We start from the raw sequence: 212,142 nt of genomic DNA on the forward strand, positions 1-212,142 counted from the left end.
GTTTATCGTCAAAAGCAACATGTGACATTTGTTGCAAGGATTATTCCGGATAACATACCGACCATCCAACAACTGAATATGCCACCTGTTTTAGAACAATTGGCTTTAAAACCACACGGTCTCATCTTAGTAACAGGACCAACCGGCTCAGGGAAATCAACAACTCTAGCGGCGATGATTGACTATATTAATCAACGTGAAGCAAAGCATATCATCACACTTGAAGATCCGATTGAATATGTACACGAGCATGGAAAGTCAATGGTCCATCAGCGAGAGGTCGGTTCTGACACACTGAAATTTGCTAATGGGTTACGAGCGGCATTACGTCAAGATCCCGATATTATTTTAGTCGGTGAAATGCGAGATTTAGAGACGATTTCAACGGCGATTACAGCTGCCGAAACAGGTCACCTAGTATTAGCAACCTTACATACCAATAGTGCTTCACAAACGATTAATCGAATCATTGATGTGTTTCCACCACATCAACAAGCACAAATTCGTATTCAGTTAGCTGATGTGTTAGAAGGAATCGTTTCACAACGCCTCTTCCCACGTGCAATGGGATCTGGTCGAATTGCTGCGACAGAAATCTTATTAAATCACCCATCCATCGCGAATCTCATTCGGAGTGAGAAGGTGAACCAAATAAAGAATGTTATGCAGACGAGTCGTCCTCTTGGTATGCATACACTTGAGATGTCGATTCAAGAATTACTTGCAGCTGGCTTAATTAATGGGGAAACAGCAGCCGTTTATTTAAACAATGTAGGTGATTCTAATGCCCGTCTATAAATATACTGGGCGCACGCGAAAAGGCCATTTAAAACGAGGCACGATTGAAAGTGAATCACGTCGTGAAGCTATTAGTGATTTAAAGAAAAAAGGCATCAGCTTACGAGAAATAAAAGAAACGAAAGCAACCATCTTTAATAAGGAGTTGTCTCTCGGACGAAAATCGGTTAAAAATCGCGACTTCGTTATTTACTGTCGTCAGTTTGCGACACTCATTCGTGCGGGGGTATCCATAGTTGAAGCGACCCATATCTTAACCGCGCAATCGGAAAGCAAAGTATTACAATCTGCTTTAGAAAAGGTAGAGAACGATATTCGTGAAGGACATTCATATTCAGATGCCGCAAAGAAGCATCCAAGCGTATTTCCACCATTGTTTATTAACATGATTCGCGCTGGAGAAATGACCGGTAACTTGGACGAGACATTGGACAGGCTCGCAATGTATTACGAAAAACAATATAAATTAAAGAAAAAAGTCCAGTCAACAATGACTTATCCGATTATTTTACTCGTATTAATTATCGGTGTGGTTATCTTTATGATGTTATCAATCGTCCCGAACTTTGTTAGTATGTTTGAGCAGTTTGAAGGTGACTTACCAGCGATTACGAAGATGGTCGTATCGATGAGTGAACTGATTCAAAGTTCATGGTGGATCTTACTAATAGGGACAATCGTTTTTGCGATTGGGTTTATGTACATGTTTAAAAACAATGATTCATTTCATTATCAAGTGCATTATGGGCTATTAAAAATACCTATTTTCGGTAAAATATTGCAAAAGTCTGCCATCGCCCGGATGACACGGACATTGTCATCACTGTTTTCCAGTTCGGTGCCGATTCTTCAAGCGCTTGGCATTGTCGAGAAAGTCGTTGACAATCCAGTTATCGGAAAAGTTGTCCGCGAGGCAAGAGTAAATCTAGAGCAAGGGAGCCCATTATCAGAACCATTTGAGAAGAGCTGGGTGTTCCCACCGCTTGTGTCACAAATGACAGCGATTGGAGAACAAACGGGTTCACTCGATTATATGCTTGAAAAAATTGCTGATTTCTATGAAGACGATGTCGATCGAACTGTCGATTCCTTACAGTCATTAATTGAACCACTGATGATTGTTATACTAGCGGTTGTCGTTGGATTTATCGTTTTATCCATTATGATTCCGATGTTCACTGTTTTTACAGAAATGCAATAAGATGAAAATTACTTTTTAGGGGGTGATGCCAAACGGAAATCGATGAAATATCAATTGGTATCATACTATTTATTTTACTAAAATGAGGAGGAACAAAGATGTTTAAAAAATGGATGGAGAAATCGAAAAAAGATCAAAGAGGTTTGACTTTAGTCGAATTACTAGCGGTGGTTGTTATTTTAGCGATTGTTGCAGCTATTGCGTTTGTGTTGATTGGGAATGTCATTGAAAATTCAAAGAAAGATGCACATATCGCTAACGCACAGCAGATTATTTCAGCTGTGAAATTGGCAGAATCTAGTGGAGATATAGATTCAACTGCCCTTACCAATGGTGTAGACATTTTAGCAACCGAAACAAAATTAAATACTATAGGCTCTCCAGTTGATCCATGGGATAAAGAGGAGTATGCATCAGCTACAGTTAAAGTAGAAAATGAAGAATATAAAATCACATTGACATTAAAGAATACTGCAAATGATAAATGTAGCATTACAAATACATCAGAAGCAAAGCTACAACAAGGTCGAAAAGCAGTTTGTAAATAATAGATATATGGTTTTATCCCCGGCGTTCCCGCGCCGGGGCCATGATAAAAAGGATGTGAGAAAATGGAATTCCTACTCTATATTTATCTCTTTGTATTCGGTCTCATTCTCGGTTCATTTTACAATGTGGTTGGTATCCGCTTAGCCAATGGTGAATCAATTGTCACACCACGCTCACATTGTCCAAGATGTAATCACCAACTAATGGCCTGGGAGTTAATCCCGGTATTTTCGTATATTTTCCAACGAGGAAAATGTAAAAACTGTGGAACTTCCATTTCCATTAAATATCCTTTATTTGAATGTGCTACGGCTACTCTTTTTACGATTTCACCATTATTGGTGGGATGGTCAAAGGAGTTGCTTATCGCTCTATTGCTCATTTCACTCGTCATCATTATTACAATTTCAGATTTAGAAAAGATGATTATCCCGAATAAGGTGCTGCTTTTCTTTGCAGGCATCATGCTAATCATCCGCATTTTCATCCCTACTGAACCATGGTGGGATGCCTACTTAGCAGCTATTATTGGCTTTTTATTACTTCTGCTGATTGCCATTGTTAGTAAAGGTGGCATGGGTGGTGGTGATGTAAAACTTTTCTTTATCCTTGGCTTGTTTGTCGGGGTAAAAGGAGTCTTTTTTACTTTATTTTTTGCGTCATTATTCGGATTAATTTATGGCCTCATCATGATGGCAAAACAAAAATTACAACGTAAACAACCGATTCCATTCGGTCCATTTATTGGTTTAGCAGCACTAGTCGTCTATTATATGGAAGAAGAATTAAGCGTATTTTTAGATTGGTTATGGAACGTATCGATATAGGAGTTAAAGGCATCATTTAGGAGGAAGGTGACATCAATGTTTTTCTTTTCAAAAAATAAACGTACGGTCAATATTGTCATAGAAGATTATGCTATTCGTATTGCAGAAAATAAAAATGGTGACTTAAAATCTATCAAATTATTAGAGGAACGCCCGATTCCAACCGGGATGATTGAACACGGTAAAATCATTGATGAAATGGCATTTTTTGATTGGATGAAAGAATTAATCCGTGAACTGGGGCTACGTCATCGCCGTGTACGGTTTTATGTTCCGAACTCACTCGTCATAATGCGTCATGTCGAGTTTCCAGCACGGTTAGAAGGTGAGGATTTAAGAGATTATTTTTATGACCAAATCGGAAAGACGATTCACCTTCCATTCCAAGATGCGTTATTTGATGTCTATGTACCAGAACAAATAAAAGCAGCATCGGATACAGAAGCTGAAACAGAACAAAAAAACAAAGGCATCCTATTCGCAGCACCTGAGGAAGAAGTAAATAAGTTTATTAATCTATTTTCTGATGTATCCTTGCAACCTGAGGCGGTTGATATCCAATCATTGGGCGTCTATCGTTACTATTATCATTTACATGAGCGTAAACAAAATGCGGTTTCGCTGTTTTTCGAATTAAATTTAACATCACATCATTTAAGCATTTTTCATAAACATACACCTGAATTTATAAGGCACCAAGAACTTGATATTAATCCAGGGCACTGGAAAGCTGAACAAACAGAAAATGAATCCATTCAATGGACTTTTAAAAAAGATAAGGAAGAGCTCTTGGGAGTCATTGAAGACCAGATTACAGAACTAGATCGTATCATGGATTTCTATCGTTATTCATTATACAAGGGAGAAAAGAATATCGATGAAATTATCGTTTACGGAGATTATCCGCGTATTGAGCAAGTAGCAAACAGAGTAAAGGAACAATATGATATTCCTGTCAAACTATTAACGGGTGATTTATCAGAGCATGATATGGTCGATATTCGTTATATCCCTGTCTTAGGTCTCGCTTTGAAAGGAGGTAGTCATGATGCTACCTGAAGTGAACTTACTTCCTGAAAGAGAACAGCAAAGTAACACGTCTTATCACATATTTTTAATTAGTATCATCGTGTGTGTCTTATTATATAGTTTATTTGCTTATTTCTACTTCACAACGTCATCAGACTTAAAACTAGCGGAACAAAGATTTAATCAGTTAGAAATGGAAAAAACAGCACTAGAAACAAAACAGAGTCAGTCGGTTAATGAAGACATTCATAATGTAGATGATTCAATTCGTTTTGCAGAATACTTTGTGATTCCAACATCGCATTTTATAGATGAATTATTGGACCTATTACCTGAGCATGCTTATTTGACAGAATATGAATATAACTTCCGAACGGTAAAGCTAAAAACACAGTTTGAAACATTAAACGATGCATCAAGCTATACGGATAAATTAGTACAATCAAAATTCATTACTGAAGCGATGGTTGATGAGATTGATACGATTCCTACAGAAGAATTGGAAGATGAAGACTTGTATTCATTTGATACGATTCCAAGATACGATGTTAGTTATTCCCTTGTACTCAATTTAGAACAATTAAAGCAAGGGGGTAGTGAAGATGAATAATTTATTTCATGAAAACAAACGAATACTATGGGTTTTAATGTCATTATTATTAATTCTATTAATCGTTTTATATGTTATTTTTTTTAAGCCAATGCGAGAAGAAGCTGAACATGTTGAAGCATCTTCACAAACGTTAAAATTAGATATCGAACAATTACAAGGGGAACTAGAAACGAAAAAAGACGATGAAGTATTTGTTTATGAGGAACATGAACAAGAAAAGAAACTCCCAAAAACAAAATTATTAGATCAGCTGCTATTAACTTTAGAAGAGATAGAAGCTGTAAGCTCGAGTCAAATTATTAAAGTTGATTTTAGTTATGATGGTGATTTTCCTGAGACAGGTATGGATGAAACAGGAGAAGAATCTGATTCTGCTCATCAAAGCGATGATGCAAATGAGAATGATGAGGAAAATGACGCAGAAGACAAAAAGGTTAAGCCTGCAATCGATATCAGTGATAAACCAGAAGCTTTGCAACCAATCATTTTAGAATTAGAAGTCGCTTCACCGAATTATAAGAGTTTTAAGCAGTTTTTAACAGAAGTGGAAAAGCAAGAACGAATAACTGTCGTCAGTACACTAGAATTCGAAAAACCTGGTGAAGAAGAATTAATTAAAGCAGAAACACCGAGTAAAATCATGACGTTTAAAGTACAGTTAATGACGTTTTATTTGGATCGATAAGCTAAAGGGGATGATCGAGTGTTTAAAGCTGAAATAAGTAAATGTGGTAATAACCAAACAGGTTTTACACTTGTAGAGGTTTTGGCGTCAGTCGTTTTAATCTCGATTGTCCTGATTGGTGTTTTTAATCTTATGATTTTTACAAATAAAACAGCAACATCAAATAACGAACATCTTGTCGCAATTAATTTAGGTAAAGCGACGATTGAACGAATGAAGCTTGATTATGGCTCTTTTATTGAAAAGCCAAGTTCTAAGCCAGATTATGTTTTTGATAGGAATGGAAAGGAAACGTATGATTTACACAAGTGTCAAGCCCTATTTGAAGATAAGCAATGTAAAATGCTATACAAGCCAAAGATAAACAATAAGGACTATAACATTGTCATTGATGTTAGTCAGAATCATGAAGAAAAAAGGCTAAAATTGATTAACGTCGTTGTCACAGTGAAAGATACTGATAACAAAATGAACCATAAAGTGGAAGGTTATGTGAATTATGGCTATGCAAAATGAACGTGGATTAACACTAGTAGAAGTATTGGCTGTATTTGTCATAGGGTCGATTATATCTGTGATTGGCATTCAAATTTTAATGGCGGGTTTTAAATCATATGAACATGTTACCGCTCAAACAGAACTACGCGATGAAGCAGACTATATAATGTCAAAATTAATTAACGAGTTATATACAGTGAAAACGAGTGAGATTAAAAAGAAACACTTAAATAGTTCTGATAATTACGAATATTACTTTGAAATTAATGATAAAATAATCGGTTTTAAAGATGGAAATGTCTTAACTAAAGATGGTAACTTATTACGCTCTAATCACAATATACAAGTTGTTTTTAAACAAACAGAATCTGAAGAAACAAAATCTGACGTAGGAACAATGATTGAAGAGATTAGTGACAATCAATTTAAAATAACACTCGTATTACAGAAAAAAGATACAGACCATCGATTAAAGCTCGTTAGTGAAATCGGAATCATCGATGATTCTAATGGGAGAAAGGGGGAATAATATGCAACAACGAACTAAAAATGACAAAGGATACACATTATTTTTAACGTTGCTTATTACCATTCTCTTTACTGTACTCGCAGTCGTCATGGTTAATTTTACAATGGCATCTATGTCCAAAAACAAAGTACGTGAACAATACGTTCAAGCACAAGAATTATCTGAAAAAGGCTTAGAACATATCGTTAGTGAGATTCAGACACAGTTGCAAGAAAAACTCGGAGAAAGTGGATTAACACGCACTCATTTTGCTGATGAGTTAAGTGCTTTAATAGATAAATATAATTGTGAAAATGGAAATGAAAAAATTATTATTAAGGGGGTTGGTGAAACAGGAGATTATTCAGCGTGTATAAAATCCACACATAAGGATTCCGGAAACGATTTAAGAAGGGAAGTAGTTTTTTTAAGTAAAGGTAAGATTGATGGAAAAGAAAAAGAAATTAAAACGACAATTGAGATTGGTGCTCAAGAAGTACCAGATGCTTTAAAATATGCAATCGGTTCACACAAAACGTGCTCTAATGGTAGGGACTGTATTCCAGGAGAAGGTAATCTCTTTTTACATGGTGGAGTTTCTATCGAAGGTGATTTTAAAGTAGATGGCGATTTAATTACAAGTAATAAAGGGTATGCATATTTAAGGGGAGAACAATGGATTGATTCAAAAAAGCCAACAGCATTAGCTGGTCCGAATGCAAGGACTTCAAAGCTTGTGTTAGGAGGTAAAATTTATACTTTTAATGGTCATCCTAGTGGCGGTTATTCGAATCATGTAGCACGTAAATCATTTTCTTCATATCGAGATTATAAATTAGTTAAACCAGCAGAGGCGTTTGTGAATCCACCACAATTAATTAATCGTGATCCTATTACAAACAGAATAAATATTAATGATCATGCAGTGAATTACAAACTAGATAAAAATAAATCATTTGTTAACAAATTATATGCTAATAATAATAGACAATTTATTAATATTTCGGCACCGAATCACTTCTTGTATTCGTATTATAAATCTATTGAACGAGTAAAGGTATCTCAGAAGGGTTGTGGCTTTTGGAAATTAACACCATGTTATAAAGATGTAGAAGTTGATAAAACGCGTGGCTCATATACAATGTCAGGAAGAAATCAAATTGGACAATTACATATAGATGGAGACTTAACGATTTCATCGGGCACACATATATTTAATAAAGGATTATATGTAGATGGCGATTTGATTATAGGCCATTTGAATAGCAGAACTCCGAATGCTGAATTAAATATTGATGGTCCTATTTATGTGAACGGTAATCTTATAGTAAGAGGTGTTAATGCTAAATTAAATACGTTAATATATGTAAATAAATCGGTAGATATACAATATTCAAGAATAAACGGTCTTAACAAAGGCGACCGAAACGGTTCATTAATTGTATTTGCAAATGACACAATAAAAATTGCTAATAATAGTGTTAATGAGGATACACCGAGTCATATAAGAGGATATTTTTATTCTGAAGATGCATTTGAAATGTTTGGCGTAGGATCAAATATTAGAGTCGAAGGTGGAATATCTGCACGTAGAATAATTTTAAATGCTGTTAGAGGAAGCGCAAGTGAAGATAGATGGGGAAATCATTATTTTGATTCGCCTTCTGTACAAGAAAACAGACCTTCTCGCCTTCAAGTCATCTATAATCCAGAAATTATAAACACTTATTCTGATTTAAAACAGCAAGAACCTGTCATTTATAATGTTGATCCGCCTAAGACAATCGAGCGTCATTAATTTTGAAAGATCATGATATTCATCTCTCACAATAAGTATTAAATATTTTAAAAGGAGAATTGAATGGCATGTTCACTAAACATATTCAACAAGAGAAAGGTTACACATTGTTTTTAACGTTGCTAGTAGCTATACTATTTGGGGTTTTAGCTATAACATCTATTATGTTGACGATGAATGGCGTGATGCGTAATAGAGTAAGAGAGCAAGATGTACAAGCAAGGGAATTAGCTGAGAAGGGATTAGAGCATATAACACAAGAAATTAATACTCAGTTTGAATCAATGGTTAACTCATCTAATGATGGTGTCTCAGTAACTGAATTTAATCATAACGTGAACCAAATTTTGAAAAAGTATGAATGTGAAAACAGTGAATGGCCGACAGTAGTGGGAGAAACAGGTGCGTATCGAACCTGTATTCATGACGAATCTTATAGAATGATAGAAGATACTTATAAAGCAATACCGTTTAAAAGTACAGGAATTGTGGCTGATAAAGAAAAAACTGTTTATGCAATGATTTACCTTGGTGGACGAAGAGGACCTGATTTTATGAAATATGCTGTGAATACTTACAAATCCGAAGAATGCCAGAGAAATCATCTTCACTGTGCAAACGGGGAAGGGAATTTATTTCTTCACGGTGGTGTATCGATTTCAGGTGATATGAATGTCGAAGGGAATTTGATTACAACAAATCGTAGTTATGAAAAGTATTTAGGGAAATATTGGATTCATTCTTATTTCCCTAGTGCTAAACCAGCTCCAGAAGGTAGTCCGTCTAAGTTATCGTTAGGAGGAGACATTTATACATTTGATTTTCCTAATAAAAAATTTAAACAAAAGCATTTTGATTATGATGAACATATTAATCGAAGTGATTTCAAATGCTCACCTTATAAAAAGCGAAATGAGATCGATGATGAAGTTTTCGTAGGTGCACATATAGCAGATTATATTGAACGAGATCCTAAGCGAAAGGAGATTGATATATCTGGTCAAAAGGATAAGTTTATATATAAACATGATGATCCAGGCGTCAGACATGTCAATACATCCGTTTTTAAAACAGATGGGATTTCAGGGGAATTAAAAAACACCTATAACAAGTATGCTAATCATAAAGTGTTTCCACACCTTAATAAGAAATTTGATAGAAAAAGATTTCATTTATTAGGTCATCATACGTTTAGTCAGTTTGCTACGTACAACAATTTGCACATAGGACGAACTCATTTAACAAAGGCTGATGCAACATTTAAAAAAGGACTTTATGTCGGTGGCGACTTAATTATTGAAAATAAAGCAACAGTAAGAGGTCCAATTTTTGTTAATGGGGATTTAATCATTACAGGAGACCATGTTTCTTTTGATTCTCTCATATACGTCAATGGAAATGTAAAAATTAGACATGCAAAAATCAAACCGTTAGAAAAAGAAAATGGCAAAGCAGGCACTCTCATTATTTTTGCAAACAAAAAAATATCTATCGAACGAAATAATCGATTTGTAGATGAACCAGCTCCTATTAATGGTTATTTTTATTCAAAAGAGGATATGGAAATATTCGGAAATGAGATGAACATAAAAATTAAAGGTGGTATTTCAGCTCCAAAAATTGTATTAAACGCCATACGTGGACGGTCAAAGCTTGTTATATTTAAAGATGCACAGTTCATTGAAGGTCGAGGCTATGAAGGGTATAAAGAACAAGCCAAACGTGAATCTCGTTTACAGATTGAATATGATCCGAATATTGTAGAAGCATATAGTGATTTACTACAAGAAGATCGTGTATATGAAATTGAACGACCACTATTAATAAATAGAGAATAGTCCATCGATGATACCTTCTAAAGTTAGATGTAAGATTCTACTTTTAGAAGGTGTTTTATTATAGACTTAACAGAATAGAAGGTTAAAAGGCTTGTAAGAATTGAGTAAACACTGTTTCAACTGTATAATAATAGGTATATTGAACTACATCGAGTTTTTTATGTCATTCGTGCTAACTAAAACTAAATTTTAGGGTGATATGATTGAAGCCCATACTAATCAAACGAAATGAAGAAGGATTAACACTCGTCGAAATTGTTGCCTCTATTGTTCTTTTAATGATACTACTAACAATCTTTATTAATTTCCTTAATCAATCTGCCAAAACCAATAAAGTATCTCAAGGTACTGTTAATGCCACATATATAGCCCAAACAGAAATAGAAAAGCTTTATCAGAAAAGTGAGGACTATTTTTACAGTGAGCGTGCCCCGTTACTAGATTCATATGAACTTATTGGAAATGAGAATGAGTGGGAATTATGGACAAAGTCGGAAGCGGATTTTGAATTCACTTTAAAATTACAACAAACAGATGAATTTGACCATTTAAGTCATGTTGTGTTAGAAGTTAAGCATAAAGACGATAGCAAAGAAAATGCCTTGATGCAACATATTTTTACATGGAAGGAAGAAATCCATGAAGAGCCGTAATTCGAATAAACAATCGGGTATGACACTTGTCGAAGTTCTAGCAACGACCGTTTTAGTTTCAATCGTTCTTATTTTTATTTCTTCGTTATTAATTTTTATTCAGAAGCAATTTTCAACACAAAAGACGGACATAAAACAATTGCATGATGTAACATATGTGAGTCAAGTTGTTTTAAAAGATATTCGGAAATCGGATAAGCGTCCAGTCAAGACAGGGAATCGTGTGGAAATTGGTGAAAACATCTATATCCATGACCGAGAGAATAACACAGTTAGACGAAACAACACAATGATAAGTGATGAAATTGTTACATTTAACATTGAAATGGAGAGGGAAACTAATGCGGTCCATTTATTGCTAATTAGTACGTCTAAGCAAACAGTGGAAACGACGATTATGTTAAGGGGAGATAACGATGATGAAGAGATTGAAACATGAACACGGTTTTGCACTTGTCGGTGTTTTGTTAGTCATCGTTCTAGTTACAACAATCGGATTAGCTTTAATGCCATTAGCTAATAATTCATTGAAATCTTCACAAATGAATGAAGAACATCAATCAGCCTTCTATATTGCTGAAGCCGGTATGAATATGAAAATGGCGGAGATTGAGGAACAAATATATGGGGTCTATGAAGACACTTCAAGTGAATTAGACTTTTATAATAAACTAGCTAGTGAATTAGTAATAACAGATTATAGATATGATGAATTTGAAAAGGTAAAAAACGTTAAACCTTTTGCTCTTATCGATGTAAAAAAAGTAGAAGGTACTAAGAATCAATTTGAAATTATTTCAACAGGTCATTCTAACAAACAATCACGAACTATTTCCTTGTCATTTTCCGCTGACTGGGAGGAGAAATTTAAAAAAATTCCTTATGAATTACCTGATTTAGCAGTATTCGTAAAAAATAATTTGGAATTGGATAATAATGCAACGATAAAAGGAAATGTTGGTACTTTAAAATCAGTAGAACAGAGTATTTACTTGGGAAACAATGCAAAAATAACAGGAAATAAAGTGGAAAAAGAGAAAGAATCATTTCCTGAGCTTCCTGAATTTCCTGTATATCCAGATGATTTTCCTAAAGAACCTAATATTGTTGTTAAAAAAAATAACAAAGAAAAATATGAAATAAATTATTCGCAATTAATAAGTGAAATTCATTTATCTAATAATTCAACTTTAACTTTTGATGTTGGTAAATCGGATAAAGAAATTGTTGTAAATCAACTTCATGTAGGAAACAATGGAAAAATACATGTAAAAGGGAAAGGTAAATTAACAATTTATATTAAAGATGAAATGTCTTTTGATAACAATAGTGCATTAAATGACAATGGGGAACTTAATGATTTGAATGTTTTTTATCAAGGAAATAATAGAGTTGAATTCTCTAACAATGTAATCATAAATGGATCATTATATGCAAAATCTGCTAACATTATCCTAAGCAATAATGGTGGAATATATGGAAATATTTTTACGGGTGGTGCTCATGTAACGTTTGAAAATAATTCACTTAATAATTCGCAGCTCATTTTAGCTCCCAATGCCCAAGTAACTTTATCAAATAATTCAAAAGTTAAGGGGAGAGTTTTCGCCAAAAATACTATATTGGGAAATAACTCTAGCATTATTTTTGATACACCCTTAGTCATTGATGGTCCTATTTCCGCCGAAAACTTAGGTGCTTCAGATCGTGAAGATTCTTTAGTAGAAACAGGCGCTACCCCAACAGTGAAAAAGACACCAGTACGCGAGGTTGAAAAATGAGGTTAATTTAGGTCTCTTTTGTCCTTGAACACATATATTATAATATATTATCCTTTGGACGAGGAGATGGTGACATGCGTCAGTATGCTGTGTTGCGTTTATTATTAGCTTGTTTTTTCCTATATTTCGCTTGGCCTGTTATACCACTAGCTTCGACTGAATTAGAAACATATTTTTGGGGAGCGTGGCTCTTGTTTTTAGTGCTTGTAATTGGCGGGAATTTAGCAACCCTTTTACAATTAACAGACCCACCAATTATGGAACAGGAGCAGTTAAAGGAACGCATGTTATATAGGGATTGAGGTTTTTATACTTCAACTGTATAATAGTAATTAGTAATAAAACTAGTACAGTTGAAAGCTGGTGTGCAAATGACGAAACATGAACAAATTATACAACATATTATTTCTTTACCAGTTGGTGAAAAAATTTCTGTCCGATCGATTGCACGTACAATGGAAGTGAGTGAAGGGACAGCTTATCGTGCGATAAAAGAGGCAGAAAACCAAGGGCTCGTTAGCACGATTGAGCGTGTAGGAACGATTCGAATTGAGAAGAAACGTAAAGAATACTTTGAACAACTGACATTTGCCGAGGTCATTAATATTGTTGATGGACAGGTTCTTGGTGGTCGGGATGGTTTATATAAAAAATTGAATAAATTTGTGATTGGTGCGATGCAACTTGATGCGATGGCTCGCTATACAGAACCAGATTCATTATTAATTGTCGGTAATCGGGCAGATGCACAGGAGTTAGCGTTAAATGACGGGGCTGCCGTTTTAATTACAGGTGGTTTTGATACGACCGATAAAATTAAGAAGTTAGCGGACGATAAGGAACTTCCACTATTGTCGACAAGCTATGATACATTTACAGTAGCATCGATGATCAATCGGGCGATTTACGACCAACTTATTAAAAAAGAAATTGTATTCGTAGGAGATATATTAACGCCATTTGATGACACGCATTCTTTGCATGTCAAGAATCGTGTCAGTGACTGGTACGAATTAAATCGAGAGACGGAACATACCCGTTTTCCAGTCCTTGATACAAATAATCGGGTTGTAGGAATGGTCACATCACGTGATATCATCGGTAATGATGATGAACTTTCACTTGAACGTGTGATGACAAAGAATCCGCTTGTCGTTCAGGAAAAAACATCACTCGCCTATGTTGCTCATATGATGGTGTGGGAAGGGATTCAGCTGGTTCCTGTAGTAGACCAAACAAATAAAATGCTAGGAATTGTGTCACGTCAAGATGTGATCCAAGCTCTCCAACAAATCCAGCGCCAACCACAAATTGGTGAGACGATTGATGATATCATAACAAAGAACATCCAGGTAGGCGATGAGGAATCGACTTTTAAAATAAAAATCCTACCGCAAATGACGAATCAATTAGGAACATTATCAAACGGTGTCTTTACGTCACTTGTAACTGAAGGCGCAAGCCGATTATTACATGATTTACAGAAAGGCGATCTGGTCGTAGAGAATTTATCCGTGTTCTTCTTCAAGCCGGTTCCAATCGATAGTGAAATCATCATCAAACCACGTCTGTTAGATGCTGGAAGAATGTATGCGAAAGTTGATGTTGATGTCTTTTGTGATAAAAAGCTTGTAGGAAAAGCACTCGTCATGGCACAAATTATGGATAAGTGATATTTTTAGAAGGCATTCGCAATGTTTTGCGAATCCTTTTTTATAATCTATTTAGCAACGAGTGAAGATTTCTACTCAATGCAAATTCATGCAAAAAGCTAAATCGGCAACGGGTAAAGTACTCCACTCAACACGCTCTCGCGCAAAAGTGCAAAGTAGTGATGAGTAGAGTGTTCCACCCCACATGCTCTCACACAAAAGTGCAAGGTAGTGATGAGTAGAGCACTCCACCCCACATGAACTGATGCAAAACTCCAAACGATAACGAGTGGCTTCTTCCGATAGCTACAAAATTCAAAAGGTGCATAAAGCATCAAGGATTATCTCTTCACTCCACACTATAAACATAGAATAAATCAATTTATATCTCAGCTCGTTCTACTGACGATTACCTAAAGTTATAACCATAAGAAAAAGCGGGGAAATTCATTCCCTGCTTTTTCACAATTCGCTAATACACTATATTAATTTCTCATCAACCTTCTGGATTTAAGCGACGCCATTCATTTTTATAATGTTTAGCGACTTTAAAGCCATGAATCAATTGTGCGCCACCAATCAAAATAAAGACAATACCGACGATAAGTGATATTTTTGTTTGATAAGATAAGTATTGATTGATACCGAATGTCAGAATAAAAATACCAAGGCAAGAGTGGGCTCTGCCATTAAAATACTTTTGCGTGAGAATATCTTTTGATTTCAGTATAGCTACCTTATAATATATATATAATACAATTGATACGACGATTAGTATTGGAAAAATAACACCCATGTCATCGACTCCTATATTTTAGATTCTATCGTATATTGTATCGTGTTTTTCACTGCTTTTCCAGAAAGATAACAGAGAGGGAGAAAATAAATGCCAAAAACAACAATTGCTGAACTTATTCGTTCATATGAGACGATTATCATACATAGACATGTACGACCAGATCCAGATGCTTTAGGATCTCAAGGTGCTTTGAAACAGATTATTCAACATTCATTTCCAGAAAAGAATGTATATGCCGTTGGTCAAGATGATCCCGCTTACACATTTTTATCGGAAATGGATAAGATAGTAGATGATGCTTTTAAAGGAGCATTGATTATCATATGTGATACGGCTAACACAGGAAGAATCGACGATGAACGCTATAAACTTGGTGAAAAAATCGTTAAAATCGATCACCATCCAGATGTCGATTCATATGGGGATGTTGAGTGGGTTGATACAAATGCGAGTTCAACATCAGAGATGATTTATGAATGGTATGTAGAAGCGAAAGAGCAAGGTTTTCAGATGACAAAAGAAGCAGCACGTCTATTGTATGCTGGCATTGTCGGCGATACTGGAAGATTTCTATTCCCAAGTACGACGGAAAAAACATTTGCATATGTAAGCGAACTCGTCCGCTATAATTTTGATCGAGAGAGTCTATATGAGGAAATGTACCGCGTGAAAGAACATGTTGCTCGATTAAAAGGTCATATTTTACAAAGCTTCAGCTTAACTGATTCTGGTGCTAGTTTTGTGAAATTGACGGCAGCTGATTTGGACAAATTCGGTGTAACAGCCCTAGAGACGGGACAAATCGTTGGTACATTGGGTGAAATTGATGGTATTGTTGCATGGGCGATTTTTGTTGAAGAAGAGGATAATATCCGGGTTCGCCTCCGTTCTAAAGGCCCTGTAATTAACAAAATTGCCGCAAAATATAGTGGCGGTGGACATCCTTTAGCATCAGGGGCTTCCATTAAACATTGGGATGAGGCTGAATCTGTAAAGAAAGATATTGAGGATGCTTGTCGTAATTACTTAAAAAACAAGTGAGATTCGTTCGTCCATAGAATTATAAAAAATAACCAAACGTTCTAATAAACGACCTCTGCAAGAAAGTTTCCTAAAAAATGCAGTCTGTTCCTTTGAAGCAGACTGCACTTTTGCTTTTTTCTTAGAGGTTTACTGTAGGTATATTTCATCTGGAAAGACCTAAGCTTTGAGTATCCCGAGGCTGGAGTGCACTTTTTTATCTCATTTCATACTAAGTAGAGCACTGTACTCGGTACGTTCTCTCGAAATTGCTTCGCATCAAACTGAGTGGAATGGCCTATTTCACCAAAAACGCTTCAACTTCAACTTTAACTTCTTTAGATATAATCAATTTGACGACTTCGAAGCGATATTGTAAATCATTTAGTTTGAAACGCTTATTTTCAATTGTAGCAATTAATAAATCACCACTATCTGATAATTGCTGAATGGGTTTCCCAATTAGTGAATCAAGTTCTTCTTTGATTAAACCGACAAGTTGATGAACGAGGAGGGAATCGAGTTTTAATTCTTTTGGATTTGTAATGTCTATTTTAATCGTTTCGATGATTGCAGGTTTCTCTAAGTCTTCGTTGATTTCTAGTAATGCTTGGTTTTGCTTCTTGACATCTCTAAGTTCTGATTCAAGTGCGATATTTTTCTCTAGTAATTGTTCGTACATCTCGCCATACATATAAATAAAAACAAGATAAGCAATGACACCACCAACTATCATGCCGACAAAAACGTACTGCCATGCTTTCCGTTTAAAATAAGGAGGAATATGCATTAGCCGACATCCTCTTGAATAAACCAACTCATAATTAACATACCTGCCTTAACACCACCCATAGCAGATATAATTAATAGAATCTGTTTAAAAATATCTAATGATGAACCATCGAGCGCTTTTTCAAAATTACTAATCGCATCAAACGTGCCACCAATCGCTGCAACAATTGCCCAAATACGTAGTTTTTTCGCAATATGACTAATGGCATGAAAAGGAGGTTCTCCGGTTGCAAAGGCACCGACACTACCGATGATACTTCCACCAACAATGACCCCGAAAGCAATAAAGAAACATTGAATAAACGACGTAAAAAAACTTTCTTCCACTTGGCACACTCCTTTTCCACATGTCTTTAACATTATATGAGACGCTCGGACAAGTTATGTTTTTTTACTTTCGTGATATTCGCTATAATAGTAATAGAGATTAAAAAGGCGGGATGAATGATGTATACACATCTTCAAATAAGAAGTGGGTATAGTTTAATGAATAGTACGGTGTCCATCGAGGCGCTCGTAAAGCAAGCAAAGGCATTGAATATGCGTGCATTGGTATTAACAGATGAACATGTTTTATATGGGGCTATACCATTTTATAAAGCATGTCAGAATGCAGGTATTAAGCCGATACTCGGCATGATTATACATGTACAAAATAACGAACAAACTGAACCGTGTATTCTCTTAGCCAAAAACAAACACGGTTACAAACAACTTATTCAATTAAGCACTTATATTCAAATACAAGAGAGAAAGACTATTGATAAAGAGATGCTGAAGCAATATACAGCTGATTTAATCGGTATTTTACCAGCTATTCATAGTTCATTAAATGAACAGCTGCGTTTACCGACATGGGAACATGCCGTAGAAACAATTCAATCATGGGAAGTGCTTTTTGCTGATGGTGATTTTTATATTGGTGTACAAGATCATGGGTTACATGAAGAAAAATCATTAAATCTTATCCTAAAGCGTCTACAACAATCATCACACCATCAAATGGTAGCTATTCAAGATGTACGTTATATAAAAGCAGCTGATGCGCTCAGCTACAGTTGCTTTAAAGCGATGAAAAAAGGTGCGAAATGGCAACCGAATGATATGAAAAACGCGGAAAGAAATAAGCATTTACGTTCTGCACTAGAGATGGAGCAATTATTTTCAGATTGGCCACATGTATTAGACCAGACGAATGTAATTCAGGAAAAATGCGATGTTCATCTTGATTTTTCAGACCGGCATTTACCGTCGTATCCATTACCAGAAACAGTTGATGCAAAAACATTCTTGCGTGATTTATGTGAAAAACAATTACCATTAAAATACCGTTCAATCACAAATACAGTTCGTGAACGATTAGAGCGGGAATTATCAGTTATAAATTCAATGGGATTCAATGACTATTTCTTAATTGTTTGGGATTTTATTAAGTACGCAAAGGAAAACGGCATTACAGTAGGTCCAGGTCGTGGTTCTTCTGCTGGCTCACTCGTTGCCTATCTATTAGATATCACAGAAGTAGATCCACTAAAATATGATTTATTGTTCGAACGATTTTTAAATCCTGAGCGTGTTTCTCTACCAGATATTGATGTTGATTTTTCTGATCTTCGACGTGACGAGGTCATTGACTATGTCCGTAATAAGTACGGGGAAAAACATGTTGCACAAATTATTACATTCGGTACATTTGCTCCGCGTTCATTAATAAGGGAATTGGTTAAAACGTTAGGAATCGATCAACAAGATGCACGTTATATCTTACAACATATCACAAGTTCAGGAGGACAAACGATTACTGACATTGTACGACAAAATCGAGATTTAACAGCATATATTAAGCAGTCAGAACCATTAAAAGTCTTATTCAATATTGCAGTCAAATTAGAGGGACTACCTCGTCATATATCGACGCATGCTGCTGGGGTCGTCATTAGTGATGACGCTTTAACAGAACATGTTCCACTTACATTAGGCCCAAGCGCTACGTATTTAACACAATATCCAATGGATGAATTACAAGATATCGGGCTACTGAAGTTTGACTTTTTAGGCCTTCGGAATTTAAGTTTACTAGAACGAATCATAACGTCGATTAAGCAATTAACGAATCGATCAATCTCACTTAATCAGATTCCTTATGATGATGGGAAAACGTTTCAACTTTTACAAAAAGGATTGACGAGTGGCATCTTTCAACTTGAATCCCAAGGAATGAAACGTGTTTTAAGTGAATTAAAGCCAACTACTTTTCACGATATCGTAGCGGTTAATGCGCTATATCGTCCGGGACCGATGGACTTTATACCGACATATATCAAACGAAAGCACGGTCTTGAAAGAACGGCTTATCTTCATGAAGATTTAAAGCCGATCCTAGAGTCGACATATGGGGTATTAATTTATCAGGAGCAAATTATTCAAATAGCTCACAGAATTGCTGGATTCTCTTTAGGTGAAGCAGATTTATTGCGTCGAGCGGTCAGTAAGAAAGATATTACTATTATTGAAACAGAAAAAGCATCGTTTATAAATGGTTGTACGAAACAAGGGTACAGTTTAAAAATGGCTGAGGAATTATTTGCCTGGATTGTAAGATTTTCAAACTACGGCTTTCCGAAAAGTCATGCCGTCGCTTATAGTAAAATTTCCTATCAATTAGCATACTTAAAAGCACATTATTCGTCTGTCTTTTTTGCAGAAGTATTAAGCTCGGTAGGAAATCAGGAGAGTAAAGTTTTATCTTACGTAAAAGAAATGAAGCAATTCAATATCCCGATGTTAGCACCATCAATTAATCGAAGTTTTATAAGTTATACCGTTGAAAACGGGCAAATTCGCATGGGGTTAACCGCGATTAAAGGTGTTGGTGCTCAAACAGTCAAAGAAATAATTGCCGTGCGAAAAGGGAAACCATTTCAAGGATTGTACGATTTTTGTTTACGTATTCCGAATCATCTCTTGAAACGCTCTTTACTGGAAGTGTTAATCATGGCTGGGGCATTTGACGAATTACATGAAAATCGGGCAAGTCTGTTAGCGACACTCGATCAGGCGATGGAACAAGGCGAGCTATTTAAAGAGTTTGTTGATCAGCCGAATCTGTTTCCAGAACAATTAAAAACAGAGGAAAAGTATGTGGAAGTCAATGATTTTAGTCCTTTTAAGAAATTAGCTGATGAAAAGGAATTACTCGGTATATACGTATCTGAACATCCTTTTAAACGCTATCGGCACCAATTTTCCCAAGAAGGCTATATCGTTTTGCAACAGGCTTCTCAATACATGAATCAGCGTCATGTTAAAGGCATTGTTATTATTGAATCGATTAGGAAAATAAGAACGCGACGCGGAGACCCAATGGCTTTTATAACGATTTCCGATGAAACAGACGAAATGGAAGCAGTTGTCTTTCCGAATGTTTATCGCCAAATAAGTCGTTGGTTAAGGGAAGAAATCGTCATAGCCATCACTGGAAAAATTGATATGAGACATAATCAGTACCAATGGATTATTGATTCAGCCCAACCAGTCGATTTAGAAAACATCCGCTCATCGGCACGATTATTTATTAAATGGTCTAAAGGCATCGGAAATGAAGGTGCCCAAATGATTCGTGATATAGCAAAGAAGTACCCAGGTGATACAACAGTCATTATTTTCCATGAAGAAGAGGGAAAAACATATCAATTAAAACATGTCTCCCTCCATCCGACTGAATCATGTGTAAATGAGTTAAAGCTATTTTTTGGGTCTGAAGCAGTTGTTTTAACGTCCTAAGCGTATAAAAAGATGACGATTTGAACAGTATTAATGATTTGTCCGAAACACGGATTATGTTATGATTATCTTTACAGATATACTCCATCTGTTATAATTAGTTCATTAGGTAGGTGGTGGTCAGACCACCTATTTAATGGACACAGTCTCTAGGTTGACGATAAAGGAGCGATTATGAGTTGAGTTTAGAAAATGAAGCTTTACATATGCATAAAGTTCATCAAGGAAAATTGACGATTCAGTCCAAAGTTCCTGTTAGAAATGAAAGAGATTTAAGTTTAGCCTATTCACCAGGTGTCGCAGAACCGTGTAAAGTGATTCATGAGCAAACTGATAAGGTATATGATTATACAATGAAGGGCAATATGGTAGCAGTGGTAAGCGATGGTTCTGCGGTCCTAGGACTAGGTAATATAGGTCCGGAAGCAGCGCTCCCAGTTATGGAAGGGAAAGCCGTTTTATTTAAAAATTTCGCCGGTGTCGATTCCTTTCCGCTTTGTTTAAATACGAATGATGTTGATGAAATTGTTCAAACGGTAAAGCTATTAGAACCAACTTTTGGTGGTGTTAATTTAGAAGATATTGCAGCACCAAATTGTTTTGTTATCGAAGATCGCTTAAAAAAGGAAACGAATATTCCAATTTTCCATGATGATCAACATGGAACAGCGATTGTTACAGTAGCTGGTTTAATCAATGCGTTAAAAATTGTTAATAAATCATTTTCTGATATCAAAGTCGTTGCTAATGGTGCCGGAGCTGCAGGAATCGCAATAATTAAGCTGTTACATAGCTTCGGTGTACGCAATATCATTATGTGTGACTCAAATGGTGCGATTTATAAAGGGCGAAAAAAAGGAATGAATGTGATCAAAGACCGTATCGCCGAAATGACGAACTTAGATAAAAAGCAAGGTTACTTACAAGATGTGATTGTAGATGCCGATGTTTTCATAGGTGTATCTGTAGGTGGTGCCTTAACACCTGACATGATTCAAAGGATGAATCGTGATCCGATTATTTTTGCGATGGCTAATCCTGAACCAGAAATAATGCCAGAAGAAGCAAAAGCAGCAGGTGCAAAAGTCATCGGAACAGGGCGTTCAGATTTTCCGAATCAAGTTAATAATGTTCTCGCTTTTCCGGGTATTTTCCGCGGTGCATTGGATGTTCGTGCAACTCGAATTAATGAGAGAATGAAAGTAGCTGCTGCAGAAGCGATTGCCTCACTTATAACAGATGAAAAATTAAACCCTGATTATGTCATTCCTGGACCATTTGATGCACGCGTTGCTCCAACCGTTGCTTCAAGTGTAGCAAAAGCAGCCATGGAAACAGGTGTTGCTCGGGTGCATGTTGATCCTGAGCAAATAGCAGAAAAAACAAAACGCCTTACGATGCCTTTAAAGAAACAACAAGAAAATCTATCGAAGTAAGGAGAGTGCAAGGTCATTACTGGTCAAAAAGTATATCAAGAAGTACTTGAAGAAATACGTCATTATATTGAAAAACATCAACTGACATCAGGTGATAAACTTCCTTCTGAAAGGGAAATGGCAGAAAAATTGCAAGCCTCGCGCTCATCTGTAAGAGAAGCTTTCCGAGCGATGGAACTCCTCGGATTAATTGAAACAAGACGTGGGGAAGGGACTTTCTTAAGTACATATCGTTCATATCAATCTGTGGAATTATTAGCCTCATTTATTTTACGTGAAAGTGATAAGAAAAATGACTTGCTTTTTACAAAAACGATCTTGGAAAAAGAAATATCCAAACTCGCTTTCCACTTGATTACGAAGGAAGATATCAAGCATTTATCAATACTTGTAAAGACTTCATCTTATAGTAAGGAAGAGCGAGAAAATATATTTTTTCAGACATTATTTGATATCGTAGACAACACGCTCCTTATGAAAATTTGGCGGCTATTACAAGCCTATACTCGAACATTAGAAACCATTTATTATGACGTCACATTTTATGAAAAATTATTACAACTATATCTAAAAAAAGAGTATGAGGCCATTGAAAAAACGTTCGATAAATGGTTAAACTTAACATATAAGAAAGATTCAATCCATATACATGAATCATCTCACGTGATTCATCACCCACAATCGGTTTAGGAAAGAAAAAAAGGGGGAATTACCTTGCTTAAAGACTTTTTTGGCAAGAAAAAAAAGTACGCTACAATCCCTAGTGAACAGGCGAAACAAGATGTTCCAGAAGGGTTAATGAAAAAATGTCAATCCTGTAATAAAATCTATTATAGAAAAGAATTGAATAAGAATCTTGGAGTCTGTCCGAACTGTGATTTTCACCACCAATTAAATGCTTGGGAACGGATAGATAGTCTATTCGATGAAGATTCATTTGTTGAATGGGACAAGAATCTGATGTCAAATAATCCATTAGGTTTTCCAGGTTATGAAGAAAAACTCGAAAAAGACCGTAAAAAAACAGGATTAAACGAAGGGGTTGTAACGGGATCTGGATTAATTGAAGGTGAACGTGTGGCATTTAGTGTGATGGATGCTGGCTTTCGTATGGGAAGCATGGGTTCTGTTGTTGGAGAAAAAATTGCCCGTGCGATTGAAAGAGCGAGAAAGGAATCAATACCATATATAATTTTTACCGCATCAGGAGGGGCACGTATGCAAGAAGGGGTCCTTAGTTTAATGCAAATGTCTAAAACATCGATTGCATTAAAAAGACATTCTGAAGCGGGAAATCTCATTATCTCTGTCATGACCCATCCAACAACAGGTGGTGTAACGGCGAGCTTTGCATCTTTAGGTGATTATAACTTTGCAGAGCCTCGTGCTTTGATCGGCTTTGCTGGACGAAGAATTATTGAACAAACAACACGAGAAAAACTTCCAGATGACTTCCAAACGGCTGAGTTTTTATTGAAACATGGGCAACTTGATCAAGTAATCCATCGTCATGATATGAAGAAGAGACTCGGAACGTTATTGAAACTTCATCGGAAGGAGGCTAAGAAGTCATGAAACATGTCCTAGAATTTGAACGACCAATTGTTCACTTGAAAGATAAAATCGCAGAATTAAAAGAGATCACAAAAGACAGTGAGATTGATCTGCATGATGAAATTAAGACATTAGAGAGAAAACTTGCTAGTTTAGAAGATGACGTTTATGGTAACTTAAAACCGTGGGAACGCGTGCAAATGGCTAGACATCCCGAACGTCCGACGACATTAGATTATATTGATCACTTATTTACCGATTTTATGGAGTTTCATGGAGACCGTCGTTTCGGTGATGACGCAGCCATCGTAGCGGGGATTGCGTTTTATAAAGACGAGCCTGTTACAGTCATCGGTCATCAACGTGGTAAAAACACGAAAGAAAATATTCGTCGTAACTTCGGCATGCCTCATCCGGAAGGTTATCGTAAAGCACTTCGCCATATGAAACAAGCAGAAAAGTTTAACCGTCCAATTATTTGCTTTATTGATACAAAAGGTGCTGATCCAGGTAAAGAATCAGAAGAAAGAGGGCAAAGTGAAGCCATTGCTCGAAATTTAATGGAAATGGGCGGCTTAAAAGTACCGATACTTTGTATTGTGATTGGAGAAGGTGGGAGTGGAGGTGCTCTGGCATTAGGAGTTGGTGATAAGATCCATATGCTTGAGAACTCGACATATTCCGTTATTTCACCAGAAGGGGCTGCTGCATTATTATGGAAAGATGCCGCTTTAGCTCAACGCGCTGCTGAAACGATGAAAATAACGGCCTATGATTTAAAAGAACTACAAGTGATTGATAATATCATTCCCGAGCCTAAAGGTGGCGCACATCGTCATGTGGAAGAACAGGCAAAGGCAATGGATCAAGTCATTGAATCATCCTTAAAGAGCCTAAAACAATTATCTGTTGATGAATTACTAGAAAAACGTTGGGAAAAATATAAATCAATTGGCGATTATAATATAAAGGAAGATTAATGATAAAATGGTTGGCGATATCGCCAACCATTTTATATGTTATGCTAATATATTTTAACCAATTAATATGGCATGCTATTCGACGTGATTATAATAAGTAGTAAAACACATTTCTTCATTCAAACGAACATTCAATAAATTCTTTATGTATTCATTGCTATTTCGTGATTGAGGTATTATCTTTAAATAGGAGACAACTTTATCTAGGTAAATTTTTTTCATTGAGGTGGCAAATATGAAGAAGATAGCAGTGTTAACGAGTGGTGGAGATTCACCAGGTATGAACGCAGCGATTCGTGCTGTTGTAAGAAAATGCATTTATCATAATGTTGATGTTTATGGTGTTATATATGGTTATCAGGGCTTAATTGAAGGTCATATTGAAAAACTAGAAATAGGCTCTGTTGGTGATATTATCCATAGAGGTGGAACGAAATTACATTCAGCACGCTGTGAAGAATTTAAGACAGAAGAGGGCCAACAAAAGGGGATTAACGAGTTAAGGAAGCGTGGGATTGAGGGTTTAATTGTTATCGGTGGTGATGGTAGTTTTCGAGGAGCAGAGAAACTATCGGAAAAAGGCTTTCCATGTATTAGTGTGCCAGCGACAATTGATAATGATATTGCTGGAACAGATTATACGATTGGGTTCGATACGGCACTTAATACAATCATTGACGCGGTGGACAAAATTCGTGATACCGCAACATCCCACGAACGTACATATGTGATTGAAGTAATGGGCAGAGATGCTGGTGACTTAGCTCTATGGGCAGGACTTGCTGCGGGAGCTGAAAGTATTCTCATTCCTGAGAAGAAAGATGATTTTAAAGATGTTATTAGTCGTTTACATCGCGGTCGTGAACGGGGCAAAAAGCATAGTATCATAATACTCGCTGAAGGTGTAGCAAGTGGAATCGAATATGGTAAACGAATTGAAGAAGCAACGAATTTAGAAGTACGTGTTACCGTACTAGGCCATATCCAACGTGGTGGTTCACCGACAGCCTTTGACCGTGTATTAGCGAGTCGTCTAGGAGCAGAAGCGGTCGACTTATTATTAGCTGGAAAAACGGGTAAAATGGTAGGAATGAAAGAAAATCGCATCATCAATGATGATATAGCAAATGTTTTATCAAGAGAACATGATATTGATGAAAAAATGTTCGATTTATCGAAGGAACTTTCCATTTAATTAAAGGGAGAAACAAATATATAACAGGAGGTTCATTATGAGGAAAACAAAAATAGTATGTACGATTGGTCCAGCATCAGAGTCACCAGAAGTTTTAAGGCAGTTAATTGAAGCTGGAATGAATGTCGCTCGGTTGAATTTTTCCCATGGGAATTATGATGAACATACAGAGCGTATTAAAACCATTCGACAAGTAGCGAAAGAAACAGGTAAAACGGTGGCTATTCTTTTAGATACAAAGGGACCAGAGATTCGTACAGGAACGTTTAAAAATGGTCAAGCTCATATCAATCAAAATGATGTCGTCGCCATTACAATGGAAGATGTTGTTGGAACGAATGACCGTTTTTCTGTATCGTATAAAGGGCTAATTAATGATGTGGAAATAGGCGCGAAAATACTACTTGATGATGGCCTAATTGAGTTAGAAGTTATTGACATTGACTATAAGCAGAAAAGCATTCAAACAAAAGCACTTAATTCTGGTATCGTTAAAGACCATAAAGGAGTCAATATACCAAATATATCTGTCAATCTTCCTGGTATTACAGAAAAAGATGCCAATGATATTCGTTTTGGTATTGAACATGATATTGATTTTATAGCGGCATCATTTGTCCGTCGCCCATCAGACATATTAGAGATTCGTGAACTATTAGAGAAACATGATGCCAGCCATATCCAACTCATACCGAAGATCGAAAACCAAGAAGGTGTTGATCGGATTGAGAGTATTTTAGAAATCAGTGATGGTTTAATGGTTGCACGAGGGGATCTTGGTGTAGAAATTCCGGCAGAAGATGTTCCGCTAGTTCAAAAGCAACTTATTCAAAAATGTAATTTAAGTGGAAAACCAGTCATTATTGCGACACAAATGCTTGACTCGATGGAAAGAAACCCACGACCAACCCGTGCGGAAGCGTCTGATGTTGCGAATGCCATTTTTGATGGGACAGATGCGATTATGCTTTCAGGAGAAACAGCGGCAGGGAAATATCCTGTTGAAGCAGTACAAACAATGGCAAATATCGCATTAAAAGCAGAAACTGCTCTTAACTATCAACGTATTTTGAAGTCTCGCTCAGAATCGATTGATATGACCATTACTGAAGCGATAAGCCAGTCTGTTACACATACAGCTATGAATTTAGACGTCGGCGCGATCATCACACCAACAGAGAGTGGTTTTACAGCGCGCACGATTTCGAAATATCGCCCGAAGGCACCGATTATTGCTGTGACACCGTCAGAACGTGTTAACCGCCAATTATCACTTGTGTGGGGTGTCCATTCTATCGTTGGCCCGAATGCTACAACAACAGATGATATGTTAGAATTAGCCGTTGAATCAGCTTTAAGTACAAATTTATGTAAACCAGGTAGTCGTGTCATTATTACAGCTGGTGTTCCTGTAGGAGAAAGCGGTACGACGAATTTATTAAAAGTCCATATTATTGGTGACGTTATTGCAAAAGGTCAAGGGATTGGCAAACATAGTGCCTATGGATCGGCTACTGTTGTAAAAACGGCAGAAGAGGCCATTGAAAAAGTTCAGTCGGGAGATATATTAATCACGTATGGCACTGATAAAGAAATGATGCCAGCTATTCGTAGAGCAGCAGGTATAATAACTGAAACGGGTGGACTAACATCACATGCTGCCATTGTCGGTTTAGAAATGGGTGTTCCTGTCGTTGTCGGTGTTTCCAATGCGTGCCAGTTAATTAAAGATGGACAGGAAATAACGATTGATGGAACGAAAGGCGATATTTATTTAGGTCATGCAAGTGTATTATAAACACTTCAAGAACGAGGTGATAACGGATGCGATTCATTTGGCTTGTGCTTCTCATTATTTCAGCACTTGAGATCGGTATATTTATATGGGTAGGTGGTATGATTGGCCCGTGGTGGGTCGTCCTACTTATTATATTAACTGGGATTCTTGGCATTACAATGGCAAAAAAACAAGGGATTGATACGTTGAGGCGTGCTCAAGCATCAATCCATTACGGTCAAATGCCAAGTGAAGAAATCTTTGATGGTATCTGCATTATTATTGGTGCCGCGTTTCTTGTCACACCTGGTTTTGTTACGGATATTTCCGGATTCATTCTCGTCTTACCAGTGACACGTAATCTGTTTAAAAAACAATTAAAGAAAATTTTAAAGAAAATGATTGACAATAACACCATTTTTTTTCGCCGTTCGTAATTAGGCACCTTTAATAAAGCGCCAAATGATGAGAAATAGCCCACTTTCTTTACAAACGACAAAAATGATGAGAATAAGTGGTGTTAACAGCAAACCGTTCGCCCCCCAAAGCTGAAACATAAAAAACAATAAAAACAATGTAAACAAAGGATGGACACCGATTTTATCAGACATGATTTTAGGCTCTAATAATTGGCGTGATATGACTGTAATGGCGTAGATTATGGCAATCCCAATTGTTAAAGGAAAGTTTCCAATAAAAAACAAATAGAGTATCCACGGAATGAAAATAATCCCAGTTCCAACTAATGGGAGTAAGTCCGTCAAAACAGCCAAAAGTGTGATCGTTAATGCATGGTCTACCTGTAACAATATTAAACCGACTAAAATAATACTTGTAGATATGCTGAGAAGGAGTATTTGCGCTTTCACATATCCTAATAATACATCTTTAAAATGCTTCATAAATAATAAACGGAAATTGTTTAAACGGACTGGTACAAGTCGTGCCAGTCTGGTTTTTAATCGTTCCCAGTCCTTTATCATAAAGAAAGAGGATAATAAAATAAATATAAAAACGATTAATGATGTTGGAAAAAAAACTAATATTCTTGGGACTTTTCTTAAAAAGGCTTGAATAAATGTAGCGCCTGATTCAGCGGTATATTGGGCAATTTGTTGTATCTGTTCTTCTAACACGATCTGTGTCTGAGGTGGCATTGTTTGTAGTAAAAGAAATATTTTATGATAAAAGGGGATAAGATAATCCTGAAATAATTGTTCTGTTGTTAAAATGAATTGTCGAAAATAATGGGGGGCGATGTCGGCTAGGTAAATAAACCCACGCATTAATTCTGATAAAAATAGAAATCCCCCAGCAATAAACACCATGCCACTTGTTAGAAGAAAGATAAGTGTAGCTAATAAGCGCGACATATGCAAACGCCGCTCAAAGAATGTTAAAAAAGGCTGAGCAAAGGCCGAAATTAATAAAGCAATAAGGAATGGATACGTATAATAAAAGATCCATTTAATCATTATAAAACATAAAACAAACAAACTTATTACAATTACCCCGCGAATGAGTTGGAATAATAATTGCCTATTCATTTAATGACCCCATTTATATGGAAGAAGTATTTATTAACAAACTATGAATGTTAGAAATCAATTAGACTAGCTATCCAATTTTTTAGTCATTTCTAAAAAAAGGACATAAAATAAACGCTTTCAATTCACTTTGTCATCAATTTGTCCTATAATGTTAAATGGGGGCGACGATATCATTATATTGTCGAAAAATATACGTGGGTAATCGTAGTTTGTTTTTCAATAATTACGAGTAAACCATAAAAAGGAGAGGGATAGTATTATGACAGCAACAAAAGGTCTAGAAGGGGTTGTAGCAGCCCAGTCATCAATCAGTTCGATTATTGATGATCAACTCACATACGTTGGCTATACCATTGATGATTTGGCCGAAAATGCGAGCTTTGAAGAAGTTATTTATCTTTTATGGAATAAACAACTTCCAACAGAAGCTCAATTAGATGCCTTGAAGAAAGAACTAGATGAAAACATGGTACTTCCAGAGGGTGTTATTGAACACTTACGTTCATATGATCTATCATCTGTTCATCCAATGGCAGCATTAAGAAGTGCTGTATCAGTTCTTGGTCTTTACGATGCAGAAGCAGACGTTATGGATGATGAAGCAAATAAACGTAAAGCAGTACGAATCCAGGCAAGGATTGCTTCTGTAGTTGCAGCATTCGCTCGTATTCGTAAAGGACAAGACCCGGTACAACCGAAAAAAGGTTTAAGCTTTGCGGCAAACTTTTTATACATGTTGAATGGCAAAGACCCGGAACCTATTGAGGAAGAGGCGTTCAACAAAGCACTTGTATTACATGCAGATCATGAATTAAATGCATCCACTTTTACAGCAAGAGTATGTGTAGCAACATTATCTGATATGTACTCTGGCATAACTGCAGCAATCTCTGCGTTAAAAGGCCCACTTCACGGGGGAGCTAACGAACAAGTGATGAAAATGTTAACTGAGATTGGCGAAGAAGAAAACGCTATCCCATACGTGAAGAAAGCGCTTGATAATAAAGAAAAGATTATGGGAATGGGGCATCGTGTTTACAAAACAGGTGACCCACGTGCGAAACATCTCCAAAAAATGTCTAAACAATTAACAGACTTAATTGGTGAACCAAAGTGGTACAATATGTCTGTTAAAATTGAAGAATATATTAAAAAGGAAAAAGGGTTACCTGCAAACGTGGACTTTTATTCAGCGTCTGTCTATCATTCTTTAGGCATCGATCACGACATATTCACACCAATCTTTGCCGTAAGTCGTGTGTCAGGTTGGATTGCCCATATTCTTGAGCAATACGAAAATAACCGACTCATCCGTCCACGTGCGGAATATGTTGGCCCACAAAAACAGACATACGTTCCAATTGAAAAGCGTGGCTAAGTAACTTGAATAGCCGGAAGTTCCGGCTATTCGTTACAGATACACAAAAATCGTTTGCACAAGCATGAAGAATGATAATATGCTAGAATATATATTGGTAAAATATGACTAGGAGGATACATAATGACACAAAAAGGCGAAAAAATTACTGTTCAAAATGGAAAGCTAAACGTGCCAGATCATCCTATTATTCCATTTATCGAAGGAGATGGAACTGGACCCGATATCTGGGCTGCAGCAAGTAAAGTACTAGAAGCTGCTGTAGAAAAAGCATATGATGGCAAAAAAGGCATCGTCTGGAAAGAAGTTTATGCTGGAGAGAAAGCATTTAACAAAACAGGAGAATGGCTTCCAAAAGAAACATTGGAGCAAATTGACGAATACTTAATTGCAATTAAAGGACCTTTAACAACACCAATTGGTGGCGGCTTCCGCTCTTTAAACGTTGCTTTACGCCAAGAACTTGATTTATATAATTGTTTGCGTCCTGTGCGTTATTATGACGGTGTTCCTTCACCAGTTAAGAATCCACAAGACGTAGATATGGTTATCTTCCGTGAAAATACAGAAGATATCTATGCGGGTATCGAGTGGAAAAAAGGAACAGATGACGTTAAAAAAGTGATTGATTTCTTACAAAAAGAAATGGGTGTTACAAATATTCGTTTTCCAGAAACATCTGGAATTGGTATTAAACCTGTTTCTGAAGAGGGAACAAAACGTCTCGTACGTGCTGCGATTCAGTATGCAATTGACGAAGGACGTAAAAACGTTACCCTTGTACACAAAGGTAATATTATGAAATTTACAGAAGGTGCATTCAAAGAGTGGGGCTATGAGGTTGCCGAAGAAGAGTTTGGCGATAAAGTCTTCACTTGGGCCGAGTATGATCGCATTGCTGAAAAAGACGGTAAGGACGCAGCTAATAAAGCACAAGACGAAGCAGAAGCAGCTGGAAAGATTATTGTCAAAGATGCGATTGCTGATATCTTCTTACAACAAATCTTAACTCGTCCGAAAGAATTTGATGTTGTTGCAACAATGAACTTAAACGGAGACTACATTTCCGATGCCCTTGCTGCACAAGTTGGTGGAATCGGGATTGCTCCAGGAGCAAATATCAACTATGATACAGGTCATGCAATTTTTGAAGCGACACACGGAACTGCACCAAAATATGCTGGTCTAGACAAGGTGAATCCATCATCTGTTATCCTTTCAGGTGTATTAATGCTTGAACATCTAGGCTGGAAAGAAGCAGCTGATTTAATTAATAAAGCAATGGATAAAACAATTGCTTCTAAAGTTGTCACATACGACTTCGCTCGCCTAATGGACGGCGCAAAAGAAGTGAAATGCTCTGAGTTTGGTGATGAATTAATTAAGAATATGGACTAATCCAATTATTAGGGGGATCACCGTGAGTATTAAACGTAATAAAGTTTCTGTCATTGGTTCAGGATTTACAGGTGCAACAACTGCACTCATGTTAGCCCAGAAAGAATTAGCAGACATTGTCCTCGTTGATATACCTAACATGGAAAAGCCTACAAAAGGAAAAGCGCTTGATATGTTAGAGGCAAGCCCTGTTCTAGGATTTGATGCAAATATCATCGGGACAGCAAATTACGAAGATACGAAAGACTCTGATTTAGTTATTATCACTGCAGGTATACCACGTAAACCAGGTATGACGCGTGATGATTTAGTGAATACAAATGCTAAAATCCTAAAGTCTGTTACACAGGAAGTTGTGAAATATTCACCAAACTGTTATATCATCGTTCTGACAAATCCAGTTGATGCGATGACATATACAGTATATAAAGAGTCTGGTTTTCCTAAAGAGCGTGTTATGGGGCAATCTGGTGTTCTTGACACGGCACGTTTCCGTACATTCATTGCACAAGAACTTAACCTTTCTGTAAAAGACATTACAGGATTCGTACTCGGTGGCCACGGTGATGACATGGTACCACTCATACGTTATTCTTACGCGGGTGGTATTCCGTTAGAAAAACTTATTTCTCAAGACCGTTTAGATGCTATTGTTGAACGTACACGTAAAGGTGGCGGGGAAATCGTTGAGCTTTTAGGAACTGGCAGTGCTTATTATGCTCCTGCTGCATCATTGGTAGAGATGGCTGAAGCAATTCTTAAAGACCAACGCCGTGTATTACCAGCGATTGCATATCTTGAAGGTGAGTACGGTTATTCCGATCTTTATTTAGGTGTTCCAACTGTACTAGGTGGGAACGGAATTGAAGAAATTATTGAACTTGACTTAACAGATGAGGAAAAAGCAGCACTTGATAAATCAGCCGATTCTGTGAAGAAAGTGATGGATATAATAAAATAAAAAGTTAAAAAAGCTTCTTACTGTCAGTGTGACAGTAAGAAGCTTTATTTTATGTGAAAAGACATGGTAATTGTAAATTAAATGTAAAAATTTATCAACAATTTCACACATCAGTTTATTTTGATAAGAAACATATGTTATATATGTATATGACATGATATGATATATATACTACAAGATATTGGGCATAATGTTCAATGTTAAGGAGCTTGTTAAAGTGGATAAAAAAATACTTATTGTAGATGATGAACAATCAATTGTTACGTTATTAACGTATAATTTAGAAAAGGCTGGTTTTAAAACAGATGCTGCTTTTGATGGCATTGAAGCTGTCCGTATGGTAGAAAATCATCATTATGATTTAATTATCCTTGATTTAATGTTACCGGGTATGGATGGGATGGAAGTATGTAAACATCTCAGACAGCAAAAAATAGAAACACCCATTTTAATGTTAACAGCAAAAGATGATGAAATTGATAAAATATTAGGGCTTGAATTAGGAGCCGATGATTATTTAACGAAACCTTTCAGTCCTAAAGAAGTTGTTGCACGTATCAAAGCCATTTTACGTCGTGCCAATCGTCAAACAAGTTCTGAGACATTTACAACCATTAAAATAGGGGATTTGGTCATTTATCCAGAACGCTATGAAGTTGAAAAGAACAATCATTTAATAAGCTTTACTCGAAAGGAATTTGAGCTATTGCATTATTTAGCAACAAATGTAGAAAAAGTATTATCCCGTGATCAATTATTAAGTGCTGTCTGGAACTATGATTTTGTAGGCGATACCCGAATCGTCGATGTTCATATTAGTCATTTACGAGACAAAATAGAAACTGATACAAAGAGACCCGAATACATTAAAACTGTGCGTGGAATTGGGTACAAGTTGGAGGCACCTTTAAAATGAATGAGTCTTTTTCTAAACTGAAATTTGCATATGCTTTTGCTATCTTGATTATAATGGCGATAGTAGGAGCTGTATTAAGCTTAATTGTCGAAGATTATATTATTCTTATTTCAGTTCTAGGTATATTATATATTTTGTTATTGATCATCTTATTAAACGCGTTTCATAAATATATTAAACCAATTCAAGTCGCCTCTAAGACGATGGGAGAATTATTAAAAGGAAATTATCGAGCACGTGTCCATCATCCGTTCAATGGCAGTATCGGTGACTTAAGTCGGCAAATTAATGAATTGGCTCGTAATTTAAGTGAACTTTCCATTAATGAACAGATGCAAGCAGATCAACTTAAAACAGTCATTGACAATACAGAAAGTGGTCTCGTGTTGCTTGATGAGAAAGGTTATATTCATCTCGTTAACCGTAAATTTTTATCTATGTTTGGTGGTCAACAGCGTGATTATGTCGGCTATCTGTACTATGATGTGATGCGGCAAACAGCGATTCATCGTACCGTCCAAGAAACTTTCCTATACGAAAAGAACGTTAAGAAATCAATCACCCTTGATAAGGATACACGCCATATGTATATTGAAGTAGTAGGTGCTCCAATTTTTACTGAGCGCAAACTTCTTAAGGGAGCTGTATTAGCCTTTTATGATATTACCGATTTTAAAAACGTTGAAGTCATGCGTAAAGATTTTGTCGCTAATGTTTCACATGAATTAAAAACGCCTATTACATCGATCACAGGTTTTGCTGAGACATTGCTTGATGAAGGTTTAAGTAATCCAGAAATTAATCGCCAATTTACAGAGATTATTTATAACGAAAGTAATCGACTTCAAGTTTTAATAAATGATTTGTTAACATTATCTAAATTAGAACAAGAGGGTTTCACCTTATCCTATTCAGATATCCATTTAATAACGATTGTTAATGAAGTCCTGCCTGCGTTTAAACAAAAAATCGCGGAAAAGGATATTTCAGTTGATACGTCTATTTCTGATTCGATTCATTTTATAGCAGATCAAGAAAAGTTAAAACAAATCTTGATAAATTTATTAGCTAATGCGATTAATTACACACCAGAACAAGGAAAAATCAAGATACAAGCAGTCGAAAGCGAAGATGATGTCCATATTATGATTAGTGACACTGGTATAGGCATTCCGCAAGATGTGACCCCGCGGATATTTGAACGTTTCTTCCGGGTAGATAAGGCGAGAAGTCGAGATACAGGAGGAACAGGGCTAGGGCTTGCGATTGTCAAACATATCTCTGAACTTCATGGTGGACATGTGACTGTAGAAAGTGAACTGAATAAAGGATCGACATTTACAGTTGTTTTACCGAAGAACTTAGATAAAGTGAAGTGATCTAGCAGTGTAGATCACTTCACTATTTTTGTATGTGTCATTTTCCCGTTCTCGTAAATCATGATAAACTAGATGAAGAAGTATTAACGAGGAGGAAAACAGATGAAGAATAAACTCGTTTTAGTTGATGGTAATAGCATTATTTATCGTGCGTTCTTTGCTTTACCATTATTGAATAATGATAAAGGTGTTTATACGAACGCGGTCTATGGTTTTACGACAATGTTATTACGTATATTAGAAGAAGAAAAGCCAACACATATGCTCGTTGCATTTGATGCTGGAAAGACAACCTTCCGTCATAAAACATATAAAGACTATAAAGGTGGCCGCCAGAAAACTCCACCCGAGCTTTCTGAGCAATTCCCCCTTGTTAGAGAACTGCTTGACGCCTTTCAAATTAAGCATTACGAACTTGAACAATATGAAGCAGACGATATTATTGGTACATTAGCTAAGAGGGTTGAAGAAAAGGACTGGGAAATTAAGATTTATTCTGGTGATAAAGACCTTCTTCAACTTGTCGATGGACATATAACAATGGCAATGACCCGTAAAGGGATCAGTGAGATTGAAACATTTACACCACAATATTTGAAGGAAAAATTAGAACTGTCACCTGACCAAATCATTGATTTAAAAGCGTTGATGGGGGATAACTCAGATAATATCCCTGGTGTACCAGGTGTTGGAGAAAAAACGGCGACTAAATTACTAAAACAATATGACACATTAGAAAATGTATACGCTCATCTAGATGAACTTCGTGGTAAAAAATTAAAAGAGAATCTCACAAATTATAAAGAAGATGCTTTTATGAGTAAGGAACTCGTTACAATAAATTGCTTGTCACCTGTCGAGGTGTCTACGAAAGACATCACATATTCTGGTCATGATACAACTGAAGTGATACGTATATTTAAAGATTTAGGCTTCCAATCTTTATTAAATCGCATGGATGGAGGCGCTTCTGTAGAAGACGAAACCGAGTTGAAGGATATCACTTTTACGATGTTGGATGAAGTGTCTTCAGATATATTTACTGGAAAAGACGCCCTTTTCCTAGAAATCTTAGAGGATAACTATCATCTAGAACCGATTATTGGGATTGGGATAGCGAATAATAAAGGTGTTTATATCCTATCGATTGAAACAGCCCTTAAATCTTCATTATTTAAAGAATGGATAGAAGATGAAACGAAGGAAAAGATTGTTTTCGACACGAAGAAATCGGTCGTTTTATTCTTACGAGAAGGTCTACAGCTGAGAGGTATTACATTTGATATGTTACTCGCTTCCTACTTACTTAACCCAGCTGAGAGCCATGACACAATCCCAGAAATCGCTCATGATATGAACCTGCGACATGTGAAATATGATACCGAAATATACGGTAAAGGAAAGAGTAAGAAGATACCTAAGACAGATGTACTACAGGATCATATTGCTCGCAAAACTCAGTTATTGTATGAGTTAAAAGATGAAATTGCTAACAAGCTACAGGAGAACGAACAATATCAGCTCTTATTTGATTTAGAGATGCCTCTTGCTCATATTTTAGCCGAAATGGAACATACGGGTGTTAAAGTTGATGTGTCCCGCTTAGAAAAAATGGGAACTGAACTAAAAGAACGATTGGACACGATTGAACGCGAAGTCATTGAGTTAGCAGGTGAATCATTTAATCTTAACTCGCCGAAACAACTCGGTGTCATTTTATTTGAGAAACTAGGTCTACCTGTCATTAAAAAAACGAAAACAGGCTATTCAACCGCAATCGATGTGTTAGAAAAGCTATATGACAAGCATGAGATTATTCCTAAAATTGTACTCTATCGTCAATTAGGCAAACTACAATCGACATATATTGAAGGTTTGTTAAAGGTTGTCCATCCGGATACTGAAAAAATCCATACCCGATTTAATCAAGCCTTAACACAAACAGGACGGTTAAGTTCGATTGATCCAAACTTACAGAACATCCCTATTCGCCTTGAGGAAGGTCGAAAAATTCGTCAAGCCTTCGTCACTTCTGAAGAAGATTGGGTGATTTTCTCTGCTGACTATTCACAAATCGAATTGCGGGTGCTTGCTCATATTGCAAATGACGAGAAGTTAATCGCAGCTTTTAAAGATAATATGGATATTCATACGCAAACAGCGATGGATGTGTTTCATGTAGATAAAGAAAATGTCACACCAGATATGCGTCGTCAAGCTAAAGCTGTCAATTTCGGTATTGTTTACGGGATTAGTGATTATGGCTTATCACAGAATTTAGGGATTACGCGAAAAGAAGCTAAACAATTTATTGATACGTATTTTAAGATTTATCCAGGCGTCAAACAATATATGGATGACATTGTTCAAGAAGCAAAACATAGAGGCTATGTGACGACAATTATGCATAGACGTCGCTATTTACCTGATATTACGAGCCGTAACTTCAATTTAAGAAGTTTTGCCGAACGAACAGCGATGAATACGCCAATCCAAGGAAGTGCGGCAGATATTATTAAAAAAGCGATGATCGACTTAAATGAACAATTAGAGAAAAACAAGATGAAAGCTCGACTTTTATTACAAGTGCATGATGAATTGATTTTAGAAGTACCAGAAGAAGAAATTGATCAGCTCATCGAAATTGTTACATCGTGTATGGAGAACGCTGTATCTCTAAAAGTTCCGTTAAAGGTTGATTATTCATACGGAAAAAGTTGGTTTGATGCTAAGTAAGGGGAATGATTTATGCCGGAATTACCAGAAGTTGAAACGATAAAAAATACACTGAAACGATTTGTTATTAATAAAACGATTGAAAAGGTCTCAGTTTATTGGCCAAACATCATTAAGTTACCAGATGATATCGAGCAATTCAAATTTCTATTACAAAAACAGATGATTAATGATGTTCATCGAAAAGGGAAATTCCTATTGTTTGAATTAGATGACTATATATTAGTTTCTCATTTAAGAATGGAAGGAAAATACCATGTCTTTCAAAAAACTGAACCGATAAAGAAACATACACATGTTGTTTTTTCTTTTACGAATGGACAAGAACTAAGATATAACGATGTACGCAAGTTTGGCACGATGCATTTAATTCCAAAAGGTCAGGAATTCAAGCGAAAGCCACTTAATCAGCTTGGACCAGATCCATTTGATGAGCAGTTTACATTCGCATATTTTTATGAAAAATTACAGAAGACGTCTCGCTTCATTAAAGCAGCTTTACTTGATCAAACAATCGTTGCAGGACTCGGAAACATATATGTAGACGAAACATTGTTTAAAGCACGTGTACATCCTATGAAGCGAGCACATCAGTTAACAGCAGATGAAATAAAACGTATTCAACAAGCTGCAATTGCTGTATTAAAAGAGGCCATTAAATTAGGAGGAACAACAGTCCGTTCCTATGTTAATAGCCAGGGTGATATGGGCATGTTTCAACAACGTTTATTTGTCTATGGTAAAGAAGGTCAGGCATGTCATACGTGTGGAACAGAGATAGAGAAGATGAAAGTAGCAGGTCGAGGCACACATATTTGTCCGATTTGTCAAAAACAAGACTAGAATAAGAAGAGGAAGGATACGATGACTTGTGTAATTGGGTTGACAGGAAGTATTGCCAGTGGAAAAAGCACCGTTTCTTTAATGTTCGATGATTTTAACATTCCTGTTATTGATGCAGATAAATTAGCTCGTGAAGTTGTGCTACCAGGTGAACCCGCTTATAACGAGATTATTGAAACATTCGGGGAAGACATGTTACGTAAAGACCGTTCGATTGATCGAAAGAAGTTAGGTGAAGTGGTTTTTGCCGATAAAGAAAAACTTGAGAAACTCAACAAAATCGTTCACCCAGCGATTCGGCAGCGCATGTTAGAAAAAAGAGATGCCTACATTGAAGCAAAGGAAAAATGTGTTGTACTCGATATACCGTTGTTATTTGAAAATAAGTTACAACATTTAGTCGACCGTACTGTTCTAGTTTATGTTGATGAATCCGTTCAATTAGAACGTTTAATGAAACGTGATAATTTTACAGAAATAGAAGCGAAACAGCGAATCAATTCACAGCTTCCTTTAAAAGAAAAAGCGAGATTAGCGGATGCAATCATTAATAATAACGGTTCAAAGCATGAATCATTTATTCAGCTTGAACAACTTCTAACGGAATGGGAAATTATTTAAATGTGGCTGGGACAAAACCCAGTTAAATAGAAAAGGAGTTCAGTTAATAATAAAACTGGACTCTTAATTTTTATTAAAAGCTCTTTTCTATATTTAGAGTGGTGTTTCCTTTCACCTCAAACAGTTGCTTTCCGCAGGCAGGATTTAAGCTCCTGTAGCTCCTCTGTCGAGTCGCTACAGGAATCTTCGGTCTCGTGCTGTTCCATCGTGGCTCGCAGACTGCCAGCGGAAAGCGGAGTGTAAGTCAATTACGATGGAATACGCTCAGTTTTTTTAACATAAAGGAAGCCTTTACAAAATTATCATATAAACAGTCACATTTTTAAATGTAATATGTTATACTATTAATGGTTTTTAACAAATAAAGTATGACATATACAGGAGGAATATAAATGAAAAAGATCCGTATTGCGATAAATGGCTTCGGTCGCATCGGGCGTATGGTTTTCCGACAAGCAATGAAAGATAATCAACTAGAAGTTGTTGCAGTGAATGCAAGCTATCCAGCAGAAACATTAGCACACTTAGTGAAGTATGATAGTGTCCATGGTGCTTTTGATGGTGATGTAAAAGCTACTGATGATGGTTTAGAAGTAGATGGTCAAGCTATTAAACTCGTTAGCTCTAGAAACCCAGAAGAATTACCATGGGAAGAATTTCAAATAGATGTCGTTGTTGAAGCGACAGGCGCATTTAGAACAAAAGAATCTGCGGGTCTACATTTAAAAGCAGGTGCGAAAAAAGTCGTTATTACAGCACCAGGAAAAGAAGTTGACCGAACAATTGTCATGGGTGTTAACCATGAAACATATGAAGAGACAGATACAGTTATCTCTAATGCATCATGTACAACAAACTGTTTAGCACCAGTTGTAAAAGTACTTGATGACCATTTCAAAATTAAAAATGGACTCATGACAACTGTCCATGCCTTTACAAACGATCAGAAAAATTTAGATAACCCACATAAAGATTTACGCCGTGCAAGAGGTTGTACACAATCAATTATTCCAACGTCAACAGGTGCTGCAAAAGCACTAGGCGAAGTATTACCACACTTAAATGGTAAACTTCATGGAATGGCATTACGTGTTCCAACTCCGAATGTTTCATTAGTTGACTTAGTCGTTGATGTAGAAAGGTCTGTAACGGTCGAAGAGATTAACAATGCCTTTAAACAAGCAGCAAAAGAACAATTAAAAGGTATAATTGAATATACAGAAGAACCACTTGTTTCCATTGACTTCACCACAACTGAATCATCGGCTATTGTTGATGGCCTCTCAACAATGGTGATGGACGAACATAAAGTAAAAGTATTAGCATGGTATGATAATGAGTGGGGCTACTCAAGCCGTGTTGTTGATTTAACAAAATATGTTGGTCAGTCATTAGTGAAATAATATATATAACCTTAAATACAAAAAGAGTTGTTCGATTATTGTCGGACAACTCTTTTTACACTTCATATCAATTATAAAACAAAATAGCTCCGGATTCTTTATTGAAACTGAAAAACATGTTAGAATGGGTAGAGTATCAGTAATTTTTTGATAGAAATTATGGTGAGTTTAAGATGTCTTTAAAAAAAATCTTTTCAAAGCATTCCGAAACACATGATCAACATAAGAATAAAGAACTTAAAACACGATACTATAAAACAACATCAAAAGAGGCTTTAAACATTCTAAAAAATATATGTCAACAAACATTGCAAGCGACCATTCATGCCATTTCAGAAGAACGTGGAGAGTTAAGTATATCCATTATAAACGAAGGAAAGAAGGCATTTGTGGTTGCTTCAGTTGTCATGGTCCAACCTTACCAAACGGCAATTGATTTTACTGTTACAACAGAGACTGCCTTTCCTTTTGACTTTGGATACAGTACAAAGGTAATAAAGTCACTTTATGATGCACTAGATCAAAGACTACCGTTATTAGAAACGAATTAGAACATAACGAAATTTTATGCAATTGGGAGCGAACAAAATGAGATGTCCAACATGCCAAAACAAAAATTCTAAAGTCCTGGATTCACGTCCAATTGAAGATGGACGTTCTATTCGTCGTAGAAGAGAATGCGATTCGTGTGGCTATCGTTTTACAACATTTGAACGAACGGAAAAAGTTCCCCTAATGGTTGTAAAAAAAGATGGCGCACGCCAGGAATTTAGCCGAGAAAAGCTTACCCGTGGAATCATGAAAGCTTGTGAAAAACGCCCAGTATCAGCTGAGACAATCGAGGACATGGTTCATCAAATAGAAAAAGAGCTCCGTAATAAAAATACGGCTGAAGTAGATAGTAAAGAAATTGGTGAAAAAGTGATGGAACAACTTGCGCAAGTCGATGAAGTAGCTTATGTTCGATTTGCGTCCGTTTATCGCCAATTTAAAGATATTACCGTGTTTATGAACGAGTTGAAAGAATTAATTGATGCTGATAAAAAGAAATAAATCAATATATATCATGTACATCAGGAAAGGGTTATGAAAATGAACTTCATTGGGAAGATTTTACCAAACGACGGATATAAGGTTACTGTCAGGGGTCATTTACCTGTGGATTACGCCATTTCATTAACCCATTTATATCAACCATTAATCGGGATTCACGCTGTGATGTTATATCAGACGCTTCTTCATGATGTCTCAATTTTTCCAAAGAAAGAATTTAAAACGCATCATCAGCTCATGAGTTGTATGGGGCTTCCATTAGATGAAATCTATCAAGCACGATTAAAATTAGAAGCAATCGGTTTAATGAACACTTACGAAATAGATGATGAATCATATACAGTTTTAAGCTATGACCTTATTGGACCATTTTCTCCAAAGCAATTTTTCCAAGATGCGATGCTCTCACAGCTCTTATATCATCAAATTGGAAAATATCGTTTTGATCAATTACAGGCACATTTTGTTAAGGAAGAAACAATGCATGGGAAGAAGATAACCGCTTCATTTGAAACCGTGTTTAAAACATTACGTGTCACTAATAGCCCGATTCAGCCCAAACAACCTGTTGCTAAAAAACAGCTCGGCCCAAATGTTCAAGAGATAGACTTTAATTGGCTTGCACATGTTTTGAAGAAACAGATGATACCAGCTGAACGTGTATTAACGAAAACGAATCAACGTATCATCAGCCAAATGAAAATATTGTACGACCTAGCGAATCATGAAATTGAAAAATGTGTTCTATGGGCAATAACGGAGGACCATACATTAAATGTTGAAGAATTTAAACAGGCCTGCCATGATGCATTTACAATGAATAAAAAGCATCAAACGGTTGAACTAGTCGCCCAAGATAAAGGTGGCGTGGACAGTCATCAGAAGCAGTCACAACTAAGGGAACCGAAAACGAAAGAAGAAAAACTCGTCCAAATCTTAGAAACGATTTCTCCACAACAATTATTAGCCGATTTATCTAGTGGCAATCAAGCTTCCGAACAAGATTTGACCTTAGTTCGTGACATTATGTTGTCACAGGGATTACCGTCTCCAGTTATGAACGTATTAATCCATTACGTTTTATTACAATCAGATATGCGACTGTCGAGAAAATATATGGAGACAATTGCTAGTCATTGGTCACGTGCCAATTTAAAAACGGCTAAAGAAGCGATGGCATTCGCTAAAAAACAACAAAACCAATTTGAAAAACGCCGTACGAACCAACCCACTCAATCGTATTATAAACAGCAAAAGTCGGCAGATGTCATACCTGACTGGTTTAAGAAAAGACAAAAAAACCAAGAAACAAAACAGCCGTCGACTGGACCTGTTATCGATGTTCAAAAGGAAAAAGAAAAAATGGCAGCCTTTATTAAACAGCATGCCATGAATCAACATAAATAAAACAAGCAAGGGGGGAGACCATGGAACCTGTCCAAGCAACTTTAAAAAAATGGCTGAAAACGAATAAAAATTTCAAAGAACTTTACTCAAAGCTTAAACAAGACGTGTTAAATGACTCAGACATTGAGGCATTTTTAATCAATCATCCTGAGTTGACATCTAACGATATCGAGAGAAATTTGATGAAATTATATGAATATCGTAGTCAGTCTAAGAACTGTCGAAACTGTCGTTCTCTCAATGGATGTCGTAACATGATACAAGGCTATTCGCCTGTATTAGAAGTAGTAGAACGTGACATTCATCTTTCTTATAAAAAATGTCAGTACCGAATAAATGATGAACGGGATCGCGAGAAGACAGAGCTCATTCAAAGTCTTTATATGCCAAAAGACATATTACAAGCTTCAATTCAAGACATTGACAATGATTCAGAACGTGGACAAGCTGTTTTAGAATTACATCGGTTTATTAGGCAGGTGAAAGATGGTGTTCCTGAGAAAGGAATCTATTTCCATGGACCATTTGGGGTGGGCAAAACGTATTTCCTTGGTGCTTTAGCCAATTCGTTAAAGGATTTTAATATCTCCTCCACGCTTATTTATATGCCAGAACTTGTACGTGAAATGCGTGCATCATTAAAAGATGACTCAGTAAATAAAAAAATAGACATTTTTAAAAAAGCGGATGTTCTTATGCTTGACGACATCGGAGCAGAAATGCAATCAGCCTGGTTTCGTGATGAAATACTCGGTTCAATCTTACAATTTCGCATGATGGAAAAACGACCCGTCTTCTTCACATCAAATTATAGTTTAGACCAATTAGAGAAAATGCTTGCGACAACAAGAAGTGGTGTAGAAACCGTCAAGGCAGGACGAATTATTGAGCGAATTAAACAAGTGAGTCATGAAGTCCCTGTATATGGAAGAAATCGTCGGGAATAGATAGCGTCTGAGAATTTCTCAGGCGTTTTTATTTTTTTAAAAAACATTTCTTTTCAAGAAGAAGTACATTTTTTCCTTTGCTTATCCATATAATGTAACAGTTTGGATAATGGTGAGGGTGATGGGTTTGTTAGAGATTTATTTTAGAACGAATAAAGAAGTAACTTGTTTTTGTGATGTGGTATATCAAATAACGAATGAAATTCATGTGCAATGGGAAACGCATAAAGATTGGGGGAATCGATTATATGTGCGTGTGTTAACAGCTGATATGAAAACGGCTATCGCAAAAGCGCTTGCTGATGTTTTTATGACGTATCATTTAACCGATTTTATTGAAAAAATTTTACGTGACAAGTATTATTACACAAACGGCGAAGAATTAAAACGTATTAGCCATCTTTCAGAGACGATGTTATTAGAAGATCAAATATTATTGAAAGATAAGTGTTTAAACGATTGGTTACAGGCCATTTTTTTTGAGCGGATTCTTGAAGATACAGCCATTCATTTTCAATCCATTATACAATTTCGCTTAACTGATTTAAAAAATGCACTCACACAGATTGTAGGTCTTGCAATAGATGATTATAAACGTGAGGAAGAGCATCAAGCTTTTATACATATGTTACGTGAATATATGAATCGAAAAAAATCAGACCATGATTGTATTCACGTCGTACAGGGGGATAATTTCTCATTTTTTGATCCGGATGGAGAACGTTTAACGTCAAAGAAGTTAATGCAAATTATGAAGCAGGAACCTTTATATATTGTTGGCCTGGACGGAAAAGAAATGAATTTAGCACCTTTGATTGCGATTGCGCCAAATAAAATATACATCTATGGTGAAGACCCCTCTGAACCTAAAACAATGACTGTGATTAATGTGTTTCAAGAAAAGGTGATGTTTTTACCATTATCGGAATTTCCTTTCTCAATATAGTTGCAATTTTAATGATAACCCGCTATAATATTAAATAATTATATTCTATCGGTAAGGATAAGGACATGATTATTTGCTTAATAACAGCTCAGAGATAGAAGTCATCGGCTGAGAACTTCTACTGTTAGGCAATTGATTACCACCTTTGAACCCTGTATATGAAATAACAGTAATATACAGCGCTTGATCCACGTTAAGGAAAATGGAGTCGTTGTGAGCGTCATGTTCATGACGAGAACTAGGGTGGAACCACGATTTGCACACTCGTCCCTTTTATTTAGTAGGGATGGGTGTTTTTTATTTGTTTTTAAATATGAAAAGGAGTGTTTAAAGATGGCAGAAATTGAAATTGTGTTTCCAGATGGAAATAAAAAGGTGTTTCCTAAAGGAACGACAGGTGAAGATATCGCTGGAAGCATTTCACCAGGACTTAAGAAGCAAGCATTAGCTGTTAGAGTTGATGATCAATTGTTCGATTTAAGACGGGAACTTCCGCATGGTGGTCCGATTCAAATCATCACGTATAGAGATCAGGAAGGAATCGAGATTATGCGCCATTCAACAGCGCATTTAATGGCACATGCGATTAAACGACTGTATAAAGATGTCAACTTTGGTGTTGGTCCTGTTATTGAAGAAGGATTCTACTATGATATGGACCTTGATGTGTCGATTACACCAGAAGATTTACCTAAAATAGAAAAAGAAATGCAACGCATAATTGATCAAAATATTGAAATTAAACGGATTGAAGTATCTCGTGAAGAGGCGATTCAAAAGTTTAAAGACTTAAATGATCCACTGAAAGTTGAATTGATTCAAGATATTCCAGAAGGTGAAACGATCACCCTTTATGAACAAGATGATTTTGTTGATTTATGTCGTGGTGTGCATGTCCCGTCAACTGGAAAAATTAAAGTTTTTAAATTATTAACGATTTCTGGTGCGTATTGGCGTGGCGATAGCAACAATAAACAATTACAACGTATCTATGGAACGGCTTTTGAAAAGAAAAGTCAACTAACAGAGCATTTACGTATTTTAGAAGAACGTAAAGAACGTGATCACCGTAAGCTCGGTAAAGAGTTAGGTATCTTTACTGTTTCTCAAAAAGTTGGGCAAGGTTTACCCCTTTGGTTACCGAAAGGCGCAACTGTACGCCGGATTATTGAGCGTTATATTGTTGACTTAGAAGAAAGACTTGGTTATAACCATGTCTATACACCTGTACTTGGTAGTGTGGAGTTGTATAAAACAAGCGGTCATTTAGATCACTACCAGGACGATATGTTCCCATCGATGAAAATGGATAATGAAGAACTAATCTTACGTCCGATGAACTGTCCACATCATATGATGGTTTATAAAAATCAGTTGTATAGTTATCGTAACTTACCAGTTCGTATTGCAGAATTAGGAACGATGCACCGTTATGAAATGTCGGGTGCTTTAGCTGGCTTACAACGTGTTCGCGGAATGACATTAAATGATGCACATATCTTCGCTCGTCCTGATCAAGTGAAAGAAGAATTTAAACGAGTTGTTACACTCATTAAACATGTATATCAAGATTTTGGTATCGATGATTATTATTTCCGACTTTCATATCGTGATCCAGAAGATAAAGAGAAATATATCGATAATGATGAGATGTGGGAATACGCACAAGCAGCCCTTAAAGAAACAATGGAAGAGATGGATCTAGATTATGTAGAAGCTGAAGGAGAAGCGGCTTTCTATGGTCCGAAATTAGACGTACAAGTAAAAACAGCACTCGGTAAGGATGAAACATTGTCTACCGTTCAACTCGATTATCAAGCTGCAGAGAAATTTGATTTAACTTATATCGGAGAAGATGGTAAAGAACATCGTCCAGTTGTCATTCACCGTGGTGTTGTCTCAACGATGGAACGTTTTGTTGCTTTCTTACTTGAAGAATATAAAGGTGCTTTTCCAGTATGGCTTGCACCTGTACAAGTAAAAGTTATTCCAGTTTCTTTATCTGCTCATTTAGATTATGCGAAAGATGTGAGTGAACGTTTACGCTTCCAAGGTATTCGTGTTGAAGTTGATGAACGCGATGAAAAAATTGGCTATAAGATTCGCGAAGCCCAAACAGAGAAAGTTCCATTCGCACTTGTTGTAGGAGATAAAGAGATTGAAGAACAAGCAGTTAACGTTCGCCGTTACGGAGAGAAGAAAACTGAAACGCTCAGTTACGACCAATTTGAACAATTAATTAAAGAAGAAATCGAACAGAAAGTATCACGTCAATAACATAAAAAACAGGTGTCTTAAATTGCGTATTTTAAGGCACCTGTATTTTTTTTGTTATAAAAATCACACTATTTTAAAATAATTGAATACGTTTTCACTCTGTGGTATGCTTATTCCAAATTAAGACGAAATAGGGGATGTTCTATGCGTTTTGCCAAACCTATTCTTATTGTTTTATCGGTCATTGTGATTATTAGTTATATTTTATACGAACTCGACGTCTTTCCTGTGACGAAAGATGATGTTGTTGAAGAGCATCAACAAAAAGTAGAACAAACAAAAGAAGTGATTAAAAAGGACAAGGAAAAACAGAAAACAGGTGAGATGACGAAAGAAAAGCTGATAGAAAAAATGCTCGATTCAACACTTTATTTTGATAATGTACAGGGAAAATATATTTATACCGAATCTGACGGTGCTCGACAGATGCATCAAGAAGTATCCTATGTCCTTGATCGTAAAAATTTAAGAAGTAAACATCATTTTATAATAGATCAAGGTGAATTTGTTCTTTATAGTGATGCGGATAATAAAATATACGTAAATGAGATGGAAAAAGTATATCAATCTTTCAGGCATTCTGAGCATGTAGAAGGTAATCCAAATGATCATACGATCGTTGACCGGATACATATGGGGCTTCATAAAGACCCTGAAGGAATGAATCTGGTGCATAGCAGTGTTGTTGGTTCAGATTTCTTACCAACTTTACAATACTTTTCTGATTGGGAGTTTGACGAGACAATGTTTCTAGGTTTTTCAAGTTATCTTATAGAGGGGGACGAAGGCAATTTTTCAGAAGGAGACACGTTCACGATGATAGTAGAGAAAAATACAGGCATCATTTTGGACTACCGTGTTTATGATAAAAAAGGCGATGAAATCGTTTCACTTATGACAGAAGATATTGTTATCGATACTAAAACAATTGATCCAACAATTTTTGAACCGGATTTAACGGGATACAAGGAAGAAGCTATACCTGATTATGTCCCAGATGAATATATGCCTGAGTATTTAAAGAAAAAAGAAAAGAAGTGATAATAGGAGGGTGTGAAGACGTGGCAGCATTTTTTATGAAGCGTGCTTTATATAATAGAGCTTTTTATTTGATGCTTGTTTTTGGTATCGTGATTGCTTTTTTACATATTTATCAAGATGCTACTTACTTTTTAGATATGGTAGGTGAAGACCGTGTTCTCTTTACACCGTATCAAAGCTGGATTGAGTTTGGTTTAAGCTCGAATTATCGGTATATATTACTTTTATTATTACCGATTATTTCAGCGATTAGCTTTTCAGACACATATGCAAAAGACTTACAGACAGGCTATTTAAAAGCGATTTTATCAAAAGGAAAAATGAAGGCCTATTTTACTGGGCTGTACGTGACAAATTTTATTGTTGCTGGGGTAACGATTGCGATCCCATTATTGATTAATTTGTACTTAGCTTTTATGACGTTACCTAATATTAAACCCGACCCGATACTTGATTACAATCCATTACAATATGAATCAACATTATTTCCTAATCTCTATTATCAGTTTCCTTTACTGCATACACTCTTTTACATTCTATTAGCATTTATATTTGCTGGTATGTATGCGACGATTTGTTTGAGTGTCTCTTTATATGTGAAAAATCGATTTTTCATCGTTGTTGCTGCTTTCATAATCGACATGTTTCTTGCCATCATCCTTAACATGACACAATTATATAGTTGGGTTCCGGCGAGCTTTTTAACACAGCTTGCTGCACAACCGCCTGTTTCCCTTCTTGCTATCGTAACAATTTTTTTACTAGGTTTAGGTGGAAGCACTTATTTCTATATATTAGGGGTGAAGCGACGTGTCATTGTTTAGCATACCAAAAGTCATGCTAAAAGATATGAGGCTATCAATCAAGCAAAATAGTCTTTATATTGCATTATTATTTATTAGTCTTATATATAGTGGAGAACTTATTTCTCATCGTCTCGACTTATCGATACCGGACTTATATAGTGTCATGTTTCAGGGACTCTTATTTATAATAATCGTTATACCAATCTTTCTGTTATTTCTGTCAACGATTCTACCGCCTTCGTTTGATTCGTTACGTGTAACGCGTTATCGGAGCCGTGAAAAGCTTGCGATACGTATGATGATGACTATTTTCCTGGCTGTTTGTATCTATTTATCCATCTATATGTTAGCTGGGGTCTTGTACGGTTACTATATATCAGGTACATTTGAGAACCGTTGGATAACAGAAAGTGGTTTCCCAAACTTATTCTTTGATGGAGAGATTAATTTAGCATTGTTTCAGACCAATCAAATCATATTAAAGTATGTGCTGACAGAGACATTAGCCTTTATGATTATTGGTCTTTTGACAGCTTGTATTTTCATATTAACTGGTCGTTTTATTGTGACTTTTTTTCTTATTGAAGGCTTTCTCCTGTTTGAATACTTTCTTCATAACTTTTTAAATGTATCATTATTTATCGGTCGTGCACAGATTTATTTAGATGCATGGGTCGAGATGTCATTAGGATCAGTTGCGCTGTATTTTATCGGTATCATCATTGTTCTAACAGTTGTTTTATATATCATCATCGATAAGAAAGATTTCATAGAACGGAGTGAAGATCCGCATGGCGTTCATTAAAGAACTCGGATTATTAATTAGGCGTGACCATATTTTAGGTTTCTATTATATTCGGCAACGCATTGGACTGGCTTTCCTATTCATTTTAATGATGCTGATTTTAAGTCTCTATCATTTTAAACAAATCGCACTTGTCTCAGATCTATCATTATCACAATATACGTTGACAGATGTCGTAATTTATTTATTTCGGGGTGTTGATTTTAATGTCATGTATGATTCTGGTGCAAGGTTTCCTATTCATTGGCTGATTCTACTTATGATGTGCCCATTTATAATTGGTGATTTTTCTCGTGAGGATATCCATCAACAATCGTCCATGCTCTTTGTTCGTGTTCGTAGTCGGTTTTCCATCTGGTTAAGTAAATTGGTTTACAGCATCACAACCGTATTAATGTTTTATGCCCTTTATTTAATCATGATTGCGTTTATGACTCTTGTCTTTTTTAGTTTTTCATTGGAATGGGGTGAGTATAGTTTAACTTCTATTAAACCATTAATAGAAGCAGATGTCAGTGCTTTTTCCTTTACTGTTCAGACGATTTGTTTGCCAATTATTACGTCAATCGTTCTAAGTATCGTCCATAACCTTTTGAGTATCTTTATTAAACCTGTTTATATCATGCTTGTTATGTTAGCTATGTTGATTGCCTCTGTTTTTTCAACATCGCTTCTATTACCTGGGAGTTATAGTATGATGGAGCGTTTTTATTTATTAGATTCATTAAATGGTTTTACATGGTTTCAAGTAGCTCTATACGGTTTGTTAAGTGTTAGTTTTGTCATTATTCTCGGTTATGTTTTTTTAAGACGAATGGATATTATTGGATTGAGAGGAGAGTAAATGATGAAAAGTTATATCCATGTCAGTGATGCAACCAAAGTGATTCAAGGCCATACAGTATTAAGTCATATAAACTTAGAATTGAATAAAGGACAAATATACGGATTTCGTGGAAGTAATGGCTCGGGGAAGACGATGCTATTTCGAGCAATTTCCGGCTTAATTAGCTTAACGGAAGGAGAAATAATTGTTAATGATAAACAAATTGGTAAGGATATTTCATTTCCGGAAAATATGGGGCTCCTAATTGAACACCCTGGATTTATTCCGGAGTATACAGGTTTTAAGAACTTAGAACTTCTATCATTGATTCAAGGGAAGATTAGTAAGGAACAAATAAAGGATGCCTTGTCTAAAGTGGGACTCGATCCGAATGATAAACGTAAATATAAAAAATATTCACTTGGAATGAGACAGCGATTAGGTATTGCACAGGCGATTATGGAAGAACCAGAACTCATTATTTTAGATGAACCGACAAACGGATTAGATGAAGACGGTGTCAAACTCATTAATGACCTATTATTGAATTTAAAGGCTAGAGGGAAAACACTTCTCATTGCAAGCCATGATCGTGAATCATTAGACAACATATCAGATGAGATTTATCAAATAGCGAATGGAAAGATTGTTGGGCATGAGGTGATACAAGATGAACTGGTCCAAAAGAGTTAGATGGATCATGTTAACTGTTGTCGTTGTTCTATTTATCGGTTTTTCAATCTATCGCTATCAAGTTGTTAATAAGCCTTACAAAGACTATACGGTTATTGAAAAGACGATAAAACAAGATGAACCGATGGAAATCAACGGTGTTGAAATGACATTTGGGATGCCTCAATTAATCGAATATGATGAACAATATGCATATGAGATTCCACTCACCGTAGTAAATAATCAGTCCGAATTTATTAAGTTAGAGTATGATGACTTTAAAATCATCTTTAATGATTTTTCGTTAAATGGCCTTGCATACGAAGAGATCAATAACCACCCCGAAAATCATAAGGAATATTTCGCATTTAATGGTGTAGCACCTCAAGAAGAAGGTCATTCGCAATTAGTATTTAATTTGATGAAAGACTGGGAGGTCAATGAAAAAACGGATGTCGATTTGTATTATGTAACATTTTCTGATAACATAGTAACGAAATATAAATACCCTTTAAATAAACCTTGATTAAAATTCATTTGACATAAAAGGGATCTTTATGCTATACTTAATGAGTTGAAATAATTAAATATGATCTGAGACAAGTAGAAGCACCCGCTTCTCACCTGTTCAACGCAAGTTGCAGTTGACTGGTTACGCTCATTTATGAATGATAATAATAGGCGAAGTGTGGGTGTTTTGTGCCCACGCTTTTTTGATGTTAGAATAACTAACAATCTAAAATGAAGATCATCTCGGACTTTCACTTGTCGAACAGATCAGCATTTTTTTAAAAAAATATGGAGGTGTCTGGCTATTAGCAAAGAAATGAATGTCAATGAGAAAATTCGGGCCAGGGAGGTTCGGCTCATTGATTCAAATGGTGATCAGCTTGGGGTAAAGTCTCGTAAAGAGGCATTAGATATCGCTAAAACAAGAAATCAAGATTTAGTTTTGGTGGCACCAAATGCTAAGCCCCCTGTTTGTCGCATTATGGACTTCGGTAAATATCGCTATGAGCAACAAAAGAAGGAAAAAGAAGCACGTAAAAAGCAAAGAGTCATTAATGTAAAGGAAGTCCGTTTTACACCAGCAATTGGTGATCATGACTTTAATACCAAACTAAGAAATGCACGTAAATTCCTTGAAAAAGGTGACAAAGTGAAAGCGACCGTTCGTTTTCGTGGACGTGCCATTACCCATAAAGACTTGGGAAGAGAAGTTTTGGAACGCTTAGCGGACGAATTAAAAGAAGTCGCTGTAGTTGAATCCAAAGCTAGAATGGAAGGACGCAATATGTTCATGATGCTTGCGCCTTCTAATGAAAAGTAAACATAACTAGAATGAATACGGCTTTTAAATAAAAGTTGGATTGTACAAGGAGGAAGATGAATGGCTAAGATGAAAACCCATAAAGGTTCTCAAAAACGCTTTAAAAGAACAGGTACAGGGAAGTTAAAACGTTCACACGCTTACACAAGTCACTTATTTGCGAATAAATCTCAAAAGAGAAAACGCAAACTACGTAAAAGTGCACTTGTCTCTTCCGGAGATTTTAAGCGTATCAAAAACATGCTTCCATAATAAAAAAACTATAATTTGAATAGAAAGATTTGTCATAGGAGGGAACAACAATGCCAAGAGTAAAAGGTGGTACAGTGACACGTCAACGTCGTAAACGTGTCCTTAAACTGGCAAAAGGATATTACGGTTCAAAAAGAACTTTATTTAAAACAGCAAAACAACAAGTGATGAAATCAGGTCAATACGCATATCGTGACCGTAAACAGAAAAAACGTGAGTTTCGTAAACTTTGGATCGCTCGTATTAACGCTGCTGCGCGTATGAACGATCTATCATACAATAAATTCATGCACGGTCTAAAATTAGCAGGAATCGAAATTAACCGTAAAATGCTATCAGACCTTGCAGTTAATGATGAACAAGCATTTGCTCAATTAGCTGAACAAGCAAAAGCAGCTTTAAAATAAGAAACAAAGAAACCGGTTGAGAAGAATTCAACCGGTTTTTGTTTGCAAAATATAGAGTGATAAACATGTGCGCGCTATGTGATTGCGTTAAAGCTAAGAATTGCATAATAGTCTACATCGTCTATTAGACGCACTCCCTTTTAAGATGTTTCGAATAATTGATTAATCGGGTGTTTCCATTCAACTTTTGCGTGAGGATAACGGATAAGGATTTCTTTTTCCAGAAAATATAAATCATCACGAGATAAACCTTTTAGTTCGAGTGGGTTTCGAACAGATAGGTGAATAGTGACGACCTCAAACGATTCCTCTGTCGTACCTAAATATTTTTCACCTTCAAATGAACATCCTTTATAGACAATTTGAAAATTCTTCTTACTATTATTAGGGTCGTCTAAAAAGAAAAAATCGCCTTCTTCTTTAGCAATTGACAAATATCGCTCTGGATTACGAAAATATTTAATAAGCGTATAAATAATCGTAACAAGCGCAATTAAAATGAGTATGCGAAAAAGATAGACAACAACCATAAGTAGCATCTCCTTGGAACTTATTAATACTCTATACGAATGACGATATCAAGAGGTTTCACAAATTAATATAATTTAATGTTACAATGGAATTAAATAAATCGGATTGAAATTAATACCACAAATAAACCTTCATTACAAATGTATAATATATATCAAAAAGCACTGATATATCAACCTTTATGAACTGACAAAGTGTTTTTTGATACATAGTGAAGCGGAAATACAATTTATTAAAACAGGTGATATGAATGGCGTATGAATTGAAAATTAATCTAATTGATGATGAAGCAAAATTACCTTATCGTGCGAATGAAGGTGATGCCGGTCTTGATTTATTTTCTGTAGAGGAAAAAATCATCAAGGCTGGAGAATCTGAGTTAATAAGAACAGGTATCCAAATTGAACTACCTAAAGGTACAGAAGCGCAGATTAGACCAAGAAGTGGTTTAGCCTTAAAACATTCAATTACAGTTCTTAATAGCCCCGGAACAATAGATGAAGGTTATCGAGGCGAACTTAAGATAATCTTGATAAACCATGGGAAAGAAGATTTTAAAATAGAAAAACATATGCGAATCGCTCAGATGATTATCGCTCCAGTTTTACAAGTTAACCTTGTGCAAGCAGAAGATTTATCTAGCTCAAATCGAGGAGAAGGCGGCTTCGGGTCGTCAGGAAAGTAATAACGAATTAATTAGTAATAAATAAAAAACTCAACTTTTTCACAAAATATCCGTTATAATGGATATATACATAATTATTATTAGAAACAAATGGAGGAATGACCATGTCAAAAATGGATGAAACATTGACGATGTTAAAAGACTTAACAGATGCAAAAGCAATCTCTGGAGATGAAAAAGAAGCAAGGGACGTTATGAGGAAATATATTACCCCATATGCAGATGAAGTTTATACGGATCATCTCGGTAGTTTAATTGCCAAAAAAACTGGTGATGAAAATGGTCCGAAAGTAATGGTTGCAGGCCATTTAGATGAAATTGGTTTTATGGTAACGCGTATTGATGATAAAGGATTTGTTTATTTTCAGACAATCGGTGGTTGGTGGAGTCAAGTAATGCTTGCTCAACGTGTAACCATAATGACAAGTAAAGGTGATGTGACTGGTGTGATTGGTTCAAAACCACCACATATTCTTCCACCTGAAGCACGTAAAAAACCTGTTGCCATTAAAGATATGTTTATCGATATTGGTGCGACAAGTAAAGAAGAAGCTCTTGAATTCGGTGTTAAACCGGGTGACTCAATCGTTCCTTATTTTGAATTTACACAACTTAATAACGAAAAAATGCTCATGGCTAAAGCATGGGATAACAGAATCGGTTGTGCGATTGCAATCGACGTCCTAAAAGAATTAGAAAACAGCAACCACCCTAATATTGTGTATGGTGTTGGAACGGTTCAAGAAGAAGTAGGTTTACGTGGTGCTAAAACATCAGCACATATGATTAATCCTGATATTGCCTTTGCGGTTGATGTAGGAATCGCTGGCGATACACCAGGAATTAGTGACCATGATGCAGATAGTAAACTTGGTGAAGGACCACAAATTATTTTATATGATGCATCGATGGTATCTCATAAAGGGTTACGTGATTTAGTTGTGCAAACAGCAGATGAAAAGGAAATCCCATATCAATATGCATCCATTGCAGGTGGAGGAACAGATAGTGGTTCTATCCATTTAACGGCAGATGGTGTACCAGCCCTATCCATTACAATCGCAACACGTTATATTCACTCACACGCAGCCATCTTGCATCGTGATGACTTCGAAAACGCAGTAAAATTAATTGTTGAAGTGATTAAGAAATTAGATCAAGATACAGTTAAAGAAATCACGTTTAATTAATCAGTGCTCAGGCTGATTGGTCTGAATACAAAATATCTATAATGAGTGGACTGCCTCAATAGTCCCGAAATAAAAGGAACAGCCTAGCGTCATCGATAGGCTGTTCCTTTTTGTGTATCTAGCGGATACTAGTTAGTGCAAAAGTTACTTAAATTACCCTTAGGATACTTCCAGCGGGTATTGGATTGTTTCAAAATCAGCTTCAGTACCCTTAGGATAGTTCTTGTGGGTATTCGTTTTGTAAAAAACACAATTAAATACCCTTGGAAATGCTCGATCAGTCACAAGTGAAATGCTTTTAAAAAAGAGCTCTCACATCATCATTGTAAAAGCTCTATTATCCGAGATATGTGTGCATCACTTTTCTAACATAATTGTTTGTTTCTTTAAATGGTGGGATGCCTTGATATTTATCAACGTTTCCTGGTCCAGCATTGTATGCTGCTAATGCGAGTTCTAAATGCCCATTATATTTATCAAGCATTTGTCGCAAATATTTTGTTCCACCTTCAATGTTTTGAACCGGATCATACGGATTTGTGACACCAAGATAACGCGCAGTACCTGGCATCAATTGCATTAGTCCAACAGCACCGGCATGACTACGTGCTTGTGGATTATAGTTTGATTCATGTTTAATAATCGCATGAATCAGTTTCTCATCAACATCATATTTTTGCGCTATTTGGTTAATCGATGCTGAATAGTCGCTATTGGTTGGTAAAGATGTATGTATAGCCCGCGGACTAACTGAGCGCATCGTATAGTTATAGTTCGTATGATTCAACTGATGATTTAGTTGTGGTGATAATTGTTGCGCTTCAACTATCTTTGCTTGTAATAATTGTCTAAAATCCAATGTTGGCATTGTAGGTGTGATTGGATTAAAACGATTTGTTTCTGATGATAATATTGGAGTACTAAAAGCTTGGACATATTGTCCCATCAAGCGCGGATCGATTGGCATATTATCACTCCTCTATCATTATTTTAGCTATAAATGTTACAAGATGCAATCAAATAAATAAACTCGCCCGATTATAGCGAGTTCATTGTGGAAAATTATTGACTAGCTTCTTTAACACCTTGTTCTAGAGCAGATACCATTTCTTGGCGATCAGTTGCATCAGATTTTTTCCAAATAAGTTCAAATAACACCCCAAGGCCTGGGAGCATTTTTTCTTCACCATTTTCTATCGCATCGACAATTGTTGCTTCAAGCTGTTCTTGATTATTATCAGCAATATTAGCTACAATCGCTTTTCTTAAATTCAAGTTCACAGAATCACCCCTTTAATACCAGTCACTACAGATAGTTTGACCGGCGTATGATAAATTATGTATGATGTACAAAGAAAATAATTGGGTAGGAAGGATATTATAGATGGATATGATTACTTCGGTTCAAAATGAAAAAGTTAAAGCATGGCGTAAACTACATAAACGAAAAGAAAGATTAAAATCAAAATTATTTATAGTGGAAGGCTATCATCTTGTTGAAGAAGCATGGAAAAGTAACTGGGAGATTAAAGAACTGATTGTCATGGATCAAACAGATATTCCATCATGGTATAAAGAAAGCAATATCACTGTTGTTAGTAAACAGGTCTTTCAATCAATTTCAAAAACGGAAACACCTCAAGGGATATTAGCTATTGTGAAGATGAAACAGACTTTTATTCAAAATGGTAAACATCTCCTCTTAATTGATGCAGTTCAAGATCCGGGAAATTTAGGTACAATTATTCGAACAGCAGATGCCGCAGGGTTAGGAGGGATTATTCTCGGTGAAGGTACTGTCGATGTCTTTAATGATAAAGTGATACGTGCAACACAGGGATCATTATTCCATATTCCAATTAAAGAATCTCTGCTAGTGGAAGAGATAAACACGCTAAAAAATAATGGCTATCATATTTGGGCTTCGGCCCTTGAAGAAGCTCAAGATTATCAAGAAGTAAACGTACCAGAAAAAGTGGCCCTTCTATTAGGAAATGAAGGAGCTGGTATAAACCAAAAATACATCGAACAAGCCGATTTATCTGTTAAAATACCGATTTACGGCAAGGCGGAATCGTTAAATGTAGGTGTAGCGGCAAGTATTTTGATGTATTATATTGTTCAAAACACTCATATAAACAAATAGCATTTGCAAAATAATCCATCTATCATTATAATATGTAGTAAATCAAAATATTAAGCGAAGAAAGAGCCGATTAACAATTAACATAGGGTAAAGGAAGGAAATGCCGTGGACTGAGAGCGTTTCTATTCTATATTGTTAAGATTTCACTCTGGAGCTGACACTTAGACCTTATCTTCATGGATAAGTAAAGGTGTTCCGGATTTGATTCCGTTATCATGAAAGAGTTGGGTATTTTTATGCCAACAAGGGTGGTATCGCGATTTAACCTCGTCCCTTTTTAGGGAGGAGGTTTTTTTAATGATTTAATTAGGAGGTATTTGACATGAAGGAAAAACTCGAGGCCATTCGCAAAGAAGCCCTCGCTAAGATTAAAGATATTGAAGAAATGAAATCCTTACAAGATTTAAGAGTGGCCTATTTAGGAAAAAAGGGATCGATTACGAGTGTTTTAAGAGGTATGGGGAAATTAGCTAAAGAAGAACGACCAATCATTGGTGAAATGGCTAACAAAGTGCGTGAAGCAATCACATCATCCATTGAGGAAAAACAAGCGAAACTAGAAAAAGATGCAATGGATAAACAATTACAAGAAGAAGCAATTGATGTGACCTTACCAGGCCGTCCAGTACAAGTTGGTGGTCCGCATTTATTTACACATATCGTTCAGGAAATTGAAGACTTATTTATTGGGATGGGTTTTGAAGTTAGAGAAGGACCACAAGTAGAGACGGATTATTATAATTTTGAAGCATTGAACTTACCACAAAACCATCCGGCAAGAGATATGCAAGATTCATTCTATATTACGAACGAATTATTATTAAGAACACATACATCACCTGTTCAGGCACGTACGATGAAAGCCTATAAAGGTGAAAAACCAGTAAAAATGATCTGTCCAGGTGTTGTATATCGTCGTGATCATGACGATGCGACTCATTCTCATCAATTTAATCAAATAGAGGGTCTATATGTTGATAAAGATGTTCGAATGAGTGATCTGAAAGGGATATTGAATTTATTTGCTAAAAAAATGTTTGGTGAAGAGCGTGAAATCCGTCTTCGGCCGAGCTTTTTCCCGTTTACCGAACCATCTGTTGAAATGGATATTTCATGTAAAGTCTGTTCGCAAAAAGGCTGTTCCGTATGTAAGCAAACAGGATGGATTGAAGTATTAGGTGGGGGAATGGTACACCCACGTGTACTTGAAATGGCAGGTTATGATCCAAATGTATATACTGGTTTTGCATTCGGTATGGGGACAGATCGAATCGCTATGCTTAAGTACGGTGTAAATGATATCCGACAATTTTATATGAATGATAAACGTTTTGTCACGCAATATCATCAAGCTTAGGAGGTCTTATGATGCTTGTATCATTAAATTGGTTAAATAAATATGTTGATATTTCTAATATGAGTCCTGAAGAATTAGCTGAACGGATTACGAAGTCAGGGATTGAAGTTGATCGTATAGAATACATCGGTGAAGCAAACCCGGATGTTGTCGTCGGTTATGTTGAAACATGTGAAAAACATCCTGATGCAGATAAATTAAATGTGTGTCAGGTTGATGTTGGTCAAGACGAAGCATTACAAATTGTTTGTGGTGCACCGAATGTTGCAAAAGGACAAAAGGTTATAGTCGCAAAGCCAGGTGCAACTTTACCAGGCGACATGAAGATTAAGAAAGTTAAATTACGTGGTGTTGAATCAAACGGGATGATTTGTTCTTTACAAGAATTAGGAATCGATGAGAAATATATCCCAAGTGAGTATGCTGATGGCATTTATGTTTTCCCAGATGATGTTACTGTTGGTGAACGGATTGAACCGTTATTAAATATGGATGATGTTGTTCTGGAATTCGATTTAACACCAAACCGCGCTGACAGCTTAAGTATGTTAGGGGTTGCCTATGAAGTAGCAGCTATTTTAGATCAGCCACTTCACTTGCCTGAAGTAAGTATAAATGAAATTGATGAAGAGGCAGACCAACAAGTAAAAGTCAATGTAGAAGCAACAGATTTATGTCCATATTATGGTGCATTTATTGTGAAAAATGTCGAAATCAAACCATCCCCATTGTGGATGCAACATTATTTAATAGCTGCAGGCATCCGTCCAATTAATAATGTTGTCGATATTACAAACTATGTTTTACTAGAGTACGGACAGCCGCTTCATGCTTTTGATTATGATCGATTGAACAGTAAAGAAATTCTCGTTCGTCGAGCAAACGATGCTGAAAAAATCGTAACTTTAGATGATGTTGAACGTCAGTTAACAAATGATGATTTAGTGATTACAAATGGTGAAAAACCAATCGCTTTAGCAGGTGTTATGGGTGGTGCCAATACAGAAGTTCATGATGGCACGACAAATATTTTACTTGAAGCGGCCTTTTTTGATCCGGGTTCAGTTAGAAAAACAGTGAAAAAGACTGGACTACGTAGTGAAGCAAGTACCCGTTTTGAAAAAGGTGTTGACCCTAATCGTGTACGTGAAGCTGGACAAAGAGCATGTCAATTACTTGAAAAATATGCGAATGGAAAAGTGTTCAGAGGCGTTGTTGAGTATGACAGATTAGATCGTTCAGAGAAGACTGTTATGATTCATACAGATGAAATTAATAAGCGACTTGGCTCAGAGATGACATCTGAAGAAATTGCTGACATTTTACGGAAGCTACGTTTTGAATATAAGCAAGAAGAAAAGCAGTTTACAGTCCAAGTTCCAACTCGACGTGGTGATATTTCTATATTTGAAGATATGTTAGAAGAAGTTGCCCGAATTTATGGTTATGACAATTTACCATTTACATTACCAAAACATTTCTCACAAGTTGGTACGCTAACAAAACGTCAGCAACTCATGCGTAAAATGAAAACATATTTACAAAGTGCCGGATTAATGGAAGCGAGAACCTATTCATTAACAAAAGAAGTTTATGCATCACGCTTTATTAGTCCTGAAATTCAAGCAAGAAATCCGTATCCTATTTCAGTTCAAAAACCGATGACTGAAGACCATCAATATTTACGTTTAAGTCTGGTTCCAGAATTGTTAAAATCAATGGCTTATAATAAAGCCCGAAATGAATATAATCTAGCATTTTATGAAATGGGAAATATATTTATTTCAGATGAAGAAAAAATTACCAAACAACCAAATGAAGAAATGCGTATTTCTGGCGCATTAACAGGTGAGTGGGTCGACCACAAATGGCAAGGCGCTAATCAATCAGTTGATTTCTTTGTCGTTAAAGGGATACTTGAAGGACTATTTCATTATTTACAGCTACCTGTTGAGTATAAAGCATCCGAACTTCCGCAAATGCATCCAGGACGTTGTGCAACAATCTACATGAATAATGAGCCGATTGGATTTTTAGGTCAAGTCCATCCACTTGTTCAAATAGAAATGGACCTTAAAGAGACCTATGTGTTTGATTTGAATGGAGAGGCTATTTTGGACGCCCATACACATCATGCGACTTATGACCCTATTCCTAAATATCCATCGATAGAGAGAGATATAGCCTTTATCTTAGACCAAGACGTGTTGGCTGGCGATGTTAAGTCGTTAATAGAAAAATTAGGATCGCCACTCGTTAAAGAAGTACAAATTTTTGATGTGTATAGCGGTGAACATCTACCTGAAGGGAAAAAATCAGTCGCCTATCATCTCGTTTATCAAGATCCGAATAAAACATTAAAAGATGATGAAGTCGAAGAATCGTTTAAACAAATCATTGATCAAGTAAACAAAACATTTAATGCTTATGTTCGTTCATAAGAGTAAGGAGTCTAGGACTAAATGAACAGAACTGTTCCTGTCAAGTAGACAGAGGAAATAATAAAATTTGACTTAAACGGTCTTAGCTCTGTATTCAAAAGAGCTAAGACCGTTTAGTCGTTCTATACCTTTCATCATGTTAGAAGTAAATGTATTTATCAATTACTTTTGGGAAATCCTCGGCAATGTGCTGAGGATTTTACGTTTATATCGTTTAAAAATATATAAGTCAATGATTTTAGTAAGAGTTATATCGCATCGAAGTGTTCAATGTTAAGTAAGTCAGCGATGTTAGTTAAAGTTAGCTCACATTTGGTCGTTCAATGGTATATAAGTCAATGATCCTAGTAAGAGTTATTTCACATTGGACCATTCAAAAATATACAAGTCCGTGCTTTACGGCGTAATTATAACACCTATGATATTATCAAAAAAGAGATTCATCCCTCAGACCCTCAGAAAAAAAGTAGTGGATTATTATTTATCTTTTAATAACAAACCATACCAAATATTTCCCAAGTAAGGTCTTTTGTTTTAGTCAACAACACTTAAGAACTAATCCTATTATTCATAATTTGAGGATTGTTATATCTTAGCCATTTTTTTTAATGTTTAGCTTCCATAACGATAATTCTTCACGCTGTAATTAGTCATCATAGGAATCTCATTTGTGAACCATACCGGTAAATCAAACTTTCGAAAAAATGCTTAAAATAAATTCAGAAGCAGGAAAACAAATGAAAGTTCATAAAACATATTTGTCTGATATAGCTTAAAACTAGTGTTTCCCAAATGCTTTACTTCATGTTAAGATAAAATAAGGAAATCTGTTTTTAAAAAATTGTGTTTCAACATGGTGTAGGAATGTATGGAGGAATGTAAGATGGAGCATGAAGAGAAAAATCGTACGACTGTTATGATTCACAATCGTTCATATACAATTGTTGGTCAGGAGCCAGCCTCACATGTCCAACTTGTGGCCAGCCTTGTCAACCAAAAGATGCAAGAGATTCAAAAAATGAATCATAGTCTCGACACGACGAGTTTAGCGGTTTTAACAGCTGTTAATACAATGAACAATTACTTGAAGCTTAAAGAAGATTATGCGACATTACTCGGCTCCATGAAAAAAGGTAGAGGAAGAGGAAAGTAGACTTATGATTAGTTTAATAATAATTTTTTTATTCATATTCGGTATTTTAATGGGCATGAAACGCGGGCTAGTTTTACAAGTTTTTCATCTTATCGGGTTCATAGTTGCGTTTATTGTAGCTGCATTAAATTATAAGAAACTAGCTGAACATATTACAATGTGGATCCCATTTCCTGGCTTTAATGGTGATCATATATGGGCAGAGATATTAAATTCATCATTAGCACAAGATGCATTTTACAATATGATTTCATTTGTGATTATTTTTTTCGCTACTAAAATAGCTCTTCAGATATTGGCTTCAATGCTAGATTTTGTAGCGTCATTACCGATATTAAATGCAGTTAATAAAGTGAGTGGGGGAATTTTAGGATTTATTGAAGTTTATTTATTAGTCTTTTTCATTTTATTTATTTCATCGTTAACGCCTGTAGATTCGGTTCAAGCCATGATAAATGATTCGTCGTTGGCACAGACAATTATTAAAAGCACACCCTTTTTATCAGAGAAATTAAAGGATCTGTGGTTTGTTAGCTTACAGCATATAATCAATTTTTAAATCGATAATTTATATAGAAAAAGACTGATTCATCAGGTTTATTTTGTTAAGTGTCCTGTTATGGAATGAGTCTTTTTCGTTTAATTAATAAGAGGAAATTAGAAAAAGGTGATTGCTTTGGCAAAGAATAAGAAAGATGTTATTCAACTGCTTGAGAAAATTGCTCTCTATCTTGAACTAAAAGGTGAAAATCCGTTTAAAATTGCGGCATATAGACGTGCGGCAGCCGGATTAGAAGCAGATGAACGGTCTTTAAGTGAAATTGAAGATTTTACATCAATCAAAGGCATCGGAAAAGGAACAAATGCTGTTATTGTTGAGTATATAACAGAAGGGTATTCGGAAACGTTAGCTGAATTAGAACGAAAGATTCCAGAGGGTTTACTATCCTTACTGAATGTTCCGGGATTAGGCGGAAAAACATTAGCGAAATTTTATCAGGAGCTTGGGGTAACGGATGAAGATTCATTAAAAAGCGCTATTCTTAATAAAAAAGTAGAAAAGCTTCCAGGGTTCGGTAAGAAATCAGCGCAAAACATCTTACATGCACTCGAACAAGCGAATAAACGACCAGAGCGTCTACCGATTGCGACCATGTTACCTGTAGCAAATCGTATAAATGCATATTTAGAAGAAGGACCACATATTGAAACATTTTCCATCGCTGGTAGTCTAAGACGATTAGAAGAAACGATTGGAGATATCGATTTTATAATTGCGACAGATGAGCCTAAGAAGGTTCGTGAATATCTTTTGGACATGGATGGAATTCAAGACGTCATCGCATCTGGTGATACAAAGGTATCGGTTATATTAGAGGACTCCCTCGGTATTCAAGTTGACTTTCGACTTGTAAAAGAGCAAGAGTTTGCAACAACACTCCATCATTTTACAGGATCAAAAGAACATAATGTTGCGATGCGCCAGTTAGCAAAATCTCGTGGTGAAAAAATCAATGAATATGGTGTGGAAATTGACGATACGAAAGAAGTGCTAACATTTCAATCTGAAAAAGCATTTTTTGACTATTTTGGCCTGTATGAAATTCCGCCAGAAATCCGGCAGAATAAAGGAGAAATTGAAGCTTTTACTAAAGAAGTATCTGTCCTTAACGTGTCTGACATAAGAGGGGACTTGCATATGCACACCACATGGAGTGACGGTGCCCACTCTTTAGAGGAAATGGTATTAAGTGCTAGAAAACGTGGATACGAATATATCGCTATTACAGATCACTCAAAATCGCTTTTTATTGCAAATGGATTAGATGAAATGCGCCTTCGTATGCAACGTGAAGAAATTGCAAAATTAAATGAAACATATCCAGATATCCATATTTTTGCTGGTGTTGAGATGGATATTTTACCAGACGGACGATTAGATTTTTCAGATGAATTTTTAAAAGAAATGGATTTTGTTATTGGAGCGATTCATTCGAGCTTTCAGCAAAGTGAAGATAAAATCATGTACCGACTCTTTCAAGCATTAGAAAATCCATATGTTTCGCTCATTGCTCATCCAACTGGTAGACTGATTGGTAGAAGAAATGGCTATCGTGTAGATTTGGAACGATTGATTGAGGGTGCAGCTGAAACGGGTACGGCACTAGAGATAAATTCGAACCCAAATCGCCTCGACTTATCAGCGGAATGGGCACAAATCGCACAAGAGCATGGGGTCCAAATTGCAATTAATACAGATGCTCATAATTATAAGACATTAGATTATATGAAATATGGTGTCGGTGTTGCACGAAAAGGCTGGTTACAAAAAGAGAATATCCTTAATACATGGTCAAAAGAAAAATTAATTCAGTATATTAACCAAAAAAGATAAAGTGGCGAATTAGGATATAAAGGAGTATGACGTATGAATGAACGCATTCACCACGTTTTAGAATTTGACAAGATAGTCAAACAATTATGTACTCATGCAGAAACAACATTGGGTAAAGAACGATCACAACATATTATACCGTACACAGAGATTGATCTTGTGAATGAGAAACAGGCTGAAACAGATGAAGTCGTACACATTTTACGGTTAAATAAAAGCATTCCCTTAGGGGGCATTTTTGATATACAGGGTAGTTTAAAGCGAAGTTCTATCGGAGGCACTTTAAATGCCGCAGAATGTATGGAAGTGGCTAGTACTATTTATGGTGGAAGACGAACCAAAAATATGATTGAATCATTAGAGATAAACATTCCATTATTAAAAGGACTAGCGGAAAAGATTGAATCACTTCGTCCATTAGAGCAACAAATTACCCGCTGTATTGACGAGCAAGGTGACATTAAGGATGAGGCTTCAGCTAAATTAAGAAGTATTCGTTCTTCTATACGTGCCTATGAAGGAAAGATTCGTGATAAATTAAATGAACTAACGCGTTCACGCAGTAAAATGTTATCAGATGCCATCGTTACAATCCGTAATGATCGCTATGTTATTCCGGTTAAACAGGAATATCGTGCAGCGATTGGTGGAATCGTTCATGACCAATCAGCTTCAGGGCAAACGTTATTTATGGAACCACGTGCAGTTGTTGAATTGAATAATAAAATGCGTGAAGGAAAACTTCAAGAAAACAGGGAAATTGACCGGATTTTAGCAGAATTAAGTCAACTTATCGCTGAACATCGTCATGAATTAGAACAAAACATTGATACCCTTGCTGAAATCGATTTTATCCATGCACGCGGTAAGCTCGCTCAGCAGATGAAAGCCGCACGGCCAACTATGAACGATAACGGTTTTATTAAGATGAAACAAGCACGTCACCCACTCATAGATTTGAGCGAGGTAGTCGCTAATGATATTGAGATCGGAAAAGAATACACGTCTATTGTTATAACTGGTCCTAACACTGGTGGGAAAACTGTTACATTAAAGATGGTTGGGCTTTGCACATTAATGGCACAGGCTGGATTACAAGTCCCAGCATTAGATGGTTGTGAGTTAGCTGTTTTCAATCAAGTGTATGCTGATATTGGTGACGAGCAATCGATCGAACAGAATTTAAGTACGTTCTCATCTCATATGAAAAATATTGTTCAGATTATGGCTGACATGGATGACCAATCGCTCGTGTTATTTGATGAATTAGGTGCTGGTACAGACCCACAAGAAGGTGCAGCTTTAGCGATCTCCATACTTGATGAAGCTGTTTCAAGAGGAGCACGTGTCATTGCGACCACGCATTATCCCGAATTAAAGGCTTACGGTTATAATCGTGAACAAGTCATTAATGCGTCAATGGAATTTAATGTAGAAACATTACAGCCAACTTATCGGTTACTCATTGGTGTACCTGGGCGAAGTAATGCATTTGAGATATCCCAACGCCTAGGTCTTCCTAACCATATTATAAATCGTGCGAAATCGCATGTTGGAACTGACTCCAAAAGTGTTGAACAAATGATTTCGTCGTTAGAACGGTCAAATATCCAGGCGGAAAAAGATTATGAACAGGCCCATGATATTTTAATGGAAAGTGAACAACTTTTAAATGATTTAAAACAAGCATTCACACGATTTGAACAAAAACGTGAGACGTTATATGAAAAAGCGGAAGAAAAAGCTCAAAAAGCGATAGAGACAGCACGGATAGAAGCTGAAGTGATTGTTGATAAATTACGAAACATGAAAGCAAATGCTATGATTAAAGAACATGAATGGATTGAAGCAAAGAAGGCATTAGATGAAGCTGAACCAACTCTTGTGCAAAAGAAAAGCACTTCTTCTTTAATAACTAAACAAGAACATAGTGAATTAGCTATTGGTGATGAAGTGAAACTCATTTCATTAAACCAACAAGGAACGATTGCCGAACAACTTGATAAAAATGAATATCTTGTTCAAGTTGGTATTATGAAGTTGAAAGTAAAACGCAAAGATTTACAATTTGTTGGGAAACAAGAACAAGCCTATGCTAATCCAGTAGCAACGATAAAAGGAAAGCAATATCACGTTAAAAATGAACTAGATTTACGTGGCGAACGTTTTGAGGATGCACTATTAGAATTAGAAAAGTATATTGATGATGCACTTTTAGCAGGATATGATCATGTGCATATTATTCATGGAAAAGGAACAGGTGCCCTTAGAAAAGGTGTGCAAGAATTTGCCAAATCACATTCAGCAATTGAGTCGTTCCGTTCAGGTAAAATGAATGAAGGCGGTAGTGGTGTCACTGTCATATCACTTAAGTAAAAGAGTTCTAATGGGAGATGATTGTCATGGATGGCTTTTGGGAAAATATTGTAGTCGAAACGGTTGCAAGATATAGTGTCGTTATTCTCTGTTCTTTCGTGTTTTTAGCGATATTTGAAATCGTTACATCGTATAAAAACTGGGAAGAAATAAAAAAAGGAAATGTCGCTGTCGCTTTGGCAACGGGTGGGAAGATAATAGGGATTGCAATTATTTTTCGCTATTCGATTGAACATAATGATACGATATTACAAAGTATTGGCTGGGGAACAGTCGGCTTTCTCTTATTGCTATCCGGCTATTTTATATTTGAGTTTCTAACGCCAACAATGAAAATTGATGATGAGATAGGTAAAGGGAATATTGCAGTTGGTTTGATGTCATTAATCATCTCTCTCGGATTATCATTTGTGATCGGAGCAAGTATTAGTGTTGGTTAAGGGGAGAAGCAAATGGAAACATTAGCGAAAGTATTAATTGTCGTGGCTATTTTATTCGTCTTAGTCGGTGTTATATATATGATTCAATTTTAGAATTATAAGAATAAATATTTTTAAAAAAGCATGGAAGTCGGTATAATGGATATATATATACAAAGGAGGAGATGAAAATGACTCTTAAAAAGAGATGGCTTTCTCATTATCCAGAAGAAATACCGACTTCAATTGATTATGATGAAAAGCCGTTACAAGATTTTCTAAAGGATGCAGCTTCTATTTATAAAGAAAAGAAGGCGCTTCACTTTATGGGGAAAGAAATGTCATTTCAGGAAGTATATGATCAGTCAATCCGATTTGCATCTTATTTACAACAATTAGGGGTTCAAAAAGGTGATCGTGTAGCTGTCATGCTTCCAAATAGCCCACAAGCCGTCATTAGTTATTACGGGTCATTGTTAGTGGGGGCAATTGTTGTGCAAACGAATCCACTTTACAAGGAAAGAGAATTAGCTTATCAATTAAATGATTCAGGGGCAAAGGTCATTGTATGTTTAGATATTCTGTTTCCGATGGTTTCTAAAGTTAAACGTGAGACAGATTTAGAGCATATTATTGTAACCGGAATTAAAGATTATTTACCGTTTCCGAAAAATATGATTTATCCATTTATACAAAGGAAACAATACGGTGTGGTCGTAAGACCTGAACAATCATCCGATACCCATCTTTGGCCGACAATAATGAAAGCGGATACAAAGGGATATAAAGAAGTAAAAGTTGATCCAAAAGAAGATTTGGCATTACTACAATACACAGGTGGGACAACTGGTTATCCAAAAGGTGTTATGTTAACTCACTATAATTTAGTTTCCAATACACAGATGTGTCAAGCGTGGATTTATAAAGCAAAGCAAGGTGAAGAAATCGTATTAGGTGTGTTACCATTCTTTCATGTTTACGGTATGACAGCGGTGATGAATTTATCGATAATGTTTGGTTCTAAAATGGTTTTATTACCGAAATTTGACCCAGAGGAAGTATTAAAAACAATTGAAAAACAAAAAGCAACACTTTTTCCTGGGGCACCAACAATTTATGTTGGAATATTAAATCATCCGAAATTAGAAAAATATGATTTATCTTCTATTGAAGCTTGTATTAGTGGTTCTGCTCCATTACCGGTAGATGTTCAGCAAAAATTCGAAGCCATAACAGGTGGTCGCTTAGTAGAAGGTTATGGATTAACTGAAACTTCCCCTGTCACTCATGCTAATTTCGTTTGGGGACGGCGTGTCTCAGGAAGTGTTGGTGTTCCTTGGCCAGATACAGATGCTACTATTTTAACTATGGAAACACATGAAGAAGCTGAAGTTGGTGAAATTGGTGAAATTGCTGTTAAAGGCCCACAAGTGATGAAAGGTTATTGGAACAACCCAGAAGAAACGGAAAACACCTTTAAGAATGGTTGGTTATTAACTGGTGATTTAGGCTATATGGATGAAGAAGGCTACTTCCATATTGTTGATCGTAGCAAAGATATGATAATAGCTGGTGGATATAATATTTATCCACGTGAAATTGAAGAAGTATTGTATGAACATGAAGGCATTATGGAAGCTGTTGTTGCTGGTATACCTGATCCTTACCGTGGTGAAACAGTTAAAGCATATATCGTTCCTAAAAAAGGTTACACTCTAACAGAAAAAGAACTGAATCAGTATTGCCGAAAACATTTAGCGGCATATAAAGTGCCAAGAATTTATGAGTTTCGCGATGAATTACCTAAAACAGCTGTTGGGAAGATTTTAAGAAGGCAACTCATTGAAGAAGATACACAAAAAGTAAAATAAATAAGTTGACTGCTAGTTACTAATCAATATAATTAAAGACAAGCTTTTTATTTGACTTAAAGATAAAATATTTATAAACTAAATATGAATGATTATTCATTCACTTTGTGAGCGAGTAAGGAGATTTTTATGATGAGAAAAAATAGACCAAAATACAAAGCAATTATTGATGGTGCCGTACAAGTAATAGCGGAAAATGGCTATCATGCATCACAAGTTTCAAAGATTGCCAAAAAAGCCGGTGTCGCTGACGGTACGATTTACCTCTATTTTAAAAACAAAGAGGATATCCTCATCTCTGTATTTAAAGAAAAAATGGGGCAATTCATTCAAAAAATAGCTGAAGCAACTCATAGAGAGCAAGATGTAAAAAAGAAACTGCTCACATTAATTCAGTTGCATTTTGAACAACTAGCAGTCGATCACCATCTAGCTATTGTCACCCAATTGGAACTGCGACAATCAGATCCCAATATACGGATGCAAATCAATAATGTATTAAAAGATTACCTAGATGTGATTGATATGATTCTCGAAGAAGGCATTGAGCAAAAAGTTGTTCGTAGTGATTTAAATATTCCGCTCATGCGCCAAATGATTTTCGGAACGATAGACGAGACCGTTACCAATTGGGTAATGAAAAATCAAAAATTTGATTTAGTAAGCCTCGCTCCAGACGTTCATAATCTATTAATGAATGGTTTACGAACAAATGAATAGTGTCATTTTCACTTATTTTGTTTCTTTTATAGTAAAAAAGGTGAGGATATTGTAATTTTTTGATAGAATGTCACTAAGGGGGGATAAAATGAGTATGCTTCAGTATGAGTTAGAAGATCAAATTGGTATCATCACAATTAAAAGTCCACCAGCAAACGCATTGTCTACGACTCTTTTAAATGAGCTCGGTCAATTGCTAGATCAGATTGAGAAAGAACAAGCGGCAAAAGTTATTGTGATTAAAGGCGATGGGAGATTTTTCTCTGCTGGTGCAGATGTGAAGCAGTTTACAACCTTACAGGAAGCATCTGATTTTAAAGCATTAGCACAGGGCGGTCAAAAGGTATTTGAGCGCATAGAAAATTTCTCAATCCCATTTATCGCAGCCATCCATGGTGCTGCTCTAGGTGGAGGATTAGAGCTTGCATTATCGTGTCATATTCGTGTTGTAACCGAAAAAGCTAAGCTAGGTTTACCAGAGTTATCACTAGGCATTATTCCAGGATTTGCTGGAACACAGCGTTTACCTCGTTACGTAGGTGAGGCTAAAGCATATGAAATGATTTTAACAGGTGTTCCAATTACCGGACGTGAAGCGTATACTTTGGGGCTTGCTAACCAAGTTACTTCAGAGGATGAATTGCTAAATGAAGCGATGAATCTCGCAAAGCAGATTGCAGCGAAAAGCAAACCATCTATTGAACGCATCATGAAGTTAATTCCATATGCAAAAACGAGCCAGTTTGCTGAAGGTGTTGAGCAAGAAGCGATTCTATTTAGCGAGGTTTTTGGGTCAGAAGATGCAACAGAAGGGATCCAAGCATTTTTAGAAAAGCGTCAACCACAATTTAAAGACAAATAATAAGGCATACAGATTAGGAGGAACTGGAATGAATATTTATGTACTATTAAAAAAGACATTTGATACTGAAGAAAAAATTGTTGTTTCAGATGGCCGTATTGAAGATGATAGTGCAGAATACATCATCAATCCGTATGATGAATATGCAGTTGAAGAGGCAATTAATCAGCGTGATGAGCACGGCGGGGAAGTCACAGTTGTAACAGTAGGTGATGAAGACTCTGAGAAACAGCTCCGAACTGCTTTGGCGATGGGGGCCGACAAAGCGGTCTTAATTAATACTGAAGAAGATTTAGAAGAAGGCGACCAGTATACTACAACCGAAATTCTTGCCGCCTACTTTGAAGATAAAGATGTTGACCTCATTTTAGCAGGTAATGTTGCTATTGATGAGGCAAGTGGTCAAGTTGGACCAAGACTAGCTGAGAAATTAGACATACCGTTTGTAACAACAATAGTCGATTTGTCTATTGAAAATGAAACCGTTCACATCGATAAGGATGTTGAAGGAGATGTGGAAAAGGTGGAAACAAGCTTGCCACTTCTCGTCACATGTCAACAAGGCTTAAATGAGCCACGTTATCCATCCTTACCTGGTATCATGAAAGCAAAGAGAAAACCACTAGAAGAATTAGAGCTTGATGATTTAGACTTAGATGAAGATGATTTAGAACCAAAAACAGAAACACTCGATGTCTTCCTACCACCCGAGAAAGAAGCAGGGCGTATCTTAGAAGGCGAAATTGAAGATCAGGTTAAAGAACTTGTATCACTACTAAAAAATGAAGCGAAAGTACTATAAATATAGAGACATGGAAAGGAGAAACTCACATGAGTAAGGTATTAGTAATTGGGGAATCACGTGATGGTACATTAAGAAATGTAACGTTCGAAGCGATTGCAGCTGCAAAGAAAATTAAATCCGACGGTGAAATCGTGGGCGTTCTCTGTGGGGATAGTAATCTAGATGAACTTGCACAAGAATTAATCTATTTTGGAGCAAACCGGGTTGTAACAGTAGCAGATGAAAAGTTAAGTCATTATACTTCTGACGGTTATGGACAAGCTGTTTTGGCTGTCATAGAAGATGAATCACCAGATGCTATCGTTATGGGACATACTGCAATTGGTAAAGACTTAACACCTAAAATTGCTAGTAAATTAGATACAGGACTTATTTCAGATGTGACAGAAATAAATGAAGAAGATGGACAAACAGTGTTCACGCGTCCAATCTATTCAGGTAAAGCGTTTGAAAAGAAAGTAATCAATGAAGGTCTTGTTTTCGTTACTATTCGTCCAAACAACATACCTGCTCTTGAGCGTGATGAATCACTTTCAGGTGACGTTGAAGCGAAAGATGTTGAAATAAAAGATTTACGGACAATTATTAAAGAAGTCATCCGTAAAAAATCTGAGGGTGTTGACTTATCTGAAGCAAGTATCGTTATTGCTGGAGGAAGAGCAGTTAAAAGTAAAGAAGGATTTGATTCTTTATATGAATTAGCTGACTTGTTAGGCGCAGCAGTCGGTGCTTCACGTGGAGCTTGTGATGCCGGATACTGTGACTATTCATTACAAATTGGACAAACAGGAAAAGTAGTCACACCTGACTTATATATCGCTTTTGGTATCTCAGGTGCGATTCAACATTTAGCTGGAATGTCTAACTCAAAGATAATTGTAGCGATTAACAAAGACCCAGAAGCAAACATATTTAATATTGCTGACTATGGTATTGTTGGCGATATGTTCGAAGTTCTACCATTACTTATTGAAGAGGTTAAGAAGATTAAAGCTGGCAATTAATACACTGCAAAAAAGATCTAGCTCGAATAGTGCTAGATCTTTTCATTAGGGTGCATGATTTTATTCCCTTTAAGCAAACTGTTAGGTAAGGAATGACATTTAATGTTATACTCATTTTGCACTAGTCAATTAGACAGTAATGATTAAGGAGGATATGTAAATGGCAATTCTTGATGTAACTGATCAAAACTTCGCAAAAGAAACAGCTGAAGGTTTAGTATTAGCTGACTTTTGGGCACCTTGGTGTGGACCATGTAAAATGATTGCACCAGTATTAGAGGATTTAGATAAAGAGTTAGGTGAAAAAGTACAAATCGTTAAACTTAATGTTGACGAAAACCAAGAAACAGCAGCAAAATTCGGTGTCATGAGTATTCCAACTTTACTTCTATTTAAAGACGGAAATGTAGTCGATCAAGTTGTCGGTTTCCGCCCAAAAGAAGCACTTGTTGATTTAGTTAACAAACATGCGTAATCTTAAAAAGCAAATCCCTTGATACATGTTGTATCAAGGGATTTGCTTTTTAGTTGTTATTCATAGTATGTTTAAAGTATAAGGGCGTTTTTTGGAACTGTTTTAAAGGAGATTGACAGTTATGAACGATATCATAAAGGAAAAGCTGCAACTTATCCCGGAAAAACCGGGTTGCTATTTAATGAAAGATAAGCATGGGACAGTTATTTATGTCGGGAAATCAAAAAAACTTAAAGACCGTGTTCGTTCCTACTTCACTGGAGCCCATGATAAAAAAACAACCCGACTTGTCCAAGAGATTACTGATTTTGAATATATTATTACCTCATCTGAAATGGAAGCTCTTATACTGGAAATGAACTTAATTAAAAAGCATGATCCCAAATATAATGTGATGTTGAAAGACGATAAATCGTATCCCTATTTAAAAATTACTTCTGAACGCCATCCACGTCTTTTGATTACACGTCAGGTGAAACATGATGGTGGTAAATATTTCGGTCCATACCCAAATGTGATTGCAGCAAGGGAAACAAAGCGTTTGCTTGATCGACTTTACCCTTTAAGAAAGTGTAATAATCCTCGTGGGAGATATTGTTTATATTATCATATGGGACAATGTTTAGCGTGCAGTCATCAACCACCTACAAAAGAAGAATATGATGTGATCACCCGAGATATTACTTCCTTCTTACAAGGAGGATATAAAGGGATTAAAAAAACACTGGAAGAAAAAATGTTTAAAGCAAGTGATCAGTTAAACTTTGAACGGGCTAAAGAATATCGTGATCAAATTCAACATATTCAGGCTGTGATGGAACAACAAAAAATTATTTTAAATGAAAAAATTGATTTAGATATTTTCGGGTATCATTATGATAAAGGATGGATGTGTGTCCAGGTCTTTTTTGTCCGTCAAGGAAAGTTGATTGAAAGAGAGGTATCTGTCTTTCCTTATTTAGATGAAGCCGAAGGTGTATTCATTTCTTTTATTGCGCGTTTCTATATGCATAAACATCACCCAAAACCGAGACGCATTCTATTGCCAATTGGAACGGAAACAGAATTATTAAAGAAGCTTTTGGGGGTGGATGTGCATACACCGTTTCGTGGAAAAAAACGCGAACTTGTTGAAATGGCGATGAAAAATGCTAAAGTGTCTCTTGCAGAAAGGTTTTCTCTGATTGAACGGGATGAAGAACGAACGATTGTTGCAGTAGAGAAACTAGGTGATGCACTTCAGATTGAAACCCCACGCCGGATTGAGGCGTTTGATAACTCAAATATCCAAGGTGTTGATCCAGTTTCCGCAATGGTTGTTTTTATTGATGGAAAACCAGCCAAGAAAGAGTATCGTAAGTATAAGATTAAACATGTCAAAGGTCCAGATGACTATGATACAATGCGCGAAGTTATCCGTCGGCGTTATACACGCGTTTTAAAGGAAAATCTTCCACTGCCGGATTTAATCATTGTTGATGGTGGTAAAGGACAGATGAGTGCGGCGCGTGATGTATTAGAAAATGAGCTTAGCCTGGATATCCCACTTAGCGGTTTAGTTAAAGATGAGTACCATCGAACGAGTGAGCTATTGTATGGGAACCCACCAGATGTCATCCCACTATCGCGAAAGTCACAAGAGTTTTATCTCGTTCAGAGAATCCAAGATGAAGTACACCGGTTTGCTATTACGTTTCATCGTAAGCGTCGTGAAAAAGGGATGTTTCAATCTGAGCTCGATCATATTCCAGGTGTCGGAGAAAAACGAAAAAGGACATTAATGCGTCATTTTAAATCGCTAGACCGTATAAGGGGTGCACAAATAGAAGATCTGACCAAGTTAGGCATCCCGCATAACGTTGCCAATGAAGTGATTGAACATCTGAATAAAGAGAAAGAAGAGCAACATAATCATTAAATAATGATCTTTATGAAGGGTAAAATCGTTCTAGTTGCTATGGAATACGGCTCCAACCTTTAAAGTTATTTTATTTAGGCGCCTTCCGTGATGAACGATGTGATTTTGTTTTTAAAAATAATGCCCTGTAAGAGCTAGAAATTATTGTTCGCTCAATTACCAAAATGAAAAGGGGCTTGTATGGGCCCCTTTTGAAGTTATTCGGTATAAAATACAGTGAATTCAACTTTTCCGATTCGGTCATGCGTCTTAACCGTACATTCACATTCGATTTCTTTTAATTGCTGCATTGCTTCAGCTAGAAAACCCGCTTCCATTAAAAAGTCTGTCTTGATTTTTGTATGTAATCGTTGAGCAACTGAATCAGCTAATAGAGAGAATAAAACACGATTTCGTTTTTCTTTCATTAATTCCAATTTCCCCCAACCCATTTGGTCAAAGAAATAAATAACATCTCCTAATGTTGTGATTGCAAATTTCCTCGCCATGTTCTTGCCCATGAAATAAATAATCGTATCTTTTTCAGTTCCAAGTAAATCTGCTAAACCAATATACCGAAGAACGTCATAACCTGCTCCTGATGTTTGCACATTTTCTAGAACAGACACAGATAGTTTTTCTTCTTTCATGAATGACATCCTTTCTCTAATCATCGACCATAAATATATTTACAGTGCATAAGTCCTATTCTTATTATCCAATCTATTTATGAATTGTGCAATACTGTTTTCCATGTTAATAATAAAAAAACATGACAATTATTCAAAAAAGGAATTAAATATTCCGTTTCCTTGACGCTTTTTGTTGTTAGAAGTACAATAAGTATGGTACAAATTGTACATCATAGTAGTAAAATGAGCCTCAATTAAATGAGGCGCTCATTTTACCAATTCGTACAACATGCCAAACTTTTAATTAACAATTGTAAAAATAATTACTTTGAGGGGGGTAGCACATGGCAGAGCGTAGAGAATTTTTTTATAGGAGATTACATTCATTATTAGGAGTTATTCCTATCGGGCTGTTTTTAGTACAGCATTTATTTATTAACCATTTTGCTGTATATGGTGCAGAAAGTTTTAATAAGGCAGCACAATTTATGTTTGATTTACCTTTTCGACCGGTTTTAGAAATTTTTGTTATCTTTCTGCCGATATTGTTTCATGCTATTTTGGGGGTTTACATTGTCTTTACAGCGCGAAACAACACTAGGAAATATAGTTTTTCCCGCAATATCCTATTTTTCTTACAACGATTTACAGGAATTGTAACGTTGATTTTCATTGCTTGGCATGTTTGGGAAACACGTGTACAAGTTGCACTAGGTAATGCGGAAGTTTCTTTCAGCTTTATGGAAAGTGTTTTAGCAAGTCCAGTTATTTTCTGGTTCTATGTTATTGGGGTAATTTCTACTGTTTTTCACTTTGCTAACGGTTTATGGGGCTTTATGGTAACTTGGGGCTTTACACAAACACCAAGATCACAACAAATCGTTACATATTTAACAATACTTGTGTTCTTAGCAGTTAGCTATTTAGGACTACGAGCTTTATTTGCATTTGTTTAATTGGGATATGATGTTTTGAATTAGAGATGAAGGAGTGAGTGATTAATGAAAAATCGTAGAGTTGCTGTTGTTGGCGGTGGTCTTGCTGGACTAATGGCGACAATTAAAGCAGCAGAAGCTGGTGTAAGCGTTGATTTATTTTCAATCGTACCTGTAAAACGCTCTCACTCTGTCTGTGCTCAAGGTGGCATTAACGGTGCGGTGAATACGAAGGGTGAGGGAGATTCACCTTGGATTCACTTTGATGATACAGTATACGGTGGTGACTTCTTAGCTAACCAACCGCCAGTAAAGGCGATGTGTGAAGCTGCACCTGGAATTATTAATTTATTAGATCGTATGGGAGTCATGTTTAACCGTACACCAGAAGGTTTACTCGACTTTAGACGTTTCGGTGGAACACAACATCACCGCACGGCATTTGCGGGAGCTACAACAGGTCAACAACTTTTATATGCCCTTGATGAACAAGTGAGGCGCTGGGAAGTAGAAGGGCTTGTAACAAAGTATGAAGGTTGGGAGTTCATCGAAGCCATTATTGATAATGGTGTTGGTAAAGGAATTGTTGCACAAAATATTAAAACGCATGAAATCAAAGCATTCCGTGCAGATGCAACAATCTTTGCAACAGGTGGTCCAGGAATTATTTTTGGAAAATCAACAAACTCCATCATTAATACTGGATCAGCAGCAAGTAAACTTTATCAGCAAGGTGTCCGCTATGCAAATGGAGAATTTATTCAAATTCACCCAACGGCAATCCCTGGTGATGACAAACTACGTCTCATGAGTGAATCAGCACGTGGAGAAGGTGGGCGCGTTTGGACATATAAAGATGGTGAGCCATGGTATTTCCTAGAAGAAAAGTACCCAGCATATGGAAACTTAGTACCACGTGATATTGCGACACGCGAAATATTCGATGTATGTGTTAATCAGAAACTAGGAATAAATGGCGAAAACATGGTCTATCTTGATTTATCACATAAGGATCCGAAAGAACTCGATGTTAAATTAGGTGGAATCATTGAGATTTATGAGAAATTCGTCGGGGATGACCCGCGAAAAGTACCAATGAAAATATTCCCTGCTGTTCACTATTCAATGGGTGGACTATGGGTAGATTATAATCAAATGACAAATATTCCTGGTATTTTCGCTGCAGGTGAGTGTGATTATTCAATGCACGGTGGTAACCGTTTAGGAGCTAACTCCTTACTATCGGCTATTTATGGTGGAATGGTTGCTGGACCGAAAGCAATTGAATATATTGATGGTCTGGAAACACATGTAGAAGATTTACCATCAAGTCTTTACGAAGAGTCTGCTAAGAAAGAACAAGAGAATTTTGAAGCATTATTAAATATGGATGGTAATGAAAACGCATATAAACTTCACCATGAACTCGGTGAATGGATGACTAAAAACGTCACGGTTGTACGTCATAACAAGAATTTACTCGAAACAGACGAGAAAATACAAGAGTTACTAGAACGTTGGGACAATATCAATATTAATGATACGTCACGATGGAGTAATTCAGGTGTTATGTTTACACGTCAATTGAAAAACATGCTACACCTGGCTCGTGTTATTACGCTCGGTGCTTATAACCGTGATGAGAGCCGTGGGGCACATTATAAACCAGAATTCCCTGATCGTAATGATGAAGACTGGTTAAAGACAACCATCGCGATGTTTGACGAAAAGAAAAATGCTCCTGAATTTAGTTATGAGGATGTTGATGTGTCACTAATCAAGCCTCGTAAGCGTGACTATACAAAGAGCAAATAAAAAGTGGAGGGAGTTTAAAGACATGGCTGAACAAAAATCGGTTACTTTTATTATTACACGCCAAGACAGTCCAGACTCTAACCCTTATAAAGAAACTTTCAAAATACCATATCGTAAAAATATGAACATCATTGCTGGTTTAATGGAAATTCAAAAGAATCCAGTCAATGCTAAAGGGGAAAAGGTAAGTCCTGTCCAATGGGATAGTAACTGCTTAGAGGAAGTCTGTGGAGCTTGTTCGATGGTTATTAATGGTCAAGCACGTCAAGCATGTGCCGCACTTGTTGATCATTTAGAACATCCAATTACAATTGAACCAATGAACACATTCCCGGTTGTACGTGATTTAATTATCGACCGTTCAAGAATGTTTGATGCATTGAAACGCATTAAAGCTTGGATCCCAATTGATGGAACACATGATTTAGGTCCTGGACCACGTATGCCTGAGAAAAAACGCCAATGGGCATATGAATTATCAAAATGTATGACTTGTGGAGTTTGTCTCGAGGCTTGTCCAAATGTTAATGATAAATCTAATTTTATCGGACCTGCATTGCTTTCTTTACCACGCTTATATAACGCCCACCCAACTGGTGCAATGAATAAGAGTGAACGTTTGGAAGCCTTAATGGATGATGGTGGAATTTCAGGTTGTGGAAACTCACAAAACTGTGTTCAAGTTTGTCCGAAAGGTATACCTTTAACAACATCAATTGCCGCGATGAACCGTGCAACAAATATCCAAGCCTTTAAGAATTTCTTTGGCAGTGATAATGCACATTAAAGATTATGACCTTTACCACATCTGGTAGAGGTCATTTTTTGCAGTAAGATGTAAGCGTTTAAAAAAAGGTGGATATGTTTTTATGAAAAAAATTAGTTATATAAAAGAAATAAATCATTGGAGAGAAGATTTTCGTTTTTATATTCCTATTAATATTCGATTTTCTGAAACGGATATGTTCGGTCATGTTAACAATGTTTCAGCGTTTATTTATTTTGAAGAAGCTCGCATTGAGTATTTAAAATCTATAAACCTATTTAAAAACCTCAGCAGTCCAAAGGCAGTTCCCGTTGTATCAGATTTACAATGTGATTATCATCACCCCATTTACTTTCAGAATGAACTAAAACTTTACGTTAAAACAGCAGAAGTCGGTCAAACATCCTTTGATTTACATTACTTAGGTGTTAATGAAAAAGGTGAGATTTGTTTAACGGGGCGTGGCAGAATGGTTTATGTCGATACGGTGACAGGAAAGGCTGTTAAATTAAGTGATGAAATGAAAGATAAGCTCCAGTCATTATAAAAACAACAACCGGCCGCCATTTATGGACCGGTTGTTTTGAGTGAGGTATTAATGATTTAAAACCGGCCTTTTATTGTTTTTGGCCGGTTTTAAGGGAATTGATAATACGTTAGACATGTGTTTTAATTAGAGAAAGGGGTTCATAAGACCCTGGTATTATAATTCGAGTTCTCCCATTCGAAGTAATTCGACAACTGCTTGCGAACGCCCTTTGACCCCGAGCTTCTGCATTGTGTTGGAGATATGATTCCTAACAGTTTTTTCAGATATAAATAATTCCTGGGCTATTTCTCTCGTTGTTTTATCTTGTACTAAAAGTTCGAACACTTCCCTTTCTCTCTTAGTTAATATTTGCTTGGACTTGTACTCGTTATCTTTCAAAAGTTACCCCTCCTTGCTGTCATAGAGCTGCATGATGAAGGGAAATTATTAGTCAATTATATCTTATGAATGACATTGAAAACGGTGAGCACATTTCGCTGATGTGTGTGAAAATTCCTTGTATACACCTTTTTCATTATATAACTAATGTATAACGTATCAGATTAAGCATTGTTTTTGTTATAATAATAAATAAGACTATTTTTTAGAAATCATTAAACCATATATACGACTAAGACTGGAGGCCACTATGATTCAAGAGCTTTCTCAATCCAATAATATAATTTTACTCTTTTCCTTGTTATTAATCACGAGTGTACTCGTCACAAAATTCTCATCACGTTTAGGGGTGCCAACCCTTGTCTTATTTATTTTAATCGGTATGCTTGCTGGAAGTGACGGTTTAGATATTATTTATTTTGATAATGCTTTATTAGCCCAACTTATTGGGGTCTTTTCTCTCGTCATCATTTTGTTTGAAGGCGGATTACAAACAAAATGGAAAAATGTTAAACCGATTGCTGGGACTGCTGCTATATTAGCCACAGTTGGGGTTCTTTTCACAACGGCTGTCGTCGCTGTTGCTGCTAAATATATTCTCGGTTTTACATGGTTAGAAGGATTCCTAGTCGGATCCATTATCGGCTCGACCGACGCGGCAGCTGTTTTTTCTGTTTTAAAAGAAAAAAATATTAAGATGAAAATAAAGTCAACGTTAGAGGCAGAATCAGGTTCAAATGATCCAATGGCGATGTTTTTAACCATCTCAATGATTCAACTTATAACTGGTGAACAAGATGGGATTGTCTCATTAATAGGGTATTTCTTCTGGCAGATGGGAATTGGCTTGATTTTGGGTCTTGTAATTGGAAGAATAGGTGCCAAAGCAATTAATCATATTAATTTAGATACAAGTGGTTTGTATCCGCTATTTACCGTCGCATTTGCTTTTCTAACGTATGGTATTACCTCATTATTTGATGCAAGTGGCTTACTGGCAGTCTATATTGCTGGAATAGTTATCGGTAATTCTGAGGAATTGACATATAGATATTCTATTTTAAGCTTTAATGAAGGATTTGCCTGGATGGCTCAAATCGTCATGTTTGTTATTCTTGGTCTATTTGTTTTTCCGAGTCACTTATTTTTATGGGACAACATCATCAAGGGGGTATTAATATCTATCATACTTATGTTTGTTGCCCGTCCAATAGCGGTGTTTACGAATTTAATTAAATCAGATTATACATTAAAGGAAAAAATATTTTTATCATGGGCAGGTTTACGAGGTGCTGTTCCGGTTGTCTTAGCGATTTTTCCTCTCCTTGCTGGATTAGAGAATAGCCAAGAGATGTTTAATATTGTTTTCTTCGTCGTTTTAACATCAACGCTTATTCAAGGATCGACGATTACATATATGGCTGAGAAACTTGGTGTTGATGATCCACGCGTATCAAAACCAGTTCACTCACTTGAATTAATATCGATTGGAAAGCCTAATGTAGAAATGGTTGAATACCATGTAACAGAAAGGAATAAAATTATCGGTAAATCACTTGCACATATTCCATTACCCGATAAGTCGCTAGTTAATGCTATTATTCGGAATGACGATATTATTACTCCTAGCGGACAAACGGTCATTAAAGATAATGATATTCTCTATATATTGGTATCAAAGAAAAAGAAAAATAATTTAATTGATGTTCTGGGAAAGAACATGGAAATAGACTCGGCAGTTCATGAACAAGAAGAAATGAATAAGCAATCAGATACACCTACATAATTCTTGAAAGAGTATAAACTTATCCCTTTATTATGATAGGATAAGTTAATAAGGAATGGGGAAAGGAATGTTTTACGTTGAAGAAAGATTTACCAGAAGATACAGTATTTGAGTTAGAAAAACGTTTACGTCAAATATCGGTAGCGATTAAAAAAAGAGGGCGAAAAATTTTAACCAATTATCCTATTACCCCATCGCAGTTTATTGCCTTGCAATGGATTATCGATGATCAAGATTTAACGATAGGTGAATTGGCAAAAAAGATAGGACTTGCGTTCAGTACAACAACTGATTTAATTAATCGAATGGAAGCCAATGGACTTGTTCAAAGAAATAAGGATGAAAAAGATCGCCGCATTGTTCGAATAAGGGCACTCGCTAAGGGTGAACGAATCATTAAAGAAGTGATTGATGAAAGACGGGAATATTTAGGTAGGATTTTACAATCGTTTAACTTAGAGCAAACAGAACAATTAACTCAATTATTATCTCTCTTATATGATACAATGCATAGGGAGAATGAAAGAGATGACTAGAAGAAAAAGAGGCGAACATTGTGGAACGACCCATTGGAGTAATTGATTCAGGAGTGGGGGGGTTAACGGTTGCACAAGAATTGATGCGCCAACTCCCTAATGAACAACTCATCTATTTAGGAGATACATTGCGTTGTCCGTATGGATCTAGGACAAAAGACGAAATCATCCAATTTACATGGGAAATGGTTCATTTTTTATTAAAAAAAGATATTAAAATGCTCGTGATTGCTTGTAATACAGCAACGGCTTATACACTGAATAGCCTACAACAACAATTATCTATTCCTGTTATAGGTGTGATAAAGCCTGGTGCACGAGCAGCTATCAAAACGACGAAAAATAATGATATTGGTGTGATTGGTACTGAGGCAACAGTCAGCAGTAAAGCATATGAGACGGCCTTGAAACAAATAAAACCCGAAATAAATGTTCAATCACTGGCTTGTCCCTTATTTGTTCCGATGGTTGAAAAAGGTGTCTTAGAAGGTGAAGAAGCGAAAAAAACTGTCGAACAATCACTCAAATCAATTATTAAAGAGCGTAACATGGACACGCTTGTCCTCGGCTGTACGCATTATCCATTACTTAAGGGAACAATCCAGTCAGTTATTGGAAATGATGTTACGATTATATCTTCAAGTGATGAAACAGCAAGAGAGGCAAGTGCTATTTTAGAAGTTCATCATCTGCTTTCTACAAGGCCACGTCAAGTACAACATATTTTCTATACGACAGGTGAACTAGATATATTTAAACAAATTACTAAAGTTATTTTTAAAAAGACACCAAAACATATTAGAAAGATTAGGTTATAAGACTAGGATGACATAACATCCTAGTCTTTCTTTTGTTTTTAGGTCTAATTAGTGTTTGAGGCTCGTATACATATAGTACAAACGGACGTAGGAGGGAATGGCATGCATAAACGAATATATTTATCTTGGATCATCCTAATCATTTTAATTATTTTGACGGGATGTTTTAAAGGGGAACAAACAATGGGGGAGATTGATCCGCCGAATGAAGCGGAAACGGTTGAGAAAAACGATAATTTATCTGAAGAAACAAAGCCTGAAGATAAGGAGTCACATTCAACTACCGTTGCAAGAGAATTATACTTGATAGATGCTAATGGGATGGTAGCACCACAAACAGTTGAGTTGCCGTTTCCAGAATCAAAAGAAGTAGCTAAACAGGTATTAGAATATTTAGTTAGGGGAGGACCAATTACACCATTATTACCGAATGGTTTCCAAGCTGTATTGCCTGAGGGAACTGAAGTTTTGGGTTTAACATTACAAGATGACGGAACAATGGTTGTTGACTTATCCGAGGAGTTTAAAAATTATGAAGCAAAAGATGAACAAAAAATTCTCCAAGCGATGACTTACACATTGACTCAGTTTGATCAAATCAAAAAGATAAAAATTTGGCTAAATGGTCATCCTTTAGATGAGATGCCAGTTGATGGGACACCAATTTCTGAAGGTTATTCACGTGCAAATGGGATTAACATTATCCATTCAGAAGTTGCCGACTTATTAATGAGTGAAGCTGTAACCCTTCATTTTCCTGCAGAATATAATAATACAAGATATTATGTTCCCGTGACTAAATATGTAGGTAAATCAGATACGAACCTTTATGAGTCTGTTGTAAACTCACTATTAAATGGTCCGGGACATTATGCAAATCTGATTCATGTATTTAACTTGGAGACGAGTCTAGTTGATTCTCCAGTGTTAGAAGATGGTATACTAAAGCTAGTATTTAGTGAAGACATATTAAAAAATAAAGACCAAGCCATGATCTCTGATGAAGTAATGGAAACCTTAGTGCGTAGCTTAACCGAATTAGATGAGGTAGAAGGGGTAGATATCAAAGTTGAAAATATGGAGAAACTCGTTAATGAAAATGGTGAATCATTGAATACACCTGTTATGAAAGGGAAAGAAGCAAAACAAAAGGTATCATAATTCACGAGGCAAATGCGCCTCTTTTCTTTTGCGTATAAGTGGCGTTTAGAAGGGATTAATTTCGGAAATATGCTTAAAATATGGTAAGCTAGATAATGTTAATGCAAGGAGGAAAATAGAATGGACAATATGAATAGACAAAGCGATAAATTACGTCCGGTTACAATAATACCGAACTTTGTGATGCACCCGGAAGGTTCAGTACTTATTCAAGTGGGCGATACGAAAGTTATATGTAATGCAAGTATTGAGGACCGTGTGCCTCCTTTTTTACGTGGACAAGGAAAAGGGTGGATCACTGCTGAATATGCAATGTTACCCCGTGCAACAGCTGAAAGAAATATTCGCGAATCATCACGAGGGAAAGTTAGCGGTCGGACGATGGAAATACAGCGCCTGATTGGGAGAGCATTACGTTCTGTTGTTGATTTAGACAAAATTGGCGAAAGAACAGTATGGGTTGATTGTGATGTGATTCAGGCAGATGGTGGTACACGAACAGCTTCGATCACAGGTGCATTTGTTGCGGTTGTTCTAGCGTTTCAGCAATTAATAGAAAATGGTAAAATTAAAGAAATGCCTGTTACTGACTTTTTAGCTGCTACTTCTGTAGGGATTATGTCTAATAACCAAGCTGTACTTGATCTAAACTATAAAGAAGATTCAGAAGCAAATGTGGATATGAATATTGTGATGACGGGTTCTAACGAATTTGTTGAAATCCAAGGAACGGGTGAAGAGGCCACATTTAATCATCAGCAATTATTACATATGTTGGATTTAGCTAAAACAGGAATTCAGCAATTATTTGTCAAGCAAAAAGAAGTACTAGGAGAACAGATTGTGAATCAAATTGAAAACCAGAGGGATGATGCATCGAATGAAGAAAATCATCATAGCAACGAAAAATAAAGGAAAAGCAGAAGAATTTAAGACGTTTTTCGCAAAGTATGATATTGAAGCCATTTCTTTATTAGATTTGCCAGATGATATGCCAGATATCGAGGAAACTGGTGTGACATTTCAAGAAAATGCGATTTTAAAAGCAGAGACGATGGCGAATTATCTCGGTGAAATGGTATTAGCAGACGATTCAGGTTTAGAAATTGATGGCTTAGATGGAAAACCAGGTGTCTATTCTGCACGATATGCGGGTGAACCAACAGATGATGAGAAAAACATCGAAAAAGTTTTACAAGACTTGGCGACAGTGCCAGAGAATCAAAGAACAGCGCGATTTGTTTGTGTCCTGGCTGTCGCTGCGCCTGATAAAGAAACAATTACACGTACAGGATATTGCAATGGTAAGATTACAGAGAATAAAAGAGGTTCAAATGGATTTGGTTATGATCCAATTTTTATTCCTGAAAATCAACATCTAACAATGGCACAATTATCAAATGAAGAGAAAAATTCCATTAGTCACCGGCGGAAAGCGATGAACCAATTAGAAGATTGGTTAAAGCAAATTTCATAACCTTTAAATGGGAGATGACAAGATGCGATTGTTAATAACGAGTGATAGCCATGGTCTTACGAAAGAGCTAAGTGACATGAAACAACGCCACCATGTAGATTGGATGATCCATTGCGGGGATTCGGAGTTGTCAATGGATGCAAAAGAAATGGACGGCTTTGTAAAGGTTAGAGGTAACTGTGATTATGATAATCGTCTAAAACATGATATCACAGTAACGAAAAATGATTTCACGTTTTTTATTACACATGGCCATTTGTATCATGTGAAACGAGATTTAATGACACTTTCATATCGCGCTGAGGAAGAAAATGCACAAATCATCTGTTTTGGACATACACATATTGCAGGTGCAGAGAAAATCAATAATCAAATTTTTATTAACCCTGGAAGTATTCGTCTCCCACGTCGTCGGATTGAGCCGACATATGCTTTATTACGTATTGTTAATAATAAAAGGGTAAAAGTTACGTTTTATTCTTTAAACGGAGAAGAAGTGTCAGGCTTAAGTGACGAATTTATTTTATAGATTGCTCTTATTAATAAACGGAAGGTAACAAACGACTATGGATCTAATATTTTAGAGATATGGTCGTTTTTTTGTGGTTGAATACAGTACCTATTGGTATGGTGATAAACAAAAATATTTATTCGTTATATCACTTTTTGAAAAAATTCTATGATTAAGGAAGTAAGAGTTGTTTTCTAATAGGAGTTTTTGGGTATGTTAACTTTCTAGTGATAAGGTGATTAGCGCCGATAGACTGTTAATATAACTGTTTTGTGCAGAAAGTTATTTTTCAATCCGCTCCCAACTCGACCCCAATTTCCATTATTGAGACCAAACTATAAAATGATAATGAAAAAACGCTGTATCCCTTTAATCACGAGGTCTACAGCGTTTCATTAATTAGCGTCCCAGGGAGGATTCGAACCCCCGACCCACAGCTTAGAAGGCTGTTGCTCTATCCAACTGAGCTACTGGGACAAATGGAGCGGGTGAAGGGAGTCGAACCCTCGACATCAGCTTGGAAGGCTGAGGTTTTGCCACTAAACTACACCCGCAAATTATTATTCCGTTTTGGTCACAAATTTTATTATAGGCACTATAACTTTTTTTGTCAATACCAAAAATAACTTTTATTGGTTTATTTTTTAAGGAATGCATAAAAACTTAGCGATTATTGTAGAAAAATAATATCTTACACAAGGTCGGTCGTCAGTTTCGCATAATTATGACCGTCATTTCCTTCTTAATTTCTCCTGAAATCAAAGATAAGCATCTCTAAAAGTTACTTGAATCTTCCAATCAATAAATGTTAAACTTTACACACCAAACAGTTTAAGAGATCACTCTCGAATTGTTGGCTAAAAGGAGGTGGCTGAACGGTTGGATTCAGAAGAAAACAAAATCGTACTTTTTCCAAAATGGAAAGAAAAATTAGAAGAGAGTAGCTTACGAGCATTGGAGGAAAAGAACTTTATAGAAGCTTTAAATCAATTTAACGAACTGATTAAATATGATGAAGGATCACATGAAATCATCATTGGTAAATTGATCTGTTTAATCGAATTAGGCCAATATGAGGAAGCGGATGCTTTATGTAAAAGAGCAATGCAAGATAAGAATCAAGTAGCCTATTATCATTATGTACATATATATTTGACACTGTTATTACAAACAAATCAATATGAAGAGTTAATGGAACGTGTTCTTGAGGAATTAAAAGATCCTTACATACCAGAAGTCGTTAAAGTTCAGTTTCAACAATTGTATGAATGGAGCAAAGAGATTAATGTCGGTCTCATAGCAGAAAAAACACATCAATATCGGAAAGCTTTACGTCTAGCCATTCGTGAAAACAATGTCTTAAACCAATGGCAACTCATCATAAATTTAAAGCAACTTCATGCCCAACCACTTGAAGAAGTATATCAATGGACTAAGGACCAATCAATCCATCCTGTCATTAAAACTGCATTATTTCAATGGTTACAGGATGAACAAATTAGCCGATCTGTGACGGTTTCGAAATTTGGTGACACGAAACGTTTTATACCTACAAAAACGCCTTCACTCCAAGAAACCCCACAACACAAAGAGATATTACGCCATATAAGTGACATAGAACAAAATAATCCCACATTATATGATATGATAAAACGGCTTTTAGAACGATATCTTTTTGTTAATTATCCTTTACTTCCGAATGCTGATGAGTTACCTCTAATAGCCGAAGCAGTTCGTTTTCTAGGGCATACATATATGACTGACCAATCAAATGAAGTGTATGATGAACAACTTTTATTCTATATAAATGAAGTCGAAACATGTGAAAAGCTTTATTTGAGTATTCTAGATGAATAAACAACAAGGACAATCCTTGAAAGCTATAATAATTATGATATAATAAAGTGGTTGTAAACTAGGAAGCTGATACCTTTTATAAGGAATTGGTACGGATTCAATGTAAAGTCATATGATGCTTTACGTGATAAACAATGGAACAATCATACAATCAATATGTATGGATAATAGATTTTGGAGGGAAAAAAATGACGGCCAAATGGGAAAAAAAAGAAGGTAATGATGGTGTACTAACATTTGAGGTGAGTGCAGATCAATTTGAAAAAGCACTTGACCAAGCATTTAACAAAGTAGTGAAGGACATAGAACTTCCTGGATTTCGTAAAGGGAAAATTCCACGTGTCATTTTCGAAAAACGTTTTGGAGTAGAAGCTCTTTACCAGGATGCGCTAGATATTGTCTTACCTAATGCGTATGTTGAAGCGATAGAAGAAACTGAAATCGAACCAGTAGATCAACCATCCATTGATATTGAGGAAATTGAAAGAGGTAAAAACCTTGTCTTCACAGCTGAAGTAACTGTCAAACCAGAAGTAAAGCTAGGTGACTATAAAGGCTTAGAAGTTGAAGCGCAAGACGTAACAGTTACTGATGAAGATGTTGATGAGGAAATTAAGCGTGAGCAAGAGCGTTTTGCTGAATTAATCGTAAAAGAAGAAGGCGCTGTTGAAGAAGGCGATACAGTCGTTATTGATTTTGAAGGGTTCGTCGACGATGTAGCATTTGAAGGTGGTAAAGGTGAAAACCATACATTAGAAATTGGCTCTGGTCAATTTATTCCTGGCTTTGAAGATCAACTTGTTGGTAAAGAAGCAGGAGAAGAGACTGATGTTAATGTCACTTTCCCTGAAGAATATCATGCTGAAGATTTAGCTGGTAAAGAAGCTACTTTTAAAGTTAAGATCCATGAAATTAAAGTAAAAGAGCTTCCCGAATTAGATGATGAATTTGCAAAAGATGTCGATGATGAAGTTGAAACATTAGAAGAATTAAAAACTAAAAGGAAAGAGCAACTGGAAGCACAGAAGAAACAAGATGCTGAGAACAATACGAAAAACACGTTAATTCAAAAAGCGGTTGAAAATTCTGAAGCAGATATTCCAGAAGCAATGATTAATACAGAAATCGATCGCATGGTTAATGAATTACAACAAAACCTGCAAATGCAAGGTATGACCATTGATATGTACTATCAGTTCTCTGGTCAAGATGAAGCCACATTAAGAGAACAAATGAAAGAAGACGCCGAGAAACGCGTCATGACAAGCCTAACATTAGAAGCTATTGCCCAAACAGAAGAGATTGAAGCAACAGATGAAGACATTGATGCTGAAATGGAAAAAATGGCTGGTATGTATGGTGTTGAAAAAGATCAGATTAAACAAATGCTAGGCGGCAATACATCCATGTTAAAAGATGAGTTGAAAATTCAAAAAGCCATTGATTTCTTAGTTGATGAAAGTAAAACAATTGAACAATAATCAATGAACATATGATAAACAAGGTGCAAGCTAAAAGCTGATGCACCTTGTTTTCCTATCTGTGTATTGAATGTATTGAAAAAAAGCCATTCCTCTTGCATATGTAAGGACTCCAGATCGTTTCAATAATAACGTCTTACCATACATAAACATCGTTAAAAAAGATGCCTAGCTTACAAGTTATAAGTTTTCAAAAAACATAAAATGAAGTATAATCAAATAAATTGAGTATATAGTAATGGAAAGGTATATTGTTTTGTTTTTACTAATGCTTTTGCTATGATGAAACTAGCAAAGTATCGGCAAGATAGTCGATTTATCTTTTAGGGGTGAAAAAAATGTTTAAATTCAATGATGAAAAAGGGCAATTGAAATGTTCTTTCTGTGGTAAAAGCCAAGAACAAGTCCGTAAATTAGTTGCCGGTCCTGGCGTTTATATATGTGATGAATGTATTGAATTATGCTCCGAAATTGTTGAAGAAGAATTAGGTGCAGAAGAAGAAGTTGAATTTAAAGATATTCCAAAGCCAAAAGAAATATGTGATATTCTTGATGACTATGTTATTGGACAGGAAAAGGCAAAGAAAAGCTTATCCGTAGCAGTTTATAACCATTATAAGCGGATTAATTCTGCAAAAAGTAATGATGATGTAGAAATTGCTAAAAGTAATATCGCAATGATTGGTCCGACTGGAAGCGGAAAAACATTATTAGCACAGACACTAGCAAGAATTTTAAATGTACCGTTCGCTATGGCGGATGCGACATCCTTAACAGAAGCAGGTTATGTTGGTGAAGATGTCGAAAATATCTTATTAAAATTAATCCAGGCTGCTGATTATGATGTGGAAAAAGCAGAAAAAGGAATTATCTATATTGATGAGATCGATAAAGTAGCACGTAAGTCTGAAAATCCATCCATTACAAGAGATGTTTCAGGTGAAGGGGTCCAACAAGCTTTACTCAAAATCCTTGAAGGTACTGTTGCAAGTGTTCCACCACAAGGAGGAAGAAAGCACCCACATCAAGAATTTATTCAAATTGATACAACGAATATTCTCTTTATCGTTGGTGGAGCATTTGATGGCATCGATCAAACAATAAAACGCCGACTAGGAAATAAGGTTATTGGCTTCGGTGCTGATGTTGATGGTCAAGAAATGGATAAAGGTGAATTGTTATCAAAGATTTTACCGGAAGACTTACTAAGATACGGGCTTATTCCTGAGTTTATCGGGAGATTACCTGTTATCACAAGTCTTGAACCATTAGATGAAGATGCAATGGTACAAATTTTAACAAAACCGAAAAATGCCTTAGTTAAGCAGTATAATAAGCTATTCCAAATGGATCAAGTTGAATTAGAATTCGAAGATGATGCACTCGTTGAAATCGCTAAAAAGGCGATTGAACGGAAAACCGGTGCACGCGGACTGCGTTCAATCATTGAAGGTATTATGCTTGATGTGATGTTTGAACTACCATCACGCCAAGATATTAAAACATGTATTATTACAAAAGAGACCGTCACAGAAGAAGATGGCAGTCCAAAATTAGTATTTCATGATGGTACAGTCATGGATAGCAACGAAAAGTTACCGAAAGAAAGTGCATGAAACAAATAATAATCATGATGAGACTGACTTGGCGTGTCAACTCTTTTTGATAAAAGATAAAAGAAGAGTAGAGTATCTGCCTTGGATCAGTCTCATTATTTTCGTTTAAATGCTTTCATAAGATATTTTGGGATATACTATTGGATAGAAATACATAAAACATCGAGTAAAAATCATAGGAGGTTCAAACATGACAAAAGAAAACACCCTTTTGCCCCTCCTACCGCTACGTGGGGTTATGGTGTTTCCAACAGTGGTCCTTCATCTTGACGTGGGACGCGATAAATCAATAGCGGCTTTAGAGAAAGCCATGCTAGGTGATCAACATATTTTTTTAGTGTCCCAGAAGAAAATGAGTATTGAAGACCCAAAAGTGAGCGATATTTATCGTGTTGGAACGGTAGCAAAAGTAAATCAAATGTTAAAATTACCTAATGGAACATTTCGTGTACTGGTAGAAGGATTATATCGTGCTGAAATCGTTCGTTACGAAGATGATGCCGATTTATATATGGTGGAAACGGTTCGGATGGATGAAGTTGAAGGAGAGACAAATGTTACTGAAGCATTGATGCGTAATCTCCTAGAACAATTCGAACAATATTTGCGTTTGTCTCAAAAAGTTAAACGCGAGATTTATACAACGGTATCAGACATAGAAGAACCAGGCAGATTGGCGGATATGATCGCCTCCCATTTACCACTACGCATTCGCGATAAACAAAGGCTTCTCGAAACAATCCATATTCCAGTACGCTTACAACGTCTTATTAAATATGTTTCAAATGAAAAAGAAGTCCTTGATCTTGAAAAGAAAATCGGACAGCGTGTTAAAACATCAATGGAAGAAACACAGAAAGAATACTATTTACGAGAGCAATTAAAAGCGATACAGAAGGAACTTGGTGAGCGGGATGGAAAACACGGGGAAGTAGAAGATTTACGTGATAAAATCGAAGAATCCGATATGCCCGAGCGAATTGAGGAAGTTGCTCTAAAAGAATTAGCCCGCTATGAACGCGTTCCTCAAAACTCGGCTGAAAGCTCCGTTATTCGAAATTATTTAGATTGGTTATTAACATTGCCATGGACCGCAAAAACAAAAGATAAAATTGAAATTAATGAAGCTAAAAGAATTTTAAATCGCGATCATTACGGTTTAGAAAAAGTAAAAGAACGTATTTTAGAGTATTTAGCTGTGCAGAAATTAACACAATCGATTAAGGGGCCGATTATTTGTCTCGTTGGACCGCCAGGGGTAGGTAAAACATCATTGGCTAGGTCAATTGCTGAGGCGATTAATCGCAAGTTTGTCCGTATTTCCTTAGGTGGTGTACGTGACGAGGCTGAAATTAGAGGGCATAGACGTACGTATATTGGTGCGATGCCTGGTCGTATCATCCAAGGAATGAAGAAAGCAGAAACGATTAATCCAGTATTTTTATTAGATGAAATCGATAAAATGGCAAGTGATTTCCGGGGTGACCCAGCGTCAGCCATGCTCGAAGTGTTAGACCCAGAACAAAATCATAATTTCAGTGATCATTTTATCGAAGAGGCATATGATTTATCACAAGTTATGTTTATTGCGACGGCAAACTATGTCAACAATATTCCAGCTCCACTACTTGATCGAATGGAACTGATTTCCCTTTCTGGCTATACAGAAATGGAGAAATTCCATATAGCATCGGAACATTTATTGCCGAAGCAACTGAAGGAAAATGGTTTAACAAAAGCAGACTTACAAATTAGGAAACCAGCACTTATGAAATTAATTCGTCGCTATACACGCGAAGCCGGTGTTCGTAATTTAGAACGACAATTAGCAACAATCTGTCGTAAAACGGCCAAAATCATTATTTCCGGTGAACAAAAAAGAGTTATTGTCACGGAGAAACGGTTAGAGAACTTATTAGGAAAGCCTATTTATCGGTATGGTCAAATGGAAGAGAAGGATCAAGTAGGAGCTGCGACAGGCTTAGCTTATACAGCTGCCGGGGGCGACACATTATCAATTGAAGTCGCACATTATCCTGGAAAAGGAAAGCTCACTTTAACCGGTAAACTAGGTGATGTAATGCGTGAGTCAGCCCAAGCAGCATTCAGTTATATTCGTTCACGTGCTGATCAATTAGATATTCCTGAAGATTTCCATGAAAAGAATGATATTCATATTCATGTACCTGAAGGGGCAACACCGAAAGATGGCCCATCAGCGGGGATTACTATCGCAACGGCACTTGTCTCTTCTCTAACAGGGCGTCCGATAAAAAAAGAAGTCGGGATGACGGGAGAAATTACGTTACGTGGGAGAGTACTTCCGATTGGTGGCTTAAAAGAAAAATCATTAAGTGCCCATCGAGCTGGAATTACGACCATTATTATGCCAAAAGATAACGAAAAAGATTTAGAAGACATTCCAGAAAGTGTTCGCGATGATTTGACGTTTATTCTTGTAGACCATTTAGATCAAGTATTAGAACATGCGTTAGTGGGGGAAGATGATGAAAGTAACTCACGCTGAATTTATTATCAGTGCCGCAACAGAAAAACAATACCCAACTGACCGTCTCCCAGAGATTGCGCTTGCGGGACGGTCTAACGTAGGAAAATCTTCATTTATTAATACGCTAATCTCTCGGAGGAATTTAGCCCGAACATCGAGTAAGCCAGGAAAAACACAGACTCTGAATTATTATCGGATTAATGAACAGTTTTATTTTGTTGATGTACCAGGATATGGTTATGCTAAAGTATCTAAAAAAGAACGAGAGAAATGGGCCCTAATGATGGAAACCTATTTTCAAAAGCGTAAGCACTTAAAAGCCGTTCTTTTAGTCATAGATCTTCGCCATGAGCCAACGAAAGATGATGTCCAAATGTATGATTACTTAATATATTATGATTGGCCTGTGATTGTCGTTGCGACTAAGTTGGATAAAGTTCCAAAAGGAAAACGCGCTTCTTTTATCAAGCGAGCGAAAGATACGTTGGATTTAAAGGACACTGACCATATTGTTCCATTCTCTGCTTATACAGGTGAAGGCAAACGTGAATCATGGCAATTGTTAAAAGCCTTCATTTCAAGATAAAAAAACAACAGCATTGTAACCCGCTGTTGTTTTATTTATGACGTAACAATAATAGTAACCCAGTAATAATAAGAGCAACCGGCCAATATGTTTCTAATAGATGAAATGCATCATTCATCCATGGGAATTGAAGGGGTATCGCATTTGAATAAATCATAAAAAGGGCAAATCCGGACAGAATAACACTTTGAAGTAGGCCTTCCTTGGTCTTTAAAAAGCGAACAAAAAAAGCGATTCCAAGGATTAATACATACATAGCCCAGTGATCAATCCAAAAATCATAGTGTTTGACACCATGAAAATGAATTCCTAATCCTAATAAGAATGTACCTGTAAAAAGCTGCCCATATTCTTTTGCTTTAAAACTATAAATTAAAAAAGCAAAGCCTATAATAATTAGGAAAGTAGGCCAAGAATAAAAATCAGTAAAAATAGGCACCTTTAATTGCCTTAATAGGAAGAAGACACCAATCCCTATGAGTAGATAGCTTGTAAATAAGTGTTGCTTTTTCATTCTCATTTTCACCTCGTTTGAATCGAACAGTTCATTATATATACGTTTATCGTACCATATAGTTTCGAATTCTGTTCACAAATATGAAAACATGTCTTATGAAAATATGTTAAAATGTAATGAGGCAATCATTATATCAATTTAATGAACCTTTTCAACCTAATGGAGGAGATAAGGTGTATATACTAAAAGTCGGTGTTAACCATGTAACCGCTCCAGTAGAAATCCGGGAAAAATTATCCTTTTCGGAAAATGAATTAGCTGAAGCGATGTTAACGTTGAAGGAACAAAAAAGTATTTTAGAAAATGTCATCCTATCTACATGCAATCGGACTGAAATTTTTGCAGTCGTAGATCAATTGCATACAGGGCGCTATTATATAAAACAATTTTTAGAAGAATGGTTTGAAATCAACAAGGAAGAGTTTTCTCCTTATTTAGCGATGGTTGATAGTGATGAAGCGATTGACCATTTGTTTAAGTTGACAGCGGGATTAGACTCAATGGTTCTAGGTGAAACGCAAATCCTAGGCCAAGTTCGAGATGCCTTTTTTGTCGGGCAACAAGCCGGCACGACAGGTACGATTTTTAATGAATTATTTAAACAAGCTGTTACATTTGCTAAACGGGCACACCATGAAACTGCGATTGGAGAAAATGCTGTCTCTGTAAGCTATGCTGCAGTAGAATTAGCAAAAAATATCTTCGCTGATATAACTGACAAGCACGTTATCGTCTTAGGTGCAGGTAAGATGGGAGAATTAGCAGCTAAAAATTTACAAGGATCCGGTGTGGAAAGAATGACCGTCGTTAATCGGACGCTGGAAAATGCTGAAAAGCTAGCTGAGAAATTCCAAGGAAAAGCGGCTCCATTAACAGATTTATACCATGTTCTTGAATCAGCAGATATACTCATTAGTTCAACAGGTTCACAAGAAATTGTGCTAACTAAGGAAGATTTAACACCTGTATTAAAGAAGAGAAAAGGTCGTCCATTATTCTTAGTAGATATTGCTGTTCCACGTGATTTAGACCCAGCTATCGATGACTTAGATGATGTCTTTTTATACGATATTGATAACTTACAACATATCGTTGATGAAAATTTAGAGACGCGGCAAAAGGCGGCAACACACATTAAGTCAATGATTGGTAAAGAAATTGTAGCGTTTAACCAATGGATCAGAACATTAGGCGTTGTTCCTGTCATCATTGGACTTCGAGAAAAAGCTTTATCAATACAAGAGACAACGATGCAAAGTATTGAAAATAAACTTCCTGATTTAACTGAAAGAGAAAAGAAAATCTTGAATAAACATACAAAGAGCATTGTAAACCAATTATTAAAAGAACCAATTAGCCAAGCTAAAGAATTATCAGGAGCAAAAGATGCTGATAAAGCATTAGAGTTATTTGTACAAATCTTTGGAATCGAAGATCAAGTTAAAGAACATCTGGCGCGCCAAGCTAAAAAAGACCCTGCAACAAAGGAAAAAATGAAATCCATTTTCCCTTTTTTAGAAAAACTTGTTTCAGTGAAGTAGAAAGGTTGAATTATGTTTACAACAATAAACCTTTTTGAAAGTATTTTAATCATATATGGATTAAGTGTCGTTAGTTATTTCATTGATTTTATACAACATAGCCGGAAGGCAAATCGAATTGCCTTCTGGTTACTTTGTATGGTTTTGCTCATGCAAACCCTTTTTTTATTATATCAAATTATTTGGAATAAAAGCTTCCCACTAGGGACACTTGTTGATAGTCTGTTTTTCTATAGTTGGATTCTCGTTTTATTCTCAATTATTATGAATGTTTTACATGAAAATCAATTTATTATGTTATTAACAAACATTTTTGGTTTCCTTATTTTATTACTTCATACATCAAATATGGCATGGAATGATATGAAATTAAATGGAATCCAATTTGCGAACGATATTTTAATTACGCATGTCACATTAACAATCGTATCTTATGGCTTTTTTACGTTATCATTTATTTTTTCAATTGCATATTTAATTCATTATCGTTTGTTAAAGCGTAAAAAACAGTTAAAATGGACTAAGAAGGTTGGGAATTTATCTAAGCTTGATGTTTTTTCATTTGGGGCTGTCACAATTGGTACCCCACTGTTGCTGATTGGGCTCATGCTTGGCTTTGTCTGGGCATTTGTTTCAAATGATGAGTTTTATTGGTTCGATATGAAAACAATTGGCTCGTTATTTGTTTTTGTTTTTTATATTATTTATTTAGTTTTGCGAATGATGAAAGGGTATCAAGGAAAAACGATAGCCATATTTAACACAGCAGCTTTTCTGTTGTTACTCGTCAATTTCTTTTTATTTAGCTTATTATCTAATTTTCATTTTTGAAGTGATGCAAGGAGGATAATGCATGCGAAAAATTGTTGTTGGATCTAGAAAAAGTAATTTAGCATTAACGCAAACGAAATGGGTTATTGAGCAGTTAAAAAAAGCAGGCATAAAAAATGAATTTGAAGTAAAGAAAATTGTTACGAAAGGCGATCGTATTTTAGATACGACGTTATCAAAAGTCGGTGGTAAAGGTTTATTTGTGAAAGAAATTGAACAGGCCATGTATGATAAGACAATTGACTTTGCTGTACATAGTATGAAAGACATGCCTGCAATTTTACCTGATGGCCTCGTTATTTCAAGTATCCCAGTTCGTGAAGATCATCGTGATGTTTTAGTTTCAAAAAATGATTTGAAATTAGCGGATTTACCTGAAGCTGCTATTATCGGAACGAGTAGCTTACGCCGTGGGGCTCAAATTTTAAATGAACGTCCTGATTTAAAGATTAAATGGATTCGTGGAAACATTGAAACACGTCTTAGAAAATTACATGAAGAAGATTATGATGCGATTATTTTAGCTGCTTCGGGAATGAAACGTGTTGGTATGGATGACAAACTAATCACGGAATATCTTGATCCAGCGATTTGTATTCCAGCTGTTGGACAAGGAGCACTTGCAATTGAATGCCGAGAGGATGATCATGAACTTCATGATATTTTAGGTCACATTCATGATGAAAAAACGGCGACATGTGTTCAAGCAGAGCGCACCTTCTTAGGCTTACTTGAAGGTGGCTGTCAAATCCCAATTGGAGGTTATGCTTCAATTGATGCGGACGGCTTAATAACATTATCGACATTAGTTGGAACACCTGATGGGGAGACGATATTAAAAGAAATCGTAAGTGGAAATGATCCAATTAAAGTTGGAACAGAAGCAGCTAATCGAATGAAAGACAAAGGTGCTGCACAAATTATTGCCTCTGTTAAAGAGGAGCTTGACGAGTAATGAAACGATGCTTACAGCAAAAACATATCCTTATTACGCGCGAAAAAAGACAAGGAAAAGAATTCGCGGAAAAAATTAGACAGTTTGAAGGTATTCCTATTGAAGTTCCTTTATTAAAAATCAATTGTAAAGATTATTCCGTGAATGAACAGATTTTTAACCAAATCGATTCCTATCAATGGATTTTTTTTACAAGTGCTAATGGGGTAGATTGTTTTTTTCACCTATTAAAACAATATGGCCATTCAAAAGACGTTTTAGATAATAAACAGATTGCAGTTGTTGGACATAAAACAGAAAAACATTTAAAAGTTTACGGCTACTCAGCACATTTTATCCCAACGATTTATAATGCTGAAACGATGGCCCGTGAATTTTTAGAAAGATTTTCTACAGAAGGGACATTTTTACTCGTTCGAGGGAATCGTTCGTTGAATGTTCTCCCACAAACATTTAATAAATTAAACATGGCTTACCAGTCGATGGAAGTATATGAAACGGTTATTAATATGACAAATAAGGAACAGTTGCAACAAACGTTACAAACAAAAGCAATTGATTATGTAACATTTACGAGTCCCTCCACAATCGATGCCTTCGTAGCAATGAATGGCCTTGACTTGATTAAAAAATTAAATCCACGTTGCGTCGTGATTGGTACAACGACTGAAAAGCGTGCAGCTGAAGTAGGATTTAAACATATTCTAGTGCCCACTGAGTTTACAATTGAGGGTATGATTGATGTGATGTTAGAACAAGAATTCATAGAAAGGGCTGATACATATGATGAACTTAGATTTTAAACGCCACCGTCGCTTACGTTCTTCAGAAGCGATGCGCTCTATCGTAAGAGAAAACCATTTACGTATTGAAGATTTAATCTATCCACTGTTTATCATTGAGGGAAAGAATATTAGACAGGAAGTTCCTTCAATGCCGGGTGTTTATCAACTGTCACTTGATTTATTACATGATGAAATAAAAGAGATCGAACAAATGGGGATTAAAGCGATCATTTTGTTCGGTGTACCACATGACAAAGATGAGACCGGTACAGGTGCGTATGCTGATGAGGGAATTGTTCAACAGGCAACACGCCTTATTAAAAAAGACTTCCCTAATCTTTTAGTTATTGCTGACACATGTCTTTGTGAGTATACATCTCATGGACATTGCGGGGTCATCCATCATCACGACGTTGATAATGACGCATCGCTGAAGTTATTAGCTGAAACAGCTGTATCACAAGCAAAGGCAGGTGCCGATATTATCGCACCATCTAATATGATGGATGGTTTTGTAGCAATCATTCGTCAAGCTTTGGATGAGGCGGGTTTCCAACATATTCCAATCATGTCTTACGCTGTCAAATATGCATCATCTTTTTATGGGCCGTTTAGAGATGCTGCTGATAGTACACCGGAATTTGGTGACCGTAAAACATATCAAATGGATCCTGCTAATCGTAGGGAAGCATTTCGTGAAGCTCAGTCCGATATCGAGGAGGGCGCTGACTTCTTAATCATTAAACCAGCGTTATCTTATCTAGATATTGTTCGTGATATACGAAATCAATATGATGTTCCAATCGTTGCGTATAATGTTAGTGGCGAATATTCGATGGTTAAAGCAGCAGCATTAAATGGATGGATAGATGAGAAGACCCTTGTAATGGAAAAGCTCACATCAATGAAACGTGCAGGTGCTGATTTAATTATGACGTATCATGCAAAAGATGTTGCTAAGTGGCTATTAGGGAAATAAGTATTTTAAATATTATTTGAGGTGATCTAAGATGAGAGATTTTACTCAATCAATTGATGCTTATAAAGAAGCGGTAAATTTAATGCCAGGGGGCGTTAACTCTCCAGTTCGTGCGTTTAAATCGGTCGGTATGGATCCGATTTTTATGGAGCGTGGCAAGGGGTCAAAGATTTATGATATTGACGGCAATAAATATATTGACTATGTCCTTAGCTGGGGGCCACTTATTTTAGGACATGCAGATGACCGTGTTGTTAACAAAATTAAAGAAACAGCGGAAAAAGGTTCTAGCTTTGGTGCACCAACTGTTTTAGAAAATAAACTTGCTCAACTAGTCATTGATCGTGTCCCATCTGTTGAAATGGTTCGTATGGTTAATTCAGGAACAGAAGCGACAATGAGTGCGTTACGCTTAGCTCGTGGTTATACAGGCCGTGATAAGATTGTGAAATTTGCAGGAAGTTACCATGGTCACGGCGATTCTTTATTAATAAAAGCTGGATCAGGTGTTGCAACCCTTGGTTTACCTGATAGTCCAGGTGTTCCAGAAAATATTGCCAAACAAACCATCACAGTTCCGTATAATGACCTAGATGGTGTGAAGCAAGTATTCGCTAAATATGGTGACGATATTGCGGCCGTCATTACTGAACCTGTTTGCGGGAATATGGGGGTTGTTCCGCCACAAGAAGGTTTCCTAGAAGGTTTAAGAGAAATTACAAGAGAAAACGGTTCATTATTAATCTTTGATGAAGTGATGACCGGTTTCCGTGTCGGGTATCATTGTGCACAAGGCCACTATGATATTGATCCTGATTTAACTTGTTTAGGTAAGGTTATCGGTGGTGGTTTACCAGTCGGTGCGTTTGGAGGTAAACGCAAAATTATGGAACAAATCGCTCCAGCAGGTCCTATTTATCAAGCAGGGACATTGTCAGGGAATCCACTTGCAATGGCTGCTGGTTATGAAACATTAAGTGCGTTAAATGAGACGGACTATGATGTCATTAGTAAGAAAATCGATCGACTTGAAGAAGGATTTAGAGCAGCATCTGAAAAATATGATATCCCAATTCAAGTTAATCGGGTCGGATCAATGTTTGGAATCTTCTTTTCAGAAGAACCAGTCATTAACTATGAAACAGCCCAAAAATCTAATCTCGATTACTTCTCACAATATTATCGGGCGATGGCTGAGGAAGGCATCTTTTTACCACCATCTCAATTTGAAGGACTGTTTTTATCAACAGCACATACAGATGAAGATATTGAAAAGACTGTTCAAGCAATTGATCGTGCATTCGCTCAAATTAATAAATAAATTAAGTGAACTGAACTGTCTCCTTTAGATAGAGGGAATAATATAAATTGACTTAAACGGCTTTAGCTCTGTATTCAAGTGAGCTAAAGCCGTTTAGTCGTTCTCTAATTAATTGATTTTGGGAAAATCTCAGCAATGTGCTGAGGATTTGTACGTTTATATCGTGTCTTTTTACTATCAGATCGCATGGGAGTGCTCAATGGCCTGTAAGTCAGTGATGTTAGTTGAAGTTAGCTCGCATGGGAGTGCACAATGTTATGTAAGTCAGTGATATTAGTTGAAGTTAGCTCGCATTGGAGTGCACAGTGACATGTAAGTCAGTGATATTATTTCAAATTAGCTCACATTGGAGCACAAGTCAGTGGAATTAGTAGAAATAATATTGCATTGGATGGATTCAAAGTTACAAATCTGTGCTTTGAAGTGTAATTATAACATTTATAAAAAGAAATCTCCCCTAAGAAAAAGGAGTGGATTATTATTTTTTAGTGATTGCTAGGATTATTTATTTTTTAATAACAAACCACAAAAAATCTTTCCAAGTACTATCTCTCTTTCCAGTTAACAAAATATGATGCACCAATCCTCTCATTCATTATTTGATGCTAGTTATGTCCCCACCTTTTTTATCATTTTTTCTTATATTCATACATATAGATAATGATGATATAAATGTGCGGATGACGCATGTAAATAAAAAGGGGTGAAACATTTGAATAATGATTCCTTTGTTTATAGCTTTGACTTAAAAGAATCACTATTTATGGAAGACAGTCTTGGTATTTCTGAAATAAGACATATTTCACTTGAACCGGATATTTCAATCCAAGCATTTAATGATTATTATTCAATTCGTGGTGTCATCATCTTATCGGGTGAATATATTCAGGAACCATTGAATCAATTGACTGACTCTCTCTCTGCGGTTAATGATTTTGATTTTAAACGTTATATCGAAAACACAATTGATTTAGGTGAAGGTATTGCCGAATTTACACATCGTTTTCCAGTGGAAATCTCTGTTCCAAGTTACCGAGTGAAGGACATGAATGAAGTTGCGGTTCATATTGCTTCTTTTGATTATGAATTACCAAGTGCTGATAAGTTAATCATTGATGCGACGGTTCAAATACAGGGCATTCAAGGAGAGGCGACAATAAGTGAGGCCACAACAAGTGAGCGAATAAACGGGGATAACAATGAAGTTGACGGATTTAACGAGATGAATGCTGAAGATGTTTTTTCATTTGAAGTCATAAATAACGATGATGATAAACGCAAGACACAAAAAAATGATGTCGCATTAAATCAATCTCGTGATCAGTCTAAACAAACAGCAAAGGTTGAAGAACTAGAAGATGACCAAGACGTCGTAATGAATCACTTCCCAACTTTACCTGCATTACGTGAAGAGGAAGGGAGTGAAATAATCGAAGAAACGACTGAGGAAAAACTAGATGATGAGAAGGTGGACGAAGATGATCGACTGTTGTTTAAGAAGAAAACCCAATCTTTAGAGGAATTTTTTGCTAAAGATAAGATAGCTGAAAAAAGCTCTACAGAAGAATCAGCGATAACAGCAGAAGCAGAGACTGTGATGACTGAGTCACAAGGTGAAGGGGCAGAAGTAATGGATGAATCAGAAGCCACGGACCGTGAAGAGCTATCTGAATCTGAAGAAAAGCCGCAGCTCCATTTTCTATCCGACATGATTCAAAATGAAGAAGAATCCTTTACACAAATGCGTCTTTGTATCGTACAAAAAGAAGATACATTAGAATCGATAGCCGAACGATATAAAACAACATCACTTCATATTTTAAAGAAAAACCATCTTGACGATGATGCGGTTTCTGAAGGACAATTACTTTATATACCGATAAGGAAAAATAAATAAACACTCACCCCTTGTCATCATGCCAAGGGGTATTTTCTTAAATCCATTCTTGATAAAAAGCGACAAATAATAAAACAAAGATGGCTAAAATAATCACGTCTAATGTTGTTGGGAAAAGTAATGTGCGGATTAATTGAAAGATTAATAAAGGTAATGTACATCGTTCAATAATGATGATCCATTTACGCGCCCAAGGTGGAAGTCGATAGCGATAATAACGTGACATTCTATATGACACCTCAATTCTTGAAAGAACATTATCGGGATTGTGTAATATTATATGATTACCAGGCTTTATCTTGTGAAATAGAATATGCATTAACATGTAATAAATAACATTCTAATGTTGCATTTTGATTAAAGATTGGTTAAACTAACTATAATAATATGAAATGCGATGAAGAGGAAGAGTACAAACACATAAACCTAACAGAGAGGGAAATAAGGGCTGAAAGTTTCCTAGGTAATATGATTTGGAAGTCGCCTCAGATGCAGCTTCTTTGAAAAAAGTAGAAGAAGCCGGTTTATGACCGTTAATTCGATTAAGTGTATGGGGATCATATGCCCATAAACAAAGGTGGTACCGCGAAAATAGGCTTTTCGTCCTTTATGGATGAAAAAGCTTTTTTTATATTTTAAGGAGGTTTTAAACATGTCAGAACAACCACTGCCTACGAAATATAATCCACAAGAGGTTGAAAAAAACCGCTATCAATTCTGGGTAGATGGGAAATATTTCGAAGCGAAATCAGATCCTGAAAAAGAACCTTTCTCAATCGTTATTCCCCCACCAAACGTGACGGGAAAATTACATCTTGGGCATGCCTGGGATACAACGATGCAAGATACCGTTGCTCGCATGAAACGCATGCAAGGCTATGATGTCCTGTGGCTTCCAGGAATGGACCATGCTGGTATTGCAACACAGGCAAAAGTAGAAGAGAAATTACGTGAAGAAGGCGTATCACGTTATGATCTAGGACGTGAGAAATTTTTAGAGAAAGTATGGGATTGGAAAGAAGAGTACGCATCTTTTATTCGAAAACAATGGGCTAAATTGGGACTTGGTTTAGATTATTCGCGAGAACGTTTTACAATGGATGAAGGATTGTCAGATGCCGTTCAAGAAGTATTCGTTCGCTTGTATGAAAAAGGGTTCATTTACCGCGGAGAATATATTATTAACTGGGACCCTCAGACAAAAACAGCATTATCTGATATTGAAGTGATTTACGAAGAAGTTCAAGGTCATTTCTATCATATGCGCTATCCAATAAAAGATAGTGACGAAACGATTGAAATAGCTACAACACGCCCGGAAACGATGTTAGGTGATACAGCAGTCGCTGTACATCCGGATGATGAACGTTATCAACATTTAATTGGTAAGACAGTTATTTTACCGCTTGTCGGTCGTGAGATTAAAATTGTAGCCGATGATTATGTCGATATGGAATTTGGTTCAGGTGCAGTTAAAATTACACCGGCACATGATCCAAATGACTTTGAGATTGGAAATCGTCATCAGTTAGAACGTGTTCTCGTTATGAATGAAGACGGGACAATGAATAAAAACGCAGGCAAATATGAAGGAATGGACCGTTTCGAATGTCGTAAACAAATTGTGAAAGACTTACAAGATATAGGTGTTCTCTTTGAAATTGAAGAACATACCCATCAAGTCGGTCATTCAGAGCGTAGTGGGGCAGTTGTAGAACCGTATTTGTCAACACAATGGTTTGTTAAAATGCAACCATTAGCGGAAACGGCAATCAACATGCAAGAAGGGGAAGAAAAAGTTAATTTCGTTCCTGATCGTTTCGAACGGACATATATGCACTGGATGGAAAATATCCGTGACTGGTGTATCTCTCGCCAATTATGGTGGGGACACCGTATTCCAGCTTGGTATCATAAGGAAACAGGGGAAGTTTATGTTGGTAAAGAGGCTCCTGAAGATATTGAAAACTGGAAACAGGATGAAGATGTACTAGATACATGGTTCTCTTCAGCGTTATGGCCATTTTCTACAATGGGTTGGCCAGATGAATCAGCTGAAGATTATAAACGTTATTTCCCAACCGATGTCCTTGTAACCGGATATGATATTATTTTCTTCTGGGTTGCGCGGATGATTTTCCAGTCAAAAGAATTTACCGGGAAACGTCCGTTTAAAGATGTGCTCATTCACGGATTAATTCGTGATTCAGAAGGAAGAAAGATGAGTAAATCATTAGGTAATGGTGTTGACCCAATGGATGTCATCGATCAATATGGTGCCGATTCATTACGTTATTTCTTATTAACTGGTTCTACACCTGGGCAGGATTTACGTTTCTATTGGGAAAAGGTTGAATCAACATGGAACTTCGCTAATAAAGTTTGGAATGCTTCTCGATTTGCCTTAATGAATATGGAAGGCTTTACGTATGACGATATTGATTTAACTGGCGATTTATCTCTTGCAGATAAATGGATTTTAACACGACTGAATGAAACGATCGAACAAGTGACAAAGAATACGAATAAATATGAGTTCGGTGAAGCAGGTCGTTATTTATACAACTTTATCTGGGATGAGCTATGTGATTGGTATATTGAAATGGCAAAGCTTCCTTTATATGGTGATGATGAAACTCAGAAACAAACGACTCGATCTGTCTTAGCTTATGTGTTTGATATGACGATGCGTATGCTTCATCCGTTTATGCCATTTATAACTGAAGAAATATGGCAAAAACTTCCACACAAAGGTGAGTCAATTACGGTCGCAAGTTGGCCAGAAGTAAACGAACAGTTCCATGACGAACAGGCTGCTAAGGAAATGAAGCGACTTGTTGCCATCATTAAAGCTGTTCGTAATATTAGAGCCGAAGTTGACACACCAATGTCTAAAGAAATTCATCTTATGATTCAAGCAGAAACAGAAGCTGTTCAAGCAGAACTTGAAAATGAGCGTCTCTATTTAGAACGTTTCTGTAATCCAAGTCAACTAGATATTGGAACAGATTTAGATATCCCGGAACAAGCGATGTCAGCAGTTGTGACAGGTGCTCAAGTCTATTTACCATTAGAGGGCTTGATTGATTTCGATAAAGAAATTGCCCGTTTAGAGAAAGAATTGGAGAAATGGACGAAAGAGGTTGAACGCGTTCAGAAGAAACTAAGCAATAAAGGCTTCGTTGAAAAAGCACCAGAAGCGGTTGTAGAAAAAGAAAGACAAAAAGAGATTGACTACCTAGATAAACAACGTAAAGTACAGGAGCGTCTAGCAGAATTAAAAGGATAAAAAAATGAGGCCCAAGAAGTTACGATATCTTCTTGGGTCTTTTTTATTGACGTTCTAACTCTATCTTCTCTTTAATAAAAGATAAATACTTGCCAACTGTATTTATTGATGATACAGCACTTAATGTACGTGATCCGACAACGTCTTCTATTTCATTAAATATCAAGTCACCCGAATGATTGAATAAAAAGTCAATCCCAACCATTCCAAAATCAAAATGATTAATGATTTGTTGAATCAATGCACTTTCACTATGAGATAAATTATACCATGTCGCTTTTCCACCAAGTTTAAAATTGGCGCGAAAATCTGTATCACTTTCTCTAAGAACAGCACCAATGATTTTCTTTCCAATAACAAAGACACGGAGATCTTTACCTTGTTGAACATCAGTTGTTTGTATAAGCACATGCTCAAATGTTGTTTGTTGTGAAAAATGTACCCAATCATGATCATTTTTAATGAGAAATACTTCTCGGCCACCTCTTCCAGTCGGATTTTTAATGATTAACGGATAAGGTAGTGGAGGAGTATTTGTTAAATCTTTTCGATTATAAAAGAGCATATTAACCATAGGGATATTCAGTTTATTAACTTCTAAATGAGTTAACATTTTATCGTTACAAATGCGCGATACATATGAAGAATTAAATGTTTTAATACCTAACTGTTCCAGATGTAATTGCAACAATGGCTCGACCGTTCTTACAATGGCAAAATGAGGTCGATCAATCGGTTTGTTTTGATTCAATATAGTCGGTCTTTGATTCATAATCCCGATTTGCAAATCTTCTCTTAACATAAACGTTAAATCAATCTGTTGTTTTTTTGCTTCATCTAAAAACCATTGTATAAAGCTCGCGTTTTCTTTTGCATCTTGTTTAGAATAAATTAGCCATCCACGAATCGTCATACTTGCTCTCCTTTAGCTGAAAGTTGATTCCGGATGTACGAAATCATCGCATCTGCTGGATTAATATTTGTACACTCATATATATTGCGAATATGGGCATTAGAATTTATTTCACATATAATCGGTTCATCATTTTCTCCGAATAATAAATCAACACCAGCAAAATCTGCACCAATTGCCTTTGTTGCTTTAACAGCTAAAGATGCTTCATAGTTGCTTGGTTTATATGCTTCCATTGTGCCCCCGGCTGTAATATTGGCGCGAAAATCGTCTTTAGCTGTTCGTTTCATTGCTGTAACGACCTGATCACCAACAACTTGTAATCGTAAGTCTTTACCGTAGCTTGTTTTAATGAATTCTTGAAACATAAAAGGACGACCATGGATGGCCTGTGTTTTTTCTATTAGCTCGTCCTTTGTATGAACAAGATAGACTTGCTCACCGAATGAACCGAATGCTTCTTTAACAATCATCGGTAATCCTAATGCTTCAATGATGTGGTCGATTTGATAAAAGTCTGTATGTATTTCATTCGTAAACGACTTTGGCGCAACAATTGTCTTAGGTATTGGTAATTGAAGTTGAGCTAAGCATTGATAAGTAGCAATTTTGTCGTCACTTGTGGCAATAGCTTCAGCTCGATTAAAGACTGGTACACCAAGTAACTCAAGCTGTTTAGCTAAATATATATCTTTATCTGTAAATATAACAAAGTCAGGTAAATTCTTTTTTTTAGCTTGGATAATCTGAGGGTTTAATGATAAGTATGACATAATGTCGTTGTTTTTATAAATTAAGGCATTGATTCCTTGTTTATGCGCTGCTGTCTGTAGCATGTGAGCAAAGTCCATAAACTTTTCACTATTTAAGCTGCCATTATAAATAATCCATCCTGAAAGAGTCATATTTGTAACGCTCCTTAGTCATCTAATAATTGTGCTATACTGTTTAATTATACAAGAAGTTCAAGCTAAATGATAAAAAATTAATGTAGATCGTGAAGGTGTACATATGTTTATAAATATGAATGAAATTGAAACGTTTATGAAGTCACGTAACAAACTTGGTATTCAGCCAGGTCTTGATAGGATGCATACATTACTCAGAAGAATCGGCCATCCTGAAAAGAAACTAAATGCGATCCATGTAGCTGGAACGAATGGAAAAGGCTCAACCATTCATTATTTAAACCATGCTTTAATGAATAATGGCTTTCGTGTCGGTGTATTCACATCACCGAGTATGTCTGATTTACGCGGCCATATATTACTTGATGATAAATCTATTTCAGAAAAGGACTTTATAGACATTCTGAATATGTTATTTCCCCATATTACTTCAATGGACAACGATGATATGGGGCCGAGCACATTTGAAATCATCACGGTTGCTGCGTTTACCTATTTTTCGATGCGTGCGGATATATCCCTTATTGAAACCGGTATGGGTGGAAAAGACGATACAACAAATGTATTGACTCCTCTCATTTCTGTCATTACAACGATTGCTATGGATCACCAAGCTTTTTTAGGTGATACGATTCAAGATATAGCAGAACATAAAGCAGGAATCATTAAGAAACACGTACCAATCATTGTAGGTCAATTAGATAATGAATCACGTCAAGTCGTTGAGAAGGTCGCCAAGCTGAAGGAGGCACCATTATATCGATTACAAAAAGAATTCTTTTATAAGGATGATGTATGGTGTTATCAGCCTGACCATATACCAATGACAATCTCAATGAAAGGTCCACATCAAGAAAATAATGCAGCCACTGCTTTAATGGTACTTTATCTGTTTCAAAAGCAACATCCTAACTTGAATTTCTCACGTGCCGTCAAAGGAGTTGAGAATACGATCATACCAGGGCGATATGAACAGATTCTATCACAACCATCTATTATTATCGATGGGGCTCATAATCCTCAAGGAATGGCGGCATTTTTAAAAACCATGCGTGAAAATAATCGACACAGAAGGAGCCATCTCATTTTTGCAGGCTTTAAAGACAAGGCACTTGGGACGATGTTAAAAATGACAGAACCGCTTTTTGAAACGATAACGGTTACGACATTTGATCATGAACGTGCGATGGCTGTACAAGATTTAGGACGTCTATGTCATCATCCGAACGTTCGCCTTGAATCAGATTGGAAACAGTTAATTAATAACCTGATGAACCAAACAGACACGAATAAAGATGAAGCATATTTTGTCGTTGGCTCATTTCATTTCATTAGTCTTGTTAGACAATTCGTCAAAAGTTTTGAAATGTGACGGCTAGTGACTCATTTTGTCTAAAAAAATGTTTATATACATGACAAGATTCTTCTTACTTTTCGCATATCATGTGCTAGAGTGAATAGACAAATGATAGAAGGGTAAGGAGATGAGTCGATGACTAGAAAGAAGAAGCTTACATTTAAAATAAATCAAAAGCAAGGCTTTTCACCTAAAAAACAAAACATCCGTAAATCGAGACCAAGTCCATCTTTTAACAAAAGAAGACAAGCATTCCAATTGAAAAAAAACGTTATGATTGCAACTGGGTCGGCTCTCGTTATTGGCACATTATTAGGTATTGTGATGTTAAAAATGTTCGCAACAGTGGACGAATCCTCTGCCTATCAATCAACACAGGTCAGGCAAACAGCGGCACCACAACAGGCTAATCATAAAAAACAACCAGATAAAAATAACAAAACGCAGTCATTATCTGACATGCAAGCATTTGTTATTCAAGCGGGTATGTTTTCGGAGCGTGCTAATGCAGAAGCGATGCTTTCTCAGTTTCAAGCAAAAGGTACGGATGGTGTGATTTGGCAACGGGACGATCACTACTATCTCTTTATTGATATATCCAGTGACAAAACGGGCGCTAAAAAGATGGTTGAGTCATATAAAAAGGAAAATCTTGAGACATTTGTTAAACAATGGGCAACTTCTGAAGTCAGTCATTCATTAACCGAAGTAGAACAAGAATGGTTAACTTCCTTTCAAACGACTTGGAGTGATTCTGTTCGTGCTTATACAGAAAACAAAGAGATTGACTCCGAGCGTTGGGAACAACTGTATAACAAAACGAATGAAACGAAAAAAATGCAAGATCTTTTTGCTACCACAAAATCACACTTGTCTGATATAACGAAGCAGCCAGCTGTTTTTTTATTAAATATGTGGCTTGCTTATGAAGCGTTCATCCTTTCATTTGAAGATGATACATTATCTTAATTAAATTTAATCGAGTATGTTAGATTTGCAATTTTATCAGTGGAAAAGTACAAAATGCCCTGTCTAGATACGTTAAAAATAGATTTTCGCTATTTGAATTTCCCTTTCCTATTGACTATGCTTTGAAATAGGAAAGGAGGTTAATAAGTGGATATACCTAATATTATGATTCGGGATGTACCTAAAGCGGAACGTCCTCGCGAAAGATTATTAAGTGATGGGGCCCATAATTTATCGAATCAAGAACTGTTAGCTATTTTATTAGGAAGTGGAACAAAGCAAGAATCCGTCATGTCTTTAGCTAATCGTGTCCTCATTCATTTTGAAGGCTTGAAATTATTACGAGAAGCTGCCATTGAGGAGTTAACGGCGATTAAGGGAATTGGTCAAGCGAAAGGTGTCATTATTTTAGCAGCGATCGAATTAGGAAAACGCATGAACCATTACCGTCCGAATGAAAGATATGTCATTCGTTCACCTGAAGATGGCGCTGATTATTTGATGGAAGAGTTACGTACATTGAATCAGGAGCATTTTGTTGCTTTGTTTTTGAATACGAAAAATCAAATCATTCATCGCCAAACAATTTTTATAGGAAGTCTCAACGCATCGATTGTTCACCCAAGAGAAGTCTTTCGTGAAGCTGTTAAACGGTCAGCAGCATCCATTATAGTCGCCCATAATCACCCATCTGGCGTGCGCCTGGACAGTGTATCAATTTAGTGATGAACTTTCATCGAAACGCGCTTACAATGTTTGTGGTCAGCATCTTACCTTCAAGGGAAACTTGTGAAGGGACAAAAGCATGATGTGAAAAGGGGAAGAGACGATAAAGCTATCACGTCGAGTCCGTTCCTCAGACCAAGTGATGTATGGTAAAAGCTAAACTGCCTGAATCCTAGACAGATGTACGATGGGTGCGTCATAACCTACGATAGCTAATAGGTTATGAGGATAAACGAAAGGTATATCACCAGAATATCTTTTGTGTAAGCTTTATCCTACAATCTTCTGAATGAAGAAAATGTCGAAAGGGATACCTAACCATCACATATCTAAATTGATATCATATGCAGGGATTGCCTAAGTGTCTTATCATATGGCAACGGAGTTTTTATAGTACCCGACGTTTGCTCGTAATGAGTTTAGCATGGGGAAGAAAAACAGGTTGATAAGAGGTCTGACAATGTTTAAAAATGAGCATCATATAAAATTATCTGACTCAGTTATATGGCTTAAGGCATGCAAAGCACTACAAAGAAACGATAGATCAATATTTACACCATCTGCCTTTCCGAATCCCTACACGGCTTTACGGTCGATAAGAAAAGACTTTAAAAAAATGACTTGGTTTATGAAAGGAAATATTCTCATCTCACCAGCTCTTTTAAGAGAGAACTCACAATATCTGAAAGAACATCAGAAAAACCATTCAGTGAATCATCCTCATTGTAAACAACTAATTATCAATTTTTACTTAGCTCCATTTGACCAATTTATGAATCGTTTCATAACAAGGGATAATCGAATTAAATACGTTCGTTATGGAACAGAGTTTGTAATAGGGATGCAGAGCTCCAAGCAAAAGGCAAGGATTTTTTACGAATCGAGTCAAATGTTTATTAAACACAAGTTTGCGAACATTCCACATACCCTTTCCTTCGCCCACTTAGAGAAATCATTTCAATTTTACAAGTATACAATTAGACTGATAAAGAATCCGCACAAACAAATTCGTTTAGAAATTCCGAGATGTGAATTAGATAAGTTTGCTAGCGTAAAACAGTATGGTCAACTCAGGACATTTACTAGCACACACCGTACGAAAATCCTTCATTACTCTGAAATAGATATAATGCGCACTTACAATCGTGAACTACTAGCGATAGCTAAGTATTACCGTCTAGCAGATAACTTCTCTGATTTAGGAAAACTATTTTATCTTGCTGAGAGTAGTTTTCTTAAAACAATTGCTAATAAAAGGCGGAGTACAGTAAAAAAAGTTGGGAGACGTTTACGTAAACATAATCAAGGTGTCTTAAGCTTAAGGTATTTTCAACCAGATGGAATTAGACAGTATTCCACATTTATTAGGTTAAAAGATATTCGTTATTTAAATAAAAGGTAAGGCCTAAATCTATCAACTGGCGAGCCGTATATGCTGAAAAGTGTACGTACGGTTCTGAGGGGGAGTATTGAATCCAACATTAATTGTTAGCGCAATAACTCTACCCTACGATCCAACACCTTCTCAAGAAGATATCCATGTGACAAGGCGACTCGTTGAATCAGGTAAAATTGTTGGCATTGAACTTCTAGACCATTTAATAATCGGAGACCGTAAATTTGTCTCATTAAAAGAGAAAGGCTACTTATAGCACTATCAATTTTTGTTGTTTTTTCGTATAATTAAATAGACAGATTTTAATAGCGCCACTTTCCACGTTATGAAATTGGCGCTTCTTAGATTTTTTAAATAACGATTTTGTAAAATCTAATCGTTCATGTTAATAGAATAAGCGATACAGTTGTGTTGAATATGGAGAGGGAGATTGGATTGGGTTTATTTAACTTTTCACAAGATGTTGCGATTGATTTAGGTACAGCGAATACACTCGTATTTATTAAAGGAAAGGGAATCGTTGTACGTGAACCTTCCGTTATCGCTAAAAATATTGAAACCGGTGCAATAGAAGCAGTCGGTAATGATGCCAAGCATATGATTGGAAGGACACCGGGAACAATTACAGTTATTCGCCCAATGAAAGAAGGTGTGATTGCGGATTTCGAAACGACAGCTTTAATGTTAAAATATTATTTAAAGAAGGCTATGCGCAAACGATCTAGTTTTGCTGGGAAGCCGAATGTAATGGTCTGTGTTCCATCCGGTATTACAATGGTAGAAGAACGTGCAGTTATTGATGCAGCTAAACAAGCAGGTGCTAAAGATGCTTTTCCTATTGCAGAGCCTTTTGCAGCGGCAGTAGGTGCGGGTTTACCTGTATGGGAACCAACAGGAAGTATGATTGTTGATATTGGTGGTGGGACAACAGAAGTTGCTGTAATTTCATTGGGGGGTATTGTTACGAGCCGTTCAATCCGTGTTGCAGGAAATAACATGGATCAAGCGATTATTCAGCATATTCGCCAAACGTATAGTCTAATGATTGGCGAAAGTTCAGCCGAATCATTAAAACTATCCATCGGCTCCGCACAAAAAACAGATGAAAATGAAGCCGTTGAAGTCCGTGGTCGTGATCTATTAACAGGTTTGCCGAAGACAATTTCAATTACGACTAATGAGATTACTGATGCATTAAAAGAAACCATCGATGCAATTATCGATGCTGTTAAAGTGACACTTGAGAGGACGCCACCTGAATTAGCAGCAGATATTATGAATCGCGGTATCGTATTATCTGGTGGAGGCTCTTTATTAAAAAATATTGATCGTGTCATAAGTGATGAGACAAAAATACCCGTATTTGCAACTGAAGATCCGTTAGATAGTGTTGCTAATGGAACAGGGAAATCTTTAGATTACATTCAACATTTTCGTTCGCAGCCGAGTGTATCCTCTCATCCAACCCTAGAATAAGTAGGTGTTCGTTTTGCATTTTTTACGTAAAAAAAGATTATTTATCATTTTAATAGGTATGATTATTCTTGTCGTATTAATCGGTTACTCATTAAGTAATCGTGGGAATTTGTCGAAACCCGAGAAAATGATTCATGATACTGTTGGCTGGTTCCAAAGTATCGTTCATAAACCGATTAATTATATGAGTAATGTCGTAAGTAATATTGGTGAGATGAAAAACATGTATGAAGAGAACCAACTGCTAAAGGAGAAGTTGGCTGAATATAAAAGACTTATTTATGATGTACAACAATTAAAAGTAGAAAATGAAGAGTTAAGAAAATTAGTTGATAAACCTGATTCAATCAGGGATTATCGTGCCATCCAAGCGACGGTCATAGCCCGTTCGCCAGAAAGATGGCTTGAACAAGTAACGATTGATCAAGGTGAAAAAGCGGGGGTAAAACGTAATATGGCAGTGATAACACCAGATGGAATGATTGGTAAGATTTCCGCTACATCTGACCATACAGCCACCGTTCAACTATTAACAGGTTTTGATCAATTTAATCGTATATCAGCTACTGTTTCACGTAAAAACAAAAAAGGTATTTTTGGATTAATTGAAGAGTATGATGAGAAAACCGAGTCTTTAATCTTTCGGATTATCGATGAATCAGATAAAGATTTAAAGAAAGGTGAACTTGTTGTTTCATCTGGATTGGGTGGTGTTTTCCCAGCTGGACTTCCGATTGGTACGGTAACAGAAGTTGGTCTAGATCAATACGGTTTAACGCGCACAGCACATGTGAAACCTGCAGCGAATATGCATGAAATAAACAATGTGATTGTAGTCGATCGAAACTTGCCAATGCCTGAAGAAGAAAAAAAGGCTAAAAAGAAGGAGGATAAGGAATGATACGCTTTTATATTCCTCTCATCCTCTTTTCTTTCATGGTATTAGAAGGTGTATCATTAAAGTTATTACCGAATCGACTCGTACATGCTGATTTTATCCTTATTCCGCATTGGGTTTTTATTTTTCTGATTTGTGTTGTGATATTCTTTGAAAGAGAAGAAGAGTATGCTTCTATTTACTATGCTGTTATATTTGGGCTTATGATTGACATTGTCTATACTGATATACTTGGGGTGTATATGTTTACATATGCGATAACAATTTATATGATAAAAGGGATATCCCGATTGCTACAAGATAATTTATTATCAGCTATTATATTCAGTGTAGTGGGTATAGTGATGATGGAAGTGATCATTCAGTTGATTTATATTGTCATCGGTGTGATACAAATTCAATGGAAAGATTATGTATCGCTACGCCTATTACCTACCATCATGGCAAATATTGTATTTCTATTGATTATCTATCCATTTGTAGCAAAATGGTTATCTAACTGGAAAGTCAGAATAGAAAAAGAAACGGTATCATAAATGGAACACTGGCAGATGTATTCTGTTGGGTGAGGTGACTATATGAAACTAGAACAGAAGAAACAGTTGATTACAATAAAAGGGACAGAAGAAGGACTAACTATTTTCATGGATGACTTATGTTCCTTCGATGAATTGGTTGTTGAATTAGAAGAGAAGATAACGACAGTAAAGCCGAAACAAGGAGAACCGGTTATTTCTGTTAAGGTACAACTTGGAAACCGCTATTTATCTCATGAACATACAGAAGAAATAAGAAACATTATCGAAAAAGGTGATTATTTTACGGTCGAAATGTTTGATTCTGCAGTCATTCATAAGGAAGAAATGGAGAAATGGCAAGAAAATCAAGATATAAAAGTGTATCGACGTGTCGTAAGGTCTGGACAAGTATTACAAGTTAAAGGTGACGTGTTATTGATCGGGGATGTTAACCCTGGTGGGAAAGTTGTTTCAACAGGTGATGTGTATGTTTTAGGGCGGTTAAATGGTGTAGCACATGCAGGGGTTAAAGGAAATAAACATGCAATCATTGCTGCTTCTTATATGAAGCCAACACAATTACGCATCGCCAATTATATTAGCCGGGCACCTGATTATGAGTCAGACGGTGTTTATATGGAATGTGGATTTATTGACTCTGAGCAAGATAAAATTATGATTGATCGTCTGCAACAGTTGACACGACAGCGTAGGGACTTGAAGGAACTTGAAAGGAGAATGCAAAATGGGTGAAGCAATCGTTGTAACATCCGGAAAAGGTGGAGTTGGTAAGACAACAACCTCGGCAAATATCGGTACAGCTTTAGCTTTAATGGACAAAAAAGTTTGCTTAATTGATACAGATATTGGATTAAGAAACCTTGATGTTATTATGGGATTGGAAAATCGAATTATTTTTGATATTGTTGATGTCATCGAAGGGCGATGTAAGTTAAACCAAGCACTTGTAAAAGATAAACGATTTGATGACTTAACGCTATTACCAGCATCTCAAACAAGCGATAAATCAGCGATTACTGAGTCGGGGATGGTTCAAATTGTCAATGAATTAAAACAGACATATGACTATATCATTATTGACTGTCCTGCAGGAATCGAACAAGGTTTTAAAAACGCGGTTGCTGGTGCAGACAAAGCAATAGTTGTTACAACACCTGAAATGTCTAGTGTACGTGATGCTGATCGTATTATCGGATTGTTGGAACAAGAAGACATTGAACCTCCTCATCTTGTTATTAATCGTATCCGTAATCATATGATGAAAAATGGTGACATGCTTGATATCGATGAAATTGTACAAATTTTATCAATCGATCTAATCGGTATTGTATTAGATGACGACGAAGTGATCAAAGCGTCAAATAATGGCGAGCCGATTGCCTTACAATCAAAACCGAAGTCAGCGATTGCTTATCGAAACATTGCCAGAAGAATTCTCGGTGAGAGTGTACCCTTACAATCATTAGATGAAGAAAAAGGCTTATTTCAAAAAATGAAACATTTTTTCGGCATGGGGTCATAAAACATTTTGTTGGATAAAGAACAGGTTGTTGTTCTTTATCCTTTTTTAATGCTTTCACAATCATAACTTGTATTCTGCCTCATACATATATACAAACTGTAATAAAGGATTGTGAGGCAGATGAATAGAGATATTAGAAATGTTCGCAAGGCGATTAATAAGCGAAAAAGTCTACGGAAACCAGCTACAGTAACTAGTGAGAAAGAAGTGTGGAAAGAAATAGACCCATTCCCTCAGGAAGATGAAAAGCATGGCTTTTATAAAATGTTTCCAGATGTAACGAAGAGAACGCAAAAAGAAGGAACGTCAGCACCCTTTGTAATTAAAGGTGTGTTATCAATTGTTCTGTTTTTTGGTGCAGCATTTATTTTACAATCCGAATCGAATCGCTTCTTAACGATGAAAGAATGGACAAGGTCTGTTTTACAAGATGAGTTTCCTTTTGCAAAAGTGAATCAATGGTACCAAGAAACATTTGGCAATCCTTTCTTGTTTTCTTACGAGAAAGCAATAACAGATCAGGCCGATGTTGCCTTGCCGGTCAGTGGGAATATCAAGGAATCATTTGCAACTAATGGAAAGGGTGTATTAATTGCGCCTGAACATGAGGAAACGGTAGCTGCATTAAAAGCTGGTGTGATTATATTTGCTGGTAATGACCGTTCAACAGATAAAACAGTCGTTATCCAACATGCTGATGGGAGCCATACGACTTATGGATTTTTAAGTTCGTTAGACGTCCATCTCTATCAATCCGTGCAAGAGAAAGAAAGGATAGGTACATTTACACCATCAAAAGAGAGTGAGCATGTGTATTTTTCAGTTGAAAAAAATAATCGCTATCTTGATCCATTACAGGTGATTCATATTGATGAAGAGAGATAAGCAATATCCTACTATTTACGTTCATCCCTTTCTATTCTTATTAATTGGTATTTCCTTTGTGACCGGAACGTTTATTTCGTTGTTTATTATCTTAAGCATTGTCGTGATTCATGAATTAGGTCATGTTATCATGGCTATGTTCTTCAAATGGCGTGTACGTCGAATCATGTTTTGGATATTTGGTGGTGTTATGGAAACGGATGAGCATGGGACAAGACCCTTGCATGAAGAATTATTAGTGACACTAGCAGGCCCATTTCAGCATGTCTTTATTTATATCCTATATTATGTTTTATATGGCCTAGCTTTGTTACCGGATTCTATTTTAGCGATGCTTTTTTTCTATAATACAGTTATTTTAGCCTTTAATTTATTACCGATATGGCCTCTTGATGGTGGCAAACTTTTATTATTTGGTTTGGCTCTATTTTTCCCTTTTCGAAAGGCATACCACCAAGTGTTGGTATGGTCTGTTTTTGCCTGTATAATTGGATTACTTACTTTGTTAATCATTTATCCCTTACATTTAACATTGTTATTCCTTATTATTTTTTTATTACTAGAGAATATATCTGAATGGCGGGGACGATATTATGTTTTTATGCGATTTTTATTGAATCGTTATAAAAGAGATTGCACATTTAAAAAAACAAAGGCACTTATCGTTAATAATAGTGTGCGATTAATCGATATATTTCATCTGTTTCATCGTGATAAAAAACATATTGTGTACGTTATTTTTCCGGGAGATACAAAAAAGGTCCTAAATGAATCTGACTGTCTAAGGTATTATTTTCAAAAAAAGTATATTTATCAACCGATTGGTGACTTTGTCTGAAAAAAGTATTGACAAGTTTTATATAAATATGGTAACATTTATTTGTTAAACGTAGCACCAGTGCTACAACCGCTCAGAACAGGTTTGAAAACCGTGAAGGTACCTGTATGGCGAGTCTTAGTCTTAGGGAGGTGCATTTCATGTACGCAATTATTGAAACAGGTGGCAAACAAGTTAAAGTTGTTGAAGGTCAAGAAATTTATGTGGAAAAAGTTTCTGCTGATGTAGATGAAACAGTTACTTTTGATAAAGTATTGTTTGTAGGTGGCGATGATGTAAAGGTTGGTTCTCCGTATGTTGAAGGAGCAACTGTTACAGCAAAAGTTGAAAAACAAGGTCGCCAAAAGAAAATCAGAGTTTTCAAATACAAGGCAAAGAAAAACTACAAACGTACACAAGGTCATCGTCAACCTTATACTAAACTAGTAGTTGAAAAGATTAGTCTATAAGGTATTAATGACAGTAAAGGATTATTTCCATGATTAACGTTTATGTTTTTCGAAAACAAAATGCTATCACAGCTTTTGAACTGTCTGGACATGCAGAAAGTGGACCATACGGACATGATTTAGTATGTGCTGCGGTTTCTGCTGTATCATTTGGTGCAGTAAATGCTGTGAGTGAATTATGTCAAATAGATCTTGATATAGACCAAGGTGAAGAAGGAGGCTACCTTCGTGTTGCATTGCCTTCCCATCTTGAACAATCAACGAAGGAAAAGGCAATGCTCTTACTAGAGGGTATGGTCGTTTCCCTTGAAACAATCGAACGTGATTACGGTGAATTTATTAAGATACATTACAAATGAGGAGGTGCTGGTTATGTTGCGTTTAGATTTACAATTCTTCGCTACTAAAAAAGGAGTCGGAAGCTCACGTAACGGTCGTGACTCTAAAGCAAAACGTTTAGGCTCTAAACGTGGAGACGGTCAATTTGTTACTGGTGGTTCGATTCTTTACCGTCAACGTGGAACAAAGATCTACCCTGGAGAGAACGTAGGACGTGGGGGAGATGACACTTTGTTTGCTAAAGTTGATGGTGTCGTACGTTTTGAGCGTTACGGACGTGATCGTAAAAAAGTTAGTGTATACCCAGTAGCCATTGAAGCTTAATGTATTAATAAAACCCTAGCCTAATGTTCAGGCTAGGGTTTTTTAATGTTAGGGTATCGTTATACAACATTATTTGTTATAATTTTCTTCAAGTGGTAAGGGAGTGACAGTATGGAACAAAAAATCATTCAGTTCATCCAATATCGACGACATGAGTTAATGAATCAGCTACAAATGATACAGGGATATATCCAATTGAAAAAATTAGATTTAGCAATTGACAAAATTGGGGAAGTCGTTGAAGATTATGAACAGGAACGCCGTTTGTTTTATTTACGTATTCCTAAATTTACATGGTGGTTATTTACCTTACCATTAGAGGAAAACTGGTATCCATTAACATATGAAATAAGTAACTTTTCCCAAACGATTGAACATCTTGATGAAACAATACTTTTGAAAAGTCAGGAGATTATCGGAAAATTATTAACATGTATACACCATACACAAGTTTCTGAAGGCAAGATAAATTTAATCGAAGACGGGGAAGATATGATAATACATGTCGATTTACATGGAGATTTTTCCTTGCTTAAAGAGCGTCATTTTGATATGCAGGAAGTGTCGTATACGGTAAAAAAAGACAAGATGACAGCAATCTATTCGGTTGCATTACATAAAAAGGTGTGAAAATTATGTTTGTTGATCAAGTGAGTATATATGTTAAAGCTGGTGATGGTGGAAACGGTATTGTCGCATTTCGAAGAGAAAAATACGTCCCTATGGGGGGACCAGCAGGCGGTGATGGCGGTAGAGGTGGCGATGTTGTTTTTCAAGTTGATGAAGGCTTAAATACATTAATGGACTTTAGGTATAATCGCCATTTTAAAGCGAAACGTGGTGAAAATGGTATGAGCAAAAACAAGCATGGTAAAGATGCTGAACCACTAATCGTTCCCGTTCCACCGGGAACAACAGTGCTTGATGAAGAAACAAATGAACCGATTGCTGATTTAACAGAACATGGGCAAAAAGCCGTGATTGCTCGTGGCGGACGTGGTGGACGCGGGAATGTTAAATTTGCTTCACCACGTGATCCAGCGCCGAATATTGCTGAAAATGGTGAACCTGGTGAGGAATTACAAGTAAAAGTCGAGTTAAAAGTTATAGCGGATGTTGGTTTAGTTGGATTTCCAAGTGTGGGGAAGTCGACATTGCTATCGGTTGTTAGTGCTGCCAAGCCTAAAATAGCTGATTATCATTTTACAACATTAGCGCCTAATCTAGGTGTTGTTGAAACAAAAGATCATCGTACATTTGTCATGGCTGATTTGCCGGGCTTAATTGAGGGAGCGCATGAAGGCGTAGGGTTAGGCCATCAATTTCTTCGTCATGTTGAAAGAACTCGTGTCCTTATTCACGTCATCGATATGTCTGGACTTGAAGGAAGAGATCCATTTGCAGACTATAAGCAAATCAATGCCGAGTTAAAAGCCTATGATGAAACATTAATAGAGCGTCCACAAATCATCGCGGCGAATAAAATGGATATGCCAGGTGCAGAGGACAACTTAGCCGTATTTAAAGAGCAAATAGGTGATGATGTACCAATTTACCCAATCTCAGGTATGACGCGTAAAGGGGTAAATGAATTGTTATATGCTACAGCAGACCTGCTTGAGCGTATTCCAAAACAAAAACCGATTGAGGAGAGTTCGGAAGAAAAAGTTATTTACCGCCATAAAGAAAAAGAAACACCGTTTGAAGTGACAAGAGATGTTGATGGTGCACTTCTTGTGACAGGTGATAAAATTGAACGCCTGTTCAAAATGACTGATTTTACAAGAGAAGAAGCGGTTCGTCGCTTTGCACGGCAAATGCGAACGATGGGGGTTGACAGCGCATTAAGAGAAAAAGGTGCTACAGATGGTGACACCGTCCGTATATTAGGCTATGAATTTGAATTTATTGATTAAGATTAATGGGGGGAGTGTGTGTGAATAATAAAGAGGAGAAGTTTTTTTTAGTTAGACATGATGTCTTACCAGAAGCAATGTTAAAGACCATTGAAGTAAAAGAATTATTAGAACGTGGAAAAGCAAAAACGATATATGAAGCAGTCCAGCAAGTTGAACTGTCGAGAAGTGCATTTTATAAATATAAAGATGCCGTCTTTCCATTTCATGCCATGGTAAAGGAGAGAATGCTCACCTTGTTTTTCCATTTAGAAGATCGATCAGGAACATTATCTAAACTTCTTCGCATCGTAGCTAATGCAAGGTGTAATGTGCTTACGATTCACCAAACGATTCCAACTTTAGGAAAAGCCAACGTTACATTGACACTTGATATTTCACAGATTAACCAAAATATAGAAACGTTAATTCATGATTTAAAACAGATGGAGTTTGTCGAACGTGTTGATATTCTTAGTTCCGAAGCATAAACATTTCTTAATACTGCATTTAAAGGAGGTTGGGACAAAAAAGAAGTTGTCTTTGGCAAGTAGACAGATGAAATAATAAAAATTAACTTTTTCGGCTTTAGCTCTGTATTTCAGAGAGCTAAGGCCGTTTTCTCTTTCTCAACACCTTTCATCAGATTTATTAATTGCTTTTGTAAGATATCCGGAAATGTTAATTAAAGTTAGTTCGCATTGAAGTGTTCAATTGTATGTAAGTCAGTGATGTAAGTTGAACTTGGCTCGCGTTGAAGCGCTCAACGGTATACAAGTCATGAATCTTAGCTGAAGTTACTTCGCATTAAAGTCTTTAAAGGTATACAAATACTGTCTTTCATTCCAGCGAACCAAATATTATGTTGTCCCAGCCTTTTGATTTTACAGAAATGAAATGAATTAGTTCAACATTATGTCTACTCTTGCATATGTTGATATAGAGTGAAACGCCCAGCTTTTTATGAAAAAAGAAAGGAGTTTAGATTAACTTGAAAATTCATATTGTGCAAAAAGGCGACACGCTATGGGAAATAGCCAAAAAGTATGGGGTTGATTTTGAACAATTAAAGGCAATGAATACTCACTTAGCTAGTCCAGATATGATTATGCCAGGAATGAAAATAAAAATTCCTGGTGTTGAAAAAACAGTCCCGAAAGAAATGGTGCAAAAAAAGGCTGAAGAAATAAAACATCCGTACGAAGACTTTGTTGTGTCTGAACAACCAGTAAAAAAGGAAAAAGCTAAAGTAAAAATGGAAGCTCCGAAAGAGATGGTTAAAAAGGAAGAAAAAATGCCGATGATGGAGCCAATTATGCCTGCAATGCCTGCAATGCCTGAATTACCAGAAATGCCATTGATGCAAATGCCGACAATGCAGCAAATGCCAATGATGGAACAGAATCAATATACGACAATTCAATTTCCGGAAATGAAGATGATGAAGAAAGAGAAGCCAACAAAGAAAAAGAAAAAAGTATATGAAAAAAAGCCAAGCGAATACCAGGCACATCATATGCTCCCATTTATTCCTTGTATCCCAGTATGTCATATGCCATTACATCCACATTGGCATCATGAACAACAGATGCCAATGTGCCCTAAGTGTATGCATCATGAACATCCAATACAAGTGTGCCCTAAATGTATGCATCATGACGGTTTTCATCACATGAAATCTCACATGCATCCTCCAGTTCATCATAGTATGGGACCGATGCATTATCCGGCTTATCACGGGATGGAGTCACATATGGACCATTATCGTCATGAATCAAATGAGCGACCTACTCATCAGGTGTATGACGATTTTAACAAACAAGATCACGGTTACTCTCCGCCTCATTTTGAAATGCCATTTGATGCACCACAATCTCCGATGTTCGATGATGAAAAAAAATAAAGAAGACATGCGAGAGACGACGATTAATCGTCTCTTTTTTTGTTTAAATGATGTATAGTAGGTTAATCTTTGCTAAACTAAGGTAGATGTAACATATGATATGTATATACTTTTTAGAGGAGCGAAGATGTATGGAAGAAAAAGTAACAGCTATTGTCACATGGCTCCGTGAACAAGTCGAACAGTCAAATACGAAGGGCCTTATTGTTGGTGTAAGTGGTGGTTTAGATTCAGCAGTTGTTGCATTTTTAATAAAAAAAGCCTTTCCCAATCATTCGATTAGTGTCATTATGCCGATTAAAAGTAACCCTGAGGAAATGACTCATGCGAAACAAGTGAATGTAGCATGTGGTATAAAAGAATTAACAATTGATTTAACTACGATTCATGAAGCAATGTTTAATCAAATTAATGATGAACTTAACGAGGATGTTAATGATGCCAATCAACGCTTAGCGGATGCCAATTTACGAGCAAGACTACGAATGAGTACACTCTATACTGTCGCGACGAATTATAATTATTTGGTCGTTGGTACAGATAATAAAGCAGAGTGGTATACAGGTTATTTCACGAAATATGGTGATGGCGGTGTTGATTTATTACCAATTATCGATTTAACGAAGGCTGAAGTACGTGAAATGGCTGCCTATTTAGGTGTACCAAAGGAAGTTATTGAAAAAGAACCGAGTGCAGATTTATGGGAAGGCCAAACAGACGAAAAAGAGATGGGGACTACTTATGATATGATTGATGCTTATTTAAATGGTGAACCTATTCCGGAAGAACATCAGAAAATAATAAAAGCGATGCATAAACGCACAGAACATAAACGTCATACACCAACACCATTTCAATTCACCGAATAATACCATGTGTAAAAAACCCTCCTTTATTCAAAATAAGGAATAAGGAGGTTTTTTATATGCGTCAATTAATGATATTATTAATCGTGTTAAGTTGTGCTGCCTGTTCATCTCCAAATCAACATGAAAATGCTGTGAAAAACAATAATACCCAGCCGATTCATTTTGAAACAAAAGAACAACAAAAAGGGCGACTCGGTGTCCGTGAAAAATCCATTGGGGAACAAGGTGGCTATCCACAAAGTTATCGTAATTTTAATAAAGGCCCAGATAAAGGACCATATACAGACATTTTCACAAACGATGAATCGGCTAAACTTGAAGAGCATCTTAGAACGTTTAAGGAAGTAAAACAGGCTCAAGTTGCTTCTACAGAAGACCGTATTGTCATTGGCGTTATATTAAGCAATCGCTTTCAAGAGGACCCGAACATAGCAACTGATATAAAGCGGTCAGTTGAAGAGATGTTTCCTAACAAAACAATTATCGTGTATACGGACCATATTCACTGGGACCGGATGCGTGAACTTCGCTCTAAGAACATTGATAACCCTGAAACGCTTTTTGACAATTGGTTTGGTGATTAAAATATATTTCACCTTTAACTCTGTCTCATCATTTGCTATATTATAGTATAGGACTTTTATTTTTACGATTAGAGATAATGTTTTGGTGATAGAGAGGAGTTAGGCCAATGGCAGGTCATTCAAAGTGGAATAATATTAAACGACGTAAAGGTGCACAAGACGCTAAGAGAGGTAAAATCTTTATGCGTCATGCTAAAAATATTTATGTAGCAGCGAAAGAAGGTGGCGGCGATCCAGAGATGAATCCGGCATTAAGAACTGCCATTGATAAAGCACGAGCGGATAATATGCCGAATGATAATATTGAACGTGCAATCAAAAAAGCTACCGGCACATTGGATGGCGTTAGTTATGAAGAAGTAACTTATGAAGGTTATGGGCCAGGTGGTGTAGCTGTTATTGTGCATGTTCTCACTGATAATCGAAATCGAACAGCCGCTGAAATTCGCCATGCCTTTAGTAAAAATGGTGGTAATTTAGGGGAAACGGGTAGTGTGTCGTTCATGTTTGATCGGAAAGGATACATTGTTATTGCTAACGAAACTGGGGTCGATGAAGAAGAACTGACCTTAGAAGCAATTGAAGCAGGAGCAGATGATATTCTTACCCAAAACAATGTATTTGAAATATTAACATTGCCTGAACAATTCAAAGAGGTAAGGAATCACTTAACTGAAAAAGGATTTAACTTGGAAGAAGCAGAAATAACCTTGCTACCACAAACATATACTGAAATCGCCGTAGATGCTGAAGAAAAAATGCATGATTTAATCGAAATGCTTGAAGATAGTGAAGATGTTCAAGATATTTACCATAATATGCAGTCTAATGATTAACATGAAAAACTTCCATTCTTAAGGGTGGAAGTTTTTCATCGTAATCACCATTTTGTTTAATATAATAAAAAATATGATAAGGCATTAAAGGAGAATGGTACATGATTGCCTATATAAAAGGTATGTTAATGGAAATTTTAGATGAATCAATGATTATCGAGGTCAATGGACTAGGCTATGAAGTCATTTGTCCGAACCCCTTTAAATTCCAATCATCCTTAAATAAAGAAGTTAAAGTCTATACATATCATCATGTACGAGAAGATGCACAATTATTGTACGGGTTCCAAACACAAGATGAAAAACAATTGTTTATGCAACTCATTTCCGTTTCAGGGATTGGACCAAAAGGAGCCATTGGGATCATGGCGAATATTGACATCCCACAATTTGTAGCAGCAATTGAACGGGAAGATGCTAAATATTTAACAAGTTTTCCAGGTGTTGGAAAGAAAACATCACGGCAAATTATTTTAGATTTAAAAGGAAAATTAACAACGCTGTTCTCACTGTCAACGCCTGATATATCTAAAGATGCTACTGCTGATCTCTCACAAGACCAATATGGTGAAGCAAAAGCGGCATTATCTGCCCTTGGTTATTCGGACAAAGAGATTAATCATGTCTTTCCTCATATTCAAAAGGAAAATATTCAAGAAACGGATGCTATTATTCGAAAAGCACTCACATTATTTGCAAAAAAATAAATAGGGGGTCATCGAGATGGAAGAACGGATGGTTGATGGAGAATTACTAGAAGAAGATACAACCATAGAATTGAGTTTACGCCCAAGTCGATTAGACCAATATATTGGACAAGATAAGGTGAAAGAGAACCTTCGCATTTTTATACAGGCAGCAAAGATGCGCAACGAACCGCTTGATCATGTTCTCTTATATGGCCCACCTGGACTCGGAAAAACGACTCTAGCAGCTATTATTGCCAATGAGATGGGGGTTCAATTTCGTTCAACGTCTGGTCCAGCTATAGAACGCGCTGGGGATTTAGCAGCTATCTTATCATCTTTAGAGCCTGGCGATGTGTTATTTATTGATGAGGTTCACCGATTACCACGTTCAGTTGAAGAAATTCTCTATCCAGCGATGGAAGACTTCTTTTTAGATATTGTTATCGGAACTGGACCAAGTGCAAGGTCAGTACGAATTGATTTACCTCCCTTTACTTTAGTGGGAGCGACGACAAGAGCAGGACTGTTATCTGCACCATTACGAGATCGCTTTGGTATCTTAAGTCGACTCGAATTTTATAATGAAGAGTCACTATGTGAAATTGTCAAACGGACAGCTGATATTTTTGAAACATCAATCCAGGATGAGGCGGCACTTGAAGTAGCACGACGCTCACGCGGAACACCGAGAATAGCGAACCGTTTATTAAAACGAATACGTGATATCTCTCAAGTGAGAGGTGAGACTGAAATAAGTTTAAACGTCACACATTTAGCACTAAATATGTTGCAAGTTGATGATGCAGGACTTGATCATATCGACCATAAATTACTAAAAGGTATTATTGTCGATTTCAAAGGTGGTCCAGTCGGTTTAGACACAATTGCGGCGACCATTGGAGAAGAACCAGAAACAATTGAAGATGTCTATGAACCTTATTTATTGCAAATGGGATTTATCCAGCGAACACCGAGAGGGCGAGTTGCTACGCCAAAAGCATATCTTCATTTCGGTATGAAAGTGAATGATGAATCATGAATATGGGTAAAATGTTGATTATACTGGGAACGGTATTAATCATCATTGGTATGATTTGGACATTCATTGGTAAGCTCCCTGGTGATTTTACCTTTAAAAAAGGAAATGTAACCTTTCATTTCCCACTTATGACATCGATTGTTGTCAGTGTTATCTTATCATTGCTTTTTTTACTTATAAATAAATTTCGTTAAGACCTGAAAAGGAGAAACACTATGAATGTCAATGAATTCGATTTTTATTTACCAGAAGAATTAATCGCTCAGACACCTCTAAAAGAAAGAACAGATTCACGATTATTAGTTTTGGACAAGGAAACAAAAGAAATACGTCATCGAAAATTTCCAGCCATAAAAGACTATGTACAACCTGGAGATTGCCTTGTTTTAAATAATACACAAGTTCTTCCTGCACGCTTATTTGGTGTAAAAGAGGATACGGGGGCCAAGATTGAAGTCCTACTATTACATGTGCTTGAGAATGATACATGGGAAACACTTGTCAAACCAGCGAAAAAAGTGAAATTAGGAACTGTACTTTCATTTGGTAACGGGCTTAAAGCAACTTGTACGGATATATTAGAACAGGGTGGCCGTCAGTTGACATTTTCTTATGATGGGATTTTCTATGAAATATTAGATGAACTCGGTAAAATGCCATTACCACCGTATATTAAAGCGCAATTATCGGAAAATGAACGTTATCAAACCGTTTATGCAAAAGAAAAAGGCTCTGCAGCAGCCCCAACAGCAGGGCTCCATTTTACAAATGATTTATTAGACGAGATAAAAGCATTAGGTGTTAACATTGCAACAGTTACATTACATGTTGGGCTAGGAACATTTCGCCCAGTGAATGTAGAAAAGATAGAGAGTCATCATATGCATTCGGAATATTATCAAATGTCAAAAGAAACGGCTCATACATTAAATCAAGTGAAAGCAAATGGTGGTAGAATTATTGCAGTTGGGACGACATCTACAAGAACGCTAGAAACAATCGTTAATAAATACGGAACCTTTACTGAATCTTCTGGATGGACCGACATATTTATTTATCCACCCTATGAATGGAAAGCGATTAACGGTCTACTAACAAATTTTCATTTGCCGAAGTCAACATTAATCATGTTGGTCAGTGCTTTAGCAGGAAGAGAAGCTGTATTGAATGCTTATGAACAGGCTGTATTAGAGCGTTACCGTTTTTTTAGTTTTGGTGACGCCATGCTAATTATTTAGGAGGGAAGTTGATGGGACCAATTAAATATGAATTGATTAAAACATGTAAACAAACCGGTGCCCGCTTGGGTCGTGTAACAACACCTCATGGTTCCTTTGAAACACCGATCTTTATGCCAGTGGGAACACTAGCTACAGTTAAGACGATGAGCCCGGAAGACTTGAAGTCGATGGATGCTCATATTATTTTATCTAATACATATCATCTATGGTTACGGCCAGGAGAAGATATTATTGAAGAAGCTGGCGGGTTACATCGCTTTATGAATTGGGATGGATCTATTTTGACTGATTCAGGGGGCTTTCAAGTGTTTAGTTTAAGTGACATGCGTGTCATCGAAGAAGAGGGTGTTCATTTTCGTAATCATTTAAATGGAGAAAAGCTCTTTTTGTCACCGGAAAAGGCAACACAGATTCAAAATATCCTAGGATCAGATATAATGATGGCATTTGATGAATGTCCACCATACCCTGCTTCTTATGATTATATGAAATCATCTGTTGAAAGAACCTCGCGTTGGGCAGAAAGATGTCTAGAAGCACATACACGGAAAGACAAACAAGGGTTATTTGGAATTGTCCAAGGAGGAGAGTTTGAAGACCTTCGCAAGCAAAGTGCACGTGATCTTATATCACTAGACTTTCCAGGTTATGCGATTGGTGGCTTGTCAGTTGGTGAACCGAAAGATGTGATGAACCGTGTGTTGGAATTTACAACACCTGAATTACCAGCTAATAAGCCGCGTTATCTCATGGGGGTCGGCTCACCAGATTCATTGATTGACGCCTCGATTCGTGGTGTCGATATGTTTGATTGTGTATTACCGACGCGAATCGCTCGTAATGGAACATGTATGACATCAACTGGTCGTTTAGTTGTTCGCAATGCTAAATATGCACGGGATTTTCGTCCTATAGATGAAAATTGTGATTGTCATGTCTGTCAAAACTATTCGCGTGCTTATATTAGACATTTAATTAAATGTAATGAAACGTTTGGATTTCGACTTACTACTTATCATAACTTGTATTTTCTGTTAAACTTAATGAAGCAGGTTCGAGAAGCTATAAAAGAAGATCGCTTAGGTGATTTTAGAGAGGCATTCTTTGAACAATATGGTTTAAACAAACCAAATGCAAAAAACTTTTAAAATAAGTATATGCGAAAGGAGGGGATAAAATGGAAGGATTAGGAGCACTTGGACCATTGATTCCCATAATATTAATGTTTGTTATCTTTTATTTCATGTTAATTCGCCCACAAAAGAAGCGACAACAACAAGTTCAACAGATGCAAGCAGACCTTCAAAAAGGGGATAAAATTATCACCATTGGTGGACTTCACGGTGTAATTCATGCGATGGATGAGAATACAATTGTTATTCAAGCTGAAGACGGTACAAAACTTACATATGACCGTGGAGCAGTTCGTGAAGTCTTAAATCAAGAGTGAGTAAATGAAAGGGAAGTTGCTTAACGACTTCCCTTTTAACAACCTTTCGATTAACCATCTACCGTTAGATTAACCCCAATAACGCCGCCAAACATTGCAGCAAATATATAGCCGATATGGAAGAGAAACTGTTCAAAAGAAAATCCCTGTTTATACCCAAGATACTGGATAAGAAAGATTACCAATGTCATACTACCACCTGTTATCATACCTGTCATCCAACCTTTTGACTTCCCTTTCATACCAGCGACAAGTCCTCCTGAGAAAAAGGCAAATAATCCCACGACTAAAGTGACCCATGAAAGAGTAGGATCATTTAATTCGGTAAAACGTAGTAAAAAAGCCAAGATGAAACTTGTCACAAGGATGATACTTAAAATGATGATCCACCCGTAAAATAAACTGCTTACTTGTTGGCGCAACATACTCCCCCCTCGTCATGATTGTCCATCTATCGTTAGTTTATTCAAATATCCCCTTGTTTAGACCAATTTAAAACCAACGATTAATAAACGGAAGTTGTGTTAATTCGTCTCTTGTAATAAATCTTAAGACGAATAATAGTAAGACATAGATGACTCCAAGGATTAAACAATGAGTGATTAATAATCCGATGTCAATTGAGATTGCTTGATTATATATAAACCGCCCAATCAACCAAGTGATTCCAAGAAGCGCAATCATTTTGATTAAATCATAAAAAGGGATATGAAATTGAATTGCCTTTTTTAATGTAAAAAGATGTAATAAAGTGACTAAAACAACCCCAACACACATAGCAATAGCGACTCCCATAATGCCAAATTGTTGATTAGACGCTAGCAAGAATAAAATAATAAACTTCATTAGATTCCCAAATAAACTATTCCACATCGCTGGTTTAGCTAAATCTAAGGCCTGTAATGCTGCCTGTAGAGGGGATTGAATATAAAGCAATATAAAAAAGGGTGCCATCAAGATGATAAAGGGACTGGCATTAGCTGTACCATAAATAATGGTTAAAATCTCTTTAGAATATAACGAAAGGATAATTGTTGCAATTGCACCAGATGCAAAAGAAATACGGATTGCCTGATGAATCCGATAATGAATAAGTGCGTGATGTGATCTGGCATCAGCTTCTGATATAGATGGCACAAGAGCAACCGCTAATGAATTTGTAATAAAAGTTGGTAAAAGTAAAAGTGGCAGAACATAACCAGCTAATTCTCCATATTGTTTAGTAGCAAGTGCTGTCGTAATACCCGCAATCGCTAGACTCTGGGAAACGATAATCGGTTCGAAGAAATAAGAAATGGAACCAATCATACGACTCCCAGTAGTTGGTAAAGCAATCGAGAATAACTCTTGTAATGCTTGTCTACTAGAACGTAATGTGTTAAAGAAGTTTGTTCTTATTTTTACTGACTTTTCCTGTCTGAATTGGTAAACCATGTATAATAGCGATATGAATTCGCCTAAGATCACACTGAACATCGCGCCTGCAGCAGCAAACTCAATACCATAGGGAAGAAGTAGTTTAACAAAGAGATAGACACAAGATATGCGGATGATTTGTTCAATAACCATGGCAATGCTTTGTGGTTTCATATTTTGTTTACCTTGAAAGTAACCTCTGATTACAGCGGCGATAGCGATGATTGGAACAATTGGACTAATCGCTATTAGTGGATAGAAAGTTCGTTCATCCGTTAATAATGTCGTCGCAATAAATGATCCACCTAGAATCATAACTGTCGTAAAGATGATACTAGAAATAGAAGTAATCACTAATGAAACGACAAGAATTTGTTTTACCTTTTCCTTATTTTGCTGTGCTTCAGCTTCTGCAACACGTTTTGAAATGGCTATTGGTAGTCCCATTTGCGTCATAGCAATGATGAGAAACAATGTAGGTAATGCCATCATGAACAAACCGACCCCTTCTTCGCCGATTAATCGAGCCAGAACAAGTCGATTAACAAATCCTAACAGACGCGTAATCATGCCAGCACATATTAAAATTAATGTCCCTTTTAAAAAAGTTTGTTTAGACAACTTGGCTAACCTGCCTTCTCAAAAATAAAGTTTTCATATACAATGATATATATGCTATAAAGTAGGACAGACATGACAAGATTACATAATTAAATTAGAAAGCGGGGGAGATGGCTTGGAAACGACTAAGACTGTTCAGGAATGGAAAGCTTACATCCATCCTGTCTTAGAGAGTAAAGTGCAAGAATTTAAATTATTAGGATATTCAAAAGTGACGCTGGAGGATGTGTGGAACTGTTTAGTCGAACGCGTATGGAAAGGCAACCCCGAGAGACGATTACATGAAATTGTCCAGGAAGTTTATCATCTTAGTACAACCGAATATATGAATTATATGACCATTGATGCTTACCAAGCAGATGATTTGATGGCTTCCATTCAAGCGCTCACAAAAAAATAAGCATGACGACTAACTGTTTTGGTTAAGGAGAGAAAGGAGTAAGTTGAATGAAAAACAAAGGCAGAATAATCGCCTTTTTCCTTATCGTAATCCTCATTGGATTAACGGTCGGAACACAAACAAAAGGTATTGTAAAAGATATTAATTTAGGATTAGATCTTCAAGGTGGCTTCGAAATTCTTTACGAAGTCAAACCGGTCGATGATGATCAAAAGATAACACGTACACTTTTAGAAGGAACTGTAAGAACCTTAAATGATCGTGTTAACCGTCTAGGTATTAGTGAATCAAATATTGATATTGAAGGGGAGGACCGTATACGTGTTCAACTTGCAGGTGTTAAGGATCAACAACAAGCAAGGGATATGTTAGCAACAAGTGCTGTCCTGTCTTTCCGTGATGTCAACGATAATAAGCTTCTCGATGGGGCGGATGTGAAGGAAGGAAGTGCTAAACAGGACTTCCATCAAGACACAAATCAGCCTATTGTGACATTACAATTAAAAAGTGCATCGAAATTTGCAGACGTTACAACGAAAATAAAAAACATGGGTGCACCGAATAATTTACTCGTCATTTGGATGGATTACGAAGAAGGAGATTCATTTAAAGAAGAGGCTACTAAAGAAGAACCTAAATTCGTTTCATCTCCTGCAGTAAACGATACGTTAAACACGACAGATGTTATGATTGAAGGTAGCTTTACAATCGAAGAGGCGAAGTATTTAGCGGATATTATTAACTCAGGGTCATTACCGGTTAATATGAAAGAACTATACTCAACATCTGTTGGTGCACAATTCGGGGAACAAGCATTAAATAAAACAGTGTTTGCAGGTATAATTGGAATTGGTTTAATCCTTTTATTTATGCTTATTGTCTACCGTTTTCCAGGCATGATTGCATCGGTTAATCTCGTCTTATATGTATTTCTTATATTACTCGTGTTTAAATTAATGCATGGTGTGCTCACATTGCCTGGAATTGCAGCCCTGATTCTAGGGGTCGGTATGGCTGTTGATGCGAACGTTATTACATTTGAACGAATAAAGGAAGAAATTCGTTCTGGTAAATCGTTACCCGCCTCATTTAAAGCTGGAACAAAAAATTCACTTAGATCTATTTTAGATGCGAATTTAACGACACTGTTAGCCGCTGTCATCTTATTCGCCTATGGAACTAGCGCTGTTAAGGGATTCGCTACAATGTTAATTGTTAGTATTATTGTGAGCTTTTTAACAGCGGTTTATGGCACACGCCTACTATTACAACTTTGGATACGTCTGCCGTTCTTAAAGAGTCGTCCAAGTTGGTTCGGTGTCAAGAAAGAAAGCATTCGTCATATATCTGAAAAAGAAGAAAAAGAAGCTTCCTTTATGGGACGTAAAATCAATGTCGTCCAACACAAGAAAAAGTTTTTCATAGCTTCAGCTTTAATGGTCATTATCGGAGCCATATCATTAGTTCTCTTTCAACTTAATCCAGGCATTGACTTTACAAGTGGTTCACGTATTGAAGTGATGGCCGATACATCATTGAAAGCAGAGGAAATTGAGCAAGATTTTGCACAATTTGATGTGGAAGCTAAATCAATCGTTTTATCAGGTGATGATAAAGAAATTGCTGTAGCACGGTTCGATACGGTATTATCTGATAGTAAAATTAAAGAAGTGAAGAAATTTTTTATGGATAAATTTGATATCGAGCCAAACGTTAGCGTTGTATCACCAATAGTCGGAGAAGAGCTTGTGAAAAATGCGCTTATTGCTGTTGGACTTGCAACAATCGGTATGATTATTTATGTCACATTCCGTTTTGAAATTTATTTTGCTGTAACAGCTATAATAGCTCTCCTTCATGACGCCTTTTTCATACTCGTCTTTTTCAGTGTAACTCGAATAGAGTTTGATATTACGATTGTTGCAGCTATTTTAACCATTGTCGGTTACTCGATTAACGATACGATTGTTACGTTTGACCGAATTCGTGAAAATCTAAGAAAAGAAAAACGAATCCGTTCTAAAAAAGAGCTGGCACGAATTATTAATAATAGTTTATTACAAACTTTCACCCGAAGTATTAATACATCGATTACCACCATACTTGCCGTCCTATCATTTTTAATCTTAGGTGCGCCATCTATTGCACCTTTTGCACTAGCCTTAACGGTCGGTTTAATAATGGGAACATATTCGTCACTATTCTTAGCTTCCCAGTTGTGGCTTGTATGGCGGGGCAAAATGCTTCCTAAAAAGCCCGTCGATTTTAGAAAGAAAAAACGTGTTGAGGGCCCACAAGTTTAAATTAGAAAATAGAACTCCCATATTCATAAAGAGTATGGGAGTTTTACTTTTTTGTTTGTTTCTTGTCATTGCTCCATTGCTCACAGTTCTGTATAATAAATAGGTCAGGGGTGAATGTATGTTAAAAAATCAATCATATTGGAATATTATTAATGAATCACATCTTAATTTGGAAAGTACAGAGAGTCATTTGTCCCCTGTGCTTCATCAATTACTCCTCCAGCGTGGGATAACGGAAAGGGAAGAGATAGAATCATTTATCTTTCCGAAATTAGAACAGTTACACGAACCGGAAAAAATTTCAATGATTGAAAAAGCAGCAACGCGAATACATAAAGCAATTGAAGAGCGGGAGAAGATTTTAGTTTATGGTGATTATGATGCAGACGGAGTATCATCTACCGCATTATTAATGACTGTACTAAATGAACTTGGTGCAGAGTGTGATTTCTATATTCCGAATCGTTTTACCGAAGGATATGGACCAAATGAAGCAGCTTTTATTGAGGCTAAAGAGAATGGCTTCAATGTCATTGTTACCGTTGATAATGGCATTAGTGCACATCATGAAGCGACTGTTGCGAAACAGTTGGGAATTGACTTAATCATCACCGACCATCATGAGATACAAGGTGAGCTTCCTGATGCCTATGCAATTATTCATCCAAAATGTTCAGAATCATATCCTTTTCATGAACTAGCAGGAGTCGGTGTAGCATTTAAATTTGCTGAATATCTTTTAGGTTTTTTTCCAGAACATTTACTAGACTTTGTAGCGATAGGCACCATTGCCGATTTAGTTCCTTTAATTAATGAAAATAGAATCCTAGCATATTATGGATTAGAAAAACTATCAGCGACAGAAAAGCCTGGGCTTATAGCGTTAAAAAAACAATGTGAAATCGAAGGAATCGTAACGGAAGAAGATGTTGGTTTTTTAATTGGACCACGATTAAATGCTGTTGGTCGTTTACAAGATGCTGACATGGCTGTTGAACTTCTTCTTTCACAAGATGAAGAACAGGCTCGTCTATTAGCGGAAGAAATTCAATCTATTAACGAAGAGCGGCAACAGATTGTTCAACAGATTGTCGAAGAGGCTGAAGCAATGGTTGATCCAAATGATCAGCAATCGGTCATTATCGTTTACAAAGAAGGCTGGAATGAAGGAGTCTTAGGGATTGTAGCATCCAGACTCGTAAGGAAATATAACCGTCCTACCATAGTTCTTAACATTAATTCAGAAACAGAGCTTGCCAAAGGGTCGGCGCGGAGTATCCCAGCATTTGACTTGTTTAATAGTTGCATGCAAATCAAGCACATATTTACCAGTTTTGGAGGACATGCACAAGCTGCAGGAATGACATTACGTGTGGAAAATCTAGCTGAATTAATGAATGGTTTGAATCAAATCATTCGAGAACAATTGACAGCTGAAGATTTTATACCTGTCATTGATATTAATTACAGTATCGATGTGAATGACGTTAATGAAACGTTAATAGCGGAAATTAATCAATTAGCACCATTTGGAATGGGGAATCCTAAACCTATTTTTCAAATTAGTGCTCAACCTAAAGAGATTAGACAAATCGGTCATTTGAAAAATCATCTAAAATTACAATTTGAGCATGAGAATGGTATCATGGAAGCGATTGGTTTTCGAATGGGTCATTTGTATCCATATATGACACCAAAAACTGACATAACGATTGTCGGTGAATTAGGTATCAATGAATGGAATGGATTTAAAAAGCCACAAATGATTATAGAAGACATACAAATATCAGAGCGACAAATCTTTGATTATCGTGGAAAGTTAATCCGTGAATATGCTTTATTTAACAAACAACACCAACGTGAACTCGCTCTCATTAACATGGGTAATGAGCAGAAGTATGACATCCCAAAAACAATGCAGCTTGTTTATTACACATCCGACTTGACAGATATTCATGAGGCTGATGCGCTGTATATTTATGATTTACCACAGGATCTATCTACTTTACAAACGATTGTCAATAAGGTTAATCCATATAATATATTTGCTTGTTTCGAGGTGGAAGAGAGTGCTTACATGACACCGATACCGACACGTGAAGATTTCAAATGGTATTACGCTCTTATTTATCATCGAAAAAAACTCGACCTGAAAATTGAACATCAGCGAATAATGGCTGAAAAACAATGGTCAAAGCAAAAGATTTGGTGGATGTCTAAAGTGTTTTTTGAATTAAATTTTGTTACTATAGAAGATGGAGTAATTCAACTGGAATCTTCTCCGCAAAAGCGGGAATTGCAAACATCACATACGTACCAACAACTTATAGCACGTGCCAAAATAGAAAAAACATTATTTTATTCGACATATGAAGGTTTGGTAGCGTGGTTTCAATCATGTCTACCCGCGATGCAAATGCCCAAGGAGGAAATGTCGTATGGATTATAAAAAACATATTAAAATTGTTCAAGATTGGCCGAAAAAGGGGATCCAATTTAAAGATATTACACCATTAATGGACAACGGAGAAGTGTTTAAAAGCGCAATCGATGATATTGTTGCCTATGCCAAAGAGAAAAAAGCCGATGTTATCGTTGGTCCTGAAGCGAGAGGCTTTATTATAGGCTGTCCTGTCTCCTATGCACTTGAAATAGGCTTTGTACCTGTTCGTAAAGAAGGAAAGCTACCACGAGACGTTATTAAAGTATCTTATGGGCTAGAGTATGGGGAAAATGTCTTAACGATTCACAAAGATGCCATCAAACCTGGACAACGTGTGTTAATCACTGATGATTTACTTGCTACTGGAGGAACGATTGAAGCAACAATTAAACTAGTTGAAGAACTTGGTGGAATAGTTGTTGGTTGTGCTTTTCTAATTGAACTAGCTTACTTGAATGGTATGGACAAGCTCACCGATTATGATGTTATGGCACTCATGCAATATAAATGATAAAGTAATTATAAAGGTCTAGCGTTCTAGAAAACGACGTTAGGCCTCTTGTTTTATAGATTTCGTATGTGAAATACTTTACTTTTTGTGAAAAATTTTCGATACTAATAGGAAAGCATATTCTCTACAACTCATATTAAAGGTGATTAATCAATGGCAAAAGACGATCAAATGACAATTGATGGTATTATGGACCAAGCGAAAGATTATTTATCAGAAGATGATGTGGCATTTATTTATCGTGCCTATCAATTTGCTGACAAAGCTCATGAAGGACAATTTAGAAAATCCGGTGAGAAATATATGACACATCCTGTTCAAGTAGCTGGGATTTTAGTCGAACTAAGAATGGATGCTGCAACAATTGCTGGTGGTTTTTTGCATGATGTTGTAGAGGATACAGACGTGACTAAAGAAGAACTAGCAGAAGCTTTCAATGAAGAAGTGGCTATGCTTGTAGATGGTGTTACAAAATTAGGTAAGATAAAATATAAATCACAGGAAGCCATTCAAGCTGAAAATCATCGTAAAATGTTTGTAGCTATGGCGAAAGATATGCGGGTCATTCTGATTAAATTAGCAGACCGACTGCACAATATGCGTACATTAAAATATATGCCACCGCACAAACAACGTCGTACTTCAAATGAAACACTTGAAATTTTCGCACCATTGGCACATCGTTTAGGGATTTCTACGATTAAGTGGGAATTAGAAGATACGGCCTTAAGGTATCTTAATCCACAACAATACTATCGAATTGCACACCTCATGAAACAAAAACGGGTGGAAAGAGAATCGTATATTGATGATGTGATTGGCGAAATTAATCGGCAATTAGAAGATGTCAAGATTACTGCTGATATTTCTGGACGCCCAAAACATATATATAGCATATATCGTAAAATGACGAAACAAGATAAACAATTTGATGAAATCTATGACTTATTAGCTGTTCGGGTTATTGTTGATAGTATTAAAGACTGTTATGCCGTTTTAGGAATCATTCATACATGCTGGCGACCAATGCCTGGGCGTTTTAAAGATTATATTGCGATGCCCAAACCAAATTTATATCAATCTTTACACACGACGGTTATTGGACCACAAGGCGACCCTTTAGAAGTACAAATCCGAACGAAAGAAATGCATGAGATAGCTGAATTTGGAATCGCGGCACATTGGGCATATAAAGAAGGAAATCAAACCAATCATACGAGTCCATCCTTTGAAAAGAAGTTAAAATGGTTTCGTGAAATATTAGAATGGCAAAATGAAACAAATGATGCAGAAGAATTTATGGAATCGTTAAAAGTTGATTTGTTTTCTGATATGGTCTATGTTTTTACGCCAAAAGGTGATGTAATTGAATTACCATCAGGCTCGGTTCCCATTGACTTTGCTTATCGAATTCATACTGAAATTGGGAATCAAACAGTCGGAGCAAAAATCAACGGAAAAATGGAGCCCCTTGATTATAAGTTAAAAACAGGAGATATTGTCGAAGTACTCACATCAAAACATTCCTATGGCCCTTCTCATGATTGGTTGAATATTACTCAGACATCGCAGGCAAAAAATCGCATCAGACAGTTTTTTAAAAAGCAGCGTCGTGAGGAGAATATTACAAAAGGGAAGGAAATGGTCGAGAAGGAAATTCGTACGCTGGGCTTTTCACCAAAGGATGTTATAATTCCTGATAATTTACAACGTATTTTTGAAAAATTTAGTTTTGCTAATGAAGACGATATGTATGCAGCCGTCGGTTATCAAGGTATTACGGCAGCATTGATTGCTACACGCCTAACTGATAAACTTCGTGAAACAAAGCAAAAAGAAAAAAATCTCGAAGAAACGATTGAAGAGAAAAAACATGACGTTGTTTCAGAAAGAAGAGAAAAAGGTGATTCAGGTGTTGTCGTAGAAGACATTGACAATATTTTAATCCGCCTATCAAAATGCTGTAATCCTGTTCCAGGTGATAAAATTGTCGGTTATATAACGAAAGGGCGAGGTGTGTCCGTCCATCGCGTTAACTGCTTGAATATTAAAGGTGAAGAAGCTCAACACCGCCTGTTACCTGTTCAGTGGGAGACAACGCAAAATAAGAAAGAATATCATGTTGATTTAGAAATTACTGGGTTTGATCGTAAAGGTTTATTAAATGAAGTATTACAAGTAATTAATGAGATGAATACGAGTATCACCCATGTGAATGGCAAAACAGATCATCAAAAAATAGCAACCATTCAATTGACGATTTTAATTCATAATAAAAGCCATTTACATCGCATTGTTAGAAAGGTTAAACAGATTAAAGATGTATATACTGTGTCACGTGTCTTACATTAATATAGTAGAAAAGAGGTTTTTAATTTATGAGGGCGGTTATACAAAGAACAAAAGAAGCGACAGTTACGGTAGAAGGTACAATGATTGGCCAAATTGACCATGGTTTAGTTGTTTTATTAGGTGTAACACATGATGATACAATGGAAGATGTTAAATACCTCGTTAATAAAATAATAAATCTACGTATTTTTGAAGATGAAAATGAGAAAATGAATTTATCTCTAAAAGATGTTCAAGGTGGCGTATTATCGATTTCACAATTTACATTGTATGCTGATACGAGAAAAGGACGCCGACCAAGCTTTGTTCAAGCCGCTAAACCAGAATTAGCAGAGTCATTGTACGATTCATTTAATCAAATGTTACATGAAGAAGGTATTCATGTGGAAACAGGGCAGTTTGGCGCTATGATGGATGTTCGTTTCACAAATGCGGGACCTGTGACGATTATCATTGATAGTGAAAATCGATAAATTAATTATTGAAGCATGTACTTGACAGAAGACAAGGCAAATATTAATATAGTAACTATTCATAATAAGACTTTTATACGTTAATAAGTAAAAACTATTGATGGAGCAAGTAGTTGGGTCTTATCTGTTCAGAGATAAAATGCCAGTGGCTGGAAGCATTTTACACGATATCCCAATGAAAGACACTCCGGAAGTGCTATATCGAATGATATGTAGATTTAGCCGTTCACAGGCGTTAACTGTGTGAAGTGGATGCTCAATATGGCATCAACAAGGGTGGCAACGCGGGAGAACTCTCGTCCCTAATTTTATTTAGGGGACGAGAGTTTTTTTATTTGACAATAATATGTGAAGGAGAGATGAACATGAATATTGGTGCACCACGTGGAACAGTTGATTTATTACCAAAGGATACGAGAAAGTGGCAATACGTTGAAGAAAAAATTAAAGCAATCTGTCGGGCATACCATTATGAAGAAATTCGCACACCTACGTTTGAACATACGGAGATCTTCCAGCGTAGTGTCGGTGACACGACAGATATCGTTCAAAAAGAAATGTATACATTTACAGATCGTGGCGGTCGAAGTTTAACACTTCGTCCGGAGGGAACAGCTTCTGTTGCTCGTGCTTATGTTCAAAATAAACTATATGGTGATCCGAATCAACCACATAAATTATTTTATTTTATGGAACTATTTCGCTATGAACGTCCCCAGCATGGAAGAATGCGACAATTACATCAATTCGGTGTCGAAGTACTAGGCGCGAGAAATCCTGCAGTTGATGTCGAAGTCATTGATTTAGCGATGACCATTTATCGAACACTAGGGTTAAAATCATTAAAACTCGTTATTAATTCTTTAGGGGATAAAGAAAGCCGAAAAGCATATCGTGAAGCCCTAGTGAGTCATTTTATACCACATAAAGAAGAGCTATGTAGTGATTGTCAACTCCGGTTAGAACAAAATCCTTTACGGTTACTCGATTGTAAAAAAGATGCTGAACATCCCGCGATGGAAGAAGCACCGTCCATTCTTGACTATTTAAATGATGCATCACGTCATTACTTTGATGAAGTGCTTAATCTTTTAACAGAGATAGGAATTGACTATGAAGTTGATCCTAATCTTGTGCGTGGCTTAGATTATTATAACCATACAGCTTTTGAAATAATGAGTGAAGCAGAAGGATTTGGCGCGATAACGACACTTGCTGGTGGTGGGCGTTATGATGGGTTGATTGAAGAATTAGGTGGTCCTGAAACACCAGGTATCGGTTTTGGAATGGGTATTGAACGCTTGTTATTAGCATTAGAGGCTGAAAACATTGAATTGCCTATTGATCAGTCTTTAGACTGCTATTTAGTAACGATGGGTGAGATTCAACAAAAAGCTGTATTCAAAATCGTCCATGAATTACGACAAAATGGTATTCAAGTTGATCAAGATTATCAAGGTAGGAAAGTTAAAGCACAATTTAAAGCAGCCAATCGGTTACATGCTAAATACGTTCTCGTTCTTGGCGAAGAAGAATTATCTAAAGAAATTATTAATGTCAAAGATATGGAAAGCGGAGAACAAATAGAAGTTAAATTATCACAGTTAGTTCAAACATTAAAGGAAAAACTATAAGGAGGTCACATCGTGAGTGAACGAATTTTTGCTGGAACCTTAACTGAGTCACAAATAAATGAAAATGTCTGCTTGAAAGGTTGGGTACAAAAAAGACGTGATTTAGGTGGACTTATTTTTATTGATTTACGTGATCGCTCAGGTATCGTTCAAATCGTATTTAACCCTGAAATATCACAAGAGGCTTTACAAATAGCGGAGAAAGTACGAAGTGAGTATGTAATTGAAGTATCTGGTAAAGTTGTAGCTCGAGACGAGAATACAATTAATACTGATATGAAGACAGGGGGAATTGAAGTTATTGCGTCAACAATAAATATAATAAACCATTCAAAAACCCCACCTTTTACGATTGCTAATCAAACAGATGTCTCAGAAGATATCCGTTTAAAATATCGTTATCTTGATTTACGACGTCAAAAGTTACAAGATACATTTAAATTACGTCATCAAATTACGCAAGAGATTCGTCATTTTCTAAATGAGCATGCATTCCTCGAAATGGAGACACCGATTTTAACGAAAAGCACGCCAGAAGGTGCACGTGATTATCTCGTACCTAGTCGTGTTCATCCAGGAGAATTTTACGCTTTACCACAATCACCACAGCTTTTTAAACAAATGCTTATGGTAAGTGGCTTTGAAAAATATTATCAAATTGCTCGTTGTTTTAGAGATGAAGATTTACGTGCTGACCGTCAACCCGAATTTACGCAAGTTGATATTGAAACATCATTTATGACACAAGAAGAAATAATGAGCTTAACTGAAAGAATGATGCAGCACGTGATGAAAAAAGTGAAAAATATTGACATAACACTTCCATTGCCACATATGAAATATGATGAAGCAATGAATCGGTACGGTTCAGATAAACCAGACACGCGATTTGGTATGGAACTTATTCATGTAAGTGATATATTTAAGGACTCAGACTTTAACGTGTTTAAAGGCGCAGTTGAATCAGGTGGACGTGTCAGCTTATTAAATGTTAAAGGTCATGCTGATGATTATTCACGTAAGGATATTGATCAACTAACAGAGTATGTAAAAGTATACGGGGCTAAAGGACTTGCTTGGTTAAAGCAGAGTGCAGGTGAGTTAAAAGGACCGATTGCTAAGTTTTTAAGCGACGAAGAAAAGAAACAGCTGATTGAATATGCTGATGTAACAGATGACGATTTATTGTTATTCGTTGCTGACCGTTCAGATGTTGTACTCCAAAGTCTCGGTGCATTACGCCTTAAGTTAGGTAAGGAATTACAATTAATTGATCATGACGTCTTTCATTTCCTATGGGTGACGGACTGGCCATTATTGGAATACGATGAGGAGGAAGGGCGTTATTCTGCGGCTCATCATCCATTCACAATGCCAGTTGAAGAGGACTTAGATAAATTAACCACAGACCCAGGAAATGTTCGTGCTAAAGCATATGATCTTGTGCTTAATGGTTATGAACTTGGAGGTGGGTCATTAAGAATTTATCAAAAAGACCTACAGGATAAGATGTTTGATGCACTTGGATTTACGAAAGAAGAAGCAGATGAACAATTTGGCTTTTTACTTGAAGCTCTTGAATATGGGGCACCGCCTCACGGTGGAGTAGCTCTTGGGTTAGATCGAATTGTCATGCTATTAGCTGGACGTTCCAATTTACGGGATACGATTCTCTTTCCGAAAACGGCATCTGCCTCTGACTTGTTAACAGATGCACCTAGCGAGGTAAGTGAGACACAATTACATGAACTTCATATATGTATGCTTGAAAGAAAATAAAAGAACAATTTTAGTCATTTGTTAAATTGATGTGATATTGTAACGAAAACGTCATGAAAGAATGTATTGAAATTGATACAGTCCTATGTTAAGATTAATTTACAATCAGATAGAAAAATCCTGATGTGTACGTCCAAATTACATTTTTGACCGAACACTAAAATGATAGGGAGCTTGCAAAAGTTTTTATGTGGCATACACGCCCTTTTCAAGGGGAAGTATAAAATATAAAACAGAGCACCCACCTGCCAAGAGCGGGATCAAAAGCATCATTTGGACGGCACAATTGGGATTCTTAAAAGCAAAAACTCTTCCATTCTAAATGGAAGAGTTTTTTTAGTTCCCTGAGCTATTAGCGAGTTGCTCAAGATTACCGTTTTTATCCATGCGAAACTTCGGTGGTTTAATGGTATCTTCACCATCAAAAACGGTCATTTTACGAGCGCGATCCATAATTTGAATGAATGTTTGATAGTCTTCTTGTATGGTAGTTAATTGTTTTTCAGTCACATTTAATTTCTTTGTTAGTTGCTCGATTTCCGCTTTTAATTTATTATTTTCTTGTTTTAATAAATCATAAGTTAGTTTGTTTTGGGTTGTAGAAACATATTCCTCTTTTATTTGTTTGAGAAAGTAGATAACAGAATCAAAAGACATCCTTCCATTATCTTGATAGTTTGTTTGTCCACTAGTTGTTTGTTGCTGTTCTTCTGAAATAGTTGGTAATTGATATTGAGGTTGTTTCTTTTTTCTTTCTAAGGCACGCTTTCGTTCTTTACGTTGTCTTTTAGCTAGTTCAATGGCATCGACATAATTCTTGCGGATTTCAGCATTCCAGCGGAAACCACAAGCAGCAGATGTGCGATTTAATTTATCCCCAACTTCCTCAAAAGCATTAAGTTGGGTACTACCTTCACGGATATGCCGTAAAACAGTTTCAGCTAATAATAAGTCATCTTCATGGGACCAGGCATCTTGTCTTACCTTAGCCATTCTTTTCAACTCCTTTTCCTACGACGGTTATCTAAAATATTATGAGAAAACTAGTGGAAATGCTTTTATAGTAGTTTGACCGTTTCGGAAAAGATTTATACGTTACTCTTGACGGTTCTTTTTTTGCTGTTTAATATTTTCATACACTTTCTTAAAAGCTCTTTCAAATTTTCCGGTTTCTTTAGGCTTATAATACTGGCGATTTTTAATCAATTCTGGTAGATATTCTTGATATACCCAGCCTGATTCAGAGTGATGTGGGTATTTATAGTCAACACCTCGTCCTAAATGTTTGGCTCCACTATAATGGGCGTCTTTTAAGTGGTTTGGTATATCACCTATTTTCCCTTGACGAATATCGCTTAAAGCTAGATCTAATGCTTTATAGGCGGAATTTGATTTCGGTGAGAGACATAGTTCAATAATAGCAACAGAAAGGGGAATACGTGCCTCAGGGAAGCCTAACCTTTCTGCTGCCTCAACAGCAGCGATTGTTCGTGGTCCAGCTTGTGGATTAGCTAATCCGATATCTTCGTATGCCGTCACAATCATACGCCGACCAATACTATCGAGATCTTGTGCTTCAATAAGCCGCCCTAAATAATGGAGTGCTGCATCAACATCACTTCCACGAATTGATTTTTGAAAGGCCGATAGGACATCATAATGTTGATCACCATCCTTATCATGTGAAAAGCTTTTCTTTTGCATACATTCTTCAGCGGTAGTCAAATCGATAAAGACTTGGTTATTCTCATTTGGTGGTGTCGAAAATACAGCTAATTCAAGTCCATTTAAAGCAGAACGTAAGTCACCATTTGCGGCGATTGCAAAATGATTAAGTGCGTCATCGTTAAGGATGATGTCATAGTTTCCAAGACCTTTTTCCTGATCATCTATCGTGCGATTTATTGCTTCTTTCACATCATCTATTGTTAAGGAATGAAGTTCAAAAAGGTGACAACGGCTGCGAATGGCTGGATTTATAGCATGATAAGGATTGCTTGTTGTGCAGCCAATCATCGTAATTAAATTACTTTCCAAATGAGGCAATAAGAAATCTTGTTTTGCTTTGTCTAATCGATGTACTTCATCTAAAATAAGCACAATATGTCCTGTCATTTTAGCTTCTGCTACGACAATCTCCATATCTTTTTTCTTATCGACAACCGCGTTTAATAATTTAACAGGTAGATTTAAGCTTTTAGCTAAAGCATATGCGAGAGATGTTTTTCCCGTTCCAGGTGGTCCGTATAAAATCATCGATGCTAACTGCTTTGCCTTTACCATACGATGTATAATTTTATCTTCTGAAACAAGATGCTTTTGACCGATAATGTCATCGATATGTGATGGGCGCATTCGATATGCTAATGGTTGTTTTTGCATTAAACATCTTCCTTTATCAATATATTAACTAAACTTAATAGGTTGAAATTGAACATATAAGTTGTCATGATATAATAAAGGGTATCATTAATTCATACAAATTACATTGATTTCGTATAGATTTGTTTCATGTTTTTATTGTAATGGAGGGTTTCCTGATGAAGATATCAACAAAAGGGCGTTACGGTTTAACCATTATGATTGAAGTAGCAAAGCAGTATGGGAAAGGTCCTGTCCCGATTAAAACAATTGCCAAAGAAAATGATTTATCAGATCATTATTTAGAACAATTAGCAACGTTACTACGTAATGCAGGTTTAATCAAGAGTGTGCGTGGTGCTTATGGAGGGTATAAGTTAACGAAACACCCAAAAGATATAAGTGCTAAGGATATTATCCGTGTATTAGAAGGACCGATTGTTTTAGTTGAGGCTCTTGAAGATGAATCACCTGCTAAACAAGCCCTGTGGCTCAAGATAAGAGATGCGGTAAAAGAAGTTTTAGAAGAAACGACATTAGAAGACTTGGTTGAGTATGACAACAACCAGCCACAAGAAGCTTATATGTTTTATATTTAGATGTGTTTTTAGAAAGGAAAGATTAAGATGCAACCCATTTACCTTGATCATGCAGCAACAACACCACTTCATCCAGATGTTATTAAAAAAATGCATTCGACTATGGAAACCGTCTTTGGGAATCCATCAAGCATCCATGCTTACGGAAGAAAAGCAAGACAAATATTAGATGAGGCTAGGGGAACAGTGGCTAAAAGTATTCATGCGAGTGAAAAAGATATTTATTTTACAAGTGGTGGAACAGAAGCAGATAATCTTGCATTAATAGGTACAGCCCTAGCTAATAAAGATAAAGGAAACCATATTATTACGACTAAGCAGGAACATCATGCTGTACTTCATGCAGTCGAATTCCTTGAACAAAATGGTTTTAACGTGACTTATTTACCGGTAGATGAATTCGGCGGTGTATCTGTTGAAGAAGTCAAACAATCATTAACTGATGAGACGATTCTTGTGTCCGTGATGTATGTGAATAATGAAACAGGTATGATTCAACCGATAGCAGAAATCGGTGAGCTACTAAAAGACCATCAAGCATATTTTCATACGGATGCGGTGCAAGCTTACGGTATAATAGATATCAATGTGCATGACATGAATATTGATCTGTTAACAACATCCGCCCATAAAATCAATGGGCCTAAAGGTATTGGCTTTTTATATGCTGATGAAAAAGTTCAGATGTCACCATTAGCTTTCGGTGGAGAACAGGAAAGAAAACGTCGTCCTGGAACAGAAAACATTGTGAATGTCGCTGGCTTTCAAAAAGCAGTTGAATTGATGCTTGAATCTAAAAAAACGCGTCAATCTGTATATGAAGATTATCGAAACCTCTTTTTAGATACCTTAAAAGAGGAAGGTGTATCATTTTCTATCAATGGAGATCTATCACAATCCGTTCCTAATATCGTTAATCTCAGTTTTCCAGGAACACAGGTTGAAAGCTTTTTAACAAATTTAGATTTAGAAGGAATCGCTGCATCAAGTGGTAGTGCTTGTACAGCTGGAACTGTTGATCCATCACATGTTTTAGTGGCGATGTATAGCCAAAATGATCCTAGAACGAATAACTCGATTCGATTTAGTTTTGGAATAGAGAATAATCAAGAAAATATTAAAGAAGCAGCACGACGGATTGCTTTAATTGTTGAACGTTTGATTAAATAAAGAAGGTGAAATAATGGATAAGAAAAATATACGTGTTGTCGTCGGGATGAGTGGGGGTGTCGATTCATCTGTGACGGCTCTTTTACTGAAAGAACAGGGTTATGATGTCGTTGGAATTTTTATGAAAAACTGGGATGATACCGATGAATTCGGAGTCTGTACAGCTACTGAAGACTATGATGATGTGATTCGTGTATGTAATCAATTAGATATCCCGTATTATGCTGTTAATTTTGAAAAGGAGTATTGGGATAAAGTATTTACGTATTTTCTGGATGAATATCGGGCTGGCAGAACACCAAATCCAGATGTGATGTGTAATAAAGAAATAAAATTTAAGGCATTTTTAAATCATGCTTTATCATTAGGTGCGGATTATGTAGCGACGGGTCATTATGCGCAAGTAAGAGAAACAGATGGCACATATGAAATGTTACGTGGTGTTGACTCGAATAAAGATCAGACGTATTTTTTAAATCAATTAACAGAAGATGTGTTAAAACGCGTTATGTTTCCATTAGGACATTTAGAAAAACATGAAGTTCGTGAGATTGCAAAAAAACATAATCTTGTGACAGCAGATAAGAAAGATAGTACTGGGATATGTTTTATTGGGGAACGTGATTTTAAAGCATTTTTAAGTGAATATTTACCAGCTCAACCAGGAGAGATGCAAACCTTAGCTGGTGAAGTGAAAGGTAAACACGATGGACTTATGTATTACACGATAGGCCAAAGGCAAGGCCTGGGCATTGGTGGCCCTGGAGAGCCGTGGTTTGTTGTTGGGAAGAATTTGGAAGAAAATATTTTATATGTTGAACAAGGCTTTCATCATGAAGCGCTCTATTCCGATTCATTAATCGCCACAGATGTCAATTGGATTAATCCAAACAAAATAAAGAACCATTTCACATGTACAGCGAAATTCCGTTATCGTCAAAAAGATAGTCCAGTAACAGTGGAAGTCAAAGAAGACAATCGTGTTCATGTTAGATTTCATGAACAAGCTCGAGCTATTACACCGGGACAAGCGGTTGTTTTTTATGATGGCGAAGTGTGCTTAGGCGGTGGGACGATTGAGCAAGTTATAAAAGATGGTCATGCTTTAACATACGTATAAATGAGGGTTGAGTATGGATAAACAAGAAAAAGCGATACAGTATATGAACGTGAAAAAATACGAAGAAGCTGCTAAACTCTTACAAGAACAGATTGAAGAACAACCTCTTAATCCAATCGGCTATATTAACTTAGGAAATTTATTAATTATGCTTAAAGATTATGAACGTGCAGAGGTGTTTTTAAATCGAGCAGTTGAACTAGATGTTGAATCAGCGACTGCTTATTATAGTTTAGGTAATCTTTATTATGAAACAGCGCAATTTAATCAAGCGCAAACCTATTATGAGAAAGCAATTCAACTTGGTCTAGAAGAAGCGGATGTTTATTTTATGCTGGGAATGACATTTAAACAACAAGCACTTGAAAAATTAGCTGCCCCATATTTATTACGGGCAACTGAATTAAAACCGGGTGATGTTGAGATGCTTTTTCAATATGGTTTAACAATAGCCAAGTTGCATATGATTAATGAAGCGAAAGCGGTTTTTATAACAGTTTTAGAAAGAGAAAAAAACCATAGTGATGCTCACTATAACCTAGGTGTCATCGCTATGTATCAGGATGATTTAAAACAGGCACAAGAACATTTCAAAGCTGCTTTAGAGATACAGCCAGAACATGTTCTCGCAGCAAATGGAAAGAAAAAAGTTGAGCAATTATTATCGTAATATATGGTAGATTGTGAGGTTATTGTCCATGTTAGAGGAGCAAGTATCAGAGCAACAATTATATATGAAAGGCGAGCCTTTGTTTACGATTTTCCACAATGAAACAGAGCAATTTTCAATTGTAAAAATTCGTATTATCGAAACAAATACTTCATTTGAGGAAAGTGAAATTGTTATCAAAGGATATTTTGCTCATCTACATGAAGGAACGTCCTATCTTTTTTATGGTGAACTTGAAAGCCATATAAAGTACGGTACACAATTTGCCGTGCATTCATACCAAACGTTTATTCCAGATACGAAGGAAGGACTCATAAGTTATTTATCAAGTGATTTGTTTTATGGTGTTGGGAAAAGAATTGCTACACGCATTGTAAACAAACTAGGGGAACGGGCGATTGAAAAGATCATCCAATCCCCTCATGTTTTAAATGATATTAAAGGATTAAAAAGCGAAACGGCTAAGAATATTGTAGAAAGCTTAAAAGAAAATCAAGGATTTGAGCAAGTTGCTATTTATCTCGCAAAATATCAGGTTGGTATGAAATTAGCACAAAAAATTTATCAGCAATATAAGGATGAAGCGATTGAAATCATCTCATCTGATCCGTATCAACTTGTTTTTGATATTGATGGGTTTGGTTTCATGACAGCTGATAGTATCGCTCGAAAAAATGGACTCACATATGATCATCCGAGTCGTATTGGTGCAGGATGTATTTATATATTACAACAAAGTGCTCAAAATGGGCATGTTTATTTGCCAACTGATTTGTGTGTTAAGCAAGTATTAAGGCTTTTAACAACAGCAAATAGAAGATTAACAGCGGAAGAAGTCTTAGACCGATTATTTGAACTAAATACGAAAAAACACCTTATTATTCAAGATGAACGTGTTTACTTACCTGTCCTATACTATGCGGAAGATGGTGTTGCTTCTCATTTAAAACGATTGTTAGACTATCCGATAGAAGATGAAACACCAAAAGCGGAGTTATTGAAAATTATTGGTAAAATCGAAGAAGAAGAAGTGTTAAGTTATGGGAAAGAACAGTTTGAAGCGATTGAACAAGCACTTCATTCAAAAGTGATGATTCTAACGGGGGGACCAGGTACAGGGAAAACAACGGTGATTAAAGGGATTATTAAAGCATTTGCGATGATTCATGATTTATCAATCGATCTCTCGTCATACGATGATCAGGCAGACTATCCGTTTATTTTGACAGCACCTACTGGAAGAGCAGCCAAGAGATTAACAGAATCAACAGGGTTACCAGCAGGAACGATCCATCGCTTACTCGGATGGGACGGGGATGATAGTTTTGAAAAAGATGAATCCAAACCTTTATCTGGCAAATTATTAATTGTGGATGAGTTTTCAATGGTAGATATATGGTTGGCTAATTGGTTATTTAAAGCGATTCCAAATGATATGCAGGTTCTTCTCGTTGGTGATGAAGATCAACTGCCCTCTGTTGGTCCTGGTCAAGTGTTATCGGACTTATTAGAAGACCAGGCGCTTCCATTTGTGACTTTAACAGATGTTTATCGGCAAAAAGAGGGATCAAAAATCATTCAACTTGCTCACCTGATTAAGCGGGATCGATTACAAGTAAGTGACTTAAATAAGGATAGAGATTTCAGTTTTATTTCCTGTCATGAAAATCAAGTTGTTCAAGTCATTTCTTCAATTATTCAAAAAGCACTTGAAAAAGGAATTGATATGAGGGACATTCAAATTTTAGCTCCGATGTATCGGACAGATGCAGGGATAATGTCAATTAATCGAGCGATTCAACAACTTGTCAACCCAAAAACAAATCGAAAACGAGAAGTAAAAATGAATGATGTCACATATCGTGTCGGAGATAAAGTCATCCAGCTCGTTAATCAGCCAGAAGAAGGGGTTTTTAACGGCGATATAGGCGAAGTTGTTGCCATCTTTAAAGAGGATGAAAATGTCGATAATAAAGAACAACTCGTTGTTTCGTTTGATGAACGTGAAGTTGTATATGAAAGAAAAGACTATATGAATATAATGCATGCCTTTTGTATATCGATTCATAAATCGCAAGGAAGTGAATTTCCGATTGTCATTATGCCCGTTGTGAGTGGCTACCGTCGAATGCTCCGGAAAAACTTAATTTATACAGCATTAACTCGTGCAAAACGTTCATTGATAATTTGTGGGGATAAACATGCTTTTCTAAGCGGTGTTGAAACGCTTGATACGAACAAGCGCTATACATCTTTAAAAGACAAACTAAATAAACTCCAAATTGAAGTAAACAATGAAAAGGACGAAGAATTATCACCTTACGATTTTATGGATTAAAAAATATGTATACTATGCTTCAATTTGGGCAACCCTATCAACATAAATATCATTTGAATAAATAGGTGATGGTGATGTGGCTAAGTTGTCCGAATTGTTCAAGCAGAGATATTGGTAAAGTAGGTAATGACCAATACTATTGTTGGAATTGTTATATTGAGATGACAGTAGTAGGTAATCGGTTGAATGTCCATGAAATTGAAGCTGATGGCTCCCTTATATCTCTCGACGATTTATTTACAGAAGAAGAGAGAAATATCCATTGATAACTCAATATTTATTTGAATGGGAGTCTCATCTATGTTTGTAAAACGTCGTGCTCTTCAATTTTTATATTGGGTCATCACAGGCATATTTATTTTTTTATTTATTTTTCTGCTTGTAAAGCTCTTTCCATTCTATAGTGCTTTTTTTTCATTTCTGTGGTCGGTTCTTTCCCCATTTATTATTGCTGGTTTGATTGCCTATTTCTTACATCCTGTTGTCAAGAAGCTGAATGAATTGAATTTCCCGCGAAGTATCGCCATTATTCTAATCTATCTCATATTTTTTGGTGGCGGAACATATCTTATATATCGCTTTTACCCAGCATTTGTATTACAATTAAGGGATTTTAATGAACATTTACCAGAGTTACTTGAAATGTACGAATCAATTATTTACCAAATTTATGCATCAACATCATGGTTACCTGAAACCGTACATACGAAGATTGATCATGTTATTACAGGTCTTGAAGCAGAACTTGAAGCATTTATTGGAAAGCTAATCGAAAGTATTACGAAAGTATTTAGCATGGTCGTATGGTTGACCGTTATACCGGTGTTGGTTTTTTATTTTCTAAAAGATTATCAAATACTAAAAAAGGGCATACAACGGCTCATACCTAAACGTTATTTACCTGATTGCGTTAAATTAATTCAAGCGATGAATGATAGTCTAGGGGGGTATATCCGTGGACAATTATTAGTTTCGTTTATTGTCGCTATGGTAACTTACTTGATTTTTCACATATTAGGAATGAATTATCCTTTATTACTCGGTATTATTATGGGTTTAACAAATATAATCCCGTATTTTGGGCCGATTATTGGTTCGATTCCTGTTGTATTAATCGCTATAACGATATCAGGTAAAATGGTCATTTATGCCTTATTGGCTGTGTTTTTAATTCAATTAATTGAGGGGAATTTTTTATCACCTTATATCGTTGGTAAATCGACAGAACTTCATCCAGTTATGATTATATTTGCTTTATTGTTTGGCGGACAATTAGGGGGAATTATTGGTATGATTTTAGCAGTTCCAATCTTAACAGTTGTGAAAGTGATGGCGAATTACGCTTTAGGTAGCTAGAAGGATTGACAATTCGATGAATCTTTCATATAATATGGCTAATTATATTCATAATGACAAGACGATGATAGTTACGAGTACATAGAACTTAGGGAAATAGAGAAGGATTCTCGAAGGCTGAAAGGAATCCTATCCAAAAAGCTATGGAAGCTAAACTAGAGTGCGACTAATTCTCGCCGGTACACACCGTTATGTGTTAAAGTGATGAATAGATCTCTATTCATAATAAGGGTGGTACCGCGAATGAAACTCGTCCCTGCAATATGCAGTGATGAGATTTTTTTATTTATAAATAAAATAAAGCACATAAATGGAAGGTGATATTGTAATGAAACAGTTGACATCACAACAAGTTAGACAAATGTTTTTAGATTTTTTTAAAGAAAAAGGTCATCGCGTTGAACCGAGTGCGTCACTCATTCCACAAGATGATCCGTCTTTATTATGGATTAATAGTGGTGTAGCGACATTAAAAAAATATTTTGACGGACGGATTATCCCAGATAATTCTCGAATTGTGAATGCACAGAAGTCAATTCGCACAAATGATATCGAAAATGTCGGCTTTACGGCAAGGCACCATACGTTTTTTGAAATGCTAGGTAATTTTTCTATCGGTGATTACTTTAAGAAGGAAGCAATCTTATGGGCATGGGAATTTCTAACGAGTCCAGATTGGATTGGGTTTGATCCGGAGCGCTTATCTGTGACGGTTCACCCCGAAGATGATGAAGCATATGATATATGGCTTCACGATATCAAACTTCCTAAAGAAAGAATTATTCGCCTAGAAGAAAACTTTTGGGATATCGGGGAAGGACCGAGCGGACCAAATACGGAAATTTTCTATGACCGGGGTGAAACTTTTGGAAATAATCCAGATGACCCGGAACTGTATCCAGGTGGAGAGAATGACCGTTATTTAGAAATTTGGAACTTGGTGTTTTCACAATTTAATCATAATCCAGACGATACGTATACACCTTTACCGAAGAAAAATATCGATACCGGTATGGGGCTTGAAAGAATGGTATCTATTTTACAAAACGCGCCTAATAACTTTGAAACTGATCTCTTTATGCCGATTATAAAGAAGACGGAGCAATTCGCAAACGTCAACTACGGTGATAGTGCTGAAGCAGATACGGCATTTAAAGTGATTGCTGACCATATTCGAACGGTGTCTTTTGCCATTGGTGATGGTGCTTTACCTTCTAATGAAGGGCGGGGGTACGTTTTAAGACGGTTATTAAGACGCGCCGTTCGATTTGCGAAGCAGATTGGTATTGAGAAACCATTTATGTATCAACTCGTATCTGTAGTAGGTGATATTATGAACGCCTATTATCCCGAAGTGAAAGAACAACATTCATTTATTGAAAATGTCATCAAAACGGAAGAAGAACGTTTTCACGAAACACTACACGATGGTCTTGAGATTTTAGAAGATATTATTAAACGTGAAAAAAGTAAAGGAAGCAATGTTTTTCCAGGTGCTGAAGTATTTCGCTTATATGATACGTATGGTTTTCCTAAAGAATTGACTGAAGAATATGTTGCTGAACATCAATTTACGATTGATGAAAAAGGTTTTCATTCTGAAATGGAACAGCAACGTGAACGTGCGCGAAAAGCTCGTCAAAAGGTAGATTCAATGCATGTTCAAGATGCAATGTTAGCTAATATTAATGTTGAAAGTGAATTTATTGGCTACGATAACTTGGATGTAGAGACAGAGATTTTAATGATGATTGCTGATCATAAATCAATTAAGCAAGCCCAAGCAGGACAAACTGTTTCAATTATTCTTAAAGAGACCCCATTTTATGCAGAAAGTGGCGGACAGATTGCTGATAAAGGAATCATTGAATCCCCAAAAGGTAGAGCCGTTGTAGAATCCGTCAATAAACTACCTAATGGTCAGCATTTGCATCAAGTAAGTGTAACTGAAGGAATCATCCAGGTTGGGGTTCAAGTAAAAGCAATTGTGAACAAAACCATGCGTCAAGCGATTATTAAAAACCACACCGCAACGCATTTATTGCATCAAGCCTTAAAAGATATCCTTGGCACACATGTGAACCAGGCAGGATCTTTAGTTGAACCAGATCGCTTACGATTCGATTTTACTCACTTTGGAGCTGTGACAGAAGAAGAATTATCAGACATTGAGCAAACAGTAAATCAAAAGATATGGGATTCAATGACACTAAAGATTGAATCTATGCCCATTGATCAAGCAAAAGAAATGGGTGCCATGGCTTTATTTGGTGAAAAATATGGTGATGTCGTTCGAGTTGTTCAAATTAATGGTTACAGTATCGAATTATGCGGGGGCTGCCATGTCCAAAACACATCTGAAATAGGTCTGTTTAAAATAATCGCTGAATCAGGTATTGGTGCGGGAACGAGAAGAATTGAAGCTGTGACTGGCCAGAAGGCATTTGAATATATGGATGAACAAATTCAACTATTAAATAAAACGGCAGGCCTTTTAAAAACACAAGTTGATAACATTCCATCACGCTTAGACCAGCTGTTTCAAGGCATAAAAGAGTTGGAAAAAGAAAATGAATCCCTCCATACAAAGCTCGCCCACTCTGAGGTATCATCTATGTTAGAAAAGGTTGAAAACATTAACGGTGTCAATCTATTAACAGCCAATGTTCAGGTGAAAGATATGAATCAATTACGCCGTATGATTGATGAATTAAAGCAGAAATTAACAACGGGTGTTATTTTACTGGCTATGGAAAGTAAAGGCAAGGTCCAATTAGCTGCTGGTGTGTCAAAAGATTTAACTGAAAAAGGTCTCCATGCAGGGAACCTCATTAAACATGCTGCACAAATTTGCGGTGGCGGTGGTGGTGGTCGACCAGATATGGCACAAGCAGGTGGGAGAAATCCAAATAAAATTCCAGAAGCATTAGCATTCGCTAAAGAGTATATTGAAAACAATTTTAAAAATAATTGATTGTGTAACGGTATATTTAATTAGTCAAACATGCTAAAATATGACATAAGAGTAAAACGGAATGGGGTGTCAGTATGAGTTCAAACGACAAAACGATGAAATTTAATTTTCAGGAAGAACCGTTTGATAGAGATATTAAAGATATTTTATTAACTGTCCATGAAGCATTAGAAGAAAAAGGGTATAATCCAACGAATCAAATTGTCGGATATTTATTATCTGGAGATCCCGCTTATATTCCACGCTACAATGATGCGCGTAACTTAATTCGTAAAGTAGAACGCGATGAAGTCATTGAGGAGTTAGTCAAATTTTACATTGCTGAGAAAAAGGCAGAACGATGAAACTCATTGGATTAGATGTTGGATCAAAAACAATTGGTGTAGCGATTAGTGATGCTTTAGGGTGGACAGCACAAGGCCTGACAACCTTATATTGGGATGAAAATGACATCCATTCTGCTGATGAAGAATTAGCTGAAATCATAAGAGAACATGGAGTGGGGAAGGCTATTATTGGTCTTCCTAAGAATATGAATGGTACAATTGGTGAACGCGGTGATGCGTCAATTCGTTTTAGTGAACACGTTGAAAAAAAGCTTGGCATTCCTACCGAACTTTGGGATGAACGCTTGACAACGATGGCTGCTGAGCGCGTATTATTGGAAGCGGATATGAGTCGTAAGAAACGAAAGAAAGTCATCGATAAAATGGCAGCAACACTGATTTTACAAGGTTATCTTGACCAAAAAAATTAGAGGTGAAAACATGGCACTCGAAGAAAAAGAACGCATCATCATTCCAGATGAGAATGGTGAAGAACATTTATTTGAAGTTTTATTTACATTTGATGTTGATAAAACTGGTCAATCATATATAGCAGTTGTCCCTGTAGAACAAAAAGACGCTGATGAAGTTGAAGTATATGCCTTTCGATATGAAGAAAAGAAACAAGATGATAATGATCTCGCTTTATTTCCGATTGAAGCAGATGACGAGTGGGAAATGGTTGAAGAAATGCTGCACACGTTAGCAGATGAAGAAGAATTGAATAAGTAATATCATTCAAACAGCTGGTATCCTATAGATACCAGCTGTTTATATCATTAATCATGCGATAACCTCGTAAAAAGTATAGCAATAAACAGGTATATTTAGTATAATATACCGGATGAGAGGTGTAAGCGCATATGTCTAAAAAGAATAAAAACAAATCAACTTTTCGAGATAATTTAATCGCACGTGGACATGAAGCAAGAACGGTACGGAAGATTGTTTTGATCATGATTTCCGTTATTGTTCTTATATTACTAATTGGTGGAATTTCTGGCTATATGTATATTAAATCTGCTTTAGAACCAGTCAATCCAGATAACGAGAAGGACATTCACGTTGAAATTCCAATGGGTGCTTCATCTTCTACGATTGCTAAATTACTAGAAGATCACAATATCATTAAAGATAGTCGAGTTTTTCGCATTTATACTAAAATAAAAAATGAATCAGATTTCCAAGCTGGTGAGTATGACTTTACTCAAGCGATGACATTTGATGAGATTATTGAATCATTAAAAACGGGTCGGGTAATAAAAGAAGCGATTTATCGTGTTACAATACCAGAGGGGTTATCGATTCCGGAAATTGCTAAAATATTTGAGAAAGAAGTCGGCATTAAACAAGATAAATTTTTGAAAAAAGTCAACGATGTATCATATGTAGAATCATTGATTGATGCATATCCGACATTACTTTCGGGTGATATACTACACCCTGATATCCGTAATCCTTTAGAAGGGTATTTATTTGCCGCTACATATGATTTCTATGAAGAAGACATTCCGGTTGAAACAGTCATTGAAGTGATGCTCGATAAATCGAACGAGGTCCTTGGCAAATATCTTGATGATATTTCAGCGAAAGACATGACCGTTCATGAAATGACGACAATGGCCTCCATGATTGAAAAAGAAGCTAAGAATAAAGCACAACGCAGAAGTATTTCAAGTGTCTTTTACAACCGGCTTAAAGCTGGTATGAAATTGCAAACAGACCCAACTGTCCTATATGCTCTAGGGAAACATAAGAAAAAAGTATTACTAAAGGATTTAGAAGTGAAGTCACCATATAATACGTACCAAATTGATGGAATTCCTGTTGGACCAATATCCAACTTCTCTGAGGATTCGTTGAAAGCAGCTATAAATCCAGATGATACCGAATTTCTATACTTTTTACATGATGCAGAAGGTAAAATTTATTATGCTAAAACACATGATGAGCATGTCAAATTAAAGAATGAACATATTAAATAATGAACAAATAGTGAGGTTTCATCATGACAGAGAATTACTTAAACAGTTTATTGCCTGACGAAGAAGATTGGGTTCGACAAATCGAACAACAAGCTAGGCAGAGAAATGTGCCGATTATGGAACCACTCGGCATTCAATTTTTAATGCAAATTGTAAGAATGCATAAACCAAAGAAGATATTAGAAATTGGGACAGGCATTGGTTATTCTGCCTTACGGATGTTACAAGCCTATCCATCGGCTACGATCATAACCATTGAACGGGATAAAGCAAGACGCTCTATTGCTTTGCAAAACTTACAAACTTATGATAGACATCATCAGATTGAATTAATTTATGGTGATGCACTGGAACAAATCAAACAATTAAAGGATCGTCAGGAGACATTCCAACTTGTTTTTATTGATGCTGCCAAAGGGCAGTATCAACGCTTTTTTGAATTAATCCATCCTTTAGTCGAAAAAGCTGGTATCGTTGTGTCAGATAATGTATTGTTCCGAGGTTATGTTGCTGATGAGGCAAGCCAATATCCTTCACGTTATAAAAATATGATTAATAAATTGAAATCGTATAATGAATGGCTAAGTCGTCATCCTGAATATCATACGACCATAATCCCAATCGGTGATGGCGTAGCAATAAGTTATAAGTTATCTAAACAATGTATAGGCATGAAAGGACCTGAAATTGATGAGTTTTAAACCAGTCGTTATAGGGGTGGCGGGTGGTAGCGGAAGTGGTAAAACATCTGTAACCCGCTCTATTTGCAATCGATTTTCTGATAAGACAATCCTTGTTATCGAACAAGATTACTATTATAAAGACCAAAGCCATTTACCTTTTGAAGAAAGATTACAAACGAACTATGATCACCCGCTCGCATTTGATAATGATTTACTTGTTTTGCATTTACAAGACTTATTAAATGGACACGCAATTAATAAACCTGTCTATGATTATGCACTGCATACACGTTCAAATCAAGTTATTCCAGTAGAACCAAAAGAAGTGATTATTTTGGAAGGAATCTTGATATTAGAAGATCCGCGTTTGGTCGATTTGATGGATATAAAAGTATTTGTCGATACAGATGCTGATTTACGAATTATTCGTCGGATTATGCGTGATATCAATGAACGTGGTCGGTCAGTTGAATCGGTCATTGATCAATATATAAAAAGCGTTCGCCCTATGCATCTGCAGTTTGTCGAGCCCACGAAACGCTATGCAGATATCATTATTCCAGAGGGTGGCAAAAATCATGTCGCTATTGATCTTATGGCAACAAAAATAGAAACAATTATTAATAAAAACCGTTAAAATAGGGAAAACGCTTGCAAGTTCATAGGAAATCTGCCATAGTATGAACATATATAATAACCAGGTGGACAATCGAGCGCACATAAATATGTGCTGCTCGTTTTTACTACTACTTTTATGTGTGTATATCATTCAAATGTATACATAACAAATTAGTTCTATATATTGTTGTAAAGATGTAAAAAGGAGTGTTTTGAATGTCAAGAGATAAAAGTTATTACATGACTGAAGAGGGAAAAGAAAAACTCGAGAAAGAATTACTTTTTTTAAAAACAGAGAAGCGTAAAGAGGTTGTTGAGCGAATAAAAATTGCTCGTGACTTTGGCGATTTATCCGAGAACTCAGAGTATGACTCGGCTAAAGAAGAACAGGCATTTGTTGAGTCTAGGATTGCACAACTTGAGCAGATGATTCGTAATGCTGTCATTATAGAAAATGATAATAATAATTCAAGTGTCGTTTCATTAGGAAAATCAGTTACTTTTATGGAGCTTCCAGACGGTGAAGAAGAAACATATCGTATAGTTGGAAGTGCAGAGGCGGATCCATTAGAAGGAAAAATCTCTAACGATTCTCCAATTGCTAAAAGTTTACTCGGTAAGGAAGTCGGAAATGAAGTTCAAGTAAATACCCCTGGTGGCGAATTCCAAGTGAAAATCCTTAAAGTAGAATAATAAAAAAGAGCGGTCACGACCGCTCTTTTTTAATTAAATATCATAGAAAAAATGTTACAATAATAGAGTATAAGTGGGAGGGGATGTAATGGATGATAAGAAGCAGTATAGTCGGGTTGATAAATACGAAAAACGTAGAAAAAATACAAAAGCCCTGACGATTTTGTCACTCATTGGTAGTGTACTCATTGTTGTATTGATTGCTATATGGTTGTTCGGTGGAAATGACAATCAAAAAGAAGAACCATCTATGGCTGAATCTAATAATCAGCAGGACCAATCTGATCAAGAAGAAGATGATTCGACCCAGACAAATGCTAACTCTAAAGAAGAAGATGAAGCGGATGAAACCGAAAAGGAATCTGAGTCTGAACAAGAATCTGAGGAATCAGTAGAGCTTATTGTAAAAGAACCAGTTGATCCATCCGACGCCAATGTCATTGAAGCTTATACAGCAAATTGGAAACCTGTTGGTACGATTCAAGAAGGACCACATACAACCCAATTTGATAAATCATCTCAAGACTGGAAAGAGATGACTGAAGCAATGGTCGTCGCAACAGATTTACCAGAAGAAAATATGATTATTCACTGGCTAGGACGTGGCGGAGAACAACAAGCAATTGGTACCATCTCATCAAAAGACAATAGCCAAATATATCGTGTTTATTTGTCTTGGATTGATGAAGAAGGGTGGCAACCAACGAAGGTAGAAGTATTAAAAGAAGTTAATATTCCTTGAAATATGAGTAATAAATGACGAGGTGATTGTAAAAATGACGATAGGAATCATTGGAGCAATGGATGAGGAAGTAGCTCTACTAAAACAAAAAATGACAAAGTCTAAAGAAGTTACTGTTGCAAATTGTGATTTTACATATGGGGAACTTTTAGGTAAACAAATCGTGCTATTAAAATCGGGAATCGGTAAGGTGAACGCTGCTATGGCAACGACAATTATGCATGAACGTTTTAAGCCAACACATGTTATTAATACCGGTTCCGCTGGTGGGTTTGCCAAAGAACTTAATATTGGTGACCTTGTCATTTCAACCGAAGTTGTTCATCATGATGTTGATGTAACAGCGTTTGATTATGAGTATGGACAAGTACCGCAAATGCCAGCACGTTTTATAGCAGATGAACATTTAGTCAAGTTGACAAAAGAAGCGAGTAAGGGAATAGATATCCAAGCCGTAGAAGGATTAATCGCTACGGGTGATAGCTTTATGGATGATTCCGTTCGTGTACAATTTGTTAGAGAAAAGTTTCCGTCAATGATAGCTGCGGAAATGGAGGCAGCAGCTATTGCGCAAGTTTGTTATCAATATAAGACCCCATTTGTCGTTATTCGCGCTTTATCAGATATAGCAGGTAAAGAATCATCAGTATCGTTTGATTCATTCCTAGAAAAGGCCGCTAAAAATGCTGCCACATTAATCATGCAAATGCTTCCATCTATTTAATTAAAAGAGCAACCGTTTTGTATGGGTTGCTCTTTTATTATCTAGATTTTATGATATAATTTAACCATCTGAAAATTTTGTGTGATTTTTTTGAAATGAGTGCTTTGAAAGAGTGATATTTTGTTAATAATTCTTACCGTCGCAACTTTATTAATAGCCTTTGTAATCTATATTCTTCATCTGATACCAGGTATGTCTTTTCTAGCGCGTATACTCCAATTTGGAATAGGGGTTGTTGGCTTTATTTTTTATACGGCATTTATTATGATTGCATTCGGCATTTCAGGTTTTTTAAGTTACCTAGTCATTCCATTTCTACCAATTGATGGGTCAGGGTTAATTTACGAAGGAGATTTGAACACTAGTAAGGATTTTGAAACATTGAATTATAAATTTATGGCTTTCTACGCATTGTTTTGTGCTATCATTTATATTCTCGCTAAATATTTATTAGGACTTTCTAAAAAAATCCGTTACGATTCATTGTTATCAATGTTATTCGTCTCACTTATGGTTATCACAGTCTTTCCAACGATTGTTCCCTATGTATTTCCAGGAATGGATGTATCTTTTTATGCAGCGTGTGTATTTGCTTTTATGCATGTTATTTTGATGCTACTCCCTAGTAAGAAAGATCGTTATGACCGTTATGATCGCTATGTGGAATATGATCGTGCAAGATGAACGATGTATCTTGCACGATTATTTGTCTTATCTTAAGACTGCTTCCTCCGTTCATTGCGATAATACTCATGGAACACTTTCATTAACGCTCTTTTTTCTATCCGTGACACATAACTCCGCGAAATATTTAACCTTTTAGCAATCTCTTTCTGTGTCAATTCTTTTTTATTATTTAATCCGTAACGATAAATAATCACTTCTTTTTCTCGATCATCCAAGATAGAAAAGTACTTTTCGAGCTTAGAGATCTCCATATTCAATTGGATGTATTCAATGATGTTTTCATTTTCTGCTTCTAATATATCAATCAAACTAATTTCATTACCTTCTTTATCTTGCCCGATGGGATCATGCAAGGAAACATCTTTTCTAACCTTTTTTAAAGTGCGCAAATGCATGAGTATTTCATTCTTTGTAACAGTAGGGGGGAGCATGAAACCCAAAATGTTAGGTGTCTTTAAATAATTCTAAATTCACCACCAATACACAAGTAAGATTACATGTATTATACTTAAAGGTTAACATTAATACAAATATGAGTGTAGAAATACGTTTAGTAACCTGGTATACTAGATAAAGAGGTGAGAAGATTGAACGTTATTGATCTTTTTGCAGGGGCTGGTGGATTATCAGAAGGATTTCGTCAAGAAGGTTTTAACATTCTTGCACATGTAGAAATGGATAAAAACGCTTGTAATACACTACGGACTAGAGAAGCTTATTATTATCTAAAAGAAAATAATAAAATTGATTTATACAAAAAATACATACTAAATAAAGTAAATAGAGAACAGCTTTATAAAAGTGTTCCAGAAGAAATATTAAGTAAAGTCATTGAGTCAGAAATTAATGATGAAACTATTGATAGTATTTTTTCAGAAATAGACAAACTTATTGGCGATAAAACAGTAGATTTCATTATCGGTGGTCCTCCTTGCCAAGCATATTCAACTGCTGGAATTTCTAGAGACCCAAACAGAATGAAATGTGATCCTAGAAATTACTTGTATTTATATTATATAGAATTCCTAAAAGAGTATAAGCCTAAATTTTTCGTTTTTGAAAATGTGAAGGGGATTCTTACAGCTAAAAAAGGTGAAATTTTCGAAGGGCTAAAAGGAAATCTTGATAAAGCTGGATATAAAATGGATTATAAAATTTTGAACTCAAAAGACTTTGGTGTGGCTCAATCTAGAGAGCGAGTTATCATAATTGGTTGGAGAAAAGATATAGAGTTTAGTTATCCTAAGTTTCTCGATGAATCTAATCCACCAACTATTAATGAACTTTTTAAAGATTTACCAAAAATAAATGCTGGTGAAAGTCTGAATGGAATCGGAAAATATATAGATACACCTAGTAAAGCACTAAAAAATATTCGAGATGACAAGTGGGATATACTTACATATCATGTGGCAAGACCTAATAATAAAAATGATTTAAATATATATAAATTAGTTGTAGAAACATGGAACAAAGAAGGTAAAATGTTGAAGTATAATGAGTTACCAGAACATCTAATTACACATAAAAATAGTAAATCATTTTTAGATAGATATAAAATCGTCAGAGCAGATTCCCAATCCCATACAGTAGTAGCACATATTTCAAAAGACGGACATTACTACATTCATCCTGATATTGAACAGAATAGATCATTGTCAGTAAGGGAAGCTGCACGAATTCAATCATTTCCAGATGACTTTTATTTTGAAAGTTCTAGGACAGCAGCTTTCCAACAAATAGGTAATGCGGTGCCACCTTTAATGGCGAGAATAATAGCAAAAAAAATTAAGGAAGCTTTTTAATGCTTCCTCTTTTATTATGGCTTTATGCATGCAGTGATGTACGGTTCAAAAGTGTTCCATATTTCTACTAAGTCACTAAAATTAGCGCGATAATTGTAATCGTGAGCAACTCCATTGAAGTATTGTAAAGTATTCTCTTTATTAATACTTTGTCTAACTCGATTAATTGCTTTTAAATCTAATAATTTGTTGTCACTAAACGTGTTTAAAACAATCCTTATATTCCCTGGAAGATTATTCTTTTTAATATCTATATCATTTTTAGTTTGATAGTATTGTGTACTAATATCAATCAAGCATCTTAGTAACAACGCCTGAGAATTAATGTTTTTATTTGTAATTCTTTTTAATTCTTCAATAATATCCTTTATTTTATGCGGAGTTTCTTCACTATAACCAAAACTAATATCAATTATTTTGTTTGGCGATACAGGATTAGGCTTTTTTGTAGCGTCTTTTTTACCCGGTTGCTCAGTAAAATCAGTTTTAATGGTTTGGCTAGTATTATTGTCTTTTGGATAATTTTCTACTGTTTTTCCAGTATTCTTTGCTTCATCAGTTTTACTAGTTTGCTTAGTTTTCTTCGTTTCATTTTCATTATTTAATTGGACTGTTTTCTCTGCTTTATTTAATTTCTTTGTTTGATCAGGATTATATCTTATGCCTATAGGTTGAACCGGATTTCCTTTAATTAATTTTCTGATGTTTCTAATACTCTCTCTTCTATCTGCACCGACTTGTTTCACAATACAAAGGACAGTTTCATGAAAGTAAGTGTATTCTGGAGATTTGATAAAACCTTCTCTATTAGTTTTTTCTTTTAAAGAAATCGAACATACTGGGTCGAGAGTTACCAGTCCATATGTTGATTTATTATCAATATTGTCGCCGGGCCTTTTCAATCTTAATTCCGCAAGTTTTAACCAATCTTCTTCTCCATGCCCAAATATTTTATAACCATTTCGATAAACTGATATCCCTTGATATGCTTCCAACATTTCATTTTTTATTTTAGTTTGTTCAATTCCTTTATGCCAACTTAAGAATGGTCTATCAAAGAAAAAGTTATATATTTCAATTTTTATTTCACCCAAATTAATATTGTTTGCAAAGTTCATTGAAAGAGTTTTGTTTAATGTTGATAGGAAATTATTATTTATTTGATTATTTGTATAATAAGTTTCTCCTTTAATTAGACAGTTAAACTTATACTCTTTTATGTTCATTCCCTCAATTATTGCTACGGCATGGAAAGGTGCCTGATCCAAAAATTTTCTAGGGGATAAATAATCTTTTTGTTGATATGAATCTGGGTAGATTATTTTATGTATTTTATTGTGTTCAGGATGTACAAGGTTTTCAATACCACGTTCAATTTCATAAAGGTTTATTGTTTTACTCAGTTCAGTCAAAGTTATTTGAGTACCCAATTTTTTATTAGTATATTCTTGAAAAATATTAATATCAGATAGACTATTTTTCTCAAGACTTTTTTTATCTATAGTAAAGTTATATGTAATATTTTCCTTTGAAGTTTTTATGGAAATTTTATCTGCTAATCTAAATAAACTAAATCTTCCTACTCCCTTACCACCAAGTTTTGCACTGTCATTAATCTTTGAACTGGTTCCGATTGTCAGCCAATTATCATGGATTTCCTCTAGACTCATTCCTTGTCCATTGTCTGTAATTGTTATAATGTTCTCTTCCATTTTAGAAAAATCAATAGTAACATCTGTAGCATTTGCATCTCTTGAGTTTTTTATTTGCTCTGCTATAGCAATACTATCTGTTTCAATATTTTCTCCACCTAATAGATCATATAATGTTCGTCCATTAAAGTTAAATTTTGCTTTTGTAACATTTTTTTTCATTGTTTTCAAGTCTTATCCTCCTCAATTTTAAGTGAAAATTTAGTGTGTTGAATTTTATCTTTTAACACACATACCTCCCTTGGTACACCATATCTTGCTGCAATGTCATAGATGGTAAGGTTCGTGTTTTTATATTGAACAAGGAATTGATCCGGCATGAGTAGTTCTACGGCGAATGTGTTTGCTTCTCGTTCTAGTTTGCTTGTTGAAAAAAATGTATGCGCTTTTAAAAATGATGTGTTTGTGTCGTGGTGTAGTAGTGCATGTCCGAGTTCGTGGGCACAGGTAAAACGCTGCATCTCTGTGCTGATCTGATTGTTAATATGTATAAATTTTATTCTCTTATATTTATTAAAGTAGCCGTAAATACTCCCCAAAGGCTCATAAAGAATTTCAATCCCTTTGTGTTCAGCGATATAGAATGGGTTGTTGGTATTGTATTTTTTGATTAAATTCGTTGCTGTTTTCTTTGGCATATCATCATATCCCATACCATATTTTAGGACCTTATCAGTAGCAATAAAGTCCATTTTTTAACGTCTTATTTTCTATATTTTTTCGGTGTGAATTTCTTTTTAGCTAATCGTTTTGCTAATCTCATAGAGTTTTCTAGTGATGCTAATAATAATTCTTTATCTTCCTCATCCAGTTCATCTATGGATCGGCCATCAAAATGAGCGTATCCGTCAGTGCTCAAGTTATTAATAATATCTTCTAAGTCCTTGGCAATGTCCTTTTCATCTTTTTCTGTAAGATTAGGAAGAGTATCATTGTAATTATGTTTTTCGGTACGTCCAAGCAGGTAATCAACACTAACTTCAAAATAATCAGCTATATGTTTTAATGTTTCATAGTCAGGTTCACGACTTCCTTGTTCATAATTAGCTAATTTCCCCCTGGAAAACCCAAGTCTATTTGCTAGTTCATATTGACTTAATCCTTTACTTTTCCTTAATTCGGCCAGTCTTTTACCTAGCATATTCAACATCCTTTTCATTAATATATTTTCATTATAGGAAACAATTGGTTTCTAATCTATAAAAGAAACAAAAAGTTTCTTAAATTAGGGGTTGACAGAAACATAACGTTTCCCGTATAGTGTTATTTAGATAGAAACAAAACGTTTCTATAAAGGCAGGTGATATATGTGCAACGAGAATTTTTAATTAGATGTCGAGGAAAAAAATCTCGACAAGAAGTCGCAAATGATTTAAGTATTACTACTCAAATGCTTGGAATGTTGGAAAGAGGTGATAGAACACCATCATTGGAATTAGCAAAAAAAATATCCGAGTATTACCAAGAACCCATTGAAAAACTTTTTTTTAATCAAAAAGGAAACGTATTGTTTCCAAAAGAAAAAAAGGAGATAGTCTCTAATTAAAGTTTAAATTTATCGGTACTGGAGGTCTATTCCAATTAGGAATAAGGGGGTGATGGTTTGAAGGGGTATGAAAAAATAGGCCCGTATGGCCAAGTTATTTTTAACAAAGTCCATAAGTTACATCTAGCTGCAATGGGAAACGAACAACGCAAACAATATGAACGCAATCAAGTTAAGTCAATTAAGGCGAACAATAAGGAGCGCTGTTTAGAAGTCAGATTTAAAAATGGTGAGTTATTTAAGTATTTACCGGAAGGCACTTGGTATTGAAAGGGGGAATGATTTCATGAGTAAGAAGGTAAATGTAACAGTTTTTTTTGGAGATAATTTTGACTATGTACTTAACAAAAGTTATGACTTCATCATGGCTGAAACGAGAAAAGATGAAAAAACTTTAGCAAATATCAAAAAGAGAAAAAAGAGTGAAAAAGGAGCGTAATGCTATAACTAAAATGCTTTCCTCACTCTCAAGCATCCCGGTATATTCCAAATTGGAATAAGGGGGTGATACGTTTGAAAGTCGGATCAATCTTAAAAGCATGTAGAAATAGAAGTGGTTTGAGTCAAGAAGAATTGGCTTGTCGATTATTTATCAATCAATCAGATATCAGTAAATACGAAAACGATGTGAAGGAACCAACGATATCGATTGTTAGTATGTGGGCTCAATATACACAATCCCAGGAAGTACTTGTTGCTTTCCTTTGTGGTGTTGATGGCATGACGATAATGCAGCAAATACTTGAAGGCGCTACAATGCTTGGAATGATTTTAGGAGGGATATTTTGAGATTTCATATGTATTTTTTGCCGGGAGACATTCGGAAAGCGAGTAATGAACTCGATTGCATTAACGAAATATCAAGACAAGCTTTAAATCATGCTGAAAGTGGCGAATTTGAATTAGCAAAAGAACGCTATGAAGATGTTCTACGTTCTTTAAATGAAATGTCGCAAATGGCAACGCGAAAACAGGTGGTGAAATAAGTGGATAATGACGTTCCAGGATGGATCTATACGGTATTGTTCATCATTTCATTGTTATTCTTATATTTTTCTTTAATTACAAGTTAGGGGGATAAAAAATGAGTAAACATTATTTCACGTTTGGGCAAAATTCGTTTTATCATAACCATGTTCAAATTATCTATGCAGAATCACCAGAACAGGCTGAGGACAAAATGTTTGAATTATGGGGTAGTCAATGGGCGTTTCAGTACACCGAGGAACAGTGGCAAGCAAGTATTTCCGAAGGCTTTTTTAAGAATATAAAAAAATTGCCACCGGTATTTTGCTAGGAGGTGACGACGTGAGTTTTATTGATCAGTATCATGCACTAATTTTTAACTTAAATAAAAAACTCACTACGGCAATAGTGAGCTTTTAAAAAAATTAGGTTACTTCAATTTTAACACATATGTTCCCAGACGACAATCATTGGTTGTCGTCATGGGTATTCATAAAAGTAGGGATATTGATGTTTCAAACAAATATTTACGAGTTTATCGATATTCAATCAGATCCAGTCTTGATTAAGCTTTCAGGTTTAGAATTGGGTCAATGTTTTAATATCCAACCAATCACAGTATGCCTAAATAAACATGGAATTTATGAAGTAGAAACGGACCAGTCACATGATTCGTTTTCAGATTGAATGTCGTGTTATCGGCATGTTTGCATGTTAATCGAAAATCTAGAAATCTATCAATGAGCGAGGGGGATAACGTATGCGCGATAAGTATAGAGTAAAGCTTCCGAAATGGGTATTTAATCCGTCAGATGAACAGGAACAAAAGTCTCTAATCAAAAGATATATGCAACGTTATCCCCATTATTTTGTCATCCAAGTAGAAAATGGTTTTGCGATATGTGAAAGAATAAAAAGTTAGCTGGAGTGATTCTTATGCAAAAAGGTTGGTTTAAGGTTCATCGTAAATTGTTTTTGAGCAGTATTTTTAAAAACGAAAAACTATTAAAAGTATTTATTTATTGTCTGATTAAAAGCACACATACACCTTTTGAACAACGTGTTGGAAGACAAAAAATATCGCTTAAACCTGGTCAATTTGTGTTTGGAAGAAAGAAGGCAGCGCTGGAATTAGACATGAGCGAATCGACAGTTTACGACTACATGAACATGTTAAAAGATGACGGAGTTATCAACATCAAAACCACCAATAAATATAGCGTTGTAACCGTTGTGAATTGGGACATCTACCAATCTAACGAAACAGAAAACAACAAGACTTCCGACAACAAATCAGACAACAACACAACACCAAATGAACAGCAAATCAACACAAACAAGAACATAAAGAATGCAAAGAACAATAAGAATAAAAGATATCGTCGCAAACGAGTTTACGACGAATCATCTATTTTTTATCAACTTGCCATTTATTTTTATGAGCAAATAAAAAATAATAATCCAAACCACAAGGAACCCAACTTTCAGAAATGGGCTGATGATATTCGGAAGATGATTGAATTGGACAAGCGTACTGAGAAACAAGTGAAATATTTAATGACTTGGGTACAACAAGATGATTTTGAGATGGTTAATGTTTTATCACCAGCAAAACTACGGAAACGGTTTGACGGTCTTGTCATGAAAGTGAAACGTGAAAAGAATCAATTACCATCCAACGTTACACCAATCACGGAAGGTAAAAAGAAAAAATATAATTACGGGTTTTAGGAGGCAAAAGAATGGAGTCAGTAGCTAAGCAACTTATTCAACCACGTCAACGACTTATTAAAACATATACATGTGATGGATGCGGCAGACACGTTGAGCAGAAAGAAATGGTTATTCCAATGGGACCAAGAAAAGGCGAAATCATTATTGCTAACCTTGGGTGTAAATGTGAAGATATTCGTCTTGTTGAGCAAGCGATACGGCAAGGGAAGAAAAACAAAATTAAGAAAATCTATCGGATGTTTACTGGTAACTCAATGATGAATAGATCGCTCCAGTCAGCAACATTCAAAAATTATCACGCTACGACAACCGAACTGCATGAAGCAAAAGCGCGATTAATGCAATATGCAAAAGAGTTTAATCCGCATGAATCTGGAAATCTTTTATTAGTTGGAAATTATGGCACAGGAAAAAGTCATTTATCCGTTGCCATTACAAAAGAGCTTATGGCAAAAGGATATACTTGCTTATTCTTGTCAGTACCTAAGCTAATGACAAAAATTAAAACCACGTTTAATTCAAATAGTGATCATACGGAGTCCGACATATTCGATTTGATAGAGAGTGTCGATTTATTCGTACTTGATGATTTAGGAGCCGAATATACAAACATCAAGAATAAAAACGACAATTGGACCCATACAAAACTATTTGAGGTACTAGATAATCGTTCCGGTAAACCAACCATTTTCACGACTAATTTAAGAAGTGATCAGCTAGAGATAAAAATGAATGAACGGAATCTATCGAGAATACTAGATGGAACTGAAATCATTAAAATGGACGGACCGGATTACCGCAGGAGGGAATTTTAATGTGTGAGACATGTGAATGTGAGACAAAACTTTTAGCTACATGGGGTGTTGTTTTTACTCCATGTGTATGTCCTAAAAATGTAGATGATGAAATCAATAAAACGCTAAAAGTCCTCGAGGAAAAATTAGCGCAAATGGGAGTAAGCGAATCAGCATGAATGAACAAGTGATTATTTTAGATAATGCGAATTTTATGTTTGGAAAAGTAGAATTAGCCCATATTACTAAGTTTCATAACGAAGGCATGCATTACAAAGAGATTGCTAAGAAATTTAAGCGCGAACCTTTAGAAATTGTATTAGCACTTTTACATCAAGCAAGTGAAGGAAAAGTATCGTTACGGACATTTGGTTATATACAAGTGTGAGGTGATTAGATGGAACATAGATTATGTATGCGTTGCAAAGAAAATAAGCATTATGTTTCAAAGACTGGATCATTTCTATGTGATACATGTTTTGAAAAACAAGTAAAAGAGATTAAAGAAAAGTGTCGTCCGGTGGAGTCGAGTAAAAACTGGACGAGAGTAGCTATTGAAAATGGAATCAATCTTCACACATACAAAACAAGGCTGAGAAATGGTTGGGATGAAGGAACTGCAGCAACCTTTATTACAGAATAGGTGGTGAAAATAATGTCAAAAAGTATGTGGTCTCATAGGCCACCAATTATTAAATGGACCATCAAGTCCAATCGTGATCAACGGACCGGAGCAATTAGTCCAGTGAAACCTAGCCGATATTTTAAATACTTATCCGAGATTGGGGCGGGGTGGGAAAAATGAAAAAGAGAATTTTAGCGCTTATCGTCATTGTTACCTTGAGTTTATCCGGATGTAATTTCTTTTCCAATGAATTAGGTAAATTAAACGAAGCATTAAAGGGCCGTGAGGTAATCATTCAAACATATGACGAGGAAAGCAGCATTATCGATAAAGTTGAAGGTAAATCTGTAAGCATTGCCTCAGATAAGACATTTGAGATAACTGATTCAGAAGGAAATACAGTAGACAAGTCATCTGTAATTAATTTAACGGTAGGTGGAAATGAAGTCTTACATGTAGGAAGTAGCTTAATACTACATGAAAAAGAATTAGAAGATGTTTTTGCTCAATATGCACAGCAGGTCAATATAGAAAACAATGATAGATCTGTTCCGTTTATTAATCGAATGGTTAACGATATGAAAAACATGACTACTGGAAAAAGTAAAATTCTACTAGTTCGATCACAAAGTGGCCAACCATTAGCAACATTTGCTGGTGATGATGTTTCATATTTTGCTACAGATGTTGATAAATCAACAAGCTTCTTAATTGATGGTCATTATTTATTCATATATCGATGTGACTACACGATTTATGATTCAGAGTTATTAAATTGACGGAAATCGGAATTGAACTGGTAAAAAATATTTACAAGTTGAACTATCCGGCATTTCCGGATAGATGTCTGAAAATAAACAGGAAGTGTGGAGGGAAATAAAAGTGATGAAAGTAATAGTAAATGAGCAACCCCAACAATTTTATTTAGCGTATTTTAATAAATGGATGCCGGCAGTCGGTCATGAAATCAGAGTAGGATTGTATCAATTCTGTGCTATTCCATTAAGCAACCATATTAATGTTTCGGAAGTAACGACTGGCACAAGGGTATTAAGTATTTCAATTGATTTTGAAATTATGATGCACACCGCAACAAAAGAAGGCACAATCGAGTATTTTGAAAAAATAGGCAATCAATTAAAACAACTTATCGAGCGTACAAATGATTTTGACCAACAACTAGTAAAGATAAAGCAAGTAACGTATGAACGTTTAGGTGAAATGCCACCGATCGAGGAAGTAGACATTCCAGCTAATTAAATAGTAGACACAAACTGTGAAGAAAGGAGAGTGCGAATTGGAGCGAATAACAGAGAAAACTATAGGTTGCTTTCAATATGATTTAAAAGACCATAAACCGAAAACAGGTGAATTTAATGATTATGATTCTTTTTTTAACTACAGTATGGCAATAAAAAGACTTGGTGAATTGGAGGATGCACTAGAGCCACAACCAATTAACGAATGGCACGAAGATATGGGGGATTGCTTATGGTGGAAATTTCCTGTTGATGAAGCACCATATTGTGGAAGTCCGTTAGATTGTGATTTTCCAGATTACGTTACACACTTTACGAAATTGTTACTACCTTTAGGTAATTAGTTAATACACAGTCCGAAATTATGTCGACGTTTTATCCGTTGTGATTGTGACTACTGGAGAATTGAAGCATATTGAAATGGGTGATTATATGATTTGTCCAGCGTGTGGTGAAAATGAAATGGAAAGTTGGCATATGGATATATATGAATGTCCAAACTGCAAAATTATGATTCCAATTGATGATTTAGAAATGTTGGAGAGTGAAGCCAATGGATCCTAATCATAATGGTAGGAGAACATGGATAGCACTTTACAAATATGAACGAAAATGGGGAAGGCTAGACTATAAACCTAGGGATTTACGTGAGCAAGCTAATACATGCAAATGGTGTCATGGTCCACTTAAGAATAATCGTCAAAAATCATTTTGTAGTGAAGATTGTAAGTATTGGTGGTATCAGCAATATGTATTCGGAAGAAACCGACCACCGGTACCATGGAGAATACTATGTAGAGATGACTTCACATGTCAGAAATGTGGTTGGAAAAGTAGATTTATTAACAAATATGGAGTTACTCATTTTAGTTCACGTGGATTAGATGTACATCATATTCAATACGTTTCGCACGGCGGCACTGATCATGAATCCAATTTAATTACTTTATGCAGAGATTGTCATAGAAAGGAGCATAGTAGGGAATCTAATGAAATTGAATAAGTCAGGTATGGATTTCTTGTTTCATGTATCTGGATCCATACTCATAACTTTAACAATAATTATATTATCAATAAAAATTATTTCATAAAAAAAGCCGGGATCACTCCCAGCAACCACTTGAAATTATTATAGCATAAATAGGAGTGATCATGGTGAGATTAAAAGATATTAAAGTAGACCCCAAGACTATGAAACTCGAAATTGATATAATGAATAAAAAGGATAACTTTGCCATTGTAGTAAGTGAAGGAAGGGCAAAAATAGCTGAACTTCCTCAACATGGAGAAACTAAGATTATTACGCATCAAGGTAAAGTCAAAAGGGTGAAGTGGGATGAAGGGGAAGAATTTTAAAAGGAAGTATGGTAAAAGGATATATCGTAAAAGAAAGATAAATAAAGGCGGATTAACGTGGAGTGAAATAATGACAATACTCTCTGCTCTAATTCTTGGCTTATCTTCAGTTTACGCAGCATTTATTACTAAAACCAATAAAGTTAAATACGAACATATAGCAACTCAAGAATGGAAAATAGAAGACGCTATAGAGTACTATCCATTAAAAAAAGGAAATGAATGGATTTATACAGGGGAGATTGAGTCAATCAAGTCAAATGGTGATAAATATCATAAAAAAATAAAATTAGAAACAAAGATTACAGATGAAATAATAAACGGGGATATAAAGCTATTTATTTTTAATAATAATTTACTTAATATAAATGTAAACGACTATTATATGAATGACATCCATAGCAATAAAGATGATAATTTTTCACGGGATAGATCTTCTGGAATTTTAGTCGTAGCAAGCGATGTATACTTTGTAGATAATTCCGTTATTGAAGAAGTTAAAGAAGAGATTATTAATTTAGGTAAGATAAAAGATAGTGTAGCCACAACCCCTCAATTAGGAAAGTTAGAGCTAATTTATAGATTTCCTCTATATAAAGGGCAAAGATTTGGGGATTTGGACAATATTGCCCGTGAAGATTTAGCGTATTTTTGGTATGTTAATAATGAAAGGACATTATTAGAAACAGAAAATGACAGTGTTATTGAGAAAAAAATATATGAATTAATTTATCAAGAATTAGGAGGTTTTCAAAAAGTTATATTTAAACCATATTTGGGAGTGACGGAATATGTGAATGAATACAGTGTAAAAGGTAAAATACACTTTACACTTGATAGTTATCGATTAAAGTAATTAGTTAAATAAACTGTTCTACCAGTCAACTGGAGGGCATCATTCAACGCATTAAGCGTTGTTTGGTGTCCTTTTTTAATTTTATAAGAAAGGGTGTTATATATGCAATTAGCATTTTTACCAGAGATTGATCGGGAGAAAACAAGGAAAAACGTAGAGGCAGCATTGGAACAGTATCGAATTATGCTTTTAATGAATCCAGAAGAATATGAGCCAAAAGTAACTTCATCCTTAAAATTGATTCCATCTGCACCAACAAATGAGTTTCATTCTTCTACCGAGGATGTGGCCATTAAACGAACAGACATGGAAATAAAAAGAAATAAATTTATAAAAAGGATTCTCCGTGCTGTTAATCAGTTAAGTTATCAAGAGCGATCCATTATCATTAATCGTTACTTAACAGGTGAAGACACCTTTGATTATGAAATATACAATGAATTAGGCTATAGCGAAAGTAAATATTACAGGATTAAATCGGATGCATTTTATAAATTGGCTTTCATTCTAAGAATTGTAGTCTATAAAGAAGAAGGTGAAGTAGTATGAGGATCGTTCAACCAATTCGTGATCCAGATAAGATTGATAAGATGAAACTGTATTTAAAAAATAAGCGAGAGCGTGATTATATTATGTTTCTGCTAGGCATATCGGTTGGCTTACGTATTTCTGATATTTTGCAACTTAAGAAAGAAGATTTACTTAAGTCACATATTGATATTAAGGAAACAAAGACACAGAAAATAAAAAGAGTAAAGATTCCAGGTTATTTAAAGAAGGAATTCGTAGCATACGCTAAAACGTTAGATGATGGTGACTATGTTGTTAAAAGCAGAGAAGGAGAGAATAAGCCTATTTGTAGGACGACAGCATATCGAATATTAAGAGATGCTGCTGAACATGTTAATTTAAAAGAGATTGGTACTCATACACTTAGAAAGACGTTTGGGTACCATTTTTATAAACAAACAAAGAACATAGCAATGCTAATGGAGCTATTCAATCATTCAGAGGAAAGTACTACGTTAAGATATATCGGTATCACTCAAGATGCGCTTGATGAAGCAATGGATAAATATCGTATATGAATTTCTTTTTTTGATATAAGTACAACATAAATAATAATAGCGTGCACTCATTTTATGAATGTTAATTAAGTCAATGTTATCAAGGAGTATAGCAATTTGGCGAGTGCAACAGTCTATGTATTGTAATACACTCTATTAATTATTAGGAGGAATAACTATGAAGATTGAAGAAGCGAAAGAAAGAATTAAAGAGTTGGAGAGTTACATTGAATTAGTAGAAAACTATGAACCACAAACAATGGAACAAGAAGCAATAAAATTGTATGTGCTTCTAGAAAATGTAACGAGGGTGACTAAAGAACTTAACGAAAAGGGATATAAAATTGAGAATCGTAAACTTGTTACAACAGATGTATCCAAGATATTAAAAACAAAACCAAAAGATAAATTACACGAGTTGGCCCATAAAATGTTTAAAAAGAATCGACGTAGACCCCAAAATATTATTTATTAATAATACGTAACATAAAAATTTCAGATTGTGAAAGGTTGACAATTTTTTAATTCTATTTATATGTCAGTGAAAGGTATACGTATTTTCACCGGTGAACCTTGGAATATGATAGTATGCTATATTAAGGATATATATGGTAAACATGGAACTATGAAATCTTATTTAGGGGGATGTAAAATTGGGAAAGTCTAAATTAGATCAACGAAGAATAAACTTCGTTAAAAGTTTACCTTATAAAACAAGAGCAAGGATTCTTTATGAATATTTAAAAAAAGGTACAAGTAATCGAGATATTGAACGGAATGTCGATGGCTTAAATGAAAATGATGGATGGGAAGCTTGGAGTGTAATTCATTTCTATGGACATAATAGATTTAGTAAGGCTCAATACCCACATATTACATTGAAATATTTAACAGATATACTATCGGAAATTAGTGATGAAGACTTAGAAGAGTTTCATCTAAAAAATGATGAAGTTGTTAAATCACAAACGTTAATGAATGAAAATGATGGTAAAGATGTTTTAAGAACTATTACAACTCGTCAAGGACAGTATAAACTGAGACAGATTCTTTTAAAAAGTTACAAATCAAGATGCGCTATATGTGATATTAATCATCCGAAGTTATTAATAACTAGTCACATAAAAACATGGGCTGAATCAACACAATACGAAAGAATAAATCCTAGTAACTGCATCTTATTATGCTCACTTCATGATGCTCTATTCGAACATGGGTTCATTTCTTTTGATGATAATTATAAAGTTTTGTTTTCACCAAACTTTGACTTTAAAGGACAAGGTATAGAAACTAACTTAAATTTTGAAAGACCATTACATGATCCACCTTCAAAGTTTTTTCTTCAAGAACACAGGCTAAAGCATGGTTTTCAAAAAGTGAAGTCTTTTGAAACGATTAATCTATGATTGAAAATAGCGAAAGGATAAGCATATGTTCCACCTTTTTAAAAGAAGATGGCTAAAAAATTTGTGGGAGATTCGTGGGAGAAAAAAGGGAGAAACTTGAATGACTATTTCTGTATTTATGTGTTTTAATGATAGTGTGAGAAGAATCATTCATTACAAAACCCCACTCTTTTAAGCAACGATCACTAACGGTCGTTGCTTATTATATGAACAGTTGCATTAAATTACCAATTCTAGCATAATATTGTTGATTACATATATTAGGAGTTGATAACATGAATAAAGAAAAAGTTAAGAAACCAATTTACAAGAGATGGTGGTTTTGGTTAATTGCAATTATTATAGTTATTGGAATAGCTTCTGGTGGTGAAGAAGAAAAAGATAAAGCGAAGGAAAATAAAGATGTTGAACAAGAAAAAGTTCAAGATGAAGAGAAAACCACAAAAACTTCCAAAGAAGAATCAGATGAACCTGAAGAAGTAGAGGAAAAGGAAGAAAAAGAAAAGAAGAAAGAAAAAAAGAAAGAAAAGGAAGACATACCTAAAGAGTATGAGTCAGCACTTAAAAAAGCAGAAACATACGCTAATAATATGTATATGTCAAAAGCAGGACTGTATGAACAGCTCACATCAGAATACGGAGAAAACTTTTCCGAAGAAGCTGCACAATATGCCGTAGAAAATGTAGAAGCTGATTGGAAAGAAAATGCATTACAAAAAGCAATTATATATCAAGATGACATGGCGATGTCGCCAAACGCTATATATGATCAATTAATCTCAGAGTATGGGGAAAAATTCACTGAAGAAGAAGCGCAATACGCTATTGATAATTTGCCAAAATAATTAAGACATCTCATAATGAGGTGTCTTTTTTTATGATGTTAATGATACAGAAAACAGTATTTGCGAATAAGACTTCATATTAACTGAGTATATAGTAATTTTAATACTAAATAATTCCAATTGAATGGAGTGATATATTTGCTATTTAATAAATCTACTCATTTAACATGTTGTGATCAATGTCATAAGCCGTTTGAAATCAATATAAAAAGTAAATACTTAGGTGAAGGCATTGTAAGACGGTACTTCTGTTGTGAGCACTGTAGTGCAATGTATACAGTTGCTTACATCAATAATTCTATCAAGAGTCGGCATAAGAAGTTGAATCGGATCCGCAGACAAATCCAAATGACCCAGCGAATGAAAGTTCATAAGAGTAAACTTCTAGAAAAAGAAGAAAGACTTGAAGAACTATCAAAAGCTGCAAAGAAACTCATGCTAGAAAATAAAGAAGAACACGACCGGCTTGTTATGATTTATGAGTGATGTAAATTGGCTGAATATAAAACAGATGAACAAAAGAAATCATTCTACAATTCAAAGGCATGGCAAGAGTTAAGACAGCAGGCACTAGAACGTGATAACTATGAATGTCAGTGGTGTAAGAAGGAAGGAAAGGTTACTGTCGATAGCATTAAGGAAAAAGGTAAAAGAAAAGAAATCGTTTTGAATGTGGACCATAAATATCCAATAGAAAAATATCCTAAACTAGCCTTGGTGTTAGATAACCTGCAAACATTATGTATATATCACCATAATGTGAAGGAAGGTAGGATATTTAAACGAAGGAAACCAAAATGGGATGATGAGAGGTGGTAATGATACCCCCGTCAAAACATTTTGGTTTTTATTTTCGCCTGGGAGACCGGGCAGGGGGCTCGATTTTGTAGATTTTTTAATTTTTTCACGTATGGGGGGGTGGAGTGTTTGACACGCAAGCTAAGAATTGATGTAGGCATTGATAAAATAAAGGATTATTTGATGTCTAGGATAGATCAAACTAATCCGGTTGAAGTAGAAAAAGTTGGTAGGTACTTAAAGCATATAGAAATTTATCGGCGTATGGATCGTACGATTAAAAAAGAAGGTGTATCAGTTACTACGAAAAATGGTAGTCAGACATTTATTAAAGCTCATCCACTACTCCGTGAAATGAACAGGGTTAACTCGGCCATTATTAATATTGAACAATCATTCAATTTAGAAGACGGCAATAAGAAATTTAGTGCAAAAGATTTGATATAAATGCTTAAAAATAAACATGTTGAATATTATATGAACCAATACGAGACTGGAAAAATTAAAGTCAGTAAGTACGTGGTTCTTTTGTTTTCATATTTAAAAAATCACGTTCTTAATCGTGATGATATCTATTTTGATACAGAAATGCATGAAAAATATATTGCGTTTACTGAAAAAAATTATTTCAACTTAATGCCGTTTCAAAAGTTTAAGACAGCATTTGTATTTTTATATTATAAGGAAGGCGGCTATCCGTTTTTTGAGCAATTCTTTTTCTATGAAGCACGTGGTGCTGGAAAAAATGGATTAATTTCCTCACTAGCTCATTTCTTTACGAGTGATTTGCATGGAATTGATAATTATAATGTATCAATTGTGGCTAATAGTGAAGAACAAGCAAAAACTTCTTTTGAAGAAATCTATAACACAATTGAACATGATGGGAAAGATGGAGTTCTACAGTCACTTTTTTATCACACTAAATCAGAAATTATAAGCCGAACGAATCAGAGTAAAATAAAATATCATACTTCAAATCCAAAAACTAAAGATAGTTTACGTGATGGTTGTGTTATATATGATGAAGTTCATGAATATGAGGATTCAGCTATAATAGATGTATTTTCATCAGGATTGGGAAAAGTAAAACATTCTAGGGAATTTTTTATTACGACTGATGGTTTTGTGCGTGGTGGATATTTAGATGATTTAAAAGACAGGGCTATCAATGTTCTAAAAGGTGAGGCGTTAGATGATCCGTTATTTGCTTTTATGGCCACCTTAAATAGTGAAGATGAAATGGATGACTACGATAATTGGCAAAAAGCAAATCCGATGTTCCATGAGCCAATGTCTGAATACGCAAAAGAATTATTCCGTAAAGTTAGAACTCAATATATTACTTTAGGAAACTCTAAGCCTTCTGCAAGAGTTCGTTTTATGACGAAAAGAATGAATTTCCCAGGAACGGATTTAGAAACATCTGTAGCAACCTGGGAAGAAATAAAAGCCACAAATAGAGAAATGCCAAATTTAAAACATAAATCATGTGTAGGTGGATTAGACTTTGCCTCTATTCGAGATTTCGCTGCAGTTGGATTACTTTTTAAGCAAGAAAATAATTATGTTTGGAAAAGCCATTCATTTGTAAATAGGAATTTTTTAAAAAGAGTTGATTTAAAACCGCCAATTGAGGAATGGGAAGAGAGGGGATTATTAACGATTGTTAATGAACCAGTCATTAATGTTAAACATATCGTTAATTGGTTTGTAAAAATGAGAGAAAGTTATGGTTTAACAACAATTGTTGCGGATACATTTAGGTTGGATTTAGTTAAGCAGGCACTTGAAGATGAAGGTTTTGAGCTTGCTTATGTAAGGACAAAAGGAATTGAGGCATTGCTAGCTCCTAGGGTAGAAACAATTTTTGCTGAAAAGCGCGTTATATTTGGTGATAATCCACTTATGCGCTGGTATACGAATAACGTAAAAGTAATAACAGATTCAAAAGGTAATCGAACGTATGGTAAGAAAGATGAGATTAAGCGTAAGACAGATGGTTTTCAAGCGTTTATTCATGCTTTATATCGAGATGATTTGATAGATGAAGAATTGGATTTCTTCTTAGATGACATTGATTTTTAGGAGGTGATTCATATCGGATTGTTTAATTTATTTAGTACTAGAAATGAAAAGTTAGAAATATTAGATGACCTTTCATTGTATGAGGATAAAGTCAGGAAAACAGCACTTAAACGTATAGCAATTGAATCTGTTATTGGAATGATTTCAAAAACAATCATTCAATCGGAATTTAGAGTTATAGAAGATGGTTCAAATGTAAAAAATGAAATGTATTATCGGTTTAATGTAAAACCAAATGTTAACCAATCAGCTGCTCGTTTTTGGGAACAAGTTGTCAATAAACTAATTTATGATGGAGAATGTTTAATAATAAAAGCAGATACAGATGATTTATTAATAGCTGATGATTATATGCGAGAAACGTTTGCTATTTTTCCAGATAAATTTAAAAATGTTATTGTGAAAGATTATGAATTTAAGCGAGTATTTAATCGTAATGAAGTTATATTTTTTCAATATGGCAATGAGAGCTTGTCTTCATTAATTGATAGTCTGTATTATGATTATGGTGAATTACTAGCTAGATTAATAGAGTTCCAGCTGAGAAAAAATCAAATAAGAGCAACAGTTGATATAGAAGCTGTTGCAGGAAAAGATGAAAAGGCAAAAAAAAGACTACAAAACTTTATTAATCGAACTTATAAAGCAATTAAAGAAAAAGCAATAGCCATTATCCCACAACAAAAGGGTTTTACTTATCAAGAACATTCAAAGCAAACAGGAAATCAAGTTAGTGTAGATGAAATTAATAAATTAACGAATGGATTTATGGATCAAGTTGCAAATGCTGTTGGATTGCCTGTCGCATTGTTACGAGGAGACATGGCAGATGTTGAAAAGATAACAAGAAATTACATGAAGTTTTGTATTGATCCTATCCTTAAAATTATTCGTGACGAGTTAAATATGCAATTTATTTCTAAAGATGATTATTTAAAAGGAAATAATATAGACATTAGACGCGTCACATATAGTAACGTATTTGATGTCGCGAGTTCGGTAGATAAGTTGCGCTCTTCCGGTGTATTGAATGGAAATGAATTACGAGACGAGCTTGGATATGAACATGCAGATGATCCAATGATGGATAAATACTTTATTACTAAAAACTATCAAGAAAGCAGTCAAGCACTTGAAGGAGGTGATGATGAATGAACAATACGAAATTATTCAACCTGAAATCCCATCTAGAAATTAAAAATCAAGCGAATAAAGAATTAAGGCTATTCATTTATGGTTTTATCGGTGGATGGGACAATAACGCAAAGGACATTTTACGTCAGTTAGAGCATTCAAATGCTGAAAAAATCCATGTTCATATTAATAGTGGTGGTGGATCTGCATTTGATGGTATAGCAATTTCTAATTTACTTAAAAATCATAGAGCAGAAGTTATCATTCACGTTGATGGTTGGGCGGCAAGTGCAGCATCGATTATCGCTATGGCTGGCGATAAAATTATTATGCCAGCTAACACATTGATGATGATTCATCAAGCAAGTGCATTCGTTTATGGAAATGCTGATCAGTTAGAAAAAATAGCAAGTGATTTAAGAAAAGTTGATAAAGCTGTTAGTGCATCATATAAAAACCGTTTCGTTGGTAGTGAAGAAGAATTAGATAAGCTGCTAGAAGAAGAAACTTGGCTTACAGCAGATGAAGCAGTTGCACTTGGTTTCGCTGATGAGGTTTCAGACAAAATTGATTATGAAGAACCAATCGATAACGAAGATGATGAACCGGAGAACCTAAAAGATAATCTAGTTGCTAAGTATTCAAAACAAAATAAACAAGTAGCAAAACAACCTGTAAATGAAAATATTGCTAGGTTGTTTTTATAATTTAAGGAGGAATATTTAATGGGAGCAAATATTAAATTTAATAATTTCGAAGACAAAAAATTGGCTTTTGCTAAAGCTATGCAAGAAGGTACAGAAGAACAACAAAAAGTAGCTTTAAATGAAATGTTAGAATCTCTTGCCTTAGACGTTAAAAACGATATTATGCAGCAAGTTAATACACAAATGGCTGATAATGCTGTTTTACAGTCACGTGGACAAAATGTATTAACTAGTGAAGAACGAGAGTTTTTCAATGTGGTTATTGAAGAAGGTGGGTTTAAGGACACTGATACTTTACCAAAAACGACACAAGAGCGTGTATTTGAGGATATTAAAGAAGAACACCCACTTCTAACTCATCTCGGATTACAGAATTTAGGAGCAGTTACAGAATTTATTTATGGTGATCCGGAAGGGATGGCAGTGTGGGGTCCACTATTTGGTGAGATTAAAGGACAATTAAATGCTACATTCCGGAAAGAAAAAATTGAGCAATTGAAACTTACAGCATTTATTCCTATTGCTAAGGACATGCTTAAACTTGGTCCAGAATGGATTGAACGTTATGTTCGTACCATTTTAGTAGAAGCAATGTCTGTTGGATTAGAAAGAGGGTTTATTGCGGGGCGAGGACAGACTCAAGATGAACCAATTGGTCTATTGAAAAATGTTAATAAAGAGACTGGTGCAGTAACAGATAAAACAAGTGCTGGTACATTAACATTTAAACCAGGCCGGACAACTATTAACGAAATGAAAGATGTTGTTAAAAAGCTATCTATTCGACCTGTTGGAAAGGACCAAGAAGAAAAAGTTCGTAAAGTCGCTGGAAAGGTAGTCATGGTAACGAATCCATTTGATACATTTGATATTCAAGCGAATGCCACTGTTCAGAACGCAAGTGGTGTGTATGTAACTAACTTACCATTTAATCCGATTCCAACTGAATCAGTATTTGTTCCACAAGGCAAGGTAGTTTTCTTTGTGAAAGGAGAATATATTGCTGCAGTGGGTGGTGGTTTAGAAGTTAAACGTTATACAGAGACTCTTGCTCTTGAAGATGCTGATGTATTTATTGGAAAACAATTTGCTACTGGTAAAGCGAAAGATAACTATGCTGCACAAGTCTATGACTTGAATTTAGATTTAACAGATCAGGCTCCAACTGAACCTGAAGGAGCTTAAGAGGTGATTAAATGATCACTGATGAGTTTTTAAAAGAATTTAAAGAGCGAATGCATATATCACACAACAGTGAGGACGACAATCTAAAACGATTGTTGTCCTTTTCAATATCTTATATAAAGGAAAAATGCGGTGAATTCGATTTAAACGGTAAACTTAATACCGATTTACGAGCTAAAGAACTTGTATTTGAAAGAACACGTTATTTATATAATGATGCTGTTGAATTTTTTGAAGACAATTTTCTAAGCGAAATTACTAGTCTTGGTTTAGATTTAGCAGAAGAAGTTGATGACAATGATCAAGTTTGAATTTAAGAAGAAACGAATTAACAGCGGTGATTTGCGTACGCCCGTTGTTTTTTATGAGTACGCTCCAATAAAAGGGCCAGATCCAGGCGAAAAGGAAAAACGTGTCCTATATGAATGCTTTGCGAAAGTAGAAACGGTTTGGGCTAAGGATTTAGAACAAGCGAAAACGACTGGAACAGTTGAAGATTTAACGATATCCATACGCGATCCACGTTCAGATTATAGACCGAACAATAAGCATTATGTTGAAATTGATGATATTTATTATCGTGGAAAACGTTATAACATTAAACACGTTCAACCTGATTTGCAAAATAAAGATTTTATCAAAGTTATTGCGGGGGTAGAGTCATGAGTGTTGAGTTTACTGGTGTGAATAAATTACTTTCAGAGCTTGAAAGAAAACTAGGTAAATCTAATATTCAACGTGTTAGTGATAAAGCATTAACTGAGGGCGCTAAAGTTTTTGTAGCTGAACTTAAGCGGCAATTTGAAACATTTAAGGATACTGGGGCATCCATTGATGAAATAACGATTTCAAAACCAATGACAGTCGCCAGAAAAAGGATTGTTAAAATCTATTGGCGTGGCCCAAAAGGTCGTTATCGTATAATCCATTTGAATGAATGGGGAACAATTAACAATCCCAATCCACGAGGAAAAGGAAAAATTGCACTAGCTCTTAGAAATGCTGAAAAAGCGTATAGAGATACTATTGTGCGTTATCTAAAGGCGGGAATCTAATGGATATATTAGATATTGTTTATAAAAAGTTAATTGAAAATGATTATCTAAGTTCACAAACATATATCCCTGGGGAAGATGATTATCGAATTAAATTCTATGAATATCCTGAAACAGGAGATATAGCTGGACCTTATATAATTATTGATCCATTAGATGATGGAAAACCAGTTAATTATGCTGATAATAAATGGACACAGCTTGATTTTTTATTACAAGTGGAAGTTTGGTCTTTAAATAGAAAAACCACACTACACTTATCCCAAGCGATACGTGATTTAATGTGGAGTGAACTAGGTTTTCATCAAATCAAAGGACCGAACGAATATGACAAGGGTATTTATCGTAATGCGAATAGATATAGAGGAACCTTTTACAGAGATGATTTTGAAACAATATAATTAGGAGGAATAAGTGATGACAGAAGAAAAAATTTATCGTGCTTCAACCGGTGTGGATGAATTTTATTATGGTGAAATTGACGAGTCTAAAAATATATTGATTGAAGGTAAAAATATTGAAAGAATAAAATTTTTGCAGACAATCAATATAGAGATGGCGCAAGAAATTGTCCGCGCTTATGGTGATAATAAAACAGCGGAAATGGCAACGTCAAGTGGAGATACGACAGTGACGTCAGCTTTTCACACAATCCCTATTCAAGATAAACAGAGACTACTAGGTTTAGAAGTTGTAGAAGGCATTACTGCAATGGGAAGTGAAGATAACCCACCATATGTTGGTGTCGTCTTTGCTAAGACTTATGAAGATGGTTCACGTGAATATGTCGGACTTCCAAAAGGAATTTTCACACGTCCAAATATTGAAGGTCAGACTAAGGAAGACGGTGTTGAGTTTAGTTCAGAAGAAATTGAAGCTCAATTCATGGATCGAAAAGTAGAAGGATTCAAAAAGGAAAAGTCTGTTTTATTTGCTCGAGACAAAGCAGGAGAAACAACAAATCGAGATGCATTATTTTTGAAAGTTTTTGGTAAACCACATCCTGAATCTGGAACACCAGCTGAACCGGAGGGAGCATAATTATGCAAGACATTAATAAAATGAAAGTCCATGAAATTAAGGAAAAACTTACAGAGTTGGGTGTTGAGTTTGACGATAAGCTGAACAAGCCTGAACTTGTTAAACTTCTAGAAGAAAGTTTAGATAAAATGGTCTCTGATGAATTAGAATCGAAACCAAAAAGTTATGTAGTGATTCATGACTTTAAAGATTTAAAGGATAATAACACAATCTATATTAAAGGTGATATTTATCCACGTAGAGCAGATGCTAAAGTAGATGACGACAGAATTAAAGAATTATCTTCCACTAACAACAAAATTGGTAAAGTTTTAATTAAGGAGCAGGGATAATCACTTGCTCCTTTTATTTATGCGCATAAATAAGAAAGGACGATTGTAATGGCTAAATTAAAGCGAAATATGATTGAACTTGTAAAAGAAGTTAAAGAAGGTGAAATTGTAACAGAGAAATATCTAACACCTGTTTTCATCCCCTTTTCAGTGGTTTATGAAGCGATTGATATTGTAGAAAAAATGGAAAAGGAAGATGAGAAATCAGAAAAAGAAGTTATTGAAATGTTGCTAGATTTTGTTGCTAACAAGATTTACAAAGGGCAATTTACGAAAGATGAATTGTTTAATGGTTTACATGCACCAGACGCAGTTAATACATTACGTGATCAAGTCTTGTTTATTGCTCAAGGTCAGCAAAGTGATGAAACAAAAAAATTCCTGGAGAAGAAAAGTTAACTGATGAAGACTTTTCTTCTCGAAAACAAAAGGAATATTTAGATAAAATCATCATGGAAATGATGAAGGAAGGAAAAGACATAAACGAAATACTAGATATGCCATTTCATTTTATCTTAGAACTGTTAAGAGAAAAGAATAAACCTAAAAGAGAAAAATCCTTAATCGCTGCATTCGGTGGTTAAGGATTTTTTATTTTGCAAAGAGGGGAGGTTAAAAAGTGGCCACAAGAATTGAAGGTCTTTCCATTGGTCTTGATTTAGATACATTAAGATTGGACCGTGGGTTAACTGGTCTTAAAGACAGGTTGAGAACTGTTAATGCTGAAATGCGTAAAAACATGTCTGCATTTGATTATGGTGATCGATCAATAGCAAAATACGAAACTCGCCTGCAAGGATTAAATAAAAAGCTGGAAATACAAAAGGCGGTTACAAAAGAAGCAAAAGCAGAATATGAAAAGATGGTTGCTGAGCATGGTGAGGGATCCATCCAAGCAGAAAAAGCGGCACGTGAATATAATCGACAATCTGCAGCATTAAATAATCTAGAACGTTATGTTGATGGCGTATCGAAAGAGCTTGCCGAAATGCGTGAACAACAACGACTTACTGAATCAGGTTGGGGCCGTTTAGGGAAGGTATTTGAAGATACAGGTGCTAAATTAACAGCAATTGGCGACAAGATGAAATCCACAGGACAAACTATGTCAATGTATATTACAGCACCACTTGCCGGCTTTGGGGCATTAGCTACAAAAACAGGAGTAGACTTTGACGACTCTATGGCTCAAGTACAAGCTGTTTCCGGAGCAACAGGTAAAGATTTAACCAGATTACGTGATAAAGCCAAGCAAATGGGTGCCACAACTAAGTTTAGTGCAAGTCAATCAGCTGTAGCACTTAATTATATGGCTATAAAAAATTGGTCGGTTACAAGGAAACTTGTAGCATAAAAAAGGGTGTGAATTCGGGGGAACCTAAAACTAAGAGTCATGGCAATCCCGAGCCAAGCACATTAGAAATAATGTGAAGGTGTAACGACTAACGCATGGAGTCTAAACAGGTTAGGCTGTAGACGGTAAAGCGACACGAGCGCACCCCACCTAAACAAGTAAGGTTGTAGGTGAAGATATAGTCTGATACCCATTGGAAACGGTGGGAATAGGGATAAACAACCCTATATAACATTTGATGGCTGGTTGGAAAACAAATGACATGATAGATGGTCTAGATGGAATCATGAGTCTTGCAGCTGCATCCGGTGAAGATCTTGGTACAGTATCAGATATTGTTACTGACGCATTAACTGCTTTTGGTCTTCAAGCTAAAAATTCGGGTAGATTTGCTGATATTTTAGCGTCTGCATCATCAAATGCAAACACGAATGTTTCCATGATGGGTAAGTCATTTGAATACGCTGCGCCAGTTGCGGGAGCGTTAGGTTTTGAGGTGGAAGATGTTGCTGTTGCGTTAGGGTTAATGGCTAACAGTGGTATTAAAGCTGATAAGGCAGGTACAGCATTACGAACCATGTTTACTAACTTAGCTAAACCAAGTAAACAAATGCAAAAAGCAATGGACAAGCTAGATATTTCTTTAACGGATAATGAAGGCAATATGAAAAGCCTTGATACTATCATGAAAGAATTACGTGTATCATTCGGTGAACTTGATGAAGCACAACAAGCACAAAATGCGGCTGCTATTTTTGGTAAAGAGGCCATGTCAGGTGCTTTAGCAATTATTAATGCATCCGAAGAAGATTATAATAAACTGGCTAAAGCTATTAGAAATTCAGAGGGCGCTGCTAAAGAAATGTCCGATATCATGGAAGGAACACTAGGCGGTACGATTCGCGAAATTAAATCAGGTCTCGAAGGATTTGCTATCTCAATATATGAACATATGCTACCAGCTTTGCAGGTCGGGGTAGATAAGGTAAAATCTTTTGTCGAATGGCTTAATGGTTTATCCCCAGCAATAAAAACAACAGGTGTAGTTATTGCTGCACTAGCAGCGGCTATAGGGCCAACTTTAATTGTATTTGGTTCTTTTATTGGGCTTATTGGTAAATCATTATCATTTCTGGCTCCATTAATGACAGCAATTGCTAAAGCCGGGGGATTATTAGGTTATCTTAAAGCGGCCTTTCTAGCATTATCAGGACCTGTTGGGATTGTTATTGGTGTTATTGCTGCATTAACTACAGGCTTTGTTATAGCTTATAAAAAATCAGAAACGTTTAGAAACCTAATACATGGTTTAGGAGAAACTATTAAAAACATATTTGTAGGAATCAGCAATTTTATTAAGCCTGGAATTAATGCTGTCATTAATTTTTTTAGTGAAATTAAAGCGAAAATAAATGAATTTATAAGTAATGAAGGTTCTCAGATAATAGAAGCATTTCGGAACATAGGAGTTGTCTTTCAGTCTATTGGTTCCGTTGTTTTGACAGTACTAAATGGTATACGGACAGCTGTTAAATGGACCTTTGAACAGATATTCAATATTATTCAGTTCATCATGCCGGCGATAGAGTTTATTATTGGCATGGTATGGGATTCAATCAAAAACATCATTATGGGATCGCTGGATATTATCATGAGTGCTGTGAAAATATTTTCTGGTTTGTTTACCCTTGATTTTGCTCAAATGTGGGAAGGTGTGAAACAACTATTCCTTGGCGCGATTCAAGCTGTATGGGGTCTCATAAACCTTTCATTTTTTGGTCGAATTATTAAAGGTGTTGTAGGTTTCGCAGGTTTATTTCGAGGTGCCATATCGAAATTATGGACTGTAGTGAAAGAGATATTTAGTAAATCAATAACAAGCGTGCGGAACTTTGTGAAAAATGGTTTTACACGAATCTTAAATACGATAAAGTCTATTAACACTACCATAAAAAATGTTTTGTCGGGAATCTGGAAAGGGATCCATACATCAATTAGAAACATTGTCACAGGATTGTGGAATTCAGTAAGGAATATTTTTACAAAATTAAAAGATGGTGTCGTCAATTTAACTAGTAACGCACGACAAGGAATCGTAAATCAATGGAATAGAATTAAAAGTGCGGTGAGTGATCTAGCCACTGGCATGTGGAATTCTGTTAAAAAGACCTTTACTAATATGGTTGATGGTGCAAAGAAACTTCCTGGGAGAATCGGCAGAGGAATAAAGAATAGTGCAGGTAAAGCTGTTGAAGGCGTAAAGTCTATGGGTAATAGGCTACTCAAAGGATTTGGTACTCCAATCAACAAGATGATCGGAGGAATTAATTGGGTAACCGATAAATTAGGAGTAAAAAAGAAGATTCCTAAGTGGGAAGTACCACAGTATGCAAAAGGAACAGACGGCCATCCTGGTGGTCTTGCTATTGTTGGTGAGAAAGGAAGAGAATTAATAAAATTACCTGATGGACGATCATTTATAAGTCCGGAAGGTGATACATTACTAAATCTACCGAGAGGCACACATGTTGTACCAAATAGAGAAACAGAAATGATACTCGAATCTGATATTGCTCATTATGCAAAAGGAACAAAAGGGTGGCTAAGTAAAATCGGTGATGTATGGAGTTACATTACTAATCCAACAAAGGTATTAGACAAAATACTTGATGGTATTGGTCTTGGAAAAATATCAGGTTGGGCCAAAACTTTAGCAAGTGCTGGATGGAATTTTGTTAAGAAGTTACCTGGTAAATTTATTAAGTCTATCTTTAAAAAAGCCGAAGAAGATTCAGGAGCTGGTGGAAAGCCGGCATTTGGTTGGCCAATCACTTCTCCATTCGGATATCGCACGCACCCGATAAGTGGTCAACGTAAATTACACGGTGGTGTTGATTTTGGAGCACCAATGGGAGCACCTATCCCATCAACTACTAGCGGTCGTGTTAGTTACGCTGGTTATGGCTGGAATGGTGGGTTCGGTAATCTGGTTAAAATTAAGCAAGGTATTTGGGAAATGTTCTATGCTCATTTGTCTAAGATTTTAGTTAAAGCAGGACAGTCAGTTAAAAAGGGTCAAATTATTGGACTTGTAGGTAGCACCGGAGCATCAACTGGACATCACTTACATTATGAAACACGTAAAAATGGTGTAAGAGTAAATCCTATGAGTTTAAAAGGTTTTGCTACTGGTGGATTGGTAAAATCGAAAATGTTAGCTATGCTAGGCGAAGATGGAGAAGAAATGGTAATACCATTGAATCCTAATCGTAGAACAGATGCCATGAAACTGTTAGCACTTGCTGCTAAAAAAATAGGTGCCGATGATGGAAGTTTTGTAAGACCTAACAATTTATCTAGCCCAGAAACTACTGATAATAATGACTTAAAAGAAATGATCACACTCTTAGTTGAACAAAACGAACACTTGAGAAAGTCTAATGAATTATTAACAGCACTTCTAGGTAAGGACTTGGATTTATATAAGTTAAATAAAAAGGTTGATGAAGGATTGAATAATCTAAGCAGTAGACGTAATGCTGCGTGGGGTGGTAACACATGAAGTTAAATGCTTCAAGGATTAAAATAAACGGGATATATACTGATGAAAAAGGTATCTATCCCAAAGGTCGTTATGAAGTACCGACAGCAGAAGAAGACATAGAATTTATAGAAATAAAAGGACGTGATGGGGAATTAACGAAGAAATACGGATACAAAAACATTCCGTTCCCTGTCACGTTTTATATGCATGCTGATTCATTTAAAACAGCATTTAGGAAAGCGAAGCCCTTTATATTAGGAGCAAAAACCATGCAGGTAGATGATGACGATGAAGTATTTTATAAAGTTAAATCAGTAAAGATTAATCCCGCTGAAAATGTTATGAAAACATTTGGTGAGTTTGAAGTTGAATTTACATTAGATTCCTATATGTATGAGTCGGATAACGAACCAATTAGGGTAACATCAAGGACCGTAATTAAAAACGACGGTCATAAAACGTTACCGATTATTACCGCTCAAGTTAGTGGTACGGGCAAGATATATATTAATGACCAGGAAATTACGATAAAAAACGTTAATGGATCAATCACGATAGATTCAGAAATGCAAAATGCATACAGGAAATCACCGACAGGATTGATTGCTGAAAAAATGAATAAGCATATGATTGGTGAGTTTCCAGTCTTACAGCATGGTGATAATGTGGTTGATTTTAGTGGAAATTTAAGTGTGTTGGAGATTGTGTGTAATAGGAGGTGGGTGTGACTTATTCATGCTATACTCTTATTAATAAGTTTAATAGGAGTGAGCTATGTGTCGCTGAACTCATTAAATTTTGTACAATTTATTGAGATTTCAAACTTACTTAATATTTTACTGATTGTTATTACTCTTGGAACAGTAATGTATGCTAGAAAAACATTATTTATGGAGTATTCTTCTCAAGTACTTATTAGTCGTTATAGAATTAATCCAGATCCAGATGAATTTACGCATACTTGGGAAGTAGATGTCATAAATAAGGGAAGAGGCTACGTTGTTAAGGGATTCATATTGTTATCTATAAAATCTAAAAAAAGCTTATTTAAAAAAGAATACCATTTATCTAAACCAATTGTAGACATTGATCCAGGAAAAAAGGAAGTTATAAAATTAAAACTAAAAGAAACTCATTTCAAAAACGTTGATCCATTAAATGATGTGGTAAAGATAGAAGTGTATTATCAAGATGCATTAAATAAAATATATGTTGTTTCACCAGGAGCCATGGAGAGAGGAAATCATTTAGTGGAATTTGATAAATTACCGAGGAAAATCATTTTTATGTTTCCGAAATACTTTATGTATAAGTACAAATTTAAAAAAGCAATTAAACAAGAAAACACATATGTAGATAGAAAAGAAGCAGAAATAGAACAGAAAAACGATAAAGCAATTAAAATAATGGAATCAATAAAAAAAGTCGACACCAAATAAACAGTATCTTTTTTGGAAGAAGAGGAGTTGGAGCTAAACAAGGGGAACCCCCTTGTTTAGATTATCCATTATGACACTCGCGACTACACCAGTAACAGCCATCAAAGTTTGTTTTACCGGTATTTCTAATTGCTAGCTCAATAGCTGTCTCACAGTCTGAGACATAGCCAATATATTCACGATTCGATCGTGATGGCAAGTGAGTGCAACTTTCATGATGAACTTCATGGTTACCTTTCTCGTCTACGTTTATATTGTAGTAATAGCGTTTCATCATAATCACCCCCCTTCATTGACATTATTCGACAATAAAGGGGGTGTTTCCTTTTGTTATTTTTGACAAATTATTGAAATAACTTAGAAAGGAGGAACTTTACAAAAATGATAACTTTACACGAATCAAACATCACATCGTTTCCACTCGACAACGGAATCGGTGTTTTAAGTGATGCCATCGTTGCATACACAGAGGAAGAACTCAACGGTATGTTTGAGTTTTATATGGAGTATGATTCTGAGGGGCATTTAGTAGATGAGTTAAAAGAAGAACGTATCATAAAAGCAAAGGCGCAAGACAAATTAGGTTATCAGTTATTTAGAATTTATTCCATAACGAAAAATCACGAAAACGATAATCTAATAGTTAATGCACAACACATCACGTATGATCTTGCTAATAACTTTGTTGAAGAGTTAAAAGCTAATAGACTTACTAAAAAACAAGTCATGGAAAAGATAGGTTCAAGCACAGTTTTACCACATACATTTAACGTGACAAGTAGTAATACCACTACGATATCAAGCACATCGTTGTATCGTACCAATCCATTGCAAATGATAGCTGGTATGGAAGGTTCTGTTTTACAAATTTGGGGCGGACAGATAGAGCGTGATAATTTTAATTTAATCTTGCATGATCGACGTGGCCATGATGATGGTGTGACGGTCACGTATGAAAAGAATATAACGGGTCTTGTAGCAACGTTTGATATTAGTAGTTTGGTTACTCGTATATTTCCATACGTGTTTATTGAAGCAACGGACGATACACCGGAGCGACTAATAACCGTTAACGGTAAATACATTGACAGTCCGCATATTAACGATTACGAAGTCATACGCACAGAACCAATTGACTATAGTAACGACAATCGTATTGATACGCAAGATAAGACGGACGCTCAGATAAGACAACAATTAGAACATTTAGCCAAAGACTATTTCAAGGAAACAGGCAACGATAAAATAAAATATGAAATGGAAGTACAGTTTGCACATCTTTGGGAAGCTGAAGAATATAAAGACGTTAAAGTGCTTGAATTAGTCGGTATGGGTGATACCGTTACGACTAATCACAGTAAATTAAAAGTTAATGCAACAGCGATTGTTAACTATATAAAGTACGATTGCATTGCACAAGTAAACGAGGAAGTAAAGCTAGGTAGCGTTAAAGCACGATTGACTGATTCTATTAATAAAATTGATTCGATCGAAAAGAAAGTAGAACAAGCTGAAAGCAATGCTAATCAAGCTATTGTTTCTGCTAACGGTAAAAACACTACTTTTTATGGTCCAGATGAACCAGTCGAGGGCATGCAAAAAGGCGATTTATGGTTTAAGGTTATTGACGGTCAATATCATAAAACGTACAGATATGACGGTATCGAGTGGCAACTCATCATCGACATGGACTCCCAAGAAGCCAAAGAGCAAGCACAGCAAGCTAAAGTCGATGCACAATCCGCGGTAGATAGAGCTAACCAAGCTACACAACAAGCGACTAATGCTATTAATCAAGCACAGACAGCGTTTGATAGTGCACAAGAATCTCTCACATTAGGACAAGGCTTAACAAGTCGCATGTCAGATGCAGAGGGCAATTTAACAGTATTAAATCAGACGACACAATCGTTAGCGGGTCGCTTGTCGGACACAGAAGGTAATCTCACGACTTTAACAGCGACTGTTTCCGGTCTACAAACAACCGTATCGGACATCGACGGTAACGTGGCTAATTTGACTGTTATCTCAAACGCTATGCAAGCTAGATTATGAGACGCAGAAGGTAACATTAATACTCTTACGCTAACGTCGCAGAGCATGCAGTCTACTATTAGTAGTTTGCAAGATGAGTGGGATAACTTGGAAATTGGTGGAAGGAATTTAATATTAAATACGAGTAGCAATTTTAGAAGTGTAACTGTGTTCCAATATGGCGCTTCTCACCTATTTAGAGTGCCAATTGATAGTGAAAAAATTTCACATGGAGATGAAGTGACATTTAGTGTTTATATTAAAGATATTCCAGTTGGTGAAAGAGTTAGGTTAAGGTTGGATTGGTATAGGGACGATAATACTTATGGAGCTGCAACTGCGCCCATGAGTCAATTTACGGATAAAAACGGGAGACTGACATTCGCAACAAGAATACCGAATGACACCAGCTACACTAATGTACGTGGGCGCATAATGCCAGATAACTGGAAAAATAGTTATCAAATTAAGATAAAAGAGGAACAACTCGAAAAAGGTAACAAAGCCACCGATTACTCACCAGCACCCGAAGACATGGCAACGCAATCCCAGATCACGCAACTATCAAACGCTATTAATTTACGTGTTCAAAAAGGCGATGTAATCAATCAGATTAACATAAGCGATGAGTCTATTTTAATTGCAGGTAGACGAATCCATATCACAGGGCAAACGACAATCGATAATGCAACGATAAAATCGGCTCATATCTTATCTTTAGATGCGGGGAAAATAACAACCGGAACACTCGATGCAGGAAAAATAAGTGTAATCAATTTAAGCGCTAATTCGATTGTTGGTGGAATTCTATCAAGTCAAAACGATAATATGACACTTAACATGAATACAGGTAGATTGCATATGCAACGAGTTGACTTTACATTAGGAAGTGGAGCGAACATAGAGTTTTTAGATCGAAACAACCGTTTATTTTACACTAATAGAGGCATTTATGCAGGCATACAATTCGACCACTCGTTAAACAGTGATGGTCGTCCAATGATTGGAGTAGGTGTATCGGATGGACAACATAGTGTAAACGACAGTACTTTTCGAGGCATCCGTATTCACAGTCTGGGGGCTGAGGGAGAACAGGGCTATGGTACAAATATCGTATCTCAAGAGTTCGGAGTCTATTCATTAGCAGACTTATCTGGTAGCGGTTATGTATTTAGACTACACGCATTAAATGGTAGACGTGCGATATATCCAAGATACACAGGAAGGTTTGATTATGATCTAGGTACATCACAAAATTTATGGTCAACATTATACGTTGATACAATAAGAACAACAGGAAGTATTCAAATCAGAAACACAACCGGTTCTGGTGGCTATCAATTAGATACAGTTTATCGTGATGGAGCACCGCATATGTATTTACGAGGGATTAACACTGGTACAATGTATTATGCTTTAGGAGCACCAGGATATCGATTTAGGTATGTTTATTTAACTTATCAACCAGATGTTAGTTCAGATGAAAGATTGAAAGAGAATATTACTGATAATAGTCTTGGACTAGACTTTATTAAAGATTTATCAACCAAAGTCTTCAGGATGAAAAATAATAACGGACATGAAGAACCATTACAATTCGGGATTATTGCACAACAACTGAAATCGACATTAATAGATCATGGAATCAACATTTCAAATCATAGCATTGTGAGCCGGAATGGAGATGGATTTTATGGCGTTCAATCTGCACAACTTATTTTCCCAACCATAAAAGCAGTGCAAGAACTTGACGAGAAAATGATTAATGTCAAAGACGAAGTTAATTGGCTAAAAATCGAAAATCAATACTTAAAACAAAAAATAAAACTATTGGAGGAGAAGGTATCATGAAATTAGAAATTAAAAACATTGACTTAGCAAAGGTTATCTCATTCCTAGAAAAAACAAATTTTAAAGGTTTGCAATCTGTTAACCGAAGTAAGGTAACAAATTATATGACTGAACAATTACGTGAAGTCGTCGAAGGTGAAAAAACAATTCGAGAAGATGGAAAAGATAAACCAAAGCAATGGCTGGAAAAAGAATTAAAGGAGTATTTCGAACAAACAGTTACGATTGAGGGAACAAATTATCTTCCTGGACTTACAGCAATTAAAAACAAAATAAAAGAACTCACGAATGAAGAGAGCGAGCGGGAATTTTCAAATGAAGATGCCTACGCTCTTTTTGTTTTGTATGAAGCATTCAATTTAGAAGGGGGTGACAAATAATGAATATAAGTATAAACCAAATCACGCCACGTCGTACAGACGGTGAAATAACAAGTGTCACGATCCACTTCACAGCACGCACAGAGGATGGGCTTATTAATTTATCTGGAAGCGTACCGATTGAAAATTTCACTGATAAAATTGATTTCGTGGGATTAGAAGATGAAGTGAGAACCGAATTAGTAAATAGGATTATGACTGGGACATTAGAAGATGAATAAGTGATATTTTATATGTGAAAAAGCAGGACTTTTGACTCACCTTGTCGTAATATGTAGATGAGGGGGGGCAGGAGTTGCAAAATTTAATAAACACTGGTTTATTATCATCTACTATTGCATTAATCTTGAGCAGTATCATTTATGTTATTAATAACTTCAACACTAAAGATGTTGAAAGAAAATTAATGTCTAACTTCCATAAAATAAGATATGTATTATCTTTATCACTTGTTAGTGCTTTCTTAAATACAATAGTCATTTTGGTATTATACATGATTAAAGGAGGTGTGGTTACTGGTAATATATTTATAGGATTATTTATATTGTCAATTACTGTTTTTTCTGTAATTTTATTAATGGTAGAGCTATGTTTTTTATTTATAGCTAGGAAGTTTAAATTTATTATTAAACTCAATGACGGAACAAAATGGGAAATTATTAAAACGACTAATGATAAAGGATTACTCTTAAAAAAAGGTGATGAATACAAAATTATAAAGGATTACTATAATCTTCCAATAATAAAATTAATGAAATAATAATGTAACAAAACACTCACATCCGTGGGTGTTTTTTCATGTCCATTTTTAAAGGAGTTGATGAAATTTGGAAGCATTATTAGGAGCAGGTAGCGTCGTATTCGGCATGGTTATAACATATTTTACCTTTGTTAGAAATCGAGATAAAGATGTTAAGCAAGATGCAGAAGATGGCGCTGTCATTCGAACAAAACTGGACTCTATCGGTAAAGGTGTTGATGATATACGAATCGATCTAAAAGCAAATGAAAAACAAATGAGTCGCATGAATGAACAGCTTATTCGTGTAGATGAAAGTACGAAGTCAGCACACAAACGTATCGACAAATTAGAGGGGGTGAGAAAGCATGGTTGAAATCTTAGCAATGGCCAGTGTGATCGCTCCAGTAACTAGCGGTGTGGTGCAAGTGGTAAAGCAAGCTACACAAATTAATAATCGTTATTTACCAGCAGTTGCGACTGTCCTAGGAATGGGATTAGGTGCAGCTGCTTATTTTTTAGACGCAGAACTCGGATTAAGAGTTTGGGCAGGTGGGGTATCCGGTCTAGCAGCAGTCGGTTTATTTGAGCTAGGTAAGCAAACTGTAGATAAAGAGTAATCACTTCGGTGGTTGCTCTTTTTTAATATATAAAAGGAGCATGATATTTATGGTTAAAATTATTAAAAAGTTTATTCCAAAAGGGCAAACAAATCAAAGACCTGGTAGTTATATGGATCCTGAATATATCACGGTACACAATACAGCGAACACTAATAAGGGAGCCAACGCAGAAATGCATTCACGATATTTATTAAATGGAGCAGGTGGCCGAGTTGTTGGTTGGCATTTCACGGTAGATGATTCAGAGATTTATCAGCATTTACCATTAGATGAGCATGGTTGGCATGCAGGGGATGGAGGAAATGGTACTGGTAATCGCAAATCAATCGGAATCGAAATTTGTGAAAATAGTGATGGAGACTTTGGAAAGGCTGTTTCTAATGCAGTGTGGCTCATTCAAAAATTAATGAAGGACCATAACATCGGTATTAATCATGTAGTCACACATAAGCATTGGAGTGGTAAACATTGCCCAAGACGTTTACTAGATCAGTGGCATGGTTTTAAAAAACGCTTAGAAAATAGTAAAAAGGCTAACTCTAAAAAGAAAACATCTAAAAATCCACAGACAAGCGCATACACTGGTTCCAGTATTGTTGACTACCTTAATAGCATCAACGTTGATTCTAGTTTTAATAATCGAAAAAAATTAGCTAAACAATACGGTATTTCTAACTATAAAGGAACAGCTAAACAAAACTTAGAGTTGCTAAATAAAATGAGAAAGGGAACTAAACCAAAGTCAGTCAAAAAAGGCAACATGAAAACAACATCGATTGTTGATTATTTAAAATCAATCGGTGTAGATAGTTCATTTTCTAACAGAAAGAAACTAGCTGCTAAGCACGGTATTAAAAATTATCGAGGCACAGCATCCCAAAATACTCAATTGCTAAATAAAATGAGATAAATAAAAAATACCCCTCAGATTTGAGGGGTTTTAAAATTGAATATTTATATCGCAATGTTTTTTGAAGTTTTTCTTGATGCTTTCTAAAATGTGTGTTTTATCCATTTTATTATTGTAGACATTGTCTTCATAAAAGATTTTTATCATACCAAACTCATTAACAGAGAAAGAATAATTCTCTTCATTAATTATTAATATACTTCCGTAATCTCTGTAATTACCGTGTGTTTGTTTGAATTCCTTTTTTACTTCTTCAAAATTTAAGTCGAGATACGTTTTAGCGGGAGAAAATGATTCACTAATCAATGTCATTTTAATCCCTCCTGATCTATTTTTGAAGTAATGTTATTGAAGTCTTTCACACTTGAATAATGATTGACAATGTCCTCTAATGATTTGTTTTGATTTCTTACATATTCAGTTTGATCGTCAATTATTTTTTTTAGATGTGAGTATTCCCAGTTTGCTTCAGTGATATTCCCATTTTCAACTAAGCTTTTTAATTGTTTATCCATGTCATCGATATTACTATAACTATGTTCTATGGACCCATACTCTTTAAGTTCATTTAGCAGCTCGAATACCTTTAATACGTTTTTGTTATTGCTTTTATTTTGCAATCTGTGAGAAAAATCTATAAATCTAAATTCCATGTTATCCAATAACCTCTACCCCATATTTTTTGAGTTTTTTTGTGATGTTATTCAATAATCTGGGAACGTCCTTTTTTTTATTAAGGAACTCTCTAGGGTCACATAAAAATATTTTCATTAATGTATTGAAATCATTTTTAATATCTTTAGGCATAATAAAGAAAGTCCAAGAAGCTTCTAATAAGTGTTTTCTTAATTTGTCATATTCAATGGTTGTAGAATCTATTGTTCCACGAATAATTATACTAAATAACTCTTTATTATTTTGTGTAAGTGCTATTAATACTGTTCTCTTATGTCTTGATTTTTCTCTTTTCATATTAATGATTTGTCCAATCGTAAATGTAAAAATAGTTATTATAGCTCCTACAAGTGTATAAAAGGCTTTATGCTCTAAAAACGATATTTTAGAAAAAATAATCATTTTTCTTTAAATTTATCTGCATGTTTTTTTAGATTCTCTAAATTATCAATTAATTTGTTAGATTCTTCAATATAATGATCGATTAATCTGGAGTCTAAGTTAAAAATTCCCTTATGTAATGATTGGACAGTGACATTAGAAAAGATGCTAATAATACCTAACATAGACGCGGTAGTAAATAAAGCGTCTAATGATTTTCCGTCCACACGAGACAATCTGATTTTATGGTAATTAGAATTATCTTCTATATTTATAGATGCAGAACTTAATAAAAACGGATTGTTAGATGTTTTATCGATATGTTTTTTTAACGGGAGGCTATACATAGCTTTTATGTTATTAAGCTCATCTAACAAATGTTGAAAGTCACTATCTGATTCTTCAATGGTATTATCAGAAGCGATATAGCTTATTAATATCGGTGTTAAATCCTTTGTCAGATAACTTAGACTTTCTTCTATATTGATAGATGTATTGTCTTGGTTTAGGGTGTATTCCAGAATAAATTTTAATGAATCCATAGAACCTGTTCGTTTATTGAAGAATTCTAACAATTTATTCACATCTGCTTTTAGCTTTCTTGCATCCATGCTACTGTATTCTCCTTCTAAAAATATTATTTTACCATATTATAGCACAACAGATTTCTTTATGTGGTTTTGTTACAAAATAGTTGTTGATTATATGTGATTGTCTTTTTTTGTTTATAGAAATCCTTTCCACTTGAAAACAGAACATTAGTTCCCTATAATGATAATTAACAGGAGGGAACAGATGTGCGTAAAGAGTTGTTGAAATGTATGTATAAAAATCAGTTAGCCGAACTTATTTATATGTCTCAAGATGGAAAGATTACAAAAAGACGAGTTAAAGTTTATAAGATAGATGAACAACATTTCCAAGGTTATTGCTTGCTACGTAGGGCAACACGTACATTTAATTACAACAATGTATTAGCACTTGTTCCAGTCATAGAAAAAGAAAGAATGGTGGTTTAAATGAACGATCATATAAAAGATCGTGGCACAAAGAAATGGACATCAATTATGTTACCAGAACATGTGAAAGCATTGAGGGAGCTTAATAAAGAATTGGATAAGGTGCAAAAGCCCATTTTAGACGAACAAAAGATATGGGAAAATGAAGTTAAGCTGCAGATGGCTTAACATTAGAACTTGTAAGTAATAAAATGATGAGAATTTGCCTAAAGAGATTTGAAGGGCTGTTTGCTTATATTTAGTATCAATTAACTCTGTGACTCAAACAACCCTCATAGTTTTATGTTAGAAAATCATATATCTTATTTAATTACATTTCGTGGTTAATTTTTTTTTTGAAAAAAGATAATAGAACCCAGGATATTATAAATGATAATATAGGATAAATTATATTCCATGATGAAAAGTTCATAGGTAATTCAGGATAAAGTATTTTAAAATAAGAAAATTCATACATTAAATTTAGTATCAATGTTATTATAGGTGCGATAAATAGCTTTTTTGTGACAATAGATACTGCAACACCGAAGCCAATCACTACTAAAGGTACTATAACCAATTGCATAATAAAAGGATCAATAGAGCCCATGATGTATCTCCTCCACTTTGATATTATATTTTATATTGTGAATCAAACTATCACCATTTTTTCTTTTTATATATAAACCCGTTATAACTTAGATATGATTGGTTTATATAATCATAAGGCTTTATAATAGATGGCGTCCTCCATTTAAGTGGCATATTTGGACCAGAGTTCTTGGGAACTTTGTATGTTTTTCCTGCCTTGTAATAAGAATACCATACTATTTCGCTACAATACGTATTTTTAATATTTTTCGGGTCTGAAGTTATAAGATATGGTATTTTTTTATTTTTAAAATATTTTTTAGCCATGTTTGCAGCTTTTTTTCCTAATGCTGCTGATTTTGGTCTAACCACTTTTGTTTTTGGATATTCTTTAAACCACTTAGTTATAGACATAGTTGTAGGATAAGGTGAACTTTTTCTACCTGATGTATGCAAAATGGTTGTAGAAGAAATTGCAATACCGGTATGGCCAGTTAAGCCTTTTGAACTAGTAGATTTTGTAATAAAAATATCTCCAGGTCTATACCCTGATGCTTCAACTTTATTGTCTGTAAACAAAACAAAAGACAACATAATTGTGAAAATCATCAGTAGTTTGATAATTCTTTTCATTATGAAATACCTCCCTAATTATTATAGTAAAAAATATAAAAAAATAAACATGAAATGCAATAGCTTCGACAAAAATAGTTACAAATCGACAGCAACACCTTATGTATATTCCGTAAAATATGTATGTTATTCTACTAAATATTAAATATTGATGAATACAAAAGGTAATTTATCTTAAACAATATTAGAGCTTTCTTATAAAGAAAAGAATAATAAAAAGAAAAAATGAACTGTTATCAAAGTAAGATTGACTGGAGAGTCCGGTAGAATACCGGAAACAAACCAGCCAAATTTCTGCTTAAATATTTAGTCTAACTTTTGGGGTTCAGTACATACTCCTCAAACATGAGGGGTTTTATTAAGAAAAAAGAGTCGTGCTTAACGACTCTCTTCCTTATCTAAACAATCATGACAGCTCACTTTGCCATTTCTAACAGTTCCATCATCTGAATAACTTCCACAAATTGAACACGATTGGTACATATGATCATCCTCCAAATTTATCCTTATTAAAAATAAGCATGGTATTAGTATCATTTTAATGTAAATCTCATCGTCATTCAACTTAATAAGGGAACTAATGTTCTTGTTATTTTCCTAACTAAATACTATAATGTACGTAAGTGCATTACTATTAATACGGACAAGTTGCATCATCATACGCTATATCGAGGTGATGCATCATGAAAGTAACCGTCATTAAAGGTAAGCACTTCGACAGTCATTTGAATAGGGCATATAGGTACATTATTGAATGTTACAGGGAGGAACTGAGACGTGATAGGAATTTACGTAAGAGTATCGACCGAGGAACAGAAAAAGGGATACAGTGTAGAAGGACAGATAAATGATTGCATTAACATGGCTAAAACAGATAACATTATAAAATATGTTGATGATGGGTATACCGGTGAAATATTAAATCGCCCAGCACTGACTAAAATGTTAGAAGATGCCGAGAACGAAATCATAAATAAAATTATTTGTTATGATCCGGATCGTTTATCTAGGAAACTATTAAATCAATTAATCATTACGGAAAAACTAGAAAAATTTAATGTGGAATTAAAATTTGTTCGTAGTGATTATAAATCCGATCCGGAAGGGCAATTATATTTTCAAATTCGTGGTGCTTTTTCTGAATTTGATAAGGCAAAGATAAAACATAATACAATGACAGGTAGATACAGAAAAGCCAAAAAAGGCCATGTTGTAAAAGGTTCTGGACTTTTTGGTTATGACTATGATAGGGAAAAAAAGACATATGTTATTAATGAAGAAGAGGCAAAAGTTATTAAGATGATTTTCGATTATTTTACTGATCCTCATACAAAGTTTAAAGGGATAAATGGCATAGCCCACCATTTAACTGAGCTTGGTATTCCGACACCGAGAGGGAAAAAAGTTTGGCATAGACAAGTGGTCCGACAAATGTTAATGAATGAATCATATACGGGTCGATATTTTCAAAATAAATATAATACAGAAGGAAATTATGTTAAAAAGCAAGCAGGGGAAAGGGTAGAATTGCGACTAAGACCGAGAGAAGAATGGCTTGAAACGAGAATTCCAAGAATCATTAGTGATGAGCAGTTTAATTTTGCACAACAAAAAATAAAGCATGCTAAAAGAAGGTTTGCGAACTATGGCCGACATAATTATTTGTTGTCTGGTTTAGTAAGATGTGGTCGATGTGGAGAAACGATGACAGGTAGAAAAAGAAAGTCTCACGGAAAGGACTATTTTGTTTATGAGTGTCGTAAGAATTATGCCGGTGCAAAAAGTAGAGGCTGCGGAAGAGAAATGAGTGAAAACAAATTAAATAAAATCGTTTGGACAAAAGTCGTTGATATGTTAAATAACCCCGAAAAGGTAAATGAATACAAAGATGATATTCCAGCAAAGAATTATTTGTTAGAAGAAATAACTCACCTTGAAAATCAAATTAAACGCGTTAGAAATGGTAGAAAAAGATTACTTTCATTAATTTCTATAAGCGATGATGAACTCAATCTTGATGAAATTAAAGAAAAAATGAGAGAGCTCCAGGATGAGGAGAAAAAATACAAGGAATCATTAAAAGAATTAAAGAAAGAAAACAAACACCAAAAACATAATGAATACAGCGAAATCATTCTTCAAGAAACCCTTCAATATTATTTATCTGTGAAGGATACAAACTTTGATAAAAACCAAATGAAAAAAATAATCCGCATGATTGTAGAAGAAGTTGTCGTAGTTGATGCGAAAACGGTTTACATTCATACATTCTAACGATTTTTAAATGTACCCCCCTATTGTTATAAAGATTTCATTTTCAACACACCTCGCCGCATAGGTGGCTAATTTTGTTCCTTTACCTAATGAATAGCTCTCAATGCCTTTAATAAGACCAATGGTACCGATGGAGATTAGATCTTCTGTATCTTCTCCGGTGTTATCAAATTTTTTTACAATATGGGCAACTAGTCGTAAATTATGTTCAATCAGTTTATTACGTGCCTCATGACTCCCTTTCTGCATCTCTTGAATATATTTTAACTCTTCTTCAGGGGGGAGGGGTTGAGGAAAGGCCTGGTTTTTAACATATGATACAAAAAAAAGCGCTTCTTTAATTAACAATATAAGAGCACTTATAAATGACACAAAAAGACACCTCCGCTTTTTTATTAGGTAAACGCCTATATTGTATCTTTATGAAGCTGAAGGTGTTCTTGTGTCTGTCCATGCAAAAAAGAAAAAAGCGACCTTATAAAGTCGCTTTTACGCTTTGTTTTGTTTCATTGCATTTGCTAGTTCATCTTTACGATTTTTTGTTAATGGTTTAACACCTGCACGATGAGCTGCTCGGGAAATCATATGTCCTGATACGGGATTCGTCAGTAATATGAAGAATAGCGCCAATAATAACTTTCCACTGATGATATTATGTTGAATGTATAGAAAGATAAACATCCCGAGTAAGATACCTGCTAGTCCAAGTGTAGAGGCTTTTGTTGCAGCATGTAGACGGGTATATATATCGGGAAAGCGCACAATCCCAATCGAACTCGATACAACAAAAAAAGTTCCAGTTAACAAAAAGAGAATAATAACAATGTTGAGTATGATATTAATCCATGTCTCGATCAATGATAACACCCTTTTCTAAATATTTGGCGATGGCAACCGTTCCAAGAAACGATAGGATTGCAATTAATAAAATAGCGTCATTTAATTGCGTTGTTACGAGAGAAATGGAAACAAATGCTGCAACAGCCATTAAATTGATACCAATAACATCTAGAGCAACAGCTCGATCAGCATTTGTAGGTCCAACTAAAATGCGATACACCAAAAGGGTAAGAGAAATGGATATACCGATAAAACAAATCATGACGACCCAATCTAAAACATTTTGTGTCAGTAATAAAATTTCTTGACTCATCGGGTCACCTCCATAATGGCTTTTTCAAACGTGTTTTTAATGGACTGAATGGACTCATCAATATCATCAATATCCATCGCATGAATATAAATAGTAGAATTATCATTTGAAAATGCAACAGATAACGTGCCCGGTGTGAGTGTAATTAAGTTTGCCAATAATGTTAACTCCCAGTCTGACTTTAATTCTGTTTCATATGCAAAGATTCCAGGTTCGATATCAGGTTTAGGTGTATAAACGAGCTTAACAATATCGATATTTGATTTAATTAACTCTTTAATAAAAAGGAAAATGAGTTGAATAATCTTAACGAAACGATCTAGATAAAATCGTCCCGGAATGAACCGATTCAAAAGTAATAATAAGATTATCCCAAGTATATACCCGGCAATAAAGCTTGTTAGCGTATATGTCTCGCTTAAGAACATCCACATAATTGCAATAACGAGATTGATAACAATTTGAAAGGCCATTGACATTACTCCTTTAACACAGAATCAATATATTGTTGTGGATCGAGTAGATATTCTGCAATTGAATCGATTGTCGGAACAAAGAATTCAGCTCCGATTCCTAAGATGACTGAACAACTTAATAAGAAAACGACCGGTCCAACCATTCCAGAAATTGATTTTTTATCAATGCTTTGTTGTGGCGTTTGTTCGCCCCAAAATCCGCGAATGAATATTTTCATGACGGAGTATAGAATAAGTAAACTTGTTCCTAAAGCAATTAATCCAATAACGATTTCGCCATTTGCAAAAGCTCCTTTTAGAAGCTGTAATTTACCGATGAATCCACTAAATGGTGGAATCCCAGCTAGTATAAAGGCTGCTAAGAATAATAGCCACCCAAGGAGTGGGTATGAGTTTATGAGTCCTTTCATCTTTCTAAGATCGGATGTACCGGCTACATAAGCGATAATACCGACAAGTAAGAAAAGGGCTGATTTAATAATCATATCGTGAACTAAATAATAAATAGATCCACTCATTCCTGCGCGGTTATAAAACCCAATCCCCATCATAATAAATCCAATCGCTGGGATAATGTTATAAGCAATAATAAGTTTAATATTGTTCGTTGAAAGAGCTCCAATGACCCCGAATATCATTGAAAGTCCGGCAATCCAAATGAACATGTCGTGTGTCATATCTAATTTATGAACAAATATTAACGAAAACACACGAATAATTGAATAAATACCGACCTTTGTTAATAAAGCCGCGAAAATGGCTGAAACAACTGGGTTTGGAACGATATATGATTTAGGTAACCAATAGTAGAGCGGGAATAATGCTGCTTTCGTAGCGAATACAAAAAATAGCAATATCCCAATCGTTGTTAAGATTCCCTGTTGGTCTACCTCTTGAACACGTTCAGCAATTTGCGCCATATTAACGGTTCCGACAACACCGTATAGAAACGCAACAGCAGTAACAAAAAGGATCGATGAAAAGACGTTAATCAATACGTACTTTAATGATTCCCTCAATTGTACTTTATCGCCACCAAGTACAATTAATGCATAAGATGCAATAAGAAGGACCTCAAAGAATACGAATAAGTTAAATAAATCTCCTGTTAAGAATGCGCCACTAACCCCACTAATTAGAAAGAAGAAAAATGCATAAAAATAATGTTTTTCCTGTTTCATTGAGATGGAGTGTGGAGCATAGAATATCGCTGCAACAACGATGATATTCGTCGTTAGAACTAAAATAGCAGAAAGCATATCCATAACGATGACTATGCCATAAGGTGCGACCCAATCCCCAGTTTCTAAAACGATTGTACCATTTTGTGAAACGTAATAAACGAGATAGATAGCTCCAAGTAAATTACCCGAAGCAAAAAACTTAGCCAATGAACGCGATTGTTTAATGTTCGAATGAGTAAAAGCTAAAATCGTTCCGGCAAGGAGTGGGAATATAATTGGAAAAATAGCTAGATTATTCATTTGGCTTACCCCTTAATTGTTCCATATTATCTGTATTATTTTCTTTAGCAGTTCGATAAGCTAACACAAGCATTAAGCTCGTTAATCCAAAACTAATAACAATGGATGTTAAAATCAAAGCTTGTGGTAGCGGATCAGTGTAGGATGTGATTCCTTCAGTTAATATTGGTGGTTGTCCACGCTTTAATTTCCCCATTGTTAATATAAATAAATGGGCAGCATGTGAAATAAGCACAGTCCCGATAATGATACGGACCATTTGTTTTTGTAATAAGTTGTACACTGCAACAGCAAAAATGATTCCAGCTAATATAGAAATGATGATTTCCATTATTTATCCGCCTCCTTATCTTTTCTTAATTTGATAAGGCTGAATACGGCTAATGCAGCAATTCCTAATACTGTAATCTCAAATAAAGTATCCAGACCACGCATGTCCACGAGGATGACGTTAACAACGTTTGTTCCTCCACCAATCGATTGGGCAGTTTCTAAGAAATAATCGGAAATTGGTTCAAACCAATTTGAGCTATGAGCTGATATTCCGATTAAAGTCATGAGTGTTCCAAATCCAATCGCGATGACTGCGTTTTTTATCTTTGTTGATCGTTTATCGTCCCGTTTACGCATTTTTGGTAAATGATAAAACGCTAATAAAAACAAGACAACAGAGACGGTTTCTATGACTAATTGAGTTAGCGCTAAGTCAGGTGCCCGATAAATAAGAAATAATATTGACACACCGTAACCAACAATCCCAGTAATTAATAGAGCTGCTAAGTTGTGATTAGTAAATACTGTTGCAATCGATGCTATAACGATTAAGACAACAACAACAATTTCAATAACCGATATATCAGCTAGATTATCGTATTGAATTATAAATCCATCGGTTGTAAACAAATAGGTGGTAGTCATTAAAACGATTGTTCCGATGATTAATGATATATACGTTTTTAAAGAGCCATTCATATATGAGTTTGTTATTCTAGCTGATCGATGGTCAATCTGCTTTATGATTCTGTCATAAACACGATTAAAACTTGATTGACCAGGTATGACATTATAGACTTTTGTCCATACAGAACGTGTTCCATATAAGACAAGGCCCACACCAACAACAATTAAGGACATGATAAATGGTGTATTAAGCCCGTGCCAAAATTGAATTGGCTCGCTCTTAACAAACGGATTAATTGCTCCTGCAGCATGAGCTAAAAATGAACCATTAAACGCGTTTGGAAATAATCCGATTGTAATAACGCCTAAAACAAGGATAGCAGGTGGGATTAGCATACCTAATGGAGCTTCTTTAGGTGTTTTTGGTAATTTTAAGTCATGTTTCTTACTACCAAATACTCCAAAAAACAAGTACATCGAATAGACGAATGTAAAGATGCTACCAAACACAGCAAGATAAGGCACGACTTGCGTAAGGACTTGTTGTAAACCAGAATCGGTTAATGGAAGTTGAAGCGTTGAATCAAAGAACATTTCCTTACTATAAAATCCGTTCAAAAATGGTAATGGAATTCCAGCCATCGAGAACGTGCCAAATAGGGCAAGTGTTGCTGTCATAGGTAACAATGTAAATAGTCCACCAAGTTTACGGATGTCACGTGTACCTGTTTGTAAATCAACAATACCAGCAACCATAAATAAGCTACCTTTAAATGTTGCATGGTTTAAAATA

The 212,142-nt window shown here is 35.8% G+C and carries 234 protein-coding genes, 2 tRNA genes, 1 other RNA gene, 3 pseudogenes and 6 other annotated features; of the genes and pseudogenes, 203 read left to right on the forward strand and 37 right to left on the reverse strand.

Annotation, left to right across the window (positions count from 1 at the left end):
- The 16 genes from VIG73_RS07305 to VIG73_RS07380 form a co-directional block, all read left to right on the forward strand.
- Positions 1–798 (forward strand): PilT/PilU family type 4a pilus ATPase (locus tag VIG73_RS07305; RefSeq protein ID WP_331640481.1); only part of this gene is annotated, 798 nt, incomplete at its 5' end.
- Positions 785–1,999: a type II secretion system F family protein gene (locus VIG73_RS07310; protein ID WP_331640483.1), complete on the forward strand. Its 1,215-nt coding sequence runs from the start codon at positions 785–787 to the stop codon at positions 1,997–1,999. The genes VIG73_RS07305 and VIG73_RS07310, both read left to right, overlap by 14 nt.
- Positions 2,000–2,097: 98 nt before the next feature.
- On the forward strand, positions 2,098–2,547 hold the full coding sequence (locus tag VIG73_RS07315; RefSeq protein WP_331640485.1) for a prepilin-type N-terminal cleavage/methylation domain-containing protein: 450 nt from the start codon (positions 2,098–2,100) through the stop codon (positions 2,545–2,547).
- A 63-nt stretch (positions 2,548–2,610) separates the two neighbouring features.
- Positions 2,611–3,375 carry a prepilin peptidase gene (locus VIG73_RS07320; RefSeq protein ID WP_331640487.1) on the forward strand — a complete coding sequence of 255 codons (765 nt, stop codon included), beginning with the start codon at positions 2,611–2,613 and terminating at the stop codon, positions 3,373–3,375.
- Between the two features lie 36 nt (positions 3,376–3,411).
- Complete coding sequence (gene pilM / locus VIG73_RS07325; protein WP_331640490.1) at positions 3,412–4,434, forward strand: type IV pilus biogenesis protein PilM; 1,023 nt, start codon at positions 3,412–3,414, stop codon at positions 4,432–4,434.
- Positions 4,421–5,014, forward strand: a complete 594-nt coding sequence (locus tag VIG73_RS07330; protein ID WP_331640492.1) for a PilN domain-containing protein — start codon at positions 4,421–4,423, stop codon at positions 5,012–5,014. The genes pilM and VIG73_RS07330 overlap by 14 nt, the downstream gene beginning before the upstream one ends.
- Complete coding sequence (locus VIG73_RS07335; protein WP_331640494.1) at positions 5,007–5,702, forward strand: hypothetical protein; 696 nt, start codon at positions 5,007–5,009, stop codon at positions 5,700–5,702. The genes VIG73_RS07330 and VIG73_RS07335 overlap by 8 nt, the downstream gene beginning before the upstream one ends.
- 18 nt (positions 5,703–5,720) lie before the next feature.
- Entirely contained in the window at positions 5,721–6,218 is a 498-nt protein-coding gene (locus VIG73_RS07340; RefSeq protein WP_331640496.1) for a prepilin-type N-terminal cleavage/methylation domain-containing protein, read from the forward strand.
- Positions 6,202–6,729: a prepilin-type N-terminal cleavage/methylation domain-containing protein gene (locus tag VIG73_RS07345; protein WP_331640498.1), complete on the forward strand. Its 528-nt coding sequence runs from the start codon at positions 6,202–6,204 to the stop codon at positions 6,727–6,729. The genes VIG73_RS07340 and VIG73_RS07345 overlap by 17 nt, the downstream gene beginning before the upstream one ends.
- Before the next feature lies 1 nt (position 6,730).
- Entirely contained in the window at positions 6,731–8,506 is a 1,776-nt protein-coding gene (locus VIG73_RS07350) for a hypothetical protein (RefSeq protein WP_331640500.1), read from the forward strand.
- A gap of 68 nt (positions 8,507–8,574) precedes the next feature.
- Entirely contained in the window at positions 8,575–10,344 is a 1,770-nt protein-coding gene (locus VIG73_RS07355; protein WP_331640502.1) for a hypothetical protein, read from the forward strand.
- Between the two features lie 203 nt (positions 10,345–10,547).
- Positions 10,548–10,997, forward strand: a complete 450-nt coding sequence (locus tag VIG73_RS07360) for a hypothetical protein (protein WP_331640504.1) — start codon at positions 10,548–10,550, stop codon at positions 10,995–10,997.
- Positions 10,984–11,436: a type II secretion system protein gene (locus VIG73_RS07365; protein WP_331640506.1), complete on the forward strand. Its 453-nt coding sequence runs from the start codon at positions 10,984–10,986 to the stop codon at positions 11,434–11,436. The genes VIG73_RS07360 and VIG73_RS07365 overlap by 14 nt, the downstream gene beginning before the upstream one ends.
- On the forward strand, positions 11,414–12,778 hold the full coding sequence (locus VIG73_RS07370; RefSeq protein WP_331640507.1) for a DUF7305 domain-containing protein: 1,365 nt from the start codon (positions 11,414–11,416) through the stop codon (positions 12,776–12,778). The genes VIG73_RS07365 and VIG73_RS07370 overlap by 23 nt, the downstream gene beginning before the upstream one ends.
- A 74-nt stretch (positions 12,779–12,852) precedes the next feature.
- A complete protein-coding gene (locus VIG73_RS07375) occupies positions 12,853–13,080 on the forward strand; it encodes a hypothetical protein (RefSeq protein WP_331640509.1) in 228 nt (75 codons plus the stop codon).
- 69 nt (positions 13,081–13,149) lie between these two features.
- Positions 13,150–14,451 carry a DRTGG domain-containing protein gene (locus VIG73_RS07380; RefSeq protein WP_331640511.1) on the forward strand — a complete coding sequence of 434 codons (1,302 nt, stop codon included), beginning with the start codon at positions 13,150–13,152 and terminating at the stop codon, positions 14,449–14,451.
- 475 nt (positions 14,452–14,926) lie between these two features.
- Here VIG73_RS07380 and VIG73_RS07385 read toward each other — a convergent pair whose 3' ends face one another.
- Positions 14,927–15,226, reverse strand: coding sequence for a YtpI family protein (locus VIG73_RS07385; protein ID WP_331640512.1), 300 nt, complete (start codon positions 15,224–15,226; stop codon positions 14,927–14,929).
- A 90-nt stretch (positions 15,227–15,316) separates the two neighbouring features.
- On the opposite strand from VIG73_RS07385, the gene VIG73_RS07390 reads away from it, so the two are divergent.
- Positions 15,317–16,270, forward strand: a complete 954-nt coding sequence (locus VIG73_RS07390; protein WP_331640514.1) for a bifunctional oligoribonuclease/PAP phosphatase NrnA — start codon at positions 15,317–15,319, stop codon at positions 16,268–16,270.
- Positions 16,271–16,547: 277 nt separating this feature from the next.
- Here VIG73_RS07390 and ytrI read toward each other — a convergent pair whose 3' ends face one another.
- Together ytrI and VIG73_RS07400 are read right to left on the reverse strand one after the other, a co-directional pair.
- Positions 16,548–17,039: a sporulation membrane protein YtrI gene (gene ytrI, locus VIG73_RS07395; protein ID WP_331640516.1), complete on the reverse strand. Its 492-nt coding sequence runs from the start codon at positions 17,037–17,039 to the stop codon at positions 16,548–16,550.
- Positions 17,039–17,368, reverse strand: a complete 330-nt coding sequence (locus tag VIG73_RS07400; protein ID WP_331640518.1) for a YtrH family sporulation protein — start codon at positions 17,366–17,368, stop codon at positions 17,039–17,041. The genes ytrI and VIG73_RS07400 overlap by 1 nt, the downstream gene beginning before the upstream one ends.
- A 120-nt stretch (positions 17,369–17,488) precedes the next feature.
- Here VIG73_RS07400 and dnaE point away from each other — a divergent pair, with 120 nt between their 5' ends.
- From dnaE to VIG73_RS07440, 8 genes are all read left to right on the forward strand, one after another.
- The gene (dnaE, locus tag VIG73_RS07405) at positions 17,489–20,824 is read left to right on the forward strand and encodes a DNA polymerase III subunit alpha (RefSeq protein WP_331640521.1); all 3,336 of its coding nucleotides are present in this window, start codon (positions 17,489–17,491) and stop codon (positions 20,822–20,824) included.
- A 179-nt stretch (positions 20,825–21,003) separates the two neighbouring features.
- Positions 21,004–22,260, forward strand: a complete 1,257-nt coding sequence (locus tag VIG73_RS07410; protein WP_331640523.1) for an NAD(P)-dependent malic enzyme — start codon at positions 21,004–21,006, stop codon at positions 22,258–22,260.
- Positions 22,261–22,275: 15 nt separating this feature from the next.
- Entirely contained in the window at positions 22,276–22,950 is a 675-nt protein-coding gene (locus VIG73_RS07415) for a FadR/GntR family transcriptional regulator (RefSeq protein WP_331640938.1), read from the forward strand.
- A gap of 24 nt (positions 22,951–22,974) precedes the next feature.
- Positions 22,975–23,835 (forward strand): acetyl-CoA carboxylase, carboxyltransferase subunit beta, encoded by an 861-nt coding sequence (gene accD, locus VIG73_RS07420; protein ID WP_331640526.1) that lies wholly within the window; start codon positions 22,975–22,977, stop codon positions 23,833–23,835.
- Entirely contained in the window at positions 23,832–24,794 is a 963-nt protein-coding gene (gene accA, locus VIG73_RS07425) for an acetyl-CoA carboxylase carboxyl transferase subunit alpha (protein WP_331640528.1), read from the forward strand. Before accD ends, accA begins: the two co-directional genes overlap by 4 nt.
- Positions 24,795–25,029: 235 nt before the next feature.
- A complete protein-coding gene (gene pfkA / locus VIG73_RS07430; protein WP_331640530.1) occupies positions 25,030–25,989 on the forward strand; it encodes a 6-phosphofructokinase in 960 nt (319 codons plus the stop codon).
- A gap of 37 nt (positions 25,990–26,026) precedes the next feature.
- Complete coding sequence (gene pyk / locus VIG73_RS07435; RefSeq protein WP_331640532.1) at positions 26,027–27,787, forward strand: pyruvate kinase; 1,761 nt, start codon at positions 26,027–26,029, stop codon at positions 27,785–27,787.
- Positions 27,788–27,813: 26 nt separating this feature from the next.
- Positions 27,814–28,203, forward strand: coding sequence for an FxsA family protein (locus VIG73_RS07440; protein WP_331640534.1), 390 nt, complete (start codon positions 27,814–27,816; stop codon positions 28,201–28,203).
- Here the strand turns inward: VIG73_RS07440 and ytvI are convergent, their stop codons facing one another.
- Positions 28,204–29,313 carry a sporulation integral membrane protein YtvI gene (ytvI, locus tag VIG73_RS07445; protein ID WP_331640536.1) on the reverse strand — a complete coding sequence of 370 codons (1,110 nt, stop codon included), beginning with the start codon at positions 29,311–29,313 and terminating at the stop codon, positions 28,204–28,206.
- Between the two features lie 262 nt (positions 29,314–29,575).
- On the opposite strand from ytvI, the gene citZ reads away from it, so the two are divergent.
- The 24 genes from citZ to rplT all read left to right on the forward strand — a co-directional run bounded on the left by citZ (position 29,576) and on the right by rplT (position 53,720).
- Positions 29,576–30,694, forward strand: coding sequence for a citrate synthase (gene citZ, locus VIG73_RS07450; RefSeq protein WP_331640538.1), 1,119 nt, complete (start codon positions 29,576–29,578; stop codon positions 30,692–30,694).
- 123 nt (positions 30,695–30,817) lie between these two features.
- A complete protein-coding gene (gene icd, locus VIG73_RS07455; protein WP_331640540.1) occupies positions 30,818–32,092 on the forward strand; it encodes an NADP-dependent isocitrate dehydrogenase in 1,275 nt (424 codons plus the stop codon).
- Positions 32,093–32,114: 22 nt separating this feature from the next.
- A complete protein-coding gene (gene mdh / locus VIG73_RS07460; protein ID WP_331640542.1) occupies positions 32,115–33,053 on the forward strand; it encodes a malate dehydrogenase in 939 nt (312 codons plus the stop codon).
- Between the two features lie 217 nt (positions 33,054–33,270).
- Complete coding sequence (locus VIG73_RS07465; protein ID WP_331640545.1) at positions 33,271–33,969, forward strand: response regulator transcription factor; 699 nt, start codon at positions 33,271–33,273, stop codon at positions 33,967–33,969.
- Entirely contained in the window at positions 33,966–35,348 is a 1,383-nt protein-coding gene (pnpS, locus tag VIG73_RS07470) for a two-component system histidine kinase PnpS (protein WP_331640547.1), read from the forward strand. The genes VIG73_RS07465 and pnpS overlap by 4 nt, the downstream gene beginning before the upstream one ends.
- A 102-nt stretch (positions 35,349–35,450) precedes the next feature.
- Positions 35,451–38,084, forward strand: a complete 2,634-nt coding sequence (polA, locus tag VIG73_RS07475; protein ID WP_331640549.1) for a DNA polymerase I — start codon at positions 35,451–35,453, stop codon at positions 38,082–38,084.
- 12 nt (positions 38,085–38,096) lie between these two features.
- Positions 38,097–38,927, forward strand: coding sequence for a DNA-formamidopyrimidine glycosylase (gene mutM / locus VIG73_RS07480; RefSeq protein ID WP_331640552.1), 831 nt, complete (start codon positions 38,097–38,099; stop codon positions 38,925–38,927).
- Between the two features lie 21 nt (positions 38,928–38,948).
- Entirely contained in the window at positions 38,949–39,548 is a 600-nt protein-coding gene (gene coaE, locus VIG73_RS07485) for a dephospho-CoA kinase (RefSeq protein ID WP_331640554.1), read from the forward strand.
- 392 nt (positions 39,549–39,940) lie between these two features.
- The gene (locus VIG73_RS07490) at positions 39,941–40,951 is read left to right on the forward strand and encodes a glyceraldehyde-3-phosphate dehydrogenase (RefSeq protein WP_331640556.1); all 1,011 of its coding nucleotides are present in this window, start codon (positions 39,941–39,943) and stop codon (positions 40,949–40,951) included.
- A 173-nt stretch (positions 40,952–41,124) separates the two neighbouring features.
- Entirely contained in the window at positions 41,125–41,502 is a 378-nt protein-coding gene (locus VIG73_RS07495) for a cytosolic protein (protein ID WP_331640558.1), read from the forward strand.
- A 37-nt stretch (positions 41,503–41,539) separates the two neighbouring features.
- Positions 41,540–42,004 carry a transcriptional regulator NrdR gene (gene nrdR / locus VIG73_RS07500; RefSeq protein WP_331640560.1) on the forward strand — a complete coding sequence of 155 codons (465 nt, stop codon included), beginning with the start codon at positions 41,540–41,542 and terminating at the stop codon, positions 42,002–42,004.
- Positions 42,005–42,109: 105 nt separating this feature from the next.
- Positions 42,110–43,411 carry a replication initiation and membrane attachment family protein gene (locus tag VIG73_RS07505; protein ID WP_331640563.1) on the forward strand — a complete coding sequence of 434 codons (1,302 nt, stop codon included), beginning with the start codon at positions 42,110–42,112 and terminating at the stop codon, positions 43,409–43,411.
- Between the two features lie 20 nt (positions 43,412–43,431).
- Positions 43,432–44,358 (forward strand): primosomal protein DnaI, encoded by a 927-nt coding sequence (dnaI, locus tag VIG73_RS07510; protein WP_331640565.1) that lies wholly within the window; start codon positions 43,432–43,434, stop codon positions 44,356–44,358.
- A 127-nt stretch (positions 44,359–44,485) separates the two neighbouring features.
- Positions 44,486–45,304, forward strand: a complete 819-nt coding sequence (ytxC, locus tag VIG73_RS07515; protein WP_331640567.1) for a sporulation protein YtxC — start codon at positions 44,486–44,488, stop codon at positions 45,302–45,304.
- Positions 45,305–45,349: 45 nt separating this feature from the next.
- Positions 45,350–45,579: a binding site (T-box leader), on the forward strand.
- A gap of 58 nt (positions 45,580–45,637) precedes the next feature.
- Positions 45,638–47,581 (forward strand): threonine--tRNA ligase, encoded by a 1,944-nt coding sequence (thrS, locus tag VIG73_RS07520; protein WP_331640569.1) that lies wholly within the window; start codon positions 45,638–45,640, stop codon positions 47,579–47,581.
- Positions 47,582–47,725: 144 nt separating this feature from the next.
- Positions 47,726–48,622 carry a hypothetical protein gene (locus tag VIG73_RS07525; RefSeq protein ID WP_331640571.1) on the forward strand — a complete coding sequence of 299 codons (897 nt, stop codon included), beginning with the start codon at positions 47,726–47,728 and terminating at the stop codon, positions 48,620–48,622.
- 20 nt (positions 48,623–48,642) lie between these two features.
- Complete coding sequence (locus VIG73_RS07530; protein WP_331640573.1) at positions 48,643–49,446, forward strand: hypothetical protein; 804 nt, start codon at positions 48,643–48,645, stop codon at positions 49,444–49,446.
- Entirely contained in the window at positions 49,433–50,233 is an 801-nt protein-coding gene (locus VIG73_RS07535) for a hypothetical protein (RefSeq protein ID WP_331640575.1), read from the forward strand. Before VIG73_RS07530 ends, VIG73_RS07535 begins: the two co-directional genes overlap by 14 nt.
- Positions 50,220–51,077: a hypothetical protein gene (locus VIG73_RS07540; RefSeq protein ID WP_331640577.1), complete on the forward strand. Its 858-nt coding sequence runs from the start codon at positions 50,220–50,222 to the stop codon at positions 51,075–51,077. Before VIG73_RS07535 ends, VIG73_RS07540 begins: the two co-directional genes overlap by 14 nt.
- The gene (locus VIG73_RS07545) at positions 51,078–51,752 is read left to right on the forward strand and encodes an ATP-binding cassette domain-containing protein (protein WP_331640579.1); all 675 of its coding nucleotides are present in this window, start codon (positions 51,078–51,080) and stop codon (positions 51,750–51,752) included.
- On the forward strand, positions 51,730–52,257 hold the full coding sequence (locus tag VIG73_RS07550) for a hypothetical protein (protein ID WP_331640581.1): 528 nt from the start codon (positions 51,730–51,732) through the stop codon (positions 52,255–52,257). The genes VIG73_RS07545 and VIG73_RS07550 overlap by 23 nt, the downstream gene beginning before the upstream one ends.
- A 69-nt stretch (positions 52,258–52,326) precedes the next feature.
- Positions 52,327–52,452: a sequence feature (ribosomal protein L20 leader region), on the forward strand.
- 105 nt (positions 52,453–52,557) lie between these two features.
- Entirely contained in the window at positions 52,558–53,061 is a 504-nt protein-coding gene (gene infC / locus VIG73_RS07555; RefSeq protein ID WP_331640583.1) for a translation initiation factor IF-3, read from the forward strand.
- Positions 53,062–53,121: 60 nt separating this feature from the next.
- Positions 53,122–53,313, forward strand: a complete 192-nt coding sequence (gene rpmI, locus VIG73_RS07560; protein WP_331640585.1) for a 50S ribosomal protein L35 — start codon at positions 53,122–53,124, stop codon at positions 53,311–53,313.
- 50 nt (positions 53,314–53,363) lie between these two features.
- Entirely contained in the window at positions 53,364–53,720 is a 357-nt protein-coding gene (gene rplT / locus VIG73_RS07565) for a 50S ribosomal protein L20 (protein ID WP_331640587.1), read from the forward strand.
- Positions 53,721–53,860: 140 nt separating this feature from the next.
- Here the strand turns inward: rplT and VIG73_RS07570 are convergent, their stop codons facing one another.
- A complete protein-coding gene (locus tag VIG73_RS07570; RefSeq protein WP_331640589.1) occupies positions 53,861–54,250 on the reverse strand; it encodes a sigma-w pathway protein ysdB in 390 nt (129 codons plus the stop codon).
- A 251-nt stretch (positions 54,251–54,501) separates the two neighbouring features.
- Here VIG73_RS07570 and dut point away from each other — a divergent pair, with 251 nt between their 5' ends.
- Entirely contained in the window at positions 54,502–54,936 is a 435-nt protein-coding gene (gene dut, locus VIG73_RS07575; RefSeq protein WP_331640591.1) for a dUTP diphosphatase, read from the forward strand.
- 104 nt (positions 54,937–55,040) lie between these two features.
- A complete protein-coding gene (locus VIG73_RS07580) occupies positions 55,041–56,126 on the forward strand; it encodes a M42 family metallopeptidase (protein ID WP_331640593.1) in 1,086 nt (361 codons plus the stop codon).
- Positions 56,127–56,463: 337 nt separating this feature from the next.
- Here the strand turns inward: VIG73_RS07580 and VIG73_RS07585 are convergent, their stop codons facing one another.
- Both VIG73_RS07585 and sspI read right to left on the reverse strand, forming a co-directional pair.
- A complete protein-coding gene (locus VIG73_RS07585) occupies positions 56,464–57,093 on the reverse strand; it encodes a lytic transglycosylase domain-containing protein (RefSeq protein WP_331640594.1) in 630 nt (209 codons plus the stop codon).
- Between the two features lie 95 nt (positions 57,094–57,188).
- Positions 57,189–57,407, reverse strand: a complete 219-nt coding sequence (sspI, locus tag VIG73_RS07590) for a small acid-soluble spore protein SspI (RefSeq protein WP_331640596.1) — start codon at positions 57,405–57,407, stop codon at positions 57,189–57,191.
- A gap of 103 nt (positions 57,408–57,510) precedes the next feature.
- On the opposite strand from sspI, the gene VIG73_RS07595 reads away from it, so the two are divergent.
- From VIG73_RS07595 to uvrC, 15 genes are all read left to right on the forward strand, one after another.
- Positions 57,511–58,272 carry an RNA methyltransferase gene (locus VIG73_RS07595; protein WP_331640598.1) on the forward strand — a complete coding sequence of 254 codons (762 nt, stop codon included), beginning with the start codon at positions 57,511–57,513 and terminating at the stop codon, positions 58,270–58,272.
- A gap of 322 nt (positions 58,273–58,594) precedes the next feature.
- A complete protein-coding gene (gene pheS, locus VIG73_RS07600) occupies positions 58,595–59,629 on the forward strand; it encodes a phenylalanine--tRNA ligase subunit alpha (RefSeq protein WP_331640600.1) in 1,035 nt (344 codons plus the stop codon).
- Positions 59,630–59,640: 11 nt separating this feature from the next.
- Entirely contained in the window at positions 59,641–62,070 is a 2,430-nt protein-coding gene (gene pheT, locus VIG73_RS07605) for a phenylalanine--tRNA ligase subunit beta (RefSeq protein WP_331640602.1), read from the forward strand.
- 883 nt (positions 62,071–62,953) lie between these two features.
- Positions 62,954–63,223: a cell division protein ZapA gene (gene zapA, locus VIG73_RS07610; protein WP_331640604.1), complete on the forward strand. Its 270-nt coding sequence runs from the start codon at positions 62,954–62,956 to the stop codon at positions 63,221–63,223.
- Positions 63,224–63,227: 4 nt separating this feature from the next.
- Complete coding sequence (locus VIG73_RS07615) at positions 63,228–63,782, forward strand: CvpA family protein (RefSeq protein WP_331640606.1); 555 nt, start codon at positions 63,228–63,230, stop codon at positions 63,780–63,782.
- 117 nt (positions 63,783–63,899) lie between these two features.
- Positions 63,900–65,618 carry a DNA polymerase/3'-5' exonuclease PolX gene (polX, locus tag VIG73_RS07620; RefSeq protein ID WP_331640608.1) on the forward strand — a complete coding sequence of 573 codons (1,719 nt, stop codon included), beginning with the start codon at positions 63,900–63,902 and terminating at the stop codon, positions 65,616–65,618.
- 33 nt (positions 65,619–65,651) lie between these two features.
- A complete protein-coding gene (locus VIG73_RS07625) occupies positions 65,652–67,994 on the forward strand; it encodes an endonuclease MutS2 (RefSeq protein WP_331640610.1) in 2,343 nt (780 codons plus the stop codon).
- A 26-nt stretch (positions 67,995–68,020) separates the two neighbouring features.
- Positions 68,021–68,434 (forward strand): DUF350 domain-containing protein, encoded by a 414-nt coding sequence (locus tag VIG73_RS07630; protein ID WP_331640613.1) that lies wholly within the window; start codon positions 68,021–68,023, stop codon positions 68,432–68,434.
- A 170-nt stretch (positions 68,435–68,604) separates the two neighbouring features.
- Positions 68,605–70,284: a long-chain-fatty-acid--CoA ligase gene (locus VIG73_RS07635; protein WP_331640615.1), complete on the forward strand. Its 1,680-nt coding sequence runs from the start codon at positions 68,605–68,607 to the stop codon at positions 70,282–70,284.
- 132 nt (positions 70,285–70,416) lie between these two features.
- The gene (locus VIG73_RS07640) at positions 70,417–71,004 is read left to right on the forward strand and encodes a TetR/AcrR family transcriptional regulator (protein WP_331640617.1); all 588 of its coding nucleotides are present in this window, start codon (positions 70,417–70,419) and stop codon (positions 71,002–71,004) included.
- An 88-nt stretch (positions 71,005–71,092) separates the two neighbouring features.
- Entirely contained in the window at positions 71,093–71,866 is a 774-nt protein-coding gene (locus VIG73_RS07645; protein ID WP_331640619.1) for an enoyl-CoA hydratase, read from the forward strand.
- Between the two features lie 28 nt (positions 71,867–71,894).
- Positions 71,895–72,668 (forward strand): electron transfer flavoprotein subunit beta/FixA family protein, encoded by a 774-nt coding sequence (locus VIG73_RS07650; protein ID WP_331640621.1) that lies wholly within the window; start codon positions 71,895–71,897, stop codon positions 72,666–72,668.
- Positions 72,669–72,697: 29 nt separating this feature from the next.
- A complete protein-coding gene (locus VIG73_RS07655) occupies positions 72,698–73,675 on the forward strand; it encodes an electron transfer flavoprotein subunit alpha/FixB family protein (RefSeq protein WP_331640623.1) in 978 nt (325 codons plus the stop codon).
- Between the two features lie 160 nt (positions 73,676–73,835).
- On the forward strand, positions 73,836–74,150 hold the full coding sequence (gene trxA, locus VIG73_RS07660) for a thioredoxin (protein WP_331640625.1): 315 nt from the start codon (positions 73,836–73,838) through the stop codon (positions 74,148–74,150).
- A 121-nt stretch (positions 74,151–74,271) separates the two neighbouring features.
- A complete protein-coding gene (uvrC, locus tag VIG73_RS07665; RefSeq protein ID WP_331640627.1) occupies positions 74,272–76,068 on the forward strand; it encodes an excinuclease ABC subunit UvrC in 1,797 nt (598 codons plus the stop codon).
- Positions 76,069–76,265: 197 nt separating this feature from the next.
- Here the strand turns inward: uvrC and VIG73_RS07670 are convergent, their stop codons facing one another.
- Positions 76,266–76,697: a YslB family protein gene (locus VIG73_RS07670; RefSeq protein WP_331640629.1), complete on the reverse strand. Its 432-nt coding sequence runs from the start codon at positions 76,695–76,697 to the stop codon at positions 76,266–76,268.
- A gap of 326 nt (positions 76,698–77,023) precedes the next feature.
- Between VIG73_RS07670 and VIG73_RS07675 the strand changes: the two genes are divergently transcribed.
- From VIG73_RS07675 to VIG73_RS07690, 4 genes are all read left to right on the forward strand, one after another.
- Entirely contained in the window at positions 77,024–77,635 is a 612-nt protein-coding gene (locus VIG73_RS07675; RefSeq protein ID WP_331640631.1) for a succinate dehydrogenase cytochrome b558 subunit, read from the forward strand.
- A 45-nt stretch (positions 77,636–77,680) separates the two neighbouring features.
- The gene (gene sdhA, locus VIG73_RS07680) at positions 77,681–79,429 is read left to right on the forward strand and encodes a succinate dehydrogenase flavoprotein subunit (protein ID WP_331640634.1); all 1,749 of its coding nucleotides are present in this window, start codon (positions 77,681–77,683) and stop codon (positions 79,427–79,429) included.
- A gap of 22 nt (positions 79,430–79,451) precedes the next feature.
- Complete coding sequence (sdhB, locus tag VIG73_RS07685) at positions 79,452–80,216, forward strand: succinate dehydrogenase iron-sulfur subunit (protein ID WP_331640636.1); 765 nt, start codon at positions 79,452–79,454, stop codon at positions 80,214–80,216.
- 82 nt (positions 80,217–80,298) lie between these two features.
- Positions 80,299–80,742: a thioesterase family protein gene (locus VIG73_RS07690; RefSeq protein ID WP_331640638.1), complete on the forward strand. Its 444-nt coding sequence runs from the start codon at positions 80,299–80,301 to the stop codon at positions 80,740–80,742.
- Positions 80,743–80,898: 156 nt separating this feature from the next.
- Here the strand turns inward: VIG73_RS07690 and VIG73_RS07695 are convergent, their stop codons facing one another.
- Complete coding sequence (locus VIG73_RS07695) at positions 80,899–81,123, reverse strand: response regulator transcription factor (RefSeq protein WP_331640640.1); 225 nt, start codon at positions 81,121–81,123, stop codon at positions 80,899–80,901.
- A gap of 250 nt (positions 81,124–81,373) precedes the next feature.
- Here VIG73_RS07695 and VIG73_RS07700 point away from each other — a divergent pair, with 250 nt between their 5' ends.
- The 7 genes from VIG73_RS07700 to VIG73_RS07730 all read left to right on the forward strand — a co-directional run bounded on the left by VIG73_RS07700 (position 81,374) and on the right by VIG73_RS07730 (position 87,430).
- The gene (locus VIG73_RS07700) at positions 81,374–82,909 is read left to right on the forward strand and encodes a potassium/proton antiporter (protein WP_331640642.1); all 1,536 of its coding nucleotides are present in this window, start codon (positions 81,374–81,376) and stop codon (positions 82,907–82,909) included.
- Between the two features lie 77 nt (positions 82,910–82,986).
- Positions 82,987–83,445, forward strand: coding sequence for a MarR family winged helix-turn-helix transcriptional regulator (locus VIG73_RS07705; protein ID WP_331640645.1), 459 nt, complete (start codon positions 82,987–82,989; stop codon positions 83,443–83,445).
- A gap of 20 nt (positions 83,446–83,465) precedes the next feature.
- A complete protein-coding gene (racE, locus tag VIG73_RS07710) occupies positions 83,466–84,263 on the forward strand; it encodes a glutamate racemase (protein WP_331640647.1) in 798 nt (265 codons plus the stop codon).
- Positions 84,264–84,365: 102 nt separating this feature from the next.
- Positions 84,366–85,424, forward strand: coding sequence for a GerMN domain-containing protein (locus VIG73_RS07715; RefSeq protein WP_331640649.1), 1,059 nt, complete (start codon positions 84,366–84,368; stop codon positions 85,422–85,424).
- A gap of 120 nt (positions 85,425–85,544) precedes the next feature.
- Positions 85,545–86,336: a ribonuclease PH gene (gene rph / locus VIG73_RS07720; RefSeq protein ID WP_331640651.1), complete on the forward strand. Its 792-nt coding sequence runs from the start codon at positions 85,545–85,547 to the stop codon at positions 86,334–86,336.
- The gene (locus tag VIG73_RS07725) at positions 86,305–86,901 is read left to right on the forward strand and encodes an XTP/dITP diphosphatase (RefSeq protein WP_331640653.1); all 597 of its coding nucleotides are present in this window, start codon (positions 86,305–86,307) and stop codon (positions 86,899–86,901) included. The genes rph and VIG73_RS07725 overlap by 32 nt, the downstream gene beginning before the upstream one ends.
- Before the next feature lie 22 nt (positions 86,902–86,923).
- Positions 86,924–87,430, forward strand: coding sequence for a metallophosphoesterase (locus VIG73_RS07730; RefSeq protein WP_331640655.1), 507 nt, complete (start codon positions 86,924–86,926; stop codon positions 87,428–87,430).
- Positions 87,431–87,815: 385 nt separating this feature from the next.
- On the opposite strand, the gene VIG73_RS07735 is transcribed toward VIG73_RS07730, so the two are convergent.
- Both VIG73_RS07735 and VIG73_RS07740 read right to left on the reverse strand, forming a co-directional pair.
- Positions 87,816–87,889: transfer RNA gene (locus VIG73_RS07735), tRNA-Arg, on the reverse strand.
- 3 nt (positions 87,890–87,892) lie between these two features.
- Positions 87,893–87,966: transfer RNA gene (locus VIG73_RS07740), tRNA-Gly, on the reverse strand.
- Positions 87,967–88,291: 325 nt separating this feature from the next.
- On the opposite strand from VIG73_RS07740, the gene VIG73_RS07745 reads away from it, so the two are divergent.
- The 5 genes from VIG73_RS07745 to yihA all read left to right on the forward strand — a co-directional run bounded on the left by VIG73_RS07745 (position 88,292) and on the right by yihA (position 95,461).
- Entirely contained in the window at positions 88,292–89,269 is a 978-nt protein-coding gene (locus VIG73_RS07745; protein WP_331640657.1) for a tetratricopeptide repeat protein, read from the forward strand.
- Between the two features lie 188 nt (positions 89,270–89,457).
- Positions 89,458–90,750: a trigger factor gene (gene tig / locus VIG73_RS07750; protein ID WP_331640659.1), complete on the forward strand. Its 1,293-nt coding sequence runs from the start codon at positions 89,458–89,460 to the stop codon at positions 90,748–90,750.
- A gap of 338 nt (positions 90,751–91,088) precedes the next feature.
- Positions 91,089–92,366: an ATP-dependent protease ATP-binding subunit ClpX gene (clpX, locus tag VIG73_RS07755; protein ID WP_331640662.1), complete on the forward strand. Its 1,278-nt coding sequence runs from the start codon at positions 91,089–91,091 to the stop codon at positions 92,364–92,366.
- A gap of 190 nt (positions 92,367–92,556) precedes the next feature.
- Positions 92,557–94,893 (forward strand): endopeptidase La, encoded by a 2,337-nt coding sequence (lon, locus tag VIG73_RS07760; protein WP_331640664.1) that lies wholly within the window; start codon positions 92,557–92,559, stop codon positions 94,891–94,893.
- The gene (gene yihA / locus VIG73_RS07765; protein WP_331640666.1) at positions 94,874–95,461 is read left to right on the forward strand and encodes a ribosome biogenesis GTP-binding protein YihA/YsxC; all 588 of its coding nucleotides are present in this window, start codon (positions 94,874–94,876) and stop codon (positions 95,459–95,461) included. Before lon ends, yihA begins: the two co-directional genes overlap by 20 nt.
- Before the next feature lie 31 nt (positions 95,462–95,492).
- On the opposite strand, the gene VIG73_RS07770 is transcribed toward yihA, so the two are convergent.
- On the reverse strand, positions 95,493–95,975 hold the full coding sequence (locus VIG73_RS07770; protein ID WP_331640668.1) for a LiaI-LiaF-like domain-containing protein: 483 nt from the start codon (positions 95,973–95,975) through the stop codon (positions 95,493–95,495).
- 176 nt (positions 95,976–96,151) lie between these two features.
- Here VIG73_RS07770 and hemA point away from each other — a divergent pair, with 176 nt between their 5' ends.
- The 7 genes from hemA to spoVID all read left to right on the forward strand — a co-directional run bounded on the left by hemA (position 96,152) and on the right by spoVID (position 104,287).
- The gene (gene hemA / locus VIG73_RS07775; protein WP_331640670.1) at positions 96,152–97,519 is read left to right on the forward strand and encodes a glutamyl-tRNA reductase; all 1,368 of its coding nucleotides are present in this window, start codon (positions 96,152–96,154) and stop codon (positions 97,517–97,519) included.
- Positions 97,520–97,531: 12 nt separating this feature from the next.
- Positions 97,532–98,350: a cytochrome c biogenesis protein gene (locus tag VIG73_RS07780; protein WP_331640672.1), complete on the forward strand. Its 819-nt coding sequence runs from the start codon at positions 97,532–97,534 to the stop codon at positions 98,348–98,350.
- 22 nt (positions 98,351–98,372) lie between these two features.
- Complete coding sequence (gene hemC, locus VIG73_RS07785; RefSeq protein WP_331640674.1) at positions 98,373–99,305, forward strand: hydroxymethylbilane synthase; 933 nt, start codon at positions 98,373–98,375, stop codon at positions 99,303–99,305.
- Positions 99,305–100,108, forward strand: a complete 804-nt coding sequence (locus tag VIG73_RS07790; protein WP_331640676.1) for a uroporphyrinogen-III synthase — start codon at positions 99,305–99,307, stop codon at positions 100,106–100,108. The genes hemC and VIG73_RS07790 overlap by 1 nt, the downstream gene beginning before the upstream one ends.
- Positions 100,089–101,069: a porphobilinogen synthase gene (gene hemB / locus VIG73_RS07795; protein ID WP_331640678.1), complete on the forward strand. Its 981-nt coding sequence runs from the start codon at positions 100,089–100,091 to the stop codon at positions 101,067–101,069. Before VIG73_RS07790 ends, hemB begins: the two co-directional genes overlap by 20 nt.
- Before the next feature lie 31 nt (positions 101,070–101,100).
- Positions 101,101–102,390: a glutamate-1-semialdehyde 2,1-aminomutase gene (gene hemL, locus VIG73_RS07800; RefSeq protein WP_331640680.1), complete on the forward strand. Its 1,290-nt coding sequence runs from the start codon at positions 101,101–101,103 to the stop codon at positions 102,388–102,390.
- A gap of 712 nt (positions 102,391–103,102) precedes the next feature.
- Positions 103,103–104,287, forward strand: a complete 1,185-nt coding sequence (gene spoVID, locus VIG73_RS07805) for a stage VI sporulation protein D (protein ID WP_331640682.1) — start codon at positions 103,103–103,105, stop codon at positions 104,285–104,287.
- Positions 104,288–104,324: 37 nt separating this feature from the next.
- Here spoVID and VIG73_RS07810 read toward each other — a convergent pair whose 3' ends face one another.
- Positions 104,325–104,513: a hypothetical protein gene (locus tag VIG73_RS07810; protein WP_331640684.1), complete on the reverse strand. Its 189-nt coding sequence runs from the start codon at positions 104,511–104,513 to the stop codon at positions 104,325–104,327.
- 162 nt (positions 104,514–104,675) lie between these two features.
- Positions 104,676–104,898: a binding site (T-box leader), on the forward strand.
- A 41-nt stretch (positions 104,899–104,939) separates the two neighbouring features.
- On the opposite strand from VIG73_RS07810, the gene VIG73_RS07815 reads away from it, so the two are divergent.
- On the forward strand, positions 104,940–107,576 hold the full coding sequence (locus VIG73_RS07815; RefSeq protein WP_331640686.1) for a valine--tRNA ligase: 2,637 nt from the start codon (positions 104,940–104,942) through the stop codon (positions 107,574–107,576).
- Between the two features lie 43 nt (positions 107,577–107,619).
- Here VIG73_RS07815 and VIG73_RS07820 read toward each other — a convergent pair whose 3' ends face one another.
- Positions 107,620–108,489: an ATP-grasp domain-containing protein gene (locus VIG73_RS07820; RefSeq protein ID WP_331640688.1), complete on the reverse strand. Its 870-nt coding sequence runs from the start codon at positions 108,487–108,489 to the stop codon at positions 107,620–107,622.
- Complete coding sequence (locus tag VIG73_RS07825) at positions 108,486–109,394, reverse strand: RimK family alpha-L-glutamate ligase (protein ID WP_331640690.1); 909 nt, start codon at positions 109,392–109,394, stop codon at positions 108,486–108,488. The genes VIG73_RS07820 and VIG73_RS07825 overlap by 4 nt, the downstream gene beginning before the upstream one ends.
- A gap of 106 nt (positions 109,395–109,500) precedes the next feature.
- Between VIG73_RS07825 and VIG73_RS07830 the strand changes: the two genes are divergently transcribed.
- The 28 genes and pseudogenes from VIG73_RS07830 to yajC all read left to right on the forward strand — a co-directional run bounded on the left by VIG73_RS07830 (position 109,501) and on the right by yajC (position 131,621).
- On the forward strand, positions 109,501–110,769 hold the full coding sequence (locus tag VIG73_RS07830; RefSeq protein ID WP_331640692.1) for a folylpolyglutamate synthase/dihydrofolate synthase family protein: 1,269 nt from the start codon (positions 109,501–109,503) through the stop codon (positions 110,767–110,769).
- 120 nt (positions 110,770–110,889) lie between these two features.
- The gene (locus VIG73_RS07835; RefSeq protein WP_331640695.1) at positions 110,890–111,723 is read left to right on the forward strand and encodes an SPOR domain-containing protein; all 834 of its coding nucleotides are present in this window, start codon (positions 110,890–110,892) and stop codon (positions 111,721–111,723) included.
- Between the two features lie 165 nt (positions 111,724–111,888).
- Positions 111,889–112,446: a RadC family protein gene (radC, locus tag VIG73_RS07840; protein ID WP_414648388.1), complete on the forward strand. Its 558-nt coding sequence runs from the start codon at positions 111,889–111,891 to the stop codon at positions 112,444–112,446.
- 463 nt (positions 112,447–112,909) lie between these two features.
- Positions 112,910–113,851, forward strand: coding sequence for a group II intron reverse transcriptase/maturase (locus tag VIG73_RS07845; RefSeq protein ID WP_331640699.1), 942 nt, complete (start codon positions 112,910–112,912; stop codon positions 113,849–113,851).
- A 109-nt stretch (positions 113,852–113,960) separates the two neighbouring features.
- Positions 113,961–114,101 (forward strand): annotated as a pseudogene (locus tag VIG73_RS07850) (JAB domain-containing protein); the annotation flags it as partial.
- A gap of 179 nt (positions 114,102–114,280) precedes the next feature.
- Positions 114,281–115,321, forward strand: a complete 1,041-nt coding sequence (locus VIG73_RS07855) for a rod shape-determining protein (RefSeq protein ID WP_331640701.1) — start codon at positions 114,281–114,283, stop codon at positions 115,319–115,321.
- 13 nt (positions 115,322–115,334) lie between these two features.
- Positions 115,335–116,222, forward strand: coding sequence for a rod shape-determining protein MreC (mreC, locus tag VIG73_RS07860; RefSeq protein WP_331640703.1), 888 nt, complete (start codon positions 115,335–115,337; stop codon positions 116,220–116,222).
- On the forward strand, positions 116,219–116,755 hold the full coding sequence (mreD, locus tag VIG73_RS07865) for a rod shape-determining protein MreD (protein ID WP_331640705.1): 537 nt from the start codon (positions 116,219–116,221) through the stop codon (positions 116,753–116,755). The genes mreC and mreD overlap by 4 nt, the downstream gene beginning before the upstream one ends.
- Positions 116,756–116,797: 42 nt before the next feature.
- A complete protein-coding gene (minC, locus tag VIG73_RS07870; RefSeq protein WP_331640707.1) occupies positions 116,798–117,490 on the forward strand; it encodes a septum site-determining protein MinC in 693 nt (230 codons plus the stop codon).
- Positions 117,483–118,280 (forward strand): septum site-determining protein MinD, encoded by a 798-nt coding sequence (minD, locus tag VIG73_RS07875; RefSeq protein WP_331640709.1) that lies wholly within the window; start codon positions 117,483–117,485, stop codon positions 118,278–118,280. The genes minC and minD overlap by 8 nt, the downstream gene beginning before the upstream one ends.
- Positions 118,281–118,400: 120 nt before the next feature.
- On the forward strand, positions 118,401–119,165 hold the full coding sequence (locus tag VIG73_RS07880) for a M23 family metallopeptidase (protein WP_331640711.1): 765 nt from the start codon (positions 118,401–118,403) through the stop codon (positions 119,163–119,165).
- Positions 119,152–120,003 carry a site-2 protease family protein gene (locus VIG73_RS07885; RefSeq protein ID WP_331640713.1) on the forward strand — a complete coding sequence of 284 codons (852 nt, stop codon included), beginning with the start codon at positions 119,152–119,154 and terminating at the stop codon, positions 120,001–120,003. Before VIG73_RS07880 ends, VIG73_RS07885 begins: the two co-directional genes overlap by 14 nt.
- Positions 120,004–120,060: 57 nt before the next feature.
- Positions 120,061–120,131: a sequence feature (ribosomal protein L21 leader region), on the forward strand.
- Between the two features lie 12 nt (positions 120,132–120,143).
- Positions 120,144–120,452, forward strand: a complete 309-nt coding sequence (gene rplU, locus VIG73_RS07890; RefSeq protein WP_331640715.1) for a 50S ribosomal protein L21 — start codon at positions 120,144–120,146, stop codon at positions 120,450–120,452.
- A 29-nt stretch (positions 120,453–120,481) separates the two neighbouring features.
- Positions 120,482–120,811, forward strand: coding sequence for a ribosomal-processing cysteine protease Prp (locus tag VIG73_RS07895; protein WP_331640717.1), 330 nt, complete (start codon positions 120,482–120,484; stop codon positions 120,809–120,811).
- Positions 120,812–120,824: 13 nt separating this feature from the next.
- Positions 120,825–121,115, forward strand: coding sequence for a 50S ribosomal protein L27 (gene rpmA, locus VIG73_RS07900; RefSeq protein WP_331640719.1), 291 nt, complete (start codon positions 120,825–120,827; stop codon positions 121,113–121,115).
- Positions 121,116–121,226: 111 nt separating this feature from the next.
- The gene (locus tag VIG73_RS07905) at positions 121,227–121,745 is read left to right on the forward strand and encodes a Spo0B domain-containing protein (protein WP_331640721.1); all 519 of its coding nucleotides are present in this window, start codon (positions 121,227–121,229) and stop codon (positions 121,743–121,745) included.
- A 5-nt stretch (positions 121,746–121,750) separates the two neighbouring features.
- Entirely contained in the window at positions 121,751–123,031 is a 1,281-nt protein-coding gene (gene obgE / locus VIG73_RS07910; protein WP_331640723.1) for a GTPase ObgE, read from the forward strand.
- Positions 123,032–123,036: 5 nt separating this feature from the next.
- A complete protein-coding gene (locus tag VIG73_RS07915) occupies positions 123,037–123,501 on the forward strand; it encodes an ACT domain-containing protein (RefSeq protein ID WP_331640725.1) in 465 nt (154 codons plus the stop codon).
- A gap of 500 nt (positions 123,502–124,001) precedes the next feature.
- The gene (gene safA, locus VIG73_RS07920; RefSeq protein ID WP_331640727.1) at positions 124,002–124,913 is read left to right on the forward strand and encodes a SafA/ExsA family spore coat assembly protein; all 912 of its coding nucleotides are present in this window, start codon (positions 124,002–124,004) and stop codon (positions 124,911–124,913) included.
- A gap of 131 nt (positions 124,914–125,044) precedes the next feature.
- Positions 125,045–125,782, forward strand: a complete 738-nt coding sequence (nadE, locus tag VIG73_RS07925) for an NAD(+) synthase (protein ID WP_331640729.1) — start codon at positions 125,045–125,047, stop codon at positions 125,780–125,782.
- 56 nt (positions 125,783–125,838) lie between these two features.
- Positions 125,839–126,366 carry a YhcN/YlaJ family sporulation lipoprotein gene (locus tag VIG73_RS07930; RefSeq protein WP_331640731.1) on the forward strand — a complete coding sequence of 176 codons (528 nt, stop codon included), beginning with the start codon at positions 125,839–125,841 and terminating at the stop codon, positions 126,364–126,366.
- A 107-nt stretch (positions 126,367–126,473) separates the two neighbouring features.
- Positions 126,474–127,202, forward strand: coding sequence for a YebC/PmpR family DNA-binding transcriptional regulator (locus VIG73_RS07935; RefSeq protein ID WP_331640733.1), 729 nt, complete (start codon positions 126,474–126,476; stop codon positions 127,200–127,202).
- A 101-nt stretch (positions 127,203–127,303) separates the two neighbouring features.
- Entirely contained in the window at positions 127,304–127,909 is a 606-nt protein-coding gene (gene ruvA, locus VIG73_RS07940; protein WP_331640735.1) for a Holliday junction branch migration protein RuvA, read from the forward strand.
- 16 nt (positions 127,910–127,925) lie between these two features.
- Positions 127,926–128,930 (forward strand): Holliday junction branch migration DNA helicase RuvB, encoded by a 1,005-nt coding sequence (gene ruvB, locus VIG73_RS07945; protein ID WP_331640738.1) that lies wholly within the window; start codon positions 127,926–127,928, stop codon positions 128,928–128,930.
- A 2-nt stretch (positions 128,931–128,932) separates the two neighbouring features.
- Complete coding sequence (locus VIG73_RS07950) at positions 128,933–129,124, forward strand: DUF2905 domain-containing protein (protein ID WP_331640740.1); 192 nt, start codon at positions 128,933–128,935, stop codon at positions 129,122–129,124.
- A 21-nt stretch (positions 129,125–129,145) separates the two neighbouring features.
- Positions 129,146–130,168 carry a tRNA preQ1(34) S-adenosylmethionine ribosyltransferase-isomerase QueA gene (gene queA / locus VIG73_RS07955; protein WP_331640742.1) on the forward strand — a complete coding sequence of 341 codons (1,023 nt, stop codon included), beginning with the start codon at positions 129,146–129,148 and terminating at the stop codon, positions 130,166–130,168.
- An 11-nt stretch (positions 130,169–130,179) separates the two neighbouring features.
- Complete coding sequence (tgt, locus tag VIG73_RS07960; protein WP_331640744.1) at positions 130,180–131,319, forward strand: tRNA guanosine(34) transglycosylase Tgt; 1,140 nt, start codon at positions 130,180–130,182, stop codon at positions 131,317–131,319.
- A 29-nt stretch (positions 131,320–131,348) separates the two neighbouring features.
- Positions 131,349–131,621 carry a preprotein translocase subunit YajC gene (gene yajC, locus VIG73_RS07965; protein ID WP_331640746.1) on the forward strand — a complete coding sequence of 91 codons (273 nt, stop codon included), beginning with the start codon at positions 131,349–131,351 and terminating at the stop codon, positions 131,619–131,621.
- 50 nt (positions 131,622–131,671) lie between these two features.
- On the opposite strand, the gene VIG73_RS07970 is transcribed toward yajC, so the two are convergent.
- Positions 131,672–132,046: a TIGR04086 family membrane protein gene (locus tag VIG73_RS07970; RefSeq protein WP_331640748.1), complete on the reverse strand. Its 375-nt coding sequence runs from the start codon at positions 132,044–132,046 to the stop codon at positions 131,672–131,674.
- 67 nt (positions 132,047–132,113) lie between these two features.
- Positions 132,114–133,658, reverse strand: coding sequence for a stage V sporulation protein B (spoVB, locus tag VIG73_RS07975; protein ID WP_331640749.1), 1,545 nt, complete (start codon positions 133,656–133,658; stop codon positions 132,114–132,116).
- Positions 133,659–133,773: 115 nt separating this feature from the next.
- Here spoVB and VIG73_RS07980 point away from each other — a divergent pair, with 115 nt between their 5' ends.
- The 9 genes from VIG73_RS07980 to ssrS all read left to right on the forward strand — a co-directional run bounded on the left by VIG73_RS07980 (position 133,774) and on the right by ssrS (position 145,850).
- Positions 133,774–134,058 (forward strand): post-transcriptional regulator, encoded by a 285-nt coding sequence (locus tag VIG73_RS07980; RefSeq protein ID WP_331640750.1) that lies wholly within the window; start codon positions 133,774–133,776, stop codon positions 134,056–134,058.
- A gap of 47 nt (positions 134,059–134,105) precedes the next feature.
- Positions 134,106–136,361, forward strand: a complete 2,256-nt coding sequence (secDF, locus tag VIG73_RS07985) for a protein translocase subunit SecDF (RefSeq protein ID WP_331640752.1) — start codon at positions 134,106–134,108, stop codon at positions 136,359–136,361.
- A gap of 118 nt (positions 136,362–136,479) precedes the next feature.
- Positions 136,480–138,810: a single-stranded-DNA-specific exonuclease RecJ gene (gene recJ / locus VIG73_RS07990; protein ID WP_331640753.1), complete on the forward strand. Its 2,331-nt coding sequence runs from the start codon at positions 136,480–136,482 to the stop codon at positions 138,808–138,810.
- Entirely contained in the window at positions 138,800–139,315 is a 516-nt protein-coding gene (locus VIG73_RS07995; protein WP_331640755.1) for an adenine phosphoribosyltransferase, read from the forward strand. Before recJ ends, VIG73_RS07995 begins: the two co-directional genes overlap by 11 nt.
- Positions 139,316–139,468: 153 nt before the next feature.
- Positions 139,469–141,667, forward strand: a complete 2,199-nt coding sequence (locus VIG73_RS08000; RefSeq protein WP_331640757.1) for a bifunctional (p)ppGpp synthetase/guanosine-3',5'-bis(diphosphate) 3'-pyrophosphohydrolase — start codon at positions 139,469–139,471, stop codon at positions 141,665–141,667.
- Between the two features lie 26 nt (positions 141,668–141,693).
- Positions 141,694–142,140, forward strand: a complete 447-nt coding sequence (gene dtd / locus VIG73_RS08005; protein ID WP_331640759.1) for a D-aminoacyl-tRNA deacylase — start codon at positions 141,694–141,696, stop codon at positions 142,138–142,140.
- An 88-nt stretch (positions 142,141–142,228) separates the two neighbouring features.
- Positions 142,229–142,447: a binding site (T-box leader), on the forward strand.
- Between the two features lie 58 nt (positions 142,448–142,505).
- Positions 142,506–143,774, forward strand: coding sequence for a histidine--tRNA ligase (gene hisS, locus VIG73_RS08010; protein WP_331640761.1), 1,269 nt, complete (start codon positions 142,506–142,508; stop codon positions 143,772–143,774).
- A gap of 12 nt (positions 143,775–143,786) precedes the next feature.
- On the forward strand, positions 143,787–145,553 hold the full coding sequence (gene aspS / locus VIG73_RS08015; RefSeq protein ID WP_331640763.1) for an aspartate--tRNA ligase: 1,767 nt from the start codon (positions 143,787–143,789) through the stop codon (positions 145,551–145,553).
- Between the two features lie 114 nt (positions 145,554–145,667).
- Positions 145,668–145,850, forward strand: a non-coding RNA gene (gene ssrS, locus VIG73_RS08020) — 6S RNA.
- Positions 145,851–145,889: 39 nt separating this feature from the next.
- Here ssrS and VIG73_RS08025 read toward each other — a convergent pair.
- On the reverse strand, positions 145,890–146,546 hold the full coding sequence (locus VIG73_RS08025) for an RsfA family transcriptional regulator (protein ID WP_331640765.1): 657 nt from the start codon (positions 146,544–146,546) through the stop codon (positions 145,890–145,892).
- Positions 146,547–146,648: 102 nt separating this feature from the next.
- On the reverse strand, positions 146,649–147,935 hold the full coding sequence (locus VIG73_RS08030; RefSeq protein WP_331640767.1) for a replication-associated recombination protein A: 1,287 nt from the start codon (positions 147,933–147,935) through the stop codon (positions 146,649–146,651).
- A gap of 158 nt (positions 147,936–148,093) precedes the next feature.
- Between VIG73_RS08030 and cymR the strand changes: the two genes are divergently transcribed.
- The 18 genes from cymR to VIG73_RS08120 all read left to right on the forward strand — a co-directional run bounded on the left by cymR (position 148,094) and on the right by VIG73_RS08120 (position 164,596).
- Positions 148,094–148,513 (forward strand): cysteine metabolism transcriptional regulator CymR, encoded by a 420-nt coding sequence (gene cymR, locus VIG73_RS08035; protein ID WP_331640769.1) that lies wholly within the window; start codon positions 148,094–148,096, stop codon positions 148,511–148,513.
- A 27-nt stretch (positions 148,514–148,540) separates the two neighbouring features.
- A complete protein-coding gene (locus VIG73_RS08040) occupies positions 148,541–149,683 on the forward strand; it encodes a cysteine desulfurase family protein (protein WP_331640771.1) in 1,143 nt (380 codons plus the stop codon).
- A gap of 13 nt (positions 149,684–149,696) precedes the next feature.
- Positions 149,697–150,803, forward strand: coding sequence for a tRNA 2-thiouridine(34) synthase MnmA (gene mnmA / locus VIG73_RS08045; RefSeq protein ID WP_414648384.1), 1,107 nt, complete (start codon positions 149,697–149,699; stop codon positions 150,801–150,803).
- Between the two features lie 13 nt (positions 150,804–150,816).
- Positions 150,817–151,473: a tetratricopeptide repeat protein gene (locus VIG73_RS08050; RefSeq protein ID WP_331640773.1), complete on the forward strand. Its 657-nt coding sequence runs from the start codon at positions 150,817–150,819 to the stop codon at positions 151,471–151,473.
- Between the two features lie 28 nt (positions 151,474–151,501).
- Positions 151,502–153,811 carry an ATP-dependent RecD-like DNA helicase gene (locus VIG73_RS08055; RefSeq protein ID WP_331640775.1) on the forward strand — a complete coding sequence of 770 codons (2,310 nt, stop codon included), beginning with the start codon at positions 151,502–151,504 and terminating at the stop codon, positions 153,809–153,811.
- A gap of 74 nt (positions 153,812–153,885) precedes the next feature.
- Positions 153,886–154,077, forward strand: a complete 192-nt coding sequence (locus VIG73_RS08060) for a hypothetical protein (protein WP_331640777.1) — start codon at positions 153,886–153,888, stop codon at positions 154,075–154,077.
- A gap of 34 nt (positions 154,078–154,111) precedes the next feature.
- On the forward strand, positions 154,112–155,167 hold the full coding sequence (locus tag VIG73_RS08065) for an AI-2E family transporter (protein WP_331640779.1): 1,056 nt from the start codon (positions 154,112–154,114) through the stop codon (positions 155,165–155,167).
- A 55-nt stretch (positions 155,168–155,222) separates the two neighbouring features.
- Positions 155,223–155,428: a binding site (T-box leader), on the forward strand.
- A 67-nt stretch (positions 155,429–155,495) separates the two neighbouring features.
- Positions 155,496–158,141, forward strand: a complete 2,646-nt coding sequence (gene alaS / locus VIG73_RS08070; RefSeq protein ID WP_331640781.1) for an alanine--tRNA ligase — start codon at positions 155,496–155,498, stop codon at positions 158,139–158,141.
- 74 nt (positions 158,142–158,215) lie between these two features.
- A complete protein-coding gene (locus tag VIG73_RS08075) occupies positions 158,216–158,485 on the forward strand; it encodes an IreB family regulatory phosphoprotein (protein ID WP_331640783.1) in 270 nt (89 codons plus the stop codon).
- Positions 158,482–158,898, forward strand: a complete 417-nt coding sequence (ruvX, locus tag VIG73_RS08080; protein ID WP_331640785.1) for a Holliday junction resolvase RuvX — start codon at positions 158,482–158,484, stop codon at positions 158,896–158,898. Before VIG73_RS08075 ends, ruvX begins: the two co-directional genes overlap by 4 nt.
- A 10-nt stretch (positions 158,899–158,908) precedes the next feature.
- On the forward strand, positions 158,909–159,199 hold the full coding sequence (locus tag VIG73_RS08085; RefSeq protein ID WP_331640787.1) for a DUF1292 domain-containing protein: 291 nt from the start codon (positions 158,909–158,911) through the stop codon (positions 159,197–159,199).
- Between the two features lie 131 nt (positions 159,200–159,330).
- Positions 159,331–160,452: an endolytic transglycosylase MltG gene (gene mltG / locus VIG73_RS08090; protein WP_331640789.1), complete on the forward strand. Its 1,122-nt coding sequence runs from the start codon at positions 159,331–159,333 to the stop codon at positions 160,450–160,452.
- Positions 160,453–160,475: 23 nt separating this feature from the next.
- The gene (locus tag VIG73_RS08095) at positions 160,476–161,153 is read left to right on the forward strand and encodes an O-methyltransferase (protein ID WP_331640791.1); all 678 of its coding nucleotides are present in this window, start codon (positions 160,476–160,478) and stop codon (positions 161,151–161,153) included.
- Entirely contained in the window at positions 161,143–161,772 is a 630-nt protein-coding gene (udk, locus tag VIG73_RS08100) for a uridine kinase (protein WP_331640793.1), read from the forward strand. The genes VIG73_RS08095 and udk overlap by 11 nt, the downstream gene beginning before the upstream one ends.
- Before the next feature lie 197 nt (positions 161,773–161,969).
- Entirely contained in the window at positions 161,970–162,446 is a 477-nt protein-coding gene (gene greA, locus VIG73_RS08105) for a transcription elongation factor GreA (protein ID WP_331640795.1), read from the forward strand.
- Between the two features lie 88 nt (positions 162,447–162,534).
- Positions 162,535–163,188: a YrrS family protein gene (locus tag VIG73_RS08110; RefSeq protein ID WP_331640797.1), complete on the forward strand. Its 654-nt coding sequence runs from the start codon at positions 162,535–162,537 to the stop codon at positions 163,186–163,188.
- 34 nt (positions 163,189–163,222) lie between these two features.
- On the forward strand, positions 163,223–163,912 hold the full coding sequence (gene mtnN, locus VIG73_RS08115) for a 5'-methylthioadenosine/S-adenosylhomocysteine nucleosidase (protein ID WP_331640799.1): 690 nt from the start codon (positions 163,223–163,225) through the stop codon (positions 163,910–163,912).
- A 120-nt stretch (positions 163,913–164,032) separates the two neighbouring features.
- Complete coding sequence (locus VIG73_RS08120; protein WP_331640801.1) at positions 164,033–164,596, forward strand: hypothetical protein; 564 nt, start codon at positions 164,033–164,035, stop codon at positions 164,594–164,596.
- 32 nt (positions 164,597–164,628) lie between these two features.
- On the opposite strand, the pseudogene VIG73_RS08125 reads toward VIG73_RS08120, so the two are convergent.
- A pseudogene (locus tag VIG73_RS08125) lies at positions 164,629–165,009 on the reverse strand (sigma-70 family RNA polymerase sigma factor); the annotation flags it as partial.
- A gap of 177 nt (positions 165,010–165,186) precedes the next feature.
- Between VIG73_RS08125 and VIG73_RS08130 the strand changes: the two are divergent.
- Positions 165,187–166,404 (forward strand): DNA cytosine methyltransferase, encoded by a 1,218-nt coding sequence (locus VIG73_RS08130; protein WP_331640803.1) that lies wholly within the window; start codon positions 165,187–165,189, stop codon positions 166,402–166,404.
- A 14-nt stretch (positions 166,405–166,418) separates the two neighbouring features.
- Here VIG73_RS08130 and VIG73_RS08135 read toward each other — a convergent pair whose 3' ends face one another.
- The 3 genes from VIG73_RS08135 to VIG73_RS08145 are packed head-to-tail and all read right to left on the reverse strand — an operon-like array spanning position 166,419 to position 169,257.
- Positions 166,419–168,278, reverse strand: a complete 1,860-nt coding sequence (locus tag VIG73_RS08135; RefSeq protein ID WP_331640943.1) for an ATP-binding protein — start codon at positions 168,276–168,278, stop codon at positions 166,419–166,421.
- 5 nt (positions 168,279–168,283) lie between these two features.
- Positions 168,284–168,808: an ImmA/IrrE family metallo-endopeptidase gene (locus tag VIG73_RS08140; RefSeq protein WP_414648385.1), complete on the reverse strand. Its 525-nt coding sequence runs from the start codon at positions 168,806–168,808 to the stop codon at positions 168,284–168,286.
- Between the two features lie 11 nt (positions 168,809–168,819).
- Positions 168,820–169,257 (reverse strand): helix-turn-helix domain-containing protein, encoded by a 438-nt coding sequence (locus VIG73_RS08145; RefSeq protein WP_331640805.1) that lies wholly within the window; start codon positions 169,255–169,257, stop codon positions 168,820–168,822.
- Between the two features lie 168 nt (positions 169,258–169,425).
- Between VIG73_RS08145 and VIG73_RS08150 the strand changes: the two genes are divergently transcribed.
- The 46 genes from VIG73_RS08150 to VIG73_RS08375 all read left to right on the forward strand — a co-directional run bounded on the left by VIG73_RS08150 (position 169,426) and on the right by VIG73_RS08375 (position 195,247).
- On the forward strand, positions 169,426–169,662 hold the full coding sequence (locus VIG73_RS08150) for a helix-turn-helix transcriptional regulator (protein ID WP_331640807.1): 237 nt from the start codon (positions 169,426–169,428) through the stop codon (positions 169,660–169,662).
- Between the two features lie 57 nt (positions 169,663–169,719).
- Positions 169,720–169,932, forward strand: coding sequence for a hypothetical protein (locus VIG73_RS08155; protein WP_331640809.1), 213 nt, complete (start codon positions 169,720–169,722; stop codon positions 169,930–169,932).
- A gap of 16 nt (positions 169,933–169,948) precedes the next feature.
- Positions 169,949–170,101, forward strand: coding sequence for a hypothetical protein (locus VIG73_RS08160; RefSeq protein ID WP_331640811.1), 153 nt, complete (start codon positions 169,949–169,951; stop codon positions 170,099–170,101).
- 74 nt (positions 170,102–170,175) lie between these two features.
- Complete coding sequence (locus VIG73_RS08165; RefSeq protein WP_331640813.1) at positions 170,176–170,451, forward strand: helix-turn-helix transcriptional regulator; 276 nt, start codon at positions 170,176–170,178, stop codon at positions 170,449–170,451.
- Positions 170,448–170,648: a hypothetical protein gene (locus VIG73_RS08170; RefSeq protein WP_331640815.1), complete on the forward strand. Its 201-nt coding sequence runs from the start codon at positions 170,448–170,450 to the stop codon at positions 170,646–170,648. Before VIG73_RS08165 ends, VIG73_RS08170 begins: the two co-directional genes overlap by 4 nt.
- 98 nt (positions 170,649–170,746) lie before the next feature.
- A complete protein-coding gene (locus VIG73_RS08175; RefSeq protein WP_331640817.1) occupies positions 170,747–170,959 on the forward strand; it encodes a hypothetical protein in 213 nt (70 codons plus the stop codon).
- Positions 170,960–171,138: 179 nt separating this feature from the next.
- The gene (locus VIG73_RS08180) at positions 171,139–171,315 is read left to right on the forward strand and encodes a hypothetical protein (protein ID WP_331640819.1); all 177 of its coding nucleotides are present in this window, start codon (positions 171,139–171,141) and stop codon (positions 171,313–171,315) included.
- Between the two features lie 73 nt (positions 171,316–171,388).
- Positions 171,389–171,550, forward strand: a complete 162-nt coding sequence (locus tag VIG73_RS08185) for a hypothetical protein (protein ID WP_331640821.1) — start codon at positions 171,389–171,391, stop codon at positions 171,548–171,550.
- 14 nt (positions 171,551–171,564) lie between these two features.
- Positions 171,565–172,359, forward strand: a complete 795-nt coding sequence (locus VIG73_RS08190; RefSeq protein ID WP_331640823.1) for a DNA replication protein DnaD — start codon at positions 171,565–171,567, stop codon at positions 172,357–172,359.
- 11 nt (positions 172,360–172,370) lie between these two features.
- Positions 172,371–173,177 (forward strand): ATP-binding protein, encoded by an 807-nt coding sequence (locus VIG73_RS08195; protein WP_331640826.1) that lies wholly within the window; start codon positions 172,371–172,373, stop codon positions 173,175–173,177.
- Positions 173,177–173,335: a hypothetical protein gene (locus VIG73_RS08200; protein ID WP_331640828.1), complete on the forward strand. Its 159-nt coding sequence runs from the start codon at positions 173,177–173,179 to the stop codon at positions 173,333–173,335. The genes VIG73_RS08195 and VIG73_RS08200 overlap by 1 nt, the downstream gene beginning before the upstream one ends.
- Positions 173,332–173,544: a hypothetical protein gene (locus VIG73_RS08205; protein ID WP_331640830.1), complete on the forward strand. Its 213-nt coding sequence runs from the start codon at positions 173,332–173,334 to the stop codon at positions 173,542–173,544. Before VIG73_RS08200 ends, VIG73_RS08205 begins: the two co-directional genes overlap by 4 nt.
- A gap of 9 nt (positions 173,545–173,553) precedes the next feature.
- A complete protein-coding gene (locus VIG73_RS08210; protein WP_331640832.1) occupies positions 173,554–173,799 on the forward strand; it encodes a hypothetical protein in 246 nt (81 codons plus the stop codon).
- Positions 173,800–173,811: 12 nt separating this feature from the next.
- Entirely contained in the window at positions 173,812–173,961 is a 150-nt protein-coding gene (locus VIG73_RS08215; protein WP_331640833.1) for a hypothetical protein, read from the forward strand.
- Complete coding sequence (locus VIG73_RS08220) at positions 173,958–174,560, forward strand: DUF5052 family protein (protein ID WP_331640836.1); 603 nt, start codon at positions 173,958–173,960, stop codon at positions 174,558–174,560. Before VIG73_RS08215 ends, VIG73_RS08220 begins: the two co-directional genes overlap by 4 nt.
- A 106-nt stretch (positions 174,561–174,666) precedes the next feature.
- Positions 174,667–175,041, forward strand: coding sequence for a hypothetical protein (locus VIG73_RS08225; protein ID WP_331640948.1), 375 nt, complete (start codon positions 174,667–174,669; stop codon positions 175,039–175,041).
- Positions 175,042–175,078: 37 nt separating this feature from the next.
- Entirely contained in the window at positions 175,079–175,384 is a 306-nt protein-coding gene (locus VIG73_RS08230) for a hypothetical protein (protein ID WP_331640839.1), read from the forward strand.
- Between the two features lie 61 nt (positions 175,385–175,445).
- Positions 175,446–175,604: a hypothetical protein gene (locus VIG73_RS08235; protein WP_331640841.1), complete on the forward strand. Its 159-nt coding sequence runs from the start codon at positions 175,446–175,448 to the stop codon at positions 175,602–175,604.
- 83 nt (positions 175,605–175,687) lie between these two features.
- Positions 175,688–175,924 carry a hypothetical protein gene (locus tag VIG73_RS08240; RefSeq protein ID WP_331640843.1) on the forward strand — a complete coding sequence of 79 codons (237 nt, stop codon included), beginning with the start codon at positions 175,688–175,690 and terminating at the stop codon, positions 175,922–175,924.
- Positions 175,882–176,043 (forward strand): HNH endonuclease, encoded by a 162-nt coding sequence (locus VIG73_RS15720; RefSeq protein WP_414648389.1) that lies wholly within the window; start codon positions 175,882–175,884, stop codon positions 176,041–176,043. Before VIG73_RS08240 ends, VIG73_RS15720 begins: the two co-directional genes overlap by 43 nt.
- Positions 176,044–176,195: 152 nt before the next feature.
- Positions 176,196–176,396: an XtrA/YqaO family protein gene (locus VIG73_RS08245; protein WP_331640845.1), complete on the forward strand. Its 201-nt coding sequence runs from the start codon at positions 176,196–176,198 to the stop codon at positions 176,394–176,396.
- Positions 176,377–177,252: a hypothetical protein gene (locus VIG73_RS08250; protein ID WP_331640846.1), complete on the forward strand. Its 876-nt coding sequence runs from the start codon at positions 176,377–176,379 to the stop codon at positions 177,250–177,252. The genes VIG73_RS08245 and VIG73_RS08250 overlap by 20 nt, the downstream gene beginning before the upstream one ends.
- 102 nt (positions 177,253–177,354) lie before the next feature.
- Positions 177,355–177,801, forward strand: coding sequence for an ArpU family phage packaging/lysis transcriptional regulator (locus VIG73_RS08255; RefSeq protein ID WP_331640847.1), 447 nt, complete (start codon positions 177,355–177,357; stop codon positions 177,799–177,801).
- A complete protein-coding gene (locus VIG73_RS08260; protein ID WP_331640848.1) occupies positions 177,798–178,340 on the forward strand; it encodes a site-specific integrase in 543 nt (180 codons plus the stop codon). The genes VIG73_RS08255 and VIG73_RS08260 overlap by 4 nt, the downstream gene beginning before the upstream one ends.
- A 157-nt stretch (positions 178,341–178,497) precedes the next feature.
- On the forward strand, positions 178,498–178,794 hold the full coding sequence (locus VIG73_RS08265; RefSeq protein ID WP_331640850.1) for a hypothetical protein: 297 nt from the start codon (positions 178,498–178,500) through the stop codon (positions 178,792–178,794).
- Between the two features lie 178 nt (positions 178,795–178,972).
- A complete protein-coding gene (locus tag VIG73_RS08270; protein WP_331640852.1) occupies positions 178,973–179,725 on the forward strand; it encodes an HNH endonuclease in 753 nt (250 codons plus the stop codon).
- 275 nt (positions 179,726–180,000) lie between these two features.
- Positions 180,001–180,570 carry an Ltp family lipoprotein gene (locus VIG73_RS08275; RefSeq protein WP_331640854.1) on the forward strand — a complete coding sequence of 190 codons (570 nt, stop codon included), beginning with the start codon at positions 180,001–180,003 and terminating at the stop codon, positions 180,568–180,570.
- Positions 180,571–180,708: 138 nt separating this feature from the next.
- Positions 180,709–181,056, forward strand: a complete 348-nt coding sequence (locus tag VIG73_RS08280; protein ID WP_331640856.1) for a hypothetical protein — start codon at positions 180,709–180,711, stop codon at positions 181,054–181,056.
- Between the two features lie 6 nt (positions 181,057–181,062).
- Complete coding sequence (locus VIG73_RS08285; RefSeq protein ID WP_331640858.1) at positions 181,063–181,389, forward strand: HNH endonuclease; 327 nt, start codon at positions 181,063–181,065, stop codon at positions 181,387–181,389.
- 99 nt (positions 181,390–181,488) lie between these two features.
- The gene (locus VIG73_RS08290; protein ID WP_331640860.1) at positions 181,489–181,815 is read left to right on the forward strand and encodes a P27 family phage terminase small subunit; all 327 of its coding nucleotides are present in this window, start codon (positions 181,489–181,491) and stop codon (positions 181,813–181,815) included.
- The gene (locus VIG73_RS08295) at positions 181,816–183,456 is read left to right on the forward strand and encodes a terminase TerL endonuclease subunit (RefSeq protein WP_331640862.1); all 1,641 of its coding nucleotides are present in this window, start codon (positions 181,816–181,818) and stop codon (positions 183,454–183,456) included.
- An 18-nt stretch (positions 183,457–183,474) separates the two neighbouring features.
- A complete protein-coding gene (locus VIG73_RS08300) occupies positions 183,475–184,611 on the forward strand; it encodes a phage portal protein (protein WP_331640864.1) in 1,137 nt (378 codons plus the stop codon).
- The gene (locus tag VIG73_RS08305) at positions 184,608–185,297 is read left to right on the forward strand and encodes a head maturation protease, ClpP-related (RefSeq protein WP_331640866.1); all 690 of its coding nucleotides are present in this window, start codon (positions 184,608–184,610) and stop codon (positions 185,295–185,297) included. The genes VIG73_RS08300 and VIG73_RS08305 overlap by 4 nt, the downstream gene beginning before the upstream one ends.
- An 18-nt stretch (positions 185,298–185,315) precedes the next feature.
- On the forward strand, positions 185,316–186,482 hold the full coding sequence (locus VIG73_RS08310; RefSeq protein ID WP_331640868.1) for a phage major capsid protein: 1,167 nt from the start codon (positions 185,316–185,318) through the stop codon (positions 186,480–186,482).
- Positions 186,483–186,493: 11 nt separating this feature from the next.
- Positions 186,494–186,793: a phage head-tail connector protein gene (locus VIG73_RS08315; RefSeq protein ID WP_331640870.1), complete on the forward strand. Its 300-nt coding sequence runs from the start codon at positions 186,494–186,496 to the stop codon at positions 186,791–186,793.
- Complete coding sequence (locus VIG73_RS08320) at positions 186,774–187,148, forward strand: phage head completion protein (protein WP_331640872.1); 375 nt, start codon at positions 186,774–186,776, stop codon at positions 187,146–187,148. Before VIG73_RS08315 ends, VIG73_RS08320 begins: the two co-directional genes overlap by 20 nt.
- Positions 187,145–187,537: a hypothetical protein gene (locus VIG73_RS08325; protein WP_331640874.1), complete on the forward strand. Its 393-nt coding sequence runs from the start codon at positions 187,145–187,147 to the stop codon at positions 187,535–187,537. Before VIG73_RS08320 ends, VIG73_RS08325 begins: the two co-directional genes overlap by 4 nt.
- Positions 187,537–187,938 carry a hypothetical protein gene (locus VIG73_RS08330; RefSeq protein ID WP_331640876.1) on the forward strand — a complete coding sequence of 134 codons (402 nt, stop codon included), beginning with the start codon at positions 187,537–187,539 and terminating at the stop codon, positions 187,936–187,938. The genes VIG73_RS08325 and VIG73_RS08330 overlap by 1 nt, the downstream gene beginning before the upstream one ends.
- Positions 187,939–187,954: 16 nt before the next feature.
- The gene (locus tag VIG73_RS08335; RefSeq protein ID WP_331640878.1) at positions 187,955–188,578 is read left to right on the forward strand and encodes a major tail protein; all 624 of its coding nucleotides are present in this window, start codon (positions 187,955–187,957) and stop codon (positions 188,576–188,578) included.
- 2 nt (positions 188,579–188,580) lie between these two features.
- Positions 188,581–188,910, forward strand: a complete 330-nt coding sequence (locus VIG73_RS15725) for a HeH/LEM domain-containing protein (RefSeq protein ID WP_414648386.1) — start codon at positions 188,581–188,583, stop codon at positions 188,908–188,910.
- A gap of 48 nt (positions 188,911–188,958) precedes the next feature.
- Positions 188,959–189,309, forward strand: a complete 351-nt coding sequence (gene gpG / locus VIG73_RS08350) for a phage tail assembly chaperone G (RefSeq protein ID WP_331640880.1) — start codon at positions 188,959–188,961, stop codon at positions 189,307–189,309.
- 53 nt (positions 189,310–189,362) lie between these two features.
- Complete coding sequence (gene gpGT, locus VIG73_RS08355; protein ID WP_331640951.1) at positions 189,363–189,494, forward strand: phage tail assembly chaperone GT; 132 nt, start codon at positions 189,363–189,365, stop codon at positions 189,492–189,494.
- Positions 189,495–189,529: 35 nt separating this feature from the next.
- Positions 189,530–190,264 carry a phage tail tape measure protein gene (locus tag VIG73_RS08360; RefSeq protein ID WP_331640882.1) on the forward strand — a complete coding sequence of 245 codons (735 nt, stop codon included), beginning with the start codon at positions 189,530–189,532 and terminating at the stop codon, positions 190,262–190,264.
- Between the two features lie 238 nt (positions 190,265–190,502).
- Positions 190,503–193,826 carry a phage tail tape measure protein gene (locus VIG73_RS08365; RefSeq protein ID WP_331640884.1) on the forward strand — a complete coding sequence of 1,108 codons (3,324 nt, stop codon included), beginning with the start codon at positions 190,503–190,505 and terminating at the stop codon, positions 193,824–193,826.
- A complete protein-coding gene (locus tag VIG73_RS08370) occupies positions 193,823–194,536 on the forward strand; it encodes a hypothetical protein (RefSeq protein WP_331640886.1) in 714 nt (237 codons plus the stop codon). The genes VIG73_RS08365 and VIG73_RS08370 overlap by 4 nt, the downstream gene beginning before the upstream one ends.
- 48 nt (positions 194,537–194,584) lie before the next feature.
- A complete protein-coding gene (locus VIG73_RS08375; protein ID WP_331640888.1) occupies positions 194,585–195,247 on the forward strand; it encodes a hypothetical protein in 663 nt (220 codons plus the stop codon).
- 61 nt (positions 195,248–195,308) lie between these two features.
- Here the strand turns inward: VIG73_RS08375 and VIG73_RS08380 are convergent, their stop codons facing one another.
- A complete protein-coding gene (locus VIG73_RS08380) occupies positions 195,309–195,521 on the reverse strand; it encodes a hypothetical protein (protein WP_331640890.1) in 213 nt (70 codons plus the stop codon).
- Positions 195,522–195,628: 107 nt separating this feature from the next.
- Here VIG73_RS08380 and VIG73_RS08385 point away from each other — a divergent pair, with 107 nt between their 5' ends.
- From VIG73_RS08385 to VIG73_RS08420, 8 genes are all read left to right on the forward strand, one after another.
- A complete protein-coding gene (locus tag VIG73_RS08385; protein WP_331640892.1) occupies positions 195,629–197,302 on the forward strand; it encodes a phage tail spike protein in 1,674 nt (557 codons plus the stop codon).
- Positions 197,303–197,389: 87 nt separating this feature from the next.
- On the forward strand, positions 197,390–199,132 hold the full coding sequence (locus tag VIG73_RS08390) for a gp58-like family protein (protein WP_331640894.1): 1,743 nt from the start codon (positions 197,390–197,392) through the stop codon (positions 199,130–199,132).
- The gene (locus VIG73_RS08395; protein WP_331640896.1) at positions 199,129–199,512 is read left to right on the forward strand and encodes a hypothetical protein; all 384 of its coding nucleotides are present in this window, start codon (positions 199,129–199,131) and stop codon (positions 199,510–199,512) included. Before VIG73_RS08390 ends, VIG73_RS08395 begins: the two co-directional genes overlap by 4 nt.
- Entirely contained in the window at positions 199,512–199,733 is a 222-nt protein-coding gene (locus VIG73_RS08400; protein ID WP_331640898.1) for a hypothetical protein, read from the forward strand. Before VIG73_RS08395 ends, VIG73_RS08400 begins: the two co-directional genes overlap by 1 nt.
- A gap of 74 nt (positions 199,734–199,807) precedes the next feature.
- The gene (locus VIG73_RS08405; RefSeq protein WP_331640900.1) at positions 199,808–200,272 is read left to right on the forward strand and encodes a hypothetical protein; all 465 of its coding nucleotides are present in this window, start codon (positions 199,808–199,810) and stop codon (positions 200,270–200,272) included.
- A gap of 67 nt (positions 200,273–200,339) precedes the next feature.
- Positions 200,340–200,627 (forward strand): hypothetical protein, encoded by a 288-nt coding sequence (locus VIG73_RS08410; protein ID WP_331640902.1) that lies wholly within the window; start codon positions 200,340–200,342, stop codon positions 200,625–200,627.
- Positions 200,620–200,871 carry a holin gene (locus VIG73_RS08415; protein ID WP_331640904.1) on the forward strand — a complete coding sequence of 84 codons (252 nt, stop codon included), beginning with the start codon at positions 200,620–200,622 and terminating at the stop codon, positions 200,869–200,871. Before VIG73_RS08410 ends, VIG73_RS08415 begins: the two co-directional genes overlap by 8 nt.
- 49 nt (positions 200,872–200,920) lie before the next feature.
- The gene (locus tag VIG73_RS08420) at positions 200,921–201,784 is read left to right on the forward strand and encodes an N-acetylmuramoyl-L-alanine amidase (RefSeq protein WP_331640906.1); all 864 of its coding nucleotides are present in this window, start codon (positions 200,921–200,923) and stop codon (positions 201,782–201,784) included.
- A gap of 30 nt (positions 201,785–201,814) precedes the next feature.
- Here the strand turns inward: VIG73_RS08420 and VIG73_RS08425 are convergent, their stop codons facing one another.
- The 4 genes from VIG73_RS08425 to VIG73_RS08440 all read right to left on the reverse strand — a co-directional run bounded on the left by VIG73_RS08425 (position 201,815) and on the right by VIG73_RS08440 (position 203,451).
- Positions 201,815–202,096 (reverse strand): hypothetical protein, encoded by a 282-nt coding sequence (locus VIG73_RS08425; RefSeq protein WP_331640908.1) that lies wholly within the window; start codon positions 202,094–202,096, stop codon positions 201,815–201,817.
- A complete protein-coding gene (locus tag VIG73_RS08430; protein ID WP_331640910.1) occupies positions 202,093–202,446 on the reverse strand; it encodes a hypothetical protein in 354 nt (117 codons plus the stop codon). Before VIG73_RS08430 ends, VIG73_RS08425 begins: the two co-directional genes overlap by 4 nt.
- Positions 202,439–202,756 (reverse strand): hypothetical protein, encoded by a 318-nt coding sequence (locus VIG73_RS08435; RefSeq protein ID WP_331640913.1) that lies wholly within the window; start codon positions 202,754–202,756, stop codon positions 202,439–202,441. Before VIG73_RS08435 ends, VIG73_RS08430 begins: the two co-directional genes overlap by 8 nt.
- 101 nt (positions 202,757–202,857) lie before the next feature.
- Positions 202,858–203,451 (reverse strand): hypothetical protein, encoded by a 594-nt coding sequence (locus VIG73_RS08440; protein WP_331640915.1) that lies wholly within the window; start codon positions 203,449–203,451, stop codon positions 202,858–202,860.
- Positions 203,452–203,637: 186 nt separating this feature from the next.
- Here VIG73_RS08440 and VIG73_RS08445 point away from each other — a divergent pair, with 186 nt between their 5' ends.
- Both VIG73_RS08445 and VIG73_RS08450 read left to right on the forward strand, forming a co-directional pair.
- On the forward strand, positions 203,638–203,859 hold the full coding sequence (locus VIG73_RS08445) for a transcriptional regulator (protein WP_331640917.1): 222 nt from the start codon (positions 203,638–203,640) through the stop codon (positions 203,857–203,859).
- Positions 203,860–204,027 (forward strand): YolD-like family protein, encoded by a 168-nt coding sequence (locus VIG73_RS08450; protein WP_331640918.1) that lies wholly within the window; start codon positions 203,860–203,862, stop codon positions 204,025–204,027.
- A 142-nt stretch (positions 204,028–204,169) separates the two neighbouring features.
- Here VIG73_RS08450 and VIG73_RS08455 read toward each other — a convergent pair whose 3' ends face one another.
- Entirely contained in the window at positions 204,170–204,448 is a 279-nt protein-coding gene (locus tag VIG73_RS08455; RefSeq protein WP_331640920.1) for a DUF2651 family protein, read from the reverse strand.
- A gap of 50 nt (positions 204,449–204,498) precedes the next feature.
- On the reverse strand, positions 204,499–205,062 hold the full coding sequence (locus tag VIG73_RS08460) for a hypothetical protein (protein WP_331640922.1): 564 nt from the start codon (positions 205,060–205,062) through the stop codon (positions 204,499–204,501).
- Between the two features lie 777 nt (positions 205,063–205,839).
- On the opposite strand from VIG73_RS08460, the gene VIG73_RS08465 reads away from it, so the two are divergent.
- On the forward strand, positions 205,840–207,336 hold the full coding sequence (locus VIG73_RS08465) for a recombinase family protein (RefSeq protein WP_331640924.1): 1,497 nt from the start codon (positions 205,840–205,842) through the stop codon (positions 207,334–207,336).
- A 27-nt stretch (positions 207,337–207,363) separates the two neighbouring features.
- On the opposite strand, the pseudogene VIG73_RS08470 reads toward VIG73_RS08465, so the two are convergent.
- From VIG73_RS08470 to mbhE, 7 genes and pseudogenes are all read right to left on the reverse strand, one after another.
- A pseudogene (locus VIG73_RS08470) lies at positions 207,364–207,708 on the reverse strand (sigma factor); the annotation flags it as partial.
- Between the two features lie 117 nt (positions 207,709–207,825).
- Positions 207,826–208,194 carry a monovalent cation/H(+) antiporter subunit G gene (mnhG, locus tag VIG73_RS08475; RefSeq protein WP_331640926.1) on the reverse strand — a complete coding sequence of 123 codons (369 nt, stop codon included), beginning with the start codon at positions 208,192–208,194 and terminating at the stop codon, positions 207,826–207,828.
- Positions 208,175–208,489, reverse strand: a complete 315-nt coding sequence (locus VIG73_RS08480; RefSeq protein WP_331640928.1) for a Na(+)/H(+) antiporter subunit F1 — start codon at positions 208,487–208,489, stop codon at positions 208,175–208,177. The genes mnhG and VIG73_RS08480 overlap by 20 nt, the downstream gene beginning before the upstream one ends.
- Positions 208,486–208,962 carry a Na+/H+ antiporter subunit E gene (locus VIG73_RS08485; protein ID WP_331640930.1) on the reverse strand — a complete coding sequence of 159 codons (477 nt, stop codon included), beginning with the start codon at positions 208,960–208,962 and terminating at the stop codon, positions 208,486–208,488. Before VIG73_RS08485 ends, VIG73_RS08480 begins: the two co-directional genes overlap by 4 nt.
- A 5-nt stretch (positions 208,963–208,967) precedes the next feature.
- Positions 208,968–210,449: a Na+/H+ antiporter subunit D gene (locus VIG73_RS08490; protein WP_331640932.1), complete on the reverse strand. Its 1,482-nt coding sequence runs from the start codon at positions 210,447–210,449 to the stop codon at positions 208,968–208,970.
- Positions 210,442–210,780 carry a Na(+)/H(+) antiporter subunit C gene (locus VIG73_RS08495; protein ID WP_146936850.1) on the reverse strand — a complete coding sequence of 113 codons (339 nt, stop codon included), beginning with the start codon at positions 210,778–210,780 and terminating at the stop codon, positions 210,442–210,444. The genes VIG73_RS08490 and VIG73_RS08495 overlap by 8 nt, the downstream gene beginning before the upstream one ends.
- Positions 210,780–212,142 (reverse strand): hydrogen gas-evolving membrane-bound hydrogenase subunit E (gene mbhE / locus VIG73_RS08500; RefSeq protein WP_331640936.1); only part of this gene is annotated, 1,363 nt, incomplete at its 5' end. The genes mbhE and VIG73_RS08495, both read right to left, overlap by 1 nt.

Source organism: Cerasibacillus sp., from assembly GCF_036516575.1.
Taxonomy (GTDB): Bacteria; Bacillota; Bacilli; order Bacillales; family Amphibacillaceae; genus Cerasibacillus.

What these genes read in the sequence shown, in the direction of transcription:
- VIG73_RS07310 (WP_331640483.1), top strand. Translation starts at nt 785, where the DNA reads ATGCCCGTCTATAAATATACTGGGCGCACGCGAAAAGGCCATTTAAAA.
- VIG73_RS07315 (WP_331640485.1), top strand. Translation starts at nt 2,098, where the DNA reads ATGTTTAAAAAATGGATGGAGAAATCGAAAAAAGATCAAAGAGGTTTG.
- VIG73_RS07320 (WP_331640487.1), top strand. Translation starts at nt 2,611, where the DNA reads ATGGAATTCCTACTCTATATTTATCTCTTTGTATTCGGTCTCATTCTC.
- pilM (WP_331640490.1), top strand. Translation starts at nt 3,412, where the DNA reads ATGTTTTTCTTTTCAAAAAATAAACGTACGGTCAATATTGTCATAGAA.
- VIG73_RS07330 (WP_331640492.1), top strand. Translation starts at nt 4,421, where the DNA reads ATGATGCTACCTGAAGTGAACTTACTTCCTGAAAGAGAACAGCAAAGT.
- VIG73_RS07335 (WP_331640494.1), top strand. Translation starts at nt 5,007, where the DNA reads ATGAATAATTTATTTCATGAAAACAAACGAATACTATGGGTTTTAATG.
- VIG73_RS07345 (WP_331640498.1), top strand. Translation starts at nt 6,202, where the DNA reads ATGGCTATGCAAAATGAACGTGGATTAACACTAGTAGAAGTATTGGCT.
- VIG73_RS07350 (WP_331640500.1), top strand. Translation starts at nt 6,731, where the DNA reads ATGCAACAACGAACTAAAAATGACAAAGGATACACATTATTTTTAACG.
- VIG73_RS07355 (WP_331640502.1), top strand. Translation starts at nt 8,575, where the DNA reads ATGTTCACTAAACATATTCAACAAGAGAAAGGTTACACATTGTTTTTA.
- VIG73_RS07365 (WP_331640506.1), top strand. Translation starts at nt 10,984, where the DNA reads ATGAAGAGCCGTAATTCGAATAAACAATCGGGTATGACACTTGTCGAA.
- VIG73_RS07370 (WP_331640507.1), top strand. Translation starts at nt 11,414, where the DNA reads ATGATGAAGAGATTGAAACATGAACACGGTTTTGCACTTGTCGGTGTT.
- VIG73_RS07375 (WP_331640509.1), top strand. Translation starts at nt 12,853, where the DNA reads ATGCGTCAGTATGCTGTGTTGCGTTTATTATTAGCTTGTTTTTTCCTA.
- VIG73_RS07380 (WP_331640511.1), top strand. Translation starts at nt 13,150, where the DNA reads ATGACGAAACATGAACAAATTATACAACATATTATTTCTTTACCAGTT.
- VIG73_RS07385 (WP_331640512.1), bottom strand. Translation starts at nt 15,226, where the DNA reads ATGGGTGTTATTTTTCCAATACTAATCGTCGTATCAATTGTATTATAT.
- VIG73_RS07390 (WP_331640514.1), top strand. Translation starts at nt 15,317, where the DNA reads ATGCCAAAAACAACAATTGCTGAACTTATTCGTTCATATGAGACGATT.
- ytrI (WP_331640516.1), bottom strand. Translation starts at nt 17,039, where the DNA reads ATGCATATTCCTCCTTATTTTAAACGGAAAGCATGGCAGTACGTTTTT.
- dnaE (WP_331640521.1), top strand. Translation starts at nt 17,489, where the DNA reads ATGTATACACATCTTCAAATAAGAAGTGGGTATAGTTTAATGAATAGT.
- accA (WP_331640528.1), top strand. Translation starts at nt 23,832, where the DNA reads ATGAAACATGTCCTAGAATTTGAACGACCAATTGTTCACTTGAAAGAT.
- pfkA (WP_331640530.1), top strand. Translation starts at nt 25,030, where the DNA reads ATGAAGAAGATAGCAGTGTTAACGAGTGGTGGAGATTCACCAGGTATG.
- pyk (WP_331640532.1), top strand. Translation starts at nt 26,027, where the DNA reads ATGAGGAAAACAAAAATAGTATGTACGATTGGTCCAGCATCAGAGTCA.
- VIG73_RS07440 (WP_331640534.1), top strand. Translation starts at nt 27,814, where the DNA reads ATGCGATTCATTTGGCTTGTGCTTCTCATTATTTCAGCACTTGAGATC.
- ytvI (WP_331640536.1), bottom strand. Translation starts at nt 29,313, where the DNA reads ATGAATAGGCAATTATTATTCCAACTCATTCGCGGGGTAATTGTAATA.
- citZ (WP_331640538.1), top strand. Translation starts at nt 29,576, where the DNA reads ATGACAGCAACAAAAGGTCTAGAAGGGGTTGTAGCAGCCCAGTCATCA.
- icd (WP_331640540.1), top strand. Translation starts at nt 30,818, where the DNA reads ATGACACAAAAAGGCGAAAAAATTACTGTTCAAAATGGAAAGCTAAAC.
- pnpS (WP_331640547.1), top strand. Translation starts at nt 33,966, where the DNA reads ATGAATGAGTCTTTTTCTAAACTGAAATTTGCATATGCTTTTGCTATC.
- polA (WP_331640549.1), top strand. Translation starts at nt 35,451, where the DNA reads ATGAAGAATAAACTCGTTTTAGTTGATGGTAATAGCATTATTTATCGT.
- mutM (WP_331640552.1), top strand. Translation starts at nt 38,097, where the DNA reads ATGCCGGAATTACCAGAAGTTGAAACGATAAAAAATACACTGAAACGA.
- coaE (WP_331640554.1), top strand. Translation starts at nt 38,949, where the DNA reads ATGACTTGTGTAATTGGGTTGACAGGAAGTATTGCCAGTGGAAAAAGC.
- VIG73_RS07490 (WP_331640556.1), top strand. Translation starts at nt 39,941, where the DNA reads ATGAAAAAGATCCGTATTGCGATAAATGGCTTCGGTCGCATCGGGCGT.
- VIG73_RS07495 (WP_331640558.1), top strand. Translation starts at nt 41,125, where the DNA reads ATGTCTTTAAAAAAAATCTTTTCAAAGCATTCCGAAACACATGATCAA.
- nrdR (WP_331640560.1), top strand. Translation starts at nt 41,540, where the DNA reads ATGAGATGTCCAACATGCCAAAACAAAAATTCTAAAGTCCTGGATTCA.
- dnaI (WP_331640565.1), top strand. Translation starts at nt 43,432, where the DNA reads ATGGAACCTGTCCAAGCAACTTTAAAAAAATGGCTGAAAACGAATAAA.
- thrS (WP_331640569.1), top strand. Translation starts at nt 45,638, where the DNA reads ATGGCAGAAATTGAAATTGTGTTTCCAGATGGAAATAAAAAGGTGTTT.
- VIG73_RS07525 (WP_331640571.1), top strand. Translation starts at nt 47,726, where the DNA reads ATGCGTTTTGCCAAACCTATTCTTATTGTTTTATCGGTCATTGTGATT.
- VIG73_RS07540 (WP_331640577.1), top strand. Translation starts at nt 50,220, where the DNA reads ATGGCGTTCATTAAAGAACTCGGATTATTAATTAGGCGTGACCATATT.
- VIG73_RS07545 (WP_331640579.1), top strand. Translation starts at nt 51,078, where the DNA reads ATGATGAAAAGTTATATCCATGTCAGTGATGCAACCAAAGTGATTCAA.
- VIG73_RS07550 (WP_331640581.1), top strand. Translation starts at nt 51,730, where the DNA reads ATGAACTGGTCCAAAAGAGTTAGATGGATCATGTTAACTGTTGTCGTT.
- infC (WP_331640583.1), top strand. Translation starts at nt 52,558, where the DNA reads ATGAATGTCAATGAGAAAATTCGGGCCAGGGAGGTTCGGCTCATTGAT.
- rpmI (WP_331640585.1), top strand. Translation starts at nt 53,122, where the DNA reads ATGGCTAAGATGAAAACCCATAAAGGTTCTCAAAAACGCTTTAAAAGA.
- rplT (WP_331640587.1), top strand. Translation starts at nt 53,364, where the DNA reads ATGCCAAGAGTAAAAGGTGGTACAGTGACACGTCAACGTCGTAAACGT.
- VIG73_RS07570 (WP_331640589.1), bottom strand. Translation starts at nt 54,250, where the DNA reads ATGGTTGTTGTCTATCTTTTTCGCATACTCATTTTAATTGCGCTTGTT.
- dut (WP_331640591.1), top strand. Translation starts at nt 54,502, where the DNA reads ATGGCGTATGAATTGAAAATTAATCTAATTGATGATGAAGCAAAATTA.
- VIG73_RS07580 (WP_331640593.1), top strand. Translation starts at nt 55,041, where the DNA reads ATGTCAAAAATGGATGAAACATTGACGATGTTAAAAGACTTAACAGAT.
- VIG73_RS07585 (WP_331640594.1), bottom strand. Translation starts at nt 57,093, where the DNA reads ATGCCAATCGATCCGCGCTTGATGGGACAATATGTCCAAGCTTTTAGT.
- VIG73_RS07595 (WP_331640598.1), top strand. Translation starts at nt 57,511, where the DNA reads ATGGATATGATTACTTCGGTTCAAAATGAAAAAGTTAAAGCATGGCGT.
- pheS (WP_331640600.1), top strand. Translation starts at nt 58,595, where the DNA reads ATGAAGGAAAAACTCGAGGCCATTCGCAAAGAAGCCCTCGCTAAGATT.
- pheT (WP_331640602.1), top strand. Translation starts at nt 59,641, where the DNA reads ATGCTTGTATCATTAAATTGGTTAAATAAATATGTTGATATTTCTAAT.
- zapA (WP_331640604.1), top strand. Translation starts at nt 62,954, where the DNA reads ATGGAGCATGAAGAGAAAAATCGTACGACTGTTATGATTCACAATCGT.
- VIG73_RS07615 (WP_331640606.1), top strand. Translation starts at nt 63,228, where the DNA reads ATGATTAGTTTAATAATAATTTTTTTATTCATATTCGGTATTTTAATG.
- VIG73_RS07625 (WP_331640610.1), top strand. Translation starts at nt 65,652, where the DNA reads ATGAATGAACGCATTCACCACGTTTTAGAATTTGACAAGATAGTCAAA.
- VIG73_RS07630 (WP_331640613.1), top strand. Translation starts at nt 68,021, where the DNA reads ATGGATGGCTTTTGGGAAAATATTGTAGTCGAAACGGTTGCAAGATAT.
- VIG73_RS07635 (WP_331640615.1), top strand. Translation starts at nt 68,605, where the DNA reads ATGACTCTTAAAAAGAGATGGCTTTCTCATTATCCAGAAGAAATACCG.
- VIG73_RS07640 (WP_331640617.1), top strand. Translation starts at nt 70,417, where the DNA reads ATGAGAAAAAATAGACCAAAATACAAAGCAATTATTGATGGTGCCGTA.
- VIG73_RS07645 (WP_331640619.1), top strand. Translation starts at nt 71,093, where the DNA reads ATGAGTATGCTTCAGTATGAGTTAGAAGATCAAATTGGTATCATCACA.
- VIG73_RS07650 (WP_331640621.1), top strand. Translation starts at nt 71,895, where the DNA reads ATGAATATTTATGTACTATTAAAAAAGACATTTGATACTGAAGAAAAA.
- VIG73_RS07655 (WP_331640623.1), top strand. Translation starts at nt 72,698, where the DNA reads ATGAGTAAGGTATTAGTAATTGGGGAATCACGTGATGGTACATTAAGA.
- trxA (WP_331640625.1), top strand. Translation starts at nt 73,836, where the DNA reads ATGGCAATTCTTGATGTAACTGATCAAAACTTCGCAAAAGAAACAGCT.
- uvrC (WP_331640627.1), top strand. Translation starts at nt 74,272, where the DNA reads ATGAACGATATCATAAAGGAAAAGCTGCAACTTATCCCGGAAAAACCG.
- VIG73_RS07670 (WP_331640629.1), bottom strand. Translation starts at nt 76,697, where the DNA reads ATGAAAGAAGAAAAACTATCTGTGTCTGTTCTAGAAAATGTGCAAACA.
- VIG73_RS07675 (WP_331640631.1), top strand. Translation starts at nt 77,024, where the DNA reads ATGGCAGAGCGTAGAGAATTTTTTTATAGGAGATTACATTCATTATTA.
- sdhA (WP_331640634.1), top strand. Translation starts at nt 77,681, where the DNA reads ATGAAAAATCGTAGAGTTGCTGTTGTTGGCGGTGGTCTTGCTGGACTA.
- sdhB (WP_331640636.1), top strand. Translation starts at nt 79,452, where the DNA reads ATGGCTGAACAAAAATCGGTTACTTTTATTATTACACGCCAAGACAGT.
- VIG73_RS07690 (WP_331640638.1), top strand. Translation starts at nt 80,299, where the DNA reads ATGAAAAAAATTAGTTATATAAAAGAAATAAATCATTGGAGAGAAGAT.
- VIG73_RS07700 (WP_331640642.1), top strand. Translation starts at nt 81,374, where the DNA reads ATGATTCAAGAGCTTTCTCAATCCAATAATATAATTTTACTCTTTTCC.
- VIG73_RS07715 (WP_331640649.1), top strand. Translation starts at nt 84,366, where the DNA reads ATGCATAAACGAATATATTTATCTTGGATCATCCTAATCATTTTAATT.
- rph (WP_331640651.1), top strand. Translation starts at nt 85,545, where the DNA reads ATGGACAATATGAATAGACAAAGCGATAAATTACGTCCGGTTACAATA.
- VIG73_RS07725 (WP_331640653.1), top strand. Translation starts at nt 86,305, where the DNA reads ATGAAGAAAATCATCATAGCAACGAAAAATAAAGGAAAAGCAGAAGAA.
- VIG73_RS07730 (WP_331640655.1), top strand. Translation starts at nt 86,924, where the DNA reads ATGCGATTGTTAATAACGAGTGATAGCCATGGTCTTACGAAAGAGCTA.
- tig (WP_331640659.1), top strand. Translation starts at nt 89,458, where the DNA reads ATGACGGCCAAATGGGAAAAAAAAGAAGGTAATGATGGTGTACTAACA.
- clpX (WP_331640662.1), top strand. Translation starts at nt 91,089, where the DNA reads ATGTTTAAATTCAATGATGAAAAAGGGCAATTGAAATGTTCTTTCTGT.
- lon (WP_331640664.1), top strand. Translation starts at nt 92,557, where the DNA reads ATGACAAAAGAAAACACCCTTTTGCCCCTCCTACCGCTACGTGGGGTT.
- yihA (WP_331640666.1), top strand. Translation starts at nt 94,874, where the DNA reads ATGAAAGTAACTCACGCTGAATTTATTATCAGTGCCGCAACAGAAAAA.
- VIG73_RS07770 (WP_331640668.1), bottom strand. Translation starts at nt 95,975, where the DNA reads ATGAAAAAGCAACACTTATTTACAAGCTATCTACTCATAGGGATTGGT.
- VIG73_RS07780 (WP_331640672.1), top strand. Translation starts at nt 97,532, where the DNA reads ATGTTTACAACAATAAACCTTTTTGAAAGTATTTTAATCATATATGGA.
- hemC (WP_331640674.1), top strand. Translation starts at nt 98,373, where the DNA reads ATGCGAAAAATTGTTGTTGGATCTAGAAAAAGTAATTTAGCATTAACG.
- VIG73_RS07790 (WP_331640676.1), top strand. Translation starts at nt 99,305, where the DNA reads ATGAAACGATGCTTACAGCAAAAACATATCCTTATTACGCGCGAAAAA.
- hemB (WP_331640678.1), top strand. Translation starts at nt 100,089, where the DNA reads ATGATGAACTTAGATTTTAAACGCCACCGTCGCTTACGTTCTTCAGAA.
- hemL (WP_331640680.1), top strand. Translation starts at nt 101,101, where the DNA reads ATGAGAGATTTTACTCAATCAATTGATGCTTATAAAGAAGCGGTAAAT.
- VIG73_RS07810 (WP_331640684.1), bottom strand. Translation starts at nt 104,513, where the DNA reads ATGTCACGTTATTATCGCTATCGACTTCCACCTTGGGCGCGTAAATGG.
- VIG73_RS07815 (WP_331640686.1), top strand. Translation starts at nt 104,940, where the DNA reads ATGTCAGAACAACCACTGCCTACGAAATATAATCCACAAGAGGTTGAA.
- VIG73_RS07820 (WP_331640688.1), bottom strand. Translation starts at nt 108,489, where the DNA reads ATGACGATTCGTGGATGGCTAATTTATTCTAAACAAGATGCAAAAGAA.
- VIG73_RS07825 (WP_331640690.1), bottom strand. Translation starts at nt 109,394, where the DNA reads ATGACTCTTTCAGGATGGATTATTTATAATGGCAGCTTAAATAGTGAA.
- VIG73_RS07830 (WP_331640692.1), top strand. Translation starts at nt 109,501, where the DNA reads ATGTTTATAAATATGAATGAAATTGAAACGTTTATGAAGTCACGTAAC.
- VIG73_RS07835 (WP_331640695.1), top strand. Translation starts at nt 110,890, where the DNA reads ATGACTAGAAAGAAGAAGCTTACATTTAAAATAAATCAAAAGCAAGGC.
- radC (WP_414648388.1), top strand. Translation starts at nt 111,889, where the DNA reads ATGATTCGGGATGTACCTAAAGCGGAACGTCCTCGCGAAAGATTATTA.
- VIG73_RS07845 (WP_331640699.1), top strand. Translation starts at nt 112,910, where the DNA reads ATGTTTAAAAATGAGCATCATATAAAATTATCTGACTCAGTTATATGG.
- mreD (WP_331640705.1), top strand. Translation starts at nt 116,219, where the DNA reads ATGATACGCTTTTATATTCCTCTCATCCTCTTTTCTTTCATGGTATTA.
- minC (WP_331640707.1), top strand. Translation starts at nt 116,798, where the DNA reads ATGAAACTAGAACAGAAGAAACAGTTGATTACAATAAAAGGGACAGAA.
- minD (WP_331640709.1), top strand. Translation starts at nt 117,483, where the DNA reads ATGGGTGAAGCAATCGTTGTAACATCCGGAAAAGGTGGAGTTGGTAAG.
- VIG73_RS07880 (WP_331640711.1), top strand. Translation starts at nt 118,401, where the DNA reads ATGAATAGAGATATTAGAAATGTTCGCAAGGCGATTAATAAGCGAAAA.
- VIG73_RS07885 (WP_331640713.1), top strand. Translation starts at nt 119,152, where the DNA reads ATGAAGAGAGATAAGCAATATCCTACTATTTACGTTCATCCCTTTCTA.
- rplU (WP_331640715.1), top strand. Translation starts at nt 120,144, where the DNA reads ATGTACGCAATTATTGAAACAGGTGGCAAACAAGTTAAAGTTGTTGAA.
- VIG73_RS07895 (WP_331640717.1), top strand. Translation starts at nt 120,482, where the DNA reads ATGATTAACGTTTATGTTTTTCGAAAACAAAATGCTATCACAGCTTTT.
- rpmA (WP_331640719.1), top strand. Translation starts at nt 120,825, where the DNA reads ATGTTGCGTTTAGATTTACAATTCTTCGCTACTAAAAAAGGAGTCGGA.
- VIG73_RS07905 (WP_331640721.1), top strand. Translation starts at nt 121,227, where the DNA reads ATGGAACAAAAAATCATTCAGTTCATCCAATATCGACGACATGAGTTA.
- obgE (WP_331640723.1), top strand. Translation starts at nt 121,751, where the DNA reads ATGTTTGTTGATCAAGTGAGTATATATGTTAAAGCTGGTGATGGTGGA.
- VIG73_RS07915 (WP_331640725.1), top strand. Translation starts at nt 123,037, where the DNA reads ATGGGGGGAGTGTGTGTGAATAATAAAGAGGAGAAGTTTTTTTTAGTT.
- nadE (WP_331640729.1), top strand. Translation starts at nt 125,045, where the DNA reads ATGGAAGAAAAAGTAACAGCTATTGTCACATGGCTCCGTGAACAAGTC.
- VIG73_RS07930 (WP_331640731.1), top strand. Translation starts at nt 125,839, where the DNA reads ATGCGTCAATTAATGATATTATTAATCGTGTTAAGTTGTGCTGCCTGT.
- VIG73_RS07935 (WP_331640733.1), top strand. Translation starts at nt 126,474, where the DNA reads ATGGCAGGTCATTCAAAGTGGAATAATATTAAACGACGTAAAGGTGCA.
- ruvA (WP_331640735.1), top strand. Translation starts at nt 127,304, where the DNA reads ATGATTGCCTATATAAAAGGTATGTTAATGGAAATTTTAGATGAATCA.
- ruvB (WP_331640738.1), top strand. Translation starts at nt 127,926, where the DNA reads ATGGAAGAACGGATGGTTGATGGAGAATTACTAGAAGAAGATACAACC.
- VIG73_RS07950 (WP_331640740.1), top strand. Translation starts at nt 128,933, where the DNA reads ATGGGTAAAATGTTGATTATACTGGGAACGGTATTAATCATCATTGGT.
- queA (WP_331640742.1), top strand. Translation starts at nt 129,146, where the DNA reads ATGAATGTCAATGAATTCGATTTTTATTTACCAGAAGAATTAATCGCT.
- tgt (WP_331640744.1), top strand. Translation starts at nt 130,180, where the DNA reads ATGGGACCAATTAAATATGAATTGATTAAAACATGTAAACAAACCGGT.
- yajC (WP_331640746.1), top strand. Translation starts at nt 131,349, where the DNA reads ATGGAAGGATTAGGAGCACTTGGACCATTGATTCCCATAATATTAATG.
- VIG73_RS07970 (WP_331640748.1), bottom strand. Translation starts at nt 132,046, where the DNA reads ATGTTGCGCCAACAAGTAAGCAGTTTATTTTACGGGTGGATCATCATT.
- secDF (WP_331640752.1), top strand. Translation starts at nt 134,106, where the DNA reads ATGAAAAACAAAGGCAGAATAATCGCCTTTTTCCTTATCGTAATCCTC.
- recJ (WP_331640753.1), top strand. Translation starts at nt 136,480, where the DNA reads ATGTTAAAAAATCAATCATATTGGAATATTATTAATGAATCACATCTT.
- VIG73_RS07995 (WP_331640755.1), top strand. Translation starts at nt 138,800, where the DNA reads ATGGATTATAAAAAACATATTAAAATTGTTCAAGATTGGCCGAAAAAG.
- VIG73_RS08000 (WP_331640757.1), top strand. Translation starts at nt 139,469, where the DNA reads ATGGCAAAAGACGATCAAATGACAATTGATGGTATTATGGACCAAGCG.
- dtd (WP_331640759.1), top strand. Translation starts at nt 141,694, where the DNA reads ATGAGGGCGGTTATACAAAGAACAAAAGAAGCGACAGTTACGGTAGAA.
- hisS (WP_331640761.1), top strand. Translation starts at nt 142,506, where the DNA reads ATGAATATTGGTGCACCACGTGGAACAGTTGATTTATTACCAAAGGAT.
- VIG73_RS08025 (WP_331640765.1), bottom strand. Translation starts at nt 146,546, where the DNA reads ATGGCTAAGGTAAGACAAGATGCCTGGTCCCATGAAGATGACTTATTA.
- VIG73_RS08030 (WP_331640767.1), bottom strand. Translation starts at nt 147,935, where the DNA reads ATGCAAAAACAACCATTAGCATATCGAATGCGCCCATCACATATCGAT.
- cymR (WP_331640769.1), top strand. Translation starts at nt 148,094, where the DNA reads ATGAAGATATCAACAAAAGGGCGTTACGGTTTAACCATTATGATTGAA.
- VIG73_RS08040 (WP_331640771.1), top strand. Translation starts at nt 148,541, where the DNA reads ATGCAACCCATTTACCTTGATCATGCAGCAACAACACCACTTCATCCA.
- mnmA (WP_414648384.1), top strand. Translation starts at nt 149,697, where the DNA reads ATGGATAAGAAAAATATACGTGTTGTCGTCGGGATGAGTGGGGGTGTC.
- VIG73_RS08050 (WP_331640773.1), top strand. Translation starts at nt 150,817, where the DNA reads ATGGATAAACAAGAAAAAGCGATACAGTATATGAACGTGAAAAAATAC.
- VIG73_RS08055 (WP_331640775.1), top strand. Translation starts at nt 151,502, where the DNA reads ATGTTAGAGGAGCAAGTATCAGAGCAACAATTATATATGAAAGGCGAG.
- VIG73_RS08060 (WP_331640777.1), top strand. Translation starts at nt 153,886, where the DNA reads ATGTGGCTAAGTTGTCCGAATTGTTCAAGCAGAGATATTGGTAAAGTA.
- VIG73_RS08065 (WP_331640779.1), top strand. Translation starts at nt 154,112, where the DNA reads ATGTTTGTAAAACGTCGTGCTCTTCAATTTTTATATTGGGTCATCACA.
- alaS (WP_331640781.1), top strand. Translation starts at nt 155,496, where the DNA reads ATGAAACAGTTGACATCACAACAAGTTAGACAAATGTTTTTAGATTTT.
- VIG73_RS08075 (WP_331640783.1), top strand. Translation starts at nt 158,216, where the DNA reads ATGAGTTCAAACGACAAAACGATGAAATTTAATTTTCAGGAAGAACCG.
- ruvX (WP_331640785.1), top strand. Translation starts at nt 158,482, where the DNA reads ATGAAACTCATTGGATTAGATGTTGGATCAAAAACAATTGGTGTAGCG.
- VIG73_RS08085 (WP_331640787.1), top strand. Translation starts at nt 158,909, where the DNA reads ATGGCACTCGAAGAAAAAGAACGCATCATCATTCCAGATGAGAATGGT.
- mltG (WP_331640789.1), top strand. Translation starts at nt 159,331, where the DNA reads ATGTCTAAAAAGAATAAAAACAAATCAACTTTTCGAGATAATTTAATC.
- VIG73_RS08095 (WP_331640791.1), top strand. Translation starts at nt 160,476, where the DNA reads ATGACAGAGAATTACTTAAACAGTTTATTGCCTGACGAAGAAGATTGG.
- udk (WP_331640793.1), top strand. Translation starts at nt 161,143, where the DNA reads ATGAGTTTTAAACCAGTCGTTATAGGGGTGGCGGGTGGTAGCGGAAGT.
- greA (WP_331640795.1), top strand. Translation starts at nt 161,970, where the DNA reads ATGTCAAGAGATAAAAGTTATTACATGACTGAAGAGGGAAAAGAAAAA.
- VIG73_RS08110 (WP_331640797.1), top strand. Translation starts at nt 162,535, where the DNA reads ATGGATGATAAGAAGCAGTATAGTCGGGTTGATAAATACGAAAAACGT.
- mtnN (WP_331640799.1), top strand. Translation starts at nt 163,223, where the DNA reads ATGACGATAGGAATCATTGGAGCAATGGATGAGGAAGTAGCTCTACTA.
- VIG73_RS08135 (WP_331640943.1), bottom strand. Translation starts at nt 168,278, where the DNA reads ATGAAAAAAAATGTTACAAAAGCAAAATTTAACTTTAATGGACGAACA.
- VIG73_RS08140 (WP_414648385.1), bottom strand. Translation starts at nt 168,808, where the DNA reads ATGGACTTTATTGCTACTGATAAGGTCCTAAAATATGGTATGGGATAT.
- VIG73_RS08145 (WP_331640805.1), bottom strand. Translation starts at nt 169,257, where the DNA reads ATGCTAGGTAAAAGACTGGCCGAATTAAGGAAAAGTAAAGGATTAAGT.
- VIG73_RS08160 (WP_331640811.1), top strand. Translation starts at nt 169,949, where the DNA reads ATGAGTAAGAAGGTAAATGTAACAGTTTTTTTTGGAGATAATTTTGAC.
- VIG73_RS08175 (WP_331640817.1), top strand. Translation starts at nt 170,747, where the DNA reads ATGAGTAAACATTATTTCACGTTTGGGCAAAATTCGTTTTATCATAAC.
- VIG73_RS08180 (WP_331640819.1), top strand. Translation starts at nt 171,139, where the DNA reads ATGTTTCAAACAAATATTTACGAGTTTATCGATATTCAATCAGATCCA.
- VIG73_RS08185 (WP_331640821.1), top strand. Translation starts at nt 171,389, where the DNA reads ATGCGCGATAAGTATAGAGTAAAGCTTCCGAAATGGGTATTTAATCCG.
- VIG73_RS08190 (WP_331640823.1), top strand. Translation starts at nt 171,565, where the DNA reads ATGCAAAAAGGTTGGTTTAAGGTTCATCGTAAATTGTTTTTGAGCAGT.
- VIG73_RS08195 (WP_331640826.1), top strand. Translation starts at nt 172,371, where the DNA reads ATGGAGTCAGTAGCTAAGCAACTTATTCAACCACGTCAACGACTTATT.
- VIG73_RS08200 (WP_331640828.1), top strand. Translation starts at nt 173,177, where the DNA reads ATGTGTGAGACATGTGAATGTGAGACAAAACTTTTAGCTACATGGGGT.
- VIG73_RS08205 (WP_331640830.1), top strand. Translation starts at nt 173,332, where the DNA reads ATGAATGAACAAGTGATTATTTTAGATAATGCGAATTTTATGTTTGGA.
- VIG73_RS08210 (WP_331640832.1), top strand. Translation starts at nt 173,554, where the DNA reads ATGGAACATAGATTATGTATGCGTTGCAAAGAAAATAAGCATTATGTT.
- VIG73_RS08215 (WP_331640833.1), top strand. Translation starts at nt 173,812, where the DNA reads ATGTCAAAAAGTATGTGGTCTCATAGGCCACCAATTATTAAATGGACC.
- VIG73_RS08220 (WP_331640836.1), top strand. Translation starts at nt 173,958, where the DNA reads ATGAAAAAGAGAATTTTAGCGCTTATCGTCATTGTTACCTTGAGTTTA.
- VIG73_RS08225 (WP_331640948.1), top strand. Translation starts at nt 174,667, where the DNA reads ATGAAAGTAATAGTAAATGAGCAACCCCAACAATTTTATTTAGCGTAT.
- VIG73_RS08250 (WP_331640846.1), top strand. Translation starts at nt 176,377, where the DNA reads ATGAAGGGGAAGAATTTTAAAAGGAAGTATGGTAAAAGGATATATCGT.
- VIG73_RS08255 (WP_331640847.1), top strand. Translation starts at nt 177,355, where the DNA reads ATGCAATTAGCATTTTTACCAGAGATTGATCGGGAGAAAACAAGGAAA.
- VIG73_RS08260 (WP_331640848.1), top strand. Translation starts at nt 177,798, where the DNA reads ATGAGGATCGTTCAACCAATTCGTGATCCAGATAAGATTGATAAGATG.
- VIG73_RS08265 (WP_331640850.1), top strand. Translation starts at nt 178,498, where the DNA reads ATGAAGATTGAAGAAGCGAAAGAAAGAATTAAAGAGTTGGAGAGTTAC.
- VIG73_RS08275 (WP_331640854.1), top strand. Translation starts at nt 180,001, where the DNA reads ATGAATAAAGAAAAAGTTAAGAAACCAATTTACAAGAGATGGTGGTTT.
- VIG73_RS08295 (WP_331640862.1), top strand. Translation starts at nt 181,816, where the DNA reads ATGCTTAAAAATAAACATGTTGAATATTATATGAACCAATACGAGACT.
- VIG73_RS08305 (WP_331640866.1), top strand. Translation starts at nt 184,608, where the DNA reads ATGAACAATACGAAATTATTCAACCTGAAATCCCATCTAGAAATTAAA.
- VIG73_RS08310 (WP_331640868.1), top strand. Translation starts at nt 185,316, where the DNA reads ATGGGAGCAAATATTAAATTTAATAATTTCGAAGACAAAAAATTGGCT.
- VIG73_RS08315 (WP_331640870.1), top strand. Translation starts at nt 186,494, where the DNA reads ATGATCACTGATGAGTTTTTAAAAGAATTTAAAGAGCGAATGCATATA.
- VIG73_RS08320 (WP_331640872.1), top strand. Translation starts at nt 186,774, where the DNA reads ATGACAATGATCAAGTTTGAATTTAAGAAGAAACGAATTAACAGCGGT.
- VIG73_RS08325 (WP_331640874.1), top strand. Translation starts at nt 187,145, where the DNA reads ATGAGTGTTGAGTTTACTGGTGTGAATAAATTACTTTCAGAGCTTGAA.
- VIG73_RS08330 (WP_331640876.1), top strand. Translation starts at nt 187,537, where the DNA reads ATGGATATATTAGATATTGTTTATAAAAAGTTAATTGAAAATGATTAT.
- VIG73_RS08335 (WP_331640878.1), top strand. Translation starts at nt 187,955, where the DNA reads ATGACAGAAGAAAAAATTTATCGTGCTTCAACCGGTGTGGATGAATTT.
- VIG73_RS15725 (WP_414648386.1), top strand. Translation starts at nt 188,581, where the DNA reads ATGCAAGACATTAATAAAATGAAAGTCCATGAAATTAAGGAAAAACTT.
- gpG (WP_331640880.1), top strand. Translation starts at nt 188,959, where the DNA reads ATGGCTAAATTAAAGCGAAATATGATTGAACTTGTAAAAGAAGTTAAA.
- gpGT (WP_331640951.1), top strand. Translation starts at nt 189,363, where the DNA reads ATGGAAATGATGAAGGAAGGAAAAGACATAAACGAAATACTAGATATG.
- VIG73_RS08365 (WP_331640884.1), top strand. Translation starts at nt 190,503, where the DNA reads ATGGCTGGTTGGAAAACAAATGACATGATAGATGGTCTAGATGGAATC.
- VIG73_RS08370 (WP_331640886.1), top strand. Translation starts at nt 193,823, where the DNA reads ATGAAGTTAAATGCTTCAAGGATTAAAATAAACGGGATATATACTGAT.
- VIG73_RS08380 (WP_331640890.1), bottom strand. Translation starts at nt 195,521, where the DNA reads ATGAAACGCTATTACTACAATATAAACGTAGACGAGAAAGGTAACCAT.
- VIG73_RS08385 (WP_331640892.1), top strand. Translation starts at nt 195,629, where the DNA reads ATGATAACTTTACACGAATCAAACATCACATCGTTTCCACTCGACAAC.
- VIG73_RS08395 (WP_331640896.1), top strand. Translation starts at nt 199,129, where the DNA reads ATGAAATTAGAAATTAAAAACATTGACTTAGCAAAGGTTATCTCATTC.
- VIG73_RS08400 (WP_331640898.1), top strand. Translation starts at nt 199,512, where the DNA reads ATGAATATAAGTATAAACCAAATCACGCCACGTCGTACAGACGGTGAA.
- VIG73_RS08415 (WP_331640904.1), top strand. Translation starts at nt 200,620, where the DNA reads ATGGTTGAAATCTTAGCAATGGCCAGTGTGATCGCTCCAGTAACTAGC.
- VIG73_RS08420 (WP_331640906.1), top strand. Translation starts at nt 200,921, where the DNA reads ATGGTTAAAATTATTAAAAAGTTTATTCCAAAAGGGCAAACAAATCAA.
- VIG73_RS08425 (WP_331640908.1), bottom strand. Translation starts at nt 202,096, where the DNA reads ATGACATTGATTAGTGAATCATTTTCTCCCGCTAAAACGTATCTCGAC.
- VIG73_RS08435 (WP_331640913.1), bottom strand. Translation starts at nt 202,756, where the DNA reads ATGAAAAGAGAAAAATCAAGACATAAGAGAACAGTATTAATAGCACTT.
- VIG73_RS08440 (WP_331640915.1), bottom strand. Translation starts at nt 203,451, where the DNA reads ATGGATGCAAGAAAGCTAAAAGCAGATGTGAATAAATTGTTAGAATTC.
- VIG73_RS08450 (WP_331640918.1), top strand. Translation starts at nt 203,860, where the DNA reads ATGAACGATCATATAAAAGATCGTGGCACAAAGAAATGGACATCAATT.
- VIG73_RS08455 (WP_331640920.1), bottom strand. Translation starts at nt 204,448, where the DNA reads ATGGGCTCTATTGATCCTTTTATTATGCAATTGGTTATAGTACCTTTA.
- VIG73_RS08460 (WP_331640922.1), bottom strand. Translation starts at nt 205,062, where the DNA reads ATGAAAAGAATTATCAAACTACTGATGATTTTCACAATTATGTTGTCT.
- VIG73_RS08480 (WP_331640928.1), bottom strand. Translation starts at nt 208,489, where the DNA reads ATGAGTCAAGAAATTTTATTACTGACACAAAATGTTTTAGATTGGGTC.
- VIG73_RS08485 (WP_331640930.1), bottom strand. Translation starts at nt 208,962, where the DNA reads ATGGCCTTTCAAATTGTTATCAATCTCGTTATTGCAATTATGTGGATG.
- VIG73_RS08490 (WP_331640932.1), bottom strand. Translation starts at nt 210,449, where the DNA reads ATGAATAATCTAGCTATTTTTCCAATTATATTCCCACTCCTTGCCGGA.
- VIG73_RS08495 (WP_146936850.1), bottom strand. Translation starts at nt 210,780, where the DNA reads ATGGAAATCATCATTTCTATATTAGCTGGAATCATTTTTGCTGTTGCA.